The sequence below is a fragment of the Bacillus sp. SRL337 genome (assembly GCF_984799155.1).
The window spans coordinates 3,796,675-4,027,360 of sequence record NZ_OZ481793.1; the positions used below are offsets into that span (position 1 = coordinate 3,796,675).

The 230,686-nt window shown below is 43.9% G+C and carries 221 protein-coding genes, 2 tRNA genes, 1 other RNA gene, 8 pseudogenes and 5 riboswitches (2 of these 237 running past the window's edge); of the genes and pseudogenes, 53 read left to right on the plus strand and 179 right to left on the minus strand.

From position 1 onward, the window contains the following. Positions 1–226: the beginning of a leucyl aminopeptidase gene (locus AC4E8A_RS19185; protein WP_490195377.1), read on the minus strand. The gene continues 1,280 nt to the left of window position 1, outside the view; the window shows 226 of its 1,506 coding nt (coding positions 1–226); it begins with the start codon at positions 224–226; its stop codon lies beyond the left edge, outside the window. Positions 227–410: 184 nt separating this feature from the next. On the opposite strand from AC4E8A_RS19185, the gene AC4E8A_RS19190 reads away from it, so the two are divergent. Together AC4E8A_RS19190 and AC4E8A_RS19195 are read left to right on the plus strand one after the other, a co-directional pair. Then, positions 411–884, plus strand: a complete 474-nt coding sequence (locus AC4E8A_RS19190) for a divergent PAP2 family protein (protein ID WP_490195379.1) — start codon at positions 411–413, stop codon at positions 882–884. A gap of 20 nt (positions 885–904) precedes the next feature. Next, positions 905–1,696: a cobalamin-binding protein gene (locus AC4E8A_RS19195; RefSeq protein WP_490195381.1), complete on the plus strand. Its 792-nt coding sequence runs from the start codon at positions 905–907 to the stop codon at positions 1,694–1,696. A 34-nt stretch (positions 1,697–1,730) separates the two neighbouring features. Here AC4E8A_RS19195 and AC4E8A_RS19200 read toward each other — a convergent pair whose 3' ends face one another. The 5 genes from AC4E8A_RS19200 to AC4E8A_RS19220 form a co-directional block, all read right to left on the minus strand. Continuing rightward, the gene (locus AC4E8A_RS19200; RefSeq protein ID WP_490195383.1) at positions 1,731–2,435 is read right to left on the minus strand and encodes a 3D domain-containing protein; all 705 of its coding nucleotides are present in this window, start codon (positions 2,433–2,435) and stop codon (positions 1,731–1,733) included. Positions 2,436–2,972: 537 nt separating this feature from the next. Continuing rightward, a complete protein-coding gene (locus tag AC4E8A_RS19205; protein WP_490195384.1) occupies positions 2,973–3,296 on the minus strand; it encodes a YuiB family protein in 324 nt (107 codons plus the stop codon). Positions 3,297–3,502: 206 nt separating this feature from the next. Then, entirely contained in the window at positions 3,503–3,625 is a 123-nt protein-coding gene (locus tag AC4E8A_RS19210; RefSeq protein ID WP_168412909.1) for a YuiA family protein, read from the minus strand. 162 nt (positions 3,626–3,787) lie between these two features. Further along, positions 3,788–4,270, minus strand: a complete 483-nt coding sequence (locus AC4E8A_RS19215; RefSeq protein ID WP_490195386.1) for an NUDIX hydrolase — start codon at positions 4,268–4,270, stop codon at positions 3,788–3,790. A gap of 938 nt (positions 4,271–5,208) precedes the next feature. Continuing rightward, on the minus strand, positions 5,209–6,426 hold the full coding sequence (locus tag AC4E8A_RS19220; RefSeq protein ID WP_490195388.1) for an NAD(P)/FAD-dependent oxidoreductase: 1,218 nt from the start codon (positions 6,424–6,426) through the stop codon (positions 5,209–5,211). Between the two features lie 400 nt (positions 6,427–6,826). Between AC4E8A_RS19220 and AC4E8A_RS19225 the strand changes: the two genes are divergently transcribed. Next, entirely contained in the window at positions 6,827–7,822 is a 996-nt protein-coding gene (locus tag AC4E8A_RS19225; protein WP_490195390.1) for an NAD(P)/FAD-dependent oxidoreductase, read from the plus strand. A 511-nt stretch (positions 7,823–8,333) separates the two neighbouring features. Continuing rightward, positions 8,334–8,975 (plus strand): SDR family oxidoreductase, encoded by a 642-nt coding sequence (locus AC4E8A_RS19230; protein WP_490195392.1) that lies wholly within the window; start codon positions 8,334–8,336, stop codon positions 8,973–8,975. A 237-nt stretch (positions 8,976–9,212) separates the two neighbouring features. On the opposite strand, the gene AC4E8A_RS19235 is transcribed toward AC4E8A_RS19230, so the two are convergent. After that, complete coding sequence (locus AC4E8A_RS19235; protein ID WP_490195394.1) at positions 9,213–9,575, minus strand: HesB/IscA family protein; 363 nt, start codon at positions 9,573–9,575, stop codon at positions 9,213–9,215. Positions 9,576–9,775: 200 nt separating this feature from the next. Here AC4E8A_RS19235 and AC4E8A_RS19240 point away from each other — a divergent pair, with 200 nt between their 5' ends. Further along, complete coding sequence (locus AC4E8A_RS19240) at positions 9,776–10,468, plus strand: DUF2225 domain-containing protein (RefSeq protein WP_490195396.1); 693 nt, start codon at positions 9,776–9,778, stop codon at positions 10,466–10,468. 31 nt (positions 10,469–10,499) lie between these two features. Here AC4E8A_RS19240 and AC4E8A_RS19245 read toward each other — a convergent pair whose 3' ends face one another. Beyond that, a complete protein-coding gene (locus tag AC4E8A_RS19245; protein WP_490195398.1) occupies positions 10,500–10,889 on the minus strand; it encodes a VOC family protein in 390 nt (129 codons plus the stop codon). An 89-nt stretch (positions 10,890–10,978) separates the two neighbouring features. Beyond that, positions 10,979–11,215: a YuzB family protein gene (locus tag AC4E8A_RS19250; protein WP_490195400.1), complete on the minus strand. Its 237-nt coding sequence runs from the start codon at positions 11,213–11,215 to the stop codon at positions 10,979–10,981. Between the two features lie 362 nt (positions 11,216–11,577). Here AC4E8A_RS19250 and AC4E8A_RS19255 point away from each other — a divergent pair, with 362 nt between their 5' ends. Beyond that, the gene (locus AC4E8A_RS19255; RefSeq protein ID WP_490195402.1) at positions 11,578–12,645 is read left to right on the plus strand and encodes an NAD(P)/FAD-dependent oxidoreductase; all 1,068 of its coding nucleotides are present in this window, start codon (positions 11,578–11,580) and stop codon (positions 12,643–12,645) included. 300 nt (positions 12,646–12,945) lie between these two features. Here AC4E8A_RS19255 and AC4E8A_RS19260 read toward each other — a convergent pair whose 3' ends face one another. Continuing rightward, complete coding sequence (locus tag AC4E8A_RS19260; RefSeq protein ID WP_490195404.1) at positions 12,946–13,272, minus strand: YuzD family protein; 327 nt, start codon at positions 13,270–13,272, stop codon at positions 12,946–12,948. 212 nt (positions 13,273–13,484) lie between these two features. On the opposite strand from AC4E8A_RS19260, the pseudogene AC4E8A_RS19265 reads away from it, so the two are divergent. Continuing rightward, a pseudogene (locus tag AC4E8A_RS19265) lies at positions 13,485–13,703 on the plus strand (NifU family protein); the annotation flags it as partial. Positions 13,704–14,077: 374 nt separating this feature from the next. Here AC4E8A_RS19265 and AC4E8A_RS19270 read toward each other — a convergent pair. Further along, complete coding sequence (locus tag AC4E8A_RS19270) at positions 14,078–15,052, minus strand: 2-hydroxyacid dehydrogenase (RefSeq protein WP_490195406.1); 975 nt, start codon at positions 15,050–15,052, stop codon at positions 14,078–14,080. A gap of 74 nt (positions 15,053–15,126) precedes the next feature. Next, a complete protein-coding gene (gene yutH / locus AC4E8A_RS19275; RefSeq protein ID WP_490195408.1) occupies positions 15,127–16,128 on the minus strand; it encodes a spore coat putative kinase YutH in 1,002 nt (333 codons plus the stop codon). Between the two features lie 248 nt (positions 16,129–16,376). Here yutH and AC4E8A_RS19280 point away from each other — a divergent pair, with 248 nt between their 5' ends. Further along, entirely contained in the window at positions 16,377–16,877 is a 501-nt protein-coding gene (locus AC4E8A_RS19280) for a phosphatidylglycerophosphatase A family protein (RefSeq protein ID WP_490195410.1), read from the plus strand. 180 nt (positions 16,878–17,057) lie between these two features. Here the strand turns inward: AC4E8A_RS19280 and AC4E8A_RS19285 are convergent, their stop codons facing one another. Then, positions 17,058–17,822: a TIGR01457 family HAD-type hydrolase gene (locus AC4E8A_RS19285; RefSeq protein ID WP_490195412.1), complete on the minus strand. Its 765-nt coding sequence runs from the start codon at positions 17,820–17,822 to the stop codon at positions 17,058–17,060. A gap of 72 nt (positions 17,823–17,894) precedes the next feature. Beyond that, the gene (locus tag AC4E8A_RS19290; protein WP_490195414.1) at positions 17,895–18,332 is read right to left on the minus strand and encodes a DUF86 domain-containing protein; all 438 of its coding nucleotides are present in this window, start codon (positions 18,330–18,332) and stop codon (positions 17,895–17,897) included. Between the two features lie 170 nt (positions 18,333–18,502). On the opposite strand from AC4E8A_RS19290, the gene AC4E8A_RS19295 reads away from it, so the two are divergent. After that, positions 18,503–18,817, plus strand: coding sequence for a cytosolic protein (locus AC4E8A_RS19295; protein ID WP_490195416.1), 315 nt, complete (start codon positions 18,503–18,505; stop codon positions 18,815–18,817). An 86-nt stretch (positions 18,818–18,903) separates the two neighbouring features. Here the strand turns inward: AC4E8A_RS19295 and AC4E8A_RS19300 are convergent, their stop codons facing one another. Continuing rightward, complete coding sequence (locus AC4E8A_RS19300; RefSeq protein ID WP_490195418.1) at positions 18,904–19,179, minus strand: YutD family protein; 276 nt, start codon at positions 19,177–19,179, stop codon at positions 18,904–18,906. Between the two features lie 129 nt (positions 19,180–19,308). Between AC4E8A_RS19300 and AC4E8A_RS19305 the strand changes: the two genes are divergently transcribed. Next, complete coding sequence (locus AC4E8A_RS19305) at positions 19,309–20,040, plus strand: YhcN/YlaJ family sporulation lipoprotein (RefSeq protein ID WP_490195420.1); 732 nt, start codon at positions 19,309–19,311, stop codon at positions 20,038–20,040. Positions 20,041–20,170: 130 nt separating this feature from the next. Here AC4E8A_RS19305 and lipA read toward each other — a convergent pair whose 3' ends face one another. Next, a complete protein-coding gene (lipA, locus tag AC4E8A_RS19310; protein WP_490195421.1) occupies positions 20,171–21,088 on the minus strand; it encodes a lipoyl synthase in 918 nt (305 codons plus the stop codon). A 349-nt stretch (positions 21,089–21,437) separates the two neighbouring features. On the opposite strand from lipA, the gene AC4E8A_RS19315 reads away from it, so the two are divergent. Beyond that, entirely contained in the window at positions 21,438–22,382 is a 945-nt protein-coding gene (locus tag AC4E8A_RS19315) for a M23 family metallopeptidase (RefSeq protein ID WP_490198940.1), read from the plus strand. A gap of 111 nt (positions 22,383–22,493) precedes the next feature. Here the strand turns inward: AC4E8A_RS19315 and AC4E8A_RS19320 are convergent, their stop codons facing one another. From AC4E8A_RS19320 to AC4E8A_RS19455, 28 genes are all read right to left on the minus strand, one after another. Next, complete coding sequence (locus AC4E8A_RS19320; protein WP_421381145.1) at positions 22,494–22,592, minus strand: methionine/alanine import family NSS transporter small subunit; 99 nt, start codon at positions 22,590–22,592, stop codon at positions 22,494–22,496. Between the two features lies 1 nt (position 22,593). Further along, positions 22,594–24,120: a sodium-dependent transporter gene (locus AC4E8A_RS19325; RefSeq protein ID WP_490195423.1), complete on the minus strand. Its 1,527-nt coding sequence runs from the start codon at positions 24,118–24,120 to the stop codon at positions 22,594–22,596. A 289-nt stretch (positions 24,121–24,409) separates the two neighbouring features. Next, positions 24,410–25,978 (minus strand): Na+/H+ antiporter NhaC family protein, encoded by a 1,569-nt coding sequence (locus tag AC4E8A_RS19330; protein ID WP_490195425.1) that lies wholly within the window; start codon positions 25,976–25,978, stop codon positions 24,410–24,412. Between the two features lie 116 nt (positions 25,979–26,094). Beyond that, a riboswitch (Lysine riboswitch) is annotated at positions 26,095–26,287 on the minus strand. A gap of 119 nt (positions 26,288–26,406) precedes the next feature. Continuing rightward, entirely contained in the window at positions 26,407–27,159 is a 753-nt protein-coding gene (yunB, locus tag AC4E8A_RS19335; protein WP_490195427.1) for a sporulation protein YunB, read from the minus strand. Between the two features lie 201 nt (positions 27,160–27,360). Continuing rightward, positions 27,361–28,473, minus strand: a complete 1,113-nt coding sequence (locus AC4E8A_RS19340) for an HD-GYP domain-containing protein (protein ID WP_490195428.1) — start codon at positions 28,471–28,473, stop codon at positions 27,361–27,363. A 468-nt stretch (positions 28,474–28,941) separates the two neighbouring features. Beyond that, a complete protein-coding gene (locus AC4E8A_RS19345; protein WP_490198941.1) occupies positions 28,942–29,244 on the minus strand; it encodes a YunC family protein in 303 nt (100 codons plus the stop codon). A gap of 57 nt (positions 29,245–29,301) precedes the next feature. After that, positions 29,302–30,675 carry a bifunctional metallophosphatase/5'-nucleotidase gene (locus AC4E8A_RS19350; RefSeq protein ID WP_490195429.1) on the minus strand — a complete coding sequence of 458 codons (1,374 nt, stop codon included), beginning with the start codon at positions 30,673–30,675 and terminating at the stop codon, positions 29,302–29,304. A gap of 26 nt (positions 30,676–30,701) precedes the next feature. Next, positions 30,702–31,526, minus strand: coding sequence for a sulfite exporter TauE/SafE family protein (locus AC4E8A_RS19355; protein ID WP_490195430.1), 825 nt, complete (start codon positions 31,524–31,526; stop codon positions 30,702–30,704). Between the two features lie 58 nt (positions 31,527–31,584). Further along, entirely contained in the window at positions 31,585–32,427 is an 843-nt protein-coding gene (locus AC4E8A_RS19360; protein WP_490195431.1) for a DUF72 domain-containing protein, read from the minus strand. Between the two features lie 351 nt (positions 32,428–32,778). After that, the gene (gene sufB, locus AC4E8A_RS19365) at positions 32,779–34,176 is read right to left on the minus strand and encodes a Fe-S cluster assembly protein SufB (protein ID WP_490195432.1); all 1,398 of its coding nucleotides are present in this window, start codon (positions 34,174–34,176) and stop codon (positions 32,779–32,781) included. Positions 34,177–34,212: 36 nt separating this feature from the next. Beyond that, a complete protein-coding gene (gene sufU / locus AC4E8A_RS19370; RefSeq protein ID WP_490195433.1) occupies positions 34,213–34,647 on the minus strand; it encodes a Fe-S cluster assembly sulfur transfer protein SufU in 435 nt (144 codons plus the stop codon). Next, on the minus strand, positions 34,637–35,866 hold the full coding sequence (locus AC4E8A_RS19375; protein ID WP_490195434.1) for a cysteine desulfurase: 1,230 nt from the start codon (positions 35,864–35,866) through the stop codon (positions 34,637–34,639). Before AC4E8A_RS19375 ends, sufU begins: the two co-directional genes overlap by 11 nt. Continuing rightward, entirely contained in the window at positions 35,866–37,176 is a 1,311-nt protein-coding gene (gene sufD / locus AC4E8A_RS19380) for a Fe-S cluster assembly protein SufD (RefSeq protein ID WP_490195435.1), read from the minus strand. The genes AC4E8A_RS19375 and sufD overlap by 1 nt, the downstream gene beginning before the upstream one ends. A 17-nt stretch (positions 37,177–37,193) precedes the next feature. Continuing rightward, the gene (sufC, locus tag AC4E8A_RS19385) at positions 37,194–37,979 is read right to left on the minus strand and encodes a Fe-S cluster assembly ATPase SufC (protein WP_490195436.1); all 786 of its coding nucleotides are present in this window, start codon (positions 37,977–37,979) and stop codon (positions 37,194–37,196) included. A gap of 480 nt (positions 37,980–38,459) precedes the next feature. Continuing rightward, complete coding sequence (locus tag AC4E8A_RS19390) at positions 38,460–38,618, minus strand: YuzK family famiily protein (RefSeq protein ID WP_490195437.1); 159 nt, start codon at positions 38,616–38,618, stop codon at positions 38,460–38,462. A gap of 348 nt (positions 38,619–38,966) precedes the next feature. Further along, positions 38,967–39,332 carry a carboxymuconolactone decarboxylase family protein gene (locus AC4E8A_RS19395; protein WP_119544866.1) on the minus strand — a complete coding sequence of 122 codons (366 nt, stop codon included), beginning with the start codon at positions 39,330–39,332 and terminating at the stop codon, positions 38,967–38,969. A 158-nt stretch (positions 39,333–39,490) separates the two neighbouring features. Then, positions 39,491–40,324, minus strand: coding sequence for a MetQ/NlpA family ABC transporter substrate-binding protein (locus AC4E8A_RS19400; RefSeq protein ID WP_490195438.1), 834 nt, complete (start codon positions 40,322–40,324; stop codon positions 39,491–39,493). A gap of 28 nt (positions 40,325–40,352) precedes the next feature. Then, positions 40,353–41,021, minus strand: coding sequence for a methionine ABC transporter permease (locus AC4E8A_RS19405; RefSeq protein ID WP_490195439.1), 669 nt, complete (start codon positions 41,019–41,021; stop codon positions 40,353–40,355). Then, entirely contained in the window at positions 41,014–42,033 is a 1,020-nt protein-coding gene (locus tag AC4E8A_RS19410) for a methionine ABC transporter ATP-binding protein (protein ID WP_490195440.1), read from the minus strand. Before AC4E8A_RS19410 ends, AC4E8A_RS19405 begins: the two co-directional genes overlap by 8 nt. Before the next feature lie 184 nt (positions 42,034–42,217). Then, positions 42,218–42,325: riboswitch (SAM riboswitch) on the minus strand. Between the two features lie 116 nt (positions 42,326–42,441). Then, entirely contained in the window at positions 42,442–42,795 is a 354-nt protein-coding gene (locus AC4E8A_RS19415; protein ID WP_490195441.1) for a hypothetical protein, read from the minus strand. A gap of 174 nt (positions 42,796–42,969) precedes the next feature. Next, positions 42,970–43,296 carry a thioredoxin family protein gene (locus AC4E8A_RS19420; RefSeq protein ID WP_490195442.1) on the minus strand — a complete coding sequence of 109 codons (327 nt, stop codon included), beginning with the start codon at positions 43,294–43,296 and terminating at the stop codon, positions 42,970–42,972. Positions 43,297–43,305: 9 nt separating this feature from the next. Further along, the gene (locus tag AC4E8A_RS19425) at positions 43,306–43,662 is read right to left on the minus strand and encodes a toprim domain-containing protein (protein ID WP_490195443.1); all 357 of its coding nucleotides are present in this window, start codon (positions 43,660–43,662) and stop codon (positions 43,306–43,308) included. A gap of 308 nt (positions 43,663–43,970) precedes the next feature. After that, positions 43,971–44,210, minus strand: coding sequence for a DUF2553 family protein (locus AC4E8A_RS19430; protein WP_490195444.1), 240 nt, complete (start codon positions 44,208–44,210; stop codon positions 43,971–43,973). A 92-nt stretch (positions 44,211–44,302) separates the two neighbouring features. After that, complete coding sequence (gene gcvH, locus AC4E8A_RS19435) at positions 44,303–44,686, minus strand: glycine cleavage system protein GcvH (RefSeq protein WP_490195445.1); 384 nt, start codon at positions 44,684–44,686, stop codon at positions 44,303–44,305. Between the two features lie 78 nt (positions 44,687–44,764). Continuing rightward, positions 44,765–45,121, minus strand: a complete 357-nt coding sequence (locus AC4E8A_RS19440) for an arsenate reductase family protein (RefSeq protein WP_490198942.1) — start codon at positions 45,119–45,121, stop codon at positions 44,765–44,767. Between the two features lie 496 nt (positions 45,122–45,617). Next, complete coding sequence (locus tag AC4E8A_RS19445; RefSeq protein ID WP_490195446.1) at positions 45,618–47,402, minus strand: acyl-CoA dehydrogenase FadE; 1,785 nt, start codon at positions 47,400–47,402, stop codon at positions 45,618–45,620. Positions 47,403–47,473: 71 nt separating this feature from the next. Beyond that, complete coding sequence (locus tag AC4E8A_RS19450; RefSeq protein WP_490195447.1) at positions 47,474–48,652, minus strand: acetyl-CoA C-acetyltransferase; 1,179 nt, start codon at positions 48,650–48,652, stop codon at positions 47,474–47,476. Positions 48,653–48,688: 36 nt separating this feature from the next. Then, entirely contained in the window at positions 48,689–51,112 is a 2,424-nt protein-coding gene (locus AC4E8A_RS19455) for a 3-hydroxyacyl-CoA dehydrogenase/enoyl-CoA hydratase family protein (RefSeq protein ID WP_490195448.1), read from the minus strand. Between the two features lie 159 nt (positions 51,113–51,271). Between AC4E8A_RS19455 and AC4E8A_RS19460 the strand changes: the two genes are divergently transcribed. Next, positions 51,272–51,403 carry a YuzL family protein gene (locus AC4E8A_RS19460; protein ID WP_148941484.1) on the plus strand — a complete coding sequence of 44 codons (132 nt, stop codon included), beginning with the start codon at positions 51,272–51,274 and terminating at the stop codon, positions 51,401–51,403. Between the two features lie 407 nt (positions 51,404–51,810). Here the strand turns inward: AC4E8A_RS19460 and AC4E8A_RS19465 are convergent, their stop codons facing one another. Continuing rightward, positions 51,811–52,728 carry a proline dehydrogenase family protein gene (locus AC4E8A_RS19465; protein WP_490195449.1) on the minus strand — a complete coding sequence of 306 codons (918 nt, stop codon included), beginning with the start codon at positions 52,726–52,728 and terminating at the stop codon, positions 51,811–51,813. Between the two features lie 271 nt (positions 52,729–52,999). On the opposite strand from AC4E8A_RS19465, the gene AC4E8A_RS19470 reads away from it, so the two are divergent. After that, positions 53,000–53,266, plus strand: coding sequence for a hypothetical protein (locus tag AC4E8A_RS19470; RefSeq protein WP_490195450.1), 267 nt, complete (start codon positions 53,000–53,002; stop codon positions 53,264–53,266). An 18-nt stretch (positions 53,267–53,284) separates the two neighbouring features. Then, positions 53,285–53,626 carry a spore coat protein gene (locus AC4E8A_RS19475; RefSeq protein WP_490195451.1) on the plus strand — a complete coding sequence of 114 codons (342 nt, stop codon included), beginning with the start codon at positions 53,285–53,287 and terminating at the stop codon, positions 53,624–53,626. Positions 53,627–53,888: 262 nt separating this feature from the next. Here AC4E8A_RS19475 and AC4E8A_RS19480 read toward each other — a convergent pair whose 3' ends face one another. Next, complete coding sequence (locus AC4E8A_RS19480; RefSeq protein WP_490198943.1) at positions 53,889–54,140, minus strand: DUF2573 family protein; 252 nt, start codon at positions 54,138–54,140, stop codon at positions 53,889–53,891. A 632-nt stretch (positions 54,141–54,772) separates the two neighbouring features. Between AC4E8A_RS19480 and AC4E8A_RS19485 the strand changes: the two genes are divergently transcribed. Genes AC4E8A_RS19485 through AC4E8A_RS19495 form a run of 3 tightly spaced genes read left to right on the plus strand, consistent with a single transcriptional unit; the run spans position 54,773 to position 58,469 of the window. Continuing rightward, positions 54,773–56,275, plus strand: a complete 1,503-nt coding sequence (locus AC4E8A_RS19485) for a spore germination protein (RefSeq protein WP_490195452.1) — start codon at positions 54,773–54,775, stop codon at positions 56,273–56,275. Between the two features lie 17 nt (positions 56,276–56,292). After that, a complete protein-coding gene (locus tag AC4E8A_RS19490; protein ID WP_490195453.1) occupies positions 56,293–57,381 on the plus strand; it encodes a GerAB/ArcD/ProY family transporter in 1,089 nt (362 codons plus the stop codon). Continuing rightward, positions 57,378–58,469 (plus strand): Ger(x)C family spore germination protein, encoded by a 1,092-nt coding sequence (locus tag AC4E8A_RS19495; RefSeq protein WP_490195454.1) that lies wholly within the window; start codon positions 57,378–57,380, stop codon positions 58,467–58,469. The genes AC4E8A_RS19490 and AC4E8A_RS19495 overlap by 4 nt, the downstream gene beginning before the upstream one ends. Positions 58,470–58,490: 21 nt before the next feature. On the opposite strand, the gene AC4E8A_RS19500 is transcribed toward AC4E8A_RS19495, so the two are convergent. Beyond that, complete coding sequence (locus tag AC4E8A_RS19500) at positions 58,491–58,871, minus strand: hypothetical protein (protein ID WP_490195455.1); 381 nt, start codon at positions 58,869–58,871, stop codon at positions 58,491–58,493. A 163-nt stretch (positions 58,872–59,034) separates the two neighbouring features. Here AC4E8A_RS19500 and AC4E8A_RS19505 point away from each other — a divergent pair, with 163 nt between their 5' ends. After that, the gene (locus AC4E8A_RS19505; RefSeq protein ID WP_490195456.1) at positions 59,035–59,352 is read left to right on the plus strand and encodes a thioredoxin family protein; all 318 of its coding nucleotides are present in this window, start codon (positions 59,035–59,037) and stop codon (positions 59,350–59,352) included. Positions 59,353–59,464: 112 nt separating this feature from the next. Next, positions 59,465–59,617 carry a hypothetical protein gene (locus tag AC4E8A_RS19510; RefSeq protein WP_490195457.1) on the plus strand — a complete coding sequence of 51 codons (153 nt, stop codon included), beginning with the start codon at positions 59,465–59,467 and terminating at the stop codon, positions 59,615–59,617. An 85-nt stretch (positions 59,618–59,702) separates the two neighbouring features. Here AC4E8A_RS19510 and AC4E8A_RS19515 read toward each other — a convergent pair whose 3' ends face one another. The 5 genes from AC4E8A_RS19515 to AC4E8A_RS19535 all read right to left on the minus strand — a co-directional run bounded on the left by AC4E8A_RS19515 (position 59,703) and on the right by AC4E8A_RS19535 (position 66,631). Then, on the minus strand, positions 59,703–59,840 hold the full coding sequence (locus AC4E8A_RS19515) for a YjcZ family sporulation protein (RefSeq protein WP_490195458.1): 138 nt from the start codon (positions 59,838–59,840) through the stop codon (positions 59,703–59,705). Between the two features lie 104 nt (positions 59,841–59,944). Further along, positions 59,945–61,258 (minus strand): TrkH family potassium uptake protein, encoded by a 1,314-nt coding sequence (locus tag AC4E8A_RS19520; protein WP_490198944.1) that lies wholly within the window; start codon positions 61,256–61,258, stop codon positions 59,945–59,947. Between the two features lie 32 nt (positions 61,259–61,290). Further along, positions 61,291–61,947, minus strand: coding sequence for a potassium channel family protein (locus tag AC4E8A_RS19525; RefSeq protein WP_490195459.1), 657 nt, complete (start codon positions 61,945–61,947; stop codon positions 61,291–61,293). Between the two features lie 147 nt (positions 61,948–62,094). Continuing rightward, a riboswitch (cyclic di-AMP (ydaO/yuaA leader) is annotated at positions 62,095–62,229 on the minus strand. Positions 62,230–62,639: 410 nt separating this feature from the next. Beyond that, on the minus strand, positions 62,640–63,449 hold the full coding sequence (gene zupT / locus AC4E8A_RS19530; RefSeq protein ID WP_490195460.1) for a zinc transporter ZupT: 810 nt from the start codon (positions 63,447–63,449) through the stop codon (positions 62,640–62,642). A gap of 1,646 nt (positions 63,450–65,095) precedes the next feature. Beyond that, positions 65,096–66,631 (minus strand): BCCT family transporter, encoded by a 1,536-nt coding sequence (locus AC4E8A_RS19535; protein WP_490195461.1) that lies wholly within the window; start codon positions 66,629–66,631, stop codon positions 65,096–65,098. A gap of 199 nt (positions 66,632–66,830) precedes the next feature. Between AC4E8A_RS19535 and pepF the strand changes: the two genes are divergently transcribed. Then, a complete protein-coding gene (pepF, locus tag AC4E8A_RS19540; protein WP_490195462.1) occupies positions 66,831–68,642 on the plus strand; it encodes an oligoendopeptidase F in 1,812 nt (603 codons plus the stop codon). 960 nt (positions 68,643–69,602) lie between these two features. Here the strand turns inward: pepF and AC4E8A_RS19545 are convergent. Continuing rightward, positions 69,603–70,574, minus strand: coding sequence for an NERD domain-containing protein (locus AC4E8A_RS19545; RefSeq protein ID WP_490195463.1), 972 nt, complete (start codon positions 70,572–70,574; stop codon positions 69,603–69,605). A 76-nt stretch (positions 70,575–70,650) separates the two neighbouring features. Then, positions 70,651–72,264 carry an ABC1 kinase family protein gene (locus AC4E8A_RS19550; protein WP_490195464.1) on the minus strand — a complete coding sequence of 538 codons (1,614 nt, stop codon included), beginning with the start codon at positions 72,262–72,264 and terminating at the stop codon, positions 70,651–70,653. Positions 72,265–72,415: 151 nt separating this feature from the next. Here AC4E8A_RS19550 and AC4E8A_RS19555 point away from each other — a divergent pair, with 151 nt between their 5' ends. Continuing rightward, complete coding sequence (locus AC4E8A_RS19555) at positions 72,416–72,820, plus strand: VOC family protein (RefSeq protein WP_490195465.1); 405 nt, start codon at positions 72,416–72,418, stop codon at positions 72,818–72,820. 170 nt (positions 72,821–72,990) lie between these two features. Here the strand turns inward: AC4E8A_RS19555 and AC4E8A_RS19560 are convergent, their stop codons facing one another. The 3 genes from AC4E8A_RS19560 to AC4E8A_RS19570 all read right to left on the minus strand — a co-directional run bounded on the left by AC4E8A_RS19560 (position 72,991) and on the right by AC4E8A_RS19570 (position 76,049). Continuing rightward, on the minus strand, positions 72,991–75,414 hold the full coding sequence (locus AC4E8A_RS19560) for a heavy metal translocating P-type ATPase (protein WP_490195466.1): 2,424 nt from the start codon (positions 75,412–75,414) through the stop codon (positions 72,991–72,993). Between the two features lie 75 nt (positions 75,415–75,489). Continuing rightward, entirely contained in the window at positions 75,490–75,696 is a 207-nt protein-coding gene (gene copZ / locus AC4E8A_RS19565; protein WP_490195467.1) for a copper chaperone CopZ, read from the minus strand. Between the two features lie 14 nt (positions 75,697–75,710). Further along, positions 75,711–76,049 (minus strand): metal-sensitive transcriptional regulator, encoded by a 339-nt coding sequence (locus AC4E8A_RS19570; protein ID WP_490195468.1) that lies wholly within the window; start codon positions 76,047–76,049, stop codon positions 75,711–75,713. 217 nt (positions 76,050–76,266) lie between these two features. On the opposite strand from AC4E8A_RS19570, the gene AC4E8A_RS19575 reads away from it, so the two are divergent. Next, positions 76,267–76,340, plus strand: a tRNA-Arg gene (locus AC4E8A_RS19575). Between the two features lie 690 nt (positions 76,341–77,030). Here AC4E8A_RS19575 and AC4E8A_RS19580 read toward each other — a convergent pair. From AC4E8A_RS19580 to AC4E8A_RS19600, 5 genes are all read right to left on the minus strand, one after another. Continuing rightward, positions 77,031–77,459: a hypothetical protein gene (locus tag AC4E8A_RS19580; RefSeq protein WP_490195469.1), complete on the minus strand. Its 429-nt coding sequence runs from the start codon at positions 77,457–77,459 to the stop codon at positions 77,031–77,033. A 116-nt stretch (positions 77,460–77,575) separates the two neighbouring features. Beyond that, on the minus strand, positions 77,576–78,304 hold the full coding sequence (locus tag AC4E8A_RS19585; RefSeq protein WP_490195470.1) for a glycosyltransferase: 729 nt from the start codon (positions 78,302–78,304) through the stop codon (positions 77,576–77,578). A 61-nt stretch (positions 78,305–78,365) separates the two neighbouring features. Further along, positions 78,366–78,653 (minus strand): AbrB/MazE/SpoVT family DNA-binding domain-containing protein, encoded by a 288-nt coding sequence (locus tag AC4E8A_RS19590; RefSeq protein WP_490195471.1) that lies wholly within the window; start codon positions 78,651–78,653, stop codon positions 78,366–78,368. Between the two features lie 227 nt (positions 78,654–78,880). Next, positions 78,881–79,516 (minus strand): hypothetical protein, encoded by a 636-nt coding sequence (locus tag AC4E8A_RS19595; protein WP_490195472.1) that lies wholly within the window; start codon positions 79,514–79,516, stop codon positions 78,881–78,883. A 281-nt stretch (positions 79,517–79,797) separates the two neighbouring features. Further along, complete coding sequence (locus tag AC4E8A_RS19600) at positions 79,798–79,941, minus strand: hypothetical protein (protein WP_490195473.1); 144 nt, start codon at positions 79,939–79,941, stop codon at positions 79,798–79,800. Between the two features lie 157 nt (positions 79,942–80,098). On the opposite strand from AC4E8A_RS19600, the gene AC4E8A_RS19605 reads away from it, so the two are divergent. Continuing rightward, a complete protein-coding gene (locus AC4E8A_RS19605; protein WP_490195474.1) occupies positions 80,099–81,301 on the plus strand; it encodes an MFS transporter in 1,203 nt (400 codons plus the stop codon). A gap of 357 nt (positions 81,302–81,658) precedes the next feature. Here the strand turns inward: AC4E8A_RS19605 and AC4E8A_RS19610 are convergent, their stop codons facing one another. The 28 genes from AC4E8A_RS19610 to secG form a co-directional block, all read right to left on the minus strand. Next, the gene (locus tag AC4E8A_RS19610) at positions 81,659–81,814 is read right to left on the minus strand and encodes a hypothetical protein (protein ID WP_490195475.1); all 156 of its coding nucleotides are present in this window, start codon (positions 81,812–81,814) and stop codon (positions 81,659–81,661) included. Positions 81,815–81,937: 123 nt separating this feature from the next. Continuing rightward, the gene (locus tag AC4E8A_RS19615) at positions 81,938–82,246 is read right to left on the minus strand and encodes a DUF3784 domain-containing protein (RefSeq protein WP_490195476.1); all 309 of its coding nucleotides are present in this window, start codon (positions 82,244–82,246) and stop codon (positions 81,938–81,940) included. Positions 82,247–82,264: 18 nt separating this feature from the next. Next, positions 82,265–82,621 carry a hypothetical protein gene (locus AC4E8A_RS19620; protein ID WP_490195477.1) on the minus strand — a complete coding sequence of 119 codons (357 nt, stop codon included), beginning with the start codon at positions 82,619–82,621 and terminating at the stop codon, positions 82,265–82,267. Between the two features lie 103 nt (positions 82,622–82,724). Next, positions 82,725–83,036 (minus strand): MGMT family protein, encoded by a 312-nt coding sequence (locus tag AC4E8A_RS19625; RefSeq protein ID WP_490195478.1) that lies wholly within the window; start codon positions 83,034–83,036, stop codon positions 82,725–82,727. A gap of 12 nt (positions 83,037–83,048) precedes the next feature. Then, positions 83,049–84,032 (minus strand): phosphatidylglycerol lysyltransferase domain-containing protein, encoded by a 984-nt coding sequence (locus tag AC4E8A_RS19630; protein ID WP_490198945.1) that lies wholly within the window; start codon positions 84,030–84,032, stop codon positions 83,049–83,051. Positions 84,033–84,104: 72 nt separating this feature from the next. Beyond that, positions 84,105–84,317, minus strand: a complete 213-nt coding sequence (locus AC4E8A_RS19635) for a hypothetical protein (RefSeq protein WP_490195479.1) — start codon at positions 84,315–84,317, stop codon at positions 84,105–84,107. A gap of 212 nt (positions 84,318–84,529) precedes the next feature. Beyond that, complete coding sequence (gene essA, locus AC4E8A_RS19640) at positions 84,530–85,033, minus strand: type VII secretion protein EssA (RefSeq protein ID WP_490195480.1); 504 nt, start codon at positions 85,031–85,033, stop codon at positions 84,530–84,532. Continuing rightward, positions 85,005–88,007, minus strand: a complete 3,003-nt coding sequence (gene esaA / locus AC4E8A_RS19645) for a type VII secretion protein EsaA (protein WP_490195481.1) — start codon at positions 88,005–88,007, stop codon at positions 85,005–85,007. The genes essA and esaA overlap by 29 nt, the downstream gene beginning before the upstream one ends. After that, complete coding sequence (gene essC / locus AC4E8A_RS19650; protein ID WP_490195482.1) at positions 88,004–92,464, minus strand: type VII secretion protein EssC; 4,461 nt, start codon at positions 92,462–92,464, stop codon at positions 88,004–88,006. The genes esaA and essC overlap by 4 nt, the downstream gene beginning before the upstream one ends. A gap of 22 nt (positions 92,465–92,486) precedes the next feature. Then, positions 92,487–93,785: a type VII secretion protein EssB gene (essB, locus tag AC4E8A_RS19655; RefSeq protein WP_490195483.1), complete on the minus strand. Its 1,299-nt coding sequence runs from the start codon at positions 93,783–93,785 to the stop codon at positions 92,487–92,489. A gap of 14 nt (positions 93,786–93,799) precedes the next feature. Continuing rightward, positions 93,800–94,039, minus strand: a complete 240-nt coding sequence (yukD, locus tag AC4E8A_RS19660; protein ID WP_490195484.1) for an ESX secretion system protein YukD — start codon at positions 94,037–94,039, stop codon at positions 93,800–93,802. Positions 94,040–94,119: 80 nt separating this feature from the next. Continuing rightward, entirely contained in the window at positions 94,120–94,413 is a 294-nt protein-coding gene (locus AC4E8A_RS19665; RefSeq protein ID WP_119544952.1) for a WXG100 family type VII secretion target, read from the minus strand. 441 nt (positions 94,414–94,854) lie between these two features. Continuing rightward, a complete protein-coding gene (locus tag AC4E8A_RS19670; RefSeq protein WP_490195485.1) occupies positions 94,855–95,328 on the minus strand; it encodes a hypothetical protein in 474 nt (157 codons plus the stop codon). A 431-nt stretch (positions 95,329–95,759) separates the two neighbouring features. Further along, positions 95,760–96,554 (minus strand): hypothetical protein, encoded by a 795-nt coding sequence (locus tag AC4E8A_RS19675; RefSeq protein WP_490195486.1) that lies wholly within the window; start codon positions 96,552–96,554, stop codon positions 95,760–95,762. Between the two features lie 79 nt (positions 96,555–96,633). Then, positions 96,634–96,942, minus strand: a complete 309-nt coding sequence (locus AC4E8A_RS19680; protein ID WP_490195487.1) for a hypothetical protein — start codon at positions 96,940–96,942, stop codon at positions 96,634–96,636. Positions 96,943–97,116: 174 nt separating this feature from the next. Beyond that, positions 97,117–97,416 (minus strand): hypothetical protein, encoded by a 300-nt coding sequence (locus AC4E8A_RS19685; RefSeq protein WP_490195488.1) that lies wholly within the window; start codon positions 97,414–97,416, stop codon positions 97,117–97,119. Between the two features lie 9 nt (positions 97,417–97,425). Further along, positions 97,426–97,689, minus strand: a complete 264-nt coding sequence (locus AC4E8A_RS19690) for a hypothetical protein (RefSeq protein WP_490195489.1) — start codon at positions 97,687–97,689, stop codon at positions 97,426–97,428. Continuing rightward, positions 97,682–98,167 (minus strand): hypothetical protein, encoded by a 486-nt coding sequence (locus AC4E8A_RS19695; protein WP_490195490.1) that lies wholly within the window; start codon positions 98,165–98,167, stop codon positions 97,682–97,684. Before AC4E8A_RS19695 ends, AC4E8A_RS19690 begins: the two co-directional genes overlap by 8 nt. A gap of 11 nt (positions 98,168–98,178) precedes the next feature. After that, positions 98,179–98,604, minus strand: coding sequence for a hypothetical protein (locus AC4E8A_RS19700; RefSeq protein WP_490195491.1), 426 nt, complete (start codon positions 98,602–98,604; stop codon positions 98,179–98,181). 29 nt (positions 98,605–98,633) lie between these two features. Further along, positions 98,634–99,335, minus strand: coding sequence for a hypothetical protein (locus AC4E8A_RS19705; RefSeq protein WP_490195492.1), 702 nt, complete (start codon positions 99,333–99,335; stop codon positions 98,634–98,636). A 21-nt stretch (positions 99,336–99,356) separates the two neighbouring features. Continuing rightward, positions 99,357–100,799 carry a T7SS effector LXG polymorphic toxin gene (locus AC4E8A_RS19710; RefSeq protein ID WP_490195493.1) on the minus strand — a complete coding sequence of 481 codons (1,443 nt, stop codon included), beginning with the start codon at positions 100,797–100,799 and terminating at the stop codon, positions 99,357–99,359. A 14-nt stretch (positions 100,800–100,813) separates the two neighbouring features. Next, positions 100,814–101,092, minus strand: coding sequence for a YwqI/YxiC family protein (locus tag AC4E8A_RS19715; protein WP_490195494.1), 279 nt, complete (start codon positions 101,090–101,092; stop codon positions 100,814–100,816). Between the two features lie 18 nt (positions 101,093–101,110). After that, positions 101,111–101,467: a YwqH-like family protein gene (locus AC4E8A_RS19720; RefSeq protein WP_490195495.1), complete on the minus strand. Its 357-nt coding sequence runs from the start codon at positions 101,465–101,467 to the stop codon at positions 101,111–101,113. Positions 101,468–102,890: 1,423 nt separating this feature from the next. Next, positions 102,891–103,253, minus strand: a transfer-messenger RNA (tmRNA) gene (ssrA, locus tag AC4E8A_RS19725). A 178-nt stretch (positions 103,254–103,431) separates the two neighbouring features. After that, positions 103,432–103,905: an SsrA-binding protein SmpB gene (smpB, locus tag AC4E8A_RS19730; protein ID WP_113926842.1), complete on the minus strand. Its 474-nt coding sequence runs from the start codon at positions 103,903–103,905 to the stop codon at positions 103,432–103,434. Positions 103,906–104,035: 130 nt separating this feature from the next. Continuing rightward, positions 104,036–106,366 (minus strand): ribonuclease R, encoded by a 2,331-nt coding sequence (rnr, locus tag AC4E8A_RS19735; protein ID WP_490195496.1) that lies wholly within the window; start codon positions 106,364–106,366, stop codon positions 104,036–104,038. A 23-nt stretch (positions 106,367–106,389) separates the two neighbouring features. Next, entirely contained in the window at positions 106,390–107,136 is a 747-nt protein-coding gene (locus AC4E8A_RS19740) for an alpha/beta hydrolase (protein ID WP_490195497.1), read from the minus strand. Positions 107,137–107,624: 488 nt separating this feature from the next. Further along, positions 107,625–107,858: a preprotein translocase subunit SecG gene (gene secG, locus AC4E8A_RS19745; protein WP_490195498.1), complete on the minus strand. Its 234-nt coding sequence runs from the start codon at positions 107,856–107,858 to the stop codon at positions 107,625–107,627. 438 nt (positions 107,859–108,296) lie between these two features. On the opposite strand from secG, the gene fni reads away from it, so the two are divergent. Both fni and AC4E8A_RS19755 read left to right on the plus strand, forming a co-directional pair. Further along, positions 108,297–109,343 carry a type 2 isopentenyl-diphosphate Delta-isomerase gene (gene fni / locus AC4E8A_RS19750; RefSeq protein ID WP_490195499.1) on the plus strand — a complete coding sequence of 349 codons (1,047 nt, stop codon included), beginning with the start codon at positions 108,297–108,299 and terminating at the stop codon, positions 109,341–109,343. A gap of 144 nt (positions 109,344–109,487) precedes the next feature. Next, on the plus strand, positions 109,488–109,940 hold the full coding sequence (locus AC4E8A_RS19755) for a DUF6376 family protein (RefSeq protein ID WP_490195500.1): 453 nt from the start codon (positions 109,488–109,490) through the stop codon (positions 109,938–109,940). Between the two features lie 115 nt (positions 109,941–110,055). Here the strand turns inward: AC4E8A_RS19755 and eno are convergent, their stop codons facing one another. The 10 genes and pseudogenes from eno to AC4E8A_RS19805 form a co-directional block, all read right to left on the minus strand. After that, positions 110,056–111,348, minus strand: a complete 1,293-nt coding sequence (gene eno, locus AC4E8A_RS19760) for a phosphopyruvate hydratase (protein WP_490195501.1) — start codon at positions 111,346–111,348, stop codon at positions 110,056–110,058. A gap of 533 nt (positions 111,349–111,881) precedes the next feature. Beyond that, the gene (gene gpmI / locus AC4E8A_RS19765; protein WP_490195502.1) at positions 111,882–113,417 is read right to left on the minus strand and encodes a 2,3-bisphosphoglycerate-independent phosphoglycerate mutase; all 1,536 of its coding nucleotides are present in this window, start codon (positions 113,415–113,417) and stop codon (positions 111,882–111,884) included. Continuing rightward, on the minus strand, positions 113,410–114,171 hold the full coding sequence (gene tpiA / locus AC4E8A_RS19770) for a triose-phosphate isomerase (protein WP_490195503.1): 762 nt from the start codon (positions 114,169–114,171) through the stop codon (positions 113,410–113,412). The genes gpmI and tpiA overlap by 8 nt, the downstream gene beginning before the upstream one ends. A 16-nt stretch (positions 114,172–114,187) precedes the next feature. Next, a complete protein-coding gene (locus tag AC4E8A_RS19775; RefSeq protein ID WP_490195504.1) occupies positions 114,188–115,372 on the minus strand; it encodes a phosphoglycerate kinase in 1,185 nt (394 codons plus the stop codon). Between the two features lie 185 nt (positions 115,373–115,557). After that, complete coding sequence (gap, locus tag AC4E8A_RS19780; RefSeq protein WP_490195505.1) at positions 115,558–116,565, minus strand: type I glyceraldehyde-3-phosphate dehydrogenase; 1,008 nt, start codon at positions 116,563–116,565, stop codon at positions 115,558–115,560. Between the two features lie 54 nt (positions 116,566–116,619). After that, positions 116,620–117,643, minus strand: a pseudogene (locus AC4E8A_RS19785) (sugar-binding transcriptional regulator). A 140-nt stretch (positions 117,644–117,783) separates the two neighbouring features. Further along, a complete protein-coding gene (locus AC4E8A_RS19790) occupies positions 117,784–118,041 on the minus strand; it encodes a glutaredoxin family protein (protein WP_490195506.1) in 258 nt (85 codons plus the stop codon). Further along, positions 118,034–119,323 (minus strand): RNA polymerase factor sigma-54, encoded by a 1,290-nt coding sequence (gene rpoN / locus AC4E8A_RS19795; protein ID WP_490195507.1) that lies wholly within the window; start codon positions 119,321–119,323, stop codon positions 118,034–118,036. Before rpoN ends, AC4E8A_RS19790 begins: the two co-directional genes overlap by 8 nt. A 326-nt stretch (positions 119,324–119,649) precedes the next feature. Further along, the gene (locus AC4E8A_RS19800) at positions 119,650–120,318 is read right to left on the minus strand and encodes a DsbA family oxidoreductase (RefSeq protein ID WP_490198946.1); all 669 of its coding nucleotides are present in this window, start codon (positions 120,316–120,318) and stop codon (positions 119,650–119,652) included. Positions 120,319–120,490: 172 nt separating this feature from the next. Further along, positions 120,491–120,562 (minus strand) — tRNA-Arg (locus tag AC4E8A_RS19805). Positions 120,563–121,115: 553 nt separating this feature from the next. On the opposite strand from AC4E8A_RS19805, the gene clpP reads away from it, so the two are divergent. After that, positions 121,116–121,715, plus strand: a complete 600-nt coding sequence (clpP, locus tag AC4E8A_RS19810) for an ATP-dependent Clp endopeptidase proteolytic subunit ClpP (RefSeq protein ID WP_490195508.1) — start codon at positions 121,116–121,118, stop codon at positions 121,713–121,715. A gap of 306 nt (positions 121,716–122,021) precedes the next feature. Here the strand turns inward: clpP and AC4E8A_RS19815 are convergent, their stop codons facing one another. The 21 genes from AC4E8A_RS19815 to hprK all read right to left on the minus strand — a co-directional run bounded on the left by AC4E8A_RS19815 (position 122,022) and on the right by hprK (position 140,071). Next, on the minus strand, positions 122,022–122,279 hold the full coding sequence (locus AC4E8A_RS19815; RefSeq protein WP_490195509.1) for an HPr family phosphocarrier protein: 258 nt from the start codon (positions 122,277–122,279) through the stop codon (positions 122,022–122,024). A gap of 28 nt (positions 122,280–122,307) precedes the next feature. Continuing rightward, positions 122,308–123,255 carry a DNA-binding protein WhiA gene (gene whiA / locus AC4E8A_RS19820; protein WP_490195510.1) on the minus strand — a complete coding sequence of 316 codons (948 nt, stop codon included), beginning with the start codon at positions 123,253–123,255 and terminating at the stop codon, positions 122,308–122,310. Between the two features lie 84 nt (positions 123,256–123,339). After that, the gene (locus AC4E8A_RS19825; protein WP_490195511.1) at positions 123,340–124,320 is read right to left on the minus strand and encodes a gluconeogenesis factor YvcK family protein; all 981 of its coding nucleotides are present in this window, start codon (positions 124,318–124,320) and stop codon (positions 123,340–123,342) included. Continuing rightward, positions 124,317–125,210 (minus strand): RNase adapter RapZ, encoded by an 894-nt coding sequence (gene rapZ / locus AC4E8A_RS19830; RefSeq protein WP_490195512.1) that lies wholly within the window; start codon positions 125,208–125,210, stop codon positions 124,317–124,319. Before rapZ ends, AC4E8A_RS19825 begins: the two co-directional genes overlap by 4 nt. A 17-nt stretch (positions 125,211–125,227) precedes the next feature. Then, entirely contained in the window at positions 125,228–125,686 is a 459-nt protein-coding gene (locus tag AC4E8A_RS19835; protein WP_490195513.1) for an NUDIX hydrolase, read from the minus strand. 462 nt (positions 125,687–126,148) lie between these two features. Continuing rightward, positions 126,149–127,099 carry a thioredoxin-disulfide reductase gene (trxB, locus tag AC4E8A_RS19840; RefSeq protein ID WP_490195514.1) on the minus strand — a complete coding sequence of 317 codons (951 nt, stop codon included), beginning with the start codon at positions 127,097–127,099 and terminating at the stop codon, positions 126,149–126,151. 186 nt (positions 127,100–127,285) lie between these two features. Then, positions 127,286–128,800, minus strand: coding sequence for a tetratricopeptide repeat protein (locus tag AC4E8A_RS19845; protein ID WP_490195515.1), 1,515 nt, complete (start codon positions 128,798–128,800; stop codon positions 127,286–127,288). 170 nt (positions 128,801–128,970) lie between these two features. After that, entirely contained in the window at positions 128,971–129,600 is a 630-nt protein-coding gene (gene hisIE, locus AC4E8A_RS19850) for a bifunctional phosphoribosyl-AMP cyclohydrolase/phosphoribosyl-ATP diphosphatase HisIE (RefSeq protein WP_490195516.1), read from the minus strand. Further along, on the minus strand, positions 129,597–130,355 hold the full coding sequence (gene hisF / locus AC4E8A_RS19855; protein WP_490195517.1) for an imidazole glycerol phosphate synthase subunit HisF: 759 nt from the start codon (positions 130,353–130,355) through the stop codon (positions 129,597–129,599). Before hisF ends, hisIE begins: the two co-directional genes overlap by 4 nt. Next, positions 130,349–131,074, minus strand: a complete 726-nt coding sequence (gene hisA, locus AC4E8A_RS19860) for a 1-(5-phosphoribosyl)-5-[(5-phosphoribosylamino)methylideneamino]imidazole-4-carboxamide isomerase (protein WP_490195518.1) — start codon at positions 131,072–131,074, stop codon at positions 130,349–130,351. Before hisA ends, hisF begins: the two co-directional genes overlap by 7 nt. Further along, positions 131,071–131,700, minus strand: a complete 630-nt coding sequence (hisH, locus tag AC4E8A_RS19865) for an imidazole glycerol phosphate synthase subunit HisH (protein WP_490195519.1) — start codon at positions 131,698–131,700, stop codon at positions 131,071–131,073. Before hisH ends, hisA begins: the two co-directional genes overlap by 4 nt. After that, a complete protein-coding gene (gene hisB / locus AC4E8A_RS19870; protein WP_490195520.1) occupies positions 131,701–132,294 on the minus strand; it encodes an imidazoleglycerol-phosphate dehydratase HisB in 594 nt (197 codons plus the stop codon). Positions 132,295–132,406: 112 nt separating this feature from the next. Beyond that, complete coding sequence (hisD, locus tag AC4E8A_RS19875) at positions 132,407–133,675, minus strand: histidinol dehydrogenase (protein ID WP_490195521.1); 1,269 nt, start codon at positions 133,673–133,675, stop codon at positions 132,407–132,409. 17 nt (positions 133,676–133,692) lie between these two features. Then, positions 133,693–134,328, minus strand: coding sequence for an ATP phosphoribosyltransferase (gene hisG / locus AC4E8A_RS19880; RefSeq protein ID WP_490198947.1), 636 nt, complete (start codon positions 134,326–134,328; stop codon positions 133,693–133,695). After that, positions 134,328–135,512 carry an ATP phosphoribosyltransferase regulatory subunit gene (locus AC4E8A_RS19885; RefSeq protein ID WP_490195522.1) on the minus strand — a complete coding sequence of 395 codons (1,185 nt, stop codon included), beginning with the start codon at positions 135,510–135,512 and terminating at the stop codon, positions 134,328–134,330. The genes hisG and AC4E8A_RS19885 overlap by 1 nt, the downstream gene beginning before the upstream one ends. A 281-nt stretch (positions 135,513–135,793) precedes the next feature. Then, a complete protein-coding gene (locus AC4E8A_RS19890) occupies positions 135,794–135,949 on the minus strand; it encodes a hypothetical protein (protein WP_490195523.1) in 156 nt (51 codons plus the stop codon). Positions 135,950–136,015: 66 nt separating this feature from the next. After that, a complete protein-coding gene (locus AC4E8A_RS19895; RefSeq protein WP_490195524.1) occupies positions 136,016–136,549 on the minus strand; it encodes an acyltransferase in 534 nt (177 codons plus the stop codon). Beyond that, complete coding sequence (gene ppaX / locus AC4E8A_RS19900; protein WP_490195525.1) at positions 136,546–137,199, minus strand: pyrophosphatase PpaX; 654 nt, start codon at positions 137,197–137,199, stop codon at positions 136,546–136,548. Before ppaX ends, AC4E8A_RS19895 begins: the two co-directional genes overlap by 4 nt. Beyond that, entirely contained in the window at positions 137,196–138,146 is a 951-nt protein-coding gene (locus AC4E8A_RS19905; protein ID WP_490195526.1) for a nucleoside recognition domain-containing protein, read from the minus strand. Before AC4E8A_RS19905 ends, ppaX begins: the two co-directional genes overlap by 4 nt. Positions 138,147–138,176: 30 nt before the next feature. Further along, a complete protein-coding gene (gene lgt / locus AC4E8A_RS19910) occupies positions 138,177–138,998 on the minus strand; it encodes a prolipoprotein diacylglyceryl transferase (RefSeq protein WP_490195527.1) in 822 nt (273 codons plus the stop codon). A gap of 137 nt (positions 138,999–139,135) precedes the next feature. Further along, positions 139,136–140,071, minus strand: a complete 936-nt coding sequence (gene hprK / locus AC4E8A_RS19915; RefSeq protein WP_490195528.1) for an HPr(Ser) kinase/phosphatase — start codon at positions 140,069–140,071, stop codon at positions 139,136–139,138. Between the two features lie 253 nt (positions 140,072–140,324). Between hprK and AC4E8A_RS19920 the strand changes: the two genes are divergently transcribed. After that, on the plus strand, positions 140,325–140,996 hold the full coding sequence (locus AC4E8A_RS19920; protein ID WP_490195529.1) for an N-acetylmuramoyl-L-alanine amidase: 672 nt from the start codon (positions 140,325–140,327) through the stop codon (positions 140,994–140,996). Between the two features lie 58 nt (positions 140,997–141,054). Here AC4E8A_RS19920 and AC4E8A_RS19925 read toward each other — a convergent pair whose 3' ends face one another. From AC4E8A_RS19925 to AC4E8A_RS19975, 11 genes are all read right to left on the minus strand, one after another. After that, the gene (locus tag AC4E8A_RS19925) at positions 141,055–141,417 is read right to left on the minus strand and encodes a phage holin family protein (protein ID WP_490195530.1); all 363 of its coding nucleotides are present in this window, start codon (positions 141,415–141,417) and stop codon (positions 141,055–141,057) included. Between the two features lie 14 nt (positions 141,418–141,431). Beyond that, positions 141,432–141,635, minus strand: a complete 204-nt coding sequence (locus AC4E8A_RS19930; RefSeq protein WP_490195531.1) for a PspC domain-containing protein — start codon at positions 141,633–141,635, stop codon at positions 141,432–141,434. A 13-nt stretch (positions 141,636–141,648) separates the two neighbouring features. Beyond that, positions 141,649–142,800 (minus strand): DUF4097 family beta strand repeat-containing protein, encoded by a 1,152-nt coding sequence (locus tag AC4E8A_RS19935; RefSeq protein WP_490195532.1) that lies wholly within the window; start codon positions 142,798–142,800, stop codon positions 141,649–141,651. Between the two features lie 20 nt (positions 142,801–142,820). Next, a complete protein-coding gene (locus AC4E8A_RS19940) occupies positions 142,821–143,135 on the minus strand; it encodes a hypothetical protein (protein ID WP_490195533.1) in 315 nt (104 codons plus the stop codon). Positions 143,136–143,426: 291 nt separating this feature from the next. After that, positions 143,427–146,306 (minus strand): excinuclease ABC subunit UvrA, encoded by a 2,880-nt coding sequence (gene uvrA, locus AC4E8A_RS19945; RefSeq protein ID WP_490195534.1) that lies wholly within the window; start codon positions 146,304–146,306, stop codon positions 143,427–143,429. 7 nt (positions 146,307–146,313) lie between these two features. Continuing rightward, positions 146,314–148,296, minus strand: a complete 1,983-nt coding sequence (gene uvrB / locus AC4E8A_RS19950) for an excinuclease ABC subunit UvrB (RefSeq protein WP_490198948.1) — start codon at positions 148,294–148,296, stop codon at positions 146,314–146,316. A 184-nt stretch (positions 148,297–148,480) separates the two neighbouring features. Beyond that, the gene (locus AC4E8A_RS19955) at positions 148,481–149,326 is read right to left on the minus strand and encodes an alpha/beta fold hydrolase (protein WP_490195535.1); all 846 of its coding nucleotides are present in this window, start codon (positions 149,324–149,326) and stop codon (positions 148,481–148,483) included. Next, the gene (locus AC4E8A_RS19960) at positions 149,323–150,333 is read right to left on the minus strand and encodes a serine hydrolase domain-containing protein (RefSeq protein WP_490195536.1); all 1,011 of its coding nucleotides are present in this window, start codon (positions 150,331–150,333) and stop codon (positions 149,323–149,325) included. Before AC4E8A_RS19960 ends, AC4E8A_RS19955 begins: the two co-directional genes overlap by 4 nt. A gap of 246 nt (positions 150,334–150,579) precedes the next feature. Continuing rightward, the gene (locus AC4E8A_RS19965) at positions 150,580–150,813 is read right to left on the minus strand and encodes a CsbA family protein (RefSeq protein ID WP_490195537.1); all 234 of its coding nucleotides are present in this window, start codon (positions 150,811–150,813) and stop codon (positions 150,580–150,582) included. A 65-nt stretch (positions 150,814–150,878) separates the two neighbouring features. Next, positions 150,879–151,529, minus strand: a complete 651-nt coding sequence (locus tag AC4E8A_RS19970) for an HD domain-containing protein (RefSeq protein ID WP_490195538.1) — start codon at positions 151,527–151,529, stop codon at positions 150,879–150,881. Positions 151,530–151,587: 58 nt separating this feature from the next. Next, positions 151,588–152,358, minus strand: a complete 771-nt coding sequence (locus AC4E8A_RS19975) for an alpha/beta fold hydrolase (RefSeq protein ID WP_490195539.1) — start codon at positions 152,356–152,358, stop codon at positions 151,588–151,590. 209 nt (positions 152,359–152,567) lie between these two features. Here AC4E8A_RS19975 and AC4E8A_RS19980 point away from each other — a divergent pair, with 209 nt between their 5' ends. Continuing rightward, on the plus strand, positions 152,568–153,722 hold the full coding sequence (locus tag AC4E8A_RS19980; protein WP_490195540.1) for an IS4 family transposase: 1,155 nt from the start codon (positions 152,568–152,570) through the stop codon (positions 153,720–153,722). A gap of 99 nt (positions 153,723–153,821) precedes the next feature. Here the strand turns inward: AC4E8A_RS19980 and AC4E8A_RS19985 are convergent, their stop codons facing one another. The 3 genes from AC4E8A_RS19985 to AC4E8A_RS19995 form a co-directional block, all read right to left on the minus strand. After that, positions 153,822–154,697: a GNAT family N-acetyltransferase gene (locus AC4E8A_RS19985; protein ID WP_490195541.1), complete on the minus strand. Its 876-nt coding sequence runs from the start codon at positions 154,695–154,697 to the stop codon at positions 153,822–153,824. Positions 154,698–154,833: 136 nt separating this feature from the next. Continuing rightward, entirely contained in the window at positions 154,834–155,352 is a 519-nt protein-coding gene (locus AC4E8A_RS19990; protein ID WP_490195542.1) for a BsuPI-related putative proteinase inhibitor, read from the minus strand. Between the two features lie 183 nt (positions 155,353–155,535). Beyond that, positions 155,536–156,741 (minus strand): PDZ domain-containing protein, encoded by a 1,206-nt coding sequence (locus AC4E8A_RS19995; protein WP_490195543.1) that lies wholly within the window; start codon positions 156,739–156,741, stop codon positions 155,536–155,538. Positions 156,742–156,937: 196 nt separating this feature from the next. Here AC4E8A_RS19995 and AC4E8A_RS20000 point away from each other — a divergent pair, with 196 nt between their 5' ends. Beyond that, positions 156,938–157,480 (plus strand): DUF402 domain-containing protein, encoded by a 543-nt coding sequence (locus tag AC4E8A_RS20000; RefSeq protein WP_490195544.1) that lies wholly within the window; start codon positions 156,938–156,940, stop codon positions 157,478–157,480. Between the two features lie 1,127 nt (positions 157,481–158,607). Here the strand turns inward: AC4E8A_RS20000 and AC4E8A_RS20005 are convergent. From AC4E8A_RS20005 to AC4E8A_RS20030, 6 genes are all read right to left on the minus strand, one after another. Then, positions 158,608–160,047 carry a S41 family peptidase gene (locus tag AC4E8A_RS20005; RefSeq protein ID WP_490195545.1) on the minus strand — a complete coding sequence of 480 codons (1,440 nt, stop codon included), beginning with the start codon at positions 160,045–160,047 and terminating at the stop codon, positions 158,608–158,610. Between the two features lie 144 nt (positions 160,048–160,191). Next, positions 160,192–161,232, minus strand: a complete 1,041-nt coding sequence (gene metX / locus AC4E8A_RS20010; protein ID WP_490195546.1) for a homoserine O-acetyltransferase MetX — start codon at positions 161,230–161,232, stop codon at positions 160,192–160,194. 3 nt (positions 161,233–161,235) lie between these two features. Continuing rightward, positions 161,236–162,534 carry an O-acetylhomoserine aminocarboxypropyltransferase/cysteine synthase family protein gene (locus tag AC4E8A_RS20015; protein ID WP_490195547.1) on the minus strand — a complete coding sequence of 433 codons (1,299 nt, stop codon included), beginning with the start codon at positions 162,532–162,534 and terminating at the stop codon, positions 161,236–161,238. Between the two features lie 109 nt (positions 162,535–162,643). Then, positions 162,644–162,760, minus strand: a riboswitch (SAM riboswitch). Positions 162,761–163,160: 400 nt separating this feature from the next. Beyond that, positions 163,161–164,291, minus strand: coding sequence for a trans-sulfuration enzyme family protein (locus tag AC4E8A_RS20020; RefSeq protein WP_490195548.1), 1,131 nt, complete (start codon positions 164,289–164,291; stop codon positions 163,161–163,163). Between the two features lie 154 nt (positions 164,292–164,445). Then, positions 164,446–165,033, minus strand: a complete 588-nt coding sequence (locus tag AC4E8A_RS20025; protein WP_490195549.1) for a peroxiredoxin family protein — start codon at positions 165,031–165,033, stop codon at positions 164,446–164,448. Continuing rightward, the gene (locus tag AC4E8A_RS20030; RefSeq protein WP_490195550.1) at positions 165,026–165,619 is read right to left on the minus strand and encodes a hypothetical protein; all 594 of its coding nucleotides are present in this window, start codon (positions 165,617–165,619) and stop codon (positions 165,026–165,028) included. Before AC4E8A_RS20030 ends, AC4E8A_RS20025 begins: the two co-directional genes overlap by 8 nt. Before the next feature lie 550 nt (positions 165,620–166,169). On the opposite strand from AC4E8A_RS20030, the gene AC4E8A_RS20035 reads away from it, so the two are divergent. From AC4E8A_RS20035 to AC4E8A_RS20050, 4 genes are read left to right on the plus strand one after another with little or no spacing between them, the layout of a single operon-like run. Further along, complete coding sequence (locus AC4E8A_RS20035; RefSeq protein WP_490195551.1) at positions 166,170–167,708, plus strand: spore germination protein; 1,539 nt, start codon at positions 166,170–166,172, stop codon at positions 167,706–167,708. Then, positions 167,705–168,802 carry a GerAB/ArcD/ProY family transporter gene (locus AC4E8A_RS20040; protein ID WP_490195552.1) on the plus strand — a complete coding sequence of 366 codons (1,098 nt, stop codon included), beginning with the start codon at positions 167,705–167,707 and terminating at the stop codon, positions 168,800–168,802. The genes AC4E8A_RS20035 and AC4E8A_RS20040 overlap by 4 nt, the downstream gene beginning before the upstream one ends. Beyond that, a complete protein-coding gene (locus AC4E8A_RS20045; protein ID WP_490195553.1) occupies positions 168,799–170,025 on the plus strand; it encodes a Ger(x)C family spore germination protein in 1,227 nt (408 codons plus the stop codon). Before AC4E8A_RS20040 ends, AC4E8A_RS20045 begins: the two co-directional genes overlap by 4 nt. 13 nt (positions 170,026–170,038) lie before the next feature. After that, a complete protein-coding gene (locus tag AC4E8A_RS20050) occupies positions 170,039–170,209 on the plus strand; it encodes a hypothetical protein (protein WP_490195554.1) in 171 nt (56 codons plus the stop codon). 39 nt (positions 170,210–170,248) lie between these two features. Here AC4E8A_RS20050 and AC4E8A_RS20055 read toward each other — a convergent pair whose 3' ends face one another. The 15 genes from AC4E8A_RS20055 to AC4E8A_RS20125 all read right to left on the minus strand — a co-directional run bounded on the left by AC4E8A_RS20055 (position 170,249) and on the right by AC4E8A_RS20125 (position 188,995). Then, positions 170,249–171,598 carry a murein hydrolase activator EnvC family protein gene (locus AC4E8A_RS20055; protein ID WP_490195555.1) on the minus strand — a complete coding sequence of 450 codons (1,350 nt, stop codon included), beginning with the start codon at positions 171,596–171,598 and terminating at the stop codon, positions 170,249–170,251. A 31-nt stretch (positions 171,599–171,629) separates the two neighbouring features. After that, positions 171,630–172,514 (minus strand): permease-like cell division protein FtsX, encoded by an 885-nt coding sequence (gene ftsX, locus AC4E8A_RS20060; RefSeq protein ID WP_490195556.1) that lies wholly within the window; start codon positions 172,512–172,514, stop codon positions 171,630–171,632. After that, positions 172,504–173,190 (minus strand): cell division ATP-binding protein FtsE, encoded by a 687-nt coding sequence (ftsE, locus tag AC4E8A_RS20065; protein ID WP_490195557.1) that lies wholly within the window; start codon positions 173,188–173,190, stop codon positions 172,504–172,506. The genes ftsX and ftsE overlap by 11 nt, the downstream gene beginning before the upstream one ends. A gap of 436 nt (positions 173,191–173,626) precedes the next feature. Further along, on the minus strand, positions 173,627–173,971 hold the full coding sequence (cccB, locus tag AC4E8A_RS20070) for a cytochrome c551 (RefSeq protein WP_490195558.1): 345 nt from the start codon (positions 173,969–173,971) through the stop codon (positions 173,627–173,629). Positions 173,972–174,030: 59 nt separating this feature from the next. Then, entirely contained in the window at positions 174,031–174,906 is an 876-nt protein-coding gene (locus AC4E8A_RS20075) for a YitT family protein (RefSeq protein ID WP_490195559.1), read from the minus strand. Between the two features lie 362 nt (positions 174,907–175,268). Then, a protein-coding gene (prfB, locus tag AC4E8A_RS20080) for a peptide chain release factor 2 (protein ID WP_490195560.1) occupies positions 175,269–176,370 on the minus strand; the annotation gives its coding sequence in 2 pieces (ribosomal slippage) (positions 175,269–176,297 and positions 176,299–176,370; 1,101 coding nt in all). A 245-nt stretch (positions 176,371–176,615) separates the two neighbouring features. Continuing rightward, positions 176,616–179,135 carry a preprotein translocase subunit SecA gene (gene secA, locus AC4E8A_RS20085; protein ID WP_490195561.1) on the minus strand — a complete coding sequence of 840 codons (2,520 nt, stop codon included), beginning with the start codon at positions 179,133–179,135 and terminating at the stop codon, positions 176,616–176,618. Positions 179,136–179,699: 564 nt separating this feature from the next. Further along, the gene (locus tag AC4E8A_RS20090; RefSeq protein ID WP_490195562.1) at positions 179,700–181,169 is read right to left on the minus strand and encodes a methyl-accepting chemotaxis protein; all 1,470 of its coding nucleotides are present in this window, start codon (positions 181,167–181,169) and stop codon (positions 179,700–179,702) included. Between the two features lie 138 nt (positions 181,170–181,307). Beyond that, on the minus strand, positions 181,308–182,684 hold the full coding sequence (locus AC4E8A_RS20095) for a vWA domain-containing protein (protein ID WP_490195563.1): 1,377 nt from the start codon (positions 182,682–182,684) through the stop codon (positions 181,308–181,310). A gap of 452 nt (positions 182,685–183,136) precedes the next feature. Further along, entirely contained in the window at positions 183,137–184,186 is a 1,050-nt protein-coding gene (locus tag AC4E8A_RS20100; protein WP_490195564.1) for a YecA family protein, read from the minus strand. A gap of 239 nt (positions 184,187–184,425) precedes the next feature. Continuing rightward, positions 184,426–185,658 (minus strand): glycosyltransferase family 4 protein, encoded by a 1,233-nt coding sequence (locus tag AC4E8A_RS20105; protein ID WP_490195565.1) that lies wholly within the window; start codon positions 185,656–185,658, stop codon positions 184,426–184,428. 19 nt (positions 185,659–185,677) lie between these two features. Continuing rightward, positions 185,678–186,442, minus strand: coding sequence for a glycosyltransferase family 2 protein (locus AC4E8A_RS20110; protein ID WP_490195566.1), 765 nt, complete (start codon positions 186,440–186,442; stop codon positions 185,678–185,680). 100 nt (positions 186,443–186,542) lie between these two features. Continuing rightward, positions 186,543–186,962, minus strand: coding sequence for a M67 family metallopeptidase (locus tag AC4E8A_RS20115; protein ID WP_490195567.1), 420 nt, complete (start codon positions 186,960–186,962; stop codon positions 186,543–186,545). 137 nt (positions 186,963–187,099) lie between these two features. After that, a complete protein-coding gene (locus AC4E8A_RS20120) occupies positions 187,100–187,723 on the minus strand; it encodes a hypothetical protein (protein ID WP_490195568.1) in 624 nt (207 codons plus the stop codon). A 93-nt stretch (positions 187,724–187,816) separates the two neighbouring features. Next, positions 187,817–188,995, minus strand: coding sequence for a BMQ_0737 family morphogenetic spore coat protein (locus tag AC4E8A_RS20125; RefSeq protein ID WP_490195569.1), 1,179 nt, complete (start codon positions 188,993–188,995; stop codon positions 187,817–187,819). A 1,874-nt stretch (positions 188,996–190,869) separates the two neighbouring features. Here AC4E8A_RS20125 and AC4E8A_RS20130 point away from each other — a divergent pair. Continuing rightward, positions 190,870–192,033, plus strand: a complete 1,164-nt coding sequence (locus AC4E8A_RS20130) for a hypothetical protein (protein WP_490195570.1) — start codon at positions 190,870–190,872, stop codon at positions 192,031–192,033. 439 nt (positions 192,034–192,472) lie between these two features. On the opposite strand, the gene AC4E8A_RS20135 is transcribed toward AC4E8A_RS20130, so the two are convergent. After that, the gene (locus tag AC4E8A_RS20135; protein WP_490195571.1) at positions 192,473–193,663 is read right to left on the minus strand and encodes a hypothetical protein; all 1,191 of its coding nucleotides are present in this window, start codon (positions 193,661–193,663) and stop codon (positions 192,473–192,475) included. Positions 193,664–193,803: 140 nt separating this feature from the next. Here AC4E8A_RS20135 and sat point away from each other — a divergent pair, with 140 nt between their 5' ends. From sat to AC4E8A_RS20155, 4 genes are all read left to right on the plus strand, one after another. Continuing rightward, positions 193,804–194,952: a sulfate adenylyltransferase gene (gene sat, locus AC4E8A_RS20140; protein WP_490195572.1), complete on the plus strand. Its 1,149-nt coding sequence runs from the start codon at positions 193,804–193,806 to the stop codon at positions 194,950–194,952. Between the two features lie 22 nt (positions 194,953–194,974). Next, entirely contained in the window at positions 194,975–196,741 is a 1,767-nt protein-coding gene (locus AC4E8A_RS20145) for an SLC13 family permease (protein WP_490195573.1), read from the plus strand. Between the two features lie 21 nt (positions 196,742–196,762). Further along, positions 196,763–197,380 (plus strand): adenylyl-sulfate kinase, encoded by a 618-nt coding sequence (cysC, locus tag AC4E8A_RS20150; RefSeq protein ID WP_490195574.1) that lies wholly within the window; start codon positions 196,763–196,765, stop codon positions 197,378–197,380. 472 nt (positions 197,381–197,852) lie between these two features. Further along, positions 197,853–198,734, plus strand: coding sequence for a glycosyltransferase family 2 protein (locus tag AC4E8A_RS20155; protein WP_490195575.1), 882 nt, complete (start codon positions 197,853–197,855; stop codon positions 198,732–198,734). Positions 198,735–198,822: 88 nt separating this feature from the next. On the opposite strand, the gene AC4E8A_RS20160 is transcribed toward AC4E8A_RS20155, so the two are convergent. From AC4E8A_RS20160 to wecB, 4 genes are read right to left on the minus strand one after another with little or no spacing between them, the layout of a single operon-like run. Then, the gene (locus tag AC4E8A_RS20160) at positions 198,823–199,713 is read right to left on the minus strand and encodes an NAD-dependent epimerase/dehydratase family protein (protein ID WP_490195576.1); all 891 of its coding nucleotides are present in this window, start codon (positions 199,711–199,713) and stop codon (positions 198,823–198,825) included. Further along, positions 199,710–200,540 carry a dTDP-4-dehydrorhamnose reductase family protein gene (locus AC4E8A_RS20165; RefSeq protein ID WP_490195577.1) on the minus strand — a complete coding sequence of 277 codons (831 nt, stop codon included), beginning with the start codon at positions 200,538–200,540 and terminating at the stop codon, positions 199,710–199,712. Before AC4E8A_RS20165 ends, AC4E8A_RS20160 begins: the two co-directional genes overlap by 4 nt. Next, positions 200,540–201,526: a polysaccharide biosynthesis protein gene (locus AC4E8A_RS20170; protein ID WP_490195578.1), complete on the minus strand. Its 987-nt coding sequence runs from the start codon at positions 201,524–201,526 to the stop codon at positions 200,540–200,542. The genes AC4E8A_RS20165 and AC4E8A_RS20170 overlap by 1 nt, the downstream gene beginning before the upstream one ends. Then, a complete protein-coding gene (gene wecB / locus AC4E8A_RS20175; RefSeq protein ID WP_490195579.1) occupies positions 201,516–202,610 on the minus strand; it encodes a non-hydrolyzing UDP-N-acetylglucosamine 2-epimerase in 1,095 nt (364 codons plus the stop codon). Before wecB ends, AC4E8A_RS20170 begins: the two co-directional genes overlap by 11 nt. 216 nt (positions 202,611–202,826) lie before the next feature. On the opposite strand from wecB, the gene AC4E8A_RS20180 reads away from it, so the two are divergent. The 3 genes from AC4E8A_RS20180 (at position 202,827) to AC4E8A_RS20190 (ending at position 204,845) form a co-directional block, all read left to right on the plus strand. Beyond that, a complete protein-coding gene (locus AC4E8A_RS20180) occupies positions 202,827–202,985 on the plus strand; it encodes a hypothetical protein (protein ID WP_490195580.1) in 159 nt (52 codons plus the stop codon). Positions 202,986–203,068: 83 nt separating this feature from the next. Beyond that, positions 203,069–203,731, plus strand: coding sequence for a sulfotransferase domain-containing protein (locus tag AC4E8A_RS20185; protein ID WP_490195581.1), 663 nt, complete (start codon positions 203,069–203,071; stop codon positions 203,729–203,731). A gap of 37 nt (positions 203,732–203,768) precedes the next feature. Further along, the gene (locus tag AC4E8A_RS20190) at positions 203,769–204,845 is read left to right on the plus strand and encodes a glycosyltransferase family 4 protein (protein ID WP_490195582.1); all 1,077 of its coding nucleotides are present in this window, start codon (positions 203,769–203,771) and stop codon (positions 204,843–204,845) included. Positions 204,846–205,582: 737 nt separating this feature from the next. Here the strand turns inward: AC4E8A_RS20190 and AC4E8A_RS20195 are convergent. The 3 genes from AC4E8A_RS20195 to hpf form a co-directional block, all read right to left on the minus strand. Further along, a complete protein-coding gene (locus tag AC4E8A_RS20195) occupies positions 205,583–205,786 on the minus strand; it encodes a hypothetical protein (RefSeq protein WP_490195583.1) in 204 nt (67 codons plus the stop codon). A gap of 71 nt (positions 205,787–205,857) precedes the next feature. Then, the gene (locus AC4E8A_RS20200; protein ID WP_490195584.1) at positions 205,858–206,691 is read right to left on the minus strand and encodes a DUF1028 domain-containing protein; all 834 of its coding nucleotides are present in this window, start codon (positions 206,689–206,691) and stop codon (positions 205,858–205,860) included. 119 nt (positions 206,692–206,810) lie between these two features. Further along, complete coding sequence (gene hpf / locus AC4E8A_RS20205; RefSeq protein WP_490195585.1) at positions 206,811–207,386, minus strand: ribosome hibernation-promoting factor, HPF/YfiA family; 576 nt, start codon at positions 207,384–207,386, stop codon at positions 206,811–206,813. Positions 207,387–208,057: 671 nt separating this feature from the next. After that, positions 208,058–208,143, plus strand: a riboswitch (cyclic di-GMP riboswitch). 389 nt (positions 208,144–208,532) lie between these two features. Between hpf and AC4E8A_RS20210 the strand changes: the two genes are divergently transcribed. Then, positions 208,533–208,772, plus strand: coding sequence for a hypothetical protein (locus AC4E8A_RS20210; protein WP_490195586.1), 240 nt, complete (start codon positions 208,533–208,535; stop codon positions 208,770–208,772). A gap of 111 nt (positions 208,773–208,883) precedes the next feature. Here AC4E8A_RS20210 and AC4E8A_RS20215 read toward each other — a convergent pair. The 9 genes and pseudogenes from AC4E8A_RS20215 to AC4E8A_RS20255 form a co-directional block, all read right to left on the minus strand. Next, positions 208,884–210,100 (minus strand): annotated as a pseudogene (locus AC4E8A_RS20215) (ISL3 family transposase). A gap of 177 nt (positions 210,101–210,277) precedes the next feature. Beyond that, entirely contained in the window at positions 210,278–210,625 is a 348-nt protein-coding gene (gene fliT, locus AC4E8A_RS20220) for a flagellar protein FliT (protein WP_490195587.1), read from the minus strand. Continuing rightward, entirely contained in the window at positions 210,625–211,029 is a 405-nt protein-coding gene (fliS, locus tag AC4E8A_RS20225; protein ID WP_490195588.1) for a flagellar export chaperone FliS, read from the minus strand. Before fliS ends, fliT begins: the two co-directional genes overlap by 1 nt. Before the next feature lie 33 nt (positions 211,030–211,062). Continuing rightward, on the minus strand, positions 211,063–213,081 hold the full coding sequence (fliD, locus tag AC4E8A_RS20230; RefSeq protein ID WP_490195589.1) for a flagellar filament capping protein FliD: 2,019 nt from the start codon (positions 213,079–213,081) through the stop codon (positions 211,063–211,065). Positions 213,082–213,452: 371 nt separating this feature from the next. Next, a pseudogene (locus tag AC4E8A_RS20235) lies at positions 213,453–213,767 on the minus strand (transposase); the annotation flags it as partial. 21 nt (positions 213,768–213,788) lie between these two features. Then, a pseudogene (locus tag AC4E8A_RS20240) lies at positions 213,789–213,863 on the minus strand (flagellar protein FlaG); the annotation flags it as partial. Between the two features lie 55 nt (positions 213,864–213,918). Then, positions 213,919–214,275, minus strand: coding sequence for a flagellar protein FlaG (gene flaG, locus AC4E8A_RS20245; protein WP_490195590.1), 357 nt, complete (start codon positions 214,273–214,275; stop codon positions 213,919–213,921). 234 nt (positions 214,276–214,509) lie between these two features. After that, positions 214,510–214,746 (minus strand): annotated as a pseudogene (locus AC4E8A_RS20250) (transposase); the annotation flags it as partial. A gap of 109 nt (positions 214,747–214,855) precedes the next feature. After that, a pseudogene (locus AC4E8A_RS20255) lies at positions 214,856–215,755 on the minus strand (IS3 family transposase); the annotation flags it as partial. A gap of 133 nt (positions 215,756–215,888) precedes the next feature. Here AC4E8A_RS20255 and AC4E8A_RS20260 point away from each other — a divergent pair. Further along, positions 215,889–216,437: pseudogene (locus AC4E8A_RS20260) on the plus strand (IS30 family transposase); the annotation flags it as partial. 45 nt (positions 216,438–216,482) lie between these two features. Here the strand turns inward: AC4E8A_RS20260 and AC4E8A_RS20265 are convergent. From AC4E8A_RS20265 to istA (AC4E8A_RS20280), 4 genes are all read right to left on the minus strand, one after another. After that, a complete protein-coding gene (locus tag AC4E8A_RS20265; protein WP_490195591.1) occupies positions 216,483–216,659 on the minus strand; it encodes a hypothetical protein in 177 nt (58 codons plus the stop codon). Between the two features lie 31 nt (positions 216,660–216,690). Continuing rightward, a complete protein-coding gene (istB, locus tag AC4E8A_RS20270) occupies positions 216,691–217,449 on the minus strand; it encodes an IS21-like element helper ATPase IstB (protein WP_490195592.1) in 759 nt (252 codons plus the stop codon). After that, the gene (locus AC4E8A_RS20275) at positions 217,446–217,766 is read right to left on the minus strand and encodes a hypothetical protein (protein WP_490195593.1); all 321 of its coding nucleotides are present in this window, start codon (positions 217,764–217,766) and stop codon (positions 217,446–217,448) included. Before AC4E8A_RS20275 ends, istB (AC4E8A_RS20270) begins: the two co-directional genes overlap by 4 nt. Before the next feature lie 148 nt (positions 217,767–217,914). Next, positions 217,915–218,988 (minus strand): IS21 family transposase, encoded by a 1,074-nt coding sequence (gene istA / locus AC4E8A_RS20280; RefSeq protein WP_490195594.1) that lies wholly within the window; start codon positions 218,986–218,988, stop codon positions 217,915–217,917. 94 nt (positions 218,989–219,082) lie between these two features. Here istA (AC4E8A_RS20280) and AC4E8A_RS20285 point away from each other — a divergent pair, with 94 nt between their 5' ends. The 10 genes from AC4E8A_RS20285 (at position 219,083) to istB (AC4E8A_RS20330) (ending at position 227,589) form a co-directional block, all read left to right on the plus strand. Then, positions 219,083–219,292: a hypothetical protein gene (locus AC4E8A_RS20285; RefSeq protein WP_490195595.1), complete on the plus strand. Its 210-nt coding sequence runs from the start codon at positions 219,083–219,085 to the stop codon at positions 219,290–219,292. Continuing rightward, entirely contained in the window at positions 219,288–219,800 is a 513-nt protein-coding gene (locus AC4E8A_RS20290; RefSeq protein ID WP_490198949.1) for a DUF6431 domain-containing protein, read from the plus strand. The genes AC4E8A_RS20285 and AC4E8A_RS20290 overlap by 5 nt, the downstream gene beginning before the upstream one ends. Before the next feature lie 37 nt (positions 219,801–219,837). Then, a complete protein-coding gene (locus AC4E8A_RS20295; RefSeq protein ID WP_490195596.1) occupies positions 219,838–221,193 on the plus strand; it encodes a DDE-type integrase/transposase/recombinase in 1,356 nt (451 codons plus the stop codon). After that, complete coding sequence (locus AC4E8A_RS20300) at positions 221,186–221,986, plus strand: ExeA family protein (RefSeq protein WP_490195597.1); 801 nt, start codon at positions 221,186–221,188, stop codon at positions 221,984–221,986. Before AC4E8A_RS20295 ends, AC4E8A_RS20300 begins: the two co-directional genes overlap by 8 nt. Beyond that, positions 221,983–222,222, plus strand: a complete 240-nt coding sequence (locus AC4E8A_RS20305) for a DUF5348 domain-containing protein (RefSeq protein WP_490195598.1) — start codon at positions 221,983–221,985, stop codon at positions 222,220–222,222. Before AC4E8A_RS20300 ends, AC4E8A_RS20305 begins: the two co-directional genes overlap by 4 nt. 210 nt (positions 222,223–222,432) lie before the next feature. Further along, positions 222,433–223,980 (plus strand): IS21 family transposase, encoded by a 1,548-nt coding sequence (istA, locus tag AC4E8A_RS20310; protein ID WP_490193399.1) that lies wholly within the window; start codon positions 222,433–222,435, stop codon positions 223,978–223,980. Then, a complete protein-coding gene (istB, locus tag AC4E8A_RS20315) occupies positions 223,977–224,732 on the plus strand; it encodes an IS21-like element helper ATPase IstB (RefSeq protein WP_490198756.1) in 756 nt (251 codons plus the stop codon). Before istA (AC4E8A_RS20310) ends, istB (AC4E8A_RS20315) begins: the two co-directional genes overlap by 4 nt. Before the next feature lie 681 nt (positions 224,733–225,413). Further along, positions 225,414–226,688 carry an IS21 family transposase gene (gene istA / locus AC4E8A_RS20320; protein ID WP_490195599.1) on the plus strand — a complete coding sequence of 425 codons (1,275 nt, stop codon included), beginning with the start codon at positions 225,414–225,416 and terminating at the stop codon, positions 226,686–226,688. Further along, positions 226,685–226,867, plus strand: a complete 183-nt coding sequence (locus AC4E8A_RS20325) for a hypothetical protein (RefSeq protein ID WP_490195600.1) — start codon at positions 226,685–226,687, stop codon at positions 226,865–226,867. Before istA (AC4E8A_RS20320) ends, AC4E8A_RS20325 begins: the two co-directional genes overlap by 4 nt. Further along, positions 226,864–227,589: an IS21-like element helper ATPase IstB gene (gene istB, locus AC4E8A_RS20330; RefSeq protein WP_490195601.1), complete on the plus strand. Its 726-nt coding sequence runs from the start codon at positions 226,864–226,866 to the stop codon at positions 227,587–227,589. Before AC4E8A_RS20325 ends, istB (AC4E8A_RS20330) begins: the two co-directional genes overlap by 4 nt. Positions 227,590–228,266: 677 nt before the next feature. Here istB (AC4E8A_RS20330) and pseI read toward each other — a convergent pair. Both pseI and AC4E8A_RS20340 read right to left on the minus strand, forming a co-directional pair. Continuing rightward, a complete protein-coding gene (pseI, locus tag AC4E8A_RS20335) occupies positions 228,267–229,319 on the minus strand; it encodes a pseudaminic acid synthase (RefSeq protein WP_490195602.1) in 1,053 nt (350 codons plus the stop codon). 29 nt (positions 229,320–229,348) lie between these two features. Further along, a protein-coding gene (locus AC4E8A_RS20340; protein WP_490195603.1) for an NAD(P)-binding protein crosses the window boundary here: on the minus strand, positions 229,349–230,686 show its 3' portion. The gene runs 42 nt beyond the window's last position; 1,338 of the gene's 1,380 nt are visible here — the last part of the coding sequence; the start codon falls outside the window, past its right edge; the stop codon is at positions 229,349–229,351.

Below are 230,686 nucleotides of genomic sequence, written 5' to 3' on the forward strand. Positions count from 1 at the left end.
CAAACACAATGCGCTTAGCAGGGATTTTTCCGAAAGTATGTACCTTGGAAACCGCCTTCAGCTTAGAGGAAAGGTCCCCTGCTTTGACCAGCTCCGTTAACTGTCCATCAAACTTTGAATCAAGTTCAGCAAGCTCGCCTGTAAATTCAGGGGCATTGAACAATCCTACCAGGATGCATTCTTGTTCATTTTCAAAAAAACGATTATTAACAACTGTAAATTTCATTAAAAAGCACCTCCACTTTAATTATATAAAAATTTTCGCTATATTTCGAATGTAAGGAACCCGCCCGACAAATGAGATTTCTTCTGGAATGATTTTCTATGGTATAATTGGGAAAACATTTTATGAGATAGAACGGGAAAAGAACTACTATAAATAAATCCAGAAAGGATGTTTTGCGACAGCAATGGAACTACTTACAAACTTTCCATTTTGGGCGGCTTTATTCGGCATTTTTTTCGCCCAGTTCATTAAAGTGCCTATCCAATTTATGGCCACAAAAAAACTCGACTGGTCATTGCTCACTTCCACCGGCGGTATGCCAAGTTCCCATTCAGCTGCCGTCACAGCCTTATCTACGGGTGTAGCCCTTGAAACAGGCCTCGATTCTCCTGTCTTTGCCGTGTCTGCCATCTTTGCCATCATAACTATGTTCGATGCTACAGGCGTCAGGCGCCAGGCCGGTGAGCAAGCTATCGTCCTGAACAAACTGGTCGGGGACTTTCAACGGTTTGTGGGAGAGGCAAAGGGCTGGCAGAAGAAGCCTGAAGAAGAAAAACGCAAAGAGCTGAAAGAACTGCTCGGCCACAAACCGATTGAAGTCTTTTTTGGCGGTCTATCAGGGATTCTCCTGACATTGGTCATATACTTTACAATCTAGAATCGAATGGGGGCTGTTTTATGAGAATTATTTCAATCTGTCCCAGTAACACAGAGGTTGTTGATTATTTAGGATTGACTTCCTCCCTGGTTGGGGTTGATGACTTTTCCGACTATCCCGAAGAAGTTCACTCGCTGCCAAAACTCGGGCCGGACCTAAGCATTGACATGGATAAGGTAGAAGAGCTGGAACCTGATCTAGTCCTCGCTTCCTTAAGCGTGCCGGGTATGGAAAAGAATATTGAAGAGCTGAAGAAGAGGGATCTTCCCTATATCGTCACCAACCCGCAGAGCTTTGAAGACATTGCCGCCGACCTATTGACCGTAGGGAAAGCATGCGGGGCCGAAGAAATGGCAATTGAAAAGCAAAGAATCTTTCAGCAGAAAATCAAGGCACTAAAAGAGGCCGCAGCCACTATTACTTCTCATCCCGAGTTATATTGGGAATGGTGGCCAAAACCAGTTTTCACCCCCGGAAAGATAAATTGGCTTACAGAGTTGAGCCGCCTTGCAGGCGCAGAAAATATATATAGAGATGTTGAGCTTGCCAGCATTCAGACAGACTGGGATGATGTTTATAAGCGAAACCCTGACTATATTTGCCTGGCATGGGTTGGAGTAAGGCGTGAAAAAGTGAATCCGGCGGTATTGGAAAAGAGAAAAGAGTGGAACAACCTGCAAGCAGTTATCAATGGCCATATTCTGATCCTTGAAGAAGAGTTATACTGCAGGCCTTCTCCCAGACTGCTGGAAGGCGCGTTGAAGCTTGGCACCATCTTGCACCAGGAACATTATAAATCAATTGAACTTTAAAAGAGGAAGGGCATGCCGGCCCTTCCTCTTTACGTCACTCTTCATTTTTCTCAATATACTGCTGCCTGAATACCTGCATGCTTTCGTTTTCATTAAGAGCTTTAAGCTCACCTTCAGTAAGTACACCAGTACCCTTGGTAACGATATACACTTCCAGGTTCTTCTTACCCCAATGCTCGTACACTTCGTCCACTGTTTCATAGTACAGATCCAGTCTATGTCCTTTGATCGCACTTCCAGTGTCCGCTACAACCCCATAACCATATCCCGGGATAAATAAGATGGTCCCGATTGGAAATACGTCCGGATCAGCCGCGACAGTAGAATATAAGTCCCTTTTCACTTTTACTCCTGAATATGTAATACCATAAGCCGGATGGTCTGGAAGCTTTCCTGTGGATTCAATTCCTGCCGTGTATCCCGTGGCCGTCACCGTCGATTTGGGATATTTCGACCAATCAATGGCATCTTCAAGTGATTTCGGTTTAGCCATCACCGGTTCAGTGGCTGAAATCAATGTCCTCAGGCTGTTTGCCCTTTTTAATAATTTATCTTTCAATGATAATTTTTTATATGAATGCTCTTTTGACACTAATGCCTTTGTTTCTAATTGTTCTGGTATCCAGCTGGAAAATGATTGTGCCTTGACCCCGGAGATTGATTGGAATGTGACAAATAAGGCTGCTGTGAACAAGATGGCCATAACCAGCCTCTTAGACCATTTTCTGATATTTTTCATGTAAAAATCACTCCTCCCATCACTATTACTTTCCCAAAAGATAAAATTATATTCAGGAATTAGTTAAAAAGTCTAATAGTTTCAACTTTCTGAACAGAAAAAGATATCGAGGAGAAGCTTAAAGCTCATTCTATTTTTGTTAATGTACCATGACTATCGGAGGCTGGCCAGGCATCTTCTGTTTCAAACAACTATGTTCCCAGATGAAATGAGAAAAGGGGTTCAAGGAATTCATTTTCAATTTGGCAGCCGGCTAACAATAAGAGCCCTTTTAACAGGACTTGTCTAGCGCCAATGGCCAATTGCTGTCCTATTGACCGGCTGGAGGCAGATGGTGAATTAAGGAGCGAATGAGGCTCTTTGGTAAGGTTCGGAGGGTTTTCGAATGAGATAAAGGAAACACGGCTGATAGAAGAGCTTCGTCGTTGACTTTACGTAAGGGGAGAATCGCTAAACAGAATAAAATCCTTCTGCATAAAAATAAAAAACCCTCTGCTGATGAGCAAAGAGTTTCCATTTTCAACCACTGGTATGAAGTTAAAACATTTGATAGCCTTTTTTTCTAAGAATTTTCATGGTGATGCCAGCCACAATCGCTCCAGCGAGACCACAAGACAGGATCAGCACATCAACTGCCGTAAGAGAAGTGAACTTGGTTCCCAGTGCAGAGAATGACTCCCCGGAATTTCTAAAATAATCTATAAACCGTACTTCATCTACAATGAAAATCGTAATGATCGGATAAATAACTGCCATGATCCATGTCATGCGCAGCAGCATGTTCAGCAAAAAGCCAATACCAAAGAACAGTACAAAAAATAATAACATCGATATAATTACAACCGGAATTCCCATTTGCATTCCTGCAGCACCTCCATTGACACTAAAGTTTAGTGTACTGAATGTTTTATCCACCGTCAATAAACAATGAGGCGAAAAGAAGGTTCTTCACAAAATGAACATATTTGGAATAAGATGATGGTGGAATATGGGCATCTCTTTATCAACCAAAATAAAAAGGACCAGCACTCCACTGGTCCCTGAATATTGAAAACGAATATTATTTATTATTTTTTACCGCTGCCGCTGCAGCATGGACATGTTTCAGAGCCGCCAAGAACGAGTTGGAAATACCCTTTCCCTGAGCAATATTCACATTTCTTTGCTGCTGTTTCAATCGTTGATCTCATCGTCCTTATCTCCCCTTCACTAAAAAGTTTTTATTGATTTCTGATACTATATCATCGTTTGGTCTTTTAGAAAAGGGACAAAAAAGCGCGTGTACAGCCATGAAAGCGAATACATCTTCTTGTTTCACTAAATTTCTTTTAATATCTTTAAATTTCAGAAAATTAAAAAAATAGTTTATAGCTGGTATAACTGAACTGTTCACCCGGGTCAATCGGATCTAACCCTGAGGTAAGCAGGCTGAAATCATACTTTACCATTTCATGGATCATGATGGATGTTTCCTGGTTCTGAAGCAAGTCTTCCTTAGGCATCCATTTAATTTCGGAGATTTCGTCCTCACATGGGACAGGCTCTTGGGTCAAGTCCTTCTGTTTCAGCAAAAACAGGACCATATTGTCACTGATCTTTTCTTTGATCACCCCGGACCTGATGCCAATGATCCCCTCCACATTTGTATCAAGGCCAGTCTCTTCTTTCACTTCCCGTTGAACTGCCTGTTCAAGGTTTTCTCCCTCATCGACAAAACCTGCAGGAAGGGACCACATCCCCTTTAATCCGCCATATTTCTTTTTCACCACCAGCCAACGCCCATCCTTATCGATAAGCAAACCAGCAGCAGCCAGCCAAACGTTACCTCTTTTCACGTTAACTCCTCCGATCCAGTTTATTACCATGCTACATGACACTTTTTATTTTTCAACCTGGTGTTTCTTGATTAATCACCCTGTTGTAGATGGCATTCCTATCGATAATCGGGTATTTAGTTGTTTATCACCTGATTACGGCGCATGTTTCTTTCTATAATATGGTCTTTAATCACTTATCAACCTCCTACAAAGACTTTCTTACTCCTATAACCCGGTGTTTATTGGCCAATCACCATATTATCCAGTATGTTCCTTGTTATAATGGGGCATTTCTCCATCAACCACTATGATACAAACCGCTCATAGCGATGTAATAAGGTGTTTCCTTGCTACCAACACTTATACTCAATCTTCCATCCAAAACCTGTATTCTAAAAAAGAGTGTTGTTTTTGATGTCGACTGCTGCTTTATATATATGGGTTGATTGAAGCGGAAGGTGTGTGATCTCCTGAGGGACTAGCGGGACAGGTAAGACTCCGCAGGCAGAGTCCAGGAGGCAATCCAGCTCCAGCGGCCAACACCTAGCAGATTTCGGTCTCTCTCCTTCCGATAAGTCATCATCGAATCGCTATCGCTCTTCGTGATTCCTTTATCTCATGCGAGAACCCTCCAATCTGTACGGTGCTAAGCGGCCGCTTTCGCTTTTTAGTCAATCCAGCTCCAGCGGCCAACACCTAGCAGATTTCGGTCTCTCTCCTTCCGATAAGTCATCATCGAATCGCTATTGCTCTTCGTGATTCCTTTATCTCATGCGAGAACCCTCCAATCTGTACGGTGCTAAGCGGCCGCTTTCGCTTTTTACTTCAACGCCCGCCCCGCGGAGTCCCACACCTGTAGCGGAGATCAACTAACTCATCCAAATACAACAGCCTATACAAAAAGGGCCTAACGAAAAAAAAGCAGAACGAAGTCATTCGCTCTGCTTGTCTAGCTCTTAAAAGAATTTGAATTTACCTTTTTTCATGACAAGTCCGGCTCCGCCTACCATGTAAAGTGCACGGTTGTCGACTACTTTTTTCATGAATGAAGCTTTTGTACCCATCAATTTCTTGCCGTAAACAAGACCTATTGCATCGTCTTCACCAAGTGAACATACAGTTCCTTTGATATCCGGCTTGAATTGTTCAAGTGCATCATCGCCCTTGATTAAAGCAGTGATATTGCGTGCACAAGTTTCACCCTGCTGCATGGCGATCTGAGCAGTCGGTGGATAAGGACGGTCAATTTCTTCATTGATCATCAGTGAACTGTCTCCAATGACAAAGATATTGTCATGTCCTGGAGCTCTTAAGTCTTTTCCAACTTTTACACGAGCTCTCATATTTTCGATTTCAGCTTTTTCGATGACTGGGTTTCCGCGGACACCCGCAGCCCATACAATTGTACCAGCTTGGATTTCCTCGACTTCATCTTCACCTTTTGAGATGATGACGGAGTTCTCTGTTGCTTCTTTCAATGGAGTGCCAATACGGAATTCGACACCTTTTTTCTCCAATTTGGCACGAGCATACTTCACAAGCTCAGGATCGAATCCAGGAAGGATCATTGGAGCAGCTTCGACACATACGATTCGCACTTTTTGGAAGTCAACGTCGTATTCTTTGCAAAGCTCAGGGATTCTGTTTCCTAGCTCACCCAGGAATTCAATACCCGTAAAGCCCGCACCGCCGACAACGATCGTCAAGCGCTCGTCTTTTTTGTCTTCTTCATTTTTATACGTAGCAAATTGATACTCAAGATGTTCACGAAGCTGACGTGCAGAATTGATGTTGGCAATCATGAAAGCATGTTCATGAAGGCCTTTGATTCCGAACGTTTCTGATACAGCACCAAGTGCAATGACAAGATAGTCATACTCAACTTCACCATTGTCGGTGATTACTTTCTTCGCATCTGTCTTGATATCTTCCACTGTAGCTTGCATGAAGTTCACTTTGTGGCTGTCGATAACATCCTTGATATCGTACCGAACCTTGTCATGATGCAGCGTTCCTGCGGAAGCCTCGTGCAGCCATGTTGTTTCATAATGGTAATCATTCTTGTTGATCAAAACGATTTCCGCTTGATCTTTACTGAATTGTTTTTGCAGGCGAGTCACTGTCATCAGGCCGCCATAACCAGCACCTAATACAACTATTCTTGGCTTTCTCAACGAAATCACATCCACCTTTTTCTTAGAATTTACGATGAATTAATATGACTTAGCATCCACCGCAGGCAAGATTTTTATTTGAAAAATATGAAATAAATAAAGAAATAAATAAGTATGTGACAAATTTCACGATTAAGGATAAAAAATAAGGATGAAAAATGTCATAAAATCTTAACAATAGCCCTACATTACATATTATTCTTTTTACTTTCGATTTTCAAGATATATCCTTAAAGAATAAAACTTAAGAAAATTTCGACTATACTTTCCCCTTTTACAACCGAATGAAAACGGATTAAAAATAACTGATTATTCGCAATTTTGATGCATATTTTGTGAAGAAGTGAGCTCCTGTGGTAGAATAGAGACTATATTGCACAACAAATAGGAGGGATATCATTTGAAAGAGGATCAAAAAGTATACGATATTACAATTATCGGTGGAGGTCCAACAGGACTGTTCACTGCTTTTTATGGCGGGATGAGAAAAGCAAGCGTCAAGATCATTGAGAGCCTGCCTCAGCTGGGCGGACAATTGTCTACCCTGTACCCTGAAAAATATATCTATGATGTGGCTGGATTCCCTAAAGTAAAGGCACAGGACCTTGTCAATAATTTAAAAGAACAAATGGCTCAGTTTGAACCGACTATATGTCTTGAGCAAGCGGTGGAAAATCTTGAAAAACAGGCAGACGGTGTCTTTAAATTAACTACTGATCAAGAAGTTCACTACTCTAAAACGATTATCATCACTGCCGGCAATGGCGCATTCCAGCCTAGAAGATTGGAATTGGAAGGCTCTTCTACATATGAAGGAAAAAATCTTCATTATTTCATAGATGACATGCAATACTTTGCCGGCAAAAAAGTCGTGATTTGCGGCGGCGGAGACTCGGCTGTCGATTGGGCATTGATGCTTGAGCCGATCGCTGAAAAAGTGACTCTCGTTCACCGCCGTGACAAGTTCAGGGCGCATGAACACAGCGTAGATGAGCTCCACAAGTCTTCTGTAGAAATCAAAACACCATTCGTGCCTGTCGAGGTGATCGGTGATGACGAAAAAGTGAAGCAGTTAGTATTGGAAGAAGTCCGCGGAGAAACCAAAGAAGCTCTTGATTTGGATGAACTGATCGTTAACTTCGGTTTCGTTTCTTCCCTTGGCCCAATCAAAGACTGGGGCTTGGAAATCCAAAAGAATTCCATTGTCGTGAATTCTAAAATGGAAACGAATGTCCCGGGCATCTATGCGGCCGGTGACATCTCCACTTACGAAGGAAAAGTGAAATTGATCGCCAGCGGTTTTGGCGAAGCTCCTACGGCAGTCAATAACGCCAAAGCCTACATGGATCCAAAAGCAAGAGTGCAGCCTCTGCACAGTACATCCCTGTTTAGCTGAAATTAGAAGACAAGCATCAAAACTTTGAGTGGACGTGACCAATGATGGTTCCGTTCACTTTTTTTATTGTATTGAAACTAGATTCTATCATTTAAAAATCACGATAAGGATAAAGCTTCTATACAAGCAACGCTATGACAATAGGAGATGTACTACTTGAGGATTGTAGCGGAGGTTATAGGACGTCCGGCGGGATTCTACCAGCTCCAGCGGCAAGTGGTTAGCGGATTTGGCCTCTCTTCTTGGTATATCACCATCGAACGCTTTGCTCGCCGTGATCTTCTATCTCATGGAAGAGCTCCGATCTGTACGGCGTTGAACGGCCGCTTCCGCTCTTTAGTTCACCGCCCGCCCTAGGAACCGTGGACCTGGGGCGGGAATCGGGTGAAGCGTTAAGAATAAAACAAACTCAAGATGCCATTCTATGTAGAGTGCACGCCGCAGCGTTTAATTACAGCTGTTACGGGTAGAGCAGTTAGTAAGAAATCTTTAATTAAAGAGGATGATTGTCATGAATGTACTCGTTATCGGAGCAAATGGAAAAACAGGTAAGCATGTGATTACCTCACTCGTCAACAGCAGTCAGCATATCGCCAAAGCGATGATTCGCAAAGCAGAACAAATAGATGTAATGGAAAATCTAGGAGCCAAGCCCCTTGTCGGAGACTTGGAAGAGGACTTCTCTTATCTATTCGACGAAGTCAACGCAATCATTTTTGCTGCGGGTTCCGGAAGTTCGACCGGCCCTGATAAAACGACAGCTGTTGATGAGGAAGGTGCCGTCAAAGCCATCAATTATGCAAAAGAAAGAGGGCTGGACCGCTTCATCATGCTCAGTTCGATGGGAGCAGACACCCCCAATATTGGACCGGATGGCATGCATCACTATTTAGAGGCAAAGGGAAAAGCCGATCAGCACCTGGTTGAAAGCGGTCTGAACTATACGATAGTCCGCCCTGGCGCTCTTGTTGATGGAGAAAAGACAGGAAACATCATTGCATCACCTTCCATTGAGGACAAAAGCGGAAGCATCACCCGTGAAGATGTAGCCGAAGTGCTGACAGCTTGTCTGACCGAACCGGAAACCTACCACAAAACGTTTGAAATCCTGAACGGTGACACGCCTATCGATGAAGCATTAAAAAATATTTAAAGGCTGGGTTCGCATTAATTGCTGCTTTCTGAAAAATCCTAAGAGCCGGATTTTCCCCCTGTATTCAATGGAGCCCCTCGAAAAAAGAAGAGTGGCTCTTTCCTGCTTACAGGGGTTAAGAAGGTGAATGACCAAAATATTATTAGCAAAGTTTACGGAAAGTGCCATTGAAAAAGAAGCCCCTATCGGAAGCCATGCTCAATTTCCGAAAGGGGCTTTATATGTTTTGATACAATATCAGCAATTCTCAGGCGTACCTGCAACCTTAGCTGTTCTGAACGAGGATCCACATCCACAATTCGCGATTGCATTCGGATTATCGATGGTAAAACCGCCGCCCATCATGGATTGTTTATAATCAATTTTCGTCCCGTTAAGAATCGGTGCATCCTGCTTGTTCACCACAACCTGGATGCCATGAAGCTCGAGCTGGATATCCTCTTCACCGGCTTCATGTTCGAATCCCATTCCATAAGAAAGGCCGCTGCATCCGCCGCCCTTGATGGATACACGGATAAATGCTCCTTCTTCTTCATTCTGCTTCATCATATCCTTGATCTGCATCGCTGCCGCTTCAGTAATCACTACTACATCTGACATGTAATTTCACCTCCATTATTACCTTTAAACATCTATATCTGTTCACTATATCTTATGACTATTTAGTCTACAGTATATACCTTTTTGCATTTATCCTCAACCAATCTGCAAATTGGGCAGATTAAAATAAGTAGTTCTTTAGGCGCATATTTTAAGGTGTAATATAAGCAAAAAGAACCAGCGTTAATAGGAGGATGAAGATGGCTGAAATAACACCGTTTTACCAGAAGAATATAAATTGTCTCTATTGCAAAAAGCCTTTCCAGAGCACAAAGCTGCGTTCCAGATTTATTAAATTCAGTCACCATGATACTGATTTTCGTCCTGTCTATAAAGATGAGCTGATTAATCCCTTACTATATAATGTAAATGTCTGCCCTGAATGCGGGTTTTCCTTTACAGATGATTTTACGAAGTACATCGTCCCCGCTATTAAGCCGGAAATTCAGGATAGGCTGACGAACCGTTGGTCGAAACAAGATTTTGGCGGGACCCGCTCCATCTTTCAAGCCATCAATACATACAAACTGGCAATCCTTTCTGCTTCCTTAAAAAGAGAGAAAAGTATCACTGTAGCGGGGCTTTACCTCAGGACCGCCTGGCTGTACCGCTCCACTCTGAATGAGGAACAAGAAAATCGTTTCACTGCACTTGCGGTAAACGAATATATACAAGCCTATATGAATGATGAATTTAAGGGAACAGGTATGTCCGAAATTAAAATTCTCTATCTGATCGCTGAGCTGCACTTAAGACTGGAGCACTTCCGCGAGGCAGCCACCTATTTTTCCAAGGTGCTCACAAAGCAGAAGAATTCACTTGAACCGAGGATCATCGAATTGGCACGCGAACGGTGGCAAGAGATGAGGGACGACTACCAAAAAGCCACCTGACAAAAGAAAAGAGCCGGTATTCCGGCTTCTTTTATTCATATATACCTGGACAATAAGCCTCCAGCATATTTCCATCCGGGTCATAAAACGTAAAATGCCCTTTATGGGATGGATTTTCTTCTACTTCTACACCATTTCTCTTCAACTCATCATACAAGTTTTCACAGTATTCCTTTGAGATTCCCAGGACCGGATGAGTTGTGTCCTCCCCTTTTTTCACAGATTTATTTTCAATCAGGCAGATGACCGGCAGCCCGCTTTTCCCTTCATCATAGGAAGGGGAATTCCCGAAAGCCAGAACAACCGTGGTACCGTAATCAGCAGCAATAGTAAGCCCCAGTGTATCCTGATACCATTTGGCCGCCTGGTTACTGTCATTTACATATAAATTAGTCTGTAAAAGCCCGGTAAAATAATCCACATCTTCACCTTTCCTTTCATTGCAGGTATAAAAAAACAGGCAGAAATTCATATCTCTTCTGCCTGTTCTGGTTGACTATATTGTGTAAGTTAAAACATCGGGTTCTCTTCAAGGAATTGATAAATATTTTCCACAAGTTCATCTGGTGTGTCCCCCTGGACGACATCACCTTCCACAAGCGCGAAGAAGGAAGAAGCGCACTTCCCGCAGTAACCCAGACAGCCATATTCGACTACATCCAAATTGGGGTCCCTCTCAAGAGCTTCTAGTGCTTTTTGTGCTCCACTTGCAAGATTGCTAATGCAAAACTCAATAATCGGTTTCACTTTCTTCACCTCGCTATTGCTACATGATAATGCTACCTTTTTTCCTGGACAACGTCAATGAATTGTCGGTTTTTTACAGTTGAAAACCTTTTAATAATGCATTGGTCAATAATCTGGCGGATGTGAAGAATTTGTCATAATTCTGTTGTGAAAAATCTATTATTTCGATATACTTTTTAGTGATTACGTTTTATTTTATATGAAAAATGGCTCAATATATGTCCATTATTGAAAGTGCTTACTTAATCCTGTTCCTCATTTCGCCGCTTTGCACTCCCCGCATATAAAAATCAGCCGGGCTTCTCTGCATAGTGAAACAGAAATGAGTTCATCATTCAAGTGCAAAAGGGGAAATTACTGTTATGAAAAATTTAGTCCTCCTCGGTGGCGGGTACGGAAATATGCGGGTGCTTCTTCGCATGCTGCCTAACCAGCTTCCCGAAGACGTTATGATTACACTGATAGACCGGGTGCCTTACCACTGTTTAAAAACTGAATACTACGCGCTTGCAGCTGGTACCATTTCAGATCAGCATGTACGCGTTGAATTTCCAGAACATTCAAGACTTAATGTGAAATATGGTGATGTTACAAAAATTGATGTATCCAGCAAGCTGGTTCATTTGAACAATGAGGAAGCCATCAGCTACGACGATCTGGTCATCGGGCTCGGCTGTGAAGATAAGTATCATGGTGTGCCGGGTGCAGCGGAATTCACCTATAGCATTCAATCGATTGAAAAAGCGCGGAAAACGTATGAATCGCTTTGTAACCTTCCTGCGGGCTCTGTCGTCGGAATTGTCGGTGCCGGATTAAGCGGTATCGAATTGGCCAGTGAGCTTCGCGAGAGCCGTTCAGATTTGAACATTAAGCTCTTTGACCGAGGTTCAAGGATTCTTGGCACATTCCCTGAAAGACTCAGTTCTTACGTTCACAAGTGGTTTGAGGAAAATAATGTTGCCATCATCAATAATTCCAATATCACAAAAGTTGAACCCAACACCCTCCACAATCACGAAGAGAGCATTCATTGTGATGCCATCGTCTGGACAGCCGGCATTCAGCCCAACAAGATTGTCCGTGACATGGAAGTCGAAAAGGATAAACAGGGCAGAGTTGCGCTGACGAAATACCATAACATCCCTGAAGACGAACACGTATATGTCGTCGGAGACTGCGCGAGCCTTCCTCAGGCACCAAGCGCACAGTTGGCTGAAGGACAAGCTGAGCAAATCGTCACAATCCTGCTGAAACGCTGGAAAGGCGAAGAGCTTCCGGATGAACTTCCCCGTATCAAGTTGAAGGGGATTCTTGGATCTCTTGGCAAAAAACACGGCTTCGGGCTGGTCAACGAACGCTCCATCACAGGGCGCATGGCAAGACTGTTGAAATCAGGTGTGCTTTGGATGTATAAATACCATAATGGTTAATTCTTATAGAACAGAAAACACCCCAACGGCTTGGATGCTGTTGGGGTGTTTTGTTTCGGTAGCGGAGCGGGACCGATATTTTAAGGTAGATGACGGTAATTTTAGTTTTGTAGTTTTAAAGTTCTTAAAACAACCTTATCGATCTTTCATTTTTTTTTATCGTCCGGTACAGCCTGCTTATCTGACCTTAAAGAATCCCTACAGGACGTTAATTTCGCTTCTTTTAATGTAAAGGCTATTTGATAGAGTTTTTCTAAACCAAATACAAAACCGGACGCCTCTAAAGATGTCCGGTTTCCTTCATCCTGCCTGGTATCCGTATTTTTCAAGTTCAGAATATACCGTCTTCAATTTCGGATTGCCTTCGCCAACGACTTTACCGAAAATGGAAACGACCGGGTAGAACATGTCTTCTTCAATGACCCGGGCAGCAAATCCTCTCAAATCTGCCTCTTCTGGTGGATTGAATATATCTACATATCTAATTGTAAACGGCTGTTCAGGAAATTTCCTCGAGATGGCAGCATCAAGCCACTCATATGTTTCTTTGGAGGTCGGCAAATTAACACAGCTTGCACACACCTTCTCAGCTCCATAGACAACAATTTCCACTTCTTTTCTTTCCATGAAATCCACCCCTTTCCCTTCCTATCTCTCATTTTACAAAATTTCCAGGGTAAGCGTAACCTTTTTCACTTCCATCATAAAACTTTTCATTATTAGCCTATAAGGGAAAATTTAGCACAGGAAATCGGCTTAACGGATAGATTTTTTCAGCATATATTATTATAATAGAAAGTAAGGAAAGGAGTCGATTGTTTATGACACAACAAGAATTAGTACCTCAAGTACAAGAGGTGTTAGATAAATTGCGTCCATTCTTACTTCGCGATGGCGGGGATTGTGAATTGGTCGATGTCGAAGATGGCATTGTAAAACTTCGTCTTCTTGGTGCTTGCGGTAGCTGCCCAAGCTCAACTATTACATTAAAAGCCGGTATTGAGCGTGCACTATTGGAAGAGGTTCCAGGAATCGTTGAAGTTGAACAAGTATTCTAATTAATGAAAGATGACCTGCCGCAGCAGGTCATCTTTTTTATTTGGCTCTGTTAAAGGTTATTGTACATGCAATTTCAAGATAAGCATGATCAACTTACTTTGTTTATGGTGAGTCCTCAATCTGCACAGCATGGAACGGCCGCTTCCAACTTTTGTTTATCGCTACTTCCGTGAAGTCACGTACCTGGAACGACAATCCACAGGCTTGAAGCTGGGTTCACAAAGAGAGACTGAAATCTATAAGGGAACTAACTGGCCGCTGGAGCTGAATACGTCCCCGGTGCTCCTACAGGAGATCGCTCACCTTCCATCCCGATTACACTTCAGTGAGTGATGGATATGGAGGTTCACTTGTTGAATGGGTCCATTACCCATCAATCCTCTTTTGTCTTCACTAACGTCTTCGGTGTATCACCCTCTAGGACCGCTTTGATATTGCTGACACAGAGCTCCATCATTTCCATTCTTGTCTCAACGGATGAACTTCCGATATGAGGAAGCACGACCACATTGTCCAAAGATAGTAACGGATGAGTTTCATCAATTGGTTCTTTTTCAAATACATCGAGACCGGCTGCGGCAATTCCCCCGCTTACCAGTGCCTGATATAGGGCGTCTTCATTGACGATCGGCCCTCTGGCTGCATTGATGAAAATGGCTGATGACTTCATCATTTCGAATTGTTCCTTCTGCAGAAGTCCCTTTGTTTCTGGTGTCAACGGTGCAAGACAGACGACATAATCTGAATGGGACAGAAGTGCTTCCAAGCTTGCATACTCTGCGCCCAAAGCCTCTTCCGCATTTAACTTTCTGGAGCGGTTATGATAGAGGATGTTCATATCGAAGCCCTTTGCCCTTTTTGCAAAGGCTTCTCCGATGCTGCCCATCCCAATGATTCCGACCGTTTTATGATGGAGATCGGCTCCAGCCATCAGGAGCGGTGACCAGCTTTTCCATTTTCCTTCTCTCACATACTTATCAGCCTCGATCAATCGTCTCGCGGTTGCCATCATCAAGCCGAAAGTGAGATCTGCTGTAGTATCGGTCAGGACATCCGGGGTATTACACACAGCGACACCCTTTTCATTTGCTGCCTTCACATCGATATTATCAAACCCGACTGCCAGGTTTGCGACAACTTTAAGATTGGGGGACTGCTCAATCAACTCCCTGTCTATTGAATCTGAGAGCATTGAGAGAATGCCCCCAGCTTTATGCGATTTTTCAAGTAAGATTTCCCGCGGCACAGAAACATTTTCATCATCCCACATCTCTACTTCATAGTTTTCCTTAAGGGGAGATAAAATTTCTTCTGGCAATTTGCGTGTTACGTAAATATACGGTTTCATTTTGACAACCCCTGCTTTCATGCTTATTTTTCTATATTTTAGCAACATCAGGGGATCTTGGAAAGCAACTCGTTTCAGCCCAGCCAGGCGACTCCCGGAATTCCGAATGATTTTACCGGGACTTCAGCAACTTGATAGAAGCTTCCAAGGAATCGTTCATAATGCCGAGTGGAGTTCAAGTAACTCTGCATCTTCTCCCCGAGCTGCAAGTGCTGCCCCTCCGAATCTGAGAGGTAGTAATTCTCCACTGTCTCAAAATAATGAAAAGGAAACAGGAGCCTTGCATACACCAGTCTCCAAGAGAAGGAAGACAATGGTGCGACGGATTGATATTCACGAAAAAATTGCTGGATCTCAGGCTGATGGGTATTCTGCATAGTAAAATATCGTTCCCGAACGTGTTCAGCGATATCTCTTCCACTATGATCAAACACCCAGTCAAAAGGGTTCCGTATAGTGATTTCTCTTCCCCACACTCCGTCTAGAAATCGTTCATGGCAAACAGTCCCGGAGTCTGTGTAAACTGGGCTATCATCCATTTCGGTATCGACCAAATACTGTACTGCATTTTCTGCGAGCCCCAAATAATATGGACAGCTGTCTATGAACATTCTTTCAAACTCGTCACCAGGATGGCTTTCAATGACCAATTGAAAAGCCTTCTCCATTTGTTCAATTCTCTTTTCCCACAAAGTCTTCCATTGGCCAATGCGGCTGATATGCGTTATCTTCTCTTCGATCGCAAGTCCCCTTTGATGGAATTTGGCAAGCTTCCTCCCCAGTTTGGCTTCTGTATTCCTGGTGTGATGGTCATTCTTCAGCACGGTAAAATCCTGTTCTTTTTCAGTGACCAGAAAACGGCCTTCTGATGTCGGTACAAAAGAAGATACAAAACGGTCACCATATTTCCTCATGTGCTCAGTAATTTTATATAGCTCGACAAGGTATTCCTGTTCCATATTGGTCACATTGACAATAGTATATATGGACCCATCAGCCATATATCTTTGGGCTCTTCCGTCCTTAAAAGAACGTTCCGGCTGCAGTCCATAATGCTTCGCTAAAATATCCTCCATCGACTACTCCCCCACCTATTCCGTTTACTTTATATATATGAAATAAAATGGAGCCTTCATGATGGAAATATTGAATGAGATAAATAATCGGAAGAGACTTCTAAAGCCGGGCTTGTTTCATAAGAATATAAGTACACACCCTTTTTGCAGATTGATACGTATACTTACTGCCTGGAGGCAATAATAGATATGTGAAGAGTCAGCCGGATTACATCTTGTAAAAAAAATTATAGGAAAAGGTGACAGAGATGAAGGATAAAGAATCAAAAAAACTATCAGAAGAAACGGCACGCAGATGGCTCCGCGAGCGGGGTGTCGAAATAGATGATATCGCCGAACTCGTCCTGTTCCTGCAGAAGAAGTATCATCCGAATCTGGACATAGAAGAATGCCGCCATAACATAGAAAGGGTCCTGTCCAAGCGGGAAGTCCAAAATGCAATTCTAACCGGAATTCAATTAGATAGATTGGCTGAGAAACGCCTCCTGGAAGAACCTTTGCAATCCATTATCGAAGTGGATGAAGGCCTGTATGGTGTTGATGAAATCCTTGCCTTCTCCATTGTAAATGTATATGGATCGATCGGCTTTACGAATTATGGATATATTGATAAGCAGAAGCCTGGAATCCTTGAAAGGTTAAATGATAAATCTTCCGGTAAATGCCACACCTTTCTGGATGACATCGTAGGTGCTATTGCAGCCGCAGCTTCCTCAAGATTGGCGCACAGATATGATGAGGATGAATAAAGAGACAAAAAAGGAAGGCCTGGGTGCCTTCCTTTTCTTATCGAGAGTGTTGGGATAAGACTCTTTTGTTTGGTTTTCCCTTTTGCCGCACTTTTCCTGCTTCCATGTGCTTGAAAACCTCGTTTAAGGTCATTTCGCCCCTGGTTTCCCGCTTTCATGTCACTGAAATACTCCTGTTAATCAAACATCCCACTCATCAAGCGAGTTGATGGCATAGGTAGGCTGTACTTCTTTCCCGGTCAGGATTTCTTTTGTCGTGACCCCCGTATGGACAAGCAGCGTATCAATCCCTGCATTAATCCCGGCTAAAATGTCAGTGTCGTAGTTATCACCAACCATCAGCGTTTCTTCTTTCGGAACACCCAGTACTTCCTGGGCTTGTTCCATAATGATGGATTCAGGTTTTCCAATAAAAATCGGCTGTGTTTGGGTTGAAACAGTAATGACCGATGTCAATGAACCATTTCCAGGCAGAAGGCCTCTTTCTGTTGGGATTGCTATATCGCCATTTGTAGATATGAAGGTAGCGCCGTTTCTTACTCCCAGACATGCAAGCGCTAACTTTTCATAATTGATGGTTCGATCGATTCCCACCACAACAAAATCGGGTTTCTCATCTACAATTTGAAGTCCCTTTTCTTCCAGTGCGGAACGTATGCCTTCTTCCCCGATGACATAAGCTGTTGCACCCTGTTTTCTTTCAGCGATGAAGTTCGCAGTCGCCATGGAAGTGGTGAACACTTGATGAGGTTCAGCCGGGATATCAAAGTCCCTTAACTTTTCTGCAACCTTCTCCGGCGTTGCAGAAGAATTATTTGTTACAAAAAGGTAAGGCAGTCCTTTCTGAATCAGGCGGTTCACAAAATCGCCCGCTTCTTTAATTTTTTCTTTTCCTCTATACATCGTCCCATCGAGATCGATTAGGTATCCTTGATAGTCTTTCATAGTAACCTCCAGCTTTGCTCAATTATGTCTTATTGCGTTAGTTTTTTTGTGTACACTACAACTCGAAGAAGCTTAGTTTCTAAAGGCAGAAACCGGTCCCAGCTCATTGGTCAGGTATTTCCTGACATGTGTCGGGAATAACTGAAGCGCCCCCATATTGTCTTTTAAACTTTTCAACACTTCATCATGTTCGACTTGTGTATATTCCTGAACAACCATTTTTCGGAACCCAATTAGATTCTTCAAGTTGATTTCCATTTCTTTAGTGATCACTTTCTCATCCAAAAGAATATCGATAATATCCTCATAACTTCCCGGATCCCTCATGATGAATCCGTCAATCATGGCATTTCCTGTATCAAGGATGGATTCGATGATAGTATGGGAAATACGTTCCAATGCTAATTGTTCAACAGGTGAACCCCAGCTTGGCCGAGATTGAAATAAGTCCAGCTGTTTTTCCATATATACCAAGATTTCTTCGATTTTTTCCCGGTCAACAAAATACATATGCAGCACCTCCGCCTTTTGTACAGGCTCTTTCCGAAGCAATAAACGTAAAGATAGCCCTATTAGTTTTCAACTAATAGTGTAACATATTCCTTCAAAATTCTTCTCCATAATACTACCAGCATGAGATGGCTCACCCTCCATATACTAAAAACATCGGAGGTGGCTATATGTTTTTTAAAAAGGAAAAACACACCCTTGATAAAGAGGAAGAAGTGTACACAGACTTTTCGAATGTCGAAACGATGCGGAATTTCCTTGTTCCAGAGCAAACTCCTGAAGGCCCTTATGGTGCTCCAAGAGGGAAATATACTCCAGTTGAAAATAAGTCCGCTCCTTGGGAGGAAGGACAGCGCTACTACAGTGCCTTCAACTACGAGTTTAAATCCCTGCACCAGGACATCCCGAGACAGGACCCCGGATCCCATCCGGTCCATGCCGACCCGGAACGAAACGAGGAACCCCCTTATTCGGAAAACAAATAGCAAAAAGCCGGCAGCCCTTTAGAAGGCGCCGGCTTTACCCCTTTAAAGCAGTGAGGGACTGTCCCCCACTGCTTTAAAGTGCTGAATCATTGTTTTGTTTTCTTGACTACAAAGTAAGGGCAACCAAAATTGCAGTACTCGTACAAATAATCTTTGATTGTCATGATTTTAGTGTCAAATGTCGCTTTTTGGTTCTGGTCATCAAAAAAGCCTTTCAGGCGAAGCTGACCATAACCCCAGTCACCAAGAATATAATCATATTTGTTCAGGATATCACTGAAGCGTGCACGAAAGGCTTCTTCATTGAAACCATCCCGGAATTCCTCGATCACTTCGTAACACACATTGTTAATGCATACCATCTTCCTTTCACCTACTTTCCATATCGAACCCTTTTCCGATAAAAAATCTCTTATTTAAATTATAACTGATTGTCCATTAATTACTAAGAGAAAAATACAATTCACCTGGTCATTCTAACAAATGAGGAGGTGTTTAAATTGAAGAAAAAAATACTTGCAGCAGGATTCATCAGCTTTTCGCTCGTAGGAGCCGGATGTGCAGATGATTTTGCTTCAGATGGTGATGAAATTTTCCATGATAGCGGTAACGCGATCAATGTGGGAGAAGAGGAAGATATCTTCAGGGAAGTTGGTAATAACGAACACGCCCGCGGTGAGCAATTCGGTTATGTAAGACACCAAAAGAGCCCAATTGAAGGAAGAACCATTTCTACCCAAAACATGTATACCATCGACCGTGAAAAAGTGGCCGACTCTATCAGCAGAATGAGCGTCACGATTCCCAGAGTCGAGGACGCATCCACTCTTGTGACTGATGAAGAGGTTTTAGTTTCCTATAAAACAGATGCCAAAGATAAGGATTCACGCTTTGAAGTCGCCGACCAGGTAAAAAAGACGGCGCTCTCCATAGTGCCTCGCTGGTACCATGTGTATGTCACAGATGATCCTAACTTGATGCAAAACGTTGAGAATCTTGCTTCAATGGATTCTGATATGAACAATGTTAACACAGCGATTGATGATACAATCAACCAGATGCTTCAAGCATCCCCTCAAGGACGCGAAATTGATGCAGGCGAAAACGCCAATGGGGAAATGTATGACGAAATGGATGAAATGAATGAGGACGACGTTCATCGCATCAACCGTGACAGACAAAAAAGATATGACCATACAGGTCATGACAGCATAACAGACTAAGACAAATCACGGGACTTGACAGGGGCTCCCTGGCTGAAAGTCATCCAAAGACACCCAGTGCATCATTTCCGGTATACCAAAAAGGACTGATCCTAATGGCAGGATCAGTCCTTTTTCATCATAAAGCGTATTAAGCTTTTTGAACTTGCTCTTCTCCCATTTCCTGCTTAGCCTTTGCAGCAGCGTTAACCTGCTCATCTGCATGGTAAGAAGAACGGACAAGCGGACCGGCTTCACAGTGGCTGAAACCTTTTTCCATCGCAATTTTTCGAAGTTCCGCAAACTCATCCGGATGATAATATTTTTGAACCTTCAAATGCTTCTTCGTTGGCTGCAGGTACTGGCCGATTGCCATAATATCCACATTGGATGCTCTCAAATCATCCATGGTTTCAATGATTTCTTCTTTTGTTTCCCCAAGACCAACCATGATGCTGGACTTTGTAGGGATTTCCGGCTGAAGTTCCTTAGCACGGGAAAGGAACTCTAGTGTACGTTCATAAGTCGCACGCGCTCTAACTCTTGGAGTCAGACGGCGGACCGTTTCAATATTATAGTTCATAATATCCGGCTTAGAATCCATCAAGGTTCTGATGTTATCAAAAACACCGCCCATATCGGATGGAAGCACTTCGATGGTCGTGAACGGATTCTTTCTGCGGATAGCCCTTACAGTCTCGGCAAAGACGGCAGAGCCTCCATCTTTCAAGTCATCACGGGCAACTGCTGTGACAACGACATGTTTCAGATTCATCAATTGAACCGAATCTGCCACACGTTCCGGTTCAGCCAGATCCAATTCATTTGGAAGACCTGTCTTAACAGCACAGAAGCGGCAAGCGCGCGTACAAACATCACCAAGGATCATGAAGGTTGCGGTTCTTCTTGTACCCCAGCATTCATGAATATTGGGACAGCGTGCTTCTTCACAAACTGTGTGAAGATTTTTTTCACGCATCATTTTTTTGAGACCCATATAGTTATCGTTTGTATTCAGCTTGATTTTAAGCCAATCGGGTTTACGGATATGCTCTTCTTTTTTGCTCATAATTTCATCTCCATTCATTGAAGTCGCTGTCTAAAGCAAACAGAGTGAAAAAACGCTATTGAAAGCGAATTCCATCGATATATGTAAAAAAATTCGAAAAATAACATGTTCCCTTGTCACTTTATCACACTAAAAATACGAAAACAAGCATTCAATTCATCTGTTTCCAATTATTGATATTTATGAAAACGATGGACTGTAACACACTAAAGGTAGGACTATAAGGAAGGCTCTTTATATTTTCATTGAAAGCCGTTACGGAAATGACATGAATCAAACTGAGCTGGAAGGAAAGGTGGAAAGCACTTTGTTGAAAACAATAATCTCCCTGATTATATGCAGTTTTTTCATAGCCTCCTTTAACATAGATGTTCAGGCAGCCGGAGAAGAAGAACACCTGCAGGAGAGGATGGAATTGTTTAAAAAGATGGAAGCAGCAACCCAGATTCCATGGTACTATCTAGCTGCAGTGGATCAATACGAACGCAGTCTCCGTTTCTCAAGGAATGATTTGCCTAAACCGGAGAACCCTATTTCCATTTACTTCCCTGATTCAGAATGGGCAGGTCCGCTGAATCCTAATGCCGGCGATATGAATCCAAAGACCATCACACTATTCGAAGGGATCGGTGTCGACGGGAATAGCGACGGTGCTGCAGATCGCAATAACGACGAAGATGTATTGGCTGCTTTCGCCCACTATATCCTCCATTACGGGATTGATGAAGATAACTTTAAAATCGCATTATGGAATTATTATCAACGCGATAAATCTGTAAGCATGATCATGGGAAAAGCCAAACTTTATAAAACATATGGACATTTGGACCTTGGGGGTAAATCATTTCCACTTCCGTTAAGATTCAATTACAGCTATAAAAACACCTGGGGTGATGCGCGCGGATGGGGCGGAAGAAGAATTCATGAAGGAACGGATATTTTCGCTGATTATGGAGTACCAGTGAGGTCCACATGTTACGGCATCATCGAAATGAAAGGGTGGAACCGCTTTGGGGGCTGGCGTATCGGTATTCGCGATATCAATAACACTTATCATTATTTCGCTCATCTGAGTGGATTTGCCAAAGACCTTAAAGTCGGCCAGACAGTTGAGCCAGGAATGCTGATCGGCGGTGTAGGAAGCTCAGGATATGGACCACCCGGCACCTCCGGAAAATTCCCGCCGCACCTCCATTATGGAATGTATAAAGACAATGGATACACCGAATGGTCCTTTGATCCATATCCATATTTGAAAGTATGGGAAAGACAGGCACATCAGCAAAAGAGGTAATGGTTCATCTCTATCAGTGCCTTTGATTGGGCTGTTACTAAATCCACTTATTAATTGAACACGCACACTAATAATAAAAGAGCTCCGGATTCAATCCGAAGCTCTCCTTGCTTATTTAGATTTCTTCACTGCATTAAGGATGCTGCCCGCCAAGCCGCCCCAAATGATCACCATACCGACAATCATCATGAAAATAGCACTGCCTGTCATATTAGCTTACCTCCTTATAGCTCTCAGCCTCTGTTTTGGCATGCCAGCCTTTAAATGTAAATGCAACACCAGCAAGAATTGCAAAAGCGGCGACAAACCAGCCTCCGTATAAGATGAAGGCATCTGAATACCCTTCATAGTTACCTGTTTCCGTGTCAAATTCTTTAAGAAGATTTTGCTTGAAAAGACCAAACATCATGTAACCAAGAACGATCGGCGTGATGACCCCAAGACACACTTTCCACCAGCCGCCAAGGCGGATATCCGATGCAAGATTGGCATGTTCTTGGAAGCTGTTAAGCTTGCGCAGGAACCATGCAATCGTAAGAACTTCGACAAGTCCGACGAAGGCTACACCAAACTGGTTGATGAAGTAATCTGCCGCATCAAGGAAGAACAATCCACCTTGTGTAGCAAACAGGATCGAGATAAGAGCTGAAGCTCCTCCACCGAAAGCAATGGCTTTGTTACGGGAAATCCCAAATTTTTCAGAGAAACCGGCGACATAAGTTTCCGTGATGGAAATCAAGGATGACAAACCAGCCAATACCAGTGAAGCGAAGAATAAGAATCCAAACAATCCATTTAGAGCCGGGAATTCATTAATGATCTGCGGGAAAACGATAAAGGCAAGGCCGACCCCGCCCTCCACAACTTCCTGCACCGATACCCCTTGAGCATTGGCCATAAAACCAAGTGCTGCGAATACACCAATACCGGCAAGCAATTCAAAACCGGAGTTACTGAAGCCAGTGATGAATGCATTATTGGTGATATCAGATTTTTTAGGAAGATAACTCGAATACGTTATCATGATAGCGAATGCAATGGATAAACTAAAGAAGATTTGACCATAAGCTGCCATCCATACACTCGGCTCCAGAATCATGTCAAAGTTTGGTTTGAAGAATGCTTCCAATCCGTCCAGTGCTCCTGGCAAAGTTACAGCACGAACAACGATAATCAAGAAAAGGATAACAAGTGCCGGAATAAAAATCTTGTTGGCTACCTCGATTCCTTTTTTAACACCTTTGAACAGGACACCAAGCGTAATGACCCAGACAAGGATCAATGGAACGAATACGCCAGTTACAAGGCTTCCTGTCTGGCCTGGATCTACAGTTCTCTGTAAGTAATCACCAATGAGGAAGTTTGCTGTATCATCTCCCCAGCTGAGGTTAAACGCGAACACACTGTAGGACATTGCCCAAGCGATGATGACCGCATAGTAGGTGGAAATGACAAATGCAACAAATACCGCCCACCAGCCGACCCATTCGGATTTCCGGCTCATCCGGAAAAAGGACAATGGAGCAGATCCCCTGTACTTATGCCCAAGAGTGAATTCAAGGACCAACAGTGGAATACCCGCAGTAAGCAAAGCAAATAAATAAGGAATGAAAAATGCCCCTCCGCCGTTCTCATAAGCTACTGCAGGGAAACGCCAAATGTTTCCTAAGCCGATTGCTGAACCGACCGCTGCCAGAATAAATCCGGCCCTCGTACCCCATTGTGCACGATTTTCCATAATAACTCCCCCCGAATACGTTTTTAATCTTTAGTATTTTCAGATTATTTGGATAATCTAAAAACAGTATAGCTAGTATCAGGGCGAATGTCAAAGTATTATTTACCTTTTCATTTTTATTTTCCTTAAGCAGTTGGATAAAGCCAATGTGAAAACTCAAAAAGTATATCACTATAATGTTCGAGGAATATGTTGAACCATTTTTGGTATACAGCGGCTTCCAACATAAAACGGCAAATAAAAAAAGAGGCAACTTCGCTGTCAAAGTTACCTCTCTTTTGGAATTCATTTAATTATTCTGAACTGTGGTTTCTGTCCTTTTACCAAAGACAGCGAACAGCACAAGCAGGATGATTGTGACGGCAAGGCCGATGAGGGTGCTGCCTGTCAATCCGAGGGCAAGGAAGCCGACTGCTGCAATGGCAGCACCTGTTAATGCATAAGGAAGCTGCGTAATGACATGGTCAATATGATTGCTTCCCGCACCAGTAGAAGACAGAATGGATGTGTCTGAAATCGGAGAACAGTGATCCCCGAAGACGGAACCGGCAAGTACAGCCGCCATGGCAGGCAACAAGATGCTCACGTCGGTTGCAGCTGCGATTTCACCGGCAATCGGGAGCAGGATTCCGAATGAGCCCCAAGACGTACCCGTCGCAAAGGCCATAAGCCCGGCCACGATGAACATCAGAACTGGAAGCAGACCGATATTCAGATTGGATTGCTCTACAAGGCCAGCAAGGTATTCTCCTGTTTGCAGTGATCCGATCAACGTTACGATCGACCAGGCAAAAATGAGGATGTATACAGCTGGAAGCATGGATTTGATGCCTTCGATAAAGCCGAGCCCCAAGGCTTTTCCATCCAGTGCTGCAGATTTGGACATTTGTCTGAAGAAGAAGATCAGTGAGATGACAAGCCCGAACAATCCGCCATACACCAAGGAAGTGGAGACATCGGTGTTTTCAAAGATCGCCAGAAGGGATGCCTCTCCTTCAACGGCCTTATATCCTGTCCAGATCATGGCGCTGACAGTTCCGATGATCAAGGCGATGATCGGCCAGATTAAGTCACCGACTGTTCCTTTTTCACTTACAGGGAGGTCATTTTTCAATTCACCTGGAATATCTTTTTCAGGATCATAAACCTCTCCTGTATTGATGGCGCGAAGCTCATGTTCACGCATTTTCCCAAAGTCGATACCTCTATATGAAGTGATGAATACAAGTCCAATCGCTGCCAGAACATAAAGGTTCATCGGAATGATTTGAATGAATGCTGAGAATGCGGTATATCCGGTTATGGCATGGTCGGCTAAAATCCCTCCGATAAGAGCGATGATAAATGCTCCCCAGCTTGAAATTGGCGAAATGACGCAGATTGGAGCAGATGTAGAATCAATAAGATAAGCTAATTTAGCTCTCGAAATCTTATGGCGGTCCGTAATCGGCCTTGAGACCTGTCCGACTGCCAATGCGTTGAAATAATCATCAATGAAAATGATGATGCCTAAAACAGCAGTCAATAGTTGAGCGCCGGCTCTTGTTTTCACACGTTTCAGTGCCCATTCACCAAAAGCCCTGCTTCCTCCTGATATGTTGACAAAAGCTGTAATGACACCCAGGATCAGCAAGAACAGGATGATATAGACATTCCAGGTGTTCAATTCGCCGCCATCCACAAAGATCCCTTTAAAAGAATCCCAGATGATTGTGAGTGTTTCAGTAATAGAGAATTCGGCAAGAAGCAATGCTGCCGAGATGATTCCGACCCCGAGGGACAATAGCACTCGTCTAGTAAGGATGACCATTAAAATAGCTAAAAGGGGTGGTAATAAAGAAAAGATTGTGTTTTCCATTTTTCTCCTCCTATAGTGATAGGGAGGGAACAATTGCAGAATGATAGAAGAAAATAAAAAAAGGTAATAATAGAGAATCCTATTATTACCTTTCGTAATATAGTCATTTCTCCATCTCGATCTGTAGCTCCCCATTATAATCTGTATTAAGACGTATAATGACAGTGTTACCCTTATTCAAGGTAACCCCAGCAGAAAAGATTCTGACCAATCGCGTCCTGCTTCGGCACATATCCCCTTTCAACTCAAGATCACAGGTGTCATCCTTACTCGGTTTACTGATGAATATGTGCAGCCTCTACCCCATCGGATTAGATGATTGTAGTAAATATTAAATTCACTCACTTACTATAACAGGTAACTGTGTTGCTGACAAGAAAAAATTGATCTATGGCTTCATCCTACCATTAAAAAACAAAATCTTCTCATCAAGGTTGAAGTTCTAAAGAGGGTGAAACACTGCCGCCTGATCCATTATAAAATTCCGGAACTTTCCCCGGGATAAATAAATCGCCGACTTTAATCTTGTTTTTAATCACTATTGTTTCTGTACGCCTGGGTATGATCACATTCATTTCAACTGAAATATTAATATATACTTCCATATAAGTATTATTAATTCCTAACTCCTTTGCAGCTGTTTCTACGTTGGATTGAACATCCCCAATGATTTCAAATTGAACCGGTACTTGCGGCCCCAAATTTGAAAGTAATGTATTTTTGGTTGCTAAACCTAAAGGGACATAATAAACGATCCCCTTTTTTTCCTTGCTTTCTTCATAATCAAAATCAACTCCAGCTTTAAATGATTGGAGTTTTTCAAATTCCCCACTCTCTACATAATCTAAATATTGTTGAACTCTCTCCGTTGATTCAGCAATCACTCTATTATAGATAGCTGGGTCAAAACTATATGCAGTACCATCATTTGTTTCATGTTTTACAATTAGTTTATTAATATCAATTCCTTCAGAAATCTTCTTTGAAATCGCATCATTAATTGCTTGAGCCGCTATCTGCCGGGTTCTTGTTTCTGCAATTTCTATTAGTGCCGGTTCTATGCCTCTATTGATAATATATAAACTTTGAGATGTTAACAAAATGAAAATAACAAACGAAATGAGGAATATATATCTTGGAGGCAGCGGTGTTGCACCTTTTCGTTTTCTTTTATTAAACAATTTAAACACCTCTCTCATTACCAAACATATGCCGCAGGAACATTGTTTATATCTATAAAAGACAAAGAGGTATCCACTTAAACCCGTGCTTTACATTATTATAGCGGCTTGTGATAAGGCGATTAGCAAACGGCTAATCCAAAAAATCCCCCCTTACAAGCTATATGTATGCCTGTAAGCAGAGGATTAGCGCAACTTAATTTAATTGACTTCCATCAATCTGCTCTCAAACTCAGGATCGAAACCAGTGATGGTCACATCCAGGCTCACACTGAGATCCAAGGTATACGGGGCTGTCAACTGATCTCCGCCTTCCGCAATGATGCGCAGAACGGGACGGTCGGTAAGGTCCTTATTCTGGCTTTCAACAATACCTCTTCGTCCATCATTGAGGATAACCACCATCCCGTTCGGATAAATGGCAACGGATTTCTTGAATGCCTGGATGACATTGGAATCAAACAAAGTCCCTGATCCTGCATACAAAATTTCCAGAGCTTCATGGGGCAGCATTGCATTACGATAGACCCGATTGGATGTCAATGCATCGAAGACATCTGCAACAGCAATGATTTTTGCAAAAGGATGGATTTCATCTCCTTTCAGGCCTCGCGGATAGCCCGACCCATCCAGACGTTCATGATGCTGAAAAGCGCAATGTGCCACGAGCAGCGATACATTATGTAATTTCCTCAGAATATCAAAACCGTACTCTGAATGTTTTTCCACTTCTTTGAACTCTTCGTATGTCAGTTTGCCAGGTTTCATCAAGATTTCTTCCGGAACCATCATCTTTCCGATATCATGCATGATCGCTCCAAGTCCTAGCATATCAAGCTGTTTTGGAGGCATACCCAATTCAATCCCGATTGCCAGTGTATAGAGCGTGACATTGAAGGAATGATGGAAAACATACGAATCGTATGCGAAAACATCGGTCAGCAGCGTCAGCAGATCCTTGCTCCCTTTTATTTCATTGAGAATCGTATCAATGACTTCCTTGAAACCGGAAGCACTCTGTTCCAATGCAACCAGATTGCTCGACACTGAGTTGTTTTCCAAATGAGTAAAGGTCGAATCAATTTTATTGATGGCCTCCTGCCTTACCTTAACAGGGATTGAATCGGAAGCTTCGATGCCCACAGATAATCCATCTTCTATGTACACATACTGGATATTCATTTCGATTAATCTATGGATCATCCGCTCCGTCACGGATACGCCAGACTTAATAAGAGCCTTCCCCTGTCCATTGTAAACAGTTGTGGCCATGACCATTCCAGATTTTAACGTTTTCGTTGATAAAAATCTCATAGAATTCTCCTATGTGTTATCCATCATTTTTCGACATGATTTACTAATATCTTCATTATAATGCATTTAAAGGCATTTTCAACCAAACGATTTTCAAAATTAACTGATTTTAATGCCTGCAAAAGAAATTCGTTCTTTATGACTAGCGGGAATACACGGTTATGTTTTGGTAATCGCTCTTTTTCGTAAACGTTGTTGCTAGTTGATAATACTTCCGAAAGATAGTGGAGCAATGAACCGGAAAAAACCCTGGTTAGCAAGAGAGAAAAGAGCTTCTCTCTTCGTTCAGAGCGAAAAACGTAGTATGCAGGGGGAAAATCCGGCTTTTGGGATTTTTCCGGAAGCAACAATATAGGCGAAAACAGCCTTTGTTAAAAACCCTTGTGGCCTTTACCCTAATCATCCACTGGCTAAACCTTTATTTCTTCCCATAAAAAAGCCTGAACCCTACTTGGCCCAGGCTTTGACTTATATCATTTTCAGCAAAGCATCCCTGCCGATCATACCAGCTGTAATGCCCATTTGTTCTGCTTCATGCGTTACAGATTCCAAAGGGGCCTCAATCAACTGCTGGATGGTTTTGACACCCACTGCTCTGCCAGCGATGATTTTTCTGTCCTTAAGCTTCTCATTAAGCAAACCAACATCCAGGGCACCGCACATGATATATCCATTATCATTTGTAACGACAAGCAGGTTGGTCTTTGGAAGCTCTACTGATACCGCAAGAAAAGTGTGACCTTCTATTTCAATTGGGGAAAGATTCATCAATGTCATCCTCTCCTTTCACCTATTATGTTATGAGAGAAGAGAATGAGAGGTGAAAGATCAGGGAGTATTTGCTGCTGTGTTTAACTTCCGGGTAAGGACATCCCTTAAAAACTCCGGCATGAAATAGTGTTTTTCCGCCCTTTGAAGTTCAGGAAAGAAATGGCCGAATGTAAACATATCGGAAGTTGCCAGTTTATAGCTCTTATGAGGATCAATCATCTCTCCACTGATATAAATATGCTGCATTTCTTTTCCGAATGAAACTTCGCTATAGGAGAACTCACCCATTATCTTACCGCGGAATCCCAGCCCTTTTACTTGAAAGTGATGAAGGTCATGGTCTCTTGTTGCTTTTAATACTTCCTTCATTTCTGCCCCTGTGAGAGTAATGACACAAGGATTGATCGGGTGGGGAAGAATCCTGTGAATATCAAATCTGGTCACTTCCCCTTTCTTCAGCCCTTCTAATAACAGTCCATTATTAAGGAAAGCACAATCTGCGTCACACCACTCCAGCAGCCCATCAGACAGTAATTGAGGCAGCTCGGAAGGATTGAACCAGTCCGCTTCAAGGTCATTTTCGAGGAATACTACCCGATCGCCCAGTTGTTCCCGGCCTTTATCGAGCCACTCTTTGATCTGTGAATCTTCACCTTCAGAAGCCGGAAGATGATCCTGTTCATAAAGCTGCGCTTTTAGGGAAACAATCTTCCTTGATTCAGTATCGACCTCAAGCATGATATGGCCAACGTAGTTTCCGTGTTTTCCCCCGGCACCAAGAAGTGTTCCATTCACTTCTTTTCCTTCATGAAAAATATGATGAGTATGAGCCCCTAGAATAATATCTACATCATCAAACTTCTCTGCAATCCATTCATCGTCCCTTATCCCCAGATGGGAAAGGAGCACAATCATATCAGACTGAGGGGCCAGCTCTTTCAGCCAGAAACTCAGTTGGTCAAGCGGAGAATAGATGTTCCATCCCAAAGGTTTATAAAAAGGGGCAAAATGGGCAGTCAAACCTAAAACACCTATCTTCATTCCGGACCTGGTCTTATAAAGATGATAAGGCTTCGCCCAAGTTGGAAGCTTATCATCTTTCGTGTAGAGATTCGCTACTACTACATCAAACTCTGCCTTCCTATATAGTTCATTCAGTTCTTCATATGAAAACGTGATTCCTTCATTATTTCCAATTGTGACCGCATCATATCCGGCATCGTTCAGCATTTCCACATTGCCTTTCCCAAGGGTTCCCTCAGAAAAAGGATGCCAGCGGTCTACATGGTCACCTATATCAAACAGGTACACCTCATCCAGTTCCTCCTCATGCCATTGCTTCCTCCTTTTAAGGAAATCACGGATACGCGGCCAATTTTCAAAATGACTGTGTAAGTCGTTCGTATGATAGATATGTATCCTTTCTCTCAATCTTCACCCTTCTTCCCTGCACATAATCACCCAGTAAAGCCTTGATAGACTAGTCTTATCCCAATTAACACCAAAATAATGCGGAGGATATGGACCAGCACCGCTGATTGCAGCTTTGAATTCAAGTAAGCCCCTCCCTTTGCGCCAAACCATGCGCCGGGTATAACTGCCAATGCATAAAGCCAGTTAACATTCCCTAAATATATATGTGTAGCTGAACTGACCATTGCTGATAAGAACACCATAAACATCGAGGTTGCCACCGCTACATGAGGAGGGAACAGGAAAATCAGGATCATCGCCGGCACCATCAGTGAACCCCCGCCGATGCCAAAAAGACCCGACGTAAAGCCGACCACAAAAGCTATGGCAACTCCCAAAACCGGCGGGAATCCGTATGTATACTCTCTGCCTTCCGCATCTGAAAAGCTCTGTTGGTAACTGCTCTTTTTAAAAACTTCAATCGGCTTGATCTTATTCCTGATCATCAAAATGAACGACATCAGGATCATAAAGAAACCAAAATATAAATTGAATGATTCCATATTGAATGATTTATTGACGAGCGCCCCTATGATTGACCCTGGACCTGCTCCAAGGAAAAACAGGAGTCCGCTCTTATAATCAACCGTCTTATGCTTCATATAAGACAGTGTTGACGAAAGGCCGGTAAATATCATGATTACCAAGGATGTTCCGACCGCCATCTGAGGACCAAGATCCTCCAGCAAGGCTGTATAGCCTCCAAAATAAACAAGCGCAGGAACAATAATGACTCCTCCGCCCAAACCGACCAGTGAGCCAAGTGACCCGGCAAACAGGCCAATCAGTATTAAAATGATCCATTCCATGCTGTCATCTCCAAATCAAATTACTGCTGTTACTTGTCCATAACCAAAGTCCGAACCGTCAAAATAAATCAAGCTGTCTCGGTGCAAGGTCTGTATACTGAATATCCAGCATTTCGAGAAATTGTTTCGCATTGTCTGCAGCATCTCCGCCTGAATTATTGTTAAATACAATATAACTATCTTTTGTTTGTTGTGTTAATATTTGAAGTTTCTCTTTCCACTCCGCCAGTTCTTGTTCATTGTACCGATAAAGGTAGCGAACTTCCCGCCAGTTATCACCGGTCGGCTTCTGCCACCCATGGACATTCCTGCCATGAAATCGAACCAGTGTCAAATCGTCCCTTGTTGCCTCAAGGACCGTCGGAACCGAGCCGGCGCCTGATTGCGGTTCGTCACATATGCTGTGAATCCATCCTTCTTCTTTCATAAAGGAAAGTGTTCCTTCTTGGTACTTAGGAAAAAACCAGGACTGATGCCTGAACTCCAATGCAAGAGGAAGACCTGAAAGCAGATTCTTACAGTAACGCAGATAGTCGACATTCTCTTTTTTGCAGTCAAACCATGGCGGGAACTGAAGCAGTACCATAGCCAATTTATTCGCATCAATATAAGGCTGCAGTGAGTTTTTAAAGGCTTCAAACATCTCCTCTTTACTGTTGAAGGGGATTTCACCGCGATTATGGCCGGTCATTCCCTGATAAGCCTTTACAATGAACCGAAATGAAGCAGGTGTCTCCTTTACCCACTTCTCTGCATTTCTTATTGGCTGAACAGCGTAAAAAGTGGAATCCACTTCTACTATCGGAAAATGGGCCGAATACTCCTTCAGCTTGTCCCTTTGAGATGTATTGTTATACAGCGAATCGTGGTCTCCCCATCCGGTTAATCCGATATATATCAAAACAGCACCCCATTTCGTAAGTACTTTTGAGTCTTTCCATTGTTGTGGTTATATTTCTGCTTTTTTGTTGTCGGTTTATGTAGTCCTTGTTTACCCTCAGAACAGCAAATTAATGCTGGCTCAATCATACTAAACATATCATTGATACTGCTGGGCGGGCAACCAGTTGGTTTAGGATGCCCCGGTGGCCTTGTATATGCCAGGGGGTATCGGCGATTCGAAGCAGCTTATCGGCGATTTTACTCATTTATCGACGATTCGTCAAAATCCGGGTTAATACACTGCGCGCCACGAAGCAAATCCCACATAAAGAAATCCCGCACGCTGAGCGCATACGGGATTCTTGTCTATTTAACCGATGGAACCTTCCATTTCGAACTTGATCAGACGGTTCATTTCGACCGCATATTCCATTGGAAGTTCTTTTGTAAATGGCTCAATGAAGCCCATTACGATCATTTCTGTCGCTTCTTCTTCAGAAATACCGCGGCTCATCAAGTAGAATAATTGCTCTTCAGATACTTTAGAAACTTTTGCTTCATGCTCCAATGAAATGTTGTCATTCAGGATTTCATTGTAAGGGATTGTATCAGAAGTTGACTTGTTATCCATGATCAGCGTATCACACTCAATATTAGAGCGTGCTCCTTCTGCTTTACGCCCAAAATGAACGATACCGCGATAAGTCACTTTACCGCCTTGTTTGGAAATCGATTTGGACACGATTGTGGATGAAGTGTTTGGTGCAAGGTGAGTCATTTTCGCACCTGCATCCTGATGCTGGCCTTTACCTGCCAAGGCAATGGATAATGTCATACCTCTTGCGCCTTCCCCTTTAAGGATGACTGCAGGGTATTTCATTGTAAGCTTACTTCCGATGTTTCCATCAACCCATTCCATTGTCGCATTCGCTTCACAAACGGCACGCTTGGTAACAAGGTTGTATACATTATTCGCCCAGTTCTGGATCGTAGTATAACGGCAGTAGGCATCTTTTTTGATGATGATTTCAACAACCGCTGAGTGAAGGGAGTTTGTCGTATAGACAGGTGCTGTACAACCTTCAACATAGTGTACGCTTGCGCCTTCATCAACAATGATCAACGTACGCTCAAATTGACCCATGTTTTCAGAGTTGATGCGGAAATAGGCTTGAAGCGGTGTTTCCACTTTGATTCCCTTTGGAACGTAGATGAAGGATCCGCCAGACCAAACTGCTGAGTTTAACGCAGCGAACTTGTTATCTGTAGCAGGAATCACTTTCGCCCAGTGCTCGCGGAAGATATCTTCGTTTTCTCTTAGAGCAGAATCTGTATCCTTAAACACGATGCCTTGTGCTTCAAGGTCTTCCTGCATGTTGTGGTAAACAACCTCGGATTCATATTGAGCAGATACACCGGCTAGGTATTTTTGTTCTGCTTCAGGAATACCCAGCTTATCAAATGTTTGTTTGATTTCTTCAGGGACCTCATCCCAAGAACGCTCTGATTTTTCAGAAGGCTTCACATAGTAAGTAATTTCGTCAAAATTTAAGCCGTTCAAATCTCCGCCCCATTGCGGCATTGGCATGTTATAGAAATGTTCCAATGATTTCAAACGAAAATCAAGCATCCATTGCGGCTCATTCTTCATACGCGAAATCTCTTCAACGATTTCACGGGTCAGGCCGCGTTTTGAACGGAAAATTGATACGTCTTTATCAGAGAAACCGTATTTATAATCTCCGATCTCAGGCATTTTTTTCGCCATGTTGATTCCTCCATTCTAAATGTGGATCTTTCAGGGTCACTGCCCTTCCTTGACTCCTTTTTCCATCGCCTTCCAAGCAAGTGTGGCACATTTGATCCGTGCCGGGAATTTCGCCACTCCCTGCAAAGCCTCTATATCACCAAGGTCGATATCTTCATCATATTCTTTCCCTTGCATCATATTCGAAAATACCTCAGAAAGCTTCATAGCGGTATCAACGTCTTTGCCTTTGATGATTTGAGTCATCATCGAGGCAGAAGCCATTGAGATCGAGCAGCCTTCCCCGTCGAATTTGGCATCTGTCACCTTTCCATCTTCCACTTTCATGTTGAGATGGATGCGATCGCCGCAGGTAGGGTTATTCATATCCACCGTAAGGCTGCCATCTTCAAGAGAGCCTTTGTTGCGCGGGTTCTTGTAATGATCCATAATGACCTGTCTGTACAATTGATCTAAATTGTTAAAAGACATCGCTGAAATACTCCTTTGTTTTCACTAGTCCTGAAACAAGCTTGTCAATATCTTCTTCAGTGTTGTAGATGTAAAAACTTGCCCGTGCAGTTGCAGAAACCTTCAGCCACTTCATGAGCGGCTGGGCGCAATGGTGGCCTGCACGTACAGCAATCCCTTCAGCATCCAATACGGTTGCCACATCATGGGGATGGACATCGTCGATATTGAACGTAACCAGACCTGCGCGCTTTGCAGGATCCTTCGTGCCATAAATGGACATGCCTTCAACTTGGGACATTTTTTCCATTGCATAAGCAGCCAGATGATGTTCATGTTTTTCAATATGATCCATACCGATTTCCTCTAAGAAATCAATGGCTGCTCCAAGGCCAATGGCCCCGGCAATGATTGGTGTACCGCCTTCGAACTTCCATGGAAGCTCTTTCCATGTCGATTCATACATACCGACAAAATCGATCATCTCGCCGCCGAATTCAACAGGTTCCATGTTTTCAAGAAGATGTTTTTTCCCATACAGGACGCCGATCCCTGTAGGTCCTGCCATCTTGTGGCCGGAGAATGCAAAGAAGTCACAATCAAGATCCTGAACATCGACTTTCATGTGCGGCGCTGCCTGAGCACCGTCAACCATCATGACCGCGCCATGGGCGTGAGCCACCTTGGCTATCTCTTTGATCGGGTTCATCGTTCCCAGAACATTGGAAACCTTCATGATGGAAACAATTTTTGTATTCGATGTAACAGTCTCTTTAATATCCTCAACGGAGATTGTTCCATCTTCTTGAAGAGGGACATATTTCAATGTCGCGCCTGTTTCTTTAGCGAGCTGCTGCCATGGGATGATGTTACTGTGATGCTCCATGTGGGAGATCACAATTTCATCCCCCTCACTGACATTCGCCCTGCCGTAGCTGGCAGCCACTGTATTGATTGACGTTGTGGTACCGCGTGTGAAGATAACTTCCTCAGTTGAAGCCGCGTTGATGAATTTACGGATTTTTTCGCGGGCACCTTCATAGCCATCCGTCGCCCGGGTGCCAAGTGTATGGACACCGCGGTGGACATTAGAATTATATTCACGGTAATACTTATCCAATGCTTCTATTACTTGTACGGGCTTTTGTGACGTTGCAGCACTGTCAAGATAAACTAATGGATGTCCATTGACTTCCTGGTCGAGAATCGGAAAATATTTACGAATCTCTTTGGCATTCATTAATTTACTTTCCTTTCGATTACCTCTGTCAGCTGCTTTTTAACTCCTTCAATCGGAAGCTGGTTGACAACCGGCGCCAGGAACCCGTGGATAACCAGACGCTCCGCTTCATGACGCGAAATCCCCCGGCTCATCAAGTAGTAAAGCTGTAATGGATCTACACGCCCGACTGACGCAGCATGTCCTGCTGTTACATCATCTTCATCGATCAACAGGATTGGGTTTGCGTCTCCACGCGCTTTTTCGCTTAGCATAAGAACGCGGGATTCCTGCTCTGCATTTGATTTGGATGCACCGTGTTCGATTTTCCCGATGCCATTGAAGATAGAAGAAGCTTCATCCTTCATGACACCATGCTTAAGGATATATCCTTCAGAATTTTTACCAAAGTGAACTACTTTTGTAGTGAAGTTTTGTTTCTGTTTCCCGCGGCCGACTACAACTGTTTTGGTATCTGCATACGAACCATCGCCTACAAGGTTGGTTACATTCTCAGAGATCGTGTTTCCGTCGTTCATCAAGCCGAGTGCCCAGTCGATACGGGCATCTCTGGCAGCTGTTCCCCTGCGGTTCACATATGTTGTAATGCCACTTGCAAGGTTATCCACAGCTCCATATGTCACCTTCGCATTGTTGTTGGCAAATACTTCAGTCACAATGTTGTAGATGCCTTCTTCTACATCTGCTACAGAAATATAGTTTTCTACATATGTTACTGAACTGTTGTCATCAGCTACAACCAATACATGGTTGAAAAGCGTTGTGTCCGCATCGTCTTGGATATAAACAGCCTGGATTGGCTGCTCCACCTCTACTTCCTTAGGTACATATAGGAATGCACCTCCGTTAAGAAGCGCGGCATGAAGGGCAGTCAACTTGTGTTCGTCCACTTTGACGCCTTCCTTCATGAAATATTTCTGAAGCACGTCACCATGTTCCCTGATGGCAGTCAGAATATCTGTGAAGATAACCCCTTTATCTTTTAACTCTTGAGATAGAGTCAGATATGCAGGAGTGTTGTTCCGCTGGATATAAAGGTTGTTGTTTTCATTATCTGTATCAATCAAAGCTTTTGCAGCGTCAGGAAGCTCGCTCAAATTTTCATAAGGTCGGCTTTCTACTGTATGCTGCTTGAACTCAGTGAAGTTCCACTTAGTGATTTTTGTTTTATCAGGTTTAGGAAGCTCCAATTCCCCCGCTTTTGCCAAAGCCTGGGTACGAAGGTCAGAAAACCATTCCGGCTCTCCAAGACCTTTCGAAAAGGAGTCCAAATATTCCTTTTCTACTGGTAGTTTCGTTTCTACAGTCATATTAATCCCCCTAACACTTACGCTTCTTGGCCGACAGTTTCGTCTTTGATACCCAGTTCTTCTTTAATCCAGTCATATCCTTCAGACTCAAGGCGCTTCGCAAGCTCCGGTCCGCCTGATTTCACAACTCGACCTTGCATCATAACATGTACTTTGTCTGGAGTGATGTAGTTAAGCAGACGCTGGTAGTGGGTAATGATTAAGCATCCGAACTCTTCTCCTCGCATCTTGTTGATCCCTTTCGATACAATTTTCAACGCATCGATATCCAGACCAGAGTCAATTTCATCAAGGATCGCAATCTTAGGCTGAATCATCATTAATTGAAGAATTTCGTTACGCTTCTTCTCACCACCGGAGAATCCTTCGTTCAGATAACGCTGTGCCATATCCGGATCCATTTCAAGTTCTTCCATGTTTGCATCCATTGTGCGGATGAATTTCATTAGAGAAATTTCCTGTCCTTCTTCACGGCGGCTGTTGATCGCTGAACGCAAGAAGTCGGCATTAGTCACACCGCTGATTTCACTTGGATATTGCATAGCAAGGAATAGCCCCACTCTTGCACGCTCATCTACTTCCATTTCCAGAACATCTTCGCCGTCGAAAGTGATGCTGCCTTTTGTTACTTCATATTTAGGATGTCCCATGATCGCTGAAGATAAAGTGGATTTACCAGTTCCGTTTGGACCCATTACCGCATGGATTTCTCCACCTTTGATTTCAAGGTTTACACCTTTTAAAATTTCTTTACCCTCAATCTCAACATGAAGATCTTTAATTGTTAGAGTTGAACCTGCCATTATTATACCTCCGTGACTTTATAAGAAAGTTTATTTTTAACCATTCTCAATTTATTCTCATTACAATCTTATAACAAATAAAAGTTATAAGCAACTGTTAGAGCCGAGCTGAAACCAACGGAATAAGCCATATTTATGCCCATTACTATTGTTTACTCCAGCAATGCCAAACATGTAAGGATATACTTCTGAAAACGGTACTTGTGTACTTATTTGCTCTCCTTGAATAAGAGTAACAAACTATTCCGAATCAGTAAATACAGGCTGTACAGATTGTTGTTTTCGGAAAATCTCAAGCACTGATTTCCCCTTGAATACTTGTGTTTCTTCTCTGAATAGGGGGAACTGCTCTTTTCTTCTTGCTATCCCAGATAGTACGGGAAGTGTTTTTCAACTCATGTTATAGCAGCACAGTCGTGGACCTTAACACAAAGAAAAACCAGTGTCATAAACACTGGTTTTTCTCCCGGTTTCTTCCTATTATATATTAGCGTGTACTTTACGATCCAAATCGGCAATCATTCTTCTGCTTTCGATGTATTCATTCTCTCTTCTCTTTTCCACTTGCATACGAACTGCATGTTTCCTTTTGTACGTTTCATAGCCAACTCCGTGAGCCCCATGCATCGCCTTTTCCATTTCATTCGTATACTCCATATTTAAAGAGTCGTTGATAATGAATCATTCCTTTCAGGTTTTTAACTACGTTCATAATGATACTACCCTCTGCTTTTAAAGACAAAACTCATATTAAAGGATTTCCAGTTTTTAACGGGGGTTACAGCTGTTTTTATATACCCCGAACCCCTCACCCTTATATTTTCACAGTATTCCCGCGATATACTGCCGATTTGAAACCACTCAATGCTGAGCCATCCCGCTTTACCGCTTTAACGCATCCGGGGACAGTCCCCGGATGCGTTAAAGCGGTAAAGTTCATATATCATATAAAAAAAGCTGACAAATCAAGGCTGTCAGCTTTAAGAGTTATTGCTTAAGTTGATTTAGTTCCTGGAACGATTCCTGGACAAGTGTTACTGCCTGGCTCATTGCAGCTCCGCCTCCGAATGCAGCGGTTACTCCTACAGCTTCGAGGATTTCCTCTTCTGAGCACCCTTGGTCCACACACCCTTTGGTATGATAAATAATGCAATATTCATCCTGGGAGTATAAGCTGATTCCAAGCGCAATCAACTGTTTTTCTTTTTGAGAAAGAACTCCTTCTTTAAAGCACTGTTCCGTGAATGCATTATAATGTTGTGCCAGTTCAGGCATTTTTTTAGTGAATTCACCTAACCCCTGCTTATAGTGATGCAGAGCAGCTTCAGTTGAATTTCTGAAATCCATTTCCATTTGCTCCAGCTCCATTCCTGTTAATGTCCAATTCAAAACTAGTATGAGCAAAATGAAAGGAGTTTATGATAAATCGAAGATGCTTTTTTCACAGCCATCAAACTGCATTCTATAAAAAAACAGCCCCTCCATTAAGGAACGAGCTGTTTTTGCATCTGCTACTCTTTAACTGGAACGACTGCTCCGCCCCATTCTTCCAAGATGAAGTCTTGGATTTCTTCTGAATGAAGAACCTCTACAAGGGCTTTGATTGCTTCATTGTCTTCGTCACCGCTGTTTACAGCAATTACGTTCACATATGGAGAATCCTTATCTTCAATGGCAATTGAATCTTCAAGAGGGTTCAATCCTGAATCAATAGCATAGTTGGAGTTAATCAGTACTGCATCGCCTTCTTCGCTTTCATACAATTGAGGAAGAAGAGCTGCTTCATATTCATAGTCAAATTGAAGATTTTTCGGGTTTTCAGCAATATCTTCGAGTGTTGCAGCCGTCTTTTCAACACCTTCTTTAAGAGTGATCAGGCCTTTGGCTTCCAGTAAAGTAAGGATACGGCCATGGTCAGCCACTGAGTTACTCATAAGAATCGTTGCCCCTTCAGGCAGTTCTTCAAGGGAATCATATTTCTTAGAGTAAACACCGATTGGCTCGATGTGAATTCCGCCTGCATTTTTAAAGTCATATCCCTGTTCAGCAATTTGTGATTCAAGATACGGAATGTGCTGGAAGTAGTTTGCATCAATTTCGCCGCTTTCCAAATCTTTGTTGGGCAGGACATAATCTTGATATGTCTCGATATTCAACTCAAAACCTTTCTCTTCAAGAAGAGGCTGGGCTTTTTCCAGGATTTCAGCATGGGGAATGTTAGAAGCCCCCACCGTAATTTCTTTTGTTTCTCCACCGTCAGCCTGGCCGCCTTCGTCTGATGTTCCACATGCTCCCAATGTAAAGATGCTTGCTGCTGTAAACAAACCTGCGATTAATTTTTTCATGTCTCTTTTCCTTCTTTCTTTAATGTATTTATCTTTTATCAGTTACTTTCGTCAAAATGTCGCCAATTATTTGAATGATAAAGACGATGATCAGAATGATGATCGTTGCAGCAAGAGTGACGTCATCCCTGCTGCGCTGGAACCCATCCAGATAGGCGAGGTTTCCCAGGCCGCCTGCTCCAATGACACCTGCCATGGCTGTAAAACCGACAAGGGCTATGGCTGTTACAGTGATTCCGGATATCAATGCCGGCATTGATTCAGGAAGCAGCACTTTCCATATGATTGTTGAGGTTTTGGCTCCCATTGATTTCGCAGCCTCGATGACGCCCTTATTCACTTCCCTAAGGGCTATTTCCACCATTCTGGCGTAGAAGGGTGCAGCCCCAATGATGAGGGCAGGAAGCGCTGCGTTGGCTCCGCGGATCGTCCCTAGAAGGAACTTCGTAAACGGAATCAACAGCACAATCAAAATAATAAACGGGATTGAACGGAAGACATTTACTACTGCACTCGTTACGGCATAAACTGCCTTGTTTGCCCAAATGTTATTAGGGGAGGTTAAAAATAATAAAAGACCAAGAATAATTCCAAGCACTAGTGTTATAGCTACAGACATTCCTGTCATGTACAGGGTTTCAAGGGTCGCTTCCCACATTTTTTCTCCATCAACGTTTGGAAAGAGAGTTTCAATCATGATTAATCACCTCAATCCCAACTGTTTGTTTCTTCAGGTACTCAACTGCTGCTTCTTCATCGGCACCAGCTAAGTGAATAAACAACGTGCCGTATGATCCGTCCTGTGTCTGGGAAATGCTTCCCTGGATGATATTGGCGTTGATATCAAAGTTCCTGATCAAGCTCGTAATGAGCGGCTGCTCGGTCTGTTCCCCAACAAATGTGAGTTTGACAATTTTTCCTTCTGGATAGTGCGAAATGAGATTTTCAATGGCATCCTTCGTGTTTCCAGTTTCGGACACTTCCCCTACAAAACGCTGAGTGATCTTCTGCTGCGGGTTCCTGAAAACGTCCAGTACATTCCCCGATTCGACTACCTTCCCGTTTTCCATGACAGCCACCCGGTGACAGATCTTTTGAATCACTTTCATTTCATGGGTAATCAGGACAATCGTCAATCCCAGTCGTTTATTGATATCTACCAGAAGATCAAGGATGGAATCAGTTGTTTCCGGGTCAAGTGCTGAAGTCGCTTCATCACATAGCAAGACCTTTGGATTATTGGCAAGAGCCCGGGCAATTCCAACACGCTGCTTTTGGCCGCCGCTCAATTGTGAAGGATAAGCATCCTCCCGCCCTTTCAAACCAACCAGTTCAATCAGCTCATCGACTCTCCTATTTCGTTCTTCCTTGGCAACCTTAGTAATTTCCAGAGGAAATGCAATATTATCCCTGACAGACCTCGACCAAAGGAGATTGAAATGTTGAAAGATCATAGAGATTTCGTGGCGTGCGTTTCTCAGTTTCTGACCCTTTACCTGTGAAACAATATGGCCGTTGACATCGATTGTCCCTTCACTTGGGATTTCAAGTCCGTTCAACATACGGATCAGTGTACTTTTTCCGGCACCGCTGTAACCGATCACCCCGAAGATTTCTCCGTCATCTATAGTTAGGTTCACATCATCCACCGCAGATATGGCACCCTTTTTACTGTTAAAAATCTTGCTCACATTAGAAATACTAATCATTTTACCTCACCTCTCTCCACTAAACCTATAAGACTAGTAGGCTTTAGTGCCGTTGTGTAAACATTGCTGTATTATTATTTGCGTTCAACACATTCCTAAACATTTTTCTGATAGGAATGAACCTCAAATAAAAAATGCCTTCCTGCAATGAGCAGAAAGGCATGATAATTTATCATTCACCTTTCTCTCATCTTCCAAAGCACTACAGCTTTGTGTGAATTGGCACCATTTCAACATAGTTGACGGTTGCCGGGCTTCGCAGGGCACATCCCTCCACCTCTCTCGATAAGAGCAAGTAATTCGCTTTATTCAATTAATCCTTTAATGGATAAAAGTAATCTTTACTTCTGAATGTGATTTTACATTGGTTTTTTGTTGCTGTCAACAATTTTCATTAAAAAGTTCTTCCTAAATGACTACCGGCTCTGCATCATGAATTCTGCATAATGTTAAGATGGATTCTACAAATAATAATCCCCTGTACGTACCGATCACAGATATTTCCTGCCTTCCCGAAAGGACCGTGAGCTTTTCCCTTCCGTCAAGCAGCACACTAATTTGTTCAGGGCTTCCTTCTACTATAAAATCTGATTCGTAATTCTCTCCTTTTCCCACAGCGAGTTCAATGTTCTTTCCAAAGGAAACCATCCTCACCTCAACCCCATTATTAAAAGCGACCACAAAAGGTGTCTCCGGCATTATTGCTTTCAAATGATATCTCAAATTGACTTCTTCCATCATTCTTAAGATCTCTTTTTCCAATCGCTCATCCCCTTATTCAAGTCTCTTGTATATTAGTTCCACCTTCTGGATAGAAATCCTTTTGAAACTCCTCGACAACTTCTGAAATGGGAATGATTGATCGTGTCGATTTGAATGAAAGTTGAAAATTTCCCGAGAAATATGTAAAAGAACGGTATAAAAAGTGCCGATTCATCAGACTGAATCGGCACTAATCAAATCGCTCATTTGTTCATGTAAATACGGAACAGAATGAAAAGCATATATTTTCTTTATCAGTAGACCTTCATTGAAAAGAAGCAGACACGGTACACTTTCAATGGAATATTGATCAGCAATTGAAGGAATATAATTTAAATCATACTTAGTAAAATGGATTGCGGGAAACAATTTTTCCGTTACATCCACCATCCTGCCGGCAACCATGCAGGTCCCGCACATTGGTGTATAAAGATACAACGCAGTATATTTCTGCCCGTGGATTTCGTTCTGGATTTGCTCTAGAGATAAATGATTCTTCATTAGATCAGATTACGTCCTTTTTTCAAGAAATTCTGTGTGCACATCAATGTTGGCTGCAATTAAAATAGATGCAAGATGATATTCCGGAGCAGCTGCCACCTCTTTGTACATTCGGTCAATATACAGGTGTTCCGCTTCAGGAAACTCCCTTTTGAACAGCTTTCGCAGCTTCTCCCCGCTCTCGTCTGCATCTACAAGAATAAAGACTTCCCTGTTAAACAATTCATCCACCATTTCATCCAATCTTGTAATGCTGATCGTGCCATTGGTGCAAATGATATCAACAGGTTCCTTCACAACCTCTTTAACTTTTCTCTTGTCCGTTGTCCCCTCAACGATAATGACTTTGTCTTCAAACGTCTCCATAGAATCATCTCTTTTCGTGACTAGGGTATTTCGATTCAGCCTTCTTCATAAAGAGTTATTCATTATATTCATTCTCTCGTTTTTCACATGCAATTGCAAAGAAAAATGCTTTGTTCAGGCAGTGTTCGCATGGGGTCCTGCTTTTTTTAAAAAACAGACCGGCCTTCTCTTCGATACGAGGGTTTGCTTTGCTATCGGAATGGGAGTATAGCCGCCCTTTTCTTCCTTACTTTTTAAGAATACTCATAAATAGCAACGAAAAGAGCCTTTTTTAAATACAGAAAAAGAGTAGAATCATCTACCCTTCTTCAGCACCAGCCGCCTTCGTCGCAATCTGTGTAACGAGGTTCAGTCTCATCAGGTGTCATATAGTTTTGAATAATTTGGTTACCGGATGCTTCAAAATTCGGTTCCAACTGCAGCCTTTCAGCATTATCGGAAATATCCATTTTTCCTACCAGCTGTTCATCAAGGAATAAATGAAGCTGTCCTTCAACCAACTTCCCTGTTACACGCTGTGTGACATCCAGTTTTTTGGGCTTTAACATTTGAAATCCCCCTTATGCAAGTATGTATTACTATCGTGCCCAAAAAATAAAACAAAACCCTCCAATGGCACTGGAGGGTTTTGTAAATAGTATTAGTCTTGTTTAATCATTTCATCATATTTCTCAGAAGTCATCAGCTTGTCCACTTCTGAAGAATCTGAAAGCTCAACCGTCACCATCCATGCTTTTTCATATGGTGATTCGTTAACGAATTCAGGGCTGTCATCAAGGTCTGTATTGACCTCAACCACTTTTCCGCTGACCGGGGCATACAATTCAGAAACGGTCTTTACAGATTCAACGCTTCCGAATGGCTCGCCAACAGTAATGTCATCCCCTTCTTCAGGAAGTTCCACGAAAACAATATCCCCTAGTTCTGATTGGGCAAAGTCAGTAATACCGATACGTACTTTTTCCCCTTCAACCTTTACCCACTCATGTTCTTCAGAATAACGAAGTTCTTTTGGTGTGCTCATTCCTATCCCTCCATTGCTATATTCACATCAATATTGACATAATTACTACTCTAAAAGCAAGAAAACCTTGCCAAAAAATCATTTCCACGTGTTCTCGAATGTTTCTTCCTTGAACCCTACTGTTACAATTGTTCCTTCAGCAGTCAATGGACGTTTGATCAGCATGCCATCACTTTCCAGGATTTCGAGTAACTCCTCATCGGAAGAATTGTTGACCTTGTCTTTCAATCCAAGTTCACGGTACTTCTTCCCGCTTGTGTTGAAAAACTTTTTCAGCGGCAGTCCGCTCTTTTCATAAAGAGCCTTCAGTTCCTCTTTTGTTGGAGGATTTTCAACAATATGTATTTCGTTAAAGTCTTTGCCGTTTTCCTCAAGCCACTTTTTCGCTTTTCGGCACGTTCCACATTTTGGATATGAATAAAATTGGATTGTCATGTCTTCACCACCCTTCCAAAAAGCCATCCACTGCCACCAATAACTAATTTCGACAGTATCCTCTAAAATCCTGCAGTTCTCTTCAGAATTTTACGGAAAATATTTTCCCCAAGTACAACCGCTTTCGCCTGTATCAATCAGTCCTTTAGCTCTGTTAAAGACTGGTCATGTACAAGGAATAGAGCCGTCCAATCCCTCTCTGTACGGCGGTTATCAGCTGCTGTCCTTCTGCAATGCCCTATCATTAACAGTCAAAGAATGCCTCAGCTAGGGAGAGGTGGCCCTGTCTATAAGTTACTTTTCCGGAAAGAGGCCATTGCTTATTGACCAAATGCAGGGTCTTATACATTATATACGTTCTTGCACCTCGCGGACAACGAATGCAATCATCTTCCTTATTTGGCCTTTTTCAGATTTATCGGCCAACCCATACTATCCGGCACCATCTCACTCCAAAAAAACCGGCCTCCAACTTGGAAGACCGGTTCCTGTTCGATTAGAGTATATAGCGCTCTGCTTCAATAAGCTTTTCAGACGCTTCACGTTTTACCGCAATAATATTCACTGGTGTGTAACGTGTGAATTTTCGTAGAGCGGACAACATCATTCTTAAAGAATCTCCGGTTTCAGCAGCAACCAATGTTTCTTTTGCATGTGCCTCGATTTCATTGAATGCTTCCTGACAGAAGATCTGCGTGTATAATAGTTTCTGTTTGGATTTTTCAACGCCGTCTTTAGCAATGGCTTTTTCTGTACGAAGAACGACAGACTCCATCGCATAAGCATTGGAGATGATATCCGCAATGTTCACAAGTATCTCCTGTTCTTTCTCAAGAGCTTTACCGTATTTCTGTGCAGCCAGACCAGCAATCAACAAGCCGATCTTCTTTGCATTTTTAACAAGGTATTTTTCCTGTTCAAGCGGTGCATCGCCGACTTCTTCCGGCATAAGCATCATAAGTTCTTCCTGAAGTGCCTGCGCTTTCTGGAATAATGGCAGTTCACCTTTCAACGCTTTACGGACATAAGTGCCAGGCACTAGCAGGCGGTTGATTTCATTCGTTCCCTCAAAGATACGGTTGATACGGGAATCGCGGTACATTCTTTCAATTTCATACTCCTGCATGAAGCCGTATCCGCCATGGATTTGAACACCTTCATCCACGATATAATCAAGCGTTTCCGTTGCAAACACTTTATTCAATGAGCATTCGATTGCATACTCAGCAATTGATTTCGCCACTTCGGTACCATTCTTGACTTCTTCGTCAGTCAATTTGCTCATACGGTCTTCAAACAGGCCGACTGTACGGTAAACAGAGCTTTCAGTTGCATAAAGCTTTGCAGCCATCGTAGCAAACTTCTCTTTTGTTAGGTTGAAAGCTGAGATCGGAGTCTTGAACTGCTGGCGCTGGTTTGCATATTTAATTGTGACATCCATCGCACGCTTGCTTCCGCCGACTGCACCTACCCCAAGCTTGTAGCGTCCGATATTCAAGATATTGAATGCAATGATATGACCTTTACCTGCCTGGCCAAGAAGGTTTTCAACAGGAACTTGAGCATCTTCAAGAATCAATGTACGAGTGGAAGAACTCTTGATTCCCATTTTCTTTTCTTCAGCACCAGTGGATACGCCTGGATATTCACGCTCAACGATAAAAGCAGAGAACTGCTCGCCGTCGATCTTTGCGTAAACCACAAATACATCAGCAAAGCCGGCATTTGTAATCCATTGCTTTTCACCATTCAATATATAGTGAGTACCTGCTTCGTTCAGCTTGGCTGTCGTTCTGGCACCAAGGGCATCGGAACCTGAACCTGGCTCAGTCAATGCATAGGCAGCGATTTTCTCGCCAGTAGCCAATGCTGGAAGATATTTTTGTTTTTGATCTTCGTTACCGAATAATACGATTGGAAGAGAGCCGATTCCAACGTGTGCTCCGTGGGAAATGGAGAATCCTCCGGCAGTGGACATTTTCTCCGCGATCAGAGCAGAGCTTACTTTATCAAGCCCGAGTCCGCCATATTCTTCAGGGACATCTGCCCCAAGCAGCCCAAGGTCTCCCGCACTTTTCAATAATTTCACTGAACGGTCAAACTCATGATTTTCCAAATGCTCCAGTTGCGGAACGACTTCTTTCACAACGTAGTCTTCAGTCGTTTTGGCAATCATTATCTGTTCATCTGTAAAATCTTCCGGTGTGAACACATTTTCATAAGAGACATCCTCGATAATGAAGCTGCCGCCTTTTACCAACTTATCTGTTTGATTTGTCATCTGTTTTTCCTCCTTTATTTTAAAAACAGTTATTGAAAACCGAAGTCCCGGGTTCAAGCCTTCGAAAATAATCAATCAATCAGTTCAAATACTCCGGCAGCACCCATACCTCCACCGATACACATTGTGACAACACCGAATTGGACATGGCGTCTCTTCATTTCATGCACTAAGGAAAGAGTCAGTTTTGTTCCGGAACAGCCAAGCGGGTGGCCAAGAGCGATGGCACCGCCGTTCACGTTCACGATCTCCTCATTCAGGCCAAGCTGGCGGATGACCTGAATGGATTGGGAAGCGAAGGCTTCATTCAATTCAAACAGCCCTATATCCTCCAATTGGAGGCCGGCCATTTTCAGGGCTTTTGGAATGGCTTCCACAGGGCCAACCCCCATGATTTCAGGCGGGACTCCTGCAACAGCAAACGATCTGAATTTTGCCATCGGCGCCAAGCCCAGTGAGTTCGCTTTTTCACGGTCCATGACCATGACAGCCGCTGCCCCATCACTTGTTTGCGAAGAATTTCCGGCTGTTACGGATCCTTTTACATTAAAAGCAGGACGCAGTTTTGAAAGGACCTCTTTCGTCGTTCCAGGTCTTACCCCTTCATCCCTAGTGAAGGTGACATTTCTTTCAACAACCTTGTTCTGGTCGTTTACTGAGCGAAGCACGACATCCACAGGGACAATTTCATCCTGGAACCTTCCTTCTTCGATTGCTTTCGCTGCTTTCTGATGGCTTCTTACCGCAAAAGCATCCTGATCTTCCCTTGAAATTCCGAATTTCTTCGCCACTTCCTCTGCTGTATGCCCCATGCTCATATAATATTGGGGAGCAGTCTCCGCCAGTCTCGCATTAGGACGGACCACATGCCCCATCATTGGTACAAGGCTCATGGACTCCGCTCCACCTGCGATGGCAGTATCTGAATGGCCGAGCATGATTTTTTCAGATGCATAGGCAATTGATTGCAATCCCGAAGAACAGTACCGGTTAATCGTTATGGCCGGAACATTGTGTGGAAGTCCTGCCAATCCACCGATGTTTCGTGCCATATTCAATCCCTGTTCTGCTTCCGGCATGGCACAGCCGATAATTAAATCGTCTATATTACCTTCATAATTTCCCGCTCGTTTAAGTGTTTCTTTTACTACCAGCGCCCCAAGATCATCGGGTCTGACCGTTGCCAGAGTTCCTTTGTTTGCTTTTCCGACCGGTGTACGGGCGCCTGCTACTAGTACCGCTTCTCGCATGTTCTTCCCCCATTTCTAGTGAAAATAAATTTATGATCAATTACGCAGCGGTTTTCCTTTCACAAGCATGTGCTGCATGCGCTGTTGTGATTTCGGCTGGGCAACAAGACTTAAGAATGCTTCTCTCTCCAGGTCAAGAAGATATTGTTCATCCACTTCTGTTCCAAAAGGAAGCTTGCCTCCCGCAATGACATTGGCCAATTTTTTCGCAATCACAAGGTCATGTTCAGAAATATAACCAGAGTTAAACATGGCCTGTGCCCCAAGGATCAATGCTGCATATCCAGTTTCACCGACAACCGGTACCTTTTTTCTGATTGGCGGAGTGTAGCCGCTTTCACTCAATGCCAGTGCTGCCTGCTTCGCATCGTATAGAAGGTGATCCCCATTTGCACTCACACCATCTGAATTGGCAAGGAAGTTATTGTCCCTCGCTTCATCTCCGGATGTTGAAACTTTTGCCATAGCAATTGTTTCGAATACTTTATTGGCAACCTTCTGCAGATCAAAATCGATTCCCTCCGGCATCATTTCAAGGTGTTTAATATACAATTCTTTGTTACCGCCTCCGCCTGGAATCAGGCCGACACCTGCTTCAACAAGTCCCATGTAGGTTTCCATGGATGCCTGGATATGGGCTGCCGGAAGACATACCTCAGAACCCCCCCCAAGCGTCATGCCGAATGGAGCGGCAACCACAGGCTTTTTACTGTATTTGATATTCATCATGGCTTGCTGGAATTGGCGGACAACCATATCAACCTCAAATATATTGTCATCCTGTGCTTCCATGAGGATCATCGCCAGGTTTGCACCTACACAGAAGTTCTTGCCCTGGTTCCCGATAACAAGACCTTTATAATTCTTCTCCACTTCTGTAACTGAATAGTTGATCATCTGGACGACATCCAAGCCGATTGAATTGTTCGGTGAGTGGAACTCCAGAAGTGCAACGCCATCCCCGATATCAATCAAGCTTGCACCTGAGTTCTTCTTGATCACTTTCCCTTGTTTCTTCAGAAGCTTCAAATCTATCACTTTAGGATTTCTAACGATTTGTTTGTATTCACCATTAAGGTAGAAATACTGCTCACCGTCTTCTTCCTTATAAAATGATGTATGGCCGGCTTCAAGCATATCTGTGATCCACTCTGGTACTTCCCTGCCTTCTTCTTTCATTTTGCTGACTGATTTTTCAACTCCGATGCTGTCCCATGTTTCAAATGGTCCAAGCTGCCAGCCAAAGCCCCACTTCATTGCCTGGTCGATTGACACGATATCATCAGCAATGGAGCCAAGCAGTTCTGCAGAATAAAGAAGGACCGGGGAAAGGATATTCCATAGGAACATACCGGCTTTATCATCAGCGTATACAAGCGCTTTCATTTTGTTCGGCAGCCCTTTTTCCTGCTTGCTTAATTCTGTGGATGCCGTTTTCAGCTTTTTACGCGGCCCGTATTCGAGGGTTCCCGTATCCAGCTCAAGGATTTCTTTGCCTTGTTTCAAATAAAAGCCCTGACCGCTCTTCGATCCAAGCCATCCGTTATCAAGCATCTTCTGCATGAAAGCCGGTATCTCAAAAACATTCTTTTCTTTTCCCTCTACCTGGTCATATACGTTCTTGGCAACGTGCGCAAAAGTATCCAGGCCAACAACATCCAAGGTACGGAAGGTAGCACTCTTCGGACGGCCGATAGCCGGACCCGTTATGGAATCGACTTCACCGACAGTCACGCCGCTTTTCAGCATTTCCTGCAGTGTGACCAAAAGACCATATGTCCCAATTCGATTAGCAATGAAATTTGGTGTATCTTTCGCAAGAACGACACCTTTTCCAAGTACAACTTCACCAAACGAACTGATGAATGAAAGCACTTCGGGATCGGTTTTTTCAGTTGGGATCACTTCCAGCAGTTTCAGGTAACGAGGCGGATTAAAGAAATGCGTTCCCAGGAAGTGCTTCTGGAAGTCCTCCGAACGGCCTTCTGACATAGCTTCAATTGAAATACCAGATGTATTCGAGCTGACGATGCTCCCTTGTTTTCTATGTTTCTCAACGTTCTCAAAAACCTTCTTCTTAATGTCCAGGTTTTCAACGACTACTTCAATGATCCAGTCACATTCGCTTAGCTTTTCCATATCATCTTCAAAGTTCCCGGCTTCAATCAAAGCAAGATTTTTCTTTGAAGTAAGGGGTGCCGGCTTTTGCTTCAGCAGTTTCTTTAAAGCACCTTCGCTCATGCGGTTACGGACAGCTTTGTTTTCCAAAGTAAGTCCTTTTGCTTTTTCTTCTTCTGTTAACTCACGCGGTACTATATCCAGCAGCAAAGCTGGTATGCCGATATTCGCCAGGTGGGCTGCAATGCCTGATCCCATGACACCCGATCCCAATACTGCTGCTTTTTGAATTTTACGACCCAATGTTTCTTCCCCCTTTGCATAACTTGAATGAACACTCATTCATTTTTCCTCCAAAAAAATATCACGAATGAGTTTTGTTACTTCTAATATATAAGATTTTACCAAAGACTGCAATATCTTAAAGTTTAAAAAATGATAAATTTTCAAAAAATAATCTTTTTGTATCTTTAGGAAAATCTATGACTGGAGGTGATAAACATGGCTAAAAGAAAGAAAAACCCATCAAAAGCAGGGGTCAGCGCTGCAAGCGTAAAAGGTGACGCCGGCCCGACAGTCGAACACGACGGCGGCGGAAAGGTAAACAGCCAAAATAATCAATATAAAAAATAAAAAGCGGAAGCGCCTTGATCAGCCCCGACAGGCATAAGACGAGCCGGCGGGAAGGCTGCACTTTGCCTTCTCGGCGGATTGGCTTATGACCCCGAGGGGCTAGGCGCTGGAGCTGGATTGATAAAAAGCGGAAGCGGCCGTTCAGCAACGTATGAGCAGGTCCGCTTCCTCAAGTGTTTTGAATTCTGGTTTATCTTTCACTTGAAACCTCTATTAAGACACTTTCTTATCTCAACATATTTTTATATGTCCTTGAAAACTTCTTTCAAAGCACGTTTGAACTCATATTGCTTTTTCATGTTTTTGAAAACTTCCTCGACGATGCTTTTGAACTAGCCTCATCAAAAAAACCGCTGTACACTGCCAGCGGTCCTTCTTCTTATTCTTCTATTCTGCCAAACTAACAATTATTTATTAATGACGCCTTTCAACACAAATGCTACATTTGCCGGCCTCTCGGCAAGGCGGCGCATGAAGTAACCGTACCAATCCGTACCATATGGAACATATACGCGCATCTTGTAACCTTCACGGGCAAGCTCCAGCTGCCTTTCGACACGGATACCATATAGCATCTGGAATTCAAATTGATCATGAGGGATATCGTATTCTTCAACGATTTGCTTCGTATACTCAATCATTGCATCATCGTGTGTCGCCACAGCGGTATAGTTTCCATTTAACAGATGCATCTTGATGATCTTTTTAAAGTTTTCATCTACATCTTTTTTATCAGGGAAAGCTACCAGCGGCGACTCTTTATAGGCCCCTTTTACCAGGCGGAGGTTTGGAGAGTATTCGTTCAGCACTTCCATGTCCTTTTCTGTTCTGAACAGATAGGCCTGAATGACAGTGCCGACATTATCATACTCTGATTTGAGCCTCTTGAAGATATCGATCGTTTTCCCGCAACGGGAATAATCCTCCATATCAATCGTTACGAATACGCCATACTCCCCGGCAACATCAAGGATTCTTCTCATGTTGTTCATGACAATTTCTTCCGAAAGATCCAATCCCATTGAGGTCATCTTTAACGAAAGCTGCGAATCAATCCGTTCACGTCCGATTGCTTTGATGGCTTCAATACACTGATCGGCCATTTCATTTGCTTCCGCTTCATTATCAATAAATTCCCCAAGATAATCGATCGTTACCGATAACCCCTGTTTGTTCAATCCTTTGATTGCTTCGACAGCGAGGTCTATGGATTCACCAGCAACAAAGCGTGCTGCACCGAAGCGCAGACCATATTTCTTGGCTACTTTCGTTAATGGTTTATTCTTGGATAAGAATAAAAAGAAGTTACGCATTACTTGTTCCATGTCATTTACCCCCTGTAACATTTGCTTCACTGTGAAAGCGGTTTCTTTTTAGTTAGTCTGGATGCCCGCAATCAAGTGGCCGAGGTCGTCAACTAGGACTGATTGCCCCTTAAATCGGTTCCAAATTATAAATTTATATTATCACCTTTATCCGTTTTTGAATATAGTTCAAACATCGAAATGAAAAATTTTATCGCATTTTGTCATTCGGTGTATAGGTATGCTTGTCAGAGGAACAATAACCTTGCAAAATTCAAAGGAGGGAACACCTATGCAACAGCAGCAAGGCAACCAGCAGCAGGGTGCACTGCAGCAGCCCCCGCAGGTTTTAACCACTAAAGATTCTCAATACTTAAGTGATATGCTTTCATGGAACTTGCTGGCAATGAAAAAAGCCCATTTTGCCGCCAGCCACTGCCAGGATCCTGAATTAAAGGCAGAAATTGATAAGTGCGGCATAATGCACCAGCGCCACTATGAGCAGATTCTTTCCCACTTAAATCAAGGGAACGAAAGTCAAGCCCCGACAACAATGTAGAAAGGAAGTGCGGCTGAAATGAATCAAAACCAATCACAGCAAAAAATTCAAAATCCCAAGACACAAGTACCTGAGACTCCTCAGATGAATGACCGTGACTTAGTAAACGATATGCTGAGCATGGAAAAATATATGACTGATTCTTATTGTACTGCTCTTAATGAAGCCAGTCATGACGCACTTTACAATGATTTGCTGACAATCTTCAACGAGACTCAGAATACGCAGCGCAGCCTTTACAACAGCATGTTCCAAAAAGGCTGGTATAGCCTTGAGGCTGCTGATGCACAGAAACTGCAACAGTCTTATCAACAGCATCAGCAGTACTCTTCACAGTTTCCTTATAATAATGTTCATTGATGGAGTAGCGGCCCCCGTTTCAGGGGCTTTTTTTGATTCACTTTCTGCTCTCCTGTTCATGTTTTCCCACTGCACGATGGCATACCCTGCTCTTTTTTAACGAGTCCATGCCCTTATACTGGCTAGCACGGCAGCAGACTCCGCTCTCTTTTCCTGAATTCATGTCCACATACTGCCAGCACGGTCATACGAATTTCGCTTTCATAGTTTCCACCCCAAGGAAAACAAAAAACCAGCTGATCTCGTTCACAGCTGGCTTCTCTTATTTATCTTTTTTATCTCTATGTTCTTCGTTCATCTTTTTGATTTCAGTAATGATCTCTTTAATTTCTTCTTTTCCTTCCGGGAACTCCGAATTCCAATGCTTGGCCAGCGGCGGCATGGATTTGGCAATGTACGTATAGATGACCCATTTCGTTACTTTATCCTTCAATTCTGGAGAGGACTCACCCAGCAGCAGTTCAGTATATTTATCAATCAATGCGTCAAATTGTCCGTCAAAATTCTCCATTATCTCACTCCTCTTGGTTGTTTCACATTGCAGGTCTTCGGGCAGGTCTTCCTGCTGCTGCCTTCTTCACCACTTAAGGAGAAGCAGCACGCCATCCTTCCCCACAGATTTCTGTCCTGTTCTCAACCTTCTCCTATCATATCAAATTAGAAAGGTATGTTGAAACATTCAATGACTCCTTTAGAAAGACATTATCCCAGGATCCATTCATTTTACTATTGGAACAAGAGATGAAGGCTAAAAGTGCATAGCCCTTGAACGTTAGAGGAGACTGCACCTTTTTGTCATCTCACGGCTTGCCCTGAAGACAGGATTTAAAATCAGCAATATAATAAGGGATTTCATCAAGCAAATGAAGCAGTTGAAAACGCCCCTCAATCCAAAAGCTTAAAGTATCCCGGGAAGGCAGCGTATACGAAGTCAGCGATCCTGTATGAAAATGCCTGCGGTGTAATGGCTGCCATTCTGATGCTGAATGATATCGAGAGATACCTTGAGTAAATAAAACAGTATATGCCTTCCTAGTTGGCAGGATTTTAAATTTTCAGCATCCCTTCCTCCAACTCCATTTCTTTCATAATTCCCCGCAAACCGGAAACACTACCACTAGAGTAATCATAAGAGTGGTGAATTCAATGTTTTCTTCTATATTCAACCGAAAAAAATGCACCGAGAAAAAGAAAAAAACACAGGAATCGTTTGAGAAGCTTGTCAGGAAATCAACTGATTATAAAGAAATTTTTTATTACAATCAACAGACCGGCCTGCGATTTGGATTGAACTTTATGTCCACACTGGTAGATGAAGACATTATGCAAAAAGATGTCCTACCTTCCCTGCTTGGCAAGCATTTTGAAAAACTAGACGATATCAAGAAGCTTGCTCCGGTGATCGATATTCAACTTTCAGATGATGAAAGCCAAATTGAGCAAAAACTTATGAACGGGTATGTCCTCTTAAAAACAGAAAATGAGAAAAACCGTTTTGCGTTTATCGCAGCCCAAAAGGAAGTCGTCCGGCAGGTGTCACAGCCTCAGGTCGAGTTCAGTGTTGTCGGCCCTAAAGAAGCATTTGTCGAATCGATTGACCAGAATCTGAACATGCTCCGTAAAAGAATTCCCATTAAAGAACTGATTATAGAGGATTTTGTTATCGGGAACTTAACGCATACTAAGACATCGATGCTATATATAGACGGCCTGTCTGACCAGGACAATGTACAAACGATGAGGCAGCGTCTGAAGGCCATTGATTTTGACCAGATCAATGACAGTTCCTTTATAGAACAACTGATTGCCGATAATTCGAATTCCCCGTTTCCACAGCTGCTGGATACGGAACGGCCAGACCGTGCTGCCTCCGTGCTGGTCGAAGGCAAGGTCGTGGTGCTCGTTGATGGTTCTCCCCATGCCCTCATCGGCCCGACGACATTGGTTGAATTCTTCAGCGCCTATGAGGACTACTTTCTAAATTACCTGGTGTCCTCGTTTTTCAGGCTGGTCCGGGTGTTCGCTGTTGCTTTCTCCATTTTGATCACTCCTATCTATGTTGCGGCTCTGACCTATCACTATGAACTGATTCCAAAAGACCTTATGGCCACTTTAATCACTTCACGCCAGGAAATTCCGCTTCCTCCTATCCTGGAAGCTCTGTTTCTTGAACTGACGATTGAACTATTGAGGGAGGCGGGTGCCAGGCTGCCGACCAAAGTCGGCCAGACAATTGGTATCGTGGGCGGTATCGTTATCGGGACAGCGTCTGTAGAAGCAGGACTGACAAGTAATGTCCTCTTGATCCTGGTAGCCTTGGCGGCACTGGCCTCATTTACGACTCCTGTGTACAAAATGGGTAACACAATCAGGATATTGAGATTCCCCTTCCTGATATTTGCTCAGCTCTGGGGACTGCTTGGCATTGTGTTCTGTTTTTGTCTATTAATGAGCCATCTCCTTCGATTAACTTCTTTGGGAAGACCTTTTCTGGAACCATTGTATCCTCCCAGGTTATATGATTTGAAGGATGCAATCATTCGCTTTCCATTTCACGCTCAAAACAAGCGTCCGGAATTCATGCGGACAAAGAACCCCCGCAGGTTCAAAAAGCAAGAAGGCACAAAGAAACTCGATATTGATGAATAGTCGGCGGAGGTTGTGTTATGAACCCAATTCCTGAAAATAGAAAGATATCGCCATTTATTGTATTTTTCCTTATCCATTCCGTTCAAGTGGGTGTAGGGGTCCTTGGCTATCAGAGAATCATTGCCCAAAGTGCCGGATACGATGCCTGGATGGCGGTCATTATAGCTGGGCTGCTTACTAACGTCATCACTTTTTTCATATTTAAAGTGGTTCAAAACGGTGGCGGGGATTTAATAGAAGCAAACAATTTAGCGTTCGGAAAGTGGCTGGGCAAACTATTTGATGCCGTTTACCTTTTGTACTTCTGCCTGATTACGGTCACTGTTACCCGTACATATATAGAAGTCATTCAGGTTTGGATGTATCCAAGAATGGAACCTTGGCTTTTTGCTCTTTTTTTCTTCCTGCTCGCTGTTTATGTTGTAAGCGGAGGGCTGCGGGTTGTTGCAGGAACGGCTTTCTTTGGAACTGTCCTTCCTGCCTATCTCCTGCTGTCTTTCGCCTTCACTTTCCCATTCTCCGATTTCAGGAACATCCTGCCGGTTTGGGATCATTCTGCTCTGGATATGCTGAAGTCTACCCGGGATATGACACTGAGTTTTCTGGGATATGAGACCCTGCTGATATTTTATCCATACATAAACAATGGAGAAAAAGCACATAAGTGGGCTCATAGAGGTCTGTTCTTTACGACGATATTAATTACAGTCCTGACAATTGTAAGTTTTGCTTTCTTCAGCGAAGGGCAGCTAAAGAAAACAGTCTGGGCCACTCTTTCCATGTGGAAAATTGTTGAACTGCCTTTTGTGGAACGTTTTGAATATATCGGGATAGCCAACTGGTGCCTCATCATCCTGCCGAATGTTTGCATTTCATTATGGTGTTCCAGCAGGATAGCTAAAAGATCTTTCAAATGGAGCCAAAGAAAAACATTGTATTTTCTGGCTGCTCTTGCGGTGGCAGCCGTAAGTTTCATTCAGGAACGTAATCAAATCAGTTTATTAAACGATATCACCAGCCAGATCGGATTTTACCTTAACTTTGGATTCATTCCATTTCTTCTATTCATGATATTTTTGATGAAGAAGGTGAAAAAGAAAAAATGAAAAAATTCATCTTGATGATCTTGAGTCTATTTATGTTAACAGGATGCGTCGAGAAAGAAATCCTCGATGAATTGAATATCGAAACGGCCAAAGCATATGATGTAGCCGGCGAAGACACCATTAAGGGTACAGCTCTTTATTCAAGGTATCTGTCCGATAAGCAGATTGAAAATGTCACTTTGTCTGCGGAGGCTCCTTCTACCCGGGAAGTACTCAATCTTTTAGAAAAGAAATCAGAAATGCCTCTTGTCCGCGGAAGTCTTGAAAATGTTATTATTTCATCTGAAATGGCCAGGAAAGGAATGCTGCATATCGCAGATTCCCTGCAACGTGATGCCAGCGTGGGAGCAAGGGTCCTGCTTTTAGTCAGCGACGGACCCGCAGAGGATATTTTAAAAGGCAACTATGGGCTTAAAGGGACTTCCGATTATATTGCTAATCTTATTGACCATAACATCAGGCGCGGTGATTTATCAGAGACAAATTTGCACTTGTTTCTGTTCACTTATTTTCAAAAAGGCCACACCCCTTACCTTCCCATCATTGAGAAAGTTGATGATAGAACGCTGGGTGTCAAAGGAATAGCCCTTTTTAAGCAAGACAAACTGGTGGATGAAATCGATAATACGGAACTGTTCTACTTCAAGCTCCTCTCTGATAAATACAGTGAAGGAAACCAAGTGGTCAAGCTGTCTGAAAGTCATGCGGATATGCGTAAAAGCATCGAAGCTTCTGTGACCAGCCTGCGGTCCAAACACAAGATTGAGATCAGCAGCATGGCCATACCTAATGAAATAACCATTTCCATCAATATTAAAGGCATTATAAAGGAATATACCGGGAAAAGCATTACTCCACAAAAGGTGAGGGACATTGAAAAGAAAATGGAAAAAGATATTGAAAAGCATTGCCTGAGCATGCTGAAGAGGTTCCAGGAGGAAGGGATAGACCCCATGGGATTCGGTCAGCGCCTGAAGCATAGCACAAAGAAAATGGATGTTAAGAAATGGGAGACAGAGTTGTATCCCAATGCCAGTATAAAAGTCAAATCGAAAGTAAAAATTCTTGAGTCTGGAACCGTCGAATAGAGAGCCACCGCCATTCCAATCTCAGGAATGACAGTTCTGATTCAGCCAATTAATTGCATCAGACAGGCAGTCTTGGTAAAAGGCTGCCTTTTCAGGAGGCATTGTCCCTACCCTGTCTTTCATTACAGAGAGGCCTGTAATCACATAATGCATATCAACCTGCCTTGAAGAAAGGACATTGTAGAGCCATTTCACATGATCAACAAACAACTCGGGAGCCTCCAGTCGAAAAGCTGTCTGCAGATAATGGAAATGTTTTTGCAAATCTGCCGCAGCTTGGGAGCGTCCTTTTTCTCCATGGATTTCAAGAAGCTGGGGATGTTCCTTGAAAACACTGAAGGCAATTTCAGAAATTAGGCCATCGATGATATCTTGGTGTTCAAGGACACGGTTCGGATACATTGAGAAACCTCCTTTGGGGCTGCTTAAAGTGTTGGTTACAGTATACATGAAAATCAACTTTTAATTTGCAGTAAAGGTTCTTCAGGGTCTTAAAAAGCAACTAAGTTTACGAAATGTCAGCAAATCAACTACAATATGGTTATAAATAGAGGAGGTTAAGAAAATGCAATCTATTCAAAATCAAGAAACTTTCCAGGAGCTTATTTCCCAAAGCGAGCCAGTCATCATTAAATTCTTTGCGGACTGGTGCCCCGACTGTACCAGAATGAATATGTTCATTGATGAAATCATCGAGGAATATGACCAGTATAAATGGTATGAATTAAATAAGGATGAACTTCCTGAAATTGCCGACCGCTACGATGTCATGGGAATTCCAAGCTTGCTGATTTTTAAAAACAGCGAAAAAACGGCTCACCTTCACAGTGCCAATGCAAAAACTCCTGAACAAGTGAGAGAATTCCTGCAAACACAAAAATAAATGAAGATTGAATGAACAGCTTCGTCGAGGCTGTTTTTTTATTGAGAATAAACCAGGACAGCAAGAGCACACTATTTCTGTAGTCATTTAAACACAAGCGAGGTGCCGAGAGATGACAAAAAAATATAACAGAGGAAGCAAAAATCAAAATTCTCCGCATGCCGGTCATAATCAGGTAGAATTTTCACGCGAAATGGCAGCTGGTGATAACAGCAAAGGCAATAAGCATAACAAAGACCAAAACGATAAAACGTATAGAGACTAGCCCAAACACTATGCTGTTCAATGCAAAAGGAGTTTCCCGGAAAGGGAAACTCCTTACTACATTGTTTAAGTGTCCTGCGTTACGCTTAGTAAAGAAAAGCAGCTCCAACAATAATCAGTAAAATAAACAACACAACGATTAGCGCAAAACCGCCGCCATAACCATAGCCGCCGCCACCGCCGTAGCCGTAGCCGCCACATCCATATCCGTATCCGTATGGCATAATCAGACACCTCCAGAATGATTATTGAGCTTTTTTCACTCAATAATATCCTATGAACGTTCCCAAGAAATGTTTAGGCTGTATTGGCCCAATTTTGGGTTATATCACCCTGTTAAGATGTCCTCCTTCGGATAACTGATCTTATCCGTTCCTTTTTTCGCCAGGGAGAACGCCAGTGTTAATGGTCCGATTTTCCCGACAAACATGACGAATAGGATGATACATTTCCCCACTGCTGTCAGGTTGAATGTTAATCCCATTGACAGCCCCACTGTGCCAAAGGCCGAAACCACTTCGAAAAGAATTTGGATAAATGGGACCCCTTTCTCTGTAATCGTCATTAAAAACATTGCGAAAAAAATAAGGACTACACTAATCATCGATATGGCAAGAGATTTATAAATATATGTGTCATCTATTTTTCGGCGAAACGCATGGATACCTTTTTTTTGCCTTAGGAAAGACAGGACAGCAAATGTGATGACCAGAAACGTCGTCACTTTTATCCCGCCTCCAGTTGAGGCACTGCCTGCCCCGATGAACATCAGGAGAATGATGAAAATGATGGTCGGTTCTTCCATACTCCCGATATCCAGCGAATTAAATCCTGCTGTCCGCGGTGAAACAGCCTGAAAATAAGCACCAAGAAATTTATCAAGTTCCGGCAAGTTTGCAAGAGTCTTAGGGTTATTGATTTCGAGAGTGAAAATGACCAGCACTGCCACAACATTGATAATCAGCGTCCCAACCAGCATCAACTTTGTATGTAGCGATAACTTCTGTATATTCTTCGAATACCATAAATCCGTCAAAACCGTAAACCCTATACCGCCGATAATGAATAACCCCGATATGACGAAGTTGACAAGCGGGTTGCCCACATACCCCATCAGGCTGTCAGGCCATAAGGAAAATCCCGCATTATTAAAAGCAGAAATAGAATGAAATAAACTAAAATAAAGGCCTTGCCCCCAGCCATATTCAGGTATCCATTCCGACGCCAGCAGGATCATCGCAACTCCTTCGACAATAAAGGAAAACACAAACAAATGCTTGACCAGCCGGATGACTCCCCCAACGGATGTTTGATTCAGCGCATGCTGGATGATCAATCGTTCTTTAAACCCAATCTTTTTCCCCAGCATCAGGTAAATCAGCATGGCAAACGACATGATGCCAAGACCCCCGATTTGGATGAGCACCATAATGATAACTTCCCCAAAGGTGGTGTAGGCTGTACCTGTATCTATAACTGCCAACCCTGTTACAGTCATGGCTGATGTAGAAGTAAATAAAGCATCCACCCAATTAATACTTCCCGTAGTTGCAAAAGGCAGCTTCAGTAATGCTGTTCCCAGCAATATAAAAAACAAGAATATTATTAAAAGAAGCTGCGGCGGGCTGAGACGAACCGACATCCGGCTTAGTTTCGCGGCCTTACTTCCCAATGTCAGATCCCCTCTTTTTCGAACCGGTGAAGGTCGCGATTATCTCCTATCACAATCAATAAATCATTCTTCTGAATGACTTCATCAGCTGCAGGTGAAACGATGATATCGTCCCCTCTTTGGATGGCAATGATATTACACCCGTAACGGGCTCGAACATCCAAATCAATCAGTGTCTTACTCGCCACTTTATTGGATGCGACAATTTCAACAATACTATGCTCTTTTGAGAGCTCGATATAATCAATGACTTTTTCAGAAGTGATATGATGGGCAATCCTCCTGGCCATATCCCGCTCTGGATGGATGACTTTATCTGCCCCGATTTTATCAAGCACCTTTTGGTGATAGGTACTTGATGCCTTTACCCACACTTCTTTTACGCCAAGGTCTTTAAGCAGGAGTGTTGTCAGAATACTGGCTTCAATATTTTCACCAAAAGAGACAATGACGTGATCGAAGTTTCTCAGGCCCAGCTCCCTTACGACATTTTCATCCATGGCATTGGCCCTGACAGCATGTTCTGCCACATCCCGATATTTTTCCACTACCTCTTCACTAATATCAATCGCCAGCACATCTGCACCAAGCTCACTTAATTCCCGGACAAGGTTCCCACCGAAACGTCCAAGCCCGATAACTGCAAATTGTTTTTTCATGAATGTACTCCTCCAATGACCTGATGTTAATTAGAATAACCTCTGAAGATTGATTTCATTAAGTTCTTTGCCCGGTCAAACGCAGTTTCGCTAAAAACCAAAACAAAAAGACCACCAGGAAATAAGCCTGTGGTCATAACACAAGTGATATCTCCTTCACAACGCTTACGAGGTTAGCTGACGGATTCGGATCATGAAAGTTAACCCTGCCTTTTTTTTAAAAAAAGGATTCACCCCAAAAGAATGGTTCCCCCGCTCAAAATGATTCAGCGATTATTCTATTAAGAAAACTCTTTTCGCAATGATTGCGCGCTGTTTAAAAGCAATGGCTTCCCTCTCCAGCCGCATGCATTCCGCTCTAACCCTCCTGCGTAAAAGGGTAGAGGCTAAACTATCATTAAAAGCAACAGCCTTTAGAAAAGAGCTATTACGAAAGATATCTTACTCCTGTGGTTTGGGTTTGTAAAGGTGTTTTTTCAAATAAAAAGTTACCCTTTTTTAGGCATTGCTTTATCTATTTTCCTGATGAAAAAGAGAACTGCTGGAGGATAGTCCGATCGATAATAAAGCCCCTGAGCGGTATCACTCAGGGGCTTTACGATGAGAATGGCAATTAATTCACACTGTGTGTCCTACCGGGAGTCCACAACGGCTGTGGATATCAACGTCTTAATGCAGGATGGCTGAATAGGTTAAATAAACAGAAGCAAGCTCAGCGCCATGACTGCCATACCTGCAATCAACCCGTATATCGGCAAGTGTGTTTCATCATATTTTTTCGCGGCAGGAAGAAGTTCATCAAGCGAGATGAACACCATAATTCCGGCTACAGCTGCGAAAATAACACCGAACATCACATCATTCAGGAATGGCATCAGAATCAAGTAAGCAACGATCGCTCCTACCGGTTCGGATAAGCCAGATAAAAAAGACAATTTGAATGCTTTCTTCCTGTCACCTGTTGCAAAGTAAACAGGAACAGCTACAGCGATTCCCTCTGGAATGTTATGAATGGCGATGGCAACCGCAATCGCAATTCCAAGGCCCGGGTCCTGCAAAGCAGATGTAAAGGTAGCAATCCCTTCCGGAAAGTTATGAATACCGATTGCAAGAGCTGTAAAAGTTCCCATTTTCAATAATGCCGGGTCTCCAACCGCCTTTGTCGGACCGTTCATATCTTCTACTTTTTTCAATTCATGCGGATTCCCCTGTTTAGGAATCAGTTTATCAATCATGGCAATCAGCAGCATACCTGCGAAGAAACTGATGACGGTTATCCAGTTACCGACACCCCATCCAAGCGAACCAGTCAAAGCGTCCTTCGCTTTTGTGAAAATCTCAATCATAGAGACATAAATCATAACACCAGCAGAGAAGCCCAACGTCACTGACAGGAACCTGGTATTGGTTGAGGAGGTAAAAAAAGCGAGAAGGCTTCCAATCCCCGTTGCCAGTCCTGCCATCAACGTTAACCCGAAGGCAAGCAGTAGATTTCCATCCATTCAAATTTCCCTCTTTTCGGCTAAATTTCACTGTAGTAATTTTCCCCGTTCATTTTTATTGTTGTATATGTTGTCAACCCGATTTGTATTCTGTTTTTAAGTGCAGGAAAACAGTGTAACAGCATTACAGTCTGTTGCTTCAAACCTACTAAAATGACCTAAACAACAAAAGTTTCCTTTGGCAAACATTTTACCCCGCATACAACTTCACCGTCAACAGGTTTCTCATCCTTAACCTGGATGAAATGGAACTCCATTGCAGCCAAAGCATATAGCTTTTTTGATGGGCATAAGAGTTTCCCCGTGCCAACATTATATAAATGAAAGAGACTGTTTGTGACACACTTTTTTCCCTCAGAATAAAAAGGTTGCTGGGACAAAAGATAGGTAGTTAACGAAGGATCTTTTCGCAAAGATTGTGGCTTATCTAATCATATGGATTTCCGCTCCAGGTGCACGACTCCGCGGGCAAGCGTTGAACTAAAAAGCGGAAGCGCCTTGATCAGCCCCGACAGGCATAAGACGAGCCGGCAGGAAGGTTGGCTCTTTAACCTTCCTGCCGGATTGGCTTATGACCCCGAGGGGCTAGGCGCTGGAGCTGGATTGACTAAAAAGCGGAAGCGCCTTGATCAGCCCCGACAGGCATAAGACGAGCCGGCAGGAAGGTTGGCTCTTTAACATTCTTGACGGATTGGCTTATGATCCCGAGGGGCTAGGCGCTGGAGCTGGATTGACTAAAAAGCGGAAGCGCCTTGATCAGCCCCGACAGGCATAAGACGAGCCGGCAGGAAGGTTGGCTCTTTAACCTTCTTGACGGATTGGCTTATGACCCCGAGGGGCTAGGCGCTGGAGCTGGATTGACTAAAAAGCGGAAGCGCCTTGATCAGCCCCGACAGGCATAAGACGAGCCGGCAGGAAGGTTGGCTCTTTAACCTTCTTGACGGATTGGCTTATGACCCCGAGGGGCTAGGCGCTGGAGCTGGATTGACTAAAAAGCGGAAGCGCCTTGATCAGCCCCGACAGGCATAAGACGAGCCGGCAGGAAGGTTGGCTCTTTAACCTTCTTGACGGATTGGCTTATGACCCCGAGGGGCTAGGCGCTGGAGCTGGATTGACTAAAAAGCGGAAGCGGCCGTTCAACGACGTACGGATTGGAGGGCTTCGGTATAAGATAAAGGAATCACAACGAACATAGTGAGATGATGATGACTTATCATTAAAAAGCGGAATGGCCCGTTCAGCTGCGTACGGACTGGACTGGCTACGTATGAGATAAAGGAATCACGAAGAGTGAAGCGATTCGATGATGACTTATCTCAAGGAGGAGCCGGGAAGTACGCTAGCAGCTGGCTTTGGAGCTGGATTCGCAAGGAAGGAGACCGAAATCCGATAGTCGTTGGCTGCTGGAACTAGACGAGTCCCGCTAGTCCCGCAGGAGATCGCACGCCTTCCACTCCAATCCTTCTACGTAAAAAGGGAAGAGAAAAAAATCATTCAAAAATAAAAATCTTTTAGAAAAGTGCTTTAACGAAAAAAACCGAACTTTTTCTAAAACTCTAAAATAGAGCCTCTGAAAAGTTCGGTTTTCTCATTTGTTTTGTATTGGCAACCTTACAATTATACTTCTGTCCCAACCTCCTTTTGTTCTATTCTTGTTTTTCCTTTTTTCTTGGTTTAAAGCGATTCGGATCGCGAACCGGAACCGGCTCTTTTCTTATCATCTTCAAGAATGCATACATAATGATGAAAAGAATGACCGTAAATGGCAGAGCCGATATAAGTGACGCTGTCTGAAGTGCATTCAAGCCTCCTGCCATCAATAGAACAGCAGCTATGGCTGCCATTAGGACACCCCAAATGATTTTCACCAGGGTAGAAGGGTGCAAACTGCCTCCTGTTGTCATACTCGCCAGGATATATGTAGCTGAGTCCGCTGATGTCACTAGGAAAGTAAAGATAAGAAGGATGGACAGGATGGACAGGATTTCCGTAAATGGCAGATGAGCGTATGTTTCAAATAAAGCTACTGTAACGTCATTGTTTACCGCCTCGGCAATGGCTGTTCCATTATTTAAGTCACTATACAGCGCTGTTCCGCCGAAGACAGCGATCCACAGGCAGGCAATCAGCGGCGGGATGACCAGGACCCCTAGAATGAATTCCCTTATTGTTCTGCCTTTGGATACCCGTGCAACGAAAGCACCGACGAAAGGCGACCACGCAATAGCCCATGCCCAGTAGAAGATTGTCCAATCCCTGACCCAGGTTCCTCCTTTATATGGCGTCAGCCTTAAGCTGTACTCAACGAAATGGTTCAAATAGTCACCCAATCCAAGTGTGAACGAGTTCAAGATGAACACCGTAGGGCCGGCAAAAAAGACAAATACCAGAAGAACAAGGCACAAACCGAGGTTCAGATTACTGAGCCATTTAATTCCTCTGTTTAATCCCGTACTCGAAGACAGCAAGTATAAGACCAAAAGAATGCCCATAATTGCAACTTGAACACCTACTGAATTCGGTAGATTGAATACTGCCTTCAACCCTCCGTTCATTTGAAGGACACCCAATCCCAGAGAAGTGGCAATCCCCATGACAGTCGCAATGACAGCAAAGGAATCAATCGTATTCTTAATTCCTTTCCGCTTGGAAGTGACAGACTCCACAGCCGTGGATACCAAGCCGTCCTTTCCTTTTCTGAATTGGAGGAATCCAATCATCAAGCCTACCAATGTGAAGACGGACCATTGACTGATCCCCCAGTGGAAAAAGGCATAACCTGTTGCCACCCTTGCTGTCTCCTCTGTCAACGGCTCCATAGACTGAAATGGCGGTGTGAAAAAGTGGCTCATCGGTTCCGCAACTCCCCAGAACACAAGCCCTGCCCCAAACCCGGCGGAGAACAACATTCCTACCCATGTGAAAAATGGATATTCGGGTCTGGAATCCTGAGGTCCAAGGCGGATTTTTCCATACTTGCTGATTGCAATAATAATGAGGAAAATTGAAAAAAGGAATACCGAAATGAGGTAGAACCACCCAAAGTTCGTAGTGGTCGATAAAAAGAGTGTTTCTGCTATTTCCCCAAACTTGCCTGGAACAATCGCTCCCAGTATGACGAGAACGAGAATGGCAATCGCAGAAACGATAAAAACGGGGTTCTTAATTTGATTAAAATTCATGTTTTTAATTCCTTTCTGTGATACGCTGATACATGATGTAATAATTTAATTATTCTAACTAATATAATTATAAACATACTTTACAGTGCTTTTCTAATCCTTTGCCTTACTGCTCCTTATGATTACTCTTAATAAGATGTGGTATAACCACAATAAAGGCTGCTAATGGAAAAGGAAATTGACGCTGGGAGGCTGAAAAATGGGAAGTCAAACAAATCGGATGAAACGTGCAGAAGTACCTGAAAATCAAACTTGGGATTTACGTGATATTTTCTCTTCCAGGGAAGAATGGGAAAAAGAACTGAAGGCTGTACAGAATGATGTAGAATCTGTTACTCAATTTAGAAACCGCCTTAATGAAAGCAGCAACACCCTGCTGCAGTGCCTGGAGGCAAAAGAAAAACTCCTGAAACGCTTCAACCTGGCAGCATCCTATGCCACACTGAAGCAAACCGTGGACCATACCGACACCGCCAGCCAGAAAGATGCAGCACGAGTTGAGGAAGCAGGCTCAAGAATCAACGCGTCCCTTGCTTTTGCAGAGACAGAGATCACTGCCCTCCCCAAAGATACTATCGAAACCTATCTCGCCGAAGAGGAAGGCTTACAACCTTTTAAAAAGTACCTGACCGACCTGCAGGACAGAAAGGATCATACACTTGGAGAGGAAACGGAAGAGACGCTTGCAGCTTTGGGGTCCGTCTTCTCGGCTCCATATACTATTTATAACCGCGGAAAACTATCGGACATGCAGTTCGATTCATTTGTTGACGAAGAAGGAAATGAACTGCCGCTATCCTTCGCCTTATACGAAGGAAAATATAGTTCTTCGCCTTCTGCTGAGGTCAGAAGAAATGCCTATGCATCATTCGTTAATACATTGCAAAAGTATAAGAATTCATTTGCTGCAACGTACGCTACACAGGTTAATCAGGAAGTCATTACGGCACGGTTAAGAAAGTACGAATCCGTGACTGACATGCTGCTCGAACCCCAGCAGGTCACTAAAGAAATGTACAACAACCAGTTGGATATCATTCAGGAAGAACTTGCTCCGCATATGAGAAAATACGCTCTCTTAAAAAAGCGGGAACTAGGACTGGATCAGCTTACCTTTGCAGACTTGCATGCACCTCTTGACCCTGATTTCAAAATTGAAACCAGCTATGAAGAAGGAGCAGAAACGGTAAAAGAAGCACTGAAAGGAATGGGAGACGAGTATAATGAAATGATTGATAGAGCACTGTCTGAAAGATGGGTTGATTATGCAGACAATGTCGGGAAATCAACCGGTGCATTCTGCTCAAGCCCTTACGGCTCCCACCCTTATGTGCTCATGACCTGGCCGGATACGATGAGAGGGACCTTTACTCTAGCACATGAACTGGGACATGCAGGCCATTTCTATCTGGCAGGCAGATACCAACGGATGACCAATACCCGTCCTTCCCGTTATTTCATAGAAGCACCGTCTACTATGAATGAGATGCTGCTTGGGCATCACTTGTTATCGAAAGACAATGATAAACGTACAAAACGCTGGGTCATCCTGCAGCTGCTTGGCACCTATTTCCACAACTTCGTTACACACCTGCTGGAAGGAGAATTGCAGCGCCGAGTCTACAGCCTGGTCGAAAATGGCGAGCCGCTGACAGCCAGTGTCCTTTCTGAGCAAAAAGCCGATATCCTGAAATCCTTCTGGGGAGACACAGTGGAAATCGATGAAGGGGCGAGCCTCACTTGGATGCGTCAGCCCCATTACTACATGGGACTGTATCCGTACACCTATTCTGCCGGATTAACCGTATCCACCCTCGTGTCCAAGAAGATCATCGACGAAGGCCGGCCTGCTGTAGACCGCTGGCTCGATGTCCTCAAATCAGGCGGAACACTTGAACCGCTTGAACTCATCAAAAAAGCAGGCATCGACATGTCTGACCCGGATAACATCCGTGAAGCTGTTGCCTATGTGGGAACACTGATTGATGAACTTGAAGAAAGTTATAACTAGATAGTGTTTGCTTATGTCCCCAGCCCTGGCTGGGGGTTTTAATTTGGGGTGCGTGGGCTTGGGCTTGGGCTTTGAAAGTGGGCCTATCGACGACTTTTCCCGTTCTATCGTCGAGTTTGCGCTTGCTATCGACGAGTTTTTGCCTTCTATCAACGACTTTTCCTATTCTATCGACGACCACGATTTTACGGGGGCTTATCCACCAAATGACTTACTTTAGTTGGTCCCCCCAGCCCCGGCTGGGGGGTTTAATTTTGGGTGCGTGGGATTGGGCTTGGGCTTTGAAAGTGGGCCTATCGACGACTTTTCCCGTTCTATCGTCGAGTTTGCGTTTTCTATCGACGAGTTTTGGATTCTATCGACGAGTTTGGGCCTTCTATCAACGACTTTCCCTATTCTATCGACGACCCCGGTTTTACGGGGGCTTGTCATAACAACTTACTTCGGTTTGTCCCCCCAGCCCCGGCTGGGGGGGGTTAATTTTGGGTGCATGGGGCTTGGGCTTGGCTTTGAAAGTGGGCCTATCGACGACTTTTCCCGTTCTATCGTCGAGTTTGCGTTTTCTATCGACGAGTTTTGGATTCTATCGACGAGTTTTGGCCTTCTATCAACGACTTTCCCTATTCTATCGACGACCCCGGTTTTACGGGGGCTTGTCCACCAAATGACTTACTTTAGTTGGTCCCCCCAGCCCCGGCTGGGGGGGTTAATTTTGGGTGCGTGGGATTGGGCTTGGGCTTTGAAAGTGGGCCTATCGACGACTTTTCCCGTTCTATCGTCGAGTTTGCGTTTTCTATCGACGAGTTTTGGATTCTATCGACGAGTTTGGGCCTTCTATCAACGACTTTTCCTATTCTATCGACAACCACGATTTTACGGGGGCTTATCCAATTGACCTACTTTTGGGGGTGCCTCCAGCTCCGGTTTGAGGGCAGGCAAGAAACCTTTCTATAAATAAGATTAATTCCAATTAATTAGACCCCTCAAAGAATGTATTTTCCACCTGCCCGATCCTTTCGAAGATACGTTCAGAGAGACGAGAATTCTATTAACTGTCGCACCAGACTCTATTCCCAGAAATCTTTTAACCGCCCCATTCGTCACATCTGTTCCCAACAGCAGCGCATAGTCCCTAAGCGCGTCGACATGAGCATCCTTAGAGTCAGCCCCGCATTTCCTGCATGTCCACTTTCCATATGCTCTTTTACAAGGTACGTAACTACAATGAGGACATTTTACTCCCTTGATCAATTCTTCCGATGTTATTCCGTATTTTTTTAACACATCAACTACTTGGGGACGATGGTTTTTCATCATTTCGTTAGCCAAATTGAATGCTTCTTCCTTTTGGAGATGTTGTCGTTTGTACTTTTCCTGTAGAGCTTCAATTTGAAATGGGAGTTGTCCAGAGTGGATAACTTTTTGGTGAACATGATTGGAGGTTGAGCGAATTATGGTACGGGGATTGCTGATGACTACCAAAGATTCTATCGGAAGATGAGATAAATTGAGGCAGGCAAGCCATTTCCTTAATTGAGCTTTATGGCGTTTGACTTGCATTAAAGGATCTGAAAAAGCTTCTTCTCCTTTTTCATTCGACCTAATCAGTTGGTTGAATTCGGTATCAAAGTTGAGCGTTCCTGATATATTCTTTGTCTCAAGAATCAGAATATACTTTTCAGTAATGATAACGGTGTCCATCTGAAAGTGGTGGGTGCCATCAAAGAGACGGAGATGGTGAAGGATTAAAAAATCTTCCGGGGATAAAAAGCTGAGGGGATAGTTAAGATTCATTTCCCCTTTATAGCCAGCTAATCGGCGGCATAATTCATCGCCGACCAGTTCCTTAGCGATGTGTGATCCAGGCAGTCTCTCATTCAATGCCTCGACCTGCAGCAGATTGACAGGGACAGTGCGTGGTTTAATGATCATTGCATCAACTCCTTTCCACCAGATTTCGACTTCTTCAAGAGTAAATCCTGCAAAGAAAAAAGACTGCGCTGCAGCCTTAATTTCCTATCTTAATATACTTGAGCCATTTTTTCTGTCTCCAATCAACTAGGCAAAACCGTGTCGCTGCCAAAACACCAACACCCGCCGACACCATCAAAATGTAGTCCTGATTTAAGTAGAGTCCACCCATTACGCCGACAATCCCAGCTAAAAACAGCTGCCCCGCCCGCTTCTTCTGGTTTTCAAATAAGGTGAATTGAAACTCCCGGATCTGCAGCATTTCCTTTTGATCCATCATCCTTTTCGGAGCTTCCAGCAGGCCGGTCACCCATTTGGCTCCTTTCATGAAAGGTTGAGAACCCAGCCATTTCAAAGCAAACTGCCATTTACTCATACCGTTTTCTCTCAACCACTCCATAAACACCGGTCTCGCTAAATCTAAAAGCTCTTTATCGGGGGCGACATTATAAAGCAGGCCTTCAATCGTGGCGAAAGACCTCCCCAGAAACACAAATCTCGTGGGTACCTGGATCGGGAGTGACCGAACCAAATCGTTCATTTCTTTCTTCACCAGCATCAAATCCATTTCTTTAAAATCCGCCAGGTCCATAGACAGGAACTCTCTTAACATCCTTTCGATCAGCTTGATATCTGCTCCCGGGAGGAGAAAGCCCAAATTCAGCAGCAGCATCGTGGCCTTTTCATAGTTTTTCACCAAAATTGCTTCGACCAATGATTGAAGCTGGTCAGCATCTGCCTTTGTCATCTCCCCTGCCATTCCGTAATCCAGCAGGATGATGCTTCCATCCTTTTTCAACAGGACATTCCCAGAGTGTGGATCTGCATGGAACAGCCCTGACTCGAGCCATTGAGGAATAAACAAGCGAAGCAGCTGCCGGGCAAGTTTCTCCCTGTCTATGAGATGATTATCAATAAAAGCATCATCAGTAATCCGTGCTCCATCGACCCATTCCATTACGAGCACTTTAGATGTACATAGTTCACCATGAAACTCAGGAATTTTTACAGAAGCTGACTCCTTAAATCTCTCCCTGAATACTTCTGCATTCTCTTTTTCTTTTACAAAATCAAGTTCTCTTTCTATTACTTCTTTCAATTCTTTATATAGCAGGTTGAAATTGATGAAGCCTCTCGGAACCGGTGCAAGGTGACGGGCAAACCAGATGATGATTGAAAGAGACCGAAAATCCGTTTGTACGATGGATTCTATTGATGGGCGCTGGACTTTGATGGCCACTTCTCTCCCATCCATCATTTTTCCTTTAAACACCTCACCAATCGAGGCAGAAGCAACGGCTTCAGTCTCCATTACCTGAAGTGCCTCCTCCGGCGACCTTCCCCATTCACTTTGTAAGACCTCTTTAATTTCTTCCCATGGAGCTGGTGGAACCCTATCCACCAGGTCTCCAATTTGCTGGATAAAACTTTTTGGCATAATGTCTGCCCGGATGCTCAAGAGCTGCCCGATTTTTATTAATAATCCTTCTAACTCAAATAACGTATCCCTAAAACGGATTCCAATCTGTTCCCACAGCTTTTCTTTTTCAGCAGAAGACTTCCTGGTTATTTGATACCAATAAACTTTTATGAAAATCCAGAAAGCCAAGGATAAAACTCTCCACATTCGGTACCAGCGTTTATTTTTCATCGTTACCTCCCAGTTCTATACTCCTTCCTTAATATTACTAAAGAATGATGAAAGCCAGGATAATTTTACGAAAAAAGAACAAATGTTCTTGTTTAATCATGAAATTTTGGCTATACTATTATTAGAATATTGAAAAAGGGAGAGTGAATGGATGAAACAGGCAACGCCTTACCTTACATTTAATGGGAATGCCAAAGAAGCCTTGGAGTATTATAAAGAGGTGTTTGGAGGGGAAATATCTGAAATCCAGACATTCGGTGAAGCAGATTATCCGACGCCGCCTGAAATAGAGGATAAGTTAATACATGCCCGCTTCTTAAAAGGGGATCTGCTGCTGATGGCTTCTGACACCTTTCCTGGAAGCGAAGTGCAGACCGGAAGCAATATTTCACTGGTTCTGGAATTTGAAAGTGAAGAGGAAGTTATAAGAGTTTACAACCATCTCATCCTTAAAAGCACAGTACATATGGAGCTTCAAGATACATTCTGGGGAGCGAAATATGCAAAAGTAAAAGATCCTTTTGGAATCACCTGGGATTTGAACTATACAAAATAAAAACACACACAAGCAGCAATGCTGTTTGTGTGCCCACCTACCATTCCACACTATGCTCAGCTTCGTGGGAACAGCATCCAAATTGTCAAATTGAGCATTAACAAAATAAGCTGATACCACCAGCAAAAAAACAACTGCGGAAATCACCGCTTTTTCACTGTTTCTTCCTCCTACAGTTTCACTCTCTGCAGCCTTAGTGCATTCAATACAACGGACACAGAACTGAAGGCCATCGCTGCTCCTGCCAGCCAAGGGGCAAGAAGTCCAATGGCCGCAATCGGAATGCCCACAGTGTTGTAGGCAAAAGCCCAGAATAGATTTTGTTTTATATTTCTTATCGTTTTCTTACTCATGAAGATGGCATCGGCTATGCTGTTCAAGTCACCTCGGATAAGGGTGATATCCGCTGCTTCCATAGCCACATCCGTACCGGTTCCGATAGCCATCCCGATGTCGGCAATAGCCAGTGCAGGAGCATCATTGATACCATCCCCGACCATTGCTACTTTCTTTCCTTGCCCCTGAAGGTTTTTGACTTCATCGGCTTTCCCTTCAGGCAGGACTTCAGCAATGACCTTCCCGATGCCTGCTTCTTTTGCTATAGCCTCTGCTGTTTGGCGGTTATCACCTGTCATCATAATGACTTCAAGTCCCATCTCCTTCAATCGGTTGACGGCCTCTTTGGAAGTCTCTTTTATAGTATCGGCAACAGCAATTAATCCGGCATATTCACCATCTATAGCTGCCAGCATCGCTGTCTTCCCTTCGCGTTCCAGCTCATCTTTTGTCTGCAGGACAGCCTCTTCTAACTCGATGTTTTCACGCACCATCAATTTTTTTGTCCCGATCAGTACCCGGCGCTCATTAACCGTCGCTGAGACTCCAAAGCCTGGTACTGCCTCAAAGTCTCCATTTCCAGGGATCTCAATTCCTTTTTCCTTAATGCCCTCCACAATCGAGACGGCAAGAGGATGTTCGGAAGAGCGTTCGGCTGCTCCTACTAACTGCAGGAAAGTTGTTTCATTCATATGGGAACCCGCTCGCACATCGGTCAAAACGGGCTTTCCGTTTGTAACGGTCCCTGTTTTATCCAGGACAACCGTAGTGATGGAATGGGCCGTTTCAAGGTGCTCCCCGCCTTTGAAAAGAATGCCGAATTCAGCGGACCGTCCGGAGCCTGCCATGATCGAGGTCGGCGTTGCCAGTCCCAATGCACATGGACAGGCAATAACCAGGACAGCAATGAGCTTTTCTAAGCTTTCTGCAAAATCACCAGGGGTAATCCAGATGAACCATATCAAAAAAGTAATGACAGCAAGCCCGAGTACAATAGGTACAAAGATTCCCGATATCCGATCTGCCATCCTTTGAATCGGCGCTTTTGAACCTTGTGCCTCTTCAACAACCTTAATGATCTGGGCAAGAGCCGTGTCCCTGCCGACTTTTGTTGCTTTTATCTTAAGGAAGCCATTTTTATTGATCGTAGATCCGATAACCTCATCTCCCGCTGCCTTGTCAATTGGAACACTTTCGCCTGTTAACATGGATTCATCCAGTGCAGAGCTGCCTTCAAGGACTTTCCCGTCAACCGGCACCTTTTCCCCCGGCTTTACATACACAATGTCCCCAACTGTCACTTCTTCAAGAGGGATTTCCACTTCTTCATCGTTTCGCAGGACTGTTGCTGTTTTGGCCTGCATTCCCATCAGTTTCTTGATTGCTTCAGAAGATCTTCCTTTTGCTCTTGCTTCGAATAGCTTCCCAAGGATGATCAGTGTGATTAAGATGGCGCTTGTTTCAAAATAAAGCTCAGTCATGCTTCCGGTGTCTCCTATTGACTGTATTGCCAGGAATACACTGTAAAAGTATGCTGCTGACGTCCCCAGGGCCACCAGTACATCCATATTGGCACCTTTGTTCTTCAATGCCTTATAGGCACCCACATAGAACTGTTTCCCGATTATGAACTGCACAGGCGTCGCCAACGCAAACTGTACCCATGGGTTCATCAGCATTTCGGGCAGATAAATGAATGAAGTGAACTCGAAATGGCTGACCATCGACCATAGGAGCGGCAATGAGAGAATTAAAGAAATGAGGAACTTCCCTTGCTGCTTTTGTATCTCTTTCTCTCGGTAATCCGCTGTCTCCTCTGGATTTCCATTCACCGTTTCCCTTGCTCCATACCCAAGCTTTTCGACTCTCTTAACTAAATCGGAAACGGCAATCAAAGTCGGGTTATATTCAACCGTTGCTTTTTCCAATGCCAGATTGACGTTAGCACTTGAGACTCCTTCTGTTTTGTTGAGACCCTTTTCAATTCGTATGGAACAGGCTGCACAGGTCATACCTGTTATATCAAGTTCCGCCTTTTCAGTCACTACGTCATACCCGAGGTCTATTATCTTCTCCTCTAATTCTTGTGGAGTTGTAACCGCCGGGTCAAACTTGACTGATGCCTTTTCCATTGCAAAGTTGACATTTGCATCACTGACTCCGTCGACTTTCTTTAATCCCTTCTCAATCCTGGAGGCGCAGGCAGCACAAGTCATCCCCGAGACCTGATAATTGATGTCTTTCATTTCTTCTCTCATCTTAAAACCTCCGTATACCTATATGGGGTATAAAACTTTCCGAAAGAAACGCGCCTCATCGGCACGTTTCATCGATTATTGGGCTTCATACCCTTGATCATCAATCGTTTCTTTAATGGAATCCAATGTAACTTCACTTGAATTATAAGATACATCCACTTTTCCTGAGTCCAAATGAACCTTTACCGATGCAACACCTTTTAATTTACCAACACTGCCTTCAACTGCTTTCACACAGTGTCCGCAAGACATTCCAGTAACATTCAATGTAACGTTTTCCATTTATGACAGCTCCTCTATTTTTTCATTAATTTTTGGATTGTGACCAGAACTTCATCTAAAACTTCTGTATCACCATCTTGAATTCTTTCTAGCACACATGTCTTCATATGACCTTCAAGCAGGATTTTGGCAACACTGTTCATTGCAGACTGTGTTGCTGATATTTGCGTGATGACATCATCGCAGTACGTATCATTTTCAATCAATCTCTTAATGCCCCGGATCTGCCCTTCAATCCGGTTCAGTCTTGTGACCAGGTTGCTTTTTACTTTATCTGAATGGTGGCTTTGCCTATCATGATTTGATGAGCAACTTGCATCGATTTCAACCAATTCTTCCGGGTTCGATACCATTGCGTCACCTCCCTTAGTTTCATCTTACTATACCCCCCTATAGTATGTAAAGGAAACAATTTCATTTCACCTACGTTTCTTCAATATTATTTTCCTTCCTTTAATGATCTATGTACTTGTATCCCATGATCCAACAGATACTAATACCAAAAGTTTTATAAGGTTTGCAGCAAATTCATTGACCTTCTGACCAATAACCTATATAATTATATCCTGTGTCCCAGTAGCTCAGCTGGATAGAGCAACAGCCTCCTAAGCTGTAGGTCGCAAGTTCAAATCTTGCCTGGGACGTTAATAATGAGGAGCGAGAAACCTTTGAAGTTGTAAAGGATTCTTGCTCCTTATTTTTTTATGTTTGGCGTTACTTTAAGTGACAGTCTTGGTCGGTGCTGACTCGGGGTTTAAAATCGATAGCAGACTTCTTCATACCCTGATATTTTCCAACCTTTGTACATATATCAAAGTGAATCTCACTCTGTATTAAAGCTTCAGGTAAATTTTTGTCCGGTTCATAAAATAGTAAATTCTTCAAATAATATATAGAAACTATTTTCAATTTACAGAGAACATGACTACCATAGAAAAGATGAGGCAGCATCAATAGAATCTGAAGAAGTGTTCAAAAAGCATTGCGCATTGGATAGAGCGTTGGTGGTCGGATTGATAACTACAATCCTGGTGATCTGGATTCCCTTTATATTGTCATCTACTTAATTGCACATCCAATCACTATTTCATAAAGCTTTTAACAAGTGAACTAGTTAACTTATCTACGTTTTTTGGCTGCCCCCCAGACCAAAATATCTGCTCTCTAGTTGACTCTGCTGTTATAGAGATAATATCCTTCCTGCTGACCTTTTGATCCAGTAGTTGAGGGCTACCTTGTTCTTGGGAATCGTTAATAGACTCTGCCTAAATGAAAATCAGACCTACTAAGAGTAGATCTGATTTTCGTATGAAGATTACTATATTAACTTAGGTCTAATCTTCAATATATGCTGCTGCATTAAAGCTTTCTGGGCCCACACGCACTGTACCTAACAAGCTGGCTGAAATAAACATAGTATAAACCAGCTCATCTCCCGGGTCCTCTACTTCAAAATCAGAGCCGGTAAAGGTGATGACTTGCGGAGCCAAAACAGATAAACTAAATGTTTCGGTCGTAGAATAAACTAATGGATCCGTTGCTTCTGTACCTCTAACAACCGTAACTGTTACACCTACCAACGCAAGTGGTAATTGTACTGAAACCGTACCACTAAATTGAACGGTAACCGGGCCAGTCGCCTCCGTTACATTCAATCCTACTTGACCGACTAATTGAGGTTCATCAACTACCAAAATCGGCTCGACTATAGAGTCGGCATAGCTTGCATTTTGTGATGTTCTAGCATCAATTAATTGTGCCAATTTTCCCATCTCCTTAATTTAAATTTGAAAGATTTTTATCTTTCTACTATAGAATATGAGAATGATAGGAAAGTGAAACGGCTCTTACCTTATTTGCGGATGAAAATCTATCAATATTACCTGCGGAAAAAGATATTTTGCTCTGCTTTAATCATTTTTTCGAGTTCATCATGGTGCTTGGTTTGTACCAACTTAATTTCCTTCACTATTCTTTCTTGATTCTTTTTCGTCCCCATCCCTTCATGTTCTCGGTACCATAGCAGGATTTCATCTATATAATGAAAATGATATTCTTTTAATATTCTCAACCAGAAATCGTAGTCTTGAGTAAACGAAAGGGACTCATCAAAGAATCCTACCTTTGAAAACACTTCCATTGCTAGCATCACTGTACATCCATTAATGAAACAGCCTTTTTTGATTTCATTTAAGAAAAGAAGTCTATCATTGAACCATACACCTATATTTTCCTTTAGGATAAGGTTATTTGAATCAATAAGCGAATAAGAAGTATAACTTACCTTTAACTTGTGAGTTTCCATATACTCAAGCTGCTTTTGAATTTTTTCAGGGTGGAAGCGATCATCAGAACTAAGCCAAGCAAAATAGTCACCTGTTGCACGTTTTATACCCTGGTTTAAAGCACTTCCAGTTCCACCGTTCGGTTTCTCGATATAATGATCTATCTGGTTAAGGTAAGGTTTAATTTTTTCCGCATTTTTAGTTGAGCCATCATTCACCACTATTATTTCTATGTTTTTATACGTTTGGTTTAGGACACTATCAATGGCTTGAGCGACAAATGGACAGTTAAAAAAGGGAATTATCACCGACACCTTTTTCACTTGATCCTCCGCCCCCTTTCAAATCAATCTATTACACTGAATCCCATTCATTCAGATTATACTACCATTCATTCCATTGAAATTTTTGTTGTAGTTCCCTGATTAGTGTCTCTGCCCCTTTTCGGCTCAAAGTCAACCTTCCAGAAAAAAGTTGGATATTTTCTTCAGATATTTCCCCAGTCATATCACAACAATTCTTGGATTTGAATTTTTCCAGGACAATTTTTTCTTGATCAACATAGATTTCCACACTATCTTTTTCATTGATATCTAAATTTCTTCGCAACTCAATTGGTATTACTATGCGGCCAAGCTCATCAACTTTTCTTACTATACCAGTTGATTTCATATAATACCTCCTTACTCTTTATAGTCATTACCTTTCTTGTATAATATGTAATTCAATGGCATGTTCCACTATTTATGGATAATATTTGAAAAATGTGTTTTCATCTACCGATTAATGGACAGAATGATCATTTTTCAACCGACAGTGTATAAGACTCTTTTTCAAATCTTGCTGGGGACATTTACAATAAAGAAGGGGAACCTTAATTTCTTAAGGCTCCCCTAATCTTACTCGCTGAATAATTTGTTAAAGTCAGCACCTGCTGTCACATCTTTTACTTTGCCCGTAGTAAGATCAACGGCATAGCGGCCATTGGTGGAAGAGTGACCGGATACGAGGGTGGAATACCTTACAATGATGTACTCATTTATCATACCGTCATATTGGACAAAGTGATCTTCATCTTGAATTAATTCGTTTCTATCACCCAAATATTTTTTGGTTAGAGAAACAGCCTTTTCTTTCTCTTCGGCTGCTGCTGTATCTTGAATAGCCGGGTTAATGCTCTGGTTTGCATTTTCACTTGCCCCCTCTTGGTCTCCCACAGCGGTTTCTTCCCCGGAGCCATCTTCATTGGACCCTTCACCTGTCACGTTGTTCTGAGCGTCTTTGTTCGCACTTGACTCATTGCCTTCACCTTTTTCATTCTCAGGATCTTCTTCTGTGGCACTTTGCTCTTTACTTTCGGAAGTATCTTGTGATTCCTCTATTGTATTCGTTGACATCCCCTCTTCAGGATCATTGTTTGAAGTATTTTCCTTTGGCGTATTTGTATGAGAGGCTTCATTTGTTCCGTCTGAACATGCCCCAAGCAATAGCGCAAGCACTATCAATAGCAATGTAACACTATAACTATTAGCCATTTTTGGTTTCTCCATCTTATCGTTCCTTTCTATAATAAAATGTTTTCTACCCGGGTACTGGAAGTTTACACTCTCCGGGGAAAGCAGTTCTTTTTCACTTGACTACCAGGGGGTTCCAGTTGATTCTCTGCACTATTTCATCCTAAGGCAGCAATATCCAAGAAAAAGAGCCTAAAATATCGAAGAAAAAAGTGTGAAATCCTTTTGATTTATCAAGGAATTTCACACTCTTTTTTCAAATATACCATGCATATAAACTAAATTTCCTTCCGTGTGTCAGTCTATCTTCTGATCCGTCCTATCCTTTTCATGACCGGGATGCTGAAACAGTCGTCGCAGACGCCCCCGTTATCCCGGAATTCTATTTCATCCACAATCACTTTCCTGCATTTAGAGCAAATCATTTTCTTGGTAACCTGCTCCATTTCACCACCTCCATAATATGACAATTCGACATTGTTCAGACTATTCCTTCTTTTTATTCAGGGGGTTCCAAATTACTTTTCAAAAAAGATACCTAAGCAGTGAGACCTGTAGTATATTTAGAAAAGCGAAATATACTTCAATCATGCGAGGTTTCTTATGTGGAAAAATAAAAATGTCTGGATTATTTTGATGGGTGAGTTTGTTGCAGGGCTTGGGCTATGGCTCGGAATTATTGGAAATCTTGAGTTCATGCAGGAAAAGGTCCCGTCTGATTTTTTAAAGTCATTGATCTTGGCGGTTGGACTGCTGGCCGGGTTACTCTTGGGGCCGCTGGCTGGCCGGGTGACCGACCACGTTGATAAGAAGAAAGTGATGCTGATTTCAGGTTTCGGCCGTGCAGTCAGTGTGCTGTTCATGTTTGCAGCCATTCACACAGATTCCATTTTATGGATGGTTGTCTTCATGATCTTCATTCAGGTTTCAGCTGCCTTCTATTTTCCTGCTCTTCAGGCAGCCATTCCCATGGTCGTCCATGAGAGAGAATTACTGCAGTTAAATGGAGTTCACATGAATGTGGCGACACTTTCGAGAATTTTGGGAACAGCTTTAGCCGGGGTTCTTTTGGTTGTCATCTCTTTATCCATGCTGTATTTCCTTTCTTTGGCTGCCTACCTTGTCCTATTCTTCCTGACTTTCTTTTTGCATTTAGAGGAGCCTGAACAAGGTGAAATCAAAAAAGGAAAAGCCAAATCGGGGGGATTCAAGGACGTTTTCCCGGTTATCAAGGGACTGCCCATTGTCATGATGACCCTGATTATGACATTGATTCCTTTGTTATTCCTTGGCGGTTTCAACCTGCTGGTCATCAATATCAGTGAACTGCAGGACAGTTCAGCCATCAAAGGCTGGATCTATACGTTTGAGGGGATTTCTTTTATGCTGGGAGCCTTCTTTGTCAGACAGATCAGCGGCAAGCGGTCACCCTATGTCATTTTGTTTCTCTTTTCATTTGTTATGGGCCTTGCACAGATGCTGCTGTTCTTTGCTGATCATGCCCTATTGGCGGTCTCCGCATTTGCTGTATTCGGATTCGCAGTAGGCTGCTTTTTTCCGACTGCCGCCACGATTTTCCAGACACGTATCCCTAAGGAATTTCATGGGAGGTTCTTCTCCTTCCGGAATATGATGGATAGATTGATTTTCCAGGTGGTCCTGCTTATGACAGGTTTGTTTCTGGATCTTATGGGGTTACAGCACATGACGCTCATGTTCGGGATCATTTCCCTGTCGGCAACCGCTCTTTTCTATATGAAGTATCGTCAGTTAAAAGAAACCGTCCTTGCTGAAAAAGCAGGCTGAAAATCAACCCACACTGGGCATCCAGTGTGAGTTTTGCTTATTTTACAGGAGTCAATGCCGAATTGCAGATGATTGGGCATTGATCTGGATTTGCAAGGAGAGAGACCGAAATCTGCTAGGAGCTGGCCGCTGGAGCTGGATGAACAAAAGTCTAAGCGCCTTGATCAGCCCCGACAGGCAGAAGGCGAGATGACGGGAAGGCCGCCCTTTAACCTTCGAGCTGGATGCAGAAATTACTCTTTATTATCCACACCTCAAAATGCTAATCGTTTCCTAAGCATAAAAAAGCCACCAGCAACCTATCATTTGCTGGTGGACTTATCTTCTTTAATATGAACTTAAATATAGCTGGCGCCTTTACCGCTTCTCCTCATCATGATCAAGGACATGATATTTACTTTCATCAAAATTCTCGAGATCCTTCTTTGATTTTCGGCGGAATAACAGCACAATGATCAAAGCAGGAATGGCCAGAATGATGTAACCGAAGATCAAGTTCATAAAGCCTTCCATAAACATCTTCCTTTCAAAAAGTACTTATGTTCATTATATCTGTTTGAGCGCCAATTCAAAAATCATTGATACGTCCACAAAAAAAGAACGCATCCCGACAGGGGCGTCCCTCTATATCCAGGTTTATTTTTTTAACCGATTGCCAGTATTGATATACACCACCATAATCAGGACAATGCCTATGAATAAGCCGAGTCCCAATCCAAAAAGCCACTGCATTCCAAACAGTTCGCTGGCTGGCCATAAAAGCATGCAGAACGACAATACAAATATCATTTTCCCCATGAATCTGCATAATGCCAGTTCATCATACTTTTCTTTTTCCTCTTTTGGCAAGGTATTGTAACCTGCAATCAGTGAAGCACCTTTGCCGTTCATCAGAAAAATTCCGAGGATAATGAATACCAGGAAGAGGATGAATGTTACAATCACTGTTATCTCCCTCCTGTTCTACCAAAACGATATTGTAGCAATAAAGCCTGTGATGAGGACAGTGGATGCACCGATGACCACCATGAACATACCCTTTGAAGTGTGTTTGGACAGTTCTGCCCCCTCAATGATCAGCCCCGTCCCGATCAATCCAAATGCAATCAACCTGAGTATAACAGACTGAAAAGGAAGAGAAATAAAAATAAGAAGTGAACCCAAAGGCATGAGGATGGCGGAAAAAAACCCAAGGGGATCCCGCAGTTCCCCTTTGATTCGTTCTTTTTCCTCAGTTGTTAATTTGGAATACTCTTTTCTTGCCGAAACTGCAGCAAATACAAGGACCAAAACCATGCCTATTCCCCAAACAATATCCAACCCTGCCCCTCAATTCATCAAGAAGTTTTTGATTCATTTTAACATATATATCCAACTATTAATATATATAAAGAGACACTCTCTTAAATCTTAAGAAAGTGCCCTATTCCTCCGGCTGCCATCGATATTCTTGCAGATTGATACCGCCATGAAGGCCGACTTCCACTCCTTCAATCTCCAGGTTCATCCTCTGTTCCTCAAAAGCTTGCTCATCTTGAAGAGCGATCTGTCCCTTTGCATTGATGACCCTGTGCCAGGGAAGATTGTGCTTCCTGCTCATGGAATGGAGAATTCTGACTACCTGGCGGGCAGCACGGGGGCTTCCGGCTAAACCGGCGATCTGTCCATAAGTCATCACCCGTCCCGGAGGAATGCGTTTAATGATTTCTACAACTTTTTCGGTAAAAGGTGTCATGAAAAGAACTCCTTACAATTTTTCCCGGAGTATTCTCATACGCGGTTTGCCATTGATTAACAACAGCACTTGTATGAAGGCAATCGGAAGAATCGTCCTCTTGTAAGCCAGATACTTTGGCTCCCAACTGGTTGAAAACTTGTCCTTGAACTCCTTTAGTCCCCTGAAGTTATACAGGGAATTTCCATATAGGTAGGCGAGCCCGATGATTTTTTCACTGGTAAAGGAATGGCTGCAGTTTCCGACATTGGAAAGCGGCGACATCCCCAGGCTGCAAGTTTCATAGCCTTGATCCTTTGCCCAGTTGAAGATATAGATAAACAGGACATCCATCGTTCCATTGGGGCTGTCCGATACCTTCCTCATCAGGTCGATACTGACTGTATTCTTATAGTCCGTGGCCAGCGTAGAAAAAGCTATCAGCTGTCCGTCCGAATCTCTCAGCATGGCAATAGGGAATCTGGTTACATAATCTTCCCTGAATGAAGCAACCGAGAACTCCTTTTCCTTCTGGTTTCCGATCCAGGATTTGGAAACCCGGGTGATTTCCGTTAAAAGTTCCTGGTTGAACGGAGGCTGGATGACCTCGAAGCAATAGCCTTCGCGATTGAATTTATTCATGCTTGTCCGCAGCTTTGCGTTCTGTTTCCCTTCTGTTGTAAACCTTTTGAGGTCAACCCGGCCTTCCTCACCCAGCTTTATGAACCTGTAGCCCGAGTCATGGTAATACGGCATATACTTGGAACTGATTTGATAAAATACAGGCTTAACACCTTTTCCTTTGCTATATTCACAGAATTCCTTAATGGAACCCTTGATATTCACCTCATTTCCCACCGGGTCTCCCAGTACAATCAATTTATTTGCAAAACGTCTATAAGCAATAAAAACCGTTTGATCTTTTGTCCAGAAAATTTCCTTGTCTTTTAAAAAGGCTGTTTTCGCATATATTGTTGCTTTCGGAAAAATCCCAAGTGCCGGATTTTTCCCCTGTATTCATAGGGTTTTACTCTCGAAAAAGAACGGGCAGCTCTTTTCTTTCCTGCTCACCGCGGTTTTAACGACGATTTACCAGGATATTAGTTGAAATTTATATTGAATAGCAACAAAGTTTACGAAAAGAGCCTTTAAAAAAGTCAGGTGGGTTAAGTGACCTCCGCCCCGCTCTTGCAGTATCGGGATCATATGCTTAAAGTGACCTTCCAAGGGACATGGAGGAGATGTGATGCTGCCGCCAAAAGACAGCTTTTTCAAGGAATCGATTTGATTATTATCCAACATGAAATTGCCTCCTGATTGAATTACCTCATTACTATACCATACAGAAGACTTTAAAAAGGGGAGGTTTTTCATAAAATCAGTAGATCACTAAAAAGGACCTGCGCCTGTAACGCAAGCCCTTCAGGAGGGGTGAATTTTCACGCTGGGTCGTTCGATCACCAGGGTGCATACATAAAAAGGATTCCACCAGTGACGGAATCCTTTTCACCTCTTCACTTCAAGCCAGTACCGCCTTGAGCATTTCTACTCCAAATAACGATCACAAGAATGAGGAGCAGGATACTTACTCCCGCAAATATTGAAATTAAAACTGAAAGGGAGGAAGAGTCTTGTCGGTTCTCTTCCAGATTTCCCAATCTCGCAGAGCTTTCAGCCCCGCTGAATAATTTCAGATTTTCCGCTCTGGCTTTGATCGTGTTCGTTCCTTTCTCCTCACCTTGAAAGATGCGTTCCTTCAGTGCCTCCATCCCACTGCCGGACGCCCCTTTAAATGTTAAGCTCTTTTGCTCTTCAGGAATCTCGGCTTTTTCATCCTTGGATGATTGGTCATGGAGGAGATCATTATTCTTCTTGAACTTATTTTCCTGGTACTCGTTCGGCATAAGCTCATGGATACCGGTATTTGCCGATATGGGAGCGGCAAAGACGAACCCGATTATACTCATGAAAATCAGAAGGACAAGGATTCTATCCCTCATAGGCTTCCGTTCCTTCATCCCGCTGTCTGCCGGAACGTTTAGTCAATAGAACCTGTAATGCTGCGAGTCCAATTACGATAATGCCTAATATAATCACTGCTTCATTGAACATGGAGTCAGTACCATATTGTATCGACATATACACTGCAGACATAGGATCTTTGAAATTGAAATTAGGTGTTGTTAAAGCAAGCAATGGCGTGACAAACAGAGCAATGAGTCCGACTGAAATGAACCATCCCAACAAACGATGTGCCGAAAAGGCGACCCGTACCAACCCTGAACCCGCCAATAAGAGAAGAATGGTAAAGATCGTCCACTCTACTGAACGGGATTCCACAAGCGGATAGATGTCCAAGCCATAAAGGCTGATCACAAATCCGACAATGAGATTCAGAAGCAGGAAAATGACTCCTTGAATCCAAAGCGGTGCATTTTGGAAGTAGTAACTTGTGTATCCGATTAGCAAGCTGGATAACAGGATGATGAACAAGACCACAACCGGCGGAAGCACACTGGCTTTCTTTTCCTCCGGGACATCACCTTTTACATTCAGAGGGCTCGTTAAGAAATCATATACGTACCCATTGGATTGTCCATCCACAAAAGCGTTCCCTAGGACACTGAAGACATCATTGCGGATTAATTGAGTGGAAGCAACATTGGATGCCCACTTATTATTCAATGTATCTGCATCACTTTGCACATTAGTGATATTTGAACGAAGTTCTTCAGTATAAGAAACAATGGTCGTCTGGCTTTCACCTACATTATCGAGGAATGAGTGAATGGACTTGATCTCACTCCCTATCTGTTCCTGGTTACCAACTAAGCCGGGACCTGTCAATCCAGAAGCCGGAGTTGGAGCTGCCTGCTCAGGCTGCTGAATCCGGTTCAGGACTTTCTCCGCCGCCTGATTGATGGCAGTGAGGCTCTCTGTAAGCTGTGTTTGCTGGCCTTCAAGCGTTTGGTTGTACTCCGCAGCAAAGATGGTAAAGGAATCTTGAAGAGTATTCAGTGCATCCTCTGTATTTGGCAGGGCTGTAGTCATTTGATCCCACTCTGCCTGTTCTGCCTGGTTCACTTTCAGGATTTCATTTACTTCATTTTTCAAGTCCTCATCTTGCAGAACAGCTGCTTTCACACCGTTTTCTGTTAACATCCCATTCAGAACGGACTCATATCGATCAAGATAAGAGTAATATTTAAGCAGATCCATAAGCTTATAGTTATTTATTCCACGGGAAAAATAACTGGATAAGGTATTATGTCTGTTTTGGGATAAAGCAGCTGAATTCAAAATTGCATTCTCTTTACTCTCGATAGCCGAGACTATATTCGTGACATTATCCGAGAACATTTCCAATTGCTTTGTCAATGCTTCATTTGTCTCAAGAAGTACCTTAACCTGATCTTTAAGTTCTTGATTCTCTGTTGTCAATGTTTCAATTTGTTCTGTCAGCTTTTTAATTTTATTGATTAGTGTCTTATTATCTTCAGTCAAGATGGACAATTTTCCCAATAACCGATCCACTTCAGCCTGAAGGGGGTTTTCTGATGTATCATTTTTTTCTTGCAGCTGTGTGCGTACTTCGTTGATCCGTTCATTGATTGTTCCCATTTTACCAGCTGCTTGAAGTACCTCCTCAATGGTTGGTTCCTTTAAATCTTCCAGCGTTTTTTTCAATTTATCCACTTCTGCAGAAATCGCTTCCAGCTCCTCGATTTCTGCAGTAAGATTCACCGGAGCAGGCGGGTCTTTCGGTTCCCCTGGTTCCTCGGGATCGGTTTCACCCTCATGTGCTGAGATGACCACCGGCTGAGCGTCCGTTTCTTCTTCCTCTTCCGGCGGTTTAGGAATATCCGGAACAGGCGGCGGGTCAAAGATCTGCCCGTCTCCTTCAGCCAGCTTATTGTTTAGTTCAAAGATGTTCCCTTGAAGGTTATTTAAGGCGGTGGTGTCCTGTAATTGCTGGTAGAAGGTCAACACCCGCTCCTGGAAAGAATAGAAATCTTCTACTTGTCTATCAACCTCTTCAAATCTCCGCTGCTGTAAATTTGTTAACAGCTCCTGGTTACTCTCCATGCTGCTGTTAACCTGAGTCAGGCCAGCTGTCAACTCATCACTTTTTTCCGAGAACAGCGATTTGGATTTCATGTACCTCGGCTGCTGATTTTGAGTCGATTCATTAATCATCTGGACAGATTGAGCTTGAATTTCGGCCAGTAATTGTTTTTGATTATCCTGATATTCCCGGTACTGATCCACATATTCAACAAAGCTGGAAAGACTTTGTTGAAAGGATTCCATTGTATTCTGCTGTTCAGGAGTCCGGCTGTCAGCCTGCTGTATCGAATGTTGCAGATTCGCCAGCATGGCCGATTGCTGTTCAATCTGCCCCGCCAGATCTTTAGAGCTTGGTTTGTAGAATGACAACATTGTTGTCTGGAAAGCCTGTTCCTTCTCCAGGATTTGATCGAATTCACTCCTGATGTTTTCCATGTCCGCTGACACGTAATTCCAATAGAGGGTGGACATTTTTTGATTGACTTTCTTTGCAGCCTTTTCAATCTCCAACAGGACTTTTTCTTTGTTGACAGCATTGAGCTGCGCTTGAACTTTATAGTTTAGGTTCGTTTTCTCCGGCCTTTCCTGGTCGTAGGTCATGACCTTATCAGAGAAGTCCGAAGGTATATACACCACAGCGTCATACTTAGAACTCTGAAGACCGTTTTCCCCGGCGCTCCTGCTGACAACTGTCCATTCAAAAGGGGATTGTTCCCCTAATATGGATGGAACATCTCCACCGAAGGCCAAAGGCTCCCCATCGATTTCCGTCCCCGCATCCTCGTTCACAACGGCAATGGACTGTGTGGCATTTTCCTTCACTTTCAGCGGGTTTTCACCTACTGAACGAAAGAAGAGAAGAGGAGTTGCAAGAATCATCATGACCGCTAATAAAAGTTTAAACAGGCTTACCTTCTCTGTCATGCGTGTACTTTCCTTTCCGTTACCATAAGTGGTATTTGAATTTTTATTTCTTTGCCATTTTCAACGTAATAACCAAAGCCCGGCTGGATTTCCGGTTCTCTCCGGTCATAGCTGAGCGTGAATAACGTTTGTTCGGATTTCTTCATCAATACGATGGCTTGACGGATTTGTTTCATTTCCACCGTCAATGCATCATACCCTTTTGTCAATTCATTGTTGTTTCCGGAAGCAATCACGCAAAACCCTAGATGGCTGTAATTTTTCATGCATTTAACAATCCTGTCCTGCAGGAGAGGATCAAGGTTTTGCAGAAATCTTGCATACCCATCGACAATCAGCATCGCTGGCGAGAAGGATGGCAGCGGGCTTCCCTTTTGAACAGACAGGCTATATTGCTCTTCCCGGTCACGGAACAGTTCATCCACCCTGTTAAGCCATATTGTTATATGTTCTTTAGTCTCCATATAAACGACTTTTTCTTCCCTCATCAGGTTGGACAGTCCCCTGTCAATGGAATCAAAGATGGCTATATGCTCACTTTTCTGAAGAAGCGCAGTATTAGCTAAAACCTTAAGCACATTCGTCTTCCCTTTTTGCGCCTGCCCCAATACCAGGCAGTGTTTTGTTTTGTTGAAGTTCACATGCACAGGGCTGACAGATTCCTCATCCAGGCCGATTGGAAGCAAACCTTCCTGCCTTCTTGAACCTGTGTATTGGGTGAAGTTGACCATTGTCAGCTCCGCAGGAAGCATTGGCACCGGCTTAGGTGAAGCTAATCCAGTATACTTTTGATTCAGCAGCTGGATATCTTCTCTTAACAAATTGAGCTGTTCAAAGTCATCCTTCCCTTCGACTGGGAGGAAGACTTGAGAGAAGTACGCAGAATCTTTCTTCACAATGGCCCTTCCCGGAATGGCTTCCGGCGAAAACGGCAATCGTCCCAGCATGGTGTAGGCTTCTGAACTGTCCATTAAATAATGGACAACTTTTGTTTTAAGGTTATTCATTAAAGACTGGCGGATGGAATTCACCCGTGTCGCGGTAAAGAACATATAGATTCCAAGCGACTGCCCATCCCTCGCAAACTGATTGATTTCTGTTTCGAGCTCCTGCATCTCCTCTTTGACCAAATCAAAATTATCGATGGTGACGAATAAAAGGGGCAGCTTCTCTTCACTGACCGTGTTGTACATTTTAATCGAGCTGACTTCCTGTTTCTGGAACAGCTGTTTTCTCCGGGCGATTTCGTCATCCAGGATCGCCACGAATTTCTCGATTTTCCTTTCCTCATCAATCAGGAAATAATCGGCCGTATGAGGCAATTGCTTTAATGGCAGTAAACCGCCGTTCCCAAAATCAAGAAGGTAATAGTGAATTTCCTCCGGTGTAAACAGAGCGGCCATCCCCATCAACAGGGTGATGAGCGTTTGCGTCTTCCCATACCCGGATGAACCAAAAATACCGACGTTTCCATCTTCAACCACCTCATAATGATAAGGATTTTGGCTCTGTTTCTCCGGCTCATCCACCATGGCCAGCAGAATCTTCTTCTCTTCCATCTGCGGAAAGCCTGTTCGGTAAATCCGGTTGGCCAACGGAGGCAGCCACGGACTGGACAGCCTTTTCAAGTCCAGCTGCTTCTCCAGCGCTTCAATACGATCGACAACAGCTTCAATTTCACTGACCATTTCTTTGTGGGTGCCTGGTTTTGCCGCCACTTCAGAAATCGGAATCAATCCCAAGTCGGTGACAATGGCCACTTCATCCTCTGCTTCAAACGATTCTTCCTGGTAAGGTGCACCGCTCCAGGCAGATTGGAACAAGTCATACACTTCATTATTTCCAACCTGCAGGTACCCTCTTCCTGTCACTGTAAGAGACGCTGCATCCCCATTCTTGAGGATTTCCCGGCTGTCCTCGGTGTTTTGAACTTTCAGCGCCACCCTGAACCGGGCATTACTCCAGATTTGGTTATCGATGACACCGCCAGGCTTCTGAGTTGCCAAGATAAGATGAACACCCAGACTTCGGCCTATACGTGCGGCACTGACCAATTCCTTAATGAAGTCCGGCTCTTCACTCTTTAATTCGGCAAACTCATCCGAAATGAGGAAGAGATGCGGAAGCGGCTCTTCTGTTTTCGCTTGTTTATAGAGGCGTGTGTAGTCGTTGATATGACTGACTCCATAACGGTCGAATAACCGCTGTCTCCGCTTCAATTCACTCTTTATGGAGGCAAGTGCCCTGGAGCTGAAGTTCTTGCTTCCTTCAATATTGGTGATCGTTCCTAACAAGTGCGGCATATCCTTGAATGGCTGGGCCATGCCTCCACCCTTATAGTCGATCAGCAGGAAGGCCACTTCATGTGGGTGGAAATGGACGGCCAAAGAAAGGATATACGTTTGTAAAAATTCACTCTTACCTGAACCGGTTGTCCCGGCCAGCAGCCCATGAGGACCATGGGCCTTTTCATGCAAATTCAGTTCAACAAGGTCTTCCTTCCCTTTCAATCCAACAGGAACAGCAAGTGATTTGGCTGACTCTCTGGACATCCAGTTTTCTTCGATCGGCAGATGGTCAACATCCTTGACCTTCAGCATTTCCAGAAAAGACACACTTTCGGGGATCGAGTTGGTCATTCCGATTTGGTGATTCAGAGTACGCAGGGTTCTGGCATACTGCTCATTTCCATCGCGTTCATATTCATCCATCCGGAACGGTATCTTTACGGCTTTCTTATCCTGGATCAGAATATCGCCTTCCCTGTCATTGATATAACGGATGAGCGTATGGACGTTATCCGACAGACTCTCTTTCGCCTCTGCTGCGAAAATCACAGACATCCCTAAATGAGCGTACTCCCCTTCGAGATACTGCAAGATCACATGTTCAGAAATAAGCTGATGGTTTGTAATGATGAAAACATAATGAGGGGCGAAACGCATTTTCTCCGAATCCTCATCAATATCCCGTTCCCGAAGGACTTCGTATATGGAGGAAAGGATTTGATCCCTTGTTTTTTCGTTATAAATAAATCCTTTTGTGAAAGACTGTGGCAATTGGAAATGAGGCAGCCATTTCAGCCACTCCCAGTCCTTATATTCCTCTTCATGAAAGATGAAAATAAATCTTACATCGTGGTAACTATGGAAAAAAGCCAATTGTCCGATCAGCTGATGGATCTCATTTTTGTACACAGATTCCTTTCCGATTAAGCCAACCGCTCCTTTATAAAGATCTGCGGTTACAGGCAAGTGATCAATTTCACGGTAGGCCATCTCCAGTTTCTGCGATTCCTCCATCAACTCATCCATTTCCCGATTCGATAAGTCGGACGAATTGATGGAAATGCTGTAGGTGGCCGGCAATGTTCCCCTCCCTAGACGGAACTGAAGAAAATCCGGACTTTCAATAGCCCTTTCCCACAGACGCCCTGACAACTGCTCTGTAAGATATTTCAAGCGTTCAAAAGAAGGAAAATGAAAATGCAGGACATCTGATTGTTTCTCGGCAAGCTTATGAAGTTCATTTCTCTTGCTCTCTAAATATTGAGTATAGATCCGTGTCCTTCTTTCCTGCGATTTTTTTCTATTCCTTTTATCTTTAAAGAACTGTACGGTCGAGGTAACCAGGGTCGTCGTAAACATCACCATTGATATAATGATGAAGATCCCTCTCGGTATTACGAGGGCAACAATCCCCATGACAATCAGCATCATCAGCGGTGGGAGGATAATCAGCCACAGGCTTCGATTCGTATCACTTGATTCCTGGCTGGGAAATGAAAGCTGGACCTTTTCATCAGGCAATTCATAGACCATCCTTGGGGTCCGCCGGTAATTAGGATATTTTTTCTGCATTTCAGACGTAGGACGGGTGGACTCCACTAAATCAGTTTGATAATCACCAATACTATGTATCTCGATTAAATCATCGTCTGCAAGGGTAATGGTTAAGAAAGGGGAAAAGAGGATATCCCCTACCTTCAGCTCTTTCTTTCCTGTTGCCAGATGTCCATTGTGATAAAGCGAAGAGGACTCTCTCGCATCCACCACCCAGTTACCATTCTCACTTCTATACAAGAAAGAGAATTGTTTCATAGAATCATTGGATTTATAATGAATCGTTGCAGATGCATCCTTGGCAGAAACACTGATTTCTTCCTTGTGCCCAATGTAATAGGTTTTAGGTTCACCTGGATAGGGAGTGAGCATGATCTGTACTTCCTTATCACCTGCTGGCAGTGATTCTCTCCTGCCTTGTTCCAACGCAACCGCTTCTTTGCCGTCTTGATAAAGCATGACAGCATCTCCTTCAGCCTCCACCTGAATAGCCGAAGGCATTGAAAGGATTGTAATGGAATCTTCCAATCCCGGGCCTATAGTAATTTTTTTATTTTGACTGCCAATCATGATCGACTGGTAGTAGTCATCGTGGAATATCCATAAGGCATACATATGCTGACCCCCAGTTCATTTGTTAGTCAGATTTTTTCTTATCATCTGCTTCAGATTTGGAGGTTTCCTCCTCAGCAGCTGCAGGTTCTTGCTTCGGAGCTGCCTTCTCTTCTGTTTCTGTGCTTGTTTCTTCTAATGTCTCTTCAGGCTGTGACTCTTCTTCCTCAAGTGCTTCCAATTCTTCCTCATATTCTGCTAACTCATTTTCAATCTCATCTAATTTTTGCTGACGTTCTTCACTGTCGAGATCTCCGTCCGCTTTTACCTGCTCACGGTACTTCAAGAGCCCGAACATAATCAAGTCCCGGTCTTCCAAGAACCTTGCTGCTTCCAGGGCTTCTTCCGCCTTCCCTCTTCCGATATTTATCCAGTACTCATAATAAAGCGGGTCGGATTGAAGGGACACCGTGTTACGGACATTTTCTTTCTGTTCCTCCGTCAATGACTCGTTGATAATATAAGAAAGCGCAAGCTGGTATTGAGTGACCTTTGGTATTTCGTCAATTTCATACGACTGTAGTTCTGTAACCACATCACTGTACTTATTGAGCAAAAAGCTTTCCTGCGCGGACACTACCCTTTCCTGCTTTGGATACAAGAAGAAAAGCGAATAAATAGAATAAATAAGGGCTGGGATTAAGAGTAATGACACACCCAGCAGGACATATCTGTTTAGTTTCCACTTCTTCTTGCTCACAGCCATCAGGAGGGAATCCGACTTTTTGGTTTCCTCTATCAAGTGGTTGATCACTTCGCTGAGCTGTTCAAAGCTTTCAGCTTCCACTATCCTTTTGGTGTTTGGTGACAATTTTAATGTCCCGCTGAAATTCATATACTCCTCGAATGAATGCTCCCGATCTACGATAGATGTGACAGCGGCTTTGGTTTCCTTCAGCAGAAGATCTTCATCTTTTTCATAAGGGGGCAGGCTTTCCTTAACACCATAATGGATAAAGTGAGGAGTCAGCCCTTGGTCAAATACTATGTTTTCCGGACAGACAATAAGATGCAGGCGTGCCAGCTGATGATCCTGAACTTTTTTTACCAGCTGATAAGAGCACATCAGCCGCTCCTTTTCACTCTCCTTTAAGAGGGATGGAAAAACGAAGGTGTCTGGAATGGTATTTTCGATGCGGAGTTCATCATTTTCCATGGTAATATCCTTCTGGATGGCAGGGGAAATGCTCTTCAGGATGCTGATTTCTGATAGATCATCCAGTCGTATCTTTTCTTTTTGAAAGATCAATGTCATCTTGTGTTCTTTTCTATGTACTACTGCTTCAAGTATATCTTGCAGATACGATCCTTTTTTTTGTGACATTCGCTTGGTCTCCTTCATAAAATTTCAATACGGTCTCCGGAACGGATGCCCGCATCCAACAGCCGAATGCTGCCAGGAACCACTTTCCTTTTGTTGGCGATCCGGATCCAATAACCTTCTCTCGGCTCAACTCCGAGCTTTTGAGTCTGCCACACAAGGTCAATCATCTTTTTCACAGTATGATAGTTTGATAATCTCAAATCAAAGCAACGCTTATCATAGCGTTCAAGATTGATCGTGATTTCAATATACATGTCAGGGTTCACCTCATAAGGAAGGAGCGCCCCAATTACCGTTAAGCGCTCCTTCATGTTTAAAATGGATCGGGATAATCTTATCCGCGAATTTGATTGGCAATTTGAGCATCTGCATCCTCAAGGGACTTAGCTGTGCTGGTCAATTGCATTGAAATGTCTTCAAGCAGCTGCTGCATTTGCAGGAATGAAGGGCGAAGGGTTTGGTATTGTTCAGCGAATGCTCGGCTGGATTCACCTTCCCACATGCCTTCAAGCTCGGAAATCATATTATCCAGACGTGAAATCTGTTCTCCTACCTGGCTGCTTTCACTTGTGTAACGATTGGACATACTAATCAATTCTGCTGGGGTAACGCGAATAATTCCTGACATATTAAATCATCTCCCTTTTCATAAGTTTTGGTGGTAATCATCTATTTCATATCAGAATACCCATACAAGAAAAACAGATTCTAGAAACCTATGTAATCCGTTTCCTTCCAAAAATAAAGACAATTGTTTCCATACATTCATTAATATAGTATTACAAACACCTAAACAAACTCAATTTTTCCAGCAAAAAGGAAACTATATGACTATGCCCAACTATTTTGAAGGGACATTTGTCATAATTTCCCTTACAAAATTCTAGGTTGATAGTATGAGAGTGAATACCTGCGGGTTCTTAAAGAGCACGCACTTTAGGTCGGTGACCATTTAGTAACAAGTCCTTACTTTATATCCTTATTTTTACTTACCTAAACCATTTTTTAGTGAAAATACAGACTTTTTTCAGGGGGTAGCAAAATTATTTCCGAGACTTCCTAAAACTTATCACCCCTTCACTTCCATCCTTTCCTTCCGTCCTGCATTCTCCCCTCGCCCAGACTCCCTGGCCTTCTTAGAAAGACCAAACCCGGGATATAAGATTCTTACCGAAACCAGAGAAAAAATTGTTAATATACGTGCAGGTGCTAAAGAGAGAACAGAGAAAAGGACGACCATAACGATGAGTTGAAAGAAATCTGTAAAAAAAGAAGACATCAGAAACTGCGCTATAACGCAGCCGATCCCGGCAGCAGCCAGGTAAGGAGTAGTATGAACCCTTAATTCGTTTCTTTGCCGTTTGGAATACGTACCGGAATTGAGCATTTTCACATTGAATACATAAAAAAAGACGAGCAGCCCTATCAATAGGAACAGACCAATCACGAACGGAAGCGCACCTTGAGCTCCAATATGAAGATATACTAGTTTCTGTACGACTAAGAAATACAGATAGGCATTGAAGCTTCCGTAAATCCCCATGAATAAATACTAGGTAAGTTCAAACTTATATGGAGCGAGGACTAAAGGAATGGCGGCAAGGTGAATCAGCAGTGTTGGAATTATCACCGGCCAAAAACAAAAGCGCAAGCGGCTGTTCAGCTCCGTACAGATTGGAGGGCTTCTGTATGAGATAAAGGAAACACAATGAACGTAGTGAGTTGATGTTGACTTATCAAAAGGAAGAAGACCGAAATCTGCTAGGAGCTGCTGGCCGCTGGAGCTGGATGCAGAAATTAATCTTTTTCATCCACATACCAAGACTTCTATAGTATCTGAAACAAGGAAAAAGGTTGTTCCAATACCAGGAGACTGCAAGTTCAAGTAAGATAACGCTATCTCATCCAGCCCGTGCTTGTCTTTCATATGCTCTCACCTGCCTCAGCTTTTATTTTCTCCGCTCCTGCCCCTATTCAATGCACCTGCTGCTTCACTTTCACCCGTTCGAAAGCACCGGTAATTTCCTTCACCAACACTTCTCCCGTTGCCTGCCTGGCGTGCAGCCACTCAATCCCGTCTTTATTGATCATCCTCAGCGTCCAGTTATAGGATGGGGATGATAAGACATGGACCCCTTCAATGGCCCATTCAGATTCACTTCTGTAAAACACCATCAGCCGGTTGGAATGAATTTTCCTCTGCACTGATCTCCTAAAATGTTTAATCAGCAAACTATCCTCGCCCAGTTCATTATTCATGCGAACTTGCTCCAGATTGAATACGTCCTGTTCTTTAACATACTGATAATAATCCCTCGGCAGCAGGTACAGGCAGTCATTCATACGGACTGTCCGATTCTCGATACCCATCAGCATCCTTGGAAAGATCACCTGCTTCATTGTCCACTCCGGAGCCGGATGAGTATAGATGCTGTAGTTTGTTTCATTTTCTTTCATGCATTCGACAACCATCTCGTCGCTAAAATAAAATATACTTTGTTCCTCTTCGTCTGTCATAACCTCCGACACCAACTTGCTTCTGGCCAATACCCACATGGCCCCAATGAAGGAATCGTCGAATTTCAATTCTCCATCCATGTAATCTACTAACTCCATGCCATGAAGCTTTTTGAACATCCTTTCCCATTCTTTCTCCAACTCATCTTCTCCATAATGAGGAAACGGGTTAGATACACCTATCAATACTTTTCCGCCCAGCATTTTAACCAGTAAATATAAATCTTCATTTGTCAGCTTCCAGTTTGCCATTTCGAATCCTCCTCATCTCTTAACCAAATTGCTTTATTTCTTTAGGATTTGCCAGCATTGAAGGCAAACAGCTGATTTTTCATAATGCCTTCTCATCATGCTTTTCTTCTTTCAGGTAAGGTATGAGACTGTCCATATCTGTTGTAAAATAACAAACTTGCTTTGGTTCGTATGCTACTTCATGCTCAACAATCAAGTATTCATCTAGAGGGATATTATTAAAAAATTTCTTCCATTTAAATTTCTTTTCCATCTTTTTCGTTTCTTCCTCTACCTTTTTTCCATCCCATTTGAAAACGCCATAGCTCGGAAGGTCGATTTTAATGCCGGGGAAATGATTTGTTACCTCTTCTTTTATTTCATCAGTAAGACGCATCTCAGTGACCATGACTATTTTTTCCTCGCCACATCCATGATTTTGTTTGATTGATAGTCGTATTCTTGATTACTTAGTTCTTGCTTTGTAAAAATAGCGATACAAAAATGGGTTTCTTCCGTTTTCTTTTTTGAGAACATATTGAGCAGACCTCCGGAATTTGAATTGATGTTATCCTTACTCTTATTAACTTTTCCTTAGGTTTTTTGGCAAAGTGAATTGAGGATATACTTTTTTCACAGTGTCTTCATTCTTCTGGATAAAGTAGTACCGGTGCAGTGAGGTTGAAAAGAAAGCAGTCAATATGGACAATATTGCTACCCCTGTAATGATGATGGTCATGAACACAGATTCAGTCATAAACGAAGAAATGAGAGTCTGGGCGATGATATAGCCTATACTTGATGTTGCTATGAATGGGGAAATCTTTAGTTTATTGCCTTTCTTCTGCAGCTTTGCATATGTACCGGAGTACAGCATTTTCACATTGAAAATTTAAAAGGACACCAGCAATGCAATCAGCAGAACTAATCCTGCAATGAAAGGCATCTTGCTATCAATGCCTATATTGACGTACAAGAACTTCTGGATGACCAAAAAATAAATATAAGTATTTACGATTCCATACACCCCTAAGAACAGGTAATAGGATTTTTCATATTTGAAAGGATCTGCAATATATGGAATCGCCCAAATATGTAAGAGGACCACCGGAATGACCGCACCCCAGAAAAATGCAGATGAGAAGGGTTCACCCAATATAGGCAGCAACTATAGGAGTCATATTTAACTTGGAATTTCCTTTTTGCAGCTTTAAATATCTACCTGAATAAAGCATCTTCACATTAAAAAATGGAATTAAAGACAATAGTAACACCATTAGCAGAAAACCTATAAGAAAGAAACTTCTGCCTTCCACACCGATGTACAGATATAAAAATTTCTGGATGACAATGAAATACACATACGTATTTACAACTCCAAAGACACCCAAATACAAATAATAAGATTTCTCAAACTTATATGGGGCAATGATATAAAGGGTTGCCCACAAATGTATAACTAAGCATGGAATTAGAGCTGCTATAAAAAATGGAACAGATAAAGGGATGCTCAGTAATGGTAATAAACCCACAAAATCCATACATATTAATAAGAAACCTATGACATTTCTCCTGTTTTCTTTAGGAGTTTGCATACCCTGAAGATAAAAGGCTGATCTTTCAAGATTGTCCATCTTATACCCTACTATTCAATTTTTTGTTCTTTTATGTAAGATATGAGTCTGTCTACTTCTGTTGTATAATAAAGTACTTGGTTGGGATTGTAGGATACTTTTTGCTCGACAATCAAGTACTCATCTATGGGTATATTGTTAAAAAACTTCTTCCACTTGTATTTTTTCTCCATCTTTTTTGTTTCCTCATCTAATTTTTCCGGATCATAATGGAAAACGGCGTAGCATGGAACCTCTATTTTACTGTCCGGAAACTGATTTTGAAGTTCACTCTTCATTTCATAAGATAATGTCATTTCTGTGACTGCTACCACGCTTTCTTCAGTTTCATCCAATATTTGATCTGCTTGAAGGTCATACTCCTCATTACTTAATTCTTGCTCCGGAAAAATTGCTATACAAAACAGGGGGGCTTTTGATTTCTTCCTTGCAAACATGTAGGGCTCCTCCTTAACTCCAATAAAAGCTATGCATTTTTTCTTAGCTTTTTAGGTAAACCAAATTCAGGATATATTTGTTTCACTTTTTCCATGTTTCTATTTATATAAATATACCTGTGTATATTAGTGGAAAAAAAGGCAGTTGCCACAGAAAGTAAAGAGAATACACCAATAATGAGTAGTATTTTAATCGATTCTACAAAAAATGAAGACAGAATGAATTGTGCCAAAACATAGCCTAAGCCAGAAGCTGCCGCAAAAGGTGAGAAATTAACTGTTTTTTCACCTTTTTGAAGTTTTGAGTATGTTCCTGAATAAAGTGAACGTATGTTAATCCAGTTCATAACAATCAAAAGAATTATACATATCAGCAGACCTGTAAAAGCTGGCACTACTCCATTAACCTCAAAATTATTATAGATGAGTTTCTGTATAACTAAAAAATAGACAAATGTATTAATCACACCGTATATTCCAAAGAATAGATAATATAATCGTTCATATTTATAGGGAGCAATGATAAATTGCACAGCCCAAAAGTGAATTAGAATGACAGGGATTAGCCCCACCCACAGGATGACGGGGATCCTCGGCTCCCCAAAAAGAAAGATTAAACCAATAAGATCTAGAAAAATCAGAAAGAAAACGAGTATATTTCCCCGGTTTTCCCTTGGTTTTTGGAATCTTAAATAAGAAAGACTAACTTCATCTATTTTATCTTTCTTCACATAAACACCTCTTTAACTTGATTAAAACCATGAGCTGACTTTATCAATAATATTTTTAGTACCCTTCTTTATAGAATCAGCTACCGAGTCCAATTTACCATCACTGTCGAAATCCATAAATTTAATATCTGAAAGAGCAGTAGTCATCAGTATCCCTGCTCCTGCTCCTACCAAGGCCCCCACTGCAACTCCAACAGGTCCCCCGAAAGCTACTCCTGCCATAGCCCCAAATTGAGCACCAGCCATTGCAGATGCTGCAATAGAAGCACCAGCTACTACTACATCTCCAATTACATTTCCTGCAATTTCACTTGGAGATTGGTTCTGATCAATTCCATGATAAATATCACCAGCAATCGTTGTTCCAACTCCTATATAACCAATTTTATTTCCTGCCCACTTGAATGACTCTTTCACACTTGTCATTGGATCCACTAACTTATAAAGATTTTTATTATTGGTAGCATTTGTTCCCGAATATGTTTTTTTATTATTATTGTTTAATTCCGGTTTATCTACATTTAGCTTTACCCTTTCCTTCCCTTGTGCGGTTGTATAATAGCTCTTCGTGACTCCGAACCCCTTTCTTGCAAGGTTCACACTCTTCGCAGCCCCATACCCCGTTGCAGTAACCACACCCAGATTGGCTGCCGCATTAATCGGCTGGTCCCGCCACTGATCAAAGTTGATGCCAAGGGTCGGTGTCGGGTCCCATTCAGGCTGAAGTCCATTCACGGTATCTGCTGCTTCGGCTCCGTTTTCAACAAATCGGGAATTATTGGTCAAATCAAAATAAGGGTTTGTTGATCCGCTGCCCGCCTCGTAATTAGGGTTGTAACAGCTATTGGGCTGATAGGTATCTATGGAAATTTTGCCGCTGGAGAAAAGACCTTGAATTTGCTGGATGTACTGATTCATCAATTCAACATCTTGTTGTACCGGCTCGAGATTGGCTGATTGGCTTTGATCAAATTGATGAAGCTTTTCCAGCGTTTGATCTTTATGCTGTCCCGCAGTATGCACTTCTTGAAGAAATGGACTGTCATTCAATCTTGGCAGTGAGATGATATCTTGCACACTCTGGATCGTCCCATTAGTCTCACTTGTTAAATCCATAACAGTGTCTCTTCCACGATTCAAACCATTTTCCACTTCATTCTGCAGGAAGTTCTCCCGTATATAACCATTTTGAGCCGGTTCAAACCCTTGGAGTTCACCTTTTATGGAGTTTAAAGCAGCCTCATAGGTTGCTGCCATCTGTTGATAGAATTCCAGGAAGGATTGATGAGAATCTTGATAAAATGCCTGGATTGACTCCCCTCCTCTTCCCTTGAATGAAGCTTCATCAGAGATAAAACTGCTGACCGCCGACTCAATTTCCACCATTTGATCCTTCTGCCGGTTTAGCGTTCTAAGAAGTTGGTCAATTCCTGTTTCCAATGACATCACATCAAGTGTTTTCATCCTGGTTCCTCTCCTTACCTGACTTTGATATGCGAAGACAAATTCTTATCGGTGTCCCTCATATTGTGGACAGACTCCCGTGTCGAGCTTTCATTTCTGATGAGCAGTTCTTTATAACTCTGGACCATCATTTCCATTGTCTGATTCAGCTCATTCAACTTTGTAACCACATCTAAATGATTTCCCTGTCCGATATCATTTGGCATGTCCGGCTGAAGAGAGTCGGCTGACGATTTTATTTTCGAGAGATTCTCCTCTATCTCACCCTGCACCAAGCGGATTTCATTGACCACACATAATACCTCCCCGAATTAATTGATTTCGGCTTTTGCTCTTTCTTCCGCTTCAAGCCTCTGAATGGTATGTTCAATTGCTTGTATTTCACTTTGTAAGCTTTGTATCTTGCTGTCCAGCTCAGAAAACACTTCACTAAACTGAGTCGTTTCAATATCTGTAAAGTAATGAAGCATTCCTTTAAGCCTTATTTCATCGAATTGATTCGCAAGAGTGCCCTGCCAGGTAAAAGCGGAAAGTTCAGGGTTGGTAATCGTTTCCCGATAACTTGAAAACTCCTGCTGGTTTTTTCGAAGCTTGCTGCTGCAATCCTGGAGCCTTTGAAACTGTTCACGCTTTTCCCTTAACAATCCATAATAATAAAATAATGACAAGAACCTTCACCTCACATGATTTGATCACTTTTTATATAAAATTTCCCAATCTTTTTAACTATAACATGGATGATATTGTGTCAGAATGATAGAATCTGTTTATTTTTTCCACTGAATTAATTGGTTCTTTACTCCTATTTTGATGATGTTTCTTCATTTAAAATACAAGTGCTCATTCTTAAGTAGCACAGTTTTCGGAAAATTAAACCTTAATATTGAAATTTTCCCACTATTATTTATACCAAACGAAAAAGCAGCTGTAGACAATAAGTCAAACAGCTGCTTCAGCTTGCAGGTAAAATCAATGTCATGGGTTATGTTTAAATACTGTGTTTTGAATGAATAGTTGATTTCTGCTGCAGACGTACGACTCCGCGGGGCGGGCGGTGAACTAAAAAGCGGAAGCGCCTTGATCAGCCCCGACAGGCATAAGACGAGCCGGCAGGAAGGTTGGCTCTTTAACCTTCTTGACGGATTGGCTTATGACCCCGAGGGGCTAGGCGCTGGAGCTGGATTGATAAAAAGCGGAAGCGGCCGTTCAGCGCCGTACGGATTGGAGGGCTCTCGCATGAGATAAAGGAAACACAACGAACAACGTGAGTTGATGTTGACTTATCGCAAGGAGAGAGACCGAAATCCGCTAGGCGCTGGCCGCTGGAGCTGGATTGATAAAAAGCGGAAGCGCCTTGATCAGCCCCGACAGGCATAAGACGAGCCGGCAGGAAGGTTGGCTTTTTAACCTTCTTGACGGATTGGCTTATGACCCCGAGGGGCTAGGCGCTGGAGCTGGATTGACTAAAAAGCGGAAGCGGCCGTTCAACGGCGTACGGATTGGAGGGCTTCTGTATGTGATAAAGGAATCACAACGAACATAGTGAGTTGATGATGACTTATCATTAAAAAGCGGAAAGGCCCGTTCAGCCGTGTACGGACTGGACTGGCTACATATGAGATAAAGGAATCACGAAGAGTGGAGCGATTCGATGATGACTTATCTCAAGGAGGAGCCGGGAAGTACGCTAGCAGCTGGGCGTTGGAGCTGGATTCGCAAGGAAGGAGACCGAAATCCGCTAGTCATGGGCCGCTGGAGCCGGATTGTACTCCTCGCTGCGCTTGCGGGGTCTCACCTGTCCCGCTAATCCCGCAGGAGACCGTACGCCTTCCGCTCCAATCAACACGTTTGATACAAAAAATATTTCATTGCTGACGATGCTTACGTTTGCTGCAAAAAAATTTTAAGAAATCAGAAAACTGGGAAGGCAGGATCAAGTCCGGTTTAATATTTTCGATTCTTCTCACATAAAAATCCCCTCCAATCAAAGGTTGGAGGGGATTTGGCCTGAAACAAATGTAAACAAGTCAAACAGCTGCTTTTTTAGATTTATTAATATTTAAGAAAAATAAAAACCACCAAATATGTATTTGGTGGAGACGGTGGGAATCGAACCCACGTCCAGACATATCGCCACTTAAGCGTCTACGAGCGTAGCCGATATATTCGCGATTTCGCTGCAACTTCTGCCTATCGACGGGCGTCCGTGCAGCTAGCCTGATTAATCTCTTCCTTCATCCTCAGACGGTGGAATCCGGCGTAGCCCACTGAAAGTGAGTCCCTTACCCTACCACATGGGCGATGGAGGGAGGAACCGCTAAGCTAGCTTACGCTGCTAAAGCGAAGTTGTTGTTAGATTTGCCAGTTATTATTGGCGTTGACGTTTTATCGTGGACGATCCCCACGGCTCGCAACTCAAGCTCGAACTATCCCTGTCGAATCCGTAACGTCCCCATGATAGTTGGTTTAGTTGCGCTGTGGCAAAAAAACCTTAAGGGAAGAACGGGCAGAATAAGTTAAGCTCAGTTACTTATTCAGTTGTCCTTGCTGCCGCGTATTACCTTGCGACAATTATTATTATAACAAATCTGCAGTAATTTGCAATGAATAGGCTTATGGTAAATTACGTTAATCAGTAATTACCTTTCTGCCTTTGAGCAAGTTCACGCTGGATGGTGCGGTTTGCATCTTTTCGTTTCAGGTCTTCACGCTTATCAAATTTCTTTTTACCTTTGGCGAGACCGATCAACAGCTTTGCTACTCCATTTTTAATATAAAGCTTTAACGGTACCAAGGAGTATCCCGCTTCTTTTGTTTGTCCGATCAGCTGGGATATCTGCTTTTTATGAAGCAGGAGCTTGCGTGTCCTGAGCGGCTCATGATTATAGCGGTTTCCCTGCTCATAAGGACTGATATGCATATTGTGTACAAATACTTCACCCTGCTGGATTCTGGCAAAAGAATCTTTCAAGTTCACCCGGCCGGCTCTGATGGCCTTGATTTCAGTTCCCTGCAGGACAAGACCCGCTTCGTATGTTTCTTCAACGGCAAAATCATGGCGCGCTTTTTTATTTTGTGCAATTAACTTTCCTTCACCCTTTGGCATCTGGCTTCCCCCTCTTTCTTTGGCAGCGTCTGTTTTCTCTTTTTACATGCCGCCTGTGCAGACTGGTATCTTCATTATACAAGCTGAAAGCAAAGGAGAAAAGAAATCTCATCTTTTCTCCTTAATCCGCTTATTTACGTTTTTTTGGTTTTCTTTTGCTTCGTGGCGCATTTTCAAACTTTTTGCTGCCTTTTTTCTTCTTGTTCTGCGGAGGGCGCGTGGACCATTCGCCTGAATCTTTCTTCGGCTTTTCGCCCCCGTTTCGGTCCTTTTGCTTCGTTCTGACCACTGTCGGGCGCTCGTCACGCGGTCGCTGGTTGCTCTTCATGCCGACAATTTCAAAGTCGATGGCACGCTCATCTTTGTTGACGTTCACGACACGGATCGTGATCTCATCTCCAATTCGGAAAACATTCGCGGTCCGCTCACCGATCATCGCCATTGATCTTTCATCAAAGCGATAGTAGTCATCTGTCATGTAGCTTACATGGACAAGGCCTTCAATCGTGTTGGACAGTTCGACGAACATTCCGAAGTTCGTAACAGAAGAGATGATCCCTTCGTATTCTTCACCGACCTTATCAAGCATGTATTCTGCTTTCTTCAGTTCATCAGTCTCACGTTCAGCGTCAACCGCTCGTCTCTCACGGCTTGATGTATGATCAGCGATTTCATCCATTTGGGCTGCCCACTTCGCTCTTGTACTCTCATCCAGCTTGCCTTCGATCAGGTATGTTCTGATCAGACGGTGAACGATCAAGTCAGGATAACGGCGGATCGGTGATGTGAAATGTGTGTAGTACTGTGTTGAAAGCCCAAAGTGTCCAAGGCTTTCAGCATAGTATTTCGCCTGCTGCATCGAGCGAAGCATCATGGTCGATACAACCACTTCCTCCGGCTTCCCTTCCACTGCCTCAACAATTTCCTGAAGGGCACGCGGGTGGACAGAATTGGCTGTTCCCCTGACAAATAACCCAAAGTTCGTAATGAACTCAAAGAATTTTTGCAGTTTTTCTTCTTTTGGGTCTTCGTGGATACGGTAGATGAACGGAACATCCATCCAATGGAAGTGTTCAGCAACCGTTTCATTGGCAACAAGCATGAATTCCTCGATAAGACGCTCGGCCACCGAACGGGTTCTTAGCACGACATCTGTCGGTTTGCCTTCGTCATCCACCAAAACCTTTGATTCTTTAAAATCAAAGTCGATGGCACCACGGGTCATGCGTTTTTCCCTCAAGATCTGCGCAAGCTCTTCCATTTGTTCGAACATCGGGACGATCGGTTCATAATGGTCACGGACCTTTTCATCTTTATCCACAAGGATTTTGTTCACATCTGAATAAGTCATCCGTTCTGTCGTTTTAATGACGCTCTGGAAAATTTCGTGTTTGACCACTTCACCATTGGAGTTTATTTCCATCTCGCAACCAAGGGTCAATCGGTCGACTTTGGGATTCAAGGAACAGATACCGTTTGAAAGGCGATGCGGAATCATCGGGATCACCCGGTCCACTAAATACACACTGGTCCCTCTTTCAAACGCCTCTTGGTCAATCGGGGAGCCTTCCGTCACATAATAGCTGACATCCGCGATATACACGCCAAGCTTGTAATTCCCGTTATCCAATTGTTGTACCGTAACCGCATCATCAAGGTCCTTCGCATCCGCGCCATCAATGGTGACAATCGTTTCATTGCGTAAATCCCGGCGGTTTTCAAGCTCAGAGGGATCAATTTCATCCGGTACATTGTTCGCCTGCTCCATTACTTCATCAGGAAATTCAACTGTTATACCATGTTTGTGGATAACCGATAAGATATCAACACCGGGATCATTTTTATGCCCCAGTATATCCGTGACTTCCCCTTCGGCGCTTTTCCTGCCTTCAGGATAGGAGGTCAATTTGACAACCACTTTATGCCCTTCAACTGCTCCCATGTTGGCTGATTTCGGGATGAAGATATCACTGGAGAATTTCTTGTCGTCAGGGATGACAAATCCGAAATGCTTGCTTTCCGTATAGGTCCCGACTACCTGTGATACGCCTCTTTCCAAAATCCGGACGATGGAACCCTCTCTTCTGCTTCCTGACGTTTCAGAGGATACTCTCGCCAGGACGATGTCGCCATTCATGGCATTATTCGTTTCATTTGGCGGAATAAAAATGTCATCTAGTCCCGGTTCATCAGGGATCACAAAAGCGAACCCTTTCGCATGACCAGATAGTTTTCCCCGGACAAGATTCATTTTCTCCGGCAGGCCATAGCGGTTGCTGCGCGTGCGGACAACAAGTCCTTTTTCCTCCATTGTCACAAGAGCTTTGACAAACTCTTTAAAATTGGAGGAACCCTCGATCCCGAAAGCCTCTTCCAACTCCTGTACCGTCAATGGCTTATACGCTTCATCTTTCATATAAGAAAGAAGCTTGTCTATTTTTTCGCGAATAGAATCATCCATTTTCAAACCTCCTAAAGCATAATTTAAACAGTCCAATCCAGCCCTTCAAGGAATGCAAATACATCTTCATGCAGCTGCTCTTTCTCCTTATCCAGCGTAATGACATGGCCGGATTCCTCATACCATTTAATGTTTTTATTATCAGATTCGACGGCGTTATAAATAATATTCGCCGAATCGGTATTGATCATGTGGTCATTCCGTGCCTGTATAACAAATGTCGGACTGTAGATCATATCGACATTGTCACGAACATCGGCAATCAGTTCCTGAAGCGCCTTTAACGTATCCATCGGTGTTTTCTTGAACTCTTCTATTTCTTTTTCAATCTGCGCAGGGTCTTTTCCTTCAAACTTCTTAAATTCCCTGGCATAATCGACCACACCTTCATACATGACTTCTTCACTTTTTATGTACATCGGCGCACACATCGGTACAATACCCTTTACAGGTACAGTGTAACCTAATTTCAGTGAAAATACCCCTCCAAGCGAAAGACCGGCAACAGCAATCTCCTCATATCCTTTGCTCTTCAGATGGTTGTATCCGTCCATGACATCCTTCCACCAGTCTTCAGGCCCTGTATGGACAAGTTCCTCCGGCGGAACGCCATGTCCCTTATAATGAGGCGCATGTGAAGAATAGCCTTTTTTCTCAAGGAAGCGGCCCAGCATGCGGACATCGGCGGAATTCCCGGTGAAACCGTGTAAAAGCAGTACAGCACGGGGACCGGCTTCGAAAGTGAATGGTTTTGGCAAAACAGTTTTCATTGTTGTAACTCCTTTAAAATGTATTCAGCAACTGCCATTTACTGCGATTTATAAACGGCTTATCATATTTTTTCAGGGACTAAACATGTTAAGTCGATTGGTGATCTCCTGGGAGCAGCGGGGCTCATCCAGCTCCAGCGGCCAGTGCCTAGCGGATCTCGTTCTCTCACCTTACAAAAAGTCATCATCGAACCGCTAACGCTTTTCTGATTCCTATATGTGATGAGAGAAATTCGCCAATCCGTACACTGAACGGCCGCTCAGCATTCCATGAATCCAAAGAGGTTCACTGCCCGCCACACGGAGTCACTCATCCTGTAGCGGAGACCCACCTTGTTTATTAATCAAACGTTTGATTAATATTTGACCTACCCTTTATTTTAAGCAATTAAAGGCAAAACAATCCAGTAATGAACCCTATTATGTATAATTTTTCTCCTCTGGAAAATATAAAAAAACCCGGCCGTCACGGACCGGGTTTCCTATGCTTAAAAACCGAAGTAAGTTACTGCAAGCGTCAAAATGAAAAATAATACGGAAAGAACAATTGTAATGCGGTGCAGCACTAAATCGAGTCCGCGCGCTTTCTGTTTTCCGAATAGTTGTTCTGCACCACCTGAGATGGCACCTGATAATCCTGCACTTTTACCTGATTGCAATAGTACAACTACAATAAGACCAATTGAAACAATGATAAGTAAAGTGATTAATAATGTATGCACGAGTCCCACCTCCTGAAACGAACATTAAACAATACTCTCATTTTATCATACCCGTTCCATGGTCACAATAAGGTTTTGAATTTTTTGGCGATATGCACGTAAATGACTTCTCCTTCTTGTTTGCAAACGGTATCTGTGGATGCCAGGTCCTATTTTTTTCAAACACGTTGACTCTATCAGGCATACTTTGGCCAATTGACATCGGCATACGCCATCTTCACCCTGGGTCTACACTTTACTATCTTTCCTTTTTCAGCGGATTGTTTCGATGGGACAGTATGGAAGATTCTCCAACATGGTTCAGTACATCAGGGGTTATCCCTGTTCCAAAATGGGTAGGATGAATTAAGGTTACTTAAGCGTTGATGACCGATTTCCCTTGTACAATCGCTTCTGATTTCAGACTCATCTTGCAGCAGCTGAAGAGGAGGAATTTCTATGACCAATAAGAAGCGCAATACCACAGAGCAAAGAAAAAATGAGCACATTGATATTTGCTTAACAAAGGAAGTGGAATCGGATGAGATGACCACCGGGTTCGAAGCGTTCCGGTTTCAGCATAACGCCCTTCCGGAAATTGATTTTCGTGAGGTTGATCTCAGTACATGCCTTTTGGATAAGCACCTGAAAGCACCGTTTCTAATCAGTTCGATGACAGGCGGAACCGAAACGGCTGCCAAAATTAATGAGACACTCGCAAAAACTGCAGAAAGGCGGGGATGGGCAATGGGTGTCGGTTCGATGAGGACAGCGCTGGAGAAGGAACAAACTGTCTATTCGTATAATGTACGCAAGCATGCTCCCACCATTCCTATCTTGGCAAACATCGGGGCGGTTCAATTCAATTACGGCTATGGAGTCGAACAATGCCAGCGTGCTGTTGACCTCATTGAAGCGGATGCACTCATTCTCCACCTTAACAGCCTGCAGGAGGTTTTTCAGCCCGAAGGCGACACCAATTTCAAAGGCTTGCTGATGGAAATCGAAAAGGCAGCAAGATCCCTCCCTGTGCCTGTCGGTGTAAAAGAAGTCGGAATGGGAATCAGCGGAGGTACAGCACGCCGTCTATATGAAGCGGGTGTATCCTTTATCGATGTGGCCGGAGCAGGAGGCACTTCATGGATTCAGGTCGAAGCTTACCGCTCAAAAGATCCGCTACGGGCAAAAGCAGCGGAAGCTTTCCGCGAGTGGGGAATACCAACTGCCGAAAGTCTGGTGCAAATTAAACGAGATGTCCCAGAAGTGCCTCTGTATGCAAGCGGCGGAATGAAAAATGGTGTACACGCAGCAAAGGCCATCGCGTTAGGTGCAGACATTGCCGGGTTTGGCAGGTCGCTGCTCCCCAGCGCGGCTGCATCTGATGAAGTAGCTCTCGATGAGCAGTTCCAGCGGATTGAATTTGAACTGCGCGCTGCTATGTTCGGAATCGGTGTCACCTCGATCGAGCAGTTGAAAGGGACGGATGCCTTGAGGCGGATCAATTAGTACTAGGTAAAAAGAAGGCCGAAATTCGCTTTTTGAAATTTCGCCTTCTTTTTTCATGGTCTGAGCTGTATGCTCTCGCCTTCTATCCACTACTTTACCAGGATGGTATACTAAAGGATGTAAGCATACTATTTTCCAGGAGGTATGTCATTGAAGAAACTATTCTTCTCATTATTACTGTCTTTTACCGTGGTTCTAAGCGGCTGCTCAGTGCTCGAAGGGGTAAATAACACCTTGGATTATGCCGAAAACGCCACATCCTATGCTAATGAAGTGAGCACATTTGCCAATGAAGTTCCTCCATTGGCTCAACAAGCAGTGTCAGATGAGCAAGCGGCACTTGAATTAGAAACACGGCTTGAGGATATGAAGCGGCAGATAGAGGAATTCAACGCACTTGAAGAACCAGCAGTGGGTGCGGATCTCCATCAGCAGGTGGTGGAGCAAAACGAGCAAGCGCTCAAAGGAATAGATGCTTTTTTAGCCAATATCGAAAATGGAAAACTGGATCCATCGGTGATTGAAAGCACTGAAGTTTTCCAAACGTTAAACGATATCACTAATATAATCAATCAAATTCAACAACTAGGCAGCTAAACTGTCATTTCTGGCACCCTTTTAGAGATGGGTGTCTTTTTAGTTTCTCCGTTCTTCATATATAAAAATTCCCACAAAAAATCCGCCCACTAAGTGGACGGATTCTCCAAGGAAATTACTTCTTGATGTTATAGAACGTTTTCGCTCCAAGGTATTGTGCAGTGTGTGCCAATTGGTCTTCGATGCGAAGCAATTGGTTGTATTTAGCTACACGGTCTGTACGAGAAGGAGCACCTGTTTTGATCTGGCCAGCGTTTGTAGCAACCGCGATGTCAGCGATTGTGCTGTCTTCTGTTTCACCAGAACGGTGAGAGATGACTGCAGTGTAACCTGCGCGCTTAGCCATTTCGATAGCGTCGAACGTTTCAGTTAATGTACCGATTTGATTTACTTTGATCAGGATAGAGTTACCTACACCTTGCTCAATACCTTGAGAAAGCTTGTTTGTGTTTGTAACGAACAGGTCGTCACCTACAAGCTGTACTTTGTTACCGATACGTTCAGTTAGTAACTTGTGGCCATCCCAGTCGTTTTCATCAAGGCCGTCTTCGATTGAAACGATTGGATACTTGTTGCACATTTCTTCGTACCAATCAACCATTTCTTCAGAAGTACGGACAACGCCTTCACCTGATAGGTGGTATTTGCCGTCTTCTTTGTTGTAGATTTCAGAAGCAGCAACGTCCATAGCAAGAAGAACTTCTTCGCCTGGCTTGTAACCGGCTTTTTCGATAGCTTCGATGATTGTAGAAAGAGCTTCTTCGTTTGACTTCAGGTTAGGAGCGAATCCACCTTCATCACCAACTGCTGTGTTGTAGCCTTTACCTTTTAGAACGCTTTTCAGGCTGTGGAAGATTTCCGCACCCATGCGAAGGCCTTCTTTGAATGTAGGAGCACCAACAGGCATGACCATGAATTCCTGGATGTCTACGTTATTATCAGCATGCTCACCGCCGTTAACGATGTTCATCATTGGTACTGGAAGCTGCTTCGCGTTGAATCCTCCAAGGTATTGGTAAAGCTCCACTCCGAAGAAGTCAGCTGCAGCACGGGCAACCGCCATGGAAACACCAAGGATGGCGTTGGCACCCAGCTTGCCTTTGTTTTCTGTCCCGTCCAGTTGGATCATCGCCTGGTCAATTGCCACTTGGTCTGTTACATCATAACCGATGATTTCCTCAGCGATTTCGTTGTTTACGTTTTCTACTGCTTTTTGTACACCTTTTCCAAGGTAGCGGTCTTTGTCGCCGTCACGAAGTTCAACTGCTTCGTATTCACCTGTAGAAGCACCTGATGGTACCAATGCGCGTCCGAAAGCGCCTGATTGTGTGTAAACTTCTACTTCAACTGTAGGATTTCCGCGGGAATCCAATACTTCGCGAGCATATACGTCTGTAATAAATGGCATGTAAATTCTCTCCTTTAAATTAGGGTTTATTTTATTGTTAACATAGTATTGATTTCCGCTCCAGGTGCCGACTCCGCGGGGCGGGCGGTGAGCCTCCTCGGCTTCATAAAAAGTGTAAGCGGCCGTTCAGCGCCGTACGGATTGGAGGGCACTCGCATGAGATAAAGGAAACACGGCAAGCGGAGCGCGCCGATGTTGACTTATCGCAAGGAGAGAGACCGAAATCCGCTAGGCGCTGGCCGCTGGAACTGGATTCGCCTGCGGGGTTACGTTCCAGTAGGTACGTAACCTTGGTCTCACCTGTCCCGCTAGTCCCGCAGGAGGTCGACACCTTCCGCTCCAATCAATTCATTGAGAACAAGGTTTAAATTCTTACAGAGCTTTTGTTATTAATACTACTTGATTAACAAGTAAAAACGCTTTGATTTTCGTTTCATCCACTCTCTTTCCAGAGTCGGGCATGAGTCCACCCTCGGCATGCGCCCAGGGGACCTACACCCTAGGAGAGTGCATTCCGCTGCAATCAACAAAACCTACTTCTTAATCAACGTCTCACCAGTCATCTCTGCCGGTTTGTTTAGATTTAGAAGGTCCAGCATTGTCGGTGCAAGGTCTCCGAGGATTCCGCCTTCACGCAATGAGACGCCTTCTTTCGTTACAATGACTGGTACAGGGTTTGTTGTATGGGCCGTCATTGGATTGCCTTCAAGTGTGACCACTTCATCAGCATTACCATGATCGGCTGTAATTATTGCTGTACCGCCTTTTTCATTGATAAGATCGACGATTTTCCCCAGGCACTCATCCACCGCTTCAATTGCCTGGATTGTCGGCTCAAGCATTCCGGAGTGGCCGACCATATCCGGGTTCGCAAAGTTGAGGATGATGGCATCCTGTCTGTCATTCTTGATTTCTTCAAGAAGTGCTTCCGTGACTTCATAAGCACTCATTTCCGGCTTAAGGTCATACGTCGCAACATCAGGTGAATTGATCAGAATCCTCGTTTCACCCGGGAATTCCGCTTCACGGCCGCCGCTCATAAAGAATGTTACGTGAGGGTATTTCTCTGTTTCGGCTATGCGCAGCTGCTTCAAATTGTTTTGCGCAAGGACTTCACCAACCGTGTTGTCCAGATTCGTTGGTTTGAAAGCAACATATCCGTCAACCGTTTCACTGAAGTGTGTCAGGCAGACAAAATGAAGGTTTTTCGGGTGTTTCGGCCCTCTTTCAAAAGAACGGAAATCATCATTCGTAAACGTATTTGAGATTTGGATCGCACGGTCAGGCCTGAAGTTATAGAAGATGACCGCATCTTCTTCTTCAATAGTCGCAACCGGTTCACCATTTTTCCTTTTGATGACGGAAGGAAGCACGAATTCATCGAAGATTCCATTATCATAGGAATCGACAACCACTTCCAACGGGTTGGAGTATTCCGGGCCTTCACCATACACCATTGCACGATAGGCTTTCTCGACACGGTCCCAGCGCTTATCACGGTCCATGGAATAGTATCGTCCGGAAATAGTGGCAATTTCGCCGACGCCAAGCTCCCGCATAACTTCCTGGGTCTGCTGAATATATTTTTCCGCTGTTTTCGGTCCTACATCACGTCCATCAAGGAATGCGTGGACATATACTTTTTCAAGACCTTCATCAGCTGCCATTCTCAGCAGTGCAAAAAGGTGCTCGATATGGCTGTGTACTCCGCCATCAGAAAGCAATCCGAAGATATGAAGTGCTTTGTCTTTTGTTTTGGCATGCTCCATCGCATCGACGAACGTTTGGTTTTTTTCAAACTCGCCTTCGCGGATGGAAACATTGACGCGTGTCAAGCTTTGATAAACAACGCGTCCTGCACCGATATTCAAGTGTCCGACTTCCGAGTTGCCCATCTGGCCTTCAGGCAGGCCGACCGCTTCTCCGCTCGCTGTCAGCGTGCTGTGCGGAAACTGGTTCCAATAACGGTCGAAGTTCGGTTTTTTCGCTTGAGTTACTGCATTTCCTTTGTCCTCTTCACGACATGCAAATCCATCTAAGATGATAAGAGCAACAGGAGATTTACTCATTGGAACCTGCCTCCAGTAATTGAAGGAATGACTTCGGCTCCAGGCTGGCTCCTCCTACAAGTGCTCCATCGATATCTGATTGCGCCATATATTCACCGATGTTGTTGGGCTTAACGCTTCCGCCGTACTGGATACGAAGAGCTTCAGCCGCTTCTTGAGAGAATTGCTCAGCCACTGTCTGGCGGATATGGGAGCAAACTTCATTCGCATCTGCAGAAGTGGAAGATTTGCCTGTACCGATTGCCCAGATCGGCTCATAAGCAATGACAGTAGATTTCACTTGTTCTTCAGACAGGCCATCCAGTGCTTTTTTCACTTGGTCACCGACGATTTGTTTTGTTTGTTCAGCTTCACGCTGCTCCAATGTTTCACCCACACATACGATTGGAGTCAAACTGTAGTTGAACGCTGCCTTGGTCTTTTTATTAACCGCTTCATCTGTTTCATTAAACAGTTCACGGCGTTCGGAATGTCCAAGAATGACGTATTTCACGCCAAGATCCTGTAATGCAGCTGGACTGATTTCACCAGTGAAGGCCCCGCTTTCCTCAAAGTGCATGTTTTGGGCACCGATTTCCACTTGATAGTCAGCAGTACTTTCTACCAAACGATCAAGGAACAAGGCTGGAGCGCAGATCACGGACTCCACTTTATCAGAAGATGGAACAAGACCGTTTACTTCTTCAGCAAAGTTTTTTGCTTCCGTCATCGTTTTATTCATTTTCCAGTTTCCTGCGATAATTGGTTTACGCATACTTCTCATCCTTTCCTTACTTGTCGTTAAGTGCGGATACTCCTGGAAGTTCTTTTCCTTCCATGAACTCAAGGGAAGCACCGCCGCCAGTAGAGATGTGGCTCATTTTATCGGCTAGATCGAATTTTTCAACCGCTGCGGCTGAATCTCCTCCGCCAATGACAGAATATGTATCTGCAGCATCGGCCAAAGCTTGAGCGACGGCCTTCGTGCCATTCGCAAACTTCTCAATTTCAAATACACCCATTGGTCCATTCCAGATGACTAGACGGGAATCCTTAATGACGCTTGCATACTGTTCTTGCGTCTTAGGACCGATGTCCAGCGCTTCCCAATCAGAAGGAATCTCTTCGATTGGCACGACTTTCGTGTTCGCATCATTCGAGAAGTCGTCTGCAACTACCACATCAACCGGCATATAGAATTTGACGCCTTTATCTTCTGCTTTTTTCATGAATTCTTTCGCTAAATCGATTTTATCTTCTTCAAGCAGGGACTTTCCAACCTCATGGCCTTGTGCTTTCACGAATGTGTAAGCAAGTCCTCCACCGATGATTAAATTATCTACATTGTCCAGCAGGTTATCGATGACACCGATCTTATCCTTTACCTTTGCGCCGCCGATGATGGCAGTGAAAGGGCGTTCTGGTGTCGTCAATGCTTTGCCAAGGACCTCAAGCTCTTTTTCAAGAAGGAAGCCTGCAGCTGCAGGAAGATGTTCAGCAACGCCTGCTGTGGAAGCATGTGCTCTGTGAGCCGCTCCAAATGCATCGTTTACATAGACATCCGCAAGTGCCGCAAATTCTTTTGCAAGCTCAGGATCATTCTTCGTTTCACCCGGATAGAAACGGACATTTTCAAGAAGCAATACATCGCCTTCGCTCATCTTTTCGATTTCAGCTTGGACAGTTTCGCCGTATGCCTCATCCGTTTTCGCCACGTCTTTTCCAAGAAGGTCGGAAAGGCGCTTTGCAACAGGATTCAATCTTAATTCTTCAACAACCTGGCCTTTTGGACGTCCCAGATGGCTTGCAAGAATGACTTTGGCTCCCTGCTCAGACAGGTATTGAATCGTTGGAAGTGCAGCTCTGATTCTGGTTTCATCCGTCACTTTGCCTTCACTCATAGGCACATTGAAGTCTACACGGCAGAATACGCGCTTCCCTTTCAAGTCGATATCCTTGATGGTTTTCTTGTTCATTTCAAAAGGCCTCCTTCTGGATAATCGGGTACTGAACCCGTTTTATGAAAAAAGAAGAGCGGGGAATCCTCCCCGCTCCCCTTCATCCCACTTCATTATAGATGCTGGGACATAATTCATCCAACATAAACCCTGATAAATTATGTCACATTCATCATTTAGGATATCACATTTATTTTCTAATCTTACAGACCTTTAGAAGCAATGTAGTCAACAAGGTCTACAACACGGTGAGAATATCCGCTTTCGTTGTCATACCAAGAGATAACCTTAACCATGTTGCCTTCCATAACCATTGTAGAAAGGGCATCGATTGTAGAAGAATCAGGGTTGCCATTGTAGTCGCCGGATACAAGCGGCTCTTCGCTGTAACCAAGGATTCCTTTAAGGTCGCCTTCAGATGCTTGTTTGAAAGCATTGTTTACGTCTTCCACAGTTACATCTTTGTCCAGCTCAGCAACAAGGTCAACAAGAGAAACGTTTGGAGTCGGTACACGCATTGCTCCACCATTCAGCTTGCCTTCTAGTTCTGGAAGAACAAGAGAAACTGCTTTTGCAGCACCTGTTGTTGTTGGGATGATGTTTTCAGCAGCTGCACGCGCACGACGGTAGTCTTTGTGCGGAAGGTCAAGGATCTGCTGATCATTTGTATAAGAGTGAACTGTTGTCATCATACCGCGTTTGATACCGAACTTGTCGTTCAATACTTTTGCGAATGGTGCAAGACAGTTTGTTGTACAAGAAGCATTAGAGATAACATCATGGCTTCCTGCTTCGTACTTGTCTTCGTTAACACCCATAACGATTGTGATGTCTTCATCAGAAGCCGGAGCAGAGATGATGACTTTCTTAGCGCCTGCCTCAATGTGTTTTGCAGCATCTGCACGCTTAGTGAAACGGCCGGTAGATTCAACGACTACGTCTACACCAAGATCTCCCCATCCAAGTTGAGCAGGGTCGCGTTCAGCAAGAACTTTGATCTTTTTGCCGCCGACAACAAGAGTGTCACCGTCAACTGTCACTTCTTGATCAAGCTTTCCGTGGATACTGTCATATTGTAAAAGGTGTGCAAGCATGTTAGCGTCTGTCAAGTCATTGACTGCTACAACCTCAACGTTATCGTTTTTTAAAGATGCGCGGAAAACATTACGTCCGATACGTCCAAATCCGTTAATTCCAACTTTTACTGTCATGAATAAAGTCCTCCTTTAAAATGGTTAAGGAAATTTTATATATTTCAAAAGGTATTACCCTTTTAAAAGCTGTTTCGCTGCACCTTCATCCGTTATCAGAATCGTAGAATGAGGCACACTTTTGAAATAGGCTCTGATCGCCTTCGCCTTTGACCGGCCGCCCGCGACCGCAATGACGTTTGATTTGTTTCTCAAATCTTCAAGCTGCAGGCCGACAGTCGTCACTTTATGTACGACTTCGCCTTCTTCGTTAAAATAATAACCAAAGGCTTCCCCGACTGAATCTCCCGCAAGGATCTTTTTGAGGGTTTCTTCACTGGTTTTCCGGCGTTCAGCCATTGTGACCGCATCACCGATACCGTGTAGGACGATATTAGCAGACTTGATCAGGTTGAGAACATCCTTGATTTCTGGTTCTTTAATGAAAGATTTGTACACTTCTGTACTGACCTGATCAGGGACATAAAGCACACGGTGTTTGGCACCTGTCCTTTCTGCCATTTTGGCGCAGATCGTATTGGCTTGATTTTTCACATCTTCGCCGATACCGCCCCTTGCCGGAACGAATAATACTTCGCGCTGGGCAAACTCAGGTGTCAGCTTTTCTGCAACAGCCGCCATCGTAGATCCCCCCGGTTACCGCGATGATATTATCTCCAGACAGAAGATCTTTCATACGCATTGCTGCCGATCTGCCTAATTCTTCTTTTACCCAGGGAGACTCTTCGCTATTCCCCGGAACGATAAAAACTTCATGAAGATTGAGTAAAGCTTTCAATTCCGCTTCCATGGAATCAATCCCCGTTATCTCTCTCATCATGTCAGCTGTCTTCCTCAGAAGCAGTTCCCCTTCAGCCGTGATGATCATTCCTGATGATTTAATCTCGATCAAATCCTGATCTTTCAGAAACTCGACTTCGCTTCTAAGGACTCTTTCCGTCATCCCGAGCGACTGGGCGAGGCTTCTTCTTCCAACAGGCTGCATCAATCGTACCGATTTGAGGATTTGATGTCTTTTTTGCATAACCTGGAGCAGGTCTGGTAATAATCGTTTTTGTATATCAATGATTGATTCCATCAAAAAGCTCCTTCAAGTTAGTTGGATGGACTTGATACGTCCCTCTTAGACATATTGTGTCCCACCGTCCGCAAAAAAAATTCATCCCTGCTTTCAACGTAAGTTTACCAAGGGATGAATCAGAATTCAACTATTATACCTCAAGATTTCTCTTGTAAACGTTTACTTATTGTAAAATAATCAATTTGCCCATACTGAACGATTTCCCCGTCGATTTCAACCACTGGAATCATCAACCCAAACCGCTCAGTCAGCTCGTCACTTTTGTCGATATCATACTCGGCCATGTCAAATGGAATGTCTTCTTTTATAAGCTTGAGCATGAGTTTTGCATCTTCACATAAGTGACATTTTCCTCTTGTATAAAAATGAACCTGAAGCCTTTTCGTTTCATTCATATCTTTTTCTCCTTGTGGAGGATGGAATGTCGAGCTGGTCCCTGTACTTTGCCACCGTTCTTCTGGAAACCTTCATTCCTTTTTCCTTTAATTTGGCTGTAATCGCCTGATCAGATAAGGGCCTTTTCTTATCTTCCCCTTTGACCATCCGAGTGATTTCGGCCTTGATTCCTTCTGAAGAAACCGAGTCCACATCTTTCCCTACACTACTTACAAATAAGGCTTTCATTTCGCAGGTGCCATAAGGTGTACCGATATACTTCCCTCTGACGGCTCTGCTGATCGTCGATTCATGCACACCTATTGTCTCTGCCACTTCTTTTAAAGTCAAAGGTTTCAGCTCCCCGGGTCCGTATCTGAAGAAGCCCTCCTGCTTTTCAACAAGGCATTTCCCGACTTTGAGCAAAGTGGCTTTACGCTGATCTAGCATCTTCAGTATCCATTGAAACTCCTGCTTTTTATCCCGCAGGAACTTGATTCCTTCACTATCCTGTGTCGACGAGATTTGTTGTTCGTACCCACGATTGTATTGAATTTTCATGATGCTTCCACCAAGCAACTCGACTTCCAGCCCGCCTTTTTTTTGCGTGACGTACATTTCCGGCCGTATATACTGAGGTGGTTCCGTAGTGAATCTTGCTCCAGGCCGGGGATTTAGCGTTTTGAGGTAATCAGCAGTCGATTGAACATCGGCCAGCGTGATGACCAGCTCTTTGGTGATTTTCTTCCAAGTCTTTTCACAAAAATCAACAAAATGGTGTTTGATGATTGGATAGGCATGTTCTGGGGCTTTGACATCCCTCTCTATTTGCAGCAAAAGACATTCCTTCAAGCTCCTCGCCCCGATGCCGGCAGGTTCCAGGCTCTGAAGAATTTCTATATAGTTTACCAGATTCGGTATTGGAGGCAGGCTTTCTGCATCGGCTGGCAAGTACCCGTTCTCATCCAGGCTGTCAAATAAAAGAGACAACCGATGACGATCTTGGTAGGTAAGCGTTTTCAAATCAAGTTGTGAAAGAAGGTACTCCCATAACGCAGGCTGCTGGACCGCTACCTCTTCAATCCAATCAATACTCATTCCGTTATTTTCACGCATTCTATTATACCGTTCCTCGAAAGGAACAGGTTCAAGCTGAAGAAGCGGGTTCTCCAGGGCTTTATTCTCCAAATAAGCATTCAATTCCTGGGAGGAATACTGCAGCAATTCAATCGCTTGTGTCAGCTGCTGGGTCATATTCAATTTCAATGATTGCCGCTGCCATAATCCGGTATTGAGCTTCATCCTTGATCCCTCCTCTCCTTATTCTACAACAGATAAGAAGGTTCGTGTATGGAAATTAGTAGGCAGGAACTACGCAGGCTAGTGGGCTCACGAAAAGCGGGCTAGTTCAGGCTATTTTAAATATAAACTTCCGGCTTTGTAGAGTTGGTGTGTTGGAAATTATCGTTTTCGTCGATAGGGTAGTGATTTCCGCCGAAAGATATGCCTGTATCGCCGATTAATGAGATCGTATCGCCGAAACTCACCCCAAAATCGCCGATTTAGGGCATCGAAACTAAAAAACCTCAAATCCCTGTTTCCAGGAATTCAAGGCGAGTATTATTCTATTATTTTTTCGGTAGTTCGCAGCCGTTTTCATCACAGACAACGCCGTCTTCACTGTCGCTGTTCAACAATGTGATTTTATTTTCTTCTTCTTCTGCGATTACTTTTTTCAAAGCCTGAACAAATACTTCAGCAGGCTGAGCGCCTGTAAGGGCATATTTGTTATTGATCAAGTAGAAAGGAACACCGGTCACACCGATTTGCTGTGCAGCCTTCTCATCCGCCCTGACTTCGACTGCCATCTCGTCGCTTGCCAGCATCTCTGCAACCTCTTCGCGATCCAATCCTGTTTCAACAGCCAGCTCCGTCAATGTTTCATAATCTCCAATATGTTTGGATTCTGTAAAATGGGCACGAAGAATCCGTTCCGTCATTTCTTTCATCAGGCCCTTTGTTTTTGCATACATCACCAAACGATGTGCATCAAAGGTATTGGTTTGAATCATTGTATCCATCCGATAGTCCAAGCCAACTTCTTTCGCCATGTTCACCATGTTCTGTGTATTGGCTTTGGCCTGATCTATACTCATGCCGTATTTCTTGGCGAGCTTCTCATATATATTATCCTTAATGTCCCGCTCTGCTGTCGGGTCCAATTCGAAGCATCTGTACGTCACTTCGATTGGATGATCAATCTGCTTAATAGCGTCCTCCAGACGCCTTTTGCCAATATAGCAGAATGGTCAAGCGAAATCAGTCCACATTTGAATGTGCATAGTTATCCCTCCAAATCATTATTCACCTATAGTATAGATTGTGTTTTGGAATTTTACACGAAATTTGCTTTGCTGGCTTATGCAGAAAAAAGCCCCTGCGCTGAAATCAGCACAGGAGCCTTTAGTACGCCCTCGGAGGGAATCGAACCCCCATTTTAAGAACCGGAATCTTACGTGCTATCCGTTGCACCACGAGGGCAATCAGTACGACAAGCGTACGAAATCTTATTATAGTTCAGAAACGAAGGAAATGCAATAGTTTTTGAGGAACAGAGTTTGCTCTTTGAAGGAAAATGGATTTTGTCCTGCTAAGAAATAAAATCTAAGTGACGTTTGCCTGCAAAGTATTGATGGGCCCATTAAGATTCTATAAATTTGCTTCATAACAGCCTAATTGTCTCCTGCCCCTTCGTTGATTGAAGCGGAGGGTGTCCGACCTCCTGCGGTATTAGCGGGACAGGTGAGACCCCACAGGCAAAGCCGAGGAGGCTCACCGCCCGCCCCGCGGAGTCGGACAACCGGAGAGGAAATCATAAAAACATAATTTCGCTAAACAATAATCTTTTATTCACATTAAGCATAGTTTAAAAAAGGATTGGATGGGTATGATGTAGAAAGGATTGTCGAGGGAAAAATAAGCTTTTAAAGAGCTAGTTGTTTGACCTTTATTGACCAACTGGTGTATTATTATCAGTACATAAAGTATTTGTATGTTTCAAACATAACATTAATTGATCGAAGGAGGAAATAAGATGAACTTAATTCCGACAGTTATTGAACAAACGAACCGCGGTGAACGTGCGTATGACATTTATTCCCGCCTGTTGAAAGACCGCGTTATCATGCTGGGAAGCGGCATTGATGATAATGTTGCCAACTCCATCGTTGCGCAATTGCTTTTCCTTGAATCAGAGAATCCGGAGAAAGATATCTCAATCTACATCAACAGCCCTGGCGGAAGCATCACAGCTGGTATGGCAATCTATGATACGATCCAGTATATCAAACCTGATGTACAAACAATCTGTATCGGTATGGCTGCATCAATGGGTGCATTCCTTCTTGCAGCAGGTGCAAAAGGGAAACGCCTTGCCCTTCCAAATGCTGAAGTCATGATTCATCAGCCGCTTGGAGGAGCACAAGGTCAGGCAACTGAAATTGAAATTGCGGCAAAACGCATCTTGTTCTTGCGCGAGAAATTGAACCAGATTCTTTCTGACCGCACTGGCCAGCCTCTTGAAGTGATTTCCCGCGATACAGACCGCGATAACTTCATGACTGCTGAAAGAGCGCTTGAATACGGTTTGGTCGACCGCATCATTACAAGTAATGATATGAACGACAAAAAATAATTTTGTTAAAGAAAGAGCATCTGTCCTGCAGGTGCTCTTTTCTTGTTCCGTCAGGAGTGCTGGAAATGGCCGGGCTCGGCGATAGACTGGCTGAAGTCGTCGATAGGAGGAAGAAAGTCGTTGATAGAACGGGAAAACTCGATGATAGAAGCCCCAAACCCGTCGATAGGAGCTGAAAACTCGACGATAGCCTCCTACTCCTCCCTCCTTCCTAACCAAAAAGGGTGCCTGGTACAAATCAGACGTTTTGTACCAGGCACCACATAAACAAAACAAAAACCCCACCTGAAAAGATGGAGTTTAAGGTCAGCTTTCTTTCTGGACGAATTCAGTGAGGTGTTTCACTGCTTCTTCTTCGTCGGAGCCGTCCGCAATCAAAGTGATTTCTGTGCCTGAGCTGACGGCCAGGCTCATCAAGCCCATGATGCTTTTGGCATTTACTTTCTTGCCTTTCCTCTCTAAGAACACTTCTGAAGTAAAACGGTTGGCTTCCTGTACGAATAGAGCAGCAGGGCGTGCTTGCAAGCCCGTTTTTAATTTTACCTCTACTTTTTGTTCGATCATGCTTCTTTCTCCCCTTTGCCATATATGGTTAATGTTTTACTTTTTCACCAGAGCGCAATTTTTCTGCGATTTCATCTATTTTTCTGAGTCTATGATTGATGCCTGACTTGCTGATGGTTCCCCCTGATACCATTTCCCCAAGTTCTTTCAATGTAACATCCTGATAGGTGACTCTCAGTTCGGCTATCTCCCTGAGTTTGTCCGGCAGGATTTGCAATCCGGCCGTCTGTTCGATAAAGCGGATGTTTTCGACCTGTCTTAAAGCGGCCCCTATCGTTTTATTCAAGTTGGCGGTTTCACAGTTAACAAGCCTGTTGACCGAGTTTCTCATATCGCGGACGATCCGTACGTCTTCAAACCGGAGCAGGGCTCCATGGGCACCCACTACATTCAAGAATTCAGTGATTTTTTCCGCCTCTTTAAGGTATGTGATGAAGCCCTTTTTACGTTCCAATGTTTTGCTGTTTAATCCAAAACTGTTCATCAGCTGAGACAGGGCCTCATTGTGCTCCTGATACAGTGAAAAGATTTCAAGATGGTAGGAAGAGGTTTCCGGGTTGTTGACCGATCCTCCCGCCAGGAAGGCACCCCGTAAGTACGAACGGCGGCAGCACTTCTTTTGGATGAGCGGTGCAGAGATATCATGGATGATTGTAAATCCCTCGCCCAGAATATGGAGATCTTCCAATATTTCTTTCGTGTCCTCATTCAGGCGTACGATGTAGATGTTGTTCTTTTTCAGCCGCATTTTTTTACGGACCAGAAGTTCAACGGGTGTGTCATAATTTTTCTTGATCAATGAATAGATCCGCCTTGCGATCGCTGCGTTTTCTGTCTGGATGTTGACGACAAGGGATCTGTTGGCAAAGGACAGCGATCCGTTCATTCTGATTAAAGCGGATAATTCTGCCTTTGAGCAGCAATCCTTCAGATCAAGATTGGTTAATTCTTTTTTGGTAACTGACGCAAACGACATCTCTTCACCTCCCTAAGACAAACGCTTGCATATCTTGCGTTGGCCATGCCGTTCTTATTGCTGCTTAGAACCCAGCAATTTAGTTTATTCACTACTCTCGAGATTTGGTTTACTGATGAGAGAAAAGATAATCTCCGCTACTTTACCGGTATCGTGGCGAATGACACCATCATAATAAGAAATGATCTTGTCTTCGATAACCTGCAATCCCATTGAAGACAATCGTTCAAAATCAAATATGACCGGTTTCGCCATTTCTTCCTCGTAACGGGCTTCAATTTCCTGAGGAACTTGTTCATTGTTGACAATGACCGTGTCAATGAATCCGTCATGCAGATGATCGTAGATGGCTTTTACATGATCCGCCGCCGTGAAATCGAGTGTTTCTCCTGCCTGGGTCATCAGGTTGCAGATGTACACCTTCTGTGCCTTCGAGCTGCTTACTTCCTTTCCGATTTCAGGAACGAGCAAGTTAGGCAGGATGCTGGTGTATAAGCTTCCCGGACCAATGACAATCAAATCCGCTTCCCGTATAGCACGAATTGTTTCAGCCACAGGAATGATCGTGCCCGGAGTCAGGAAAACACGCTTAATCTTTTTACCGGAAAACGGGATCTTCGATTCACCGGTGACAATCGTTCCGTCTTCCATTTCTGCATTCAGCACAACACTTTGATTGGCAGACGGCAGGACTTTCCCTTTTACATTGAGGACCCTGCTCATTTCCTGGATAGCATGGACGAAATCGCCGGTAATCGATGTGAAGGCTGCAAGAATCAGGTTTCCAAGCGAGTGCCCTGCCAACTCATTGGATGTCTCGAATCTATGCTGAAACATCTGCTCAATCAGTGGTTCCACTTCTGACAATGCGGCAATGACATTTCGGATGTCACCCGGCGGAGGTACATTCAAATCGTCCCTCAGACGCCCTGAGCTCCCTCCATCGTCTGCCACCGTTACGATAGCCGTTATATCTAAAGGATATGTCTTAAGTCCTCTGAGAAGAACAGGCAGTCCTGTCCCGCCGCCGATGATGACAACCTTGGGATCCGTAGTCTTCTTCATGTCAACTGTTCCCTTTTTTTCTTGATATCCCTGTGAGTGATTTTTGTAGTATAGTCATTTTCAAAATAATGGCCGATATATTCCGCCAATGCTACAGACCGGTGCTGGCCGCCGGTACATCCGATGGCAATGACAAGCTGGCTTTTTCCTTCACGCTTATAATGCGGCAGCATGAACAAGAGGAGATCTGTCACTTTTTCAAGGAACTTCTGGGTCTCGCTCCATTTAAGGACATATTTTGAAACATCCTCTTCCAGTCCGGTTCTTGGCCTCATATGCTCGATATAATGCGGGTTGGGCAGGAATCTCACATCGAATACCAGGTCGGCGTCAATCGGGATGCCGTGCTTGAAGCCGAAGGACATGACATTGACCGTAAAAATGGATCGTTTATTGACCGAGAATTCCTGAAGGATTTTTTCCCTCAGCTCCCTCGGCTTCATCGTTGAAGTATTATATATGGTTTGTGCACGGCCTTTCAATTCTTCTAAAAGAAGCCTTTCCTGCTTGATTCCTTCCATTGGCAAACCGGACGGAGCAAGCGGGTGTGAACGCCGTGTTTCTTTATATCGTCTGACCAGTGCTGAATCATCAGCATCCAGATAAAGGATCTGCGGGGTCACCCAGGAGCTTTCTGAAAGGTCGTCAAGTCCCTGGATAAGATGATCGAAAAATTCCCGTCCTCTAAGGTCCATTCCCAAAGCGACCTTGTTCATCTTTGTCCCTGATTCTTTCATCAACTCAAGGAATTTAGGAAGGAGAGTAGGCGGCAGGTTATCTACACAGAAAAACCCTAAATCTTCAAAACTTTGAATGGCGACGGTCTTGCCCGCACCGGACATGCCCGTGATGATCACCAATTGACCATCATTCGTTGAACCTGTACTCATGTTCTCTTCCTCCTTGATTAACTTGGATCTAGTTTATATGCAAGCAGTTCGAAGTCTGGTGTGTATGTAAAGGTGCCGTAAATGATCCCTTTCCCATGTACCATGTATTCCAAGATGTGACGATCTCCCTCAGCCATGGGCAGGTTCTTGATTTCGTCAAACACATGCCACTCCAGGATGCCTTCTTCACACTCTGAAAGGTTGACTCCATCCGCTTCATCAGCGAAGAAGGTGAACATCATCCACTCTGAGACGATTTTGTCTTCATCTTTAATAATGAAAGTGAAAATCCCCTTGAGCTGAGGATTGCGCAGATAGATTCCTGTTTCTTCGCGATACTCCCTGATGACAGCGTCACGGATTGATTCTCCCTGCTCCATTTTACCGCCTGGTGCAACCCACCAGTTTCTGCGCGGTTTCTGGAGAAGAAGGACTTTATCTTCGTTCATATATAGACAATTTGTCACTCGCTGCATTCGTTTTCACCTCAAGCTTTGCATCTGTTTACGTTGCTCTTTATTATACTATGATTGCAACTCACCTACAATGTTCGAACATTTACCAGAAGTTGCTTTACCCCTTTAAAGCACCCGGGGACAGTCCCCTGTTACGTTAACGTAACAGGGGACTGTCCCTCAATGCGTTAATGCGGTAAAGTACTGAAGACAAAAAAAGAGACACAGGCGATTCCTGTGTCTAACAAGGGATTTATTTCTTAAAAGGGGGTCAATTTCTTATTATCTATATTACCCGGAATGTGTTTCACTAATGTTACAGTACGTTTAAGGTGTGATTACGGATTGTTAATTATTTCTAAACAATATTCTGTAATTCCCTGACAAGACTTGTCGAAAGAGACGAGCCCTTGAATCACACGGGCTCTTCCTCCTTTTCACAGCAAGATGAACCGATTTTTCGACAAGCCGCCTTTCGACAGATTACTTCTTTTCTGCCAATTTTTCGACCAGTTCCTCAACATAATGCTGAGCCGCTTGAGCAGCCACGCTTCCATCACCGGTTGCCGTTACGATCTGGCGGAGCATTTTCTCACGAACGTCTCCGGCAGCAAAGATTCCGGGAATCTTTGTTTCCATTCTGTCGTTCGTTTCAATGTAGCCCATATCATTAGTGATGCCGAGATCCCTGAACGGCTTCGTCAGCGGCAGCATTCCGATGTAAATGAACACACCGTCCGCATCGAAAGGCTTTTCTTCGCCGTCTTCAGTGGATACCAATGTGACGCTTCCGACTTTGCCGTCCTTATCATTGATTTCTTTTACCGTATGATTCCAGATGAACTCAACTTTGTCATTATTGAACGCCCGGTCCTGAAGGATTTTCTGTGCTCGAAGCTCTTCACGGCGGTGGACGATCGTCACTTTATTCGCGAAGCGTGTCAGATACACGCCCTCTTCGACTGCAGAGTCTCCTCCGCCGACAACCACAAGGTCTTTTCCTTTAAAGAATGCACCATCACAAACCGCACAATAAGATACTCCGCGGCCGCCAAGTTCATTCTCGCCAGGGACACCAAGTTTCTTCCACTCAGCACCGGTAGAAATGATCACAGCACGGGCCTTGTACTCTTTAGATCCGGCTTTGATTGTTTTGTATTCTTCCCCGTCGATGATCTCCTTAATGTCGCCGTATGCGTATTCAGCACCGAACGCTTTTGCATGCTCGAACATTTTATTGGAAAGATCCGGTCCGAGGATGTGGTCGAAACCAGGATAGTTTTCAACTTCTTCCGTGTTGGCCATTTGCCCGCCTGGAATACCGCGTTCCAGCATAAGTGTTGATAATGCTGCGCGTGATGTATATACTGCAGCTGTCATACCTGCCGGGCCAGCGCCCACGATAATGACATCATAGATTTTTTCTTCAGACATATTGAACACTCCTTTACGAGGTCTACTTTACAGGAATTCAGTATGATTTTTCATAAAAAAAGAGAGAGCAAGCTAATCACTCCATCTTCATCTTGACTCATCCCTGTAAAAACAGATATTTTGTAGTATTTCCTATCTACTCATATCCTATAAAAAGAAGAGCATATTCGTCCATGAATATGCTCATTACTCGAGGTAGGAATCCACTGTTTCCAAATATTTGTTCAGAGTGGCAGCAGTAATCCCATATTTACCAGAAATCAACGTCTTTGTTCTTTTGTCTCCTCTTAATCTGTGCCAGATGTATTCCGTTGCAGCTGCACATGCCTTAGCATTTTTCAAGGGATTTTCTGCCTCAAGAAGCTTGCATGCGATACTGAACCAGGTAAGGAACAATCCAGAATCAACAGCATTGATCGGGTTATGGATCTCATATATAGCTAAAGCCGTTTCATGGATGTGCTTGATTGTGTGGCTTCCTTTGATGGCTTTACGCGAATCTGCTTTTAAAATTTCTGCGAGATACAGCTTTTCAGAGCGGGAAAAATCATCCACAGCTCCAAAGTCTGTATGGGTCAGCACTTCTTTTTGATGCTGAGACACCGAAACCAGGAACAGCCCGAACAGCCTTTCTTCCGCATACTCGCTTTTCAGCTTTTTCAAGATGGAAGTCACGTGATTTTCAAATCCTTCAATTTGCGGATTCTTATCATTCCAGGGTTCTGCCCCTGCTTTTTCAGGATTCTCTTCCAGAACTCTTTTCCAGGCATGTTCAGCTGTCTGGACATGGCCTGTATGATAGGCAGCATGTGACAGCCAATAGTAAAAGCTTGCATCTCCTTGGAAGCCTTGCTTCTGCAGTGATTTCAGCCACTCATATGCTTTGTCATTGCGCCCGATCAAGGCATAGGTCGCACCCAGCTTGTAACGCTGTTCATAATGAAACGGGCGGACTTTTTCCAAGCCTTCCATCAGTTCCTGCAGTTCTTCCTGCCTCTGCTGGTAAAAATAGAATACAGCCATGTTGCATAGTGCATGAAGGTTCCCCGGATTCTTCTCTAAGACCTCTTCAAGCGTTGCTGCCGCTTTTTCAGTGCTGCCGAGGTAAAAGTAAGCAAGCGCCAGGTTATTGTAGGCTGACCAGTATTCAGGGAAGTCCTTGATGACTTCCTGCAAAAGATCGACTGCTTTCTGAAAATTGCCTGATTCCAGCAGGTTTCTTGCTTTTTCCTGGTTGGCAATCAGTTCATCATGCTCATAAAGCGTATCCAGCGCCTCGTCTGAATCGAGCTCGAGAATTTCAAGAAGTTCCTCTGCATCCTCACTGAATTCCCCATATTCCTCTTTTTCCAGATAATTCGACACATGTGTATAAGCTTCCTTGAACAAGCCGAGATGCGCGTAGTTGTTGGCCAAGAAGTAATGGCACTCAACCATATGCGGGTCGAGGCTGTCGATGATCATGTGCAGCAGCTGGTTGGATTGTGTGTATTCGCCCATCTCCGTGTGCACGATGGAAAGCTGGCAGGCGATCATCGGCTCAAGCGGTTCAAGCTGAAGGGCTCTATTAAGATATTTTTTGGATTTATTTAATTCCCTGCGGTGGTAAGCCTTGATTCCTTTGTTGAAATAGTACTCACCCGTGGGTACAAATGATAAAATTTTGCTTTTATCGTTTCTTGCATTTGAACCTTTTCTCATGAAAGTCCTCCGAAACGTATAGATTAACTACAGTAGTATAACATACATAGTTAAGTTGCTAAACCATCGGCGGAGGATATTTTCTGGAAATAATCCTTTAGGACACTAAAACAGTGGGGGACAGTCCCCTGATACGTTAACGTATTAAAGGACTGTCCCTTCGAGTAAGTTCATTTATTGTGACGCTCTTCCAGCGTTTGAAAGACTTCGTTTAATGGGAGGTCCTGCTCTTTCAGGAGGACGAGCAGGTGATAAATCAGGTCTGCGCTTTCCCATTTAAGTTCTTCTTTGTCACGGTTCTTGGCGGCGATGATGACTTCGGCCGCTTCCTCACCGACTTTTTTCAGGATCTTGTCGACGCCTTCTTCAAATAGATAGGTAGTGTATCCCCCCTCTGGACGCTGCTCGAAACGGTCGGAAATAACCTTCTCAAGCTGAGTCAGGATGGAACTTCCTGCCGCTGAACCTCCTTGAGCATTATAGAAGCTTTCCTCAAAACAGCTTTCATTCCCTTTATGGCAGGCAGCTCCGGCAGGTTCCACCTCAACCAGTATCGCATCTTGATCACAGTCATATTTCATTTCGATAATACGCTGGGTATTTCCGCTTGTCGCGCCTTTGTGCCAGAGCTCCTGGCGGGAACGGGAGTAAAACCATGTTTCCCCTTTTTCAATGGAAAGTTTTAAGGACTCGGCATTCATATAAGCCAAGGTCAGGACCTTTTTAGTAGCAGCATCCTGGACGATGGCCGGTACAAGCCCTTTTTCATCGAATTTTATTTTATCGGTACTATTCTTCATCTCACCGCGACCTCCTTCTCCCTCAGATATTCTTTCACCTGCTCAACGCTCGTCTCTTTATAATGAAAGATGGATGCAGCCAGGGCGGCGTCCGCCTTTCCCTTTTTAAAAACATCTTCAAAGTGTTCTGCATTTCCGGCACCGCCTGAGGCAATGACCGGGATCGATACCGCTTCACTGACTGCCTTTGTCAGCGGGAGATTAAATCCGTTCTTGACACCGTCACTGTCCATACTCGTCAGCAGGATCTCTCCTGCGCCCAACTTTTCGGCTTCCTCAGCCCAGGAAACGGCATCTTTGTCTGTCGCCTTTCTGCCGCCATGTGTATAGACCTTCCATGTTCCGCTTTCTTCCTCGAACTTGGCATCTATGGCAACGACTATGCATTGCGATCCAAAATACTGTGCACCTTCAGAAATCAGCTCTGGACGAAGAACCGCTGCGGTGTTCAATGACACCTTATCCGCCCCTGCACGAAGGAGAAGTTTCATGTCCTCGACCGCATTGATCCCGCCCCCTACTGTGAAAGGTATTGCCAGCTCTGACGCAACCTCTTTTACAACATCGATCATTGTTTTCCTGCCTTCATGGGATGCTGAGATATCAAGAAACACCAATTCATCCGCGCCTTGTTTATCATAAAATCCAGCCAGTTCAACCGGATCGCCCGCATCGCGGAGCTGTACGAAGCTGACTCCCTTCACGACCCTGCCCTCTTTTACATCCAGGCATGGGATGATCCGCTTGGTCAGCATGAGGTCACCTCTTTTACAGCCGCTTCCACTGAAACTTTTCCAGTATAAATCGCTTTTCCGACTATGGCGCCAGCAACGTTTTTATCCTTTAATAACTGCAAGTCTTCCATGGAGCTCACACCGCCGGAAGCGATCACTTCTTTTCCAGTCGCCTCCGCCAGTTCTACAACTGCTTCTACATTGGGTCCGGAGAGCATTCCGTCTGTCGCGATGTCAGTGAAAATAAAGGTTTCAGCTCCTGCACGAGTTAATTCCACTCCCAGGTCAACGGCCTTCAATTCTGACGTTTCAATCCAGCCGTGGGTAGCAACATAGCCATCCTTTGCATCAAGCCCGATGGCCAGCCGGTCACCATATTTTTTGAGCCAGCTTTTCACGAGTTGTGTATCTGAAACGGCGAGACTGCCAATGATGACACGCTGAACGCCGTTATTTAAATAGTATTTTATATCCTCTTCGGTACGAATTCCGCCGCCAATCTGGACGTTGGCACCCAGTTCATTCGCGACAGCAATCACGAATTGGTCGTTCACACGGCCTCCTTCCTTGGCCCCGTCAAGGTCGACCATGTGAACCCACTCGGCACCCTCGTCGACAAATCGTTTAGCCATTTCGAAAGGGGAATCTCCATAAATCGTTTCCTTGCTGTAATCGCCCTGCAGCAGACGGACACATTTTCCGCCGCGCATGTCGATCGCCGGATAGATTGTAAAACTCATTGTACCGCCTCCCGTTCCTGCACCAATTTTGTGAAATTCCTGAGCAGCATCATTCCCAGTTCACTGCTTTTTTCCGGATGAAATTGCATTCCGAAGATGTTGCCATTACCCACAACCGCCGGCACTTCGACACCATATTCTGCTGTCGCAACTACCTCCTCGGGGATTGCCTCAAAAACATAATAGGAGTGGACAAAGTAGACATGGTCTTCAGACAGGTCTTCAAGCAATGGTGAACTGTTAACAAATCGAAGCTTGTTCCAGCCCATATGCGGAATCTTCATCTCCTGTGTCTGTCTCGGAATTCGAATGATACGTCCTTTTAACAGTCCAAGGCCTTCCGTCGTGCCGTTTTCTTCACTTTTCTCGTAAAGGAGCTGCATCCCTAGGCAGATGCCGAGGAGCGGTTTCCCGCTCTCAGCATATTTTTTTAAGAAACCGGACAATTCCTGTCTCTTTAAAAGAGTCATCGCATCGCGGAAAGAGCCGACCCCGGGAAGAAGGAGACCGTCCGCCTTCTCAAGTTCTTTCACTTCTTCACTGATAAAATAAGGGACATCCAGCCGTTCCAGTGCCTTGCTGACACTGAACAGATTGCCCATTCCATAATCGATGATACCGATCATTTATAACATTCCTTTCGTGGAGGGCACTCCCTGAATTCTCGGGTCAATCGTCGTTGCTTCATCAAGGGCACGACCCAAAGCCTTGAAGACTGCCTCGATCATATGGTGGGTGTTATGGCCGTAGTGGACGATGACGTGAAGGTTCATCCTCGCTTCCAGTGCAAGCTTCCAGAGGAACTCGTGAACAAGCTCGGTGTCAAAGGTGCCGACCTTCTGGCTTGGAAATTCAGCGCGCATTTCCAGGTGTGGCCTGTTGCTGAGATCGACAACGACCTGTGCCAGTGCTTCATCCATCGGAACAAACGCATTACCATAACGCTTGATCCCTCTCTTGTCTCCCAAGGCCGTTTGCAGTGCTTGCCCAAGACAAATGCCGATGTCTTCTGTGGTATGATGATCATCCACCTCGATATCTCCCTGAGCATTGATATTCAAGTCAAACTGGCCGTGTTTGGCAAACAGGTCCAGCATGTGCGACATGAAGGGCACTCCTGTTTCAATGGTTGCATTTCCGCTCCCATCTATCGTAAAACCGAGCTCAATATCCGTCTCATTCGTCTTGCGTCTCAATTCCGCCTTCCTGCTATTCTCCACAACACTTCACTCCTTCACCATATTAAAAGGGACAGTCCCTCTTCGCGCTTTAACGCATTAACGTAACAGGGGACTGTCCCCACTTGCGTTAATGTGTTAAAGCGTCACACATCTAGTTTCTGAATCGCGACTCAACCGCTCTGGCATGGGCTTCAAGCCCTTCCAGACGTGCTAGCTTGGCGATTTTTCCGTAGTTTTCCTGCAGTGCTTTTTCACTGTACGAGATCACGGATGATTTCTTCGTGAAATCATCCACATTCAATGGAGACGAAAACCTCGCCGTGCCATTTGTCGGCAGCACATGATTCGGTCCTGCAAAATAATCTCCTACTGGTTCCGAGCTGTACCTTCCCAGGAAGATCGCTCCCGCGTGGCGGATCTTGGCCATCGTTACCATCGGCTCCAACGTCATGATTTCCAAATGTTCTGGAGCCAGGTCGTTGACCACCTCCACGGCTTTTTCAATATCTTCCGCAAGATAAATCGCCCCGAACCTCTCGACGGATTCTTCAGCGATTTCCCTGCGAGGCAGTCCAACCAATGCTTGGCCTACTGCTGCTGAAACTTCTTCAGCAAGTTTCCCGGAAGTAGTTACCAAAACAGCCGACGCATTCACATCATGCTCCGCCTGGGACAACAAGTCCGCTGCAATCTCTTCAGCTATCCCCGTCTCATCGGCTAAAACCACAATTTCACTGGGGCCGGCAATCATGTCGATGGCCACATCACCGAACACCTCACGCTTGGCCAACGCTACGTAAATATTGCCCGGTCCCACGATTTTATCGACCGGTGCAATACTTTCAGTTCCGTATGCCAGCGCACCGATTGCCTGTGCACCGCCAACCTTCCATATTTCCGTGACTCCAGCAATCCGGGCAGCAGCGAGGACAGCTGCCGGTATCCGTCCTTCTTCATCCGGAGGGGTGACCATGACGATCCGCTCGACTCCAGCAACCTTCGCGGGAAGAACATTCATCAGCACAGAAGAAGGATATGCAGCTGTGCCGCCGGGTACATAGACACCAACGGAATCAAGGGGGGTGATCCTCTGCCCCAGCAACGTCCCGTTTTCATCCGTATCAAACCAGGAACTCCTGCGCTGCTTTCCATGAAAACCAGCGATGTTGTCAGCGGCTTCTTCAATGATATTCATCATTTCAGGACCGATTTCTTTGACCGCTGCTTCCATTTCTTCAGAAGAAACCTTCAGCTCTTGAAGATCAGCACCATCAAATTGCTCTGTGAATTTGAACAACGCACGGTCTCCTTCTAATCTTACTTCCCTGAGAATTTCCTGAACCGCTTTACGCTGTTGCTCTGTGCCGCTGTCGACCGAGCGCTTAATCGATAAACTCCCTTTTGCCTCTATGATCTTCACGATGGCCTTCCCTCCTTTTATACCGTGATATGATTGACGACGTCCCTTAATCTGTCCGCCAATTCATCAATTCTTTCATCCTTCATTCTGTAGCTGACCGGATTGACAATCAGCCTCGAAGTGATGCCGACGATTTTTTCGTACTCGACCAGTCCATTTTCTTTCAAGGTCCTGCCTGTTGATACTATATCAACGATCCTGTCTGCCAGCCCGATCATTGGCGCAAGCTCAATGGATCCGTTCAGTTTGATGATTTCAACCTGCTCTCCCTGTTCACGGAAATAACCTGAAGCAATCGTTGGATACTTTGTTGCGATTTTCGGAGCTACCTCATTCATTTTCGTTCCCGGTAAACCCGCAACCGCCAGATAACAAGGGGATATTTTTAAATCAAGCAGTTCATATACGTCCCTTTCTTCCTCGAGCATGACATCCTTTCCGGCAATGCCCAGATCAGCGACCCCGTGCTCAACATAGGTCGGGACATCCATCGGCTTGGCAAGGATGAATGTCAGCTTCTCTTCCGGTACTTCAATGATCAGCTTCCGGGAATCATCGAATTCAGGCGGAAGATTGTACCCGGCCTGTTTCAGGAGCTCAACTGCCTCTTCAAAAATCCGTCCTTTAGGCATGGCGATGGTCAATTCTGCCATCACTCCTCACCCCCCTTTCCATTCTTGCCGATAAAATAACTGACCTCCGTAAATTCCTTTGAAAATTCGTCCACATCAGTGATTCCTTTCCAATCCTGAAGCACTACACTTTTCCCTTGCTGCCTCAGCTCCTGCGCATACTGGATGGCTTCACTTCTTCTTTCCCGGCTGAAAAGCACGCAATGATCAAGCACCGTCTCTTCGGTGCACCCCAAAGCCTCCAATGTATGATCAAGCTGCAAAGCAAAACCGGTAGCTCCGGATTCCTTCCCGAACTTCTCCATCAATTTGTTGTAACGGCCTCCATTGCCAATCGGAAATCCGACATTCTCTGCATAGGTTTCAAAGAGAATCCCAGAATAATAGCTCATGTGGCTGACTAGGCTTAAGTCAAACTTTACATATTGATCAAGTCCGTAGTCTTCCAGAAGCTCCGACAGTTCTTCCAGCTGTTCAATGGCTTCTTTTCCCGCTTCACCCTCCATTAATGGATAAGCCCCCTGAAGCACATCTTTCCCGCCTCTTAATTTTAAAAAAGAAAACAGGCGCTGCTTATCAATGGATGACAGCGACAGATTGTTGACATGGTCACGGAATCCGACATAATTTTTTTCATATAAAAAGCGGCTTAAGGTATTGGCGCGCTCTTCTGTTCCTAAAATTTCTCTGAAAAGTGCCCTGACGAAACCGATATGCCCAATGGAGATGGTAAAGTTCTGCAAACCGGCATTTTCTAAAGATGAAATCATCAGGGAGATCACTTCGCCGTCCGCTGAGACTGTTTCGTCTCCAATACACTCGACTCCGAATTGTTCAAATTCAGCCGGCCGCCCGCCTTCCCGCTGCTGGGCACGGAAGACATTTGCACAGTAGGCAAGCCGCAATGGCTTCTTATTACGGAGAAGCTTTGATGCCGCAACCCGCGCAATCGGTGCTGTCATATCCGGGCGGAGGACCAGTGTGTGCCCCTGCTGGTCGAGAAGTTTGAACAACTGCCTGTCCAGAATTGCCGATGCCTCCCCGACCGTCTCGAAGTATTCCAATGTCGGTGTTTCTATAAATTGATAGCCCCAGGCTTTAATGGCTTCTTCCATTTTCATTTTCAAGGAAGATTTCGCTTGATACAGGTTAGGAAACGTATCTCTCATCCCCAACGGTTTTTCAAACATGAACAGCTTAGACATGGCGACCACCTTTTCGTTTTACAGTATCTGTTTATTATGGCACTGAAGCCGAATTATTGAAAATAGTTAAAATCCTTTAGTTCGCTAATGTGTTAATACAATAAAGTTATTAGTAGTGTACCTCTAACCGTTTTGTCCGTCAACCGTTTTGATCAACTTGCCCAGAAGGTGAAAAAAGACCCCTTGCAATGGAGGGATCTTGGATGGAGAGCGGGTGTGCGAAAGGTTTCAGTGATTCTATCGGCGGTTTCGGGGGTGGTTCCAGCGGTTTGGTCGGGTTTTTAGGCGATTTCGGGGTTGGTTTCCGCGGTTCCGTCGCGTTTTACGGCGATTCCGGGTTCGGTTTCGGCGGTTCCGTCGCGGTTTTCGGCGATTCCGGGTCCGGTTTCGGCGGTTTTATAACGGTTTTCGGCGATTTCAAGCAATTTATCGACCAAACGACAAATATCGACATCATTGGACCCAAAAAAACCCCCCAGCCGCAACAGCTGAGGGGGATACACTCATTCTTTTATACCGTAAATCTCATCATCTTTCCATCTTTCAGACAGTTCTTCTTTCGTGTAAATGACCTTCATCGGATTCCCCCCGACAAAAGCGCCTGCCGGAACATCCTTGTGAACCAGCGTGCCCGCTGAAACAATCGCCCCGTCTCCGATTTTGATACCGGGCAGGATCGTCGTGTTGGCACCGATCATGACTCCACTGCCGATTTCGACCTCACCGAGACGGTACTCTTTTATCAAATATTCGTGGGCAAGGATCGTCGTGTTATAGCCGATCACCGTGTTGCGTCCGACGGATATCTTCTCAGGAAACATCACATCGAGCATGACCATCAGGGCAAAGGATGTTTCGTTTCCGATGTCCATTTTTAAAAAAGTCTTATAAAGCCAGTTCTTCATTCCTAAAAATGGCGTATATCTCGCTGCCTGAATGACAACGAAGTTTTTGACGACCTTTAGGAACGGAACCGTTTTATAAACATGCCAAAGAGAATTCGCCCCGTCAACTGGATAACGGGTCGTCCTTCTCATCGTCTTTTCATCCCGACTATATCTAAAAGGTCGGCCATCGTTTCCAGCATGAAATCCGGTTTATACTGGTCAAGGTGTTCACGGCCTTTTGCCGTCCATGCCACACCTGCAGAATAGGTCCCGGCATTTTTACCAGCCAGAATATCATGGTGGTTATCCCCGACCATGACTGCTTCTCCCGGTGCAGAACCCAGGGCTGCCAAGGCTTTTTCGACCGGTTCCGGATCTGGTTTTGCATTTTCCACCTCATCCAGGGTGACGATCACATCAAAGAATTGATCGAGGTTTGTGAGCTTCAATCCTTTGATGACGACATCGCGGACCTTCGTTGAGACAATTGCCAGCTTGTATCCATTTTGGCTCAGGGTCTGCACGGTCTCGAAAACCCCGTCGAATTCAGTAACAAGTGAATCATGTTGTTCAAGATTGTAAGTCCGATACATCTTTACCATTTCTTCAACGGCATCCGGGTTAACCTTTAGAAAAGATTCCTCAAGCGGCGGCCCCATGAATTGCAGGACATCTTGCCGTTTGTATTGATCCGGGAAATAGTTATTCAATGTATGCAAAAAGGATGAAATGATCAGTTCATTTGTATTGATCAATGTTCCATCTAAGTCGAAAAGCACTGTTGTGATTTTTTCACTCATATAGTTGTTGCTTCCTTTCCTTTAGCTTTTGTGGCTTCCGCGCGCCTCCAAATAAAGGCGACGGTAAGTGTCAGCAGGATTGCGGTCACCAACCTGATGATTAAGAGCGGCAGGACGGGAATGCCGAGCGGGACAAAGATCAACGTATCCTCTACAACAGCATGGCAGGCAACAAGAAAAATGAAGGCCAGTGTGACATCTTTTTGGCTGACACCGTCTTCTTTTACTGCCTGGATCATGACGCCTGCTCCGTAAGCCAGCCCTATCAGGAGACCCGCTGCCATCGTGGTCGATGTATTGGCATTCATCCCCATTGCCCTTGTGAACGGCGACATCCAATTAGAGAAAGCCGCCAGCCATTTCTTGTCTTTCAAAATTTGCAATCCAATCATGAGCGGGATGACAATCAAGGCAAGCTGCAGGATTCCATATCCAGCTTTTTCAAAAGCAAGAAGAAGTATCTGGCCCCAGCTTTCCGGATCTGCACCCTGCGGCGGCATCATCCCGTACTGGGCAAGCTCACCGCCTCCGCTCCATACAAGATTGATGACAACAGCAGAAACGACCGCTAACCCAATCCTCACAGTCAGGATGACCCAGATCTTGACGCCGACTTTTGCGGCAACCGATGATTCGATCAGCAGGTTGTGGCAAAAACTGAGCATGACTGCGATAATGAATACTTCTTTTACCGTCAGATCCAGTGAAAGAATGCCTCCAATCGCTGCATACAAGTTCAGGAAGTTCCCGAGCACAAGCGGAATCGCCGCATCTCCTGAAAGGCCGAACAGCCTCATGAACGGTGAGATCTTTTCAATAATCCAGGGTAAAATCGGTGTATGCTGCAGAAATACAACAATCATCGTGATTGGAAAAATGACTTTCCCCAAGGACCAGGTGGTTTTCAGACCGGCTATCGAACCGTTTTTTATTGATGTTCCAAGCATACTCCTTACTCCCCTTGTTTGTTCAATTCTCTAGGCTTCTACATCGTTGTAAGGTTTCGCTGCATACCCCTTCATTCTCCTGAAGATCCATAAGCCTGCGGCAATTAAGACCAGGACGATTGAAATCACTTGAGCGATGCGCAGATACTCTGTCAGCATCAGGCTGTCGGTACGCATTCCTTCAATGAAGAAGCGGCCGATGGAGTACCAGATGACATATGAAAGGAAAAGCTCCCCGACTCTGAGATTCAGTTTCCTGCGGATGACCAGCAATAAAATGAAACCGGCAATATTCCAGAGTGATTCATATAAAAAAGTCGGGTGGTAGTATGTACCGTTAATGTACATTTGATTGACGATAAAATCAGGAAGCATTAAGTTTTCCAGGAACTGACGGCTAACTTCCCCGCCGTGGGCTTCCTGGTTCATGAAGTTCCCCCAGCGCCCGATTGCCTGGCCGAGGATAATGCTTGGTGCCGCGATATCAGCGAGCTTCCAGAAAGAAAGCCCCTTTGATTTCGCAAAAAAGTAGGCTGTCGCAACCGATCCGATCAGTGCACCGTGGATGGCAATCCCGCCATTCCAGATTTTGATGATGTCACCCGGATTTTGAGAATAGTAATCCCATTCAAATGCCACGTAGTAGATGCGGGCGGAAATAATTGCAATCGGGATTGCCCATACAATCAAGTCGATAAACGTATCTTTCGGCAATCCGAGACGATCGCTTTCTTTAACAGCCAAATATAATGCCAATGCTATGCCCAATCCGATGATCAATCCGTACCAGTGAACCTGCAGAGGACCGAACTCAAACGCAATCGGATCAAGAGGCTTAATCGTAGACTCCATACCTCAAACACTCCCATTCTTCAAATCGATATCCTTTAACACACTAACGTAACAGGGGACTGTCCCCGGTTGCGTTAACGCGTTAATGCACTAAGAGGGACAGTCCCTCTTAGTACGTTAAAGCGGTAAAGCCGTTTTCAGAAGTCTTCCTGGTCGCCTTCGTCAATCACGTCACTCAGGCGGTTGGTGAATTGTTCTGCCGCATTGACCCCCATCCGTTTCAGGCGGAAATTCATGGCAGCAACTTCGATGATGACAGCCAGGTTACGCCCCGGACGGACAGGTACCGTCAACCTGGTGATGTCCGTATCAATGATTCTCATTTTTTCTTCTTCTAATCCTAATCTGTCATATTGCTTGTTTTTGTCCCAAATCTCCAAGTCGATGCAGAGCGTGATCCGCTTGTAGCTCCTGACTGCGCCAGCTCCGAAAAGCGTCATCACATTGATGATGCCGAGTCCGCGAATCTCCAGCAGATGCTCAATCAGCTCAGGGGAACTTCCGACAAGCGTATCCGTATCTTCCTGGCGTATCTCCACGCAATCATCGGCAACAAGACGGTGCCCTCTTTTCACCAGCTCCAACGCTGTCTCACTTTTACCAACACCGCTTTTTCCGGTGATCAGCACGCCGACTCCGTAAATATCCACTAGGACACCATGAATGGCGGTCGTCGGGGCAAGCTTGCTTTCAAGATAATTCGTCAGGCGGCTGGAAAAACGGGTTGTCTTCATCGGTGTCCTCATGACCGGCACATCATTGCGGTTGGATGCTTCCACCAAGTCCTGGGGAATTTCCATGTCGCGGCTGATGATGATTCCCGGCGTTATATCGGTGCACAACTGATCCATGCGGGATTTCCGCTGGCTGTCGTCCAATTTTTCCAGGAAGCTCAATTCCGTTTTCCCAAGGAGCTGGATTCTTTCCGCAGGATAGTAATTAAAGTACCCCGCCATTTCCAATCCCGGGCGTGATATATCACTTGTGACGATAGGGCGGTGAAGCCCTTCCTCGCCGCTCACCAATTCTAATCCAAACTTCTCAACAATGTCTTTCGCGCGTACTTTTGCCAAAAAGAAGGCCTCCTTTTTTCTGCAAACTTTTATATGTAACAAGGTTTTTTGACAGGGTTATATCTGAAACAGCTGGCCTGAATCCAGCAGCATTCCCGGCAAAGGCACCCGTAAAGAATTTATCCTAACCCATTTTAGCACTTTTCTGCGTGTGACTACCACCTTGGCAGACCTAATTTTTCCTATCAGGGTGTCCAGGATCATTTCCAATTCCTATATAACAAATGAAATTTGGATAGAGAGGTGGATTAAAATGAAATTTGTCATTGATGCGGGTCATGGTTACAACACGCCTGGAAAACGGAGCCCCTCCGGCATGAGGGAGTATGAGTTCAACAGGGCCGCTGCCCAAGCTGCAAAAAAGGCTCTCCTTTCGTATAAAAATACGGAAGTCTTCTTTACTCATTCTGATCAAGAGGATGTGAGTTTAAAACAACGGACTGATATAGCCAACAAAATGGAGGCAGATGTGTTTATCTCGATTCATGCCAATGCTTTTGGAAATGGATGGAATGATGCTGGAGGTGTAGAGACCTATGTCTATAAAACAAAGCCCGCACCCGCAGTTAAACTGGCGAGTACCGTTCAACATACTCTGATTTCTGCAACCGGCCTTGTAAACAGAGGAGTGAAAGCGGCTGATTTTCATGTGCTGAGGGAAACAAGAATGACAGCAATCCTCGTGGAATGTGGGTTTATGACCAATAAGAAAGAGGCTGCGATGCTTAGCTCGCAGCAATACCGGAACACCTGCGGGCAGGCAATCGCCAAGGCATTGGCCGACCATTACGGCCTTGTCCAGAAGACTGGATTAGAATATTTGTATAAAGTCCAGGCAGGAGCTTTTTCAAAGGAAGAAAATGCAGATGCCTTGGCTGCACGGTTAAGGAAAGCCGGGTTTGAAGCCTTTGTTTCGCGGAAGTAAGGGATAATGTGAACTTTCCCCCCCAAAAAAAGAGTGAGAAGCAAAACGTACATGCTTCTCACTCTTTTTTCTTTTTCATCGGTTCAATTACAGCTTTTTGAATTGCTATATTGATGATGGACAGGATAATCGCGGCCAGGAAAGCCATCCCGAATCCATCAATTTCGAAGCTTTCCCCCATTATGCCGTCTGTCAGCAGCAGTGTGACTGCATTGATGACGAACAGGAACAGCCCCAGTGTTAAAATGGTGGCGGGCAATGTCAGCAGAATCAGAATCGGCCTTACCAGCACATTCAAAATGGCCAGAATGAAGCTGGCAATGACGGCCGCTCCAAAGCCGGAAACTTCAAATCCTTCGAAGTATCCGGCAAGACTGACAAAAACCACCGCGTTGATTAATATTCCAATCAGCCATCTCATATGGTTACACCTTCTTATCTTTTAGGGAGGACAAAAGCAGCGATCATATAGGCCAGGACTAACGGGAAGAATCCAGTCGGGAACAGCAGAACGACAAAGAGGATTCTCAGTATATTAGCGCTTATGCCGGTTTGTTCGGCAATGCCGCCAAGTACTCCTGCCAAGACCTTATTTGTTCGTGAACGGCCAAGTGCCATTCGCATCATCCTCTCTTTCATCTTATGTGTTGTCCTACATATCATTCTTCTCTTCTGATTTTTTTATGAGGACCGAACCCGTTTTTGTGTGAGCAAAGATATGAAGCTTTTTATCCGATTCACTTTCTTTTGAAAAGTGAACATGCTTCTGTACCACTTCATTTTTCTCTTCTACTATATTGATACCCTCCATCTCGATCTTAAAACTGCCAAGATTGGACTTGGCCTCTCCTTTCAGACCGATGGAATCCGGTACATACAGATCGATCCCGCCTGTCACAGCCTTCGCATGAAGGGTATCCGCCCGATCGCCTCTAAGGCTGCAGACAATGGTTCCGTTCAATGACTGCAAATCGGTTTCGACGACATCTCCTTCTAGATACACTTTGCCGTTGATCGATTCAGCTTCCACACTATCTGAGTGGATATTGGCAAGATGAATAGCTCCGTTTGATGTATCAACTTCTATCAATTTCGCGGTCATGTTCTTTAACTCCACTTTCCCATTTCCGGAGCGTACTTTGAATGAATCAGCTTTTATTCTCTCCGATTTCACCGTGCCATTCAGGACTTTGATCAGCACTTTTTCGTATTGTGATTGAGGGACATATATCGTAGAGTTCACCTTCATCCACTTGAGCTCTGTAGACAAGCGCATCTTCTCATTTTCTATATAAAAATCAGTATTTGCGAGGAACGATCTCCTTGCCTCTTCAAGATCATCCGTGCGGTACACCTTCACCTGGCACTCGATCCTGACCTCATTTTGATCCCAGGGAAGAACTTCTACCTTTCCATTCGCCACATCGACAGCGACTTCTTTCAGCAACTCCACTTCCGTTTCTTGAAATACATGGGATAGCTCAATCGATTTATTGAATTCAAAATCCAGATCAAAGTTCTTCACCTTATTCAAAGCAGATTGGAAGAAGTCGATCAGCTTATCTTTTCCATTGTTGAAGGTTTGGGAAGATCGTTCGTCTCCTTGATAACCTGTTTTTTCACCTGTACCTGTAAAAATTTTCGACAGGTCATCTAATAGATCCGATTCTTTTTCTCTATAGCCAGCTTTCTCATTGGGAGTGGTGTCTTCTTTATCCAATGCGTCGAGCAGGGTCAATGCTTCCTTAGTGGACAGCTGTCCTTTTTCAACCATTTCCAATATACGTTTGCGTTCTTCGTTCATCCTCATTCACTCCTTCATAGTTATAACAGTACTTTTATTCCCTTATACACGTTCCAAGTAACAACGACCAATGAAATAAGCAGTGAAAAACCAATGGCGGTGAAAATAAAAACCGGCAACCCGGTTCCTACAGATAAAATGCCGATGTCAAAGAAGATCCCCGCTATGACAAGCGGCAGTGCAATCAACGGCAGCAGGTGGGATAAGAAAGCTGATTTAGCATGTCTCTTCGTGTCAAAATCAGTTGATACAAAATAGACGATAATCGGAAAGATGAACCCTGCAAAAAAGATGCTGAAATAACAAAGGGATGAAAGCAGTTTGTTGGTTTCCAAAGATGTCACTCCCTCTCTGTTATTACTATTTACGATAGGACGCCTGAAAGGTTTCACAGTTAAAGGTTTTTCTTTAAATTATCATCCCACATTTAGCGCTCGCTTCCCTCCATCGCAAGGCTGAGAAACAGTACATACCGGGATGTGTTTCTAGAAAGCATTCGCTTTCACACACTACCGCTTTAAAGCAAGTGGGGACTGTCCCCACTTGCTTTAAAGCGGTAAAGCGCTGAAAACAAAAAACAAGCCCCCATAAGCATAAGCTGGGGGCTTGTTTTTCAATAACAATTGTTAACGGCTGCTGCCGACTTCTTCTTTTTCTTTGACCCGTTTTTCCATCCGCGCTCTGTCGCGTTCAAGGATCGGCTTCAGGTATTTGCCTGTATAGGATTCCGGCACTTCGGCGATTTTTTCTGGTGTACCGGTTCCAATGATGGTTCCGCCTTTGTCTCCTCCTTCGGGACCTAAGTCGATGATATAGTCCGAAGCTTTGATGACATCAAGGTTATGTTCAATGACAAGGACGGTATCTCCATTCTCCACAAGGCGCTGAAGAACGACCAGAAGACGGGAAATATCATCCACATGCAGACCGGTTGTCGGCTCGTCCAGAATGTAGAGAGACCGGCCGGTGGAGCGGCGGTGGAGTTCAGATGCGAGCTTCACCCGCTGCGCTTCCCCTCCGGACAGGGTCGTCGCAGGCTGGCCAAGCTTGATATAGCCAAGGCCGACATCTGCAATCGTCTGCAGCTTGCGTTTGATTTTCGGGATATTTTCAAAGAATTGAAGAGCATCTTCAATGGTCATTTCAAGTACATCGGCAATGTTCTGGCCTTTATATTTCACTTCAAGCGTCTCGCGGTTATACCGTTTGCCGTGGCAGACTTCACATGGCACATACACATCAGGAAGGAAGTGCATCTCGATTTTGATGATTCCATCTCCGCGGCAGGCTTCACAGCGGCCGCCTTTTACGTTGAAACTGAAACGGCCTTTCTTGTAACCGCGCACCTTCGCTTCATTCGTACTTGCAAAGACATCACGAATATCATCGAATACACCCGTATAGGTAGCCGGGTTGGATCTTGGCGTTCTGCCGATTGGTGACTGGTCTATGTCGATGACTTTATCAAGATGTTCGACACCCTTGATCTGTTTGTGCGCACCAGGCTTTGACTTTGCTCTATGAAGCTGCTGGGCCAATGATTTATGAAGGATCTCGTTGATCAGCGTACTTTTCCCTGAACCGGAAACTCCTGTTACAGAAGTGAAAATGCCCAAAGGAATTTTCACCTTCACGTTCTTCAGGTTGTTTTCCTTTGCACCGACCACTTCAATGTAACGGCCATCAGTCTTTCTGCGTTCCACCGGAAGCGGGATGAACTTCTTGCCGCTCAGATATTGGCCTGTCAATGAATGGTCATCATCCATGACTTGCTGAGGTGTTCCGGCTGATACAATCTCCCCTCCGTGCACACCGGCCCCCGGACCGACGTCGATCAGGTAATCCGCTGCAAGCATCGTATCTTCATCATGTTCCACGACAATGAGGGTATTTCCGATATCGCGCATATTCTGCAGAGTGGAAATGAGTCGGTCATTATCTCTTTGATGAAGGCCGATGGAAGGTTCATCCAGGATATAAAGGACCCCTGTCAATCGGGACCCGATTTGAGTAGCAAGCCTGATACGCTGGGCTTCCCCTCCGGACAGCGTCCCTGCTGCCCGGCTGAGTGTCAGGTAATCCAACCCGACATTCACCAGGAAGCCGAGGCGTTCCCGGATTTCCCTCAAGATCAGGTTGGCGATCTTCATTTCCTTTTCCGACAATTCAAGCTTTGCAAAGAAAGCATCTGCTTCTTCAATGGAGTAGGCTGTCACTTCCCCGATATGGAAGGAGTCCACTTTTACCGCAAGGCTCTCCGTCTTCAGCCGGTATCCCTTACATTTAGGACATGGCTGCTGGGCCATATATTTTTCCATCTGTTCCCGGATATAGTCGGAACTTGTCTCTTTGTAGCGCCGTTCTACGTTACTGACGACACCCTCAAATTGGATGTAGTTCTCCCTGACCTGTCCCCAGTCATTTTCATATCGGAAGTAAACTTCTTCACCGTTTGAGCCATATAAAATCTTATCAAGCTGGTGCTTCGGCAGATCCTGCACCGGGATATCCATATCAATCCCAAAGTGGTTGCAGACTGCCTTTAATAACTGTGGATAGTACTGTGAACTTGTTGGTTCCCATGGTGCAATGGCATTCTCGTTTAACGTCTTTTCCCCAATAGGGATGATGAGTTCCTTGTCCACTTCAAGCTTCGAACCAAGCCCATCACAGCTCGGGCAGGCACCGAACGGGCTGTTGAATGAGAACATCCTCGGCTCCAGTTCACCGATGGAAAATCCGCATTCCGGGCAGGCATGATGCTCGCTGAATAACAGTTCTTCTTCACCAATGACATCAATGATCACCCGTCCATCAGCAAGGCGCAAAGCCGTTTCAAGAGAGTCAGAAAGCCGCGCCTCCACACCTTCCTTCACAACGACACGGTCAATGATGACCTCTATATCATGCTTTTTATTCTTTTCAAGTTCGATATCATCTCCAAGGTCAATGACCTCTCCATTGATGCGCACCCTTACATACCCCTGCTTTTTGATATCTTCAAGGGTTTTCGCATGAGTACCTTTTCTCCCTGATACAATCGGCGCCAGGACTTGAAGCTTTGTACGCTCAGGATATTCCAAGATCCTGTCGACCATTTGCTGGATGGTCTGCGAGCTTATTTCAATCCCGTGAATAGGGCAGACCGGTCTGCCGACACGGGCATATAACAAACGCAGGTAGTCATAAATTTCTGTTACCGTCCCTACTGTGGATCGGGGATTTTTGCTTGTTGTCTTCTGGTCAATCGAGATTGCCGGGGACAATCCTTCGATCGCATCCACATCCGGTTTATCCATTTGACCGAGAAACTGTCTCGCGTAGGCAGACAGCGACTCGACATACCTTCTTTGCCCCTCGGCATAAATGGTATCGAAGGCCAAGGAAGATTTACCGGATCCGGATAAGCCTGTCAATACGACCAGCTTATCCCTTGGAATGGTGACATCCAGGTTTTTTAGATTATGTGCTCTAGCTCCTTGTACTACAATTTGATCTTTTGCCATTTACCGGTCATCCTTCCGCTTTTAACTCTAGAATCGTGTCACGCAGCTGGGCGGCACGCTCGAAGTCCAGCGCTCTCGCTGCCTCCTTCATTTCTCCTTCTAAGCTGGCTATAAGCTTTTCTCTCTCTGGTTTCGTAAGCTTTGCAACTTTCTTTTGCGGTCCAGCATATTCTTCCTGCTCTTCTGCCGCATGGGTAGCACGGATAAGGTTCGGAATATTTTTCTGGATTGTCTGCGGTGTGATTCCGTGCTTTTCGTTATATTCGATTTGGATTTCCCGGCGGCGACTTGTTTCATCCAATGCCTTTTGCATCGAATCGGTAACCTTATCTGCATACATGATGACATGTCCATTGGCATTACGGGCAGCCCGTCCGATTGTCTGGATAAGGGAACGCTCGGAACGGAGGAACCCTTCCTTATCGGCGTCCAAAATCGTCACCAGCGAAACTTCCGGGATATCGAGTCCCTCTCTCAAAAGGTTGATCCCGACAAGGACATCATATTTTCCCATCCTGAGGTCCCTGATGATTTCGATCCGCTCAAGTGTTTTGATCTCTGAATGAAGATACTGTACTTTGATTCCGATTTCCTTCAGGTACGCGGACAGATCCTCAGACATCTTTTTCGTCAAGGTCGTGACCAGGACGCGTTCGTTTTTCTCAATTCGCTCGTTGATTTCACCGATAAGGTCATCAATCTGCCCCTCGATCGGACGGACATCGATTTCCGGATCGAGCAAGCCGGTCGGGCGGATGATCTGCTGAATCATCTCAGGGCTGTGCTCTTCTTCATAAGGACCCGGTGTCGCGGATACATAGACAAGCTGATTAGATTTTCGTTCAAATTCTTCAAATCTAAGCGGCCGGTTATCCATTGCCGACGGCAGCCGGAATCCATGATCGACAAGGACTTTCTTCCGGGCCTGGTCGCCGTTGAACATTCCCCTGATTTGCGGGAGTGTCACATGCGACTCATCGATGACAATCAAAAAGTCATCCGGAAAATAATCGATAAGAGTATAAGGTGTCGATCCGGCAGGACGAAGAGTCAGGTGACGGGAATAGTTCTCGATGCCCGAACAAAAGCCCATTTCCCTCATCATTTCAAGGTCGTATCGGGTTCTTTGCTCCAAACGCTGGGCTTCGAGGAGTTTGTTTTCTTCCCTCATCACTTTCAGCTGTTCCTCCAGCTCCTGCTCAATATTTTCGATGGCAACCTTCATTTTCTCTTCACGGGTAACGAAGTGGGATGCCGGAAAGATCGCGACATGATCCCGCTCGCCGATGATTTCACCCGTCAGTGAATCAACCTCCCGGATACGGTCGATTTCGTCTCCGAAAAATTCAATCCGCATGCAATGTTCATCTTTGGAAGCAGGAAAGATTTCAACAACATCCCCGCGGACCCTGAATGTCCCGCGCTTAAAGTCGATGTCATTCCGTGCATACTGAACATCCACCAGCTTACGGAGCAGCTGATTCCGTTCTATTTCCATCCCTACTCTTAAGGAGACAACCAAGTCGCGGTATTCCTCAGGCGAGCCCAGGCCGTAAATACAGGAAACACTGGCAATGATGATGACATCCTTACGTTCAAACAATGAGGATGTGGCCGAGTGCCTCAGCTTATCGATCTCATCATTGATGCTTGCATCCTTTTCAATGAATGTATCTGTCTGCGGAACATAGGCTTCCGGCTGATAATAATCATAGTAACTGACAAAATACTCAACTGCATTGTCAGGGAAAAATTCCTTGAACTCGCTATAAAGCTGTCCGGCAAGGGTTTTGTTATGGGCAATCACCAAAGTCGGCTTGTTGATTTCCTCAATGACATTGGAAACAGTGAAGGTTTTCCCTGTTCCTGTTGCCCCAAGCAAGGTCTGATGCCGTTTTCCATCGCGGATGCCTTGGGTAATTTCCTTGATGGCTGCCGGCTGGTCACCCTGCGGCTGGTATTTCGATTGTAATTTAAATTGATCTTTCACCATCCTGCCTCCCGTTCGAATAGACTTATCTATATCAAATATACCCTGTTAGCTCATTCTCTAAAGCCTCTCTGTTCAATATTCTCATTTTACCATAAGGAGGAGGCAAAAAACCATTATTAAGCGAACAAAAGTTCGTGTTTCCTCCCATTATATATTAAAAAAAAGACCGGCATCAGTCCAGTCAAATCCTCTTTAAAAAGGAAGATACTTTCTCATGAAAGAGGTCGTTTTCTTCTAAAAAAGGATAATGGCTGCTGTTTTTAAACACAGCCAGCTCTGCTTCCGGGATACCTTCGGCCATTTCCAAGGAGTACTCCAGTGGACATTGAACATCATGCTCCCCGCACATGATCATCGTTGGCGCAGTGATCAGCTGCAGTTTCCTGGTAACATCAAACAACTGGAATTCCCTGTTCATGAAGTTCATGCGGACGGCCGATATTCCTTTATGTATATTCTTATTGAAATATTCATGATAGTTTTCAGGTTTGCAGAGTGACAGTTTTGTCCTGTTGATCGATAACTCTCTCCTCTCCTCTGCTGATAAGTCCTTTTGCTTAAGTCTTCTGTTAAAGTCCTGCATGACCTGGAACTGTGGATGACTAGAATGGTAGATGCAGTTTTTTGAAAAAGCATAGTAATCTCTGGCGGCAGCTCCAACTGCTATGATTCCTTTCAAGCTGTCCGAAAAATAGATGCCGTATACCATTGCCAGTATACCCCCTGTCGAGTGACCGGCAAAGATCCATTCAACATACCCTAACGATTCCCGGATCGCATCCAGGTCAAAAGTGGTTTCAAGCATGCTCAGCTCATAATGCTCATGTGCTTTCTCCGAGTTTCCCGCCTCGCGGAGATTCACCAAAATCACCTTGTGGCTATCTGTAAATTCTTCGGCAAAATAATCACCAGTATCGTTAAAATCAGAATAGAGGTGTGTGACACACAATGGTTCTCCTTCTCCTGCAGTAAAAACTTCAAAAGTGCCTCGATGTGTTTCCACCAACATTTCATTCCACTTTTTCAACGGACTTCCTCCCTCTTCAGACAGTCTGCTGCGAGATTACTGAACTCTCTCAAATAGGGAAGATAATTTTTGCCGCCATAGTTGTAACGTTTGTTATACATCTTGACGATTACCGCCTGATGCTCAGGAATCACCAGAATGGTCGGACCGGTAACTCCAAGGATCTGGTAGGATCCCTTTGGCACTCGCTCACCCATTTCACTTTGAGCAGCAGGCTCCCCTTGTACATACCAGAAAAATCCGTTTTGGGGCAGTTCTTTATTTTTATATGAAGGACTTTGAATTGAAGCGGCAAGTTCAATGACTTTCTTAGGCACGATTTGTTTTCCATTCGCTTTCCCCATATTGATATGAAGATTTCCCCAGAGAGCGAGGTCCCTCGCAGACACGAAGAGATTGGACTCCATTCCATTAGTCGTAGTGCCCAGACTGGAACTCGCTTCTTCTTCAGGATTCACAATCACTTCCGCCAGATTTTCATTCCGGGTTGTTTCCCAGCCTGTTTGATTTAACCCCAGGGGATCAAACACTCTTTCCTTAAGAAGATGTGGAAAACTTTTCCCATATAGTCTTTCAATCAATTCAGCCACCATAGACACATTGATACCGCGGTACGCCCAATCCTCTCCTGGAGGAAACTCACGGTATGGCAAGCCTTCCTGATCCTGATGCAGGCCATGAGAATGGGTCACAAGGTGACGAATGGTTGTGTTCCCAAGCAAATCACGGTCAACCTCTGGAAAATAAATCGCAGCTGGATCATCAAGGCTTCCAAGTTTCCTTTCATAAACCGCATAAGCCGCCGCAAGTCCCAGGTAGCTTTTGCGGGCGGAGGCAATGTTGAATCTCGTGCTGCTTGTGACTGGAAGGGCATCAGGGGCATTAGATAGGCGGCCGCTGTAATGTTCGAGCACCGTGCGGTTATTTTTAATGATAAACAATGCAGTACCCGAACTATGATTCTTATCTTTTATAGTTTCGACCCAGGAAACAAGGCTTTTGTACATGTAAAATCTCTCCCTTTCTCTGATAGTAAATGAATTCTGGAAGAAATAGCTGTTTCCTTGTTAATAAGTTTGTGGATACCATGTGGGTAATGTGGATTAAATGTTGATAAGTAACATAAGTTGTTAATAACCTGTTTGTATTTCTTGCTTAATATATGGAAACATGAGGATAACTTATGTTTATCCACAAAAATATGATTGTTATCCATAATGCCGTTTAGGCAAAATAAAAAAGCACCTGAATAATCAGCTGCTATTCCTCGCTTTGTTTCTCATGCGATTGCTGTACCAAAAGCCTGCTGTCAAGGATGCCGCATCCACGACAATCAACGCCCAGGTATCAGTATACCCTTTGTAAACGGAAGCCGCTATCAAGGCAACCGTCAATACCAAACCGACAATATGGTTATAAGTTACTCGCGTGAACAGGACTACGAGCAGTCCGGGAAGGAATAAACCCAATATATATTTCGAAATCATTTCACTCTCTCCTCAAAAAAATCCGTTACTTATATCTTATCAAAAAACGAAATGGAAGAGTTAGTTTATTCTTTCGATGTGTTGAAGCCTTCTACAATCTTCTTCGTCATTTCACTAAGCTGTTCATGTGGAATATTTTTCTCCGAAAGCATTTCCGGCAGGATATCATTCAGGAAATACTGAACTGAATCCATTTCCCGGAATTTCAGGATTGTGGCAAGCGCCTCTTCATAAATCTCAAGGAAAAGCGGTTCAGGATTCCCTTTTTGAATTTCACCGAAGGATTCGTAGAGCAAGTCGATTTTGTCTGCAACCGAGAGGATCCGTCCTTCTAGGGTTGAATCCTTTCCTTCCTTGAACCTTTCCCGGTATACTTCCTGATATTCTTCAGGAAACTCTTGATCAATGAACTTGGTGATCATTTCTTCCTCTACCTCGCTGAACAGCCGTCGGAGTTCTTCAGATGCATACTTCACAGGAGTCTTGATATCTCCCGTAAACAGTTCCGCATAGTCATGGTTCAAGGCTTTTTCATAGAGGGCTTTCCAGTTGACGGCATTTCCCTTATGCTCTTCTACCGTCCCAAGGAACTGGGCAATTTTTGTAACCTTGAATGAATGGCTTGCGACGTTGTGATCCTGATATTTGAATCTGCCCGGACAGCGGACAAGTTTCTCTACGTCCGAAAGGCTTTTGAAATAATGATGGATCCCCATAATTTCTCCTCCCTGTCAAACTAGTCTCTATTTCTGGTTTCATTCATTATACTTCTTTTCATTCCCTCTTCAACATTTTTTTAACATAATAAAATACCGCTTTGTTAAAAGAATTGGAAAAGAGGGTCGGAAGCTGGTGCTTTGCTTTTTCAAGAATGACCAGCTCGTGATGAGGATGTTCTTTATATAACCGATATTGGTTATTGATCCAGTCTGATTTGCCGCCGTAAATCAAAAGCAGCGGCACTTTCAGTTCCAGTATCCGGTCCGTACAGTTATAGTATAACGATTGTTTATAAAAGTGATACCAAATGCTGCGGTTGGCCTTCTCCATGTGCTCCCGGAGCTCCTGCTCAGCTTCGGGGGTCTTGGCATGGGCTTTCGCCAAAACATTGATCATCAATTGTGGCCGCTCTCGTATGGTCCTCATGCCGAGGAGATGCATCACCTTAAGCCGGACAGTCTGTGCTTTCGGATAACCGCCGGCAAGGACGAGGATCTCCACCCTATCGATATAGTTAAATGTAAATTCCTGAGCAACCACTCCACCAGCCGAGTATCCCAGAAGAACACATTTGCTGATAGCAAGATGGTCGAGAATCGTCCTAATTTCCTCCACATATGTATCAATGCCTATGTAGTCCTCCTCACTATAGGAATCGCCTTGCCCGCCAAGATCGGGAACGATCAAGCGGAACTGTTCCTTTAAAGGGTCTTGGTAGATAAATGATTTCCGGCCGAGTCCCGGTGGATGGATCAGTACAATCGGTGTCCCTTCCCCGATGTCTTCGAAAAACAATTCCCTTTCCTTGAAGCTGCAAACCGCCATTTCAATTCCCTCCTGCCCTGCACATTTTTACATAGCTTTCGCAGATCACCCGTATAACATGCAAAAAGCAGAGAAACTTTAGTCCTTTAAAGCAAGTGGGGACAGCACGGGTGTTGATTATCCATAATATGTAAAATAAACGGTTTCATTAGACAAAAAAAACCACTCTCTTTTAAAATGATTGTTACCGCTAACAACACAAAAAGGGAGTGGTTTCATTGACTAACTTTAACAAACTTTCTGAAATCCTTCAAACCATTATTACGGATGAAGAAGTGGCAAATCTTTGTGAGAAATGGGGCTATGAAGACAAAGCTAGGAAGTTATCTGCCCACGATTTGATACATTTTTTTGTTATTTCTTCTGCGAAAAAATGGGAAGGATTTCGAGATGCCGAGACCAAATTGCCAAAGGAAGAAAGTTTACCTTCCGTTGATCATTCTACCCTCGCCAAAAAAGCCCAAAGAGTTCCTTATCAAATTCTACAAGAATTATTCTCCCGTATCGTTAAGCGCTTAGGACGAAGAGTCCGTCGCGCCCTATTTAAACCCTATAAGCTATTTGCCGTTGACTCCACCACGATCACTTTCCAACACCCAGACATGTGTTGGGCGGGTTACACCCGTACCCGCCACGCTATTCGTCTTCATACAAAATACGATGTGGAGGAAGGTCAGCCTACTCAAGTAGTCCAGACAACTGGACGGCATCACGATGTCATGGTGGCACCCAAACTCTATGAAGATCCAGAGCCACTCTCCATCATCACCGCTGACAGAGGATATGCAAGAACAAGTGACTTTCAGTGTTTACATGACCGTGAACAGTACTTTGTCATTAGAGTGGCTAAGTTCTTCTCCCTCTCGGAAGAGAAGGAACACAGTGTATCACTTGAAACTGAAGGCCGTATTAAAAAAGACATGACAGCCTTTATTGGAAAAGGTTCCCGAAAGACAGAGGATCGCTTCAGACTAGTTACATTCACGGACAACGAGGGGAACCAAATAAGAGTGGCGACGAACCTTATGATGATGTCTCCAGAAGACATTGCTTATATCTATAAGCTTCGTTGGCAAATCGAGTTATTTTTCCGTTGGGTAAAAGGAAATCTGGACCTTTCCAACCTGTTTGGATTTTCCCCCAACGCTGTTTATAGCCAAGTATTTGGCACTCTTATCAGTTATTTTATATTACGCAGTATTTATAATGATACAAAAGAAGAGTGGGCCATCTTGTATGATTACACTTTCATTGAATTTACTCGCCGTTACCTGGCACGCACCCTACCTGTAGAGGTAAGTTGCGCAATCAAATCACGGTTGGGAAGAAGGGGAAGTCTGTTTCAATCATCTGGAAAAATATAGCTAATCAACACCCGTGGTGGGGACAGTCCCCACTTGCTTTAAAGGACTAAAGTCTTCATTCACCAAAAGACGCCCTTTCTTAACAGAAAGGGCGTCTAGTTAAGCCTGTGAAGTGACCGGATGTTTGAAATCTTCAGGCAGAACCAGCCCTGCGGCGGTTTTGACGAACAGCACCTCGTCCCCTTGGAAGCGCGCTGTAACAAAGCCATCCGAATAGCTTTGGACAGTGAAGTGAAAGTGAACCTCCTTTACTTCAGCCGGAGCCAGCCTGGCAGCCAGCACTTCCATATCGATTTCTTTGAGACTTACCACATCAAACACATGCAGAATCTCATCGTCCCTCTTCATAAGGAGGACCATTTCTTCCTCCGGCCAATAATAAATATTATTCGGGAATACATATGTACAATAAAACATCAGTAATTCAGCTGTGTCATTGCCACTGAATTTCCTGGACACAGGGACTCTTCTCTTAGCTAAATCATAGATAAAATCTATATCTTCTCTTCTATTCCCATCCAATTTCTTTAGAGAAACGCCATCACCGCGTTCAGCCAGCTGCAAAATCGGCTGACGCTCTTCGACGGGTCGAAAGCCGAACTTCGGATAGTAATCAAGAACCGTTTTGCTTGCAAACAAATAGATCATATCAGCAGCTTGATAGTCTTCAAGGACGAGTTTCATAAGCCTTCCAGAAAGGCCTCTGCCTCGAAATTCGGGGTGGGTCATGACTGTTCCGAGTTGAATTGCCTTCCTGCGTTCACCATCAATGACCAATTCAATATGATTGACCGATACATTGGAGACTACCTTACCAGCAGCAAGATAAGAATATGGTACATATTTGTCTGTCCAAAAGCCCAGCTCATACCACTTCTCAAAGTTGATTCCGAATGTATCAGAAGCCAGGTTATTGAAACTCTCCCTTGATTCATCGTTTTCCCTGTACCCCTTGATAAATGTATAATCACCCATCTCACTCCCCCATTCCTGCTTGTGCACTTTAACACATTAACGTATCCGGGGACTGTCCCCACTTGCTTTAACGTATTAAAGCGACCTCTCATAAGAACAGCAGCCCCTGTCAAGCGGGACTGCTGTCGATGTTCCATTAGCCCTTCTTCATTTTCACTGAAATTGGTGCTTTCTTGCCGCCTTTAGGAGTCAGCCACACTTCCAACGTATATCCTCCTTTGAACTCTTCTCCGGGAGGAAGTTGAATCGTGTAAGACAGTTCTTCCCCTTGAGCTAATGTTTCTTCTCCCAGGACCTGCATGAAAGCAGCTGAGCTGGAATATAAGAACACCTGCTTGCCCGACTCATCTTTCACCTCATAATCATAGCGCTGGGAACTTGTAAACTGGAAAGTCACCTCTTTCTCTGTCTGGTTTTTCACGGTATAAACAAACTGGCCATTTTCATTCTTTGTAAGAGATGGTTCAATTTCTCCTGCCACGATACCTTGCCCCCTGTCTTCTTCATTGATATCTTCTTTACCCTCATTACCATGAGATCCATTCTTTGACTCATTTGTACCTGAATCCTCGCCCTGCTCGACACTCGTCCCGCACGCTGTAGTCATTCCAATTGTAAAGACTGCAATCAATAGAACGAAGTACCTTTTTATCATCCGTTTCCACTCCTTTCCCCAAATACTTCATTTATAAAAGTGGACGGGAATCCTCGAATAAAGTTACATATTTTTCAGAAAACAGGCTCGCGTAAAATAAAAGCCTTATGAGAGAGAATTCTCTATAAGGCCTAGACGATACGGTGGTAAGTGTGTTCACCTTTCGCACCTAAATCAAATTTTTCAAACAAAATGATACCCGACTTTGGATGACCATTCCCGGTCTTCCTCTACGAAGATGATTCCTAATTCATGATGGTCACCCTCATAAAGGGCTCCTTGGGCAAAACGGATTTGTCCGTTCGTATCAATTATTTCCAACTTGCAGTACGCCCTGTTTTGCTGGAGCCCATCATAAAATTCTTCTTCCGTCTGCACCTGGAACCCATTCACCTTAGTAATCATTTCCCCTGAAACAAGGGACATCTTCTCAGCAGGTGATCCCGGAAGGATGGCCAAAATCATCATGCCTTGGGATTTTCTTGAGTAGTAGTATGACCTCTCACTGTCCTGAACCCTCTGTCTGTAAGCCATCCATTCACGGCCAATGATCGCGAGTACAACACCGGCAATCGAAACCAATGGTGCGAAATATCCTGCTACTGCTATAGTAAGCACCAGAGCGCCAAGCCAGAAAACGCGATTGCCGGCTTCCCTGATGCTGATATGAGGAAGCGTACTTTTGACAATCTGCCCAAAACCAATCAGGAACGGAAATAATATCAATGAATATGTATTTGAACCGACCGTAAAGACCGGCCACCAGTCCCAAGGCATATTCAGCGGACCCACAGGCACCAGAAGGAACATTGGCACGACCCAAAGCTTCTTTCCTTCTTGAACACCCACCTTCAATCCCCGTGAACTTCTTATCAAACGAGGAGAAGTCTTCTTCCAGCCGCTGTGGCTGATCAATACGCCTTCAATCAAAAGCAAAGTCCCCAGCAAAACGACAACAGCATTCAGCAAACCTTCATTCAGCTGCTCGAAATATGTATTGAAAAACGGCGCTTCCACTTTGAAAAATCGGATCGCCAACAGTACCAAATATCCTATTCCGACAGTATATGCCGGTGTCAGCAGCCTGGTTTTGAAGGTCAAGGCCAACAGGACTGTAACAGCTCCGACTATCAGTAAACTCACCACCGGAATGACAAGTCCGACGCCGATTGTCAGCAGCGAGAACCCCAGGCCAAGCAAAAGCCCCAAGGGAAATAAAAATCTCAATTCGTGATACATATCAAAAATCCTTGTATGCAGTTCCCGTCTTTCCCTTTTCACCCGGATAAAGCCGCTGAATAAAGCAATTATAATCGAGAAGTATAATAGCGGATTCAGAAACAGCTTGCCGCCTGCTTTCAAAACTTCCACAAGCCAATGCTGTACCAATGGTGTTCACCATCCTCAACGTGTTAATCTTTTCTATCATTTTATCAAATTAGGACGGTAAAACCTATCGAATTCTCACATTCTCAACCTACTAATTTTTCCAGTTCTTCGACAATAAGACATTTTCCCGGGAAATATAAAGGAAATTGCAGGGTGCTGGCGAATCATTAGGTGAAGATTGTCGGGAGGAAAATATATGAATGTCGTTGTTTACTGGAATCATGTCGGAAGAGAACATGGAGGATTGAATTACTCCATGGATATAAGAAAAAACAGTCCGGAAATAATCGAGGAGGCAATCCTGTTAAAAGAAGACCGCGCCTTGAGTCAGAAAACGCCCAATCGATTTAACGCGGTAAATGACTCACTTGTAATAGAACTGCCCTCTGAAAATTCAGGAAAAAGATTCATCATCATTTACCAGCTCGATCTCGGCCTGCAATATTCCTATGGATTCAAAAGCTCTCACCATGGGTGGCTGATTGATATTGTTCAATATGAAAAAAAGCGGGAAGAATTGATATGTGTCCACGACCTACTGATCGATATCCGTGTTTTTGAGGATGGTAGCTATCATGTGGTCGATATGGAAGAGTTTTACGAAGCCTTCTCCCTAGGGGCAATTTCAAGCACACAGCTTGAGGGCAGCTTGGAATCGTTGGCCCATATACTTGGAAAGTTGAATCAAAAAGAATTCCCAGGGAAGGAATTGGAGGATTTGAAAAATCAATACATATAAAAAGGCCTGGAAAGCTCCGGGCCTTTGATACTGACTTTCTGATTCATCCTATGTTTCTTGATTTATCAAGGCTTCACGTCCATTTCTTTTACACCCAGGAATATTTTGTCCCGATTATGGCCGAATCGTAATTCTTGCATTGTGACCCCGAGCGTCTTTGACCGGTTTCCGGTCTTCTCGCGACCTTCGCCTTAAAACCTCAAGCATTGTTATCCCGATTCCAGCGGTTTCGCGACTACTTTCCTCAATCCCCTGGCAGAACTGTCACCATTACACCGGAATCGCGACTCCTTCTCCCAAACTTCCAATATTTTATCCCGATTCCAGCCGTTTCGCGACTACTTTTCTCAATCCCCTGACAGACCTGTCACGATTACACCGGAATCGCGACTCCTTCTCTCCAACTCCCAACCTTCTTGTCCCGATTCCAGCCGTTTCGCGACTACTTTCCTCAATCCCACGACAGACCTGTCACGATTACACCGGAATCGCGACTCTTTCTCTCAAACTCCCAACCTTCTTGTCCCGATTCCAGCGGTTTCGCGACTACTTTCCTCAATCCCCTGGCAGAACTGTCACGATTACACCGGAATCGCGACTCTTTCTCTCAAACTTCCAACCTTCTTGTCCCGATTCCAGCCGTTTCGCGACTACTTTCCTCAATCTCCTGGCAAATCTGTCACGATTACACCGGAATCGTGACTCCTTCTCCCAAACTTCCAATATTTTGTCCCGATTCCAGCCGTTTCGCGACTACCTTCCTCAATCCCACGGCAAATCTGTCGCGATTACACCGGAATCGCGACTCTTTCTCTCAAACTCCCAACCTTTTTGTCCCGATTCCGGCCGTTTCGCGACTTCTTTCCTCAATCCCCTGGCAGAACTGTCACGATTACACCGGAATCGCGACTCTTTCTCTCAAACTCCCAACCTTCTTGTCCCGATTCCAGCCGTTTCGCGACTACTTTCCTCAATCCCACGACAGATTTGTCCCGATTCCAGCAAATCTAATCTCTTTCTTGAATCTCCACGTATTAATGTCCCCACAAAAGGAGAATCGCAATTCTTGCAAATTTTCACCTCTGCCCTCTTTCCACGATTTCCTTGCCCAAAATCCCGGCATTCTCTTAATTCAGCCTTTTCAAATACTCCAAAGCAGCCTTTAGCTGCACATCATTCTTCTCATCTTTCACCGCATGATAAATCGCTTCCTGGAGCTTGGCTGCTGTGCTGCTGTCAATCTTTCCGGTAGCCCCGAGTTCATGCTTTTCCTGGAAACTCCGGACAGCTGCTTCCGTTGCGTTATTATAGTACCCATCTGTCCGGCCCGGGTTGTATCCAAGACCTTCAAGCATTTGCTGAGCATTCTGCACCTGTTCATTGTTCATTTCCGGCTCAAGCGGCTTCTCTGTTTCGAGAGGATGGGCATAGAAATATGCAGGCTGTTTGACCATGATATCGGGCTGGATTCCTTTTTTATGGATCCAATTGCCTTTCGGGGTCAGCCATTTAAACATCGTCAGCTTGATATTGCTTCCATCTCCCATCGGATACGGCTGCTGGACCGTCCCTTTACCGAACGTTTTCGTTCCGATCAGCGGATAACCGCCCGCTTCTTTCAACGCACCCGCAAGGATCTCAGATGCCGAGGCACTTCCCTCATCAACAAGAACGGCAATTGGATATGGCTTCTTCTCTTTATTTTCAGAGAAATATTTCATTGTATCGCCATTTCGCTCCTGGACCTGGACATATGGCTTGTCTTCCGTCACCAGCTCTGCCAGCATTTCATTGACACTGGACAGCAGTCCGCCCGGATTTCCGCGGACATCGATGACCAGTCCGGCAAGCTCTTGTTTTTCAAGCTCCGCCAGCTGCTTTTTAAAATCCTTCGATGTATTTTCGGAGAATGAGGAGACTTCAATGATTCCGTAGTGTTTTCCGTTATCCTCTTTCACATTGGTATGAACGGTCTCCAGTGGAATCTCATCTCTTTTCACACTCACCGTTATTGGGTTGGACAGCCCTTCTCTTATAACCTCCAACTTTACTGCAGACCCTTTTTCACCGCGGATTTTCAAGGTGGCTTCATATAAATCCAGGCCGGTGACATCCTCTCCATCGACCTTCAGGATCTGGTCATTCGGCCTCAATCCCGCTTTTTCTGCAGGAGAATTCTTGAACGGCGCTACGATCAGCAGTTTTCCGTCCATGACTGTGACCTCGGCGCCAATCCCTTCAAACGACGAGCCAAGGGAATCATTGAATTGCGAGGCGGTACTGGCATCCATATAAACCGAGTAAGGATCGCCCAAAGTATCCAGCATTCCCTGGATGGCTCCCTCGACCAGATTCCCCTTGTCCACTTCCTCTACATACTTATCCGCGATGAGATCATACGCCACTTCGACTTTATGAAGCCTGTCACTGACCTGTCCTCCGCCGGCACTTTCTCCTTCTATATTACTGGTGAACGATTCTTTTAGACTCATCCCGCCATACATTCCCCCTGCCCCAGTCAACAGGGAAGCGGCCGCTATGATTATAAGACCTTTACGCTGCTCCATTCCGTTCCCTCCTATATAAAAGCTCCAACAGCATCCTTTATATCCTGATAAAAAAGACACCACACAAAAACGCTTAAACAGCGGTGCGATGTCTTTGCTATTGAAACTATATGCCGGAGGAGGACAAGTTATGAGTTCCGGAATCTATTTTTCCAAGTGTGTTGCAATAATATGGCCCCACATCTCAAATTCGGTCAAAAATCCATCATGGCCATAAAGAGTCTCTACTTCATAAAAAGCCGATAAAGGGACCAGGTCTGCAAACTCCCGAATCGCCTCCGGCGGGTAAATAAGATCATTCGTATACCCTATCGCCACCAGTTCGGGCTGAAATTGCTCAGCCGCATTACTCCAGCCGCCGCGGCCTCTCCCGATATCATGGCTGTTCATCGCAGCCATCAGATACAAATAGCTGTTAGGGTCGAACCGGTTTGCCAATTTTTCTCCCTGATAAAAAAGATAGGATTCCACTTGGAACAGGGTTTCTGAAGATTTACTGCGGTGAAATCTTTTTTCAAAAAGCGCGGGTGATCGATAGGTAACCATACCCGCCATCCTTGCCACTTTCAGTCCAGTCACTTCCGCAGGGTGCCCATAGTTCCCATCCCGCCAGTTGGGATCTGAAATGATCGCTGTTTTTCCGATCGCATTAAAAGCGATCCCATAATCAGTAAAATATGGGCTGCTCGCCAGAAGGAACACTTTGTTGATAAATGAAGGATAAAGCAGGCCCCATTCAAGAGCCTGCATCCCTCCAAGCGATCCTCCTATAACAGCTTCCAAGGAGATGATCCCCAGCTTCTCAAGCCCCTTGAATTGGGCATTCACAATATCCCTCACCGTCAGTTCAGGGAATGTCATTCTATAGCAGGCTCCTGTCTCAGGATTAATGGCTGCAGGACCAGTCGACCCATCACAGCCTCCCAAAACATTGAACGTCACTACTAAAAATTCATCTGTATTGATATAGGAGGAGGGACCCGCCAACCCTCTCCACCATCCGGGCTGATCCTCCGTTCCCACACTAATATGGCTTCCTGTCAGGGCATGGCAGACAAGGACAACTGGACCTGTCATTTTGCCCGCCATCTCAAAGCTCAATTCCACGCTCCTTAAATAATTGCCGCTTTCCAGCCGGAGATCTCCTATCCCGATACTCCCAGTTTGGTAGATTGCCTGGCTCATCTTTTAAACAGAAGCCGTTGCCGCTGTTGCTTTTGTAATCGCCTGATCTAGATCTGCCTGCAGGTCTTTGACAGACTCCAATCCAATCGACAGCCTGATGAGTTCCTCCGTCACCCCAGTCGTCTTCAAATCTTCGCTGCTTAATTGCTGGTGCGTGGTAGAAGCAGGGTGGATGATCAGTGACTTGGCATCGCCGACATTCGCAACATGGGACCACAGGGTGATAGTGTCTATCAATTTTCGCCCTGCCTCTCTTCCGCCTTTGATGCCAAAGTTTACGATGGATCCGTGGCCATGGGACAAATATTGTTCAGCCAAGGCATTTGCCGGATGGTTTTCAAGCCCAGGGTAACTCACCCAATCAACAGAGGGATGCCGCTCCAGGTAACGGGCGATTTCCAATGCGTTGCTGTTATGTTTCGGGACTCTTAAGTGCAGCGTTTCAAGTCCCTGCAAAAGAAGGAACGCATTATGCGGGCTTAAGCAGGCACCCAGATCACGCAGAAGCTGGACCCTTAATTTCACTGCATATGCCGGTTCACCAACATCTACATAGCGAAGCCCGTTGTAGCTCGGATCAGGCTCGGTGAAATCTTTGAATTTCAGACTATCCCAGTCAAATCGGCCGCCATCTATGATGATACCCCCGATTGCCGTTCCGTGGCCGCCAATCCATTTCGTAGCAGAATGGATGACGATATCTGCTCCATACTGGATCGGCTGGCAGCCATATGGAGAAGGAAACGTATTATCCACAATCAAAGGAATACCGTTGGAATGGGCAACTTCAGCTACTTTCTCAATGTCGAGGACATTCAGGCTCGGATTCCCGATCGTCTCTGCGAAGACCGCTTTTGTTTTCTCTGTAATGGCTTCTTGGATATTTTCAGGATCGGTGCTGTCCACGAATTTCACCTTGATGCCGTATCGAGGCAGGGTAACAGCAAAAAGGTTGTAGGTGCCTCCGTAGAGCTTGGAAGACGCAACGATTTCATCGCCGGCTCCCGCTATATTTAAAATCGCCAGGGATATAGCTGCCATTCCCGAGGAAACAGCCACTGCCGCCACCCCTTTTTCCAGCAGTGCGATCCTCTTTTCCAGGACATCGACGGTCGGGTTGCCGATACGCGTATAGATGTTGCCCGCTTCGCTCAACGAAAATAAATTCTGCGCATGCTCCGTATCATTGAAGACATAAGAAGTCGTCTGATAAATCGGGACGGCACGTGATCCTGTAACGGGATCCGGCTCCTGTCCTCCATGCAGTAATAGTGTTTCCGGGTCGAATTGATGATTTGTCATAATTGGTTCCTCCTCAAATTTTTATAAAATTGACTGGAAGCGAAGAGGAATCTTGCATATAAAAAAGCCCTCTCCGCTAAGAAGAGGGCTTGAAAGAACAATGCTCCTCCTCTTATCTTCCAGACTGGTTACAGCCTGTAGGATGTAGCACCTTTCCAAGCAAAAAAACTGCCTGTAGGTTGCCGGGCTTCATCGGGCCTATTCCCTCCGCCGCTCTCGATAAGAGATATCGATTTACTTATGAACATATATATGTCGTATGATATGGATTATAACTGACTGTTTCTGTCAGGTCAATCAATATTCAGAATTATTTATTTTTTAAAACTTCAGGCATGATGCGAACGTGCTGTGATTTCTGCTCCCGGTGGACGACTCAGCGTGACCGGCAATGGCCCCCCAACCAGAGGCATACATTGCAGTTCTCCTGCATGAGATAAACGAAACACTGCGGGCAACGTATACTAAGGCTTGGCTTACTGCTGGAGCTAGATGCATCCCGCGAGGTCGCACACCTGCCGCTTCAATCAGTCATTTTTTCAGACAAAATAAGCCGATCATCTTATCCCTTCTCATTACGCCAAAAAATTTCTACTATCTATTTGTTACCTTTTAATTACATAAAACTATTTGGATAAATCAACTGCATCCTTAAATGCCTTTATAATATCTTCCGGGTCTTCAATCCCGACAGAAATCCGGACGACCTGTGAGTTTACGCCGATTTTATCCCTCGCTTCCGCTGTTAAAGCACGATGAGATGTTCCTTGCGGATAGGAGACTGTGGTTTCTACACCCGCTAGTGTCGGCACGATCTTCACCCAGCTTAAGCCTGTGAAAAACGTGTGGATATCCCTGTCCTCAGAAAGCTCGATGGTCACGATAGCTCCGTTTCCTTTTTTGGAAGCCGTATTTGGATAATAGACTTTTTCAACACCTTGATAATCATTCAGGGAATCTGCCAATTTTGCAGCATTCCCACATTGCTGTTTCATTCTGAGCGACATAGTCTTGCAGCCCCTGACCGTCAGCCATGCTTCGTGCGGGCTGAGGTTCAGGCCGAGATTAATGACTTTATTTCTTGCTGCGGCAATCAATTCTTCAGACCCAACTGTCACTCCTGCTGTTACATCACTGTGGCCTCCGATATACTTCGTTGCACTGTGTGCGATAATATCCACACCTGTCATGTAAGGGTTCAGCAGATAAGGCGTAGCGAAAGTGTTATCAATCATGGTGCGGATGCCGTGTTCCCTTGCAGCAGCCACCATTCCTTCGATATTTTCCACCCTTAAAAAGGGATTCGTAATACTCTCGCTAAAAAGAAGCTTGGTTTGCGGTGTGATGCTATTTTCGATCTCTTGCGGGTCACTGAAATCAGCAAAAGAAGTCGTGATCCCGAATGTCTTTAATTCATCATTCAAAAGGTGGTATGTACCGCCGTAGATATCTTCTGCCGCCACGATGTGATCTCCGCTCTCCGCGACGGCCAGGATGCCAGCAAGGATGGCTCCGAGGCCGGATGCTGCCGCAACTCCGGCAGGCGCTCCTTCCAAAGTGGCCACCATTCCGCCTAATTCATCAGTATTCGGGTTGCCCGATCTTGTATATAAGTAGGGCGATTTCCCTTCATAAAAACCTTCTAGTTCCTCCAGGGATGAAAATGAAAAAGCAGAGGTTTGATAAATCGGTGTCGTTTTGCTTTTGATGCTGCGGTTATGTAGCGTGCTGTGTACAACTTTTGTGTCAAATTTCATCTCATGAACCCCTTTTCTAGTAAAAGCACCTTTTCCCCATTATACGACAGCCGATTTCGCCTGTCATGCTTTACTATTTTAACGCACTACCGTAGTGGGGGACAGTCCCCTGTTACGCTAAAGTAACAGGGGACTGTCCCCGAAGCAGATGGGCTTAGTCCATAGAATCCACAAGCTGGATCATCATGTCCTTATTCATTGGGCCAAAGATCTTATGCCGGATCGTACCCTTTGTGTCGATTATATAGGAAGTCGGGATGGTTTGCGCCTGATAAATGGTCCCTTGTGTTCCTTCCTCATCCAGCGGAATCGGGAATGCCAGCCCATACTCCTCGACAAATTTTTCAATCGTCGGCTTGCCCTCATCAATGGTTGTCAGGTTGACAGCCAACATTTCGACATTTGCCTTTTCATGGTAGTTTTCATAGTATTCCTGCATGTGCGGCATTTCCGCCTTGCATGGTGGACACCATGTCGCCCAGAAGTTTAAGATTACTTTCTTCCCCTTGTAATCAGAAAGCGTGACTTTTTCTCCCTCTACTGTCGTTAAAGTGAAATCCGGGGCGGCTTCCCCTTCTCCTGGGCCTTCACTCCCAAATTCGACCTCCAGTCCGGATTCTTGCAACTCTTCCGAGACCTGTTCTTCCATTTCCTTTTTAGACGCCTGATTCATGATGATATTGCCAACGAACAAACCTACCAGCATTGCAACCAGCCCTATCCCCAGTATCTTTTTACTCATGAACATCCCTCCTTTTTCTGCCTCTGTCTATGACGAGAACAACTATCGTCACGACTATATAAGCCGCACTCTCCGTCCACGCGGCTGATCCCTGAAAGATATTATTCACAAGCTGAATCCCTATAAACAGCAGCATCCACAGTTTTTTCTTCCCTTTTTTCAACACGAGATAAAAGACGACAAAGCCCATAAGAAGACTGAAAGCACTCAAAACGGAAGCACTGTCAGCGAGGAATCCTGAAGCCCCCTCGTAAACAAGGACAATCAGCACCCACGAACTGATGAGCTGTCGTTTTTCCCCTTTTAGCACTATGTAAATCAAGGATATTGTGATCCCCAGCCAAAATCCCTTAGAACCGCCATTGAAGTACAGAATTGACAGCGGCTGGCTGATGACTCCCTTAAAATCAAACAAGACCACGCTGAGTTTCCATGCCAGGATAAAAGAAAACACACTGTTCCCGAACCAATCGTTGTTATTTCTATCATAGTATAACCTTATAAATATTCCTGTCACCATAAAAGCTGCCACCAGCGCCACCCATGCAGAAGGGAAGCTGAATGCTCCGATACTATACCACTTCAAGCTTACACCCGCCCTGATGATTTTTTAATTTCACTTCTCCTATCTTCCATCATACCAGCAGCAGTGCCGCTGCCGGCAGACAAAGTATGGACGAAGCAAGAATTATTCTCTTAATCGACTTAAGACGGTTTTGTTCATCTAATCTAAGTTTGGGTTCGGTTTTGGTCTTATGAAGCGCTCATGTGTCACCCTAATCCTATTCAAGGCTCGGTTTTGGTCTTATGAAGCCTCATGCCTCACTCCAATCTAATTTTGGAAATCATTTTTGGTCTTATGAAGCCCTCATGTCTCACCCTAATCCTATTTGTGGCTCGGTTTTGGTCTTATGAAGCGCTCACTCATGTATCACGCCTGTTTCCCCGACTCTATTAGCCCCTTTTCACCTATCTTCCGCCATCTTGGGGATTCTTAAAGCTGCAGACCTTCTTGACCAGTCTGAAGCTAAAGCCAAATAGTTCCTTTTTAGCCAAAAATTTTCTTCTTGAGATCCAATTATTACATAACTAAGCAATTTCTTGTACACGCTATAAATTATCGGAGGTGGAGAAAATTGCTTAAAAATAAACGGCCAAAAGAGAATGAAGAATCACAAGCAGATTGTTCCGGATTATCTTCCTCACTTGATGAGAATGCAGCAAAACTGCAGGAAACGTTTAACTATCCGTGCAACCAGGATCTTTCTGTCAGGCCGTTCACTATATCCGCCTTTGACAGGAAAGCTATCCTTTATTTTGTCAACGGAATGAGCGACGGGCAACTGATCGAGAAGGAATTGATTCCCCAATTGATTTCTCCGTTTCCGAATCAAAATAAGGAAAACCATTTGAATCTTGATTTTTTTGCCAACTCTGTACCCATAAAGGATATAAAAGAGGATTGTTCATTTGACAGCATCGTTTCAAATCTCTTAATGGGTGATTCTGTGCTTATTGTCGATGGTGAAGCTAAAGCCTATCTTTTCGGAACAGCAAGCTTTGAAAAAAGAGGGGTAGAAAAGTCTGAAGATGAAGCTGTTTTAAAAGGGCCAAAAGAAGCGTTTATTGAATCCATCGCCGTCAACATCTCCCTTGTCAGAAAACAATTGCGATCAGCAGAACTAGTGACAGAATATGTGACTGTCGGAGATAAAGGCCTGAGCAAGGTGGCTCTTATGTATTTAAATGACGTTGCCAATCCCAATTTAATTGAAAAAATAAAAAAACGCCTTAAACAAATCAAGTCGGATGAGATTCAAAATCTGGGACTCCTGGAACAGCATATTGAGGAGCGCCCTTATTCATTGGTGCCCACCGTCTTGTATACTGAGCGGCCTGATAGAGCCGTCAGTTTCATAAATGAAGGCCACATTGTCCTGCTGATGGACAGTTCGCCAAGCAGCCTGGTCCTCCCGGTGACGTTTTGGTCTTTCTTTCATACGTCAGAGGATTACTATGCAAGGTGGCCCTACGGAAACTTCACGAGATTTCTGCGGCTGCTGGCGATTTTCATTACGATTATGACACCAGCTACCTATATTGCTGTAACCAATTATCATATTGAGATGCTCCCGACAGATTTAGTCTTAGCCGTGTCCGCCACCAGGGAGGAGGTTCCTTTCCCAGCAATCTTTGAAGTTGTAATGCTTCTTTTTGCCTTTGAACTGATAAGGGAAGGAGGTGTAAGGGTTCCGAGTCCTATAGGCCCGACAATTGGGATAGTCGGCGCATTGATATTAGGGCAGGCTGCGGTTGAAGCCAATATCATCAGCCCGATCCTTGTCATTGTCATTGCCATTACCGGGCTGGCCTCCTTTGCCATACCAAACTTATCATTCAGTTATATGATACGGCTGTCGACTTATATTTTTCTACTGTTTGGAAGTCTTTGGGGTTTCCTGGGAATCGGAATCTGCATCACCATGTGCATTGGTTATTTATCAACTTTAACATCCTTTGATGTACCCTTTCTTTCACCCATGGCTCCGCATTATCCATCTTCAAAGGACCTTGTGATCCGCCCGCCCATTTGGAAGCAATGGCTGCGACCATTGAATGTCTTTCCTATTGAAGCGGAGAAAATGAAAAAGCCGGAAGGAGAAAGCAGCGAATGATCTCTCCTCAGGACAGAAAACTCGGCACCCGGGAACTGTTCGCCTTGATCACCATAACCCTGGGAATCAAGTTCACGGATATGACCGCCACGCTATTGTATAAAGAAACGGCTCAGGCAGCTTGGATCATTCCGCTTCTATCAGGAATGCTCATGGTTGTACCGCTTATTTGTATTTTGATTCTGGTAAAGCATTATAAAGATAAAAATATTATGGAAATCACATATAAAATTACAGGGAAATTTTTCGGTTTTATCATTGGAATGCTCTTTTTCCTGATTGCTTATTCCGCAACCATCGTGGACAGCAGAAGCTATGTGGATATAATCAACACCATGTACTTTCCATCCACCAGCACGACGCACCTTTTCTTTGTCCTTATCGGATCCAGTTACTTTCTCGCCAACCGCGGGCTGCTCGCCATTGGAAGAACAGCCTGGATCACCTTCCCCTACATAAAAGTGTCATTGTTTTTTATTGTGATTCTTTTATGGAGTGAACTTCATTTTGGATACATTTTTCCTATTGCAGGGTACGGTTTACAGGAAGTCGCTGCCCAGGGTGTCAGTTATGCTTCCATCACGAGTGACCTGCTGTTTTTCTCCATTTTGTTTCCATTTTTCAGGGACTACAAATCATTCAAGAAAGCCAACCTGCTCGGCCTTGCAGTTTCCACTATGGAGTTAATGGTTTTTTTTGCTGTCTATATCATGTACTTCGACTACCCATCCATTGAATTTATTCCCTATCCTTTTCATGAGATATCAAGGATGGTGACATTCGGGCGGTATGTGTCTCATATAGAAGCTTTATTCTTCGCTTTTTGGAGTGTAGCCAGCTTGATCCGGTTTGCGATCTACCTTTATATTTCAACTGCATTTTTTGCTTATACTGCAAAGATCAAAGAGTTTGAGCCGCTCATTCTTCCTTTTGCCATTCTTACAATCATGTTTGGGCTTATGCCGGAAAATGTGGTGCAAAACGTGCTGTTGCTTAGAAACAATATCATCCTGATGATCACATCCATCATGTTGTTCGTGATCCCAGTCACTCTCCTGATTGTCGCAAAATTGCGAGGTGAGTTTAAACAATGAGATTTCTGTTGGTTTTGGGAATTTGTTTGATTGTCCTGACAGGCTGTGCCGATAAAATTGAGTTGGAAGAGGAAGGATTTGTTCTGGTCATCGGCATCGACTTGCCTGAGAATGGGGAGCCCGGCCTGGACATTACTTACCAGCTCGCAGATCCACAGGCAGGCAACCCCGGCAGCCAGCCAGGCTCTGAGGAATACAAAACGGTTACCATCCGGATGCCTGACCTGATTTCGGCTCGCGATATGCTTAATGTTGGAGAAACACGAAACATCAATTTCTACCACACGAAAGCCATTATTGTCAGTGAAGCGTTTGCCCGGTCTGAAAAATTTCTGGAAGGTGTCGGTGCATTGGGAAGGGATCCTGAAGTCAGAAGAGATATGATCCTGCTTGTGTCCAAAGAGAGGGCTGATGAATACCTGCGGAACAACAACCCTGCATTCGAAGCGAGCCCGCATAAATTCTATGATTTCATCTCAAGAAGATGGGAGACGAATGCTCTTGTTCCAAAAGCCGATCTCCAGCAAATTCTGCATGACATTGAGGCTGATTCAGGTCTGGCACTGGCCACCTACACTACCTCGGAACAGATTGAACCTGATACTAAAAAAAATGAAGATGACTACCTGCCGGGCGAATTATATAAAAAAGGCGGCACTCCGGTGCAAATTATTGGAAGTGCGGCCTTCCGTGATGGCAAAATGGTTGGAGCGATGACGGGTGAGGAAGTACGAATCATGACGATCCTGAATGAAAGCTTGAACCCACAGGACATCGCCTTCACTTTCCCTGACCCAATCAAGGAGCAATTTCGGATTACAGGGCAGGCGACAAATACGAAAACAACTGTAGATGTCGATGTGAGCAAACCGCAGCCTGTCATTACAGTCGATGCCTGGCTGGAAATTACAATCCTCTCGATTCCCAGTATGGTCGATTATGTTGAAGACCTTAACAAACAAGAGCTTCTTGATAAATATATGGAGAAACGCTTCAAATCCCTTGCCGATGATTTTGTAAAAAAGACCCAGAAGGAATTGAAAGCAGAGGCGTTTGATTGGTCCCTGACAGCAAGAAGACACTTTTTCACACTGCACAAATATCAGGAATATGACTGGATGAAATCCTATCCTGATGCCGAAGTAAAAGTGAATATGCATGTGAAAATGGAAGGCTTCGGTAAGCTGCTCAGACCAAGAAACAAAGAAATGATTACAGACTGATGGTGGTGACCTTATGTTTTGGCTGACGCTGATGTTGTGTTCTTATCTGGCCTACTACTCCATTCGGTATGCACGATTGATTTGGAAAGATCAAAATAAACTTGGTGCAATGATGGTTTGTTTGCTTGCTTTCATACTCGCGCTGATGCCATTTGTTGATTTCTGGCTGTTTCAGGATAAATAAAAAACTGCTGAAATGACCTTTCAGCAGTTTTTCCTATTCTTACAAATTAATATATTTACGAGGGTTAACAGAGTTGGACTTGCTTGCATTCCAAGCGCCTTGATGCAATTCAAAGTGCAAATGCTGGCCGAAAGAGTAACCTGTGTTCCCCATGGTACCGATTCTTGAGCCTTTTGTTACATACTGTCCATTGCTCACCATTGATGCAGACATATGAGCATATACAGTTGTGAACATTTTGCCGCCAATAGAATGTGTCATGTAAACAACATTACCGTAACTGGAGCTGTATTCACTTCTGATGACATAGCCATCTGCAGCAGCGACGATCGGAACACTTCCGCCGGAAGCGATATCCGTTCCATAGTGGAAACGAGGTTTTCCATTTAACATATCGTATCCGTACTCTGTTGTGATATATCCAGAAGCCGGTCTTGTCCAACTGCCTTCAGATACAGCTGGTGTGGATTGCACTGGTGCTGCGGAAGAACCGCTGTTGTTTCCAGATGCTTTCTGTGCAGAAGCCTGTTTCTCAGCTGCAGCCTTTCGCTGTGTTTCAAGCTCCTTTTGGCGCTCAAGCTCCTTTTGACGGGCAAGTTCTGCCAGACGTGCCTGCTCTGCCTGGATTTGGCCGCCAATTCTCTTTTCAAGTTCTTCAAGTTCATTTGCATGAGCAACAAGGTTCGTTTTCTCTGTACTCAACTTCGATTGCTCTGCTTCAAGTTCTTTGAACAAGCTGTTCTTTTGTCCCTTTTGACTGTCCAGATCTTTCTTGAGAGATACAAGGCTGGCTTTGTCATCTTCAAGCTGTGCAAGCTTGTCCTCTACTTCAGCCTGCTTCTTTTCAAGTTCTGCCTGATCCGCTTTTTGCTCGTCTATGATTTTTTTATCAGCACTGACAATTGTATTCACTGCAGTGATGCGGTTGATAAAATCACCGAAGCTCTCTGCGCCAAGGAGCACATCCATATAGCTTGCAGATCCGCCTTTTTCCTGCATGGAACGGGCACGTTCTTTTAGAAGTTCATTACGCTCAGCAATCTTCTTCTTAAGTTCTTCGATTTCTGCTTTTAGTTTTTCAATTTCCTCATTTGTCTTTTCGATTTCAGCAGTTTTCTCTTTAATGTTCTCTTCAGTATCACGGATTTTCGTATCTAAAGCGGCAATCTCTGCCTTGATTTTTTCCTGTCGTGAAACATTTTCGTTGATTTCACTTGTCTTTTCATCAATTTTTGAATTGACGTCCTCTTTTTTGCTTTGTACGTCTTCTTGTTTGCTCTTCAATTCATTGACTGAAGAATGAGCGCTGGCTGTTAACCCCGTAGTTTGTAGACTTCCGATTGTTAGTGTTGCTGCAATTGATAAAGTGACTAATATTTTCCTTTTCAAGCGACATGCTCCTTTCGGCTCTCTCAACCTATTAAACTCTCAAAAACTTTCTGACGGACATGAAGCTTCCCCAAGCTCCGATTAAACATCCCATTAGAATAATCAGGAAGTTTACTTGATAGATAAACGGGGTATATTCTAATATCTGCATAAAACTCGTTCGCAACTTTGGTTCAATGAACTGATAAGCATAATAATATCCAATGGATACTGTTGCTATCGGAATGATAGAGCCGAGGATCCCCAGCCATAATCCTTCTAAAATAAACGGCCAGCGTACAAACCAGTTTGTAGCACCGACGAGTTTCATGATTTCAATCTCTTTCCTTCGGGCAACGATCGTGATCTTAATTGTATTGGATATTAAGAACATTGCCGTGAAAAGCAGTCCGATTATCAATACCAAACCAACATTGCGACTCATTTGCAGGAAGCTGAATAGTCTTTCAATCTTTGCTTCCCCATATAGTGCATCATTTACATTTTCAAAATCTTTAATTTCATTGGCAATCCGCTTGGTTTCCAGTGGATCTTCCGCTTTTACAACATAAACGTCATATAACGGATTCTCTTGTTCAAACAGACGAAAATCTTCCCCCATATCTTCCATCAAATTTCGCAATTCATCTTCTTTGGAGGAAAATTCAATACTTTCGATTCCATTTATCTGTTCAATCTTTGTTTGCAGTTCTTCGACTTGCGGCTTTTCAGTCCCTAATTCTACCAGGACCCGTACTTCTACATCTTTTTCAATATCTGTGGCAATCTTATTCATGTTCAGCATCAGAACCACGAACACACCGACTAGAAGCAGTGTGACCGTAACGGCACTCACGGATGCAAACGTCATCCAGCCGTTCCGCCCTAAGCTCTTTAAGCTTTCACGAAAGTGCCTTCCTATTGTTCTAGGCTTCATAACCGTAGTCACCTCGCTGTTCATCCCTGACGATCCTGCCATTTTCAATGGCAATTACACGGTGTTTGATTGTGTTGACAATTTCCCGGTTATGCGTGGCCATCACCACTGTAGTACCTTGAGTATTAATCTCTTCAAAAACATTCATGATTTCCCAGGATGTTTCCGGATCAAGGTTACCTGTCGGCTCATCCGCAATGACGACTTTCGGCTTGTTTACAATGGAGCGTGCCAGTGAAACCCTCTGTTGTTCTCCGCCTGATAATTCATCCGGGAACATTCTTGCTTTATGCTTTAATTTCACAAGATCAAGTACTTCCATAACCCGCTTTTGAATGTTTCTTGGAGTTTCCTCGATAACTTCAAGTGCGAATGCGATATTTTCATAGACTGTCATGGACGGCAGCAACTTGAAATCCTGGAATACCACTCCGATATTTCTTCTTAAGTAAGGTACCCGTTTGCTTTTAAGCTTGACCAAATCTATTCCATTGACGGTGACTTCACCCCTGGTTGCTCTCTCTTCCCTGTACATCATTTTGATGAAGGTCGATTTGCCGGCACCACTGGGGCCTACAACATAAACGAATTCGCCTTGTTTGATATGTATATCGAATCCGTTTGCGGCCATAATCCCATTTGGATACTGTTTATATACGTCTTTCATTTTAATCATTTTTTTACCACCCAAGTAAAACATTTATAGTGTTCGATCGAAGATGTCTTTTTCCCAAAGCTTAAGTGTAGTAGAGACAACATATAATGTTGAAAAAACTCGAATTAATAACTTACTAAAAGTATTATAACATCATTGGCTAGGAAGTTAAGGATAATTTATATTACATTTTGGTATCAAAGTGAAACGAAAATAGCATAATTTTCCTTATGTGAACTGTAGAAACATGGAAATAGAGGGAGAAAAGTAGCATATTAGTATAGAAGAATAATAGGAAAATGAGCTTAGTGTCGAACCTAAACGGGGCGCTGGCGCTTTAATGGCTTTGTCGAAAGGTGTACTGAAGATAGTTGATATAGGAGTGTAATAATTCGTTTAACCCTCATTTGAAATAAAAGCAACCGCATTAAAAAAAAGAAAGTCCGAAGACTCTCTTTTATTTCTTTTCTGCCAGCCATTCTGCGACAGCTTCGGCTTCTTCACCTTCAATGATATTTGCCGGCATGGCACCCGGTCCATTTTGGATGACAGAAAGAATATCATCTTTGCTTAATTCTGATCCGATATTTTTCAAAGCCGGCCCCATTCCGCCTGACAGATCGCCGCCATGGCAGCTGGAGCATTTTTGATTAACGATGTTTTCAGCGTTGATCTCCGTTCCCGCTGCACTTTCAGCTGCATCCTGCGGATTGTTTGCGTCACTTGCTTCATCTGAAGCATTTCCGCAGGCAGCTAATACAAGAAATGAACCAAGCAGGATACCTAACAGTTTCTTTTTCATTGTGATTCCTCCCAGGATGAGACATAATGCATTTCCTCTCATTCCTTATTATACCAGGATTACACCCGTTTAAAACCTTCTCCGAGTACTTCGGAAGCGTCCATTGTCACTACGAATGCAGACGGGTCAATACTTTTGACCAGTTGTTTCAATCTTGTGAACTCACGCTGATCGACGACACACATAAGAATTGGACGTTCGTCGTCGGTATATCCGCCGTATGCTGATAGTTTTGTCACACCGCGATCGATTTTATTCAGTACCCCTTCGCGAATCTCCTCCTGGCGGTTGGTAATGATCATCGCCATTTTCGATCGCCCGAAACCAACCTGAACAAGGTCGATGGTTTTGCTTGTTACATAAAGACCGATCAAAGCGTATAAGCCTCTTTCAATATCGAAAACTAGGGCAGCCGACAATACGATCAAGCCGTCAATTATGGCCACGCAGGTTCCAAGCGTCAACCCTGAATATTTATTGATGATCTGAGCGGCCAGGTCGGTTCCGCCAGTTGATGCTTTGCCCCTAAAAACAATCCCGAGACCAAGCCCTACACCGATCCCCCCAAAAAGAGCGCCAAGGAGTGGATCCATTGTCCATGGTTCCCAATCTTCCGTCAAAAACACGACAAAAGGAAGAAAAATTGTACCGAGTGCCGTTTTGAATCCAAATTGAAAGCCCAGGAAAATCAGGCCGGCGATGAACAGCGGCACATTGAAAGCCCATTGGACGAAAGCTGGCTTCCAGTCAAAGACTGCTTTGGTGATTGTGGATATGCCGCTCACGCCGCCGGATGCCACTTCATTCGGCAGCAAGAATACGTTGAAGGCGATTGCGACAATTGCTGATCCAACGAGTACAGATAAATATTCCAAAAACTTATTCAGCCCAGGGTTTTGCTGCTTCCCCCGGCGTCTTCTATCCTTATTTCCCATCCCTGTCAATCTCCTTTGATGTGTTGAATATTAGTATGACCAACCATGGGTTTTTCATTGATCGCACACTTTACCCCTTTAAAGCACTGGGGGACAGTCCCCTGTTACTTTAAAGTAGTAAAGCATCCCTATCTTAGATAACCCGGTGTCGGCTTTTGTCATTGAATGATTAGCCTTTGAGAGTATAGCATGAGGGGGGGAAGCTGTAAATATTGGTACTTTAACGTGTTAATGCGGTACCACAGCAGGGGACTGTCCCCCGCCGCGGTGATGTGTTAAAGCATCCGATATAATAACTTCTCATCATAAAAAAACCACCTCCCTTATAATAAGGAAGGTGTTGAAATGGTATAGGGTTCTTTTTAGTTGATGCGTGAACGAAGGTAAGCGTTGATGAAGCTGCCGATATCTCCGTCCATGACAGCCTGCACGTTCCCCATCTCTGTGTTTGTCCGATGGTCTTTCACCATGGAATATGGATGGAATACGTAGGAACGGATTTGGCTGCCCCAGCCGATCTCTTTTTGTTCCCCACGGATTTCAGCCAGCTCCTGCTCCTGTTCTTCGATCCTCTTTTGATACAGTTTGGCTTTCAGCATTTTCATGGCCTGATCCCGGTTCTTAATCTGGGAACGCTCTGATTGACAGGTAACAACCACACCTGTCGGCTGATGCGTGATACGGACGGCAGAGTCAGTCGTATTGATATGCTGGCCGCCGGCACCGCTTGCACGGTACGTATCAATCTTAAGGTCCTCTGTACGGATTTCGATTTCAATTTCTTCATTGAATTCCGGCATCACTTCGCATGATACGAAAGAGGTATGGCGGCGCCCCGATGAATCGAATGGAGAAATCCTTACCAGGCGGTGGACACCTTTTTCGGCTTTCAAATATCCGTAAGCATTATGGCCTTTGATCAACAGGGTGACACTTTTAATCCCTGCTTCATCACCTGGAAGATAATCCAGCGTTTCCACCTTAAAGCCTTTTTTCTCCGCCCAGCGCTGGTACATACGCAAAAGCATGGATCCCCAGTCCTGTGACTCGGTTCCGCCTGCACCCGGGTGAAGTTCCAGGATGGCATTGTTCTTATCATGTTCTTCGCTAAGCAGCAGCTGCAGTTCGTAGTCATTCAAACGTTTGTTTAACTCTTTTGTTTCTTCCACAAGTTCTTCCTGGAGTTCGGCATCGTCCTCTTCTTTGACAAGCTCAAGCGTCACTTCCAGGTTTTCCTGCATTTCCTGCATGTCTTTATATTGATTGACCAGATCTTTCAGGCCATTTGCTTCATTGATGATTCCCTGAGCCTTCTGCTGGTCATTCCAGAATTCCGGTTCAACCATGACTTCATCAAGTTCAGCTATTCTGGCTTCTTTATTTTCGAGGTCAAAGAGACCCCCTGAAGTCCGCCAGTTTCTTGGCTGTATTTTCTAATTGTGATTTCACTTCAAAAAGTTCCATCAAATTCACCTCTGTTTAATTTGTAAGCATAAGTTTTATTATACCGTTTATTGAACCTGAATCGCAAAGTTTCTATAAAACTGTACCCGCAGAAAAACTACCTGACACCTCTTCCGACAAGAGAAATCAGGTAGTTTATTGAGAACTTTTGAAGAGGGTGCCGTGATTTACGTTGCGTGAGCGGATCCGCCCCAATTGAACAGAGTACAAAATCACCTGCTCTTCAATAAAAACCTTTTATCTAATTACTCTACTTTACCATGACAGTTTTTATATTTCTGGCCGCTTCCGCAAGGGCAGGCATCGTTTCTTCCGATATTCTCCGCTTTGCGCAAGGGCTGTTTCTTTTTAGCTTTGGCGCCGCCGTCTTCTTTTGGATTGACAGCCTGCCCTTTCGCGACTTCCTGACGCTGAAGATTGTTGCGGATTTCTGCTTTCATCACATAGCGGGCAGCATCTTCCTCGATTGCCACGACCATGTTTTCAAACATGGCAAACCCTTCATGCTGATACTCGCGCAATGGATCTGTCTGGCCATAGGCACGTAGGTGGATACCCTGGCGCAGGTGGTCCATCGCATCGATATGATCGATCCATTTTGTATCAACCGCACGAAGAAGGACAACCTTTTCGAATTCGCGCATTTGTTCGGCAGTCAGCTCTTCTTCTTTTTCGTTATATCTATCTTGAACCTTTGCAAAGATCAGGTTGACCATCTCTTCAGGTTCTTTCTTTTGGAGATCTTCAACAGTCAGGTCACCTTCCTGAAGAAGAGTTGCATTGACATAATCGACGATTCCTTGAAGGTTCCACTTCTCTTCTTCTTCAATGATCGGTGCATGTGCTTCAATGGCACGGGTGATGACTGACTTGATCATTGTTTCGACTATCTCGCGAAGGTTCTCGGAATCAAGCACTTCGAAGCGCTGTTTGTAAATGATTTCACGCTGTTGGCGAAGAACATCATCATAGGATAGAAGCTGCTTACGGGCATCAAAGTTATTCCCCTCAACACGTTTCTGTGCAGATTCAACTGCGCGGCTGACCATCTTGCTTTGAATCGGCTGATCATCTGCCATCCCAAGGCGCTCCATCATCGCTTTCATGTTGTCAGAACCGAAGCGGCGCATCAATTCATCTTCCATTGAAAGGTAGAACTGAGTCACACCCGGATCCCCTTGACGTCCGGAACGTCCACGCAGCTGGTTATCGATACGCCGTGATTCATGCCGTTCTGTACCGATGACCGCTAACCCGCCAAGGTCAAGGACACCTTCGCCAAGCTTGATATCTGTACCACGGCCGGCCATGTTTGTGGCAATGGTCACGGAGCCTTTCTGACCTGCTTCTAAAATGATTTCCGCTTCACGCTCATGATTTTTCGCGTTCAATACGTTGTGGCGGACACCTTTTTTTGTTAACAGCCTGGAAATTAATTCAGATGTTTCAACGGCAACCGTACCTACCAGCACCGGCTGGCCTTTCTGATACCGTTCAGCAATCTCTTCTACGACTGCACGGAACTTCCCTTCCATGGATGCATAGATCAAATCCGGACGGTCATCACGGGCAATCGGCTTATTCGTTGGAATTACGACTACGTTCATATTATAGATGTTGCGGAATTCCTCTTCCTCCGTCTTCGCTGTACCTGTCATACCGGACAGCTTCTCATACATACGGAAGTAGTTCTGGAATGTGATGGTTGCCATTGTCATACTTTCGTTTTGGATTTCTACGCCTTCCTTCGCCTCGATCGCCTGGTGAAGTCCGTCGCTGTAACGGCGCCCTTTCATCAAACGCCCTGTGAAGGAGTCGACAATCACGATTTCCCCGTCCTGGACCACATAGTCAACATCATTATGCATGCTGACATGTGCTTTCAAAGCCTGAAGGATATGATGATTCAATGTCACGTGAGACAGGTCAAACAGGTTTTCGATATTGAAGGCTTTCTCTACCTTCGTAATACCTTCTTCTGTCAGCTGCACGCCTTTGGTTTTTTCATCATAGGTGAAATCCGTCTCTTTGCTCAGCATGCGGACGACTGCATTGGCCTGCATATAAAGCTGAGTCGATTTCTGTGCCTGGCCGGAAATGATCAGCGGAGTACGGGCTTCATCAATCAGGATTGAGTCAACTTCATCAATAACGGCGAAATGAAGAGGACGTTGAACCATTTGATTCTTATAAAGCACCATATTATCACGCAGATAGTCAAAGCCTAGTTCGTTATTCGTGCTGTACGTGATGTCAGCTGCGTATGCTTCGCGCTTTTCTTCTTTTGTCAATGAATTCAAGTTGAGGCCGACAGTCAGTCCAAGGAAGTTGTAAAGCTGGCCCATTTCCTCAGCATCACGGCTGGCAAGGTATTCATTGACTGTTACAACATGGACGCCTTTTCCGGTAATGGCGTTCAGGTATACCGGCATTGTGGAAGTAAGGGTTTTACCTTCACCCGTTTTCATCTCGGAGATATTTCCCTCATGAAGGGATGCACCACCCATGAGCTGGACGCGGTAAGGGTAAAGCCCAAGAACACGCTTGGCCCCTTCACGGACAACCGCAAAAGCTTCGACAAGCAAATCGTCGAGGGATTCACCATCCTGATAACGCTTCTTGAACTCTTCCGTTTTCTTGCGGATACCGTCATCGGAAAGCTTAGCCATATCTTGGCCCAGAGCCTCGATCTGATCTGCATATTTCTCCAGTTTCTTCAGCTCGCGTTTATTGGGGTCGAACACTTTATTTAAAATTCCAATCATGTATGAGCGCTCCTTCTAGTGGAAATGTAATGGAAAAGGCTGTTTTGGTAAAGATAGCTGTTTTCGAAAAAAATCATAAGAACCGGATCCCCTCTATGTTCAAGGGGGGGCTCTCTGAAAAGGAGAACAGCTCTTTTCGTTCTTGCTTACCTGGGTATTCAGGTGAATGATGGCGATATGTCTTAATATTCATATTGAGCAGCAGCAGAGTCTTCAAATAGCGTCTTGTGAAAAAGCTGCACTGACCCGCAGCTGCTCATTGGTTAGCAAGTATATTCATGCGGATAAGTCCGCTTCAAAATCAGATAAACCGTCACTAGTAAAAATTCTCTATAAACCCGCAAAATCCTTTTTATAAAAAACGCAATATTCCCTATTAATATTACCACTATCGCGATAGAGTGACAACAACTGACAATTGAAGCCAGCTCTGTACACTTCACCGTATTAACGCACGAAGAGGGACAGTCCCCTTTAGCGCTTTAAAGCAACCGGGGACTGTCCCCCGCCGCTTTAAAGCATTAAAGAAGATGGCATTCCTATTAGCAGGAATGCCATCTTCAATCAGTCATTTACTATCGATTCAGCCTTAATGGCGGTTTCTCCCATTAATTCTGCGATAGAATGGTTAACATTTGTTAAGCTTTCAACGGTAGCACTCATTTCTTCCAGGCTCGCCGAGGACTCTTCAATGATAGAGGCTAATTCAGCCGTCGAGCCTTGTGTATTATCAGATTTTCTGCTGACTTCTTCGGCTAACTTCAGCAATGTTTCTACATGCCCTTGGAGTTTCAAGAAGACTTCAGAAGCCAGATTGAATGATGCCGTCACCTGTGCGGTCGATTCAAGACCTCTATCGATGAATTCATTGCTCGTTTGAACCTTCAGCAGAGCCTCATCATTGTTTTTATTTAACTTCATTAAATTATCATTGATGCGGTCAGTCGTTCTGCTGCTCATTTCCGCAAGCTTCCGGATTTCGTCAGCAACCACCGCAAATCCCTTCCCCGCTTCTCCAGCCCTTGCTGCTTCAATGGATGCATTCAGTGCCAAGAGGTTGGTTTGATCGGTAATTTCCTTTATCTTGCCAGTGAAGGTATTCGTCTCTTTGATGGTTTCTGTCAGTAGTGAGAAGGTTTGGTTCAAATCGTTCACCAAAGCAGCAAGTTGATGAATATCCTTGTCCAGCTCACAGGTCTTTCCTTCACTTTCCGAGATATGCTGCTCCGCCTTATCCGTTTCTTCTCTCAATTCCGTGGAAACAGAATATAAATGGTCCATTGAATTCTTTGTACTAAGGGTGTTACCCGTAATTTCTGTAATTTGCTCAGACTGCACCTGGCTCCCTGCGGCCACCTCGCCTATGGCGGTTTTCATTTCTTCCTGAGCGGCAAGATTGGTCTGTACCTGCTGATTTACCGCAAATACATCTCCAACAATTCCGCTGACTTTCTCTTCAAGTTTCTCCCTCAGCAATCTCTGCTGTTCCACCTCTTTCTCAGCCGAGAACATCATTTCCTGAAGCGTTTGATCCTGTTTAGTACTAAGATAGATCATAACCCCCAAAATGACGCCGCATAGCACATAAGCAAGAACAGCCGTTGAGATCAATGATTCCAGTAACTCGATTTTCTCCATCAAAAAAAAGTTGACGGCCAATATGACAAACCCGAGAAAATATCCGATCCCAAATACCATCCGATTAAAATGCAAAGCGGAAATCAAACCCAGAACAAATAAAATAGGGATAAAATCAACCGATGGCTCTAAAATGAACAGAGCAGATAAAGTAAAGAATTGAATGGTAACAATACTCACCAAAGGGAATAACCGATATTTTTTAAAAATAAATTGAAAACCAATAAAGAGTAGAACAAACGCTGTCATCTCTGATAAATAGAAGAGTGCTTTTTCAATCTCCCCTGAAACAGATGCTGAACCCCCTGCTGCCAGTAAAGAAATCAGAAAGGCAACAAACATCAGGAGGTTCTTCTTCTTCACATCATTTTCTTTTAGTTGTTCTACTGTATTCATAAAGCAATCCTTCTTTCTTCCATATGGTAAAAAACTTACTTCCTTTTTATCGGTGTGTTACTTGAATATTTTTACTGTAAAAAAAAGGATAAAAAAAGACACCTTCTTGTTGAAAGTGTCTTGGGAGCTGCCAGAACATCAGGATGAATACTTATCCGTGTTCTTTTCTTTCAGTTCTTTTACTTTATTCTGGAGCTTTTCTTTCATGTCTTCGCGGATTTTATTCTTCCTTTCTTCTTCCTGATCAAAATATTCATCTACGGATTCATGCCGTATGGTGATCAATTCCTTGTATCTCTCTTCCGCTTCTTCATCCTTGAATTTGTTCATCTCTTTTAAATCATATCTCAGACTGCTCATGACATTTTTAGCTCCGAGTGATTTGAAGTAAATATCATTGCCATAGCCAAGCATGTCAAAATAGATATCATTGCTTTGTCCGAGGATATCGAAATAGCGGTCGTTGCCCCAAGCCAGCCATTCCCAGTACAGCCGGCTGTATTCCTCTTTCAGATAATCATTCAATTCGCTTTCTGAGTAGACGGATTTATATTGTCCGCCGCCTGCTTCTGCGACTTCTTTCAGTTTCACCTGTCCCTCGTTGTCAACATCAAATCCAATGATGTTCACCTCAGCCTGAATCTCGGATTCATTCAGCGATTTCGCTGCCGATACAGGGTCTCCGTCACATGTTTCCACACCGTCACTTACCACATAAATCACATTTTTGGTGTTCTCGCCTTTTTGATCTTCCAGGTCGTTCCTGGCCGCTTCTATTGCCCCGGCTAATGGTGTCCATCCGGCTGGATCGAATTGTTCAAGCGATTGGGCGAAGCCTTCTTGATCGTAGGAACCTAAATCATAGACAACCTCGTTACTCTTGCAGGACATTTCCTTGTCATCATCCGAACCGGTACCTTTATGTCCATAAACACGGAGCATGATGTTCGCCCCTTCCGGCAGATCCTGTGCATAATTCTGTATTGCTTTCTTGGCAAGTTTCATTTTTTGTCCGCCGCTGACTTCGCCTGCCATACTGCCGCTAGCGTCCAGCAGGATGGCCACGTTCACCTTCTCCTGTTCAGGAATTTCAATCTCATCTTCAGGAGTGGAGGAATCAATCGTTATGATCGGATCCACCTTCTCAAATCCTTCAGCTTCCTTTTCAATATCCGCTGCAACCAGGGAGACCACCAGTGAATAAGCCTCTTCTCCTGTCAGATTATCAGGTGCTTTTTCTATTTCATCCAGGAGCTCTTTCATGGATTGTTCATCCTTGCCCAATTTTTCCGGATCGTACTTTCCTTTTTCTTTTACAATTTCTTCAACATTGTATAAAGCTGCTTCCGGTATGTTCTTATCTTCGTTATCCGCTTTTTCTTCCTTCGTTTCTTCCGTTGGCCCTGAACCGCCGGCTCCTTCAGCTTTAGACGCCTTCTCACCCTGGGAACATCCAGCTGCCGTTATGGACAGTAAGATGACCACTAAGATGCATACCCAGCTTTTTTGTTTCATCCTCATTTCCTCCCCCATGTTTCCTATCACATTGTTCCACTAATAAGTAGCCCAAACCAGAAAGATTCAAACCAGGAATTTACAGTATTATTGTATACATTACCAACTTTAACATCTTTTGCCTTTATTTTTTTGGGGAATAAGTAATGATTTTGGTCTTGCAAAAAGCCCGCAGCTCCACTGAAGCACGGCATCTAAACATAAAAAAAGGCTATATAGTTGCTTCCGGAAAAAAATCAAAAGTCTGATTTTTCCCCTGCATACTACGTTTTTCGCTCTGAACGAAGGGAGAAGCTCTTTTCTCTCTTGCTAAACAGGGGTTTTCCCGGTTCATTCCTCCACTATCTTTCGGAATTATTATTAAATAGCAACAACGTTTACGAGAAGAGCCTAAAAAAAGATGACCCCGGCCCAATTCCGGAATCATCTGCTTTTTCGTGCTGTCTAAAGAATCAAACAACAGCCAATAGAATCTTTTTCATTTCCTTTGAACGTCTAGAGATACTGTTGGCGGATACGCCAAATGCTTCCGCCAGATCTTTTTGGAGATAGTCTTTTTTCAGGTCAGTATCTCCTTTGATGACCTCAATGATGGAAGCTGAATAGATTTGCGGGTTTCGGATTTTCGGAGATTCACTTTCGAAATACTGGGCAAGCAATTTTGCAGCTTTTTCGATGTTTGTCCGGGCCTCTCTCTGTTCCATCAAGAAAGCTCTCATCGAATCGACTGCCTCTGTATAGGCAGGATTCCCTTCCGCCGGCTTCTCTTCCGAAGCATTATCCTCTGCCTTTTCTTGAACAGCCTCTCCACTTCCTGTGAACAGATAGAAGCAGTGATCCGCCAAATAGAGATAATCCGAAGTGAGATACTCTTCCACAGAATCTTTATCAGCATTTCTCATTTTTTCAACCATGGCATCTTTGCAAGTCCCTGCAATCCCAGGATAGACAAAATACTGAGCAAACGGAAGATAGCTGGTGCCGTTTTGCAGCAGAATCCCAATAAAGAAGCACCCCTCGACAATCTCAGGATTTGCTCCCTTCACATCGAATGTCTCCCCTTCCACGGTATCCTCAATAATCAATTCAGAACCCTTGGCCGAGGTGACGATACCTGCTGCCAGTCTGGGCTTACTCCATTTTTCCAAGCTTTCAAGCGTCTGCGGCCTGGTCACGGCCTTTCTTTGCTTTTCTACAAACCGTTCCATCAATGACAGCCCGTCCTCAAGCTTTTTCGTCACACCGTACCAGCTCAGGAAAGCCATTTCATAAATTTCCTGGTCTTTATTCATCATCTTCATATCAGAGAAATAACGGTGGTAATCATTCTCAAGTTCTTCACTATTATGTACGGCAATGAAGTCATACGCCTGTGCCTGCAGAATCTCAAGTTCCCCAAGAACCAATTCATTAATATTGACAGCGGAGTTATTTCCGCAGCATTTCTTGTATTTTTTGCCGCTTCCGCATTCACACGGTTCATTTCGGCCGATTGTTTTCATACGTCGTACCTCCTGATGCTTTCTTTCGTATCTAAAATAAAGCTCATAAACTTCTATTATAATCTACTTTTCCCGAACATTAAACTGTTTCGGGAAAAGATGCCTCATGTAAAACTTGTTAATTTGCGATGAGGCATCCATCAATGTAAATCAGTTCGTCACTTGCAGGTATCCAAAGACCTCATTCCAAACCGGAAAGCAGCCCGGAACAGAACAATAACGTTTGTCGGTAAAGAGGATTAACCGCCTTTCTTCTCATCGATGGCAGCAGAATAAAACGCCTCCATGTTGTCAACCATCCTGCCGGAATCCCAATATTGCGTACCCCACTTCAGTGCATTTTCCCTTAATTCCTCTCTTTTGCCTGGATCTTTCAGGAGCCTTGAGATCTGCTGAGAAAGCGCCCGGCTGTCTCCACGAGGGAAAACAAGACCTGTTTCACCATCCTTTACCATCTCCGGCATCGAAGCTGCATCACTCACAATGACTGGAATTCCGGCAATCTGCCCCTCAATGACTGTATGCGGAAGGGTTTCCTGAAGACTCGGGTGAACGAGAATATCCGCTTGCTGCAGGGCCGGCATCACATTTTTGAGAAAGCCCAAGAATTTAACCCTTCCGTTCAGCCCCTTCCTCCGGCACCTTTCCTTAAGGACCGCCTCCATATCGCCTTCTCCAAGGATCCAGCATTCCCAGTCCTTTCTTTCCTTGGATAATAGATATAAAGCATCAATAAGATCATGGACCCCTTTAAGGTACACGAGCCTTCCCATACAAAGGATGACTTTCTTAGCTCCAGGTTTTTTCATTCGTTCTTCAAGGCTTTTTTTCTCCATCTTTTCAAAATCAATTCCATATGGAAAGGTATGAATTTTCCCAGGCAGGACTCCATACTTATCCTGTAGAAGGGTGGTAAGCCAGTTCGAGGCAGCATGCAGCTTGTCGCTCTCCATGCATCCATGGCGCTCAAGCTCCTGGCAATAGTGTAATTCAGGGGTTTTCCAAAGCTGTTCATCCGTTTTATAGAGATAACGGGATTTCCACAAATAGAATATCTCGCCTGAAAGGTACCCATTGACACTGGTAACCAGCGGGAGGGAAGTAGGTTTAATTTTGCCCAGTGCAACGGCTGCTGTAATATCCTGAGCATGGATGACATCATACTTCTCCAATAAGAGGCCCTTGGCACTTGCCTCGAATTGATGCCGTTGACTTTCCCAGAAATACATAAAGGAACCAAGAGCATAGTCTGGCTTCTCTTTCTGCAGCCGTTGCTGAATCTCTGACTGGTCAAGCGGAAACATCACTTCAATTCCCTTATCTAAAATATGGATTTTGGTATTCTCTGTATTCGTGCATAGGATATCGACTTCATGTCCCCTCAATTCCAGTTTTTCACGAAGATTCGATACAAAGGACCAAATCCCCCCTCCTCCGGGGAGTGGATAGATAGTTGCTAACAAAATTTTCATAGCATTCACTCCCTTTATCTTAAATGTTCATATACGCTTTCGTTTTTTTTCTTAATGGAATGGACTTATTTTTCCTGCGGGCTGCTGTTCCATTTTCTTTAAACAGCAGGAAAGGTTTTTTATATCTCTTCTGAACCTGTTCAGTTTCTATCTGCAGTTTGTCAAAGTATTTTTTGGTTCCCATATTATCATGAACCCGGTACTGGACAGTGAGCTTATTCAAATACCTGATATGTGTATGAAGGCTCAGCTTGCACCACATGTCATAGTCGTGTGTGTAGAGCAGGCTTTCATCAAATTTACCTGCCTTCCTGATCAAATCCATTTCCGCCATCACGGTGCATCCATTGATTGGGCATGTAGTGGACAATGTATCTATCAAGCCTTTCCAACTCATTGAAGGATAGCGCATGTCGCTGGTAACCGCCCCATCTGCGTTCATGAACCTGAAGCCTGTATAAGACGCCTGCACCTTGCCTGCTTGCATAAAGGCCAACTGGTCTTCCGTCTTGTGGGGAAGAAACAGGTCATCGGCACTGAGCCAGGCGAAGTAATCCCCTGTTGCTGCATCAATTCCGGCATTCAGGGCTGTAGCTGTTCCACCATTTGCTTTTTGAATATATTTAATTCGGTTCAAGTAGGGCCTCAATTTTTCGGTATACTTGGTAGATCCATCATTCACGACGATGACTTCAACATTGGGATAGGTCTGATTGAGAGCACTTTTGACAGCTTGGTCAATATATGAACAATTGTAGAATGGAATAATGATCGATACTTTCATCTCATCACCTCTTGTAAAAGTTGTAAATGTGCAGGGATAGTTCCCATGCAACCTGCAGAAAAGCGCTGCTGCCTCATACGCAGGCAGCAGCAGGCAGACCTCATAGAAGGAGTATTTCTACTTCCGTGACCTTCAGTTGATCAATAAGGTAACAAGCCAATTCCGGCTTGTGATTTCTCAAGGAAATGATGAAATAGAAAGCATGCGGGTACACGGCATAACGGATGTCTTCCGCAGAGGGGACAGGAAGGGCTGTCGGGTGCGAGTGATAGATTCCATTGAATTGGTGATTTACTCTTTTCATATCAGAGAACACCCTGTCCATCTCATCCAGATCCATAGCAAATGAATGTTCGCTTCTTTCTACATTTCTCATTCTCCAAACCGTTTCACAGTCTTTTCCCCTGCCTGACAGCAGGCCGCACGCCTCAAATGGCGATGCCTGGATACAGTGCCGGATCATTTCATCGTAAGCTTCTTTCAATAGGAAGCACGCTGGGTTCAAACTATCTCGCTCCACAACCGCATCCTTTAAATTTAAAGTTCGATTTTTGGGGAGTCTCTTTCACCCTTTTTCTCCTAGTTGGAGAAACCCTCGTTTTAGACGCCTCTTTGTACATTTTTTGCACATCTTCCCGTCTCATAATCTCACCCCCTTCACTTGCTGTAGCGCATAGGGTTAAAAATCGTTGTCCTGGAATCCTTACTGATGGGGAAACAGTCATATTGTTCTTTAATGAAGGACTGCTCCTCTTGAGAAAGTTCCGGACTCCGGCCCCTTGCCTGCCTGCCGGAAAGAGCGCTTTTTTTCTTGGAGAGGGAGTTCAACTGATTGTTCTGCATGCTGCCGATCTGCTTCTTTAAAGAATTAATATCCTTCTGAAGGGACCAGACATTTGTCTCAGATTCTTCAAGTTTCTGCTTATACTCTCCTGCCTGGTTTTGCAGCTTCTCTATCTGCTGAAGATACTCTCTTTCCTTCTTTTCTTCCAAGTAGAAGTTATTCTCCCGCTCCGTTCCGCTTTGCAACTCCTTTTCTTTCGCTTCTCCCAGCCGAACCAGTTTTTCTTCATAAGTATTCATCCAGTCTTCCATTATGGTGAGGATACGCTCCAGTTTTTCCTCTTGCAGGTCCCCGCTCTTACGCGAATCCTCAAGTAACTCCTTCACATCCTCCACTCCCGTTGTGAGATTGGAATAATTTCCATCCATACCGGATAACTGGTCCATGACTTCCTGAAAATAGTCTTCCTTGCTCTTTCCAAAAAAAAGTTTCCACATAAAGCACCCTCCTCATACTTTGTTATGAACCTGCTTAAGGATGAAATAGAGAAAAAAATAGGAGGAGCATGAAATCTCCTCCAGTCTCCTACATTAGTCATCTAAATCTTCTAGAAGGTCTGCGAACGTATCACACTCGTCGAACTCAACAAGCGCTTCTACCAATCCGCTGTCAAAAACGACAACATTAGCTGTATTTCTCAAGATGAGGCGGAATCCTTCTGTTATGACTCCCAACAAATCTGTGAAGACCTGAAGCTCATAGAATACTTGCTCTGGAACACCATCGAAGTATCGTACACCTTCTCCTGTAGCAGAAAGAGATCCTGTTCCGCAGGATACATTATCGATTGAAGAAGGATTGAATCTAAAGCTGAAATCAGATTGCAGTCCAGTTGCAGTAGGAGTTGGTGTCGGACTGATATCAGTATCCGTGAATGAGTATGTGAATGTACTGTCACCGAGCGAGCATTCCTGGCAAATTTCTGCGCGAAGGCTGGATAGACCAGTGACCTCTAATCCGTCCGTTCCAAATATCGCTGTAGTATCTTCGTTTCTAGCAAGCGCCGTAGCCTGGCACTCACAGTTGGCGACAGGGAATAGACCTGGACACTGTCTAGGGAATTCGAGCAGACTTAAGTCACAGTTAACGGTAGGCTGTGGAACCGGGATGTTATTTGTACGAGGGAAGCAGAACTTAGCCAATACTTCCAACTTAACAGGGAATTCTACTTGAACATCTTTACAAAGAATGATGGTTAACGGAATCATAGGACCAAATGGATCTGGACCCATCAACACTCCGCCAGTCTGACAAATGACCTGTGTCACGCGGCAGTTGATATTTTCGTTTGTGATGCCTACCGGTACACAAAGCATGATTTCATCCGTGAACTGAGTTCTGACGATGAAAGTTCCAACAGGTTCTCCATCGATCAGGATAGTTACTTCTACCGGCACTGTCCAAACAATCAAGACGCGGCCAGGGTTCCCATTTTCCTGGATAGTCGCTGTACAAGCCACATCAGCCGGATCGGCTGCCGAACATTGCACTTCAACTCTAAGCCCCTCAGCCAAAGCTGCACTTACTGCCTCGCGTACTTCTTCATCAGGGATAAAGTTTTTGTTTGTATACCTGCTGGCAAAGAATACCCAGTCGTATACTTTATCCACCCTAATGCATTCTGGAGCCAAATCATTCGGATCCAATGGAATTGGCGAAGGAGATGGAGTAGGAGTCTGGGAACCCCTGATAGGTTGACGTTTCTTCATGAAATCCTTCCTTTCTTTCAAATGAATATTTTCGGTACACTCTATCCTATTGAGAAAGACAGAAATGGTATAGATAAATCACCTATTTTATGTAAAAAAATATATAAATGGACACTCAACCAAGTAGAACTTCTATATATAGGTAGATTTCTCACCTTACTTTTTCGACTGCCCGGAAATGGATGAAGGCAGGTTTCACAAGCCCTCCCTTAGAGTGGGAGTCAATTAATCTCTTAATAAAAGGCGGTCACGATGTTTGCTTTATTAGGAATAGTTCAAGAACCCGAGTTTCCCGGGGGTACTAGACGTTCGCTCGCTGAAGAGGCAGGGAATCTCTTTTCTTTCTTGAAGACCAGGTGTTCTTGAGGAGAACCATATTGATATTTTGTAGAATTCACGTGAGGCGGCTTCAGGGGAAGAAGATGATTCTATTTTCTCTAGGATTAGGCCATAAAATGCGGATCTTGGCGGCAGAAATCGGATGGTTAAATTCGGAGTGCACTATATTGGGGAGTCAGGGGTGGTGAATTGGTCTATTACTCTAGGATTATTCCATATAAGCTGATATGTCAAAAAGATTGGTCCAATTAAATGTGGGATGGCACCAAATTTCAGCTCCTTCCGATGATTCTTGGTCTATTTTCTCTAGGATTAGGCCATAAAAACAGACTCCGCCTGATATGTTGGTCCATTAATTCCAGGATTGCACCAAATTCTAGCTCCTTCCGATGAATTTTGGTCTATTTCTTCTAGGATTAGACCATGAAAACAGACTCCGGCTGATATGTTGGTCCATTAATTCCAGGATTGCACCAAATTCTAGCGCCCGCCGATGAATTTTGGTCAATTTCCTCTTGGATTAGGCCATAAAAACAGACTCCGCCTGATATGTTGGTCCATTAATTCCAGGATTGCACCAAATTCTAGCGCCCGCCGATGATTTTTGGTCTTTTTCCTCTTGGATTAGGCCATAAAAACAGACTCCGCCTGATATTTTGGTCCATTAATTCCAGGATTGCACCAAATTCTAGCGCCCGCCGATGATTTTTGGTCAATTTCCTCTTGGATTAGGCCATAAAAACAGACTCCGCCTGATATGTTGGTCCATTAATTCCAGGATTGCACCAATTTCTAGTGTCAGCAATCCATATTCGGTCTATTTCCTCTACAATTAGAACAAAAAGCGCACCCCGGCTTACAATAGAAGAGAAGAGAAGAGACATTTTAAAAGGCTGTTTCCGCCTAAATTGTTGCTTTCGGAAATACCCTTAAAACCGGATTTCCCCAGGAACTAGAAGAGTTATTCCTCATCAGGGAGAGCAGCTCTTTTCTTTTTTTTGCAAGAGTTTTACAATTGAAACCGGGATGGACTTTTTGAAACTCGTAAAAAAGGGCGTTGGAATAGACTTGTGCCGGTTTACTTCTTTCACCACCGGCATATACTAGTATCGAAAGGCCGGGAAGCCTTTCTCAAAAATGTCATTATTAATTGATCATAAAATTAAAAAATGAAAATAAATGAATACCTTATTTCAAATGAATAGAAGAACGGATGTTTACCATTCTCAAAAGCGCTGACTAGTCAAAGAATCGATGAGAATACTGGGAGTTCTTATCGATTGAAAGATCCACACTCCTATAGGATGAATAATGAACAAGGATATCCCCTAACTCGAGAGGGGATATCCTTTTTACATATTCGATTTGGGCGCGGGCCTTTGTAACGGGGGGGAAAGCAGGCACATATTTTATCTTATGGATACGGCCAGAAAGTGAGTTGACACGTTGTGGAAAGTTCAAGGAAACCCCTATATCACCTTTCGAATCAGGATATGATTTTTTATAAATCAAAGCTTCAGGAATATGAAAACAAAATGAAGAAGATGTCCCGTTCATATCTTTTCATCGAAAACAAGCGGTTTCAGGAAAATATTCTCACTCTTCAAGAGAAATTGAGGGAATCGGAAGAAATCGTAAAAGGATTGAAGAACAGTGAGTCGGAGCTGGCTCACCAAAATAAGCAGGCGGAACAATCTATAAAAGCAATGCAGCAAACTCTCTCTGCTTCCAACACAGTAGCTGAAAACCTCCAGACAAGGGAAAAGAAGCTATTGGAGGATTTCAGGAAATTAGAGGAACGTTTCACTTCAGCCAAGGAAGAAATCGATACGTATCAAAAAAGGCAAAAACAACTTGAAGAAGAAAAAAACGGGCTCCAGGATTCGAATAGGAAGTTAGAGGAACAGCTGGAAGTCAAGAACAGAAAACTTACCGAAAAAGCATCACTCCTGGGTACTGCACAGGAAATCTTAAAACAGACAGAACATGAACTAACCCAGACACAAATGGAAATGAGAGCCGTCTTGGAAGAAAACGGACACTTACGGAATGAATTGCAAAACCTGAAGTCTACCAACAGTACATTGGCCAATGAGAATGGCCAGCTTGAAGGCCAAACAAAAGACGCATTGTACTTGATCGAAAAACTGAAAATAGATATCAAAAACAGTAAGGAACATATACAGGACCTTGGTACAGCCCTTCAAACCTCTGAATCAACCAAAAAAGAATTGTTCGATAAGGTCCTTTGGGAAACCAGTGCCAACAAGAGTTTGATCACGGAACGAGACCAGCTTCATAAGCAGCTGCAGGAAGCCAAACAACAGCTGATTGAAGCGGAAAAAGTGAAAATTCAAGCTCTCAAAGAGACTTTTGATGCTTACAAAGAAGAATATAAAGAGAAAGAAGGCTGGATTGAAAACCAGCTGGAAGATATTGAACAAATTATGACCGCTTACAACGAGCGGCTCGAGGAAATTGAAGAAAAGAATACGAAGCTGCAGGAAAAGGTCAAAGACAACAAGCGGTTCGTCCTGTCTGGATTCGAGCATCACGAAAACAGACTCGATCATTTTGAGGAGGGCATGACAGAGCTGAGAAAGCAAAATGACCTTCTCACATCCAACCTGAATATGATCAAAGAATGGATCAGGAAACAAAAAGAGTTTTCCCATTCAATTATTAAAAAGATTATGTAAATAAAATTGCCTGCATATCCCGCTGCCGAAGGACTGGGATAATTGCAGGCTTTTTAGTCTCTCGGCATTCCACTCCGAGGGGCGTACGGTGGTGGAAGCAGCACACCGATTGGAGGGCTCCCGGAAGAGAGAAGGAATCACGACGAGCCAGCGAATCGCTGATGACTTAGCGCAAGGTAGAGCCGGAAAGCACGATAGCCGTTGGGCTTATGGAACTGGATTGGCAAAGAGAGAGGCCGGAATCTGTTAGGTGCTGGCTGCTCGAGTTGGTTTGGCCACCCGCGGATCCCCCTGTGAAGTCTCACCTTCCCGCAGGAGGTCGCGCATCTTCCGCTTCAATCAAACTCGCGTAGAAAAACAGCAAAATTCATCGATTCCTTTACTCTTAAACTCTTTGATTGGTTTCTTGCGGCCAAGAGACTCTTTTTTCCATAAATTGTCAAAACGAAAACTCAATGGTATTGAGGGCTTTGAACTGCAATTCCTGGTCGTGAAAATAGACGAAACCGGCGATGGTGATGTTCTGCGATTCTTCTTCAGGGGCTTCAAAGGAAAACTGGACACCCTCCAGCAGGACATCCTCCGAGGGCTGCAGCGTCAGATCCTGGATCGGCTGAATCCAATACTCTCCTGTTGTATACGCCTTTTCCAGCCACTCTTCCCCAACATACTCCCACCCTTGCGCCCCCTGCTCGCCCTGGACAGCAAACAGCTGGCTCATTCCAGGCGGCAGGATCTGACCTCCAAGGTCAACACTGTCAACCGGGTTCACCTTGATGCACAGCACCGGATTTTTTAATGCCCTTCCACCGGAATTACGTAAATAGATCGAGGAAAGAACCGTGTATTTCCCCGTTTTCCGGCCAACGGATACAGAGTAATCAAAAATCAGGTCGCAATCAGCAAGCTTTGTTTTATCCACTCTTGTTTCTTGTTCAACGGGCTGAATCGTTTTTAAAGGAGATTCTTCATCTTTTGGCTTATTTTCACGGCTGCGTGTTTGTTTTTTCGGTGCCTGATTTTGCAGATCCCAAAACAAGTCAAAAAAGTGGAACGACTGCTCTTTTCTCAACAAATGATATATTGCCTTTGTCAGGGAAAAAGATAGGAATTCTTCCTGTTCCTTACTAGCTAAATCGGCCTTTATAGAGAATCGGATCGACGGAACAGGCATTTTTTTAGAATCATGAAGATGACGACAAGAGAAAGCCAAATGTTGAAACAACGGGATGATTCTTTCTTTTACGATTCTCCTGTCGACTCCAGATGTTGTCGATATAGAAACCTTGTTCTCCCCTCCCTCTCCCGGCTCCCAATCTAGTCTGATCAACAAGTCCCCCGTTATCCCTTGAATGGCAGACTCCTCTTGAACTAGTTCTATCTTTACTCCCATTTGTTTAAGAAACATCTTCAACTGTTTCCCGATCTCGGCGGCCGTTCCATCCTCTGACGGGTTCAGGTACAATATTACCTTTTTATCATAAAGAAAGTGTTCTATATCCAATGTGCGGCTGTCACTTTTCCATTTCGTTCCATATCCTTGCTCCTCTAGAAAAATCATGAATGCCGGAAGCGAAGCAAACGAAATGGATCCTGCCGGCAACCCGTTATATTGAAGATTTGCTTTCATTATTTCACCCCTTGGATATCTTCATAGTATCCATTATATGGAGCGGTCCACCTCAATATGCTGGCATTCTAAGGCCAGCAGCCCGGACAAGTCACTCTTCCGTTCATATACTGCTATAAATGAAATTAGGAGGAGATAGGATGATCGAACCTCACGGCAGCTCCCTGATTAACAGGATAGCCACGCCCGCTGACAAACAAAAGCTGATGAACAACATGGACATTCTGCCCGCCATCACTGTTTCCAACAAAGTACTCTCTGATCTGGAATTGATTGCCACTGGTGCCTTCAGTCCCCTGGAAGGATTCACAGGCAGTGGAGACTACCGCAGCATCCTTGAAAATATGAGGCTTTCCGACGGAACTGTGTGGACTATCCCGATTACATTGCCGGTATCCAGGGCCATCAGCCGGGAACTGCCCATCGGCGGGGACGTTGCTCTCAAAGGCATCGACGGGACCATCTATGCGGTCTTGGAGTTGGAAGAGAAATATGAATATGACAAGGAAGAGGAAGCACTCGCTGTATATAGAACAAGTGACAAGAACCACCCGGGAGTTCGGGCGCTCTATCAACAGCCCCCTGTCTATCTTGCAGGAAAAATCACCCTTCTGGAGCATCCGCGAGCAGACTTTCCTGCATTTTATAGAACCCCCGCTCAAATGCGCTCTATTTTTCAAAAAACAGGCTGGAATACCATAGCCGCCTTCCAGACAAGAAATCCGATACACCGTGCCCATGAATATTTGCAAAAAACAGCCTTGGAAATGGTTGATGGATTAGTCATTCATCCGCTGGTCGGAGAAACCAAGAAGGACGATATACCGGCAGAGCTCAGGATGGAAAGCTATCTGGCCATCATGAAAGCTTACTATCCAAAAGACCGGGTGCTGCTGTCGGTATTTCCTGCTGCCATGAGATATGCCGGCCCGAGGGAAGCTGTCTTTCACGCCATCACCCGTAAAAATTACGGCTTCACCCATTTTATTGTCGGAAGGGACCATGCAGGTGTCGGCGACTATTATGGAACGTATGACGCCCAGGAGATTTTCAACTCATTCTCCAAAGCCGAAATCGGAGTGGAGATCCTCAAATTTGAGCATGCCTTCTTTTGCACGGTCTGCAAAGCGATGGCTACGTCAAAAACCTGTCCCCATGGAAAGCAGGACCATGTCCACTTAAGCGGGACAAAAGTACGGGAGATGCTGCGGAAGGGAGAGACTCCTCCCGAAGAGTTCTCCAGAAAAGAAGTAGTCGATGTGCTGATTAAAGGAATGCAAACCGAATGAACAGCTCACAGGCAGGGAAACCATGATGGGATGGGAGGCCGGATTCGTCCTTATCACACTGCTGGCCATGATTTCCCTGCTTATCCGGGATGTCTTCAGACCCGCACTGGTCGTCTCCTCTTTCATGGTAATCTATTTACTGACGGGGATCATCTCCCCGAAAGAAGCTCTTCAGGGACTATCAAATGAAGGAATGGTCACAATCGCGCTCCTGTTCATTATCGCCGGTTCGATTGACAAAAGCGGTGTGATGGACGCGGTTTTCAGGAGGGCGGTAAAAGGCACCAGGATCAGTAAGGGCTTCCTGCTGAAATTACTGGCTCCCATTTCCTTTTTTTCCGCTTTCCTTAACAACACACCGATTGTGGTCATGCTGACGCCGATCATCCGGAAATGGTGTGAAGACAACAAGGTTTCCTCATCGAAATTGTTGATCCCGATTTCTTATGCAACCATCTTAGGCGGCACGATGACCATCATGGGAACCTCGACCAATTTAGTTGTTCATGGGCTGATGGTGGATCAAGGAGAAAAGGGCTTTTCTTTTTTTCAGCTCGGCATAGTCGGCCTCCCTGCCACAATAGCGGGGATCACCTTCCTTCTTTTCATCGGCATCAAGCTGCTGCCGGAACGAAAAGGCCGCCAGCAGCTTGATGGCCAGGCTATGAAGGAATATCTTTGTGAATTCACAGTTGGCAGCCAATACCCTCATCTCGGGAAGACGGTAAAAGAAGCGAAGCTCCGCAAGCTGGAGAGCGTATTTCTCGTAAGTATCTTCCGGGAGTCACAGCAAATCACCCCTGTTCACAGCTCTATGGTGATCAAAGAGAAAGACATTCTACTATTTTCCGGCGACATTTCCAGAATCTCATACCTTCAAAAAACAAGAGGACTCAGGATTTCCACCCATGACAAGCCGCTAAACTTTGCCAATATGAGAATCATAGAGGCAGCTGTCACCCCTCACTCTTCGCTTCTGTTCCGGAGAGTGAAGGACACCGATTTCCGCAGCAAATATAATGCCGCGATCATCGCCGTCCATCGAAACGGAAGGCATATCCAGTCCAAGATCGGTGAAATCATCGTGAAACCTGGGGATATCCTGCTGCTGGCAGTCGGAAAGGAATTTCAATCCACGAATTCCTTGAATGATTTCTACTTCCTCTCACAGCTGGACCATTCCCTCTTTGATAGCAACAGCCGGAAAAAAGGCTGGGCTTCCTTGTTTCTATTAGGCTTTATGGCCATGATGATCATTCTGAACATCCTCTCTATCATCGAAGCCTATGCCGCTGCGGTTCTCCTTCTTTGTCTCTTGAACTTTATTTCCATCAGCGAACTCAAATCATATATACAATGGAATGTTCTAGTGCTCATCGCCAGTTCATTCGGGATTGGGACCGCTCTGGCAAACTCGGGCCTGGCCGAATGGATAGCCGGTTTCCTCCTAACAAGTATGACACCGTTTGGGATCTTTGCCTTACTTGCAGCACTCTACTTTTTCACCAACCTTTTGACAGAATTCATTACCAATAATGCGGCGGCCGTCATCATGTTTCCGATCGCCTATAAAATTTCCATGATACAGGAAATCGAGCTTCTTCCCCTGGCCATCACCGTCGCCATTGCGGCATCTGCCAGCTTCTCAACCCCTATCGGCTATCAAACCAACCTGATTGTCTATGGGCCGGGCGGATATACGTTCCGGGATTTCCTGAAAGTCGGAATTCCCTTAAACCTGCTCATAATGGCGGTAACCGTAACAATTGTTTATTTTGTCTGGTTCTAAACAGTACTAGATTCACCTTTAATGGAAAGGAGCACCATTCTTATGAAATCGAAAAATACCGTTTGGCACAGTGGCGAAATCGGAAAAAAAAGCAGACAGAAACGGAACCGGCATAAAAGTGTCATCCTCTGGTTCACCGGGTTATCGGGTTCAGGGAAATCCACCCTGTCGGTTGAACTAGAGAAGCGTTTATTTGATGCCGGGCTGCAGGTCTACAGGCTGGACGGGGATAATATCCGTCACGGCTTGAACAGCAACCTGGGATTTTCCGAAGAAGACCGAACTGAAAACATCCGCCGTGTGGGAGAAACAGCCAAGCTTTTCGTCGATGCCGGCATCATCGTCCTGACCGCATTCATTTCTCCCTATCAAAAAGACAGGAAATGGGTCAGATCTATCGTTGAAGAGGGCGAATTCATTGAAGTTTATATGAAAGCAAGCCTGGAAGAATGCGAGAAACGAGATCCCAAAGGACTGTACCAAAAGGCGCGTACAGGGGAAATCAGAGGCTTCACAGGTATCGATGCCCCCTATGAGCCTCCTTCTAGCCCGGATCTGGTCATTGATACTGAAAACGAAACCGTCGAAGAATCGGCGGAAAAGGTTCTAAAGTATCTTCGGCAGAGAAGCTGCTTTTAATAACTGACATGAGCGTGACGGGTTCCCCTGTGAAGGACGGACTCATCAGTATCAGGCAAAATGGCAGTCTAGTAGTTCGCGGCAAAAAACATTAAATCACACAAAAAGGGTCAGTGGCGATGCCTCTGACCCATCCTATTTAAGGAGTGTTTTAGTGATGGATGATTTCCGCTCCTGATGCCTGACTCCGCGGGGCTGGCGTTGAACTGCAAAATATAAAACGATATCAAGGTAAAATGAAGGGCCAAATTCAATCTGATTTGGCACTTCTTTTACTGTGTGATTTGAAATCTCGGACTTGAAAACTGAACCCATTAACAGGAGTCCGCTATACCTTTTAACAGCTCTTTTGATGGATCCGATTTTCTTTTTTTTGATTCGACAACCCCATTGTTCTTCTTAAAATCCCGTCACAAACAAAGGCACCACACATAGGATAGGAAAGAGACTGGTTTGGAAAGGAAGGGTCTACATGTCGAATATACCTCCAAAGGTTTCCATTATCATACCCGTGAAAAATGAAGGCATAAATGTAAAAAACACATGTGATTCGCTGTTCAAAGTGAAAACAAATATCGACTTTGAAACCATCATCATTGACGATGCCTCAGACGACAGCTGCTGTGACTTTCTCCAGACTTATCCTCATAAGGGAAGAATCAGGAGAATCGATACACAGGGAATCGGTCCGGCTAATGCCCGGAACCTTGGTGCCCAAGAGGCGTCCCATGATTATCTGATTTTCTGTGATGCTCATCTGACATTCGAAAATTTCTGGATCGACCGCATGCTATTCTATCTTCTGGCCGGCCATTCAGATGTGGTCTGCCCCGCTATCGCTTCCATGACAGATCCGCACATTGTCGGGTATGGACAATCTCTTTCAGAGAATCTGAAGGTGAAATGGAACATGAGGAGGAAAGGCCTGTTCGAAACGGCTATCGTCCCTGGCGGATGTTTTATCATCCCTAAAAAGGTGTTTGAGGATGTCGGCGGTTTCGAGACAGGTTTTACAAGCTGGGGACATGAAGATGTGGAACTATCGATCAAACTGTGGCTGTTTGGCTACCGCTGCCATTGTGAACCGAATGTGAAAATCCTTCATCTTTTCAGGACCTCCCACCCTTATAAAGTAAACTTCGATGATATCAATTATAATCAGCTGCGGATGGCCTATCTTCATTTTAGCGAGGGAAGGATACAGAAGCTGAAGGAAATGATGAGGCACAGTTCTGTAAGGAGCATCGAAAGCAAAGTACTTAGGGATGGAGCAAGGACGAAACGAAGTGAGTATTTTTCAAAAAGAGCCCTCGAAGATGATGTATATTTCAAGAAGTTCAAAATCAATTTCTGACCACAATTCCTATGTATGCTTATGAAGCCTTCTTTGAGACCGTTTCCTGCCTCTAATGCGGTCGGTCTTCATAAGCTCTTCTGTTTCTTTAAGAACATGTCCGGTAATGATTCAGAATATCTTCCATTGATTGCTCGAATGAAATTTTCGGCGTCCAGCCCAGCCTTTGAATCTCGGAGGTATCAACGGTAAAATCTTCCTCTTCCTCATTACGCACATATGTCACTTCAACGTCAGCGTCTGTCCGTTTCAGCAAGGCCCGGGCTGCCTCTTCAAGAGTTCTGCTGACACCTGTCGCAAGCGCATACTCCTGTAACTGCTCCCCTTTGCGAAAGAGCAATTCATACGCTTCCACTGCATCCCTGACATCCAGGAAGTCCCTCTGCGCCTTCAAATTATCAAGTTCGAGTTTTCCTTTGCCTGTCCCCTGTTCAATGTCAGCCAGCCTTGCCGCCAGCAGGGCACAAATTCCTGCAGATTCACCTGGTCCAATCAGATTGGACGGCCGCGCAATCATTAAATCAAGTTGATACATCTGCGCCCAGCATTTCGAGAGGAGAATCTGGAGGTATTTTGTAACTCCATAGGGATGGTTCGGTGCCTGCGCTTCACACGGATTATAATCGATCAGCGAGCCGGCCACCAGAATCTTGGAGGAAGGGGCATGCAGCCTTGCCGCCTCCAAAAGATTAAGCGTTCCGTTGACATTGGCATCAAAGGTGACGGAAGGCCTGCTCCATGACCGGCCGGCATGATTATCCCCTGCAAGATGCAAGACAAAATCGGGCTGCTGCTCTTTCATGATTTCCTGTACGATTACCGGGATCAGCAAATCACCTTTCACATAGTTGACTCCAGGGATGTTTCCCTTTGTTTCCCGAATGATTCCAGTGACAGCATAGCCCTTTGCAACAAAAAAACGGCATGCCTCTGTGCCTGTGAATCCCGTTGCACCAGTGATTAAGATGGTCTTCTTCATTTGCCTTCCATCCAGTCCCTCAGGTCCTGGAGCATCCCGGGATACCCTTGGACTCTGTATGCGATGTCCTTTCTGGAATTCACCAGGCTTTTGTCACTGAAATGTGCAGTATCCCGGCGGACAACCACATCTTCTTTATCAAACACAACCTTGATCATGGTCAACAACTGATACTTGGACACTTTCTCTTCATGACAAAGATGATAAAGTCCATTGACACCATGGGTGATGCAGTGATCAATTGCCTTCGCCAGTTCCAGGGTTGTGACCCCGTTCCAATAGACACGGTCGAACCCATCGATTGCCCCGGACTGCTTCATGAACCAAAGGAACAATCCGCACCCGTCTTCTTTCAGTTCCGGCCCAATGATCGATGTCCTGATGGTAAGATGGGGCCCTTTCGTCACTTCACCGAGCGACTTTGTCCGGGCATAGACACTGGTTCCATCCTTTACAGACTGTTCATGGTACTGCCCATCAAGACCGGAAAAAACACAATCGGTACTGATATGGATCAGCCTGGCGCTGTTTCCCATCTCATCAAGAACACCTTGGATATAGTGAGGCAGAAGGCTGTTGACGATCAGTGCATCCTTGATATTATTCTCCGCATTCTCATTCAGCAAACCGACTGCATTGATGACAACATCAGGATTCACTTCGCCGATCACCCTCGATACTTCGTCCAAATCCCTGACATCAAGACGGAGGGTATCCCCTTCCCCTGTCCTGGTAGTGCAGTGCACCTCGATTCCCCGCTGCTTCTTCAGATAGTCCACGATCATATGGCCGGCCATGCCCTGCCCGCCAATTACGAGGATATGCATTACAGGAAACCTCCATCTTTTAGCATCGCCTTGATTTCTTCCCTGTTGATTGTATTGTCACTGGAACAATAGGTTTCAAGATTAATCTTAGGATAGTCTTTGTAATAGTCATTCAACCCCTCAATCTCGATCGTCGGTAAAATGACATAGTACTCGTTATCATAAATGATCGTGTTATTGCTTTCGAAGTCAGTCAGAAGAATTTCGTGCAGCTTTTCCCCCGGCCGGATGCCCAGTTCCTCTATTTCTATTTCTTTGCCTTCATACTCTTCCATCAAGACATGAGCCAAATCAAGAATCCGGCAGGTAGGCATTTTCATGACAAAAATCTCTCCGCCGTAACTCTCATAGGTAGCTTTAAACAGAAGGTTGATCGCATCTTTGATGGTGAGGAAGAAGCGGGTCATTTCCTTGTCAGTGATGCCGATTTTTGAATGGTTTTCAATCCCATGCCTGAAGACGTGGATCACACTTCCGTTTGTACCCAGCACATTCCCGCCCCGTACACAGACAAAAGTGGTGTCGTCCGTTTCAGCGTTCGCATTGATGATCAGCTTCTCTCCCAATGCTTTGGTGAACCCGTAAAAATTGGAAGGATTGGCAGCTTTATCAGTCGAAATATAAACAACCTTTTCCACCTTATTTATCATGCTCGCTTCAATCACATTCTGCGTTCCCGTCACATTGGTCTTCAGGGCTTCAAGCGGCTGATATTCACATACAGGAACATGCTTGAGGGCTGCCAGATGAAACACAAAATCCACTCGCCGGCATGCTTCAACCATCGCTTCTTTGTCACGGATATCTCCAATAATGAACTTCAGCTTGGGATCATGATCGAATTTCTGCTTCATGCTCACCTGGCTGGATTCATTTCTTGAAAACACCCTGATTTCACGGGGGTTCTTCTCCAACAACTGACGGACCAGTTCATACCCCCATGAACCGGTTCCTCCTGTTACAAGAATGGTTTTATCAGTAAACAATTTCTGTCCCTCCCAGTATGATTTTCAAAACAGTTGCCGAAACATCCGGCTTGAGGTATTCTGGCGGACAATCCCATGTCCTTGGCTGATCCAGCATCGTTTTTACACCAAGAAGAATCCGCGCCTCTTCCAGCCCGGAAATGATGTTGCTTCCGCAATCAACCGTCTCTGGCCTTTCCGTTGTCTTTCTAACCGTTACAGCCGGCACATGAAACAGACAGCATTCTTCCTGAACGGTGCCGCTGTCTGTCAACACACATAACGCTTTCTGTTCCAGTTTGACAAAGTCGAAGAAACCAAAAGGCTCCCGGGTTTCCACCAAGGGATGCATCTTGATAGAGGCATCTCCCTCAAGCTTCGATCTCGTCCTCGGGTGAGTACTGAAGATGATCCGCTTTTGGTACAGTTCAGCTATCTTATTCAGTGCGCCGGTAATATTTTTCAAATGAATCGGATTGTCGACATTTTCAGCACGGTGGATCGTGACCAGGAAGTAATCCTGTTCCTTCAGCCCCAAAGACGTCAATATATCGCTGTCATCTATGTTTCCTTTGTAATGCGTCAATACTTCATAAATGGGGTTTCCCGAAACCATGATTCTCCCAGGGGAAACTCCCTCCCTCAGTAGGTTCTGTTTACTATAGTAGGTGTATGGGAGATTAAATGATGAAACCGCGTCTATTACTTTCCGGTTTTTCTCCTCCGGCACGGCCAGATCAAAGCAGCGGTTCCCTGCTTCCATATGGATGACAGGAATCATCAGCCTTTCTGCCAATAGTGCACTCAGTCCGCTGTTTGTGTCACCGAGGACCAAGACTTTATCGGGCTGCTCTTTCAACAGGATCTTTTCCAACTCCCGAAACAAGATCGACATTTGCTCACCCAATGAGTGCTGTGAAGAAGATAGAAGATAATCAGGGGCCCTTAATCCAAGTTCCTCGAAGAAAATATCATTCAATGAGCGGGTGAAATTCTGGCCAGTGTGCACGATCACATGGCGGTCAGCCAACTCATCCAGCTTCTTCATGATGAGGCTCAACCTGATGATTTCAGGCCTGGTGCCCAGTATTGTCAGTACTTTCATGTTGTCCCTCCTTTACTCCTATAAATAACCTATTCTTTTGGATAAAAAGTGTACTAGTTATAACTCCTAATTTTTCTCTGAATCTCTCATCTGCCTATCAGAATACTGATTTTTACTATGTATGAGCCGGGGGACAACCCTCATAAAGGGAGGAACCAATAAACGAGCGGAAGGCTATCACTTGCCTATACCAATCTTCATTCCGGACATACTATAATGATAGGTTTGCAATATAGACCATCCCTCATGAAAACAGCGCACAGTTCTGCAAGGACGGCAGATAATCGAAAGCAGCTGGCAGCCAGGACGCTGCACAATGAATGGCTGGATTGGGGAGAAGCACCAAAACTCAAGGAAGGGAAAGATTCCACTTGAAAAATCGATGTAAAATCCTTGTCAACTCTATTCCGAAGAGCGGGACACATTTAGCCCTCCAACTTGTAGAAGGGATTCCCGGAATGAAAATCGCAGGTCGATGGATAGACCCTGAGAAGTATTTATCTATTATAGAGGAGGGTATATTCGCACCGGCACATCTTCCTTACACCAAAACAGCAGAGGAATATATACGGAAAAATAATATCAAAATGGTCCTTGTCACCCGGGATCTTCGCGACAATGTCGTATCACTGGTTCACTTCATTATGCGGAACCAATATAACCACCCTTATAATCCCTATCTCGCAAATGGGCTGAAAACGCATGACGAAAGGCTAATGACCATGATCAAAGGGGCAAAGGTCCAGAACCCGGAATGGCGCGGGCCGATGATCATCCAAAATATCAGGGGCTACTCAATCGACATTATGAAATGGCTGGATTATGAACATGTTTGCTGGGTAACATTTGAGGAGCTAATGGGGAATGGGGAAACTCAAAGAACTGCCCTGCTGAAAATCGTCAACCACCTTTGGGAAGATCTGAAGCACCTTCACATTACGAAGGACGAGATAGTGGACCGTATGCTGAAGAATGTCCATCCGGAAAAGTCAGGTACTTTCCGAAAAGGCAGCATCGGCGACTGGAAAAAAGAATTCACAGCCGAACACAAACAGATATTCAAAGAAGTGGCAGGAGACTTGTTAATACGCCTGGGTTACGAAAAAGATTATAACTGGTAGCCCATTAAAAGAAAAAATAAAAAGGAGTTCTATTTCTATGAAGATTCTATTTGTCTATTACGTCCCGAGCGGAGGTGTCGAAACACTAGCAAGGCAAAGGACCGCTGCATTAGCGAACAGCGGCATCCAATTTCAATTTCTATTCTTTTCCGAAGGAGCCGGGATGCAGAATATTACAGAAAAAACCTGGATCACCAATGACGACGTGCAAATAAAGCAAATCATTGACACCGAAAAATTCGATGCTATCATCGTGGGATCTGACTACCTTTTTCTTGAAAGAGTCCGGAAACTGGGATACACCGGCAAACTGATCTATGAGGTCCAGGGAATGGGCGTCCTCGAAACGGCAGACAACATCCTTAACCATGCCCGGCCCCATGTCAACCCAAATGCAGATGCCATCCTGCTTCCAAAAACACCTCACTTAGTATCACTGATCGAAAAATATTACCCACAGAAAAAGAAATACTCTTTTCACAACTGCATCGATACAACAGGTTTCACATATGTCACGGAAGGAGTCTCAACAGAACCTTACATGCTGCTCGGCTGGGTGGGACGGTTCGAGGAAAATAAGAACTGGAGGGAATTCCTGCAGCTATCCAAAGAATTAATGACCAATTATGGCAACTTGAGAATCTGGATATTCACCGATGCCAACCTGAATCAGCCTTCTGAAGTAAAAGCCTTTCAACAAATGGCCCGTTCACTTAATCTGACTAAATCTATCACCATCCACTCCAATATCCCCCACAATCAAATGCCGAACTACTATACAAGAATCGGAAACTCAGGAGGAATGCTTTGCTCCACCTCCAAATATGAAGGATTCGGTTACGCGCTGGTAGAAGCTATGTGCTGCCTCTGCCCTGTGCTGACAACAGACTCGGATGGCATCAAAAGCTTCATCTTCCATAACTCGACAGGTAAAATCTATCAGCAGGGCGACATCCACCATGCCGTAAGAGAAGCCACCGATTTCATCCACAACGCGCCTCTGAAAGCCCAAATCAGGCAGAATGCCCAGCAATACATCAAACAGCATTTCAGCCCGGAAATCTACGCCGCAAATTTCATTCAGATGCTGCGGGAATTGCAGCTTAGGATATAAAGCACAAGCGGCTTGATCAGCCCCGACAGGCATAAGACGAGCCGGCGGGAAGGTTGCTCTTTAACCTTCCTGACGGATTGGCTTATGACCCCGAGGGGCTAGGCGCTGGAGCTGGATTGACTAAAAAGCGCAGGCGCCTTGATCAGCCCCGACAGGCATAAGACGAGCCGGCGGGAAGGTTGCTCTTTAACCTTCCTGACGGATTGGCTTATGACCCCGAGGGGCTAGGCGCTGGAGCTGGATTGACTAAAAAGCGCAGGCGCCTTGATCAGCCCCGACTGGCATAAGACGAGCCGGCGGGAAGGTTGCTCTTTAACCTTCCTGACGGATTGGCTTATGACCCCGAGGGGCTAGGCGCTGGCGCTGGAGCTGGATTGACTAAAAAGCGGAAAGGCACCGTTCAGCGGCGTACAGATTGGAGGGCTCTCGTATGAGATATAGGAATCACGAAGAGCGATAGCGATTCGATGCTGACTAATCGCAAGGAGAGAGCCGAAATCTGCTAGCCGTTTGCCGCTGGCACTAGACGAGTCCCACTAATCCCTCAGGAGGTCGTATGCCTTCCGCTCCAATCCTCCTACATAAAAGGGTAGGGGATAACATTGTCATAAAAACTACAACTCTTAGAAAAGAGCCATATAAAAGAAGGTGTCCTTTTGGAGGACACCTTCTTGGGCTTGCAGGTATGCAGGTTAGAAGAGAGACTTTCATAAGATGAGGACATCATTCTACTCGAGTTAGCAGTTTGAGAACATCTTTTCTTCATTATATAAGAGTTCATTTGCTCCAAGGGGGCTCTTTGAGGCCATCCTCTCTTCAATTTTGATTGGGCATATATATCCCATCCAGCTCTTTGAGGACATCTTCTCTTCAATTTTGATTGACATATGTACCCCAACCAGCTCTTTGAGGACATCCTTTCTCCAATTTTCAGAGTTCATGCCTCCCAGCTAGCTCTTTAAGGACATGTACTCTTCGGTATTTATCGGCATATGTACGCTAGTTCAAACGATTATTTCTCTTGCTTTTTCATAAACTCCAGCACATCCAGGTCAATATGTCCCTCCTGTTCTCTCATTTCAAAGTTTTCGGTATGAAGGTAATCCCTTAACGCCTGGCTGACACTCTTATCCTCTTTCATATAACCATGGCGCTCCAGCTCTGCCTCCAGTTCTTCTTGGGTAGAGCCAGCCACTGGCACCACTTTGTCCGGGTTGGAAACTGCAAAATAGAGCTGATGCAGGTTAAAAATTCGGATTAACTCTTTAATCGGATCAGGATGGTCATCGACCCTCAAATCAATCAATCGGTCATTGAAACCGCCGTAACCACCTTTTTCTTTTACAACATAAATGGCAGCAGACTGCTTTCCTCTGGAATCGCCTCCCGCTTCCTGTCCGGCATCAAGTGCTTTCAGGAGCCTTTCTGCCAAGGTTCCTTCTGTTGAGGTAAACGTCTCAGCCATTGCCTCCACTGTACGCTGATCAACAAGGATATTTCCCTGCGCAGCAAAATGTTCACCGGTCATGCCGCCAGCCCAATCATAACAGCCTTCTCCTGTATATGTTGCCGCATTTCCCTGTGCATCAATCAGCCCGACCTGGCGGAGATGACGCTCAGGGTCATCCTGCATGATAATTTCCAACGCTTCTTCGGCTGTTTTCCCTTCTTCCATCAATTGAAGAGCCTGCGGTCCGTACGCTGTGTTGGCGTAAGACTGTGTCGCCACTGCCCCCGCTCCGGCACGGGCAAACGGAACAACGGCACCGACTCCGATAAACTTGGATTGTACAGCTATTCCCCACTCTTTTTCCTTTGGATCAAATCCGACAATACTAAATGTCATGTTGTGATTCCTCCCGACAAAATTTATCTTTAATTGATTTTATTCGCCACTCGAAGGAAATGTCCTTTTTTTAAACGTAAAAACATCCTGCAGAATCTGCAGGATGCTGATGCTATCAATTATGTGGTTTCGATTAACCCGTATTTGCCGTCTCTGCGCTTATACACGATATTCGTTGCATTCGTTTCAGCGTCAGTAAAGATGAAGAAATTATGGCCGAGAAGATCCATTTGCAGAATCGCTTCCTCACTATCCATCGGTTTCAGGTTAAATTGCTTTGTCCTTACAACTTCATTAGGAACATCCGTCTCATCTTCCTGCGCTTTTTCATTCAGTTGAGATGTAGTCAACCCTTCCTGAGCAGCGAAGAATTCTTTCGGACTTCCCTTTTCACGCATTTTGCGGTTCACTTTGGTTTTGTGTTTACGAATCTGTCTCTCCAGTTTATCTACGATCAGGTCGATGGCTGCGTACATATCTTCGTGGCGTTCCTCAGCGCGCAGAACCAAATGCGGCATCGGGATTGTCACTTCGACCTTAGTTTTCTTATCAGGGTATACCTTTAAGTTAACATTTACGTCAGCATCAGGAGTTTCATTGAAGTAACGACCCAACTTGCCAACCTTATTCTCCAGGTGTTCTCGAATCGCTGGAGTTACCTCAATGTTCTCGCCTCGAATGTTGTAGTTCAACATGTAAACTCCTCCTTTTAGATAAAGCTATGTTTATATATTTCTCTATTCCCCTCATTATTCCTGCTTAATCTTTCTAAATATTTTGACGAATTTTAGAATATTATGTTGAATGTTTATATGAAAGGGATTTGAGAAATATATCTTATTATTATTTTCTCATGCACCTCAACGAATAAACTAGTAATAGCTTAATATTATGTGAAGTTTTCGGACCTGAACACCCGTGCAAAATCAAGAAAAGAGGAACTTCTACCGTCTATAATTTACAATATCCGGAAGGGATACTTTCAAAAAACCTTACTATGGGCAGAACACCTGTAGTCATAACAATATTGGGCCGGGACGAGTAAGTTTCGTCCCCCCTATTCCATCTCCAATCAGAAAAGACTTGCTGCTTGCACTGTGAGGTAATGGAAAAGCAGTTGAAATGTCCAGCACATATAGTCGTATGGAAGGAAAAAATAGAATCAATTATCCCTGAAATGGAATGGAATTTTCTATATCATACGCTCATAGTAAATGATGGACTCTTATAGAATTCAAATCTTTAGTACTTTAAAATCAGATATTTTAGCGAAAAATGGAGTAATTTGTAATTTTTTTCTGGAATTTATTGAAAACTAGGTCTTTATGATTTATTATTAGAATAGTTTTAAAAGTCTATTGACAAAATTGAAAAAAGGCAAACTTTTCGAAAGGAAAGGACGCAAAGCCACGGGTCTAAGGTTAGCTAAACTAAGATAGCCGGGCTGCCAAAAAGTTTTGTAGATAATAATGCGGAGCACTTTTCCATTCCTATTCATTTATCCACCTTCTTTTTGGTGGTCTTTTATTTTTTTCAAGAAGAGGGGATGGAATTTACTAAAAAAAATTGATTAAATAAAGTATCTATAAATATGTTTAGCCGGTTTCAAGGTGAGATGAAAGGTTGAAGACAGACAGGAAAGCTGCGGAGACAAGCTGCAAGTCTGTTATAAGTGTAAGAGACAAAAATCACCTGAAGACTATTATGGAAATGGACTTTATAAAATTGTTCAGAATGCAGAAAGAATTGAATTAATAGAAAGTCTCTCATGAAATACTAACAAATAAGAATGGTAATGGGTTATAGTTTTCAATTCATTAAAAAAGAAGGGAAGAATGCCAATGTCTATCATGACGGTTTTATTTGGCTCTGTGGAATATTTTGAAAGAGAATTACAGATCTATATAGAGAAAGAAGAATTAAATTATATGACGACCAGCCAAAAGCTAGAGCTCTCGTATTCAACATTAAAAGAGGATATTGCTCATAGTTTCATATGCAGTGATAGCTTTCGCGAAGAATGCTTGGAGAACCTGGCGAAGGCTTTTTTTCAGGTTAGCGGCTCTTTGGTGTTAAACTAAAACTCAAAAACATAGAAACACCCTCTCCTAGTGCCAATCGAATTGCATTAGGTCAGGGTGTTTTTTCGGTTCAACGTCAAATGTTGGGGTGAAGTGAATTTTGCTTCACCCTTATCCAATATGTGAACCCAGTCTTTTATACGTATGTGTTAATAGTATTTTCGCTCGAAAACGCGTAAAGCTTCGAAATCCAAATGCGTTTCGTTTCATCACTTTCGTTAAGTTGTTAATTCCCTCCAAGAAGCCGTTAGAATAGCTATAGGTAAAGCTATTTAATATTTCAACCTGCCAATTTTTTAATGTTTGCGCTGCTTTTTGAAACTCCGGGATGCCCGCCTCATCAACGGCTTTGTAAAAGGAATATAAGTCATTTTTGGTTTGGTGGATGTTCTCTTCTCCATTTTGTTTCGCCTCATCGAACCAGTGACAGAACAGTTCTTTCAATTCATAGGCCAGCTTTAATTCAGGGGACATGTCCAGATAACGTTGAAGATACCACTGATTGTCCTCTGTTAACTTATAGGATTTTTTATAGAATACATGTCGCATCTTTTTGCATTTCTTTCGATCATAATCATGCCAGCTGGATTGAACTCTTCTCCTCACTCCATCAAGTGCCCAATAGATATATCGAACAAAGTGAAACCGATCCGCCACAATAATAGGCTTCCCAAGGGCTTGTGTGACAGCTGCTTTAAAAGACTGACTCATATCCATGATTACGATTTCCACTTGAGCTCCATACTTTCGGAGATAGTGCTTAATCGTATTTTTGTATCGATTCGGAAGGATATCAATGGGCTCTTTAGTGATGCCATTCGCGATTATGAGCTGGTACTTGCCTTCTCTGGTATCTCCTTTGTATTCATCGATGGTGATCACTTTTGGCAATTCCTTCGCTTCTTCGTTGACTGTCTCTTTGGCCAATTGATCAAAGCGCCTTGCGACCGTTGAAGGGGATGTTCCATACACTTCTGCCGTCTCCTTGAACGTCTTGCCTTTAATACTACGAATTTTAACTGCCTGGTTCAGTTCCACTGATAACCGTTGGTATCTATTCACAAAAGGGTTCTTTTCCGCAAACTTCTTTCCACAAGGACAAGCATATCTTCTCTTTTGTAAAAGATTAGTGTGTGTCTTTCAAATAGCTTTAAATGCTTAATTTTTTGTATACGATAGTCGTGAATCTTATGAGTGAAAGTAGCACAAACCGGACAACTGTGGGGTGTAACCGGCTTCTCTGTATAAATCCAAAGTCTCGCTTCCACTTCCTCCATTTTCGTAACCATTGCTTCTTCAAAACCGGGTAGAATTATGTTAAAATTCATTATGCACGAATCTCCAATCTATACTTGTTTCTCGACAACTCAAGTATAAAAGACTGGATGATTACATGCATTTTTTTTGTTCAAATTGTGTAAGAACCCCAACAAATATTATAGAACCGTTTTTTCAATTTTTCCTACCCAAAAAAGAACCCCTATGATTAGAGGTCCTTTGAACATTCAATTCTTTTTATCGTAATAGAATCCATCCGTTTGAAGATGATCGTATGGATTGGAGTATTTTTTCGCAGAGGCTTTCTTTTTAACCGTACCATTCATTTCCTTCTTGATAGCATCCCGAAAGTCTGCCATCTTACGGTCTATCACTTGATTCCACTTCACAATTTGACTGCCCATCTCTGCTTCTTGTTGAGTGTATGGTGCCTTCACTCTTGCCAAGACAATTTCTCTTTGTTCTAATAGAGATTCCACTTTAGAGATACGTGCATCACGATCTTCCTCGGTCTGTGTTCCCAGTATTTGAAACAACTGCTTTGTTAATAGATAACATTCTTCAACAGAAGACATTAGGCTTTATCACCTGACCCAGCGTATTGCTGCTGTCGGTTCGTTTGAATGACCTGTTTCCATGTATCCCGAAATTCTGTAATAAACTCTTCAACTTCATTTAAAATAGCAGAATCATTCTTTAAATTGGCTTCTATTAATCTCCTATTAAGGTAATCATAGAGAGCCATCATGTTTTTAGATACAGCAATATCCATATTAAGGGTCACCATCAGTTCACTGATGATATTTTGAGCTTTTTGGATATTGACATTTTTCACTTCCACCTGTTTATCGGATATCGCTTTTTTAGCAAGCTGGATATTTTTCAGGCAGCCGTTATAAAGCATAAGCGTTAACTCCCCAGGTGAAGCCGTTGTGACTGAGTTGTTTTGATACGTTTTGTAGGGGTTGTTAATTGCCATTTAGACACTCCTCACTAATTTTATAATAAATAATTACATGCCTCCGCTGAATTGCTGCATTAGATAGGCTGATTGGGAATTTGCTTTCTGTATTGCCTTTTCCATGGCTGTAAACTGGCGCCAGTAACGGTCCTCAACTTGTTTCATCCGGTCTTCGAAACGGTCGATTCGGTCATCCATATTTTTTAGATTTCGCCCAATGGCAAACTGCTGATTGGTTGAAAAGGCGTTCCCGGCCTTTTCTTTGAGTTTGTCCATTGTATTGTTGGCCGTATCATATAGCCGGTTGATGATCCCTTTTTCTCCTTCTGTAGTTCCTTCCCAGGAAAACAAATTTTGCACAGATGCAGGATCCTCCTCGATGGCTTTTCTTAATTCTGTTTCGTTTATTTCAAGTTTCCCACCTTCTAAATAGTTGCTGGTGGTCTTAATACCTATAGAAGCGAGCTGGCTGAAAACCGAGGAAACTCCACTATTTTGGACAGGCTGGTAGAAATTCATCCGCATTTCTGACAAGACATTTGATAGAATAGGATCTCTTCTTAAAAGGCCACTCTTTGCCATATCTGTCCACTTTTCCTGCTGTTTATCCGACAAAGATTCCTTCTGTTCATCCGTTAAAGGCTTGTAAGAGCGATAATATTCTTCTGAAGATTTATCGCTTATCTTTCCTATCAGCTCATTGTACTTTTCAACAAAACCTTTTATATTCTCAAAGACTTTATCTGTATCATTATTTACTGAAATACCGGCAGAACCAGAGGTGAACGTCTGCTTTAGTGTAAACGTTACTCCGTTCATGGTAAATGCGTTGGAAGTTCTTTCAGTTTCCAAACCGTTAATGGTGAATTTTGCATTCGTCCCACCCGCTTCAGTTGCATCAGCACCAAATTTCAAAACAGAATTCAGAAAATTACCAGAAGTAATAATTTCCCCGCCTGTCTCATTGTAATTTCCAGATTCCGTCCTGGTTAATGTCACTTGGTCCGAAAACGAATCATACATCATCGAGAGTCCAACCTTAGAGCTGTTAACTTTTCCAATCATGGTATTCAAGGATTGGTTTTCTTGAACAATAAAATTTTCAGAAGTCTCTCCTTTTGAAGTATGAGCCCCTAAAGTAAACGAAGTATAGTTTTGGGTATAGGTAGCTTCAAAGGAAGTACCCACAACTTGTTCCTCATTAAAAGTAACTTTTCCTGTTTCTTTGTCGATATATCCCACTTCAGTTGAGTTTTTCGGATCTATAATGGTAAATCTATTGTTTGAGGAGTCATCATTGATAGTATAATCTTCTCCACCAATTTTAAAAGAACTCAGCGACTTTAAAGAACCACGCTCGAGCTGCCATGTGCTGGTTGCAGCATCAATCGTTTTATTTTCAGTTCTGTTTTGAGTAATAAACTCTGCCTTTACAGTTGATCCCTGAGATAGCCCAGAACCTCCAAACACTAACTTATCGTTCGTTATATCCAGATAGACTTCCCCTTCTGCCGGTGTAGAAGATTGAACCACTTTATAGTTCTTTCCATCCACTTTCACATTCAAAGTTCCTGAATCAATGGCATCAACATTTAACGCGAGTTCAGTGGTACCGTCTGTAGTAACATTGAGGGTTTTATTTTCGACTGCTCCCTCGCTCCATGTAAAAGCTGTGCTGAAATTTGAGTTTTGGGAGAAAAGGCTCTTCGCTGGGTCTAGCGTATCGTTGGAGATTTTACCTCCATTAATAAGCGTAGCTGCACTTGCCAACTGATTGACATTTTGTATATTATAAGATCCCTGAGAAGCAGACGAGGTTGCCGTTGCTGTCAATAAATCTTCATTAGTTGAAGTAGTAGTGCGCGCACTATACTTGGATGAAAATTTCATTTGAGTGAGTTCCGAACGAAAATCCAACAATAACGTATTTATTGAACGATAGTCATCACGTTTCCATTCCAAGATTTGTTTTTCTTGCTTTAATTTATCTAGGGGCATGCGTTCTGCCTTCATTAAATCAGCAACTATGGAATCAATATCCATACCGCTGGCCAGACCACCAACTCTCATAATCTCACTCCCTCAATAAAGTTAATTTTTCTTTCAAATACTCGCTTATTCTCAAAATTTTTTAAAGAATCAATAGTGGTTACATAATTGGATAATGCTTGAATATCTTTAAAATACTTACAGGTTGGGGCCATCCTATCTCCCAGACTGGATGGGTTTGAAAAAATAGACTTATAACCGTGCCAGGAAATCTCCACAGTGCTCACGGTCGCTAACCCTCCCATTTCTCTCAGGATTGGTATCCATACATTCCTTCGTCCTGCGTATCCATGAGGTTGAGGTTGGATATGCTCCTTTGCTGGGTCTGATGCCCGGATGGAATAAATAAGCTCCAACTCTGCACTATTGGTATTTATGAAATGATAAGCTCTTTAATTGTTTAGATCCTTCTTACGCAATCTTTTTACTTGTTTTTGAGGCAATCCTGCTAGTAACTTTGAACCATCAAATTCACATTGCTTATGGCCAATGACAAAAAGCACGCGTAATAATTTACAACACAAGGCGATGAGTGACTGTTGTTTTTTCAATGGTTTTTCAGTCCGAGTTGTATAGTGTTTATGCAAGACTTTAAATGTTGGATTATGAGCGACAAGGGGTCTTATTGCTAAATAGAGAGCCCAGCGCAGCCGACTTCGTCCTCTTTTTGTAATCCTGGTTTGGCCTTTATACTTACCAGAACTGTGTTCCCGTAGCTTTGAGGGTATTTCTTTAATTACTTCATTCGTTTGTTTATTAACAATTGTTACATAGCAGTCTTTTAACTTCTCATGATACTCAAACTTTAAATGTGTTTAAGATTCTGTCAAAAACTCATTAATTCCTTTCACTACTCCTTTATATCTTTTTATCTATCATTAAGCCTATAAATTCTTTCATTGCTGCGTGCATATCTAGGACTTTTTTTGAGGGTATTTCTTTAATTACTTCATTTGTTTGTTCATTAACAATTGTTACATAGTAGTTTTTTAACTTCTCATGATACTCAAACTTTAAATGTGTTTTAGATTCTGTCAAAAACTCATTAATTCCTTTCACTACTCTTTCAAATTTATCTTTTGTGACAGGTTCTAGATGTTCTGCTACCTTTTTTTCAGTCTCTATATTAGAAGTTCTTTTTAAAGGAACTATTTGTTTATCTCCAGGATAACTTAATGATTGTAGAAATTTTTCGCCTGTCACTTTTTCAATCATCTATTTACCTCCTACTAGGTTATACTTCTTTTATCGGAGTTATCACTATAAATGTTTAGTTGTTTCAGTAGGCATATACATTAAAAACCACCCTTCATAATGAGGGCACTGAAAATCTGCCGATTTCTAAGCTATAAATATAATTAATAAAGAAAAAGTCAACCCTTCTTCCTATAAAAGGAAGAAGGGTTGGCTTTTTTCTTGGATATCACCGTATATGCTGCCCTTTTATTATCATATTAGTTTGAGGATCCTTTTAATGTTTACCGCAAATATTGCCATGGCACCTTGTAACTCCATGCCAATTAGACCCGAGGATTCTGCTACATTATACCCGTGTCTGTGTTTTAACTCACTATTTTTAGCTTCAATTTTATATCGTTCTTTTGCCTTCTCCTTAAAGTATTCACTTTTCTGGAATTTTGCTTGGGAGGAGTGCTGATCGGACTTTATGGAAACGGAGTACGTCTGATACTACGTCAAGAAAATAGACACAGATTTTTCTACCGCGCTTACGCTTGGTGGCCTTCATAAAAAAGTTTAAATTTAAAGCTTTTTAAACTTTTTTATGAAGGTTAAATCAGGCCGCAGGATTTCCGTTCATTTTTTCAAATTCATTTGGCGTTTGATAGCCCAAAGTCGAATGGATCCTCTTGGAATTGTAGAAAAACTCAATGTACTCGAACAACGATTTCTTGGCATCTTCTCTAGAAATATACTTGGTCTGATAAACGAGCTCACGCTTAAGAATGCCATGAAAGGACTCAATACAAGCGTTGTCATAACAGTTGCCTTTTCGGCTCATGCTTCCTATCATATCGTACTTTTTCAATAATGCTTGATACTCTAAAGAGGCGTATTGAACTCCCCTGTCAGAGTGGTGAACGACTCCTTCCCCAGGCTTTTGACGCCTGTATGCCATCTTTAACGCTGAGAGTACCAGAGCCTTTGTCATAGTCTTATCCATTGCCCAGCCTACTATTTTACGAGAATACAAGTCCATTACGGTCGCCAAATACAACCAGCCCTCGTTGGTCGGAATATAGGTGATATCCGTTACCCATAACTGGTTTGGCTTGCTTGCTTTGAATTGACGATTCAAGACGTTTTCACTTACTGGATACTGGTGCTTCGAGTTCGTCGTTGCCTTGTATTTCTTGACGGTACAGGACCTCCATTGGTTCTTGGTCATGATACGCGAAACCGTACGCTCACTTACCTTTACACCGCGTCTGTTCAGGGTTTTAGCAATCTTGACGCTGCCGTACCGTTGCTTGAATTCCAAATGAGTCTGAAGGATCTCCTGCGTCAATTTCTCATGTTGTTTCTGCTTGTCGCTTTTTGGCCGGTTTAACCATTTAAAATAACCGCTTTTGGAAACTCCCAGGACATCGCACATCTTCTCCACTCGGAATCGGGAGCGATTCTCATGAACGAATTCATATTTTACCGAGGGTCTTTCGCGAAGTAGTGCATCGCCTTTTTTAGGATATCGTTTTCCTCCTGGAGGTCTCTCATCTCCTTCTTAAGCGCTCTCAGCTCAGCCTCAGTGGAAGAGAATGTTTGCACACTCTTAACTTCTGGCTGCTTACCGTATTTTTTGATCCATCCATGAGTTGAAAAACAATATGACGGAAACGCGAGGCAAGATGCCCCGTCTTAAAAAAATTCATGCTCGTAGTGCGCCTCGAAGCCAAGTCGGGCATTGGGAAGTCGATACAGTCATTGGCAAGTCGCACAAAAGTCAGATTCTCACGTTGACCGAACGTACCAGCCGGTTTGAGATTATCTATAAACTGTCGGCAAAAACGGCGAGTGAAACCGCCCAGTCCATCATCCATGTGTTGAAAAACGTGCCTAAAAAAGTGGTGAAGTCCATCACGGCAGACCGCGGCAAGGAATTTCATCTTTGGGAAGAAGTGGAGAAAGGGCTGGAAGTTCCCTTTTACTTCTCGGATCCCGGCAAACCAGGTCAGCGTGGTACCAATGAAAATAGCAACGGCCGCATTAGGCGCAAGTACCCAAAAGGAACCGATTTCAGCCGGATGACCCAGAAGGACATTATGGACTTTCTCTTGACGTTTAACCAGGTCCCCCGGAAAGTGCTCAATTATAATACGCCATTTGAGGTATTCATGAATTTCTTGCCGTGTTCGACTTGAGTTGACAATTTATATCATCAATTCCAACTTCATGTGCCGTTCCCTTTAAAACATACCATTGATTGTAGGTGTATAAATCTTTCTCTTCGATGGCCGAGTTTCGCAGGGTTTATCTCCATTTGTATTGTACTCATCAGCCCATTCCTTCACTGACTCTTCATCTAATTTAAATCCATAGGTTTTAAAAAAAAGAATCGCCTCTTCTGCGTTTATAACTCCCATTTTTTCATCTCCATTTTTTAGATTCAACCTTTTAATTATTGAATAGTGCTTTTCTGTATTTCATCCTAATACTGTCTTGCTCTTCGCTAAATGTTAAAATTTCACTTCGATGAAGAAGACGGTCTAAAATGGCTGTGGTAAGCGTTGGGTCTCCGAGAAACTTTCCCCATTCTCCAGGGCCTTTATTAGAGGTAAGGATGAACGCTGCCTTATCATACATTTCATAAATAAATTGAAAGAATAAGTGGGCATCCTGAGGCTCATATGCCATATACATGACATCGTAAATGATTATTAGATCTGAATTCATGATACGCTTATATCGCATCTTCGATTTTCCTACATACTCCCTTGATTTTAGGACATAGATCAAGCGATCCATGGCTATAAATGACACCTGATATCCTTGTTCGATGGCATGGATGCCAAGTGCTGTTGAAAGGTGAGTTTTTCCAGCGCCAGTCGGTCCCATCATAATAAGGGTAAAGCATTCATCCACCCAAGAGAGCTGTTTTAAAATATTCAGTTGCTTTTCTCCAATGGCAGTCTGTTCTTCCAGACGAAAGGTTTCGAATGTGAGGAATTCGGGGAAATCTGCCCATTTCATCAATTTCTCGATATTCTTTCGCTCCCTGCAACTCAATTCATGCCGTAGAATTTCATGGATGAACTCATAGTAGGTCCAACCCTTTGCTTCTGCTTCTCTTAGGAGGTCAGGCAGCTCTTTTGCCGTTTCAGCCAGTCGTAAGGAGCGACACTTATCCTGAAGGATTTCATAGGGGTGGCTCATCTTTTTCCACCTCCAAGCACGCTGAGATAGATGTCCTCTTTTCGTTCTGGGGCAACCAAATCTTTATATTTCTCATTTAAGAATCCATCTGCATTTCCTATCTTTCGGTTCTGGATTTCCAAAGAAAGGGCGATGTTTCGTAAGTCGTTAGCACTTGTCAGCCGAAGGCGTTTCATTTCGTCAATAGCTTCCATATCGAGGTCGGGATACTTTAAGAGGACTGCCTGGACCACTTTCAATTGGTCAACCAAATGTCTTGGATAGTGCTCAGCTAACAGTTCAATAAGCCAATTTGCAGTTGTCTTATCATCCAACATTCCTTCTATCTGCTGGATTAAAAGGTCACGCTTTGTGTGATTTCGCTTTCGGTGTGAAGGATCAGATATAACTTCTCCCTTTCCTTCTGCGAGTCTATGTTTTGTCAAGACATTACCGTTTTGATGCAAGCGTATGTATAGATACTCCTCATCGCTTTCGACATAGGCAACATTTGGGGCGCCTTTTCGGGTACGTACCGATAGGTACGCTGTAGCGATTACCGTCAAAACGAATGACATTGTCTTTGTTAATATCTCTTGTTATACTTGAGGTGAAGATGTTTTCAAAAATATAAGTACCAGGGACCTTTTGAAGGTGTTGCTTTTCCAGGGCGTGCACCTCAACGGGTCTCTTTTTTGTATTATGATGAATTTTATAGTTCCCGGTTCGCTTCAACCATTTCATGGAGGAGTCCTGCCAATCAATTAAGTTATCAAACGTTCGGTTCTTCGCGAAGTTATGTTTTATATATTTCACCACCTGTTCTATTTTGCCCTTGGACTCGGGGTCCGACTTTCTACAAAGATAAACCTTGAACCTCCTTGCCTGTTGATATTTAGTGAAATCGACAGTCATGATTAAATCCCCTGAATTCTCGCTGATTGCGAGTAACCGGTCTTGGTCATAGACCATTTCAATGGACATTCCTCCAAAATGCCGGAAGGCATTCTCATGCATTCGGATAAGGTCATTCGCCCGAAAGGGCCGGTCCAGCCACTCTACATACTTGAATCGTGAGTGTGCCAGTACAAATCCTATAAAGTACAGCCTTTTATATGTTCCTCCAGTAGTAAGAACTTTTGTTTGCCCAAAATCAACTTGAATCTGCAACCCCATGGGTAGTTCAGGAACAGCACTATACTCCCTTGATGGCGTCATTTTGGGAATATGATAAACTTCACGCAGCTCATTCACAAAATTCCTCACTGTTCCTTCCGAAACAGAACTGACATCTAATTTTTCCCCTAGCCAGTCCAATACCTGTGCTCCTGAAAGGTCCGGGTGTTCTTTGAGCCATCCTAGAATCTCCTCATGAAAAGGATCAAGCTTTTTGCTTCTACTTTGTAATGAAGCGACAAATAAGTAAAATTCTTCTGGTGTCATCTTTCCGTAATCAATCACCCTGTTCCTTGATATTTTTAATTTCCTGGCAATCGCACTGTTTGAAAATCCCTCACTGCGAAGCCTATGAATCTCGTTATAAATCGACAACTTCTCCACTTCCTGTCCTCACTTTCTATAAACTACTTAAGTATATAGAAAGAGGTTATAGTAAGGTAAACTGTTGAATCTTATTTGTTGAAATCTGTTGTTAATGCTGTTTAAAAACGTCCATATGTTGACGGTATTGTTTGTCCGGGGATTGACGGATATAATGTCCTTAATCACCCTGAAGAAAGGAAAAGACGCCTTCCATGATGCCGGCCATTACCAGTGGCGCGACGGAAGACGTCCCTCAAACAATATGATTGTTGTAAATGATTATATCATAGTGGAATCCGCCGATAAAGGCGTTTTTTATTAAATGTGCAGAAAAGGTTCCTTGTCCCTGTTGTAATCAGCAGGACTTCAAGGTCATTGGTGCAAGGGAGAGAAAGTTAAAAGATGAGAGAGGCATGGCCAGAACGTTTATCATCAGGAGGCTGCGTTGCCAGCAGTGCAACAAAATTCACCACGAGCTTCCTGACTTAATGATCCCATATAAACGATACGCTGCAGAAGTCATTGAGGAAACCATTTTCAAAACAGCCCACCTGACGGTGGCAGCATATGAATCTACGATTTACAGGTGGAGGAAATGGTTTTCTACTTTGATTGATTACTGGTTGTTTATTCTTCAATCCTTACTAATTCAATTTGATCAGAATGAGACCCCAATGGTCGACCTGTCCAGTCGCCTGTTGCCTGTACATAAACGAATTGGACAATGGTTCGGCACAGCAAGTGGATGGCTGGGGAAAATTGTCCATCCAGTTGCAAATCATCATTTTTGGATACATACCCGTTCTGCGTTTTTGTCCGCTTCTCCATGATTTACACTTCAATTATCAAGAAAAAGGAGTGTTAACAATGGGTAGAACAAAAGCAGAAGAAATGGCAACGAATCGGTTTCAAATGATTGCGCCGCTATTAGAAGAATTGGATAAGCAGGAGCGAGGAAGACTCATCAAGCAAATCTGTCTTCGGAACGGACTTTCAGACCGTACCATTCGACGCTATATCTCTCAGTTTAAGGAAAAAGGCTTTGAGGGCTTAAAACAAAAACCTTATCGTTCAGTTCCAGAAGAACTACATGATCAAGTGCTTGAACAGGCTATTTTACTGAGACGTGAAGTGCCAAGTCGGAGTATCGCCTCCATTATTCAAATCCTAGAGTGGGATGGTCTAGTAGAAAAAGGGGTATTGAAACGATCAACACTGCAGGAGCGTCTTGCAAAACGTGGTTATAGTGCACGACAAATGAAGATGTATCATGAAACATCTGGAGCTGTCCGACGTTTTCAGAAGTGTTGTCGGAATGCCTTATGGCATTCTGATATTAAATACGGACCATATTTACCGATTGGACCGAACGGTACGAAAAAACAGGTATATATGGTAGCTTTTTTAGACGACGCGACTCGATTTCCTCTTCATGTGGCATTCTACCCTATGCTTGATGCACGTTGTGTTGAAGATGCTTTTCGTGAAGCTGTCAGAAAGCATGGGGTTCCTGAAAGTGTTTACTTTGATAACGGTAAGCAGTACCGCACAAAATGGATGGCCAGAACCTGTTCCAAGTTAGGTACACGGCTTCTATATGCCCGTCCTTACTCGCCTGAATCGACAGGTAAAGTAGAACGTTTTAATCGCACATTCGAAGAGTTTTTAAACGAGGTGAAACTAGAAAACCCTCAAACAATTGAAGCGTTAAATCAATGGTTAGGTGTATGGCTTGATGAGCGTTATCTTCATAAGCCGCATTCAGCTTTAGAGAAAAACATCACACCCTTAGAAGCTTATCGCAGTGAAGGGACGCCCATTCGTCACGTTTCTGCAGAAGAGCTCGCTCACGCATTCCTGCATTCAGAAACAAGGAAAGTCGATAAAGCCGGCTGTATCAGTTTTCAGGATGAAAAATATGAAGTTGGTATCAATTTCGTTGGTTGTAAAGTTGAGATTACCTATGACCCTCAAGACACTACTGAATTAACCCTAGATTATCCAGGGTTTGATAGTTGGAAAGCAAAAAGAATGGTGATTTCAGAGAGAACAGGAAAGAGACCATCTCTTCCGGAGAAGATGATAAAGGAACCTGCCGGTTCTTCAAGACTTCTCCAGGGAGCTAAGAAACCTAACCAGGCAAGAAAGGCAGCCGCCATTACACCTTCTGTCCCAGCCGTGAGTTTCCGTCATATCAGCAAAGGGGGAACGAGTCATGTTTGAGTCCTTCTTTGAGATGAGCCATACGCCATTTTCCCGCAGTATACCAACGACTGAACTCTATGAATCTACTCAGCTCGAAGAGATTATTGGGCGACTGAACTATGCCGCAGAACGTCAGCTTTTCGCTATCATGACTGGTGAGTGTGGGCTTGGAAAAACGACGGCTATTCGCAGATTTACAGACCAACTGGACCCATCGCATTTTAAGCTGATTTATTTATCTGACTCGAAGCTAACACCACGTCACTTCTATAAAGGAATGTTAGAACAGTTGGGCCTCGAAGCAAAGTTCTACAGAGGTGATGCCAAGCGCCAATTACATCGCGAAATCGAATTAATGAAAGGTATTCACAAGATAACGCCTGTGGTTGTGGTCGATGAAGCCCATCTGCTTGATCGTGAAATGTTAGAGGAAGTACGTTTCCTTTTAAACTTCCGTATGGATGCCCAAAGCCCCATGGCATTGATTATGGTCGGACAGACTGAGCTTTGGGATCGCCTTCAGCTTCAGTCCTTCGCAGCAATCCGTCAGCGCATTGATATCCAGTTTAAGCTTGATCATCTTGACAGAGCAGAAACAGAGCAATATATGAATAAGCATTTGAGCTATGCCGGTGTTGAACGAGATATTTTTAGTGATCTAGCCCTTGATGAGATTTTCAGCTATTCAAGTGGTGCATCACGACTGATCAATAAACTGGCGACACATTGTCTTCTGTTCGCAGCTCAAAACGGTTCAAGAATCATTGATGACCGTATGGTCAAGAAGGTGATTGAAGGAGAACTTGTATGAAGAAAAGTCGTTGGAAGAGTATGTACTTTGATGAGACACTTGATTGTTGGATTGTTAATTGGGGAGATCAAAAAGGTTACAAACTGAGGTGTGGCGAATGGTTTGAGCTGAACCTCGGTTATGGCAAGGTATTGTCATGCCGGCTTGAGCTCGGCAGAGATTGGTATATCATCACCGGCAGTCATGAAGTCCGTTTTTATTTGAAGCAAAATGAAACCTATAAGGTAGATTTATAGAAGTTCTGGGGAGGCCTTACAAGCCTCCCTTCTGTATTGATTATTGCAGTTGAAATGAGCCACTTATGCGGAGTTTTGAGCCAGTCATTGCGGAGAAAAGAGCCACCCTTTGCGGAATGCGTTGCCACTATAAATAGAATAGAGAAAGGCCTCCTGTATAATTATCTTGCATGCCAGCAAGCATGACATTATTATACAGGAGGCTTTTTTATGGTTAATTACCGTAAGATTTTGGCACTTCACTTTGAAGAAGTCAGTCAAAGAACGATTAGTTCAAGCACTGGGCATTCAAGGAATACAGTTTCAGATGTCGTTCAACGTGCCAAAGAACTGGGTGTAGAAAGCTTGAATGACACCATGACCAATCCATGGCTAGAAGCGTTTCTCTTCCCAGAGAAACAGGCTGTTGAGAAAGGGTACTTTCCAATTGATTGGGAAAGAGTGCATAAGGAACTACAAAAGAAGAATGTAACCCTGTCCCTACTGCATCACGAGTACTCGACAGAGGCACGTGAAGGTGGAAAGATCCCCTATGCCTATCGTACTTTTTGTGAGAACTATGGGAAATATGCGAAAAAGTATAAATTGACAATGCCTATTCGAAGAAAACCAGGTGAAGTCATGGAAGTAGATTGGGCTGGAACTACACTGAAGATTAATGATCGTTCAACAGGAGAAACGCTTCCGGCGTATGTTTTTATTGCGACCTTACCTTATAGTCAGTTCAGTTATGTTGAAGCCTTTTTAGATATGAAATCAGCTAATTGGCTTATCGCTCATATTCATGCATTGGAGTATTTTGATGGAGTTCCTGAAACAATGGTTCCCGATAATTTGAAAACAGGGGTTACGAAAGCACATCGTGAAGAGCCTCTTCTAAATGAAGCCTATCGTGAAATGGCAGATTACTACCGTACTGTCATTGTTCCAAGCCGTGTTCGACGGCCAAAAGATAAAGCAAGTGTCGAAGGCACTGTTGGATATATTTCCAGGCAGATTATCGCTCCACTAAGAAACTATCAGTGTTTTCATCTTCAAGATTTAAACCAGAAAATCTTTGAAAAGTTAGAAGAAATCAACGCCACTGAATTTCAAAAGCGACCAGGTTCGCGTAAAAAGGTGTTTGAGGAAGAAGAGAAATCCTACCTTCAACAGCTTCCTCAAACAAGGTATAAACTTGCGGAATGGAAAACAGCAAAAGTTCAACTGAACTACCACATCCAAGTTGATCGAATGTATTATTCCGTTCCATATGATTATGTCCGAGAGAATGTCGATGTTCGACTGACCACGGATTTAATTGAAGTTTACTTCAAAGAAGTCCGGATTGCATCCCATAAACGACAACATGGTGAAATTGGCCAGTTAGAGACCAATCCAGACCATATGCCTGACAATCACCGATTATATTTAGATCATAATCCAGAAAATAACCGGAAGTGGGCAGAAACAATTGGTCCATCTATGACTCAATTTGTCTCTCATATCTTAGAAATGAATGTAGAGAAAAAAGCATTAAATAGCCTTAGCACACTGAGGAATATAGCTAAGAAATACCCAAATGAAGAAATAGAGAAAGCAACAGAAACCTTACTTGAAATTTCAACAAACCCAACGGTTTCTGTCTTTAAAAGTGTAGTAGAAAGAAATAAGAAGAAAAAACAAACTAAAAAAACGGATATTAACAGACCTCGCACTACATCTGACGACTATGGATTTGTCCGTGGAGCTAAATACTTTGGGAGGGATACAAAATAATGAACCAAGAAACTTTACGTAAACTAGTAGAAATGAAAATGGGTGCGATGGCGGAATTATATCAACAGCAAAAGCAGAATAATGATTATAGGGACATGGATTTTGATGATAGATTCAATCTCCTGGTAGATTATGAATATGATAGACGTAAATCGAATCGACTTGAACGACTAATTAAACAGGCGACACTCAGCGAACCAACCGCAGCCATAGAAGATATCGAATATCATCCGGGTCGTAATCTAGACAAGAATCAAATACTAGAGTTAGCAACAGGAAATTACATTCAAAATCACCATAACATCATTTTAATGGGTGCATCCGGGAACGGAAAAACGTGGATATCTAATGCCTTTGGGGTACATGCCTGTCGCCAATTTTATAAAGTGAAATATATAAGGTTACCGGAATTACTGGATGAATTAGCTGTAGCAAAGTATGAAGCAGATGGCAGCTTCCGTAAGTTAATTCAGAAGTACAAAAAGATTGATTTATTAATCCTGGATGAGTGGCTACTAACAGAGCTCTCAGAGGAGAATGTACTACATGTGTTGGAGATTATTGAAGCAAGGCTCAAAAGAGCCTCTACTATTTTCTGTTCCCAGTTTTCACCGGAGGGATGGCATTCAAAACTAGGACAGGCACAAATAGCAGATGCGATTCTTGACAGAATCGTCCATGATTCATATAAGATTCTAGTTGATGGTGAAGTTTCGATGAGGGAACGCCATGGATTGCGGGTATTTAAATGATTCCGCCAGCAGTTGAAAACCGTATAGCTAGATATTTTCTGCATATGTATTTACCTGATAAGGTACAGCAGGCTGTAGAGGAAAAACTATTACCCTCCTGCATTTGATAGATCAGGATGAATTAGTTCGTTGGGCTATTGAGATTATTGATCAGGAATTGAGAGATAAGAGATTCAAATAATAATATAAACAACCATTGGAGCCAGTGAAGTTCCAGTGGTTGTTTATATTATTAGCTACATTAATACGAGTGGCTCTCACCATCGCACTTAATGGCTCAGTTGCCCGCAAATAGTGGCTCAAATCTCCGCACTGATGGCTCAATCTGTCCGCAATACTCATTCTGTATCATTAAGTGGCAATAAATCCGTCAAGTGTAGGACAAAAAGAGCCGTCAGTTACAGGACATTATAGAGCGTCATTAACAATCTGTTTAGCCTTATTTGTGGAAAACTGTTAATTCTAGTTTATCGTTTACAAGGGGATATAGTGTTCATTTTTATTGAGCAAAAAGTGTTAACTTTAGTTTAGCGTGTGTAGTGCAAAATAGAAGTACAGAGTTATGAAACGAAAAAGTACATAACGCTGCACTGTGCGAAGGCACAAAAAAAAGACTTGCCAGTCTTCCAAAATCTCTCTACCGTAATTGGTGTCGAATCAATAAGGTGGAGGTTGAAAGGAATGCTGGCAATGTCTGAAGTAAATTGTATCAAAGTTTTACGGAATCAGAAATCATTATCTATCAATGCAATCCATAAAACGCTAGGGATTAACTGGCGCACGGCGAAAAAGTATGCCGACGGCGAGGATTTGCCGAAGGAGAAGGCAGTTAAAAAAGAAGGCATGATGCACGAGGAACAATGGGGCGAAATTGTAGCCGATTGGCTGTGGGAAGATGAAAAATTGAAGAAAAAGCAGCGGCGGACCAACAAAAAGATGTTTCAGGATTTGAAAGCTATGGAGTTTCCAGGCTCATACCGGACCGTCTGCTATTTCATCAAGGAGTGGCGCGAAGGTCGGGAAGATCTGGAAGAAGAGACACGGGACAAGAACGCGGAACGACTGGAACACCCGCCGGGTGAAGCGCAGTTGGATTTCGGGTTGATGGAGGCGGTGAAAGAAGGAAAGTATGTGGATGTTCACGCACTCGTCTTGTCACTTCCTTTCAGTAACGCCGCTTACGCAATTCCATTGCCAGGCGAGAACCAAGAATGTTTCCTACAGGGAATGAAGATGATTTTTAATCAATTGGGAGAAGTCCCACGGAAAATTCGCATTGATAACCTGAAAGCCGCTGTCATCCGGCCACGCGGTCGTCATGAAGAGGCCGTCTTTACAGATGAGTTCCTCCGCTTCGCCAATCACTACGGATTTGAGCCACAGGCGTGCAATCCGGCAGCTGGCTACGAAAAAGGAAATGTAGAAAACAAAGTAGGATATGTCCGCTACAATTTTATTACGCCGGCGCCCGTCATCGAAAACCTGGATCATCTGACGGACCTGCTTAAAGACCAATTGGAAAAGGATCGCGAACGCATTCATTACAAGAAACAGGTGCCAATCAAAGAGCTATTGGAAGAGGAGTCTCAGTACCTTCTCGCTTTGCCTGAAGAAGAATATTCCGTGTTCAAGGAAGAGAAGGCGAAAGCGAATAAGTATGGCGAAATCCTTGTCGATCAAGTGTGCATATACATACCGAAAGGCGCTAACTTTTCACAGCTGTCCGTCATCAAATACTGGGACCGGTTCAAAGTCGTCTCTCCTCATGGAGAGATTCTGTATGATGATTTTCGGCCATATATGCATCGGAATCGGAAGATTCCTTGGGCAGGCATTTTACGTGCTTGGCTCAGTAAGCACGAGCCGTTCCCTACTCCCGTTTTGCCCCTTATTTGCCGGGACGCATACGGAAATACCTGGCGATCACGGATCTCGCTATTCGCAAAGAGCGCATGAGATGGCTTATTGCCACACTTGTGCTACATGACATGGAAGAAATCAGTGAACGGTTCTATGAGCTGTTAAGTGAACAGACCTTGGAGATGAAAGAGCCGGCCGGTCACCCATTCGATGTAGACTGGTCGATTTATGATCGGCTTCAATCCCCTAGCCCCGCTGGAGGTGTGACAGAATGACCAGTGAACTGAAACAGATGTGTAAGAGCCTGCGGCTGGCGCATGTCGCCGACATTTATGGATCCATCGCCTTTGAAAATAGTGCGCAATTTGTGGAGGCCCTTCTGAACAAGGAGTTGGAGCTGCGGGAAGAAGCGAAAGCAACGCGGCTGATCAAGAAAGCGAAATTCATGCAGGAAAAGACGCTTACGTCTTTTGAGTGGAGTGAAAAAATTCATTTCCCGCATCAGCTCGATTCAGAAGAACTCGTCAAGCTTCACTTCATCGAACGAAAAGAGAACCTGATCTTCACGGGATCCACCGGACTTGGCAAAACGCATCTGGCCACCGCGATGGGTCATGAAGCGTGTCGAAAGGGTTTTGAAGTGCGGTTCTATCGGGTTTCAGACCTCGCAGAGGTCTTGGAAAAAGCATGGGCCGAAGGGAAATGGGGACAGTTCCGAAACCGATTCAAAAAAGTGGATTTGGTCATCTTGGATGAGATGGGGTACGTGCCTTTTAGCAAAGAAGGGGCGGAGCTTCTCTTTCAGCTCATTTCGGATTGGTACGAGCAAACGAGTCTCATCATCACGTCAAACTTGGAATTCAGCCAATGGAATCGCGTGTTCAGTGATCCCCGGCTAACAGCGGCGCTCGTCGATCGAGTCATCCATCACGCACATATTTTAAATTTTACAGGGGATAGTTTTAGGGTTTCGAATGCACTATCACGGCAAAAATAAATACAAAAAGGAAGGCTGGCAAGCTTCTGTACTTTCCATTGCATTCTTCTGCACTTTTCTATTGCATTACACATTTAGCGTTTACAAAAGGTCCATATACTTACTGAACATCATTGTTTGTTGTTGTTGAATCACTGGAAACCACCCACTTAATATTGTTAGTTCTATTATAAAGTAAGGCTTTATTAGCGGGTAGTGTTCTTTTTTCTCAATGTTGATTGGAGTGGAAGGTGCACGATCTCCTGCTGGACTAGCGGGACAGGTGAGACCCTTCAGGCGAAGCCGAGGACGCTCAACGCCCGCCCCGCGGAGTCGTGCACCTGGAACGGAAATCAACACTAATTCGTGAAACCTGAAGTGAAAAAGGCAGAATCGCTCTTTTAAGTGAGCGATTCTGCCTTTTAGATCTTTATTGGACTTTTTCAGTGCCCTCTTCATAATGGGTGGTTTTTTATTAAGTCACATTCAATACACTTTAGTTTTTCTTTTTTACTATATTACTATATTACCTATAAATGGATGTATATTCAATCGGCAATGATGTTCTCTGAACATATTATTTTGGGCTAGTTATGAAGATAACATTTTATTTTATTCAAACAGTAGCCACGTAACAACTTATGGGACATAAGAACTTTTAACCTAAATAATATATTGAACTGTTCATTTATGTATGATCACAATATATGATTCCAATCAAGTGGCGTTCCTTTTGATACATCTCTTTTTATGGTTTTGCCCATTAATAATTCTAAATACTTAGGGGGGAGACCTAGACCTGGACGGATAATACCTATATTTTTTTTTGTTAATTGTTCACCAGCCCGTAAATCTTCTTTTATATAGAGAGAACGACGATATCGAAGAGATTCCTCTTCTGCTTTTGTTGGACCATAATGGATTATACCACGACTTCTCCAGGCTCTCTCAGTTTCCTCAACCAATACTTTTAGTTCTCTTGGCTCTAAAGAGAAGGATGAATCGACCCCTCCTTCTGCACGTTCGATTGTCAAATGCTTCTCTATTACTACAGCACCAAGTGTAACAGCTGCAATCGCAGCACCAACGCCCATAGTGTGATCTGATAATCCTACTTGTGTTTGAAACAAGTTTTTCATGTGAGGAATCGTTAATATGTTTGAACTTTCTGGTGATGCAGGATATGTACTGGTGCACTTCAGTAAAATTAACTGCTCATTCCCTTGGGATTTGACCGCCCTTACAGCCTCATCTATTTCTGCCACAGTAGCCATACCTGTTGAAATTATAACAGGTTTTCCTGTTGAAGCTACCTTTTTGATCAGTGGTATATCAACGTTTTCAAAGGAAGCAATTTTGTATGCTGGTACATCAAGCGTTTCCAGAAAATCAATTGCTGTTTCATCAAAGGGGGAACTGAAAGCTACCATCCCGTGCTTTTTACACCTATTAAAGATTGGTTCATGCCATTCCCAAGGAGTATATGCTTCGTTATATAATTCGTAGAGTGATTGTCCTTTCCATAGATTAGACTCACTTTCAATAAAGAACTCGTTCGTACTCAAATTCAATGTCATTGTATCAGGAGTGTATGTCTGTAATTTCACTGCATCCGCCCCTGCTTCTGCTGCAAGATCAACTATTTTCAACGCACGCTCAAGTGACTTATTATGATTTCCAGACATCTCCGCAATAATAAAAGGTTTATTTGAATCACTTATATATTTTTCACCAATCCTTATAGCAGCCATTGATAGCTCCCCCTCATTTAAAGTTTATATCAAATTAGCATAGCCTTCTTAAGTTCCCAATATGCCGTTGTTAAAGAATCTTCCATAAAAAAGCTCTTACCACTTGATTTACCCAGAGTTTTCATATTGATAAATGATTGATTTAGAAATTCCTCTAATCTATTGGTTGGCTCAATCAAATTAGTTGTTAAGACTGGAAAACCATTTTTCAATATGCTCGAATCCTCAAAAACTAAATGGTTTTCTTTAGATATTATTCCCATTTTTATTAATTCCTGATGAATCTCTTTAGTGGTAATCTCATTTAATTCCTCATAGCTCCCTATAACTTCCACAGTACAATTATTATACGACCTGTTCTCAAGTTTAGTATTATTCAAGTTTGGGTATAGAGTAACTCTATATGACTTTAGTGATGTGTCATGGCAATAAATATAATGGTTTCCTATTAAAAATGGGGATTTAAAAACAAAATTAAAAAACTTTACCGACCTCATTTTTGGTGGATCATCAAATTTATACTTAAGATTACTCACCTTTATTAGAGAAATTGGGGACACTGTATAGATTAAATAATCACATTGGAGTGTAGTATCATTCCTTAGTATTACATTTTTAATCCTTTGGTTATCATGTTCGATTTTTTTTATAGAAGTGTTATCCATTATGTGTATATTCATATCTCTAACCGTTTTCACTAGTTGGTTAGTCCATTCGCTAATCCCATTTCTTTTTGGATAGAAACTTTTATATGGAGATATACCTTGTAAATAACTTGTGAAAGCCAACTTTTCATTATAAAAATCAATACTTTTTAAAGTATCAGTTGTGAATTTATCACCACAGATTAATCTATTTAGCCCAATTAATAAGTGTGCAGTTAATTGTAAATTACTTAGTTTTTCCCCATAAAATTTTTCTAAGATTGGAGTGAAAACATGTTTAGTAAAAGTTTCACCGAAAAAGTTCTTTAAATATTCTTCTGCAGATGAATATGTATTAGAACTGATTTTAGTACCAATCAATTCGGAAAATCCACGATAAAAAATTTCATCATTCAACTTTGTAGTGTCAATAAATTGACTATCCTTATTCAAATGTCCTCCGAAAAAATTTCCTACTTTTAAGTAGGGATATACATTCCATTCATTTAGATTTAGAGAGCCATATAGTATACTATCTAACTCTGCAAGACCTGTTTCTCTTGGTATATGAGTACCATAATCGAAGGAATATCCATTTTCATAGTTTTTGGACGTTAGGAGACCACCCAAAGATTTGGCTTGTTCAATTAAATAAACTTCATACCCTTGTTTTTTTAATAATATTGAGCACACAATTCCAACTATACCGCCACCAACTACAAC

Bases quoted from the DNA above. Each gene is read 5' to 3' on its own strand.
- cysC (WP_490195574.1), top strand. From the start codon at position 196,763: ATGGAAAGGAGCACCATTCTTATGAAATCGAAAAATACCGTTTGGCAC.
- AC4E8A_RS19930 (WP_490195531.1), bottom strand. From the start codon at position 141,635: ATGAAAGAGAGGATGATGCGAATGGCACTTGGCCGTTCACGAACAAAT.
- AC4E8A_RS19465 (WP_490195449.1), bottom strand. From the start codon at position 52,728: ATGGAACAAGTAATGCGTAACTTCTTTTTATTCTTATCCAAGAATAAA.
- AC4E8A_RS19230 (WP_490195392.1), top strand. From the start codon at position 8,334: ATGAATGTACTCGTTATCGGAGCAAATGGAAAAACAGGTAAGCATGTG.
- AC4E8A_RS19470 (WP_490195450.1), top strand. From the start codon at position 53,000: ATGCAACAGCAGCAAGGCAACCAGCAGCAGGGTGCACTGCAGCAGCCC.
- wecB (WP_490195579.1), bottom strand. From the start codon at position 202,610: ATGAAAGTACTGACAATACTGGGCACCAGGCCTGAAATCATCAGGTTG.
- AC4E8A_RS19695 (WP_490195490.1), bottom strand. From the start codon at position 98,167: ATGGACAATCTTGAAAGATCAGCCTTTTATCTTCAGGGTATGCAAACT.
- AC4E8A_RS20185 (WP_490195581.1), top strand. From the start codon at position 203,069: ATGAAAATCGCAGGTCGATGGATAGACCCTGAGAAGTATTTATCTATT.
- AC4E8A_RS20265 (WP_490195591.1), bottom strand. From the start codon at position 216,659: ATGGGAGTTATAAACGCAGAAGAGGCGATTCTTTTTTTTAAAACCTAT.
- AC4E8A_RS19190 (WP_490195379.1), top strand. From the start codon at position 411: ATGGAACTACTTACAAACTTTCCATTTTGGGCGGCTTTATTCGGCATT.
- rapZ (WP_490195512.1), bottom strand. From the start codon at position 125,210: ATGAGTACAGGTTCAACGAATGATGGTCAATTGGTGATCATCACGGGC.
- AC4E8A_RS19455 (WP_490195448.1), bottom strand. From the start codon at position 51,112: ATGAGTGTTCATTCAAGTTATGCAAAGGGGGAAGAAACATTGGGTCGT.
- AC4E8A_RS20090 (WP_490195562.1), bottom strand. From the start codon at position 181,169: ATGAATACAGTAGAACAACTAAAAGAAAATGATGTGAAGAAGAAGAAC.
- AC4E8A_RS19920 (WP_490195529.1), top strand. From the start codon at position 140,325: ATGAAATTTGTCATTGATGCGGGTCATGGTTACAACACGCCTGGAAAA.
- AC4E8A_RS19605 (WP_490195474.1), top strand. From the start codon at position 80,099: ATGTGGAAAAATAAAAATGTCTGGATTATTTTGATGGGTGAGTTTGTT.
- AC4E8A_RS20025 (WP_490195549.1), bottom strand. From the start codon at position 165,033: ATGAGTAAAAAGATACTGGGGATAGGGCTGGTTGCAATGCTGGTAGGT.
- AC4E8A_RS19235 (WP_490195394.1), bottom strand. From the start codon at position 9,575: ATGTCAGATGTAGTAGTGATTACTGAAGCGGCAGCGATGCAGATCAAG.
- AC4E8A_RS19595 (WP_490195472.1), bottom strand. From the start codon at position 79,516: ATGGCTAATAGTTATAGTGTTACATTGCTATTGATAGTGCTTGCGCTA.
- AC4E8A_RS19280 (WP_490195410.1), top strand. From the start codon at position 16,377: ATGAAGGATAAAGAATCAAAAAAACTATCAGAAGAAACGGCACGCAGA.
- AC4E8A_RS19895 (WP_490195524.1), bottom strand. From the start codon at position 136,549: ATGAGAAGGACGACCCGTTATCCAGTTGACGGGGCGAATTCTCTTTGG.
- AC4E8A_RS19495 (WP_490195454.1), top strand. From the start codon at position 57,378: ATGAAAAAATTCATCTTGATGATCTTGAGTCTATTTATGTTAACAGGA.
- hisA (WP_490195518.1), bottom strand. From the start codon at position 131,074: ATGAGTTTTACAATCTATCCGGCGATCGACATGCGCGGCGGAAAATGT.
- AC4E8A_RS20105 (WP_490195565.1), bottom strand. From the start codon at position 185,658: ATGAAAATTTTGTTAGCAACTATCTATCCACTCCCCGGAGGAGGGGGG.
- AC4E8A_RS19600 (WP_490195473.1), bottom strand. From the start codon at position 79,941: ATGGAGCAGGTTACCAAGAAAATGATTTGCTCTAAATGCAGGAAAGTG.
- AC4E8A_RS20095 (WP_490195563.1), bottom strand. From the start codon at position 182,684: ATGAAACAAAAAAGCTGGGTATGCATCTTAGTGGTCATCTTACTGTCC.
- essC (WP_490195482.1), bottom strand. From the start codon at position 92,464: ATGTATGCCTTATGGATATTCCACGATGACTACTACCAGTCGATCATG.
- AC4E8A_RS19205 (WP_490195384.1), bottom strand. From the start codon at position 3,296: ATGCAAATGGGAATTCCGGTTGTAATTATATCGATGTTATTATTTTTT.
- istA (WP_490195599.1), top strand. From the start codon at position 225,414: ATGCTGGCAATGTCTGAAGTAAATTGTATCAAAGTTTTACGGAATCAG.
- AC4E8A_RS19210 (WP_168412909.1), bottom strand. From the start codon at position 3,625: ATGAGATCAACGATTGAAACAGCAGCAAAGAAATGTGAATATTGCTCA.
- AC4E8A_RS19285 (WP_490195412.1), bottom strand. From the start codon at position 17,822: ATGAAAGACTATCAAGGATACCTAATCGATCTCGATGGGACGATGTAT.
- AC4E8A_RS19990 (WP_490195542.1), bottom strand. From the start codon at position 155,352: ATGATAAAAAGGTACTTCGTTCTATTGATTGCAGTCTTTACAATTGGA.
- AC4E8A_RS19970 (WP_490195538.1), bottom strand. From the start codon at position 151,529: ATGGGGATCCATCATTATTTCAAAAGCCTTTCGGACGTAGAGAAACTT.
- AC4E8A_RS19355 (WP_490195430.1), bottom strand. From the start codon at position 31,526: ATGGAATGGATCATTTTAATACTGATTGGCCTGTTTGCCGGGTCACTT.
- istB (WP_490195601.1), top strand. From the start codon at position 226,864: ATGACCAGTGAACTGAAACAGATGTGTAAGAGCCTGCGGCTGGCGCAT.
- hisF (WP_490195517.1), bottom strand. From the start codon at position 130,355: ATGCTGACCAAGCGGATCATCCCATGCCTGGATGTAAAAGAGGGCAGG.
- AC4E8A_RS19420 (WP_490195442.1), bottom strand. From the start codon at position 43,296: ATGAAGAATCATTTATCTCTAGAGCAAATCCAGAACGAAATCCACGGG.
- AC4E8A_RS20165 (WP_490195577.1), bottom strand. From the start codon at position 200,540: ATGCATATCCTCGTAATTGGCGGGCAGGGCATGGCCGGCCATATGATC.
- AC4E8A_RS19975 (WP_490195539.1), bottom strand. From the start codon at position 152,358: ATGGCGGTTTGCAGCTTCAAGGAAAGGGAATTGTTTTTCGAAGACATC.
- AC4E8A_RS20110 (WP_490195566.1), bottom strand. From the start codon at position 186,442: ATGAAAGTATCGATCATTATTCCATTCTACAATTGTTCATATATTGAC.
- AC4E8A_RS19445 (WP_490195446.1), bottom strand. From the start codon at position 47,402: ATGACAAATCAAACAGATAAGTTGGTAAAAGGCGGCAGCTTCATTATC.
- AC4E8A_RS19430 (WP_490195444.1), bottom strand. From the start codon at position 44,210: ATGTTAAAGCCCAAAAAACTGGATGTCACACAGCGTGTAACAGGGAAG.
- smpB (WP_113926842.1), bottom strand. From the start codon at position 103,905: ATGCCAAAGGGTGAAGGAAAGTTAATTGCACAAAATAAAAAAGCGCGC.
- lgt (WP_490195527.1), bottom strand. From the start codon at position 138,998: ATGGAGTCTACGATTAAGCCTCTTGATCCGATTGCGTTTGAGTTCGGT.
- yutH (WP_490195408.1), bottom strand. From the start codon at position 16,128: ATGGAGGATATTTTAGCGAAGCATTATGGACTGCAGCCGGAACGTTCT.
- AC4E8A_RS19440 (WP_490198942.1), bottom strand. From the start codon at position 45,121: ATGACAATCCAATTTTATTCATATCCAAAATGTGGAACGTGCCGAAAA.
- AC4E8A_RS19375 (WP_490195434.1), bottom strand. From the start codon at position 35,866: ATGAATGCCAAAGAGATTCGTAAATATTTTCCGATTCTCGACCAGGAA.
- sufU (WP_490195433.1), bottom strand. From the start codon at position 34,647: ATGTCTTTTAACAATTTAGATCAATTGTACAGACAGGTCATTATGGAT.
- AC4E8A_RS19775 (WP_490195504.1), bottom strand. From the start codon at position 115,372: ATGAACAAGAAAACCATCAAGGATATCGACTTGAAAGGGAAGCGCGTA.
- AC4E8A_RS19520 (WP_490198944.1), bottom strand. From the start codon at position 61,258: ATGTCGGTTCGTCTCAGCCCGCCGCAGCTTCTTTTAATAATATTCTTG.
- AC4E8A_RS20100 (WP_490195564.1), bottom strand. From the start codon at position 184,186: ATGAAAACAATCGGCCGAAATGAACCGTGTGAATGCGGAAGCGGCAAA.
- AC4E8A_RS19475 (WP_490195451.1), top strand. From the start codon at position 53,285: ATGAATCAAAACCAATCACAGCAAAAAATTCAAAATCCCAAGACACAA.
- AC4E8A_RS20300 (WP_490195597.1), top strand. From the start codon at position 221,186: ATGTTTGAGTCCTTCTTTGAGATGAGCCATACGCCATTTTCCCGCAGT.
- AC4E8A_RS19405 (WP_490195439.1), bottom strand. From the start codon at position 41,021: ATGATTGAAACTCTCTTTCCAAACGTTGATGGAGAAAAAATGTGGGAA.
- AC4E8A_RS19905 (WP_490195526.1), bottom strand. From the start codon at position 138,146: ATGCTTGGAACATCAATAAAAAACGGTTCGATAGCCGGTCTGAAAACC.
- AC4E8A_RS20180 (WP_490195580.1), top strand. From the start codon at position 202,827: ATGATAGGTTTGCAATATAGACCATCCCTCATGAAAACAGCGCACAGT.
- AC4E8A_RS19300 (WP_490195418.1), bottom strand. From the start codon at position 19,179: ATGGTATGCATTAACAATGTGTGTTACGAAGTGATCGAGGAATTCCGG.
- AC4E8A_RS19965 (WP_490195537.1), bottom strand. From the start codon at position 150,813: ATGATTTCGAAATATATATTGGGTTTATTCCTTCCCGGACTGCTCGTA.
- AC4E8A_RS20295 (WP_490195596.1), top strand. From the start codon at position 219,838: ATGGGTAGAACAAAAGCAGAAGAAATGGCAACGAATCGGTTTCAAATG.
- AC4E8A_RS19700 (WP_490195491.1), bottom strand. From the start codon at position 98,604: ATGTTTGCAAGGAAGAAATCAAAAGCCCCCCTGTTTTGTATAGCAATT.
- AC4E8A_RS19410 (WP_490195440.1), bottom strand. From the start codon at position 42,033: ATGATTAGTATTTCTAATGTGAGCAAGATTTTTAACAGTAAAAAGGGT.
- AC4E8A_RS19330 (WP_490195425.1), bottom strand. From the start codon at position 25,978: ATGGAAAACACAATCTTTTCTTTATTACCACCCCTTTTAGCTATTTTA.
- AC4E8A_RS20135 (WP_490195571.1), bottom strand. From the start codon at position 193,663: ATGAAAGCAAATCTTCAATATAACGGGTTGCCGGCAGGATCCATTTCG.
- AC4E8A_RS20155 (WP_490195575.1), top strand. From the start codon at position 197,853: ATGTCGAATATACCTCCAAAGGTTTCCATTATCATACCCGTGAAAAAT.
- tpiA (WP_490195503.1), bottom strand. From the start codon at position 114,171: ATGCGTAAACCAATTATCGCAGGAAACTGGAAAATGAATAAAACGATG.
- AC4E8A_RS20005 (WP_490195545.1), bottom strand. From the start codon at position 160,047: ATGGAGCAGCGTAAAGGTCTTATAATCATAGCGGCCGCTTCCCTGTTG.
- zupT (WP_490195460.1), bottom strand. From the start codon at position 63,449: ATGGATGGAAATCTACTGCTTGCCTTCGGGTTAACGTTGATGGCAGGA.
- AC4E8A_RS19545 (WP_490195463.1), bottom strand. From the start codon at position 70,574: ATGATCATTAAACCACGCACTGTCCCTGTCAATCTGCTGCAGGTCGAG.
- AC4E8A_RS19555 (WP_490195465.1), top strand. From the start codon at position 72,416: ATGAAACAGGCAACGCCTTACCTTACATTTAATGGGAATGCCAAAGAA.
- AC4E8A_RS20120 (WP_490195568.1), bottom strand. From the start codon at position 187,723: ATGTGGAAACTTTTTTTTGGAAAGAGCAAGGAAGACTATTTTCAGGAA.
- AC4E8A_RS19625 (WP_490195478.1), bottom strand. From the start codon at position 83,036: ATGACACCTTTTACCGAAAAAGTTGTAGAAATCATTAAACGCATTCCT.
- AC4E8A_RS19610 (WP_490195475.1), bottom strand. From the start codon at position 81,814: ATGGAAGGCTTTATGAACTTGATCTTCGGTTACATCATTCTGGCCATT.
- AC4E8A_RS19535 (WP_490195461.1), bottom strand. From the start codon at position 66,631: ATGAATTTTAATCAAATTAAGAACCCCGTTTTTATCGTTTCTGCGATT.
- AC4E8A_RS19450 (WP_490195447.1), bottom strand. From the start codon at position 48,652: ATGCGAGAAGCGGTACTAGTAGCAGGCGCCCGTACACCGGTCGGAAAA.
- istB (WP_490195592.1), bottom strand. From the start codon at position 217,449: ATGAGCCACCCCTATGAAATCCTTCAGGATAAGTGTCGCTCCTTACGA.
- rpoN (WP_490195507.1), bottom strand. From the start codon at position 119,323: ATGAAGCTCAATACCGGATTATGGCAGCGGCAATCATTGAAATTGAAT.
- AC4E8A_RS20305 (WP_490195598.1), top strand. From the start codon at position 221,983: ATGAAGAAAAGTCGTTGGAAGAGTATGTACTTTGATGAGACACTTGAT.
- AC4E8A_RS19835 (WP_490195513.1), bottom strand. From the start codon at position 125,686: ATGCAGCGAGTGACAAATTGTCTATATATGAACGAAGATAAAGTCCTT.
- AC4E8A_RS19515 (WP_490195458.1), bottom strand. From the start codon at position 59,840: ATGCCATACGGATACGGATATGGATGTGGCGGCTACGGCTACGGCGGT.
- trxB (WP_490195514.1), bottom strand. From the start codon at position 127,099: ATGTCTGAAGAAAAAATCTATGATGTCATTATCGTGGGCGCTGGCCCG.
- AC4E8A_RS19665 (WP_119544952.1), bottom strand. From the start codon at position 94,413: ATGTCAGGAATTATTCGCGTTACCCCAGCAGAATTGATTAGTATGTCC.
- AC4E8A_RS19675 (WP_490195486.1), bottom strand. From the start codon at position 96,554: ATGGCAAACTGGAAGCTGACAAATGAAGATTTATATTTACTGGTTAAA.
- AC4E8A_RS19395 (WP_119544866.1), bottom strand. From the start codon at position 39,332: ATGGAAATGGATTTCAGAAATTCAACTGAAGCTGCTCTGCATCACTAT.
- AC4E8A_RS19590 (WP_490195471.1), bottom strand. From the start codon at position 78,653: ATGAAATCAACTGGTATAGTAAGAAAAGTTGATGAGCTTGGCCGCATA.
- lipA (WP_490195421.1), bottom strand. From the start codon at position 21,088: ATGAGCAAAAAAGAAGAGCATATCCGTAAACCCGATTGGCTTAAAATC.
- AC4E8A_RS19490 (WP_490195453.1), top strand. From the start codon at position 56,293: ATGAACCCAATTCCTGAAAATAGAAAGATATCGCCATTTATTGTATTT.
- essA (WP_490195480.1), bottom strand. From the start codon at position 85,033: ATGAAGGAACGGAAGCCTATGAGGGATAGAATCCTTGTCCTTCTGATT.
- AC4E8A_RS20045 (WP_490195553.1), top strand. From the start codon at position 168,799: ATGAGATTTCTGTTGGTTTTGGGAATTTGTTTGATTGTCCTGACAGGC.
- fni (WP_490195499.1), top strand. From the start codon at position 108,297: ATGACCAATAAGAAGCGCAATACCACAGAGCAAAGAAAAAATGAGCAC.
- AC4E8A_RS19525 (WP_490195459.1), bottom strand. From the start codon at position 61,947: ATGAAAAAACAATTTGCAGTTATCGGGCTTGGACGTTTCGGTGGGAAC.
- AC4E8A_RS20050 (WP_490195554.1), top strand. From the start codon at position 170,039: ATGTTTTGGCTGACGCTGATGTTGTGTTCTTATCTGGCCTACTACTCC.
- essB (WP_490195483.1), bottom strand. From the start codon at position 93,785: ATGTCACAAAAAAAAGGATCGTATCTGCAAGATATACTTGAAGCAGTA.
- hisG (WP_490198947.1), bottom strand. From the start codon at position 134,328: ATGGCAGAATTGACCATCGCCATGCCTAAAGGACGGATTTTTGAAGAG.
- AC4E8A_RS20195 (WP_490195583.1), bottom strand. From the start codon at position 205,786: ATGAACTCTGAAAATTGGAGAAAGGATGTCCTCAAAGAGCTGGTTGGG.
- AC4E8A_RS19195 (WP_490195381.1), top strand. From the start codon at position 905: ATGAGAATTATTTCAATCTGTCCCAGTAACACAGAGGTTGTTGATTAT.
- AC4E8A_RS20285 (WP_490195595.1), top strand. From the start codon at position 219,083: ATGCTGTTTAAAAACGTCCATATGTTGACGGTATTGTTTGTCCGGGGA.
- istA (WP_490193399.1), top strand. From the start codon at position 222,433: ATGGTTAATTACCGTAAGATTTTGGCACTTCACTTTGAAGAAGTCAGT.
- AC4E8A_RS19885 (WP_490195522.1), bottom strand. From the start codon at position 135,512: ATGTCTAAGCTGTTCATGTTTGAAAAACCGTTGGGGATGAGAGATACG.
- ftsX (WP_490195556.1), bottom strand. From the start codon at position 172,514: ATGAAGCCTAGAACAATAGGAAGGCACTTTCGTGAAAGCTTAAAGAGC.
- copZ (WP_490195467.1), bottom strand. From the start codon at position 75,696: ATGGAAAACGTTACATTGAATGTTACTGGAATGTCTTGCGGACACTGT.
- ftsE (WP_490195557.1), bottom strand. From the start codon at position 173,190: ATGATTAAAATGAAAGACGTATATAAACAGTATCCAAATGGGATTATG.
- secA (WP_490195561.1), bottom strand. From the start codon at position 179,135: ATGATTGGAATTTTAAATAAAGTGTTCGACCCCAATAAACGCGAGCTG.
- AC4E8A_RS19400 (WP_490195438.1), bottom strand. From the start codon at position 40,324: ATGAAAAAATTAATCGCAGGTTTGTTTACAGCAGCAAGCATCTTTACA.
- AC4E8A_RS19670 (WP_490195485.1), bottom strand. From the start codon at position 95,328: ATGGGGATTTACGGAAGCTTCAATGCCTATCTGTATTTCTTAGTCGTA.
- gap (WP_490195505.1), bottom strand. From the start codon at position 116,565: ATGACAGTAAAAGTTGGAATTAACGGATTTGGACGTATCGGACGTAAT.
- AC4E8A_RS19510 (WP_490195457.1), top strand. From the start codon at position 59,465: ATGACAAAAAAATATAACAGAGGAAGCAAAAATCAAAATTCTCCGCAT.
- AC4E8A_RS20000 (WP_490195544.1), top strand. From the start codon at position 156,938: ATGAATGTCGTTGTTTACTGGAATCATGTCGGAAGAGAACATGGAGGA.
- yukD (WP_490195484.1), bottom strand. From the start codon at position 94,039: ATGTATATTGAAATCACGATCAATCTTGAACGCTATGATAAGCGTTGC.
- fliD (WP_490195589.1), bottom strand. From the start codon at position 213,081: ATGAGAGTTGGTGGTCTGGCCAGCGGTATGGATATTGATTCCATAGTT.
- fliT (WP_490195587.1), bottom strand. From the start codon at position 210,625: ATGTCTTCTGTTGAAGAATGTTATCTATTAACAAAGCAGTTGTTTCAA.
- AC4E8A_RS19570 (WP_490195468.1), bottom strand. From the start codon at position 76,049: ATGGTATCGAACCCGGAAGAATTGGTTGAAATCGATGCAAGTTGCTCA.
- AC4E8A_RS20125 (WP_490195569.1), bottom strand. From the start codon at position 188,995: ATGAAGAAACGTCAACCTATCAGGGGTTCCCAGACTCCTACTCCATCT.
- AC4E8A_RS19240 (WP_490195396.1), top strand. From the start codon at position 9,776: ATGGCTGAAATAACACCGTTTTACCAGAAGAATATAAATTGTCTCTAT.
- hisIE (WP_490195516.1), bottom strand. From the start codon at position 129,600: ATGAAGAATAGTACCGATAAAATAAAATTCGATGAAAAAGGGCTTGTA.
- AC4E8A_RS19390 (WP_490195437.1), bottom strand. From the start codon at position 38,618: ATGGAAAAGGCGATGCATGGGGCTCACGGAGTTGGCTATGAAACGTAC.
- AC4E8A_RS20130 (WP_490195570.1), top strand. From the start codon at position 190,870: ATGAAGAAGATGTCCCGTTCATATCTTTTCATCGAAAACAAGCGGTTT.
- gcvH (WP_490195445.1), bottom strand. From the start codon at position 44,686: ATGAGCACACCAAAAGAACTTCGTTATTCTGAAGAACATGAGTGGGTA.
- AC4E8A_RS19255 (WP_490195402.1), top strand. From the start codon at position 11,578: ATGAAAAATTTAGTCCTCCTCGGTGGCGGGTACGGAAATATGCGGGTG.
- AC4E8A_RS20020 (WP_490195548.1), bottom strand. From the start codon at position 164,291: ATGAAATTTGACACAAAAGTTGTACACAGCACGCTACATAACCGCAGC.
- AC4E8A_RS20325 (WP_490195600.1), top strand. From the start codon at position 226,685: ATGAGATGGCTTATTGCCACACTTGTGCTACATGACATGGAAGAAATC.
- AC4E8A_RS19790 (WP_490195506.1), bottom strand. From the start codon at position 118,041: ATGAATGAAACGAAAAGGCTTCAGGTTCATTTTTATACAAGAGGAAAA.
- whiA (WP_490195510.1), bottom strand. From the start codon at position 123,255: ATGTCGTTTGCGTCAGTTACCAAAAAAGAATTAACCAATCTTGATCTG.
- AC4E8A_RS19425 (WP_490195443.1), bottom strand. From the start codon at position 43,662: ATGGAGACGTTTGAAGACAAAGTCATTATCGTTGAGGGGACAACGGAC.
- AC4E8A_RS19485 (WP_490195452.1), top strand. From the start codon at position 54,773: ATGTTTTCTTCTATATTCAACCGAAAAAAATGCACCGAGAAAAAGAAA.
- clpP (WP_490195508.1), top strand. From the start codon at position 121,116: ATGAACTTAATTCCGACAGTTATTGAACAAACGAACCGCGGTGAACGT.
- flaG (WP_490195590.1), bottom strand. From the start codon at position 214,275: ATGATTGAAAAAGTGACAGGCGAAAAATTTCTACAATCATTAAGTTAT.
- AC4E8A_RS19320 (WP_421381145.1), bottom strand. From the start codon at position 22,592: ATGACAGGCAGTGCTATTTTCATGATGATTGTCGGTATGGTGATCATT.
- AC4E8A_RS19845 (WP_490195515.1), bottom strand. From the start codon at position 128,800: ATGAGAAAAGGTTCAAATGCAAGAAACGATAAAAGCAAAATTTTATCA.
- hpf (WP_490195585.1), bottom strand. From the start codon at position 207,386: ATGTTGAACTACAACATTCGAGGCGAGAACATTGAGGTAACTCCAGCG.
- AC4E8A_RS19740 (WP_490195497.1), bottom strand. From the start codon at position 107,136: ATGAAAACTGTTTTGCCAAAACCATTCACTTTCGAAGCCGGTCCCCGT.
- sufD (WP_490195435.1), bottom strand. From the start codon at position 37,176: ATGACTGTAGAAACGAAACTACCAGTAGAAAAGGAATATTTGGACTCC.
- AC4E8A_RS19505 (WP_490195456.1), top strand. From the start codon at position 59,035: ATGCAATCTATTCAAAATCAAGAAACTTTCCAGGAGCTTATTTCCCAA.
- AC4E8A_RS19935 (WP_490195532.1), bottom strand. From the start codon at position 142,800: ATGAACGAAGAACGCAAACGTATATTGGAAATGGTTGAAAAAGGACAG.
- cccB (WP_490195558.1), bottom strand. From the start codon at position 173,971: ATGAAAAAGAAACTGTTAGGTATCCTGCTTGGTTCATTTCTTGTATTA.
- AC4E8A_RS19340 (WP_490195428.1), bottom strand. From the start codon at position 28,473: ATGAGATTTTTATCAACGAAAACGTTAAAATCTGGAATGGTCATGGCC.
- AC4E8A_RS19500 (WP_490195455.1), bottom strand. From the start codon at position 58,871: ATGTATCCGAACCGTGTCCTTGAACACCAAGATATCATCGATGGCCTA.
- gpmI (WP_490195502.1), bottom strand. From the start codon at position 113,417: ATGAGTAAATCTCCTGTTGCTCTTATCATCTTAGATGGATTTGCATGT.
- hisH (WP_490195519.1), bottom strand. From the start codon at position 131,700: ATGATCGGTATCATCGATTATGGAATGGGCAATCTGTTCAGTGTCAGC.
- AC4E8A_RS20015 (WP_490195547.1), bottom strand. From the start codon at position 162,534: ATGACAAATCATCAATTCGACCCGGAAACACTATTACTGCATGGAGGA.
- AC4E8A_RS20145 (WP_490195573.1), top strand. From the start codon at position 194,975: ATGATGGGATGGGAGGCCGGATTCGTCCTTATCACACTGCTGGCCATG.
- AC4E8A_RS19560 (WP_490195466.1), bottom strand. From the start codon at position 75,414: ATGAGAGAAGAAATGAAAGACATCAATTATCAGGTCTCGGGGATGACT.
- ppaX (WP_490195525.1), bottom strand. From the start codon at position 137,199: ATGAGTGAAAAAATCACAACAGTGCTTTTCGACTTAGATGGAACATTG.
- sufC (WP_490195436.1), bottom strand. From the start codon at position 37,979: ATGGCAGGTTCAACTCTAACAATTAAAGATCTTCATGTTGAGATTGAG.
- pseI (WP_490195602.1), bottom strand. From the start codon at position 229,319: ATGGCTGCTATAAGGATTGGTGAAAAATATATAAGTGATTCAAATAAA.
- AC4E8A_RS19710 (WP_490195493.1), bottom strand. From the start codon at position 100,799: ATGAAAACACTTGATGTGATGTCATTGGAAACAGGAATTGACCAACTT.
- sat (WP_490195572.1), top strand. From the start codon at position 193,804: ATGATCGAACCTCACGGCAGCTCCCTGATTAACAGGATAGCCACGCCC.
- AC4E8A_RS20190 (WP_490195582.1), top strand. From the start codon at position 203,769: ATGAAGATTCTATTTGTCTATTACGTCCCGAGCGGAGGTGTCGAAACA.
- AC4E8A_RS19290 (WP_490195414.1), bottom strand. From the start codon at position 18,332: ATGTATTTTGTTGACCGGGAAAAAATCGAAGAAATCTTGGTATATATG.
- AC4E8A_RS20210 (WP_490195586.1), top strand. From the start codon at position 208,533: ATGTCTATCATGACGGTTTTATTTGGCTCTGTGGAATATTTTGAAAGA.
- AC4E8A_RS19200 (WP_490195383.1), bottom strand. From the start codon at position 2,435: ATGAAAAATATCAGAAAATGGTCTAAGAGGCTGGTTATGGCCATCTTG.
- rnr (WP_490195496.1), bottom strand. From the start codon at position 106,366: ATGGATGATTCTATTCGCGAAAAAATAGACAAGCTTCTTTCTTATATG.
- uvrA (WP_490195534.1), bottom strand. From the start codon at position 146,306: ATGGCAAAAGATCAAATTGTAGTACAAGGAGCTAGAGCACATAATCTA.
- AC4E8A_RS20160 (WP_490195576.1), bottom strand. From the start codon at position 199,713: ATGAAGAAGACCATCTTAATCACTGGTGCAACGGGATTCACAGGCACA.
- pepF (WP_490195462.1), top strand. From the start codon at position 66,831: ATGGGAAGTCAAACAAATCGGATGAAACGTGCAGAAGTACCTGAAAAT.
- AC4E8A_RS19270 (WP_490195406.1), bottom strand. From the start codon at position 15,052: ATGAAACCGTATATTTACGTAACACGCAAATTGCCAGAAGAAATTTTA.
- AC4E8A_RS19550 (WP_490195464.1), bottom strand. From the start codon at position 72,264: ATGAAAAATAAACGCTGGTACCGAATGTGGAGAGTTTTATCCTTGGCT.
- AC4E8A_RS20040 (WP_490195552.1), top strand. From the start codon at position 167,705: ATGATCTCTCCTCAGGACAGAAAACTCGGCACCCGGGAACTGTTCGCC.
- AC4E8A_RS19825 (WP_490195511.1), bottom strand. From the start codon at position 124,320: ATGAAGAAGACTACGGATCCCAAGGTTGTCATCATCGGCGGCGGGACA.
- AC4E8A_RS19680 (WP_490195487.1), bottom strand. From the start codon at position 96,942: ATGGTCACTGAGATGCGTCTTACTGATGAAATAAAAGAAGAGGTAACA.
- AC4E8A_RS19635 (WP_490195479.1), bottom strand. From the start codon at position 84,317: ATGTTGGATAATAATCAAATCGATTCCTTGAAAAAGCTGTCTTTTGGC.
- AC4E8A_RS20275 (WP_490195593.1), bottom strand. From the start codon at position 217,766: ATGTTGGATGATAAGACAACTGCAAATTGGCTTATTGAACTGTTAGCT.
- AC4E8A_RS19960 (WP_490195536.1), bottom strand. From the start codon at position 150,333: ATGTACAAAAGCCTTGTTTCCTGGGTCGAAACTATAAAAGATAAGAAT.
- metX (WP_490195546.1), bottom strand. From the start codon at position 161,232: ATGAGCCAGGCAATCTACCAAACTGGGAGTATCGGGATAGGAGATCTC.
- fliS (WP_490195588.1), bottom strand. From the start codon at position 211,029: ATGGCAATTAACAACCCCTACAAAACGTATCAAAACAACTCAGTCACA.
- AC4E8A_RS20075 (WP_490195559.1), bottom strand. From the start codon at position 174,906: ATGGGAAATAAGGATAGAAGACGCCGGGGGAAGCAGCAAAACCCTGGG.
- AC4E8A_RS19815 (WP_490195509.1), bottom strand. From the start codon at position 122,279: ATGATCGAACAAAAAGTAGAGGTAAAATTAAAAACGGGCTTGCAAGCA.
- AC4E8A_RS19295 (WP_490195416.1), top strand. From the start codon at position 18,503: ATGTTTTTTAAAAAGGAAAAACACACCCTTGATAAAGAGGAAGAAGTG.
- AC4E8A_RS19755 (WP_490195500.1), top strand. From the start codon at position 109,488: ATGTCATTGAAGAAACTATTCTTCTCATTATTACTGTCTTTTACCGTG.
- AC4E8A_RS19260 (WP_490195404.1), bottom strand. From the start codon at position 13,272: ATGGAAAGAAAAGAAGTGGAAATTGTTGTCTATGGAGCTGAGAAGGTG.
- AC4E8A_RS19460 (WP_148941484.1), top strand. From the start codon at position 51,272: ATGGCTAAAAGAAAGAAAAACCCATCAAAAGCAGGGGTCAGCGCTGCA.
- eno (WP_490195501.1), bottom strand. From the start codon at position 111,348: ATGCCATTTATTACAGACGTATATGCTCGCGAAGTATTGGATTCCCGC.
- AC4E8A_RS19925 (WP_490195530.1), bottom strand. From the start codon at position 141,417: ATGAGATGGCTGATTGGAATATTAATCAACGCGGTGGTTTTTGTCAGT.
- sufB (WP_490195432.1), bottom strand. From the start codon at position 34,176: ATGGCGAAAAAAATGCCTGAGATCGGAGATTATAAATACGGTTTCTCT.
- AC4E8A_RS20200 (WP_490195584.1), bottom strand. From the start codon at position 206,691: ATGACATTTAGTATTGTCGGATTTGATCCAAAGGAAAAAGAGTGGGGA.
- AC4E8A_RS19325 (WP_490195423.1), bottom strand. From the start codon at position 24,120: ATGGAAAATCGTGCACAATGGGGTACGAGGGCCGGATTTATTCTGGCA.
- esaA (WP_490195481.1), bottom strand. From the start codon at position 88,007: ATGACAGAGAAGGTAAGCCTGTTTAAACTTTTATTAGCGGTCATGATG.
- AC4E8A_RS19985 (WP_490195541.1), bottom strand. From the start codon at position 154,697: ATGGGTGATTATACATTTATCAAGGGGTACAGGGAAAACGATGAATCA.